Genomic DNA, 230,686 nt, shown 5'->3' with positions numbered 1-230,686 from the left:
CACGTGCACACCTTCGAGGTCTGGGCCCCGATCCCCCGCTCGGTCCGCGTCCACGTCGACGGGTCCGAGCACGAGATGACGCGGTCCGCCGACGGATGGTGGCACGCGGACGTCGCAGCCGAACCGGCGGCGCGGTACGGGTACGTTCTCGACGACTCCCCCGTCGTGCTGCCCGACCCGCGCTCACCACGGCAGCCGGAGGGCGTGCACCTGCCCTCGCAGCTGCACGAGCTCGATACCGCGCGGTGGACGGACGCGGCGTGGACGGGCCGTCAACTCGCCGGCAGCGTCGTCTACGAGCTGCACGTGGGCACGTTCACCCCCGAGGGCACCTTCGACGCGGCGATCGGACGCCTCGACCACCTCGTCGACCTCGGTGTCGGCTTCGTCGAGTTGATGCCGGTGGCGGCCTTCAACGGAACGCACAACTGGGGCTACGACGGCGTGCTCTGGTACGCCGTCCACGAGCAGTACGGCGGTCCGGACGGGCTGCAGCGGTTCGTCGACGCGTGCCATCGTCGCGGGCTCGCCGTCGTGCTCGACGTCGTCTACAACCATCTCGGGCCGTCGGGCAACTACCTCGACCGGTTCGGGCCGTATCTCGCCGACGGCGCCAACTCGTGGGGCCGCGACGTGAACCTGGCCGGTCCCGAATCCACCGAGGTGCGCCGCTACATCGTCGACAACGCGCTGCGCTGGTTCCGCGAGTTCCATATCGACGCACTCCGGCTCGACGCCGTGCACGCGCTGGTCGACAACTCGGCCACGCACCTGCTCGAGGAACTGTCGACCGAGGTCCACCGGCTGTCGACGCACCTACGCCGGCCGCTCACGCTGATCGCCGAGAGTGACCTCAACGACCCTCGTGTCATCACCGCGCGGGCCGCCGGCGGACTCGGTCTCGACGCGCAGTGGGACGACGACATCCATCACGCGATCCACGCCGCCGTGTCGGGCGAACGGCAGGGTTACTACGGCGATTTCGGCTCGTTGCAGGCCCTTGCCCGCACCCTCACCCAGGGCTACTTCCACAACGGCACGTATTCGTCGTTCCGGGGTCGAATTCACGGGCGCCCCATCGACATCCGCCGGATCCCCGCCGACGCGCTCCTCGCCTACACGTGCACGCACGACCAGGTCGGCAACCGCGCCACCGGTGACCGTCCGGGCACGTACCTTTCCGACGGGCAGCTCGCGGTCAAGGCGGCACTGGTCCTGTGCTCCCCGTACACCCCGATGCTGTTCATGGGAGAGGAGTGGGGCGCCCGAACCCCGTTCCAGTACTTCACCTCGCACCCCGAGGCCGCGCTCGGTGCGGCCACCGCGGAGGGGCGGCGGCGCGAGTTCGCCGACTACGGCTGGGATACCGACACCGTTCCGGATCCGCAGGAACCGGCCACCTTCCAGCGTTCCAAACTCGACTGGGACGAGCCGACCGTACCGGCGCACGGCCGCCTACTCGAGTGCTATCGCGCGCTGATCTCGCTGCGGCGCAACCGATCCGAAATCAGCGATCCGTGGCTCGAACACCTGGGCATCGAGTACGACGAGGACGGCAAGTGGATCGCGCTGATCCGCGGGCCGTTGCGTGTCGTGTGCAACCTGGGCGCTGACGCGGTGACCGCACCCATCGGCGGAATCCCGCTGTTGTGGTGGGACGAGCCCACCGTCGACGAGACCGCGTCGGCGGTGGTGCTGCCGGGCTACTCGTTCGCGGTCCTGGACGCCGATCCGGCCGCCCGCATCAGAACGGGACGGCGGTGACCACCACGTTCTCGAGGTAGGTCCCCTGCCCTTGCGCATCCTTCACGATCTCCCCGCCACACGTGACGATGTGCAGTTCCCGCGGGCCACCCGGGCCCTGAAACGCCCAATCCGGTAGCGCCTGCTTGACGAACCGCTCCATCTTCGTGATCTTCCAGCGGGTCACGACGCCGTCCTTCGTCACGTACACCGCGTCCCCCGGGTACAGCGTGTGCATCCAATACAGCGCGCCCTCCCCCTGGTTCGCGTTGTCCACGTGACCGGCAACCAGGATTCCCCCGTCCGGTGCCGCGATCGGCGCCGAACCCGTCCAGTACGTCACGTGGCTCACATCCCGCGGCAACAGCAGGCTCCGATCCGCCGCCAACCCGAGCGGATCGAGTGTCGTCTCCACCCCTATCGCCGGGATCACCACACTGTTGTCGGGCAGTGGTCCGAACGGCACCTGCGGCCGATCTGCCGGATTCGCAGCCGCCGGGCCCGGCTTGCGCGCCTGTCCACCTGCACCGATCCCAGGCAAGGCGCCGTCGACCGGATCGGCGACGCCGTCCGGTGACAGGTCGAACGTCGCACGCGGCACCGGAGCCGCGGCAGCCGGCTCGGACTGGAGTCCTTGGAAGACGAGAACGCCACCACCCGCGAGCAGGATCAGCGCAGCGACGACCAGCAGTACGGTCGCGCCCCGACCGGCTCGTCGCGTGGCCTCGTGCCTGCCCATGCCTGTCCGCCCTCCCTATACGGTGACGTCAGAGTAGGGCATGTGCTCGGACACCCAGGGGAAGACGACTTCCATGAGCACCAGCACGAGCGCGAGCGCGAGAACGATGGCGAGCAGGGCCTTCACCGGTCGGGGTCCGGGGAGAGCGCGCCAGAGGTAGCCGTACATCTTCTACTCCTGCAACGCCGCAGGCTCGACACCTGCGGACTTCGGAATCGTTTCGACGCGAACCGCATGCACGATCATGCGTTCGGCGTTCGAGAACAGCGGGTGGCACGTGGTGAGCGTCAGGGTGCTTTCGAGCCCGGTGTGCGGTTCGACCCACGGAGCACCGGGCATCGGGTTGACGACCTCGATGTGATCGGGCGTAGTGATGTGCCGGCCCTGTACGTGGGCGTAGTCGCCGGCGGCGACACGCTCGGTCTGCTCGGGGCTCAGACAGGAGGTCGCCACCGCGCGCCGGTCGGTCGCGGAAGTCTCGAGCGGGAGCACTCGGTAAGTGACCCAGTGGAATTCGGTCTCCACGATGACGGCATCGCACGCGGCGAGACGATCGAGGTGCTGGAACACCGCGCCGGTTCCGATGCGGTGTCCGGCGAGTGCGAAGTTGCCGGGCTCCCCGGGCATCTGGGTGTCGACGTAATGGCCGGGGCCGGCACGCAGGTCCTCGCTCCGTGTGCCCTCCACGACGGCGTAGGCCGCGTCGAGGGCGGGAATATGGAGGCGCGCAAACCCTTCGCCGAGCGCAGGCGTCGGCGGGGCGACCGGCTCGTCACCGGTCGCCCCGGCCCCTCGGCCCCAGGATTCCTCCAGACTGTTGTCGACCTCCTCCTGCAGCCTTCCCGAGACGATGTTCGTCCAGAACGCCTCGTAGAAGACGAAGAGCAGGAGGACGACCCCGGCGGTGAGGAGCAGTTCGCCGACAACCCTGCCTGCCTTCGGCCGGGCCTCCGGCCCATGAACTTCGGTATCGCGCATGGGCCGGAGCCCCCTCCACAGACGAGTCGGACCGGCTAGCTGCCCACGTTGACCGCAGCGCTGCCGGCGCCACCGACCAGATCATAGAGAAGGACCGACAGCCGACCGAGACCGTCGATCACAGCCGAACCGGTGGTCTGGACGTCGAACGTGAGAGAAAGAGGAAGGACGAGCACGGAAAATTCTCCTTTTCGAGGGCGGCCGAATCGTCGGCCGCGATATTCCTGATCCGCTGGTGAGCGGTATTCGATCGGTGTGGCGGCGGCAGGGGGCGGATGCGACCGGGGAGGCCGCACCCGCCCCACTACCGTGTGCCGGCCGAGGGACTACCCCTCGCCGGACACCCGCCTGCGGCTACGCAGAGTCAGCCACCCACCACCGGCGATCAGCGCGAGCGCTGCACCGGCGAGCCAGATGACGTTCGCACCCGTCACGGGCAGCGACGACGACTGGTCCGGAGCCGGCTTGCCCGGCGCCGGCTTGCCCGGCGCTCCGTTGTGGCCGGTCTCGCCCGCATTCTCCGGCGTGACCGGTCCACCCGGCTGGCCCGGCTGTCCGGAGACCGGAGGCGTCGGCCACTCGGAGCCCGAACCCGGCGGGATCAGCGATCCACTCCACGGCGGCAACGGAATCGGGAGCGGGATGATGATCAGACCGTTACTGCTGGTCTTGTTCTCGAGTCCCAGCACCACCGGGTCGTTCGGGTCACCGGTGAGGGTGACGGACACGCCGGTCGGCGCGCCCTCGATCTCGACGATCTCCGCACTGCCCTCGTCGACGCTCCACAGCACCTCGCCCCACTTGACGTTGGTCACGTCGGTGCGGGCGCCCGTCTCCACGAAGGTGATCTCCGTGTCGAGCGGGAACTGGACCCGGCCGTCGACGACTGCGGCATCACAATCGGCGGTCGGGGTCGCCGGAGCGCCCGGCTTCACATCGAGGACGCAGGAACGCTTCTCGTCGTCGACATCCGTCCACGTGGCCGTGACCTGGAAAATCGTCGAGCCGTCCTTGGCGACCTGATTGCCCTTGGGCCCGGTCACCATCTTGTCCATGTCCACGTCCACGGTCGGGATCGGTCGGTTGCGGATCTCCACCACGGATTCGTCGCCCGCAACGATCTGGACCGTGTTGCGGTCACCGGGCTCACCGGCATCCGCGGCCACGTAGTAGAACGGCCGCGCCCAGTCCATTCCGGGCAGGGCGGCGGGATCGACCTCGGAGAAGGTGATCACGGTGTTCCGCGGCAGAACGTCGCCGGACTTCCAGCTCCAGCCGTTTCCGGCGTCGAGGGTGATGGTCTCACCCACCGCCGGGAAATCGGTTCCTGCCGGCAGCGCCGGATCGATGCCCTCGATCCTGACCTCGAACGCCGCACCGTCGGGCAGATCAGCCTCGGTGGCGGGGATGGGCTCCTCGCCGTCGAAGACGAACTTGGTGAACTCGACGGAGCCGTTCCTCCACAGCGCCTCGTTCGACAGGGTGATCAGACGGCCTTCCGTCGGATCGTCGGAGACGATGCCCGTCGCGGTGCCACCGGGATTCGTGACGAGCCACGATTCCCCGTTCGGATCCGTGCCCCACGAGATCGTGCCCCACTCGACTCCGGCCACCTCGGGACGCCCCGTCTCGGTGAAGGTCACCTCGGTTCCGACGGGAAGGTCGACGCCGAGCAGCGTCGCCGCGCCCTGCTTCACGGTCAGGTCCTTGGTGACGTACTCCGTGCCGTCCTTCCAACGCGCCTGGACCGTGAACTCCGCGTCGTCGCCGACCGCCTCGGCGGCCTCGCCGCCGACCTGCTTGGCGATGCGGAGCGTGCCGTCGTTCTTGTCGACGTAGTTCGTCACCTCGACCTTGCCCGCGTCCTTCCCGATGGTCGCCACGGCCGAACCGTCGTCACCGATCGTCACGTTCCCGGAATACGAGGGCACGCCCCAGGCGATGCCGTTACCGTTTGCCGGAACCGTCTCGGTCAGCGTGACTTCGGTGCCGCCCGGCAGATTCACACCGAACGGAACCGCGGTGCCGTCGGCCGGAAGCGTGAGCGTCTTGGACTGCGGCACTCCGTCCGCGTTCCAGCTGGCGATCACGTCGAACGTCTTCGGCACGGACTTGTCGAATGCCTCGGGACCCGTGAGCTTCTTGCTCACCGCGAAGGTCCCCATGGTGACCTTGGCCTCGTTGGTGACGGAGACCCTGTTCGCTGCGGCATCAGTGCCGATGGTGAGCGTCTTCGGCTCGATCACCGGCGCCGACCACGTCACGCGGTCGGTGTTCAGCGGCAGAACCTCGGAGAAGGTGACCTTCGCCCCGATGGGCAGGTCTCCCAGTTCGAAGTGCTGACCGTGCCGCAGGGTGAACTGACGCACCTCGTCCCCGGTGGCATCGTCGTCGTCGGCGATGTGTGCCTCGATGACGAAGGACTCGTTACCGGTGAGACCACCGAGCCCGTCACCCACGACGGTCTTGGTGATCGTCGCCTTACCCAGGACGGCGTTGTTGACCAGGGTGACACCGATGTTGGTCTTCGGCGCAATGGTCACGACCGCCTGGGTCTGCTCCGCGTTCAGGGTCACGCCCGCTGCCGGGCGGAACTTACCCTGCTCGAAGTAGACGCCGTCGACCGTGGGCAGATCGATCTCGGACAGACGGATCTGCCAACCGGTGCCACGCGGATTGACTCCGCTGACCGGAGTGCCGTCGGCCTTCACCGTGACGTTGTACGAGCTGTCCGGCTTGTCGGTCGCCGGATTCTTCCCGGGCGCGAACTCCTCGACCTTCACCGTGAATTCGGTGTCCGCCGGGAACTTCTCGGAGGACGTGGCGACCTCCTTCAACAGCGAGAACGAGCCGCGCGACACACCGGTGCCGGTGCCGCCGCCACCCCACTCCTGTCGGACGCTGCTCGTGATGGCATCGCGGCCCTGGTAGGTGAGCGAGTTTCCGTACACCGTGCCGCGCCCGTCGAGCCCACCACTGGCGGTGCAGAGGGTGTAGTCGATGTAGTACCGGGTCTCACGGTCGTACTCCTCCAAGGGGAGGGTGAAGTCGACCCCGCCGGCAGTGCGCACGACACCGGTGGCGGCGGTGAGGTCCCGCTCGGCAACCGCCTTGTCGCCGAGGAAGTCCCGAGCGATCACCCGGAGGTTGAGGTTTGCCTTGATGTCGTTGCCGACGTCGCACACGGTCAGGGTGCCCGAGAAGGTGTCACTGATGACCGCAGGTTCCGTCAGGCCTTCGAGGTGGCGTCCGGGGATCTCCACCTTCCAGTCGAGGGTGGTGCCGGCCGGCTGCTTCTCACCGGCGACGTCGCGCTCGGTGGTGTTGAGCTGGCCGCTCTTGCCGCTCTTGAACTCCGGCCCCCTCACCGAAGCGGTGACGGGCGGACGGCCGTTGAGGCTCGCCGAGTTGGTGAACACCTCGGCGTTGTCCGGCACCCTGTCCTCGGTGAGGCAGGTCCGGTAGCTCACGTAGTAGTACTGCTCGGGGTCGAACGCGGCGACGTCCTTCGGCGTGATCGTCACGCTGATGTCCTTGGCGCCGGAAGCTGCGCTGGTATCGATCGTGAACTGGCCGGTGACATCTGTGCGCCCCGGGCTGGTGCCGCTCGCATCAGGCAGGTAGTTCGCCTTCGCGATCTTCACCACGAGCCCCGTCTCACAGACGGCGTGTGCGCCCGTGAGGGTATCGGCGATGGACACCGTATGGCCGGCGCTGCCGGCGATGAACGTGCCCGGGACCACGATGGTCCAGGCCGCCTCCTTGTAGCGCTTGCCCTTGTCCAGGCTGCCGGACTTCGACGGCGCGGTCTGCGGCGTCCAGTCCTGGCCGACGCCGGCCGACGGCACGTCCTTGTTGCCGATCGTCACGGCGTTGTCGTAGACGGTTCCGACAGGATCCACCTGGCCGCTGGCCGTGCACGAGGTGTACTCGATCCGGTACAGCAGGTTGCTGTCGAATGCCTTGCCGTTCGTGAGCGCGATCGAGACGGGTTCGCCCGCGGCATCCTGGGTGACGGTGACGCCACCGCTGACCGCCTTCAGATCGCCCGGACGACCGGACTGCAGCGTCGCATTGAGCCGACCGGTGTCGCAGAGCTTCATGTTGGCCGAGAGCGCGTCGCTCAGGGTCACCGAACCGGTGCCGGCTGCGTCCAGAGCGGCCAGGTCCTTGCCGGGAATGTCGATGGTCCACCGCACGGCCTGCTTGTCCGACTGGAGCTTTCCGGACTTCTTGGCCGCGCCGAGATCCTTGCCGTCGCTGATGCCGCCGCCGCCGGGCAGCGGGTACGACTGCGTGAACTCGCCGTTGAGGACGAAATCGACGTCCTCGGCCGTCGTGTACGCAACCGCCTTCGTGTAGACCTCGAAGTCGCCGTAGACGTCTTCAGGCTTGTCCGCCACCGCGTCGGTGAGCACGCAGGTCATGAGATTGGTGGCGGCCACCAACTCGCAGGTGCCCCAGAGCGTGCCGCCGCCGACCAGATCGATCCTGGGGTTCGCGTCGAGCTTCAGCTCGCCAGGGAACTGGACCGTGAACTGGTCGCCGGGCTGGGGATCGGCGGTACGCGCGTCCCACTCGCCCTTCACCGAGACGGAATCTCCGACCTTGATCTGCTGGCCCTTTGCTCCCTCGACCTGGACGTCGGTGATCTTGACGGTGATCTTGTCGTTGACTCCGCGCGGGGTGACGGCCGCGGCGCGCTGCTGCGCCGTCGTGGGGGGCACGCTCGTCGTGGTCACCGGCGGCGTCGACGTCGACTCGGCCGGGGCCTTCGTCGTGGTCTCGGGCGCCTGCGACGTGGAGGTCACCGGCGCCTTGGGCGTGGTCGTGGTCGTCGGCGCGACTGGCGCGGAGCTCTGTCCCGTTGTCGAGGGCGAACTCTCGGCGGGGCGCGTCGGAGCAGAGGTGGTCGAGGTGTCGCTCGGGTTCGCCGAGGCCACCGGGGCGATGGAGAACGAGGATAAGACCAGAGTCAGAACCGCAAAGATCATTCCGAGCGCCGCCCACCGTGACACCACCTCCCCTCCGGCACGACGCAGGAACACACGTTTACGCATGAAGGACACCTCTCGTTCGACACACCCGATTTGCCGCACGCCTGGCGAAGGCCGGCGACCGACTACGGAAACAGGACAAACACCTCATATACACGAGGCGGCGACACGAAAAGTGACACAGAAACTCGTCCACACCCGGGATGAGATCGCGATCGAGAGCGCGCGTCGGTCGAGAGAACCGTTGCACGGCTGATGAATTCAGAATCGCGCCACGAGCCGATCGACACGAACCGGCGAGGAGCGGCGCCTGCGCGCCGACGGCAATCTCACCCTCGAAATCATCCGCCCCGCCGACGAAAGGTGACCCACCGCACACCCCGGCGCCCGACCGGGTGGACCCCGTTCCGAGCGCGGGCGATGCACGCGGAATGTGTCGTACACCACTGTGCCCCAACGAGTCCGTGTCTGCCAGCCGAACCGAGGAAGGCGCGACCCGATCACTCGACGAACCCGGCCGAAGCAGGGTGGTCCGGGACGGACATCGTCCCGGACCACCCTGTCAACCGTCAGCGATCATCACAGGTCGGTGACATCGCCTTCCTCGGACTTGCGCCTGCGCAGTGCCACGAGCAGCACACCGCCCGCGGCGACCAGCAGCACCAGCCCACCGGCAACGAGGCCGGAGTTCAGTCCACCGCCACCGTCACCGTCAGCGCCCAGACCGGAGTCGATGAGTCCGCCCTTGGGGTTCGACGCCTGGTTCTCGGTGTCCGCGCCCGCACCCTGGCCTGCAGGACTGCCCTCACCCGCGGGGTTGCCCTCACCCGTGGGGCTGCCCTCCACGACCGGGGTGTCCGGTCCCGCCGGCTCTCCCGCGGAACCCGTCGACCCGGTCGAGCCGAGGGAGCCCGTCAGGAGCCCCGGGATGATCGGGATGATGATCAGACCCGGGAAGCTCGACTTGTCCGGTGTCACCGTCTCGTTCGACGGCTCCGACACCACCTCGTCGCCCTTCGGGTTCGTGCCCGACGCGGTCGCGACGTTGTCGATCCGACCGTTCTTCACGTCGGCCCGCGTCACGACGTAGGTCGCGGTGCATGCCACCGAATCCTTCGGCGCCAGCGACTTCGACTCGTCGGGGCACGTGATGGCCGACATCGTGCCGGTGCCCGTGAAGTCGCCCTCGTTCACCGTGACGTCCTTCAGGGTCACGTCACCGACGTTGGTGATCACGAACCGGTAGGTCACCTCCTGACCCAGCTTCACCTTCTCGCGCGGGTTCGCCTTCTTCACAATGCTGATGCCGGGGTGCGGATGGCCCGGCAGCGATACCTGCGACTCCGGCGACTCGATCGGTTCCTTGCCCGGCGGGGTGCCGGTCGCGGTCGCGACGTTGTCCAGCGTGCCGGCATCGATGTCGGCCTGCGTCAGCGTGTAGGTCGCCGTGCAGGTCACCGCGGCACTGGGCGCCAGCGCGCTCGCACCGGCCGCGCAGATCGGATCGGACATCGGACCGGAGCCGGTGAAGGACTTCTCGTTCGGGCGAACGTCGGTGAGCGTGACGTCACCGGTGTTCGTGATCACGAACGAGTAGGTGATCTCCTTGCCCACCGTGAACTCCGACGAGTCGGAGATCGACGCGGTCTTCACGATCGACAGGTCCGGGTTCGGGGTGCCCTCGATACCACCGTCCGACGGCGGCGACTCGATCGGCTCCTCGGTGCCCGGCGGGGTGCCGGTCGCGGTGGCCGTGTTCTCCACCTTGCCGGCGTCGACATCGGCCTGGGTGAGCTCGTACAGTGCCGTGCACGTCACCTGCGCACCCGGTGCCAGCGACTTCGCCTCGTCCGGGCACGAGAGATCGGTGATCGTGCCGGTACCGGAGAAGTCGCCTTCCTTGATCGAGACGTTCGCCATCGTCACGTTGCCCGTGTTGGTGACCGCGAACGAGTACTTCACCTTCGCGCCGGCCTTGAAGCCGTCCAGGCTCGTCAGTGAGGCCGACTTCACGACCTCGAGTTGAGGCGCCTGCTTACCGGTGACGTCGACGTCCGACGGATCGGATTCGATCGGCGTTCCCGACGGCGGGGTACCCGTCGCCGTGGCGGTGTTCTCGACCTTGCCCGCGTTCATGTCGTCGACCGTGAACGTGTAGGTGGCCTCGCAGGTCACCGACTTTCCGGGATCGAGTTCCTTCGCGTCGTCCGGGCAGCTGATCGCGGACAGCGTTCCCTTGCCCGAGAACTCGTTCTCCTTGACACCGACGTCCTGCAGGGTCTGATCACCGGTGTTGGTGATCGTGAACTTGTAGGTGACGGTGTCGTTCACGTTGACGTTCTCGCGCGGCTCCGCGGTCTTCTCGAGCTTCAGCCCCGACTGGGGATCACCGGCGAGGTTCTCCTCGTCCTGCGGCGATTCGATCGGGGTTTCGGTGCCCGGCGGTGTGCCCGTCGCGGTCGCGATGTTGTCGAGCTTGCCGGCGTTGACGTCCTTCTGCGTCAGCTCGTACGTCGCGGTACACGACACCTTTGCACCCGGCGCCATGGACTTCGCCTCGTCCGGGCAGGATACGTCGGAGAGTGCACCGCTACCGGAGAACGCACCCTCGACGACCTCGACATTCGTCAGGGTCTGGTTGCCCGTGTTGGTGATGTCGAAGGTGTAGGTGACCTTCTGACCGACCTTGAAGTCCGAGACACCCTTGGGCGATGCGGTCTTGACGATCTCGAGGTTCGGCTTCTGGTTACCCGTCAGTTTCGCGTCGTCCTCGTCGGACGTGACTGGACCGCCCGACGGCGGAGTGCCCGTCGCGGTCGCGGTGTTGTCGAGCTTGCCCCGGTCCACGTCCGCCTGGTCGAGCTTGTAGGTGGCGGTGCAGGTCACGGATGCATTGGGCGCCAACGACTTCGCAGCATCAGGGCAGTCGAACGCCGAGATCCTGCTGCTATCGCCCGTGAAGGCGGTCTCGTTCGGGTGCACGTCCTTCAGCGTCACGTTGCCCGTGTTGGTGATCGTGAAGCTGTAGGTGACGGTCTCGTCGACCGCGAACTTGTCCGGATCCATCGGCGACGCCGACTTCTCCAGGCTGATCGCGGGCTTCGGCTCGCCCGAAAGCGTCTTGTCCGACGGCTTCGAGGTGACCGGCCCACCGGACGGCGGGGTGCCCGTCGCGGTCGCGGTGTTCTCCAGCTTGCCGGCATCGATGTCGGCCTGCGTCAGCGTGTACTTCGCCGTGCAGGTCACCGATGCACCCGGCGCCAGCGACGCCGCGCCCGCCGGGCAGTCGAACGCGGACATGTCACCCGAACCCGAGAAGGCGGTCTCGTTCGGATGCACGTCGGTGAGTGTCACGTCACCGGTGTTCTTGATCAGGAAGGTGTACGAGATCTCTTGGTCCACCTTGTAATCCGCGGTGGTCGACGGCGACGCATCCTTCACCAGAGAGAGCGACTCGGCGGGATTCCCTTCGACGATCTCCTTGCCCGGAGGGGACACGATCGGCGTGTCGGTGCCCGGGGGCGTGCCCGACGCGGTCGCGGTGTTCTCGATCTTCTTGTTGTCGATGTCCTTCTGCGTCAGCGTGTACTCCGCGGCGCACGTCGCCGACGTCTTCGGCGCGAGAGCCTTCGCCGTGTCGGGGCACTCCACCGCCGACAGCGGACCGGCGCCCGTGAACGTACCCTCGTTCACGCCGACGTCCCGCAGCGTCACGTCACCGGTGTTGGTGACCTTGAAGCTGTACTTGATCGTCTGACCCAGCTTGTAGCTCTCCGCGTCCTTCGGCGACGCGGACTTCACGATCGAGATGCCGGGCGCGGCCGGACCACCCTTCAGTGGCACCTTGGACTCGTTGGAGTTCACCGCCTTGCCGCCCGGATCGGTACCGGTTGCGGTCGCGGTGTTGTCGAGAGTGCCGCGGTCGATGTCCTCCTGCTGGAGCACGTATGTCGCGGTACACGTCACGGAAGCCTTGGCCGCCAACGACTTCGCGCCATCGGGGCACGTGACGTCCGACATCTTCGCCTTGCCGGAGAAGTCCTTCTCGACCGGCTTGACGTCCTTCAGCGTCACATCGCCGGTGTTGGTCATCGTGAAGCTGTAGGTGATCGTGTTGCCGACCGTGAAATCGGCTGCAGTGTTCGGCGCTGCCGTCTTCTCCAGGGCGAGACCGGACTTCAGCGAGCCGTTCGTGAACGTGCAGCTGATGCTCTTGCCGGCGGAACCACTGGGAACCGCCACAGTGCCTGTCGCGCCGTCCCCACTCGAGATCTTGGCCGCCGTCTTCGCGTCGACACACTCCCACGTCGTGCGGTAGTTCGAGAGATCGGCGCCGCTCTTCGCAGTCTCCTTGATCGTGTAGGACTTGCCCGAGAGACCGAGCACCGGCCCCGCCACCGCATCCTGCAGCCCCTTCTTGTCACCGGACGTCGTCGCCGTGTTTCCGGCGCTCAGGCCGTTGCCGGTGATCTCGAGGCCGAACTGGTCGCCGGATGCGACGCGGCCGTCGGGAAGGTTCTTGTGGAGCTCGATGGTGACCGGATCGGTGCACGAACCCATGTCGGTCATCTCGCCCGCTTCGGAGAACGACGCCACCTGGCCACCGGTGCTGGGATCGACGCGTACCAACTTGCTGCTGCTGCCCACGTACAGGTAGCCGCTCGGTCCGAAGGCGATGGAGTTCGCCGACGCGAAGGCGTCCGACAGATCCGTTACTGCGGTGCCGGCCAGCGTCTTGGATCCGGAGGTCGGGATCGGACCGGGTACGACGTAGACGCGCCCCTTACCTTCACTGGCGACGACGTACATGTTTCCGGTCGCGTCGAAGGCGAGGTCACCGTTGCCGCCGGGGGCATCCTTCAGCGTCGCTTTCAGCACGACACCCAACACCTCGTTCGTTGCCGGGTTGTAGGCGCCGAATGAGAAGTCGTTGCCGTTGTCCCTGCCTCCGAAGTAGAAGATGCCGGTGGCCGGATTGATCGCGCCGTGGGTCGCCTTCACGCTGAGGTTGTGCGACGCACTGGTGGTCTTCCCCGTCGCCGCGTCGTACTTGTAGATCGTCTTACCCGAGGTATAGACCGCGTACTTGCCGCCAGGCCCTAGCCCGAGCTGGTTGACGCTGGTACCGGTGACTTCGAAGTCAGTGGTGGCGATACCGGTCTGCGGATCTATCCGCTTGGCGGTCCCCTTGTTGTTCACCGAGTACAAAACGTCGCAACTGAGCGTGCCCGCGGCTGCCGCCGCCCCCGCCCCGACCGTCGCGGTCGTAATCGTGACCATGGCGGCCAACATGGCCATGACCACAGTTCGGATGACGCCCTTGCACAGGGCGCCGCTCAACCTCACCATTTGAGGCCCTTCTTATGGACGCCCGGCCGGATTCGGCAGCGAGCGATGGATGACATGGACAATCACCCCGACGCGGGACATACAAACACAATCGGTAGTACACGTCCTTCACCCGAAGAGCCCCTCGAACGGCTTCACCCGACCTCTCACCCTCATGAAACTACAAGCGCAGCAGGGCATTTCATTTACAACAGGCACCGAGGGTGAAGAGGAAGGGTGATAGCGCAAGATTCAACCGTTTCACCCGCAGATTCATACTTTTGCACTGCAGTCCAAACTCGCTGCGCACCAGAGGCATTCGACCGGCGGGAGGTAGACCGGCGCGCAGACTGCGGGACAGCCCCTACCTCGCTGTGACGCCTGGCAATTCCCGTTACTGATGTGACTTGATGCGCACACGCGAACGGCCCGCTCGATAATCAATCGAGCGGGCCGCTGTGGCGTTACGGATCAGCGACGGCCGAGCATGCGCGCCACCAGGATTGCCGTGATCAAGAGTACGACCGACGTCGCGCCGGCCGCGATGTGCATGCCGTCGACGAACGCCGCCTGCGCCCCGTCGACGAACGCCTCGGCTTGTGCCACCGGCATGCCCTTCGAGACCTCGACAGCGCCACCGAGCGTGCCCTGTGCGATGTGCGCCTGATCGGGGGCGAGTGCCGAGACGTCCATTCCGCGACGGAAGATCGCGAGCACCACACTGCCGAGGATCGCCACACCCAGCGCGACACCGAGTTCGTATGCGGTCTCGGAGACCGCGGACGCGGCGCCCGCCCGTTCCGGTTCCACCGAGCTCACGACCAGATCCGACGTCAGCGTGAGCGCCACGCCGACACCGGCGCCGGCGAGCACGAACCCGATCACGAAGGCCTGCGGCCCGCTGTCCGGCTGCAGGGCGATCATGACGGCGGCACCGATTGCCGCGATCACCAGACCGGTGCTGAGCACCCGGTTGGGCGCCCAGCGGCGCACGAGCCACGCCGCGGCCAGCGACGCGAACGCGCTGACCAGCGTGCCCGGCAGCATCAGCAGGCCGGCCTCGAGCGGCCGATAGCCGAGCACCAGCTGCAGGTACTGCGACCCGAAGAACAGCACACCGGCGAGTGCGAAGATCGACAGCAGGTTGGTGAGGACGGCCGTCGAGAAGGCCGGCCTGGCAAACAGCGACAGGTCGATCATCGGGTCGGCCAGGGTCTTCTGCCGGCGTACGAACGCCCAACCCGCGGCCAGACCGATGACACCGATGCCGGTGAGTATCCAGCTCGGACCGTGGACCGCAGTCTCCTTGACCGCGTACACCATCGGGACCATCGCCAGCATCGACAGGCCCGCACTGGCCAGGTCGAAGCGGCCCGGCGCAGGGTCCTTCGACTCCGGGATCACCAGCGGGCCGAGCAGGATGAGGCCCACCATCACCGGGATGTTGATGAGGAAGACGGAACCCCACCAGAAGTGCTCGAGCAGCCAACCGCCGATCAGCGGGCCGGCCGCGGCGCCGCCGCCCGCCATCGCGCCCCACACGCCGATCGCGGTGGTCCGCTGGCGCGGGTCGACGAACATCGTGCGAATCAGGCCGAGGGTTGCGGGCATCAGTGTCGCGCCCGACACGCCCTGCAGGACCCGGGCAGCGATCAGCATCTCGGGGCTCCCCGACCACGCCGCGACCAGCGATGCCAAGCCGAACCCGGCCGCACCGATCAGCAACAGCCGGCGCCGTCCGATGCGGTCGCCCAGGGTGCCCATCGTGACCAGCAGACCTGCCAGCACGAACGAGTAGACGTCGATGATCCACAGCAACTGTGTGCTGCTCGGCTCGAGATCCTCGCTGATGAACGGCAACGCGAGATCGAGCACCGTCGCGTCGACCGAGATGAGCAGAACCGCGAAGGCGAGCACGACCAGCCCGAGCCAGTCCCTCCGGCCGGCCGTCACGTCGTGCGGATCCCGCACCGTGCTCACAGACATGCTTCCACTCCCACGAACCGATAGATGAACGAGAACCGACCGGGGAGTTAACCGTCCAGCCGGTACAGTAGCGACTCCAGCCTAGCAGTCGACCGTCCAGCCGGTACAGTGATTTTCATGGCATCCGACACCCGCGACCGCATTCTCGACGCCCTCGAACGTCTCCTGCTCGAGCAGGGACTCGCGCAGGTGACGCTCGAGGCCGTGGCCGCGGAGGCCGGGGTCTCCAAGGGTGGCCTGCTCTACCATTTCCCGAGCAAGGAAGCCCTCCTCGCCGGGATGGTGCGACGCCTCGGCGACCGGTCCGACCAGCAGCTGGCCGACGCCGTCGCCACCGGACGGACCGTTTCGGAGATCTATCTGCAGTACCCGCCGGCCGAGTCCGCAGACGAGATGACGTTGTACCGGTCGATGCTTGCCGCGATGCGGAGCGCCGACGGACAGCACGACGAGGTACAGCAGGCGATCGCCGACGTGATGCGCTCGTGGGACGACGGGCTACTGGCCGAGATCGACGACCCCGTCCACGCCGAGATCATCCGTCTCGTCGGCGACGGCATCTATCTGGCGGCACTGCTCGGACTGCCGGAATCGGATCCGGACCTGCACCGCCGGGTCGTGAACCGACTACTCGGCACCGACCCGGCGGGCACGGAACGTCCGGACGAGAACCCCGCTACGTGAGATAGCGGTACGCCGGCGAACCCGGCTCGAGCTGCTCGACGACGATGCGCGAGGTCCGCATGCGATCGAGCAGATCCGACAGCCCGTCCGCCGACCCGAGTTCGATGCCCACCAGTGCGGCACCGGTCTCGCGGTTGTTGCGCTTGACGTACTCGAACAGCGTGATGTCGTCGTCCGGGCCCAGGACCTCGTCGAGGAACCGGCGCAGCGCGCCCGGCTCCTGCGGGAAATCGACGAGGAAGTAGTGCTTGAGACCCAGATGGACCAGCGACCGCTCGAGGATCTCGCCGTAGCGGGACACGTCGTTGTTGCCGCCGGAGATCAGGCACACCACGGTGCTGCCGGGCGCGACGTCGAGCTGGCCCAGCGCCGTCACCGACAGCGCCCCGGCGGGCTCGGCGATGATGCCCTCGTTCTGGTAGAGCTGCAGCATCGCGGTGCAGATCGCACCCTCGTCGACCTGCGTCATCGCGAACCGCTCGGGGCCGTTCCCCGTGCGGGTGCCCGTCACGAGCGGCAGCGACGCGTGCGAGACGACACTCGCCCCGAGCGCGGAGACCACCGCGTACGGCAGGTCGCCGACCCGCTTGACCGCTGCCCCGTCGACGAACGGGTCGACGTCGGGCAGGGTGACCGGACCGCCGGCCACCAGGGCCGCGGTCATCGACGCCGCACCGACCGGCTCGACGCCGACGATCGTCGTCTCGGGTGCACGCTCGTGCAGATAGGTGGCGATGCCGGCGATGCAGCCGCCACCGCCGACCGGGACGACGACACTGTCGGGCGCCTCCCCCAGCTGTTCGAGGATCTCGGCCGCGATGGTGCCCTGACCGGCCGCGGTACGCGTGTCGTCGAACGGCGGCACCATCGTGGCGCCGGTCCGCTCGACGTCCGCGGCGGCCGCGGCCGCCGCGGCGTCGTACGTCTCGCCCGTCGGGATCAGCTCGACGAAGCCACCACCGTGGACCACGATCCGGTCCCGCTTCTGCTTGGGTGTGTTCGCCGGCACGTAGATCCGGCCGCTGATCTCCATCGCCCGGCAGGCGAAGGCGACGCCCTGCGCGTGGTTGCCGGCGCTGGCCGCGACCACACCGGCGGCGCGCTCGGCGTCGCTGAGCTGCATGATCAGGTTGTAGGCACCGCGCAGCTTGTACGAGCGGACCACCTGCAGGTCCTCGCGCTTGAGATACACCCGGGCACCGGTGAGGGCCGACAACCGCTCGCTCAACTGCAGCGGCGTGGCGTCGATAATGTGCGCGATTCGCTCCGCAGCGGCGTCGATCTCGTCCGCGGTGAGCGCGGGCGAGGTTACCTTCAGATCTGCGAGTTCCGGCGAATTAGACACCCACGCATTTTCCCACTACAGGCGGGCGCTTGCGCAACCGCCCCACCGATTGTCCGACTCGCCGTCCCGCGCCGTCAGCCCCGCGGCGAGAACTGTGACGGGCGGGGCACATTGCGCAGGTTCGACTTCGCCATCTGAACCGCTTCTGCCACACCGCCGTTCATCACCATCTTCGACATGGCCAGCGCGAAGCCGCGCACCTGGCCACCTGTGATCGAGGGCGGCAGCGACAGCGCATTCGGGTCGGTGACGATATCGACCAACGCCGGACCGTCGTGCTCGAACGCCTCCCGGAGTCCGGACTCGAGGTCGGCGGGATCCTCGATCCGGCGCCCGTGTAGCCCCAAAGCCGTTGCGACAGCGGCATAGTCGACAGATGGGACATCCACCCCGAAATCGGGCAGACCGTCGACCAGCATCTCGAGCTTGACCATGCCGAGCGTCGAGTTGTCGAACACGACGATCTTGACCGGCAGCTTGTACATCGCGACAGTGATCAGTTCACCCAGGAGCATCGACAATCCGCCGTCACCCGCCATCGCGACCGTCTGGCGGCCCGGCGCCGCGAACTGCGCGCCGATCGCGTGCGGCAGCGCGTTCGCCATCGACCCGTGTAGCGCCGAGGACAGGAACCGGCGACGACCGTTCGGCTCCAGGTAGCGCGCCGTCCACACGTTGCACATGCCGGTGTCCGCGGTGAAGATCGCGTCCTCGGCGGCGACGTCGTCGAGGATCGACGCCGCGTACTCGGGATGGATCGGGGTCCGCTGTTTCGCGGGCTCGGTGTACGCGCCGACCACCTTGGTCATGAGCTTCTCGTGCCGATCGAGGGACTTCTCCAGAAAGCTGCGGCTCGTCTTGCGCTCTACCAGCGGGGCGAGCGCGCGCAGCACGGAGCGGGTGTCGCCGTGGACCGGGAGGTCGACGCCGGTGCGTCGGCCGAGCGTCTCGGCCGTCACGTCGATCTGCGCGGTGCGCACGTCGTCGGGGAGGAACTGGTCGTACGGGAAGTCGGTGCCGATCAGAATCAGCAGGTCCGCGTCGTGGATGCCGTCGTGCGCGGCGCCGTAGCCGAGCAGCCCGGTCATGCCGACGTCGAACGGGTTGTCGTACTGGATCCATTCCTTGCCGCGCAGGGTGTGGCCGATCGGCGCGCCGATCGTGTCGGCGAGGGCGAGGAGTTCCTCCCGCGCGCCCCGCACCCCGGCGCCGGCGAAGATCGCGACCGCCGATGCCTCGTTGATCGCGTCCGCGAGGGCGCGCACGTCCGCGTCCGCCGGCACGAGCGAGGGTGCACCCGTCCGCGCCAACGGCGGGGGTGTGCCCTCGGCCGGCTCCTCGGCGATGTCACCGGGGAGGGTGATGACCGCGACGCCGGACTGCGCGATGGCGTGCTGCATCGCGCTCTGGACCACCCGCGGCGACTGCGCCGGCGTGCTGATCATCTCGGTGTATCGCGAACACTCGACGAACAGCCGGTCGGGGTGGGTCTCCTGGAAGTAGCTCATCCCGATCTGGGTGCTGGGGATGTGGGAGGCGATCGCGAGCACGGGCGCACCCGAGCGATTCGCGTCGTAGAGGCCGTTGATCAGGTGCAGGTTGCCCGGCCCGCACGATCCGGCGCACACGGCGAGCTCGCCGGTGACCTGCGCCTCGGCCGCCGCCGCGAACGCGGCGGCTTCCTCGTGCCGGACGTGGATCCAGTCGATGCCACCGGCCGACGAGCCACCGGTCCGGCGGACAGCGTCCACCACGGGATTGAGGCTGTCCCCGACGATCCCGTAGATGCGCCGCACCCCGGCCTCAACGAGCTGGGAAACCAATTGATCTGCAACAGTTTTCGCCGCCACGACGAGCCTCCGACCACGGTTCCGAATGGGTTGACCCTGCTTATCGCAGGCTACTCGGAACCGGGCCGGACGGCTGGGAGACGAGCCCCGCCGCTACTTCTGCGGGGTGAGAACGAAGACCGGGATCTGACGTTCGGTGCCCTGCTGGTACTTGGCGTAGTCCGGCCACGCCTCCACCGCACGCTCCCACCAGACGGCCTTCTCGTCGCCGGTGACCTCGCGCGCGATCATGTCCTGCTTGACGGGCCCGTCCTGGAGTTCGACGTGCGGGTCGGCGACGACGTTGTAGTACCAGACGGGATTCTTCGGGGCGCCGCCGAGCGAGGCGACGACCGCGTATTCCCCGTCGTGCTCGACACGCATCAGCGGGGTCTTGCGGAGCTTGCCCGACTTGGCGCCGACCGTGGTGAGGATGACGACGGGCTTGCCCTCCATCACCGTCCCTTCGGTACCGCCGGAGCGTTCGTAGAGGTCGACCTGGTCCGCTGCCCAGGACGAGGGGCTGGGTTCGTACTCACCGGTGAGAGGCATGCCCTCAAGTGAACACCGCCCACTTGATCTTGACCACCCGTTCGACCGGACGACGGGATTTCCGTCACACGACGGGGAATGTTCGCTGGACCGAACTTCTGTTCATCGGTACTCTGAACACATCGGCAGGCCGCCCCGAACTACGCGAGAGAGGTGTACGCATGACCACCGCTGCACTCCCCCGTCGCACCGGCACACCACCAGCCGCAACCGTCGACCTGGCGGGCACGGCCTGGCCGCTGTACAAGCTCGAGGCGCTCGCCGCGGGGCTCATCGTCTTCGTCCTCGTGCTCGCCGTGACGCAGGTGCTGCAGGCGGCCGTGCTGTCCGCGGCGGGCGTCGCCGTCGCCGTCTGGTGGGCGCGACGAATCACCCTCGGCCGGCGCTCTTCACAGCCGACTCCCTGAGGCTCCAGCCGACTCCCTGAGGCTCCCGCTCGAATCGACGTCGCAATTGCCCGAACCGCGGCATTCCGGCGCAGTCGGCACAGTGGATGCGGTGATGGGTGCTCTTCCGGGTCGGCAGGCGTGAACACCGTCGACCGCTTAGGCTCGGGCGATGCGCCTACGCCGCCTGTCCGCGCCCCTCGTCGCCGCCGGAGTCTCATTCGCGCTTCTCTCCCCCGGCCACGCCGGCGCGGCCGACGCCGCGGTGGCCACGGCCTGCGGAACGCCGTTGAGCGCGAGCGAGATCGAGGATGTCGTCGCGCTGAGCGACCTGTCCACCTCGGCAGGCACGGCCCTCCCGCATCTCGAGGAGGCTGTCGACCGACACCGCCGTATCACGGAGATCCTCGTTGCCCATCGGGACTGGCGTGGATTGTTCTCGGTCGGACTGAACGCCGTCGAGTACGAGGCCGTCCTACCGCTGCAACGTGATCCGGCGGCGCTCCCCGACCGCACGTGGTCGCCCGCGGTCAGTTACGACCTCCTGGCCCGCTATCTACGCAATATCCACGCCGAGTTCAGCGGCGCGCCGGTCGATCCCGCATGGTCCCACTACTTCGACTTGACGCGGCAGTGCTACGCGAGCCCTGCGCGTGTTGCCATGGCCGGCTACAACGCCCACCTCACCGTCGATCTCGCGCACGCGGTCGACACCAGCGCAACCCGCCCCGAGAACATCCCCGACTTCTACCGGATCGTCGATTCGATTGCTCTCAAGGGTGATTCGATCGTGACGATCACCGAGAGCCTGTACGGCGCCGACCTCGGTCCGCTGTGGCGGTTCTACTTCGTGGGCGAGGGCCTCGACCGCCTGGCCGGCAACGATCAACCGTCGCAAAGCTTGCTGCGCGCAGCCGACAGCGGCTACAACACCGTGACTCTCGCGAACGGGTTCGCCCTCCAGAACCCGCAACTGCGGCCGTCCACCGAACAGGAGATCGACGGCCTGTGGCGAGTGACGGACAGTGCCCTGCAGACACTGTCCGCCCTCGGCGGCCTCTGAGCGACCCGACGCCCGCCGTCAGCCGGCCAGGCAGCTCGGCCCGAGCAGAGCCTTCAAGTCACCCATCAGCGACGACGACGGCTCCACCCGGAGCACTTCGTCCACCTTCCACAGCGAGATGCCGCGCGACCCGATGAGTTTGACGTGCACGTCCGCAGTCCCCGGATGCCGCGACAGCACCTGGCGGAGCGCGCCGAGCTTCTCCTTGGTGCACTGCCGCACCGGCAGGCTCACCGCCACCGGCTTCGCCACGCCGATCGCCGAAAGATCGGGCACCGCAAGATCGTTCGCGATCAATGACACCCGGTCGTCGCGGATCGACACCCGCGCCTTGACCAGGACGACCGAGTCCTCGACGACGTCCATGCCGTACACCGAGTACGCCTGCGGGAAGAACAGCACCTCGATACCACCGGAGAGGTCCTCGAGCTGGGCGGACGCCCACGTCAGTCCGTTCTTGTTGATCCGGCGGTTGACCGACGCGAGGATGCCGCCGACGGTGACCTGGGTCCCGTCCTTGATGTCGCCCTCGAGAATCACCGGGATCGAGGTGTCGGACTGCGCGGCCAGCACGTGCTCGACACCGTTGAGCGGATGGCCGGACACGTACAGGCCGAGCATCTCCCGTTCGAGCGCGAGCTTGTGCTTGGAGTCCCACTCCTCGTCGGGCACCTTGACGTTGAAGACGGACGCGATCGACTCGTCGGCGTCGTCGCCGCCGAACAGATCGAACTGCCCCATGGCCTCGGCCTTCTTGGTGCCCATCACCGCGTCGATCGCGTCGGCGTGCACCAACATCAGACCCTTGCGCGGATGTCCGAGCGAGTCGAATCCGCCTGCCTTGATGAGGGATTCGGTGACCTTCTTCGAACACGCCAGCGCGTCGATCTTGTTGAGGTAGTCGGAGAAGTCGGTGAAGCTGCCCTTCTCCTCGCGCGCGGCGATGATGGACCCCACCACGTTGGCGCCGACGTTGCGCACGGCGCCGAGGCCGAACCGGATGTCCTCGCCCACCGAAGCGAAATCGACCCGTGACGCGTTCACGTCCGGCGGCAGCACCGTGATGCCCATCTTCCGGCAGTCCGACAGGTACACCGCGGCCTTGTCCTTGTCGTCGCCGACGGAGGTGAGCAGGCCCGCCATGTACTCGGACGGGTAGTTGGCCTTGAGGTACGCGGTCCAGAAGGAGACGAGGCCGTAGCCGGCGGCGTGCGACTTGTTGAACGCGTAGCCGGCGAACGGGAGGACGGTGTCCCACAGTGCGGTGATGGCGGCCTGCGAGAAGCCGTTGTTCCTCATTCCGTCGGCGAAGCCGTCGTAGGCCTCGTCGAGGATCTCCTTCTTCTTCTTACCCATCGCGCGGCGGAGCAGGTCGGCCTGTCCGAGCGAGTACCCGGCCACCTTCTGAGCGATCTGCATGATCTGCTCCTGGTAGACGATCAGACCGAAGGTGTCCTTGAGGATGTCCTTCAGCGGCTCCTCGAGCTCCGGGTGGATCGGCTTGACGTCCTGCCGCCCGTTCTTGCGGTCGGCGTAGTCGTTGTGCGCGTTCATGCCCATCGGACCCGGGCGGTACAGCGCGAGGACGGCGACGATGTCCTCGAAACCCGTGGGCTGCATGCGCCGCAGCAGGTCGCGCATCGCGCTGCCGTCGAGCTGGAACACGCCGAGCGTGTCGCCGCGGGCGAGCAGCTCGTAGGTGGCGGGATCCTCGATCGGCAGGGTGTCGAGATCGATGTCGACGCCGCGGTTGGCCTTGATGTTCTCGATCGCGTCACCGATGACCGTGAGGTTGCGCAGACCGAGGAAGTCCATCTTCAACAGGCCGATGGCCTCGCACGACGGGTAGTCCCACCCGGTGATGATCGCGCCGTCCTGGGCACGCCTCCACACCGGGATCGCGTCGGTGAGCGGCTCCGACGACATGATGACCGCGCAGGCGTGCACGCCGGCGTTGCGGATCAGGCCCTCGAGACCCTTCGCGGTCTGGTAGATCTTCGCGACGTCGGGGTTGGAGTCGATGAGGGCACGGACCTCGACGGCCTCCTTGTACCGCTCGTGCTCGGGGTCGGTGATACCCGACACCGAGATGTCCTTCGCCATGATCGGCGGCGGCAGCGCCTTGGTGATCTGGTCGGCGATCGCGAAACCGGGCTGGCCGAACTGGACTCGCGCCGAGTCCTTGATGGCGGCCTTCGTCTTGATGGTGCCGAAGGTGATGACCTGAGCGACCTTGTCGCTGCCCCACTTCTCGGTGGCGTAGCGGACCATCTCGCCGCGCCGGCGATCGTCGAAGTCGATATCGATATCGGGCATCGACACGCGCTCGGGGTTGAGGAACCGCTCGAACAGCAGGCCGTGCGGAATCGGGTCGATGTTGGTGATGCCCATCGCGTACGCGACCAGCGAACCGGCCGCCGAGCCTCGGCCGGGGCCGACGCGGATGCCGACCTCGCGGGCATGATTGATGAGGTCACCGACGACGAGGAAGTAGGCGGGGAAGCCCATCTCGTTGATGACGCCGATCTCGTAGTCGGCGCGCTCGAGGTACTCCTGCGGCGGACCGGACGGGAACCGCCGGTCGAGGCCCCGCAGCACCTCGTGGCGCAGGTACGTCTGCTGCGTGTGCCCCTCGGGAACCGGAAAGATCGGCATGCGGTCGCGGTGCTGCCACACGTCCTCGTACGGCTGCACCCGCTCGCCGATGAGCATCGTGTTGTCGCACGCATCGGGGACCTCGGCATCCCAGATGGCCCGCATCTCCGCGGCCGACTTGAGGTAGTAGCCGTCGCCGTCGAACTTGAACCGCGTGGGATCCGACAGCGTCTTGCCCGTCTGGATGCAGAGCAGCGCCTCGTGGTTCTCGGCCGCGTCCTTGGTGACGTAGTGGCAGTCGTTGGTGGCGATGGGCGGGATGCCGAGTTGTTTGCCGATGTCGATCAGGCCCTCGCGGACCCGTCGTTCGATCGACAGCCCGTGATCCATCAGCTCGAGGAAGAAATTGTCCTTGCCCCAGATCTCCTGCCACTTGGCGGCCGCCTCGAGCGCCTCCCGGTCGTGACCGAGACGCAGGCGTGTCTGGATCTCGCCCGACGGGCACCCCGTCGTGGCGATGATGCCCTCGGCGTGAGTCGCGATGAGTTCCTCGTCCATGCGCGGCCACTTGCCGAGCTGCCCCTCGATGGACGCGAGCGACGACAGCTTGAACAGGTTCCGCAGGCCCGTGGAATTCTCGGCGACCATCGTCATGTGCGTGTAGGCGCCGCTGCCGGAGACGTCGTCGGACTTCTGGCCGGGATCGCCCCACAGGACGCGCTTGGTGTTGAACCGCGACTCCGGCGCGACGTACGCCTCGATACCGATGATCGGCTTGATGCCGTGCTTCTTGGCGACGTTGTAGAACTCGCTGGCGCCGTACATGTTGCCGTGGTCGGTCATGCCGACGGCGGTCATACCGAGACGTTCGGCTTCCTTGAACAGCGGGCCGACTTTTGCCGCACCGTCGAGCATCGAGTACTCGGTGTGGTTGTGCAGGTGAACGAACGAGTCAGCCACGCGTGCCTCTCTGTAATTCGGTATATCTCAGGCAAGCCCAGAGTCTATGCCCTCTCACCGACGGCCCCGGGCACCAGTGACGCCGCCCTGCGCGTCCGCCGAGCACGGGCGAGCGCGTCCGTGGTGAACACCACCAGCGCGACCCAGATCAGGGCGAATCCGACCCACCGCGACGGCGGCATCACCTCGTGCATGACCACCACTCCCCACACCATCTGCAGGGCCGGGGTCAGGTACTGCAGCAGGCCCAGCGTCGTCAGCGGAATGCGCTGCGCGGCCACCCCGAACAGCAACAGCGGCGCGGCGGTGACCGGACCGGCCGCCACGAGCAGCAGGCTGTGACCGACACCGTTGCCGAGGAACGAGCCGGTGCCGGAGATCACGAGCACGACGAGGTAGGCGATCGCGAACGGCGCCGCGACGAGCCCCTCCGCGGTGAGGCTGGTCCGCGGGTCCAGCGGAACCACCTTCTTGATCACCCCGTACAACGCGAACGACAGCGCGAGCGTCAGCGCGACGAACGGCGGCCGCCCGTAGTCGACGGTGATGATCACCACCGCGATCGCGGCCAGCACCAGCGCCGCGATCTGGGCTGCACGAATCTTCTCGCGGAAGACGAGCACCCCGATCAGCACGCTCACGAGCGGATTGACGAAGTAGCCGAGCGCGGCCTCGACGACGTTGCCGGATACGACGGCGTAGATGTAGACACCCCAGTTGATCGCGATCGCGACCGTCGCCGCCGTCACCAGCCCCCAGGTCCGCGCCGACAGGCCGCGCAGCGAGCCCAGCTTGCCGAGGAGCAGCAGGACGGCGAGCATCAGCAGGACGGTCCACACCATCCGGTGCGCCAAAACCTCGAGGGAACCGGCGGGATCGAGGAGGCCGAAGAAGATCGGGAACATTCCCCACATCAGGTAGGCGCCGAACCCCGCCGCGAGTCCGGTGGAGTCCTCGGTTCGAGCCTGCGGTGTCACGCATGCCGACGATAGCCCCCGGGCTACTGTGACACGTCACACGTCGACCCATCCGAATCGAGGAGGACCCCGTGACGATCGGCGACCGCAGGCTGCGACGGATCCTGGGAGCACTCGTCCTGCTCGCCGGTGGTGTCGCGGCGTTCGTCACCAGTCCGTGGCCCGGTGCGATGCTCGTGCGCCGAGTCTTCGACCGGGACGCGGGAAGGACCACCGCGGCCATGCGCAGGCACGCTCCCGGCGGAGTCGCCTCGATCACCGCGCAGCAGTACCGCGACGGCGACTCCGACGCGTACCTCGACGTCTACTTCCCCGCCGAACTGTCGGGCACCGGGCAGGCGCTGCCGACGGTCGTCTGGACGCACGGCGGGGCCTGGATCTCGGGGCACCGGACGAACCACGCGACCTACTACGAACTGATCGCCGCCGCAGGATTCACCGTCGTCTCGCTCGACTACTCGGTGGGCCCCGAGCACCGGTATCCGACCGCCGTCGAGCAACTCCGCGACGCCCACGCGTACATCCTCGCGAACGCCGAGCGCCTCCATGTCGATCCGAGGCGCATCGTGCTGGCCGGGGATTCGGCGGGAGCGCAGCTGTCGAGCCAGCTCGCGGTGATCGCGACCAACCCCGCCTACGCCCGGGCGATCGGGATCGAGACGGCGCTGCGTCCCGAGCACCTGCGCGGCATCGTGTTGAACTGCGGCATCTACGACGTACCGAACATGGTCGGCGGCCCGGGCGTCATCGGCTGGGGCACCACCGAGTCGATCTGGGCCTACACCGGCACCAAGGACGTCACGAAAGCGGAATCGGTGACGCAGATGTCGACGCTGCACCATGTCACCGAGGCGTTTCCGCCCACCTTCGTCTCGGGCGGCAACGCGGACGGGCTCACCGAGAAGCAGTCCAAGGCCCTCGCGACGAAGCTGACGGGCCTGGGGGTGGACGTGACAGCGCTCTTCTATCCCGCCGACCATCTGCCGGCGTTGGCCCACGAATACCAGTTCGTCCTCGACAACGCCGACGGCCGGAACGCGCTGGACCGGACGATCGAGTTCCTGCGCAAGCACACGGTCGCCGATCCCCCGAGCTGACGGCCGGTCAGCCGCACACCGACCGCAGTGCCCGCGCCAGACCCGCCTGATGCAGCACGTCGGGTCGCCCCGACGCGACGACGTCCGCCGCACCCTCGAGAAGATCCGGCAGGCACCCCGGGCCGGCGAGCACGCGCCGGTGCGCGCTCATCTGCGCGACGATCTCGACGTTCAGGCGATCCAGCACCGGCCGTACGCTCGCCAGGTCGGGCCGCGGCTCCGGCACCGCCTGGGGCACGGCGCTCCAGTAGGCGAAGAGGCCGCGCTGGACGTCCTTGCTCGCCTCGATCTGATCGCGGAAGACCTGCTCGACCCGCGACGGGTCCAGGTTCTCGCGTCGGCCCTGCTCCGCGACGGCGCGCAGCACCTCGGCCTCCCGGGCCGGATCGTCGATCGGCTTGCCGGTCCCCCATTTGGCGGCGGCGACCGCGTCGGCCGTCGACAGACGTTCGGCGACAGCGCTCACCAAAGGACCCAGCTGGGTCGGAGTCACCGACGATCCGGTCGACCAGGTCCCCGCGGTCGCGGTCCCGGCCGACGACATCGTCGCCGCCACGGCGCACGCGGTGAGCAGGACGGTCAACGCTCTTCTCGGCACGTTCGACATTGTGCCGTCGCCCACGCACGGCCGGACGGATTCCGGCGGCACGGGCGCGTCAGCCGAGGGCCGGCACCGGCCCGTCGTCCGGCCCGGGAACGACCGAGGTGGACTGCGTCGGCAACAGCGGGTTGACCGAGAACGCGCCGGCGACAGCGTCACCCGGCAGCGCCTCCACGGCCCTCACGCCCGGCGCCGCCGCGAGCGTGCGCAACCGGTCGAGCGAACCCCGCACCGTCGCCCCCACGACGCACGCGCAGTCCTCGGACAGTCGCTCCGCAGAGTAGGCGGCGACCTGTGAGCCGCGATCGTGCCCGACGATTCCCGCCTGCAGGCGGGCCGCCGCGACCGACGGCGCGCGGCGCACCGCGATGTCGTTGTCGGGGACCGGAACCGCGACGATCGGCGTCTGCACGCGCTCGACCGGCACCCGGAACAACACCTGGGAGATCCGCAGGTCTGCCGCGGCGTCCAGCAGTACCGATGTCGTCACCGGCGCGTCGAACGACACCAGCGCCCACCGATCCTCGACGGTGTCGGCGGACGGCGAGTCGGCGAGCGACGCGCCGGCCCGCTCCAGGTACGACGCGACCAGCTCACCCGACTCGGGCCCCAGCGCGTCGGTCCCCACCCGCCCCGGCTGCGGCGGATTCGCCACACCGAGAGCGACGACGACGACCGCCAGTGCGGCCGTCGCAGCGACGGCCGGCCACGTGCGCGAATTCATCTCACGCGCCCCGCAGAACTCCGAGCGCGTGCTGCAGATCCTTGGGGTAGTCGCTCGTGATCTCGACCCAGTGCCCGTCGGCCGGGTGCGCGAACCCCAGTGATCGGGCGTGCAACCACTGCCGCTCGAGCCCGAGACGCTCCGCCAGACGCGGGTCGGCGCCGTACGTGAGGTCACCGCAGCACGGGTGCCGCAGCGCCGAGAAATGCACGCGGATCTGGTGGGTGCGACCGGTCTCGAGGTGGATGTCGAGCAGGCTCGCCGCCTGGAACGCCTCGACGGTGTCGTAGTGCGTGATGCTCGGCTTGCCGTCCGCTGTCACCGCGAACTTCCAGTCGTTGCTGCGGTGGCGTCCGATGGGCGCGTCGATCGTGCCGCTGCTCGGATCGGGATGCCCCTGCACCAGCGCGTGGTAGCGCTTGTCGATGGTGCGCTGCTTGAACGCCCGCTTGAGCACGGTGTAGGCGCGCTCGGACGTCGCGACGACCATCACGCCGGACGTGCCGACGTCGAGCCGGTGCACGATGCCCTGACGCTCGTGCGCGCCCGACGTCGAGATCCGGAACCCGGCGGCCGCGAGACCACCGATCACCGTGGGGCCGGTCCAGCCGACGCTCGCGTGTGCCGCGACGCCCACCGGCTTGTCGACCGCGACGACGTCGTCGTCCGCGTAGAGGATCTCCATGCCCTCGACCGGCTCGGCCTCGATGGTGAGCGGGCGGGGCGGCTCCGGCAGTTCCACCTCGAGCCACGTGCCGGCCGCGAGCCGATCCGACTTGCCGGCGGCGGAGCCGTCGACGACGACGGCGCCTTCCTCCGCGAGCGTGGCCACCGCGGTGCGCGAGAGTCCGAGGAGCCGCGCGAGGCCGGCGTCGACGCGCATGCCGTCGAGCCCGTCGGGCACCGGCATCGATCGTGTCTCCCTCATTCCGCATCTCCCTTCCGCGAGACCTTGTCGCCACTGGGTTCGATGCCGAACAACGTGAGCGCGACCAACAGGACGGCGCCGCAGACGATCGACGAGTCCGCGACGTTGAAGACGGGCCACCAGCCGACCGAGACGAAGTCCACGACGTGGCCCTGCAGCGGGCCCGGCGACCGGAAGATCCGGTCGATCAGGTTGCCGAGCGCACCGCCGAGTACCAGGCCCAGGCCCAGGGCCCACCACGGGGACCGCAGCGTGCGCCCGATCCTGATGACGCCGACCACGACGCCGACCGCGACGAGCGTCAGCAGCCACGTCATGCCCGTCGCCATCGAGAACGCGGCGCCCGGGTTGCGGATGAGCGTCAGCGTGACCGTGTCGCCGATGATGCGGACCGGATCCCTCGGGTCGATCAGCGCGACCGCCAGCACCTTCGTCAGCAGGTCCAGCGCGAGCACCACGATCGCGATGACCACGAGCATCCGCATGCGCCGGGGCCGCGACGACGCGGTGTCGCGGCCGGAATCGGCGGGCGGCACGGCGGCGTCACCGGGGTCGGGGACGGGTGGTTCGGGAATCGGTTCACCTTTCACGGCGCCGTCGTCGCTGTCGGTGCGGTCGTCACTCACCACGCCATCATCCCTTACGCGGGAGACAGACCGGTCATGCCACCCGCGCCGACTAACCTGTTGGCGTGCCAGTTGCGTCGAAAGTCTTCCGTTCGGGAACCGTGCTCGTCGCGGCAACCCTCTCCCTCACCCTCCTCACCGCGTGCGGCAACGGCGGCGAGGCAGCACCCGTCAGCCCCGACGCGGTCGGGGCCGCTTCCGACGAGGTCACCGTCCCCGTGACGGCCGCCACGACCGAGATCGTCGACGCCGGTGCGGAACCCCGGGCGGTGGTGCGGTTCCGGCCCGCGCAGGGCACCCGCCAGGAAGCGCGGCTCGTCACGACGGCGTCGGTGCAGCAACAGATCGACGAACAGGCCCCCCAGGACGTCTCCAGCCCCGTCCTGACGATGCCGCTGACGGCTCTCGTCACGCAGGGCGCCTCGGACAGCACGGGGGCGACGACCGTCGACCTGACGCTCGGCGAACTCAGCACCCCCGACGAGGCCACCGACGAGGCGCTCGCACCCGCTACCGGCTCGCACGCCGGGTTCACGATGAACCTGTCGGGCGCGATCACGGCGCTGCGACTGCGCCCCGACCCCGACGCTCAGAACAAGGCGCGGGCGATGATCGAGCAGGCCTTCTACCAGGCCGTCTATCGCACGGTCGCGTTCCCGGAGCAGCCCATCGGCGTGGGCGCCGAGTGGAAGATCCGCCAGCAGGTCATGGGAGCCGTCGCCGTCGACCAGGTCACGACTGCGAAGCTCGTCGCCCGTGACGGCAACCGCCTCACCGTCGACGTCCTGGTGGAGCAGACGCCCACCTCCGCGGTCTTCCAGCTGCCGAACGGCGCGGGCGCCCTGAACGTCGACTCGTTCGCGCTGCGCGGCGAAGGCAACGTCGTCATCGACCTGAGCGTGCCGTTGCCCGTCGCCGGCGCGATCTCCGCCGAGGGCAGCCAGTCCTTCAGCGATCCCTCGGACACGATGCATCTGCGCCAGATCACGAGCGAGCGGGTCGAGTGGGCCGGCTGACGCGGGTCGCGGTCGCGGTCACCGCGATCGCGGTGACCGGTGGGCTCGTGGCGTGCGGATCGTCCGAACCGGAGTCGGGGTCCGCGTCCGGAACCGGTTCGACGTCCGCGCCTTCCGACCTCGGCCCGGTGGTGACCGCACCGGCCCAGCCGGCGACCGGCCCGATCACCGACCCTGCCGCACTGCGTGCCGCGCTGCTCACCGCACCCGACCTGCCCGTCGGCTTCGTCGCCCTGCCTACCGCCGCCAACCCCGACGACCCGGCCGACGAGGCCCCCGCGCAGCCGGCGACCAACCCCACCCGGTGCGCGAACGTGCTGGACACGATCGCCCGTCAAGCGCGCGGAGCGGCGGCCGATGCCGAGTCCAACTTCTCGGGCCCCGGCTTCACGAGTATCGACGTCGACGCCGCGAGCTTCCCCGGAACCGGTGCGGCCGAGGCCTTCTCGACCGTGCAGACCACGATGCGGGCGTGCACCGCCTACACCGGCACCGACAGCGAGGGGGTAGCGGTCGACTATCGCGTAGAACCGCTCGCGATGCCCGCGGTCGGTGACGCCTCCACCGCAATCCGCCTCGTCACCACCAGCGACGGGTTCTCGCTGGTGTCCGACGCCGTGGTCGCGGTCGTCGATTCGACGGTGGTGCAGGTGGTGGCGACCGGCCCCGACCCGATCGACGGTGGCGTCCTCGACGGACTCGCCCGTGCCGCCACCGAGCGGATCCACGCGGCTGCGCCGACCGGCTGACGAAACGCGGCCGGACACACCGATGCTGGCGTCACCGTGAGGTGGCGCCGGCATCGGTTCTTCGTTCGTGAGCGACTACGCGGGGCAGGCCGGCGAGGTCAGCTGAGCCATCGTCACGAGCTGGCACGCGTACGACTTCGACATCTTCCACACGCCGTCCTCGGCGACGAAGTCGACCGTGGCGGGGTTGTTCTGGCCGTTGATGACCAGCTCGACACCGGCGGTGACGGTGTCGTCACCGGTCGGGGTCACGTCGACGACGTTGATGGTGGCGCCGGCGTCCTTGGCGGCCTTGGCGACCTGGTTGATCAGCTCGGGATCGGCCTCGGCGCCCTGCACCAGCTGCGCCTTCTGCTCGACCGGGATGCTCTCGTCGAAGGCCGTGGCCAACGCCGCGTTGAGTTCGGCGGGCGTCGGCGGAGCGAGCGTCGGCGTGGCCGCCGCGGTCGTGGTCGTCTGCTGCGCCGTGGTGCGCTCGCTGCTCCCGCTGTCGTCCGAGCAGGCCGTCATGGTCAGAGCAGCGGCGATCGCCACACCGGCAATGGTCATCTTCCGGAGCTTCAAGTGCTTGTCCTTTACATTCTCGGTCGAACACATTCGGTCGAACACGGTTCGGGCTTGGCCGGGTGCTCGGGCACAGTGACCGCCCACCCCAGCTGTCACGCACGTTCACAGCAACAATACCGGCGGTGAGGCCGACCTCACGCCAGGCTGTCGATCACGTCCGCGACGACCAGATCACAATCGGCGTCCTCGAATGTACGTGACGGCCCCCGTCCCGTGCTGCGCGTCTCGAATCGCACCGTCACCACGCCGTGGCCCGCGCCCTGCACCCAGCCGTGCCCGTACTCCGGATGCGCCACGTCCATCCCGGGCCGCCAGCGCACCGTCGTCTCCGGCTCGTCGTCGCCGATCGAGTCGTCCTCGGCTTCTTCGTCTTCCACCGGCGTCACCTGGTCGAGCTCCGGGAACAGCGACCCCTGGCTCACCGCCGACAGGCCACCGAAGCCGACCCCGACGAGTCGGATCGGACCGAGTTCGAGAGGGTCGATCGCCTGTCGTTGCGCGGTGGCGGTGAGGACCTGCAGATCCGTCGTCGCATACGGCAACGTGAGCGATCGCGTGACGATGCTCATGTCCGACTTACGGAGCTTGAGCACCACGGTGCGCGCGGCCCGCCCGTCCCGTTCCAGCCGGCGGTGCGCCGACGCGGCGCTGGCGTCGACCGCGCGCCGCAACGCGGCCAGCGTGACGATGTCCTCGGCGAACGTGGTCTCCGCGCTCACCTGCTTGGCATCGGCGCGCTCGGCGACCGGGCGGTCGTCGATCCCCCGCGCCAGGCGGTGCAGGCCCGGTCCGATCGTCCCGCCGAGCACGGACACCACCTCGGCGTCGGGGAGCGCCGCGAGCGCGCCGATCGTGTCGATCCCGAGCCGCTTGAGCTTCTCCTCCGCCACGGGCCCGACACCCCACAGCTTCCGCACCGGCAGCGCATACATCAACTGCTGCTGGGCGTCCGGGGAGACGACGGTGATCCCGTTCGGCTTCGCGAGGCCCGACGCGATCTTCGCCACCTGCTTGCCGGTGCCCGCACCGATCGACGCGACCAGTCCGGTCTCCGCCAGCACGAGCGCCCGCAACTCCTCGCAGTAGCGCTCCACCTCCGCCTTGCCGGCCCCCACCAGCTCGGCCGGCTCACCGAATGCCTCGTCCATCGAAAGCTGCTCGAGCACAGGCATCTTCACACGCAGTGCATCGAACACCTGTCGACTCACGTGCCCGTACAGGGTGCCGCGCGGCGGCAGCACGACGGCGGCCGGGCCCACCAACCGCCGCGCCTGGTGCATCGGCATCGCCGAGTGCGCCCCGTACACCCGTGCCTCGTAGCTGGCACCGGCGACCACGCCCCGGCCGCCCAGGCCGCCGACGAGCACGGGGCGTCCGCGCAACGTCGGACGGGTCAACTGCTCGACGGACGCGAAGAACGCGTCCATGTCGAGGTGCAGGACCCACCGGCGGCTGCGGGTGGGATCGGCGGAAACCATGCCTGAAAACTACGCTGGGCGGACGACAGGAAGCCCCGTCGTCCGCCCGGAGCGCTGCCGGCCGATCAGGCCTTGACGATCACGGCACGGACACCCTCGCCGAGTTCGACGACGGCGTCGCCGCCGACCTCACCGATCACGAGCGTCGTCGCGAGGATCTCGCCCGCGATCAGCTCGCGGTGACGCGTCGCCCATTCCAGACGCTCGGCCGGCACCTCCAGCGTGACCGAGATGCGATCGGAGACATCGAGTCCCGCATTCCGGCGCGCGTCCTGCAGCTCGCGGATGCGGTCCTTGGCCCAGCCCTCGGCCTCGAGTTCCTCGGTGACCTGCGAATCCAGGACGACCAGGCCGGCACCGTCCGGCAGGGCCGCCGTCGACTCGGGCTCGGCCGCGACGAGGCGCTGGGTGTACTCGGACGGCAGCAGCTCGATGCCCGAGTCAGGAGCGGAGCCTGCAGCGCCCCCCGGCCACACCGTCACCACGCCGTCCTTCTCGGACCAGTCACCGGCCTTGACCGCCTTGATGACCGTCTGCACGTCCTTGCCCAGACGCGGACCCGCGGCACGCGCGTTGACGACCAACTCGAAGCGGCCGTGCACGTCGACGTCCTCGGTGAGGTCGACCTTCTTGACGTTGACCTCGTCGGCGATCAGGCCCAGGTACGGGCGCATCTTCTCGGCGTCCGGCGCCGCCACCGTCACCTCGGGCAGCGGCAGGCGCACGCGCAGGTTCTGCGCCTTGCGCAAACCGAGCACCGTCGAACACACGCTACGGACGTCGTCCATCGCGGCGACCAACTCGGCATCGGCCGGCAACTCGGTCGCGGACGGCCAGTCCGTCAGGTGCACCGACCGGCCACCTGTCAGTCCGCGCCAGATCACCTCCGACGCCATCGGCAGCAGCGGCGCCGCCAGCCGCGTGACCACCTCGAGCACGGTGTGCAGCGTGTCGATCGCGTCGCGGTCCTCGTCCCAGAACCGGCTGCGCGAACGGCGCACGTACCAGTTGGTGAGGGCGTCGCAGAACGTGCGCAGCTCGTCGCACGCCCCCGCGATGTCGGTGACATCGAGAGCGTCGGTGATCGCGTCGCGCGTGGCCGCGAGCTTCGCGAGGATGTACTTGTCGAGCACGTTCGGCGAATCCGTCCGCCACTGCCCCGGCTTCGACGCGTACAGCTGCAGGAAGCTCCACGCGTTCCACAGTGGCAGCAGCGCCTGACGCACACCCTCACGGATGCCCTGTTCGGTGACGATCAGGTTGCCGCCGCGCAGGATCGGCGACGACATCAGGAACCACCGCATGGCGTCCGAGCCGTCGCGGTCGAACACCTCCTTGACGTCCGGGTAGTTGCCCTTGGACTTGCTCATCTTGAGGCCGTCGTCGCCGAGGACGATGCCGTGCGCCGCAACGCACTTGAACGCCGGACGGTCGAACAGCGCGGTCGCCAGCACGTGCAGCGTGTAGAACCAACCGCGAGTCTGGCCGTTGTACTCGACGATGAAGTCGCCCGGGTAGTGCGAGTCGAACCAGTCCCGGTTCTCGAACGGGTAGTGCACCTGCGCATACGGCATCGAGCCCGACTCGAACCAGCAGTCGAGGACCTCGGGCACGCGGCGCATCATCGACTTGCCGGTCGGGTCGTCCGGGTTCGGGCGGACCAGGTCGTCGATCATCGGACGGTGCAGATCCGTCGGGCGCACCCCGAAGTCGGCCTCGAGCTGATCCAGCGAACCGTAGACGTCGACGCGCGGGTACGACGGATCGTCCGACACCCACACCGGGATCGGGCTGCCCCAGTAGCGGTTACGGCTGATGTTCCAGTCGCGCGCACCCTCGAGCCACTTGCCGAACTGGCCGTCCTTGATGTGCTCCGGCACCCAGGTGATCTCCTGGTTGAGCTCGACCATCCGGTCGCGGAACTTGGTGACCGCGACGAACCACGACGGCACCGCCATGTAGATCAGCGGCTGACCCGAGCGCCAGCTGTGCGGGTACGAATGCTCGATCGTCTCGTGCCGCAACAGCTTTCCGGCGGCCTTGAGGTCCTTGATGATGACCGGGTTGGCGTCGAAAACCTGCAGGCCCTCGTACGGCGGGACCATCGAGGTGAACTTGCCGCCCGGATCCAGCGGCTGCACGATCTCGATACCGTTCGCCGTCGCGACGTCCATGTCCTCCTCACCGAAAGCCGGTGCGAGGTGGACGATTCCGGTGCCGGACTCGGTGGTGACGTAGTCCGCCGACAGCACCCGGTGCGCGTTCTCGTGACCCTTGCCCGGGCCGTGGAAGAAGTCGAAGGGCGGGGTGTAGCCGAGCCCGACCAGATCGGCACCCTTGTACTCGCCGAGCACCTCGGGCGCCTCGCCCAGCTCGCGAGCGTAGTGCGCGACGCGAGCGGCCGCGAGGAGGTAGGTCTTGCCGTCGGCGCCGGCGACGTGCACGTAGTCGACGTCGGGGTGGACGGCGATCGCGAGGTTGGACGGCAGCGTCCACGGCGTCGTCGTCCAGATCAGGGCGTTCGCACCGTCGAGGTCGTTGCCCGGAGCGGTGATCACCATGTCGACGGTGACCGCGGGGTCCTGACGCATCTTGTACGCGTCGTCGAGCCGGGTCTCCTGGTTCGACAGCGGGGTCTGCTCGTACCAGCTGTACGGCAGCACCCGGAAGCCCTGATAGATCAGGCCCTTGTCGTAGAGCTCCTTGAACGCCCACATCACGGACTCCATGAAGTCCAGATCGAGGGTCTTGTAGTCGTTGTCGAAGTCGACCCACCGCGCCTGCCGGGTGACGTAGTCGCGCCACTCGTCGGTGTAGCGCAGGACCGACTGCTTGCAGTAGGCGTTGAACTCCGCGAGACCCATCGCATCGATCTGCGACTTGTCCTTGATGCCGAGCTGCTTCTCCGCCTCCAGTTCGGCGGGCAGGCCGTGGCAGTCCCAGCCGAAGCGACGGTCGACCTTCTTGCCGCGCATCGTCTGGAAACGCGGTACGACGTCCTTGACGTAGCCGGTGAGCAGGTGGCCGTAGTGCGGCAGGCCGTTCGCGAACGGCGGGCCGTCGTAGAACACGAAATCCTCGGCACCGTCGCGGTTCTCGATGCTGGCTTGGAAGGTGTCGTCCGCCGCCCAGGCCGCGAGCACCTTCTGCTCGAGGTCGGGGAACGACACCGAACCGGTCGAGCGTCCGCCGACGATGTCGACGCGCGGGTACCCGTCGTTCGTCTGGGGAGAGGTGGATTCGTTACTGGTCACCGCTTGGCTCCTCGTGCCCTACTACCGGCACGGGGACGACGACGACGCCCGGTGCGCCGTGACCGCGGTACCACCCCGCTTGCCCGCCGCGCGTGCGCGGCGAACCTCTCCAACTGAGCTGTGACGGGCCCACCCGTTCGGTTCTAGTGAGCCGGGGCCCGATGGTGCACGCAGCACACCGGGCATCGGCCGTTCTTCCGAAGGCTCCCCGGTGATGGCCGGATCGACGCCGAATGTTCGTTCAGTCTAACCCTGTGCGGAATCGCTCCCGGAATCACCGTGGTCGGGTAGCCCCTGCTGTCCGGTCTCGCCGGGCAGACTCTCCGACCCGGCCTGGCCGGGCACCGCCTTCCTGCTCGCCAACGCGCTGACGAGCAGAAGGACGGCGCCTGCGACGCAGACCAGAATGCAACCCCACGCCCAGATGACGGAACCCGTCATCAGGGCGATCACCAGCAGCCCGAAGCCGGCCGCGGCGAGGACCAACGTCATGACCAGCACGATTCACCCCCTGCTCGGGAGCCGGCCGGGCGTCGGCTCGGGGTCAGTTGCTTCCCTTGGCGTACGACTGGAAGCCCGCCTGCGCGCCCGGACCGAACGTATCCTGGCCGCCGTCGACCGGAACGGCCGATCCGCGCTGCTCGAGCTCCTCGAGCTGCGACTCCAGGTACGACTTGAGGCGCACCCGGTACTCGCGCTCGAACGTCTTCAGCTGTTCGATGCGGCCCTCGAGGACCGACCGCTGCTGGTTGATCGTCGCCATGATCTCGGTGTGCTTCTTCTCGGCGTCCGCCTGCAACGCGTCGGCCTTCTCCTTGGCCTGACGCAGCTGCGTCTCGGAGCGAGTCTGCGCGTCGGACAGCAGCGACTCCGACTTCTGCTTGGCGTCGGAGACCATCGTCTCGGACTTTTGCTTCGCGTCGGCAACCATCGTCTCCGACTTGGAGCGCGCATCCGTCACCAGACGCTCGGAGTTGGTGCGAGCATCGCTGAGCAGCTGCTCGGCCTCGGTCTTGGCATCGCCGGTGAGGCGGTCGGCCATCTCCTGCGCCAGACCCAGCACCTTCGCGGCCTGCATGTTGGCGTCCTCACGCGGCGCAGCGGCGGGAGCCGGTGCGGGCGCGGGCGCCGGCTTCGGCGGCTCGACGACGCGAACCGGCTCCGGCTCGGGCGCCGGAGCGGGGGCAGCGGCCGCCGCGGGACGCGGGGCCTTCTTGGCCTCGGCCAGCTCCTGGTCGAGCTCGCCGACACGCTGACGGAGATCTGCGTTCTCCTCGATGAGTCGCGACAGCTCCTGCTCGACCAGATCGAGGAAGGCGTCTACCTCGTCCTCGTTGTAGCCACGCTTCCCGATCGGAGGCTTGCTGAACGCGACGTTGTGCACATCAGCTGGAGTCAGCGGCATGGAAGGATCCCTTCACGCGTCATTTGGCGGTCTAGCACGCATTCGGTTCTAGCGCATTGCGCGTACTCGTTAACCATTTCGTTACCAGTCACACTGTAACTGCGGGCCATTCTGTCACACGAAACCTGCGGGTGACGCCAGTCCTGCGACCACCTGCATGAGGATGAAGAGCAGGAACAGCAGCACCATGATCGACAGATCGAGCCGGACCCCACCGAGCGAGATCGGGGGGATCAGGCGGCGCAGAAGCTTCACCGGCGGGTCGGTGATCGTGAAGATCGTCTCGAGGACGACGACGACGAAACCCGTCGGACGCCACTCACGAGCGAAGACTCTGATGAACTCGACGATGATCCGCCCGATGAGCAACAACCAGAAGATGAACAGGATCACGTAGATCACCGAGAACACGGCCACACCTTCACTCTGCCTGACGGGAACCAGTCGATCAAAACCATTCGGGTAGCCGAGTCGCGCGTCACAATCGCGCGAAGCGACCGGCCGGGTCACACGAGCCGGCCGACCGCGCCCGGGGTCACTTCTGGTTGTAGAAGCCGGTCTCCGCGATCCGACGCCGCTCCTCCGCCGAAACGTCGATGTCGGCGGGCGACAGCAGGAACACCTTGGTGGCGACCTTGTCGAAGGATCCGCGCAGCGCGAATGCGAGGCCGGCTGCGAAGTCGACCAGACGCTTGGCGTCGGCGTTGCTCATCTCGACCAGGTCCATGATCACCGGCGAGCCGTCGCGGAACCGCTCACCGATCGTGCGGGCCTCGCCGTAGTCGCGCGGACGCAGCGTCGTGATCTTGGACAGCGGACCGCTCTCGTCGAGCGTCGACCGGCGACTTTCGACGCGATCGATCCGCGGGTCGACGGCGAGGGCACCGCGGGTCGGGCGCGGGGCGCCACCACGCGGGGCGATCGACTCGACGCGCTGATGAGACGGCCGGGGTGCGGGCTCGTAGCGATCGAAGTCGCTGTCGACCTCGTCGCGGCGTGCCGACGCGTAACCCGGTTCCGCGTATTCGCGACGGCCCTGACCGGGCTCGTCGATGTAGTCGTCCTCGAAATCCTCGAGGGGAACCATGCCGAAGTAAGCCTTGAACTTGTGCAGGCTGCTCATTGATCGACCTTCCTGGGCGCGGCGGACTGATACTGGCTAATCCTGCGGTCGACCGCAGAGATCCGGGTGTGGCTGGTGTTCCGTATGTGACTGGTGATCATTTCGAGACTATCGGTCGAGAGCCGAGCAGCGCAGTTCCGACACGCACGCACGTCGATCCGTGACGGACGGCGGCCTCCAGGTCTCCGGTCATCCCGGCCGAGAGAGTTCGCGCACCCGGGTGCACCCGCATCAGGTCGGCGTGCACCTCGCGCAACTGCGCGAAGGCGGCATCGGGGTCGGCGCCCAGCGGCGGCACTGCCATCAGTCCGCCCAGTTCGAGACCTCGCGCGGACGCGACCTCGTCGGCCAGGGCGTCGAGGTCCGTGACGGAAACGCCGCCCCGCGTCGGATCGCCGTCCAGACTCACCTGGATCAGCGCCTCGACCGGGCGCGAGCGCTCCCCCGCATCCAGCGCGGCGGAGACGGCCCCCGACAGCGCATCCGTGAGACGGCTGCTGTCGAGCGAGTGGACCGTGTCGGCCCAGCGCACCACGGACTTCACCTTGTTCCGCTGGAGGCGGCCGATCATGTGCCAGTGCACGGGTTCGGTCACATCCGGGTCGGCAGAGAAATCCGCAACCTTCGTGCCGGCCTCCGGTTCCCGAGACTCACCGAACGCCCTGCATCCGAGGTCGTACAGGATCCGAACATCCGAGGCCGGGAAGAACTTCGTCACCGGCAGCAGGTCGACCTCGGCCGACTCCCGCTCCGCGTCGCGGCACGCCGCATCCAGCCTGGCGCGCACACGCGTCAGGGCCGACGCGACTTCCTCGTGCCTACCCATCCCGACAGTCAACTCTCCTCCGTCACTCGAGCCCGGACGGATCCATCCAGATCACTGCGGCCAGTCGGCCGGTCGGTGCGCCGCGGCGGTGGCTGAACAGAGTCGGGTCCTCGATCGTGCAACGCGGGTCCTCCGCGACGCCCGAGATCCCCGCAGCGAGCAGCTGGCGGCGCAGTCCCGCCCGCAGATCGAGCCCGGGTGTCCCCTTCGCGGTCCGCGTCGCACTGCCCGGGAGGAACTTCTCCACGTCGGCCTGCATCGCGGCGGGCACCTCGTACTGGCGACCGCTGGCCGCGGGCCCGAGGAAGGCACCGATCCGCTCGGGGCGCGCGCCCTGCTCGATCATCGCGCCGATCACCTTGGGAACGATCCCGATGCGGGCGCCGATCCGGCCTGCGTGCACCGCCGCGATCACTCCCGCCTCGTCGTCCGACAGCAGGATCGGCACACAGTCGGCACTCAGCGTGACCAGGGCCAGGCCCGGCACCTTCGTCACGAGGGCGTCCGTGGCCGGCACGGGTCCGTCGACCGGCCCGTCGACCACGGTCACGTTGCGACTGTGGATCTGTTCCATCCAGACCAGGCGCTCGAACGGTAGCCCGATCCCCTCGGCGAGCCGACGCCGATTCGCCTCGACCGCCGCGGGATCGTCACCGACGTGGTCGCCGAGGTTGAACGATTCGTAGGGCGCCGCCGACACCCCGCCGGATCGACTGGTGACGACCCGACGGACGCGAACACCCGTCACAGCTGCCCCGCTCAACGGCGCATGAAGGAAGGCACGTCGACGTCGTCGTCCTCGCCGTCCTCGTTGCCGACCGGCATTGCACGCGACCCGGCGGACCCGAGCGGCGGGAGACTGGAACCGCCGGTCGGCGTGCCGACCGGCTCACGCGGAGCGGCCGGAGCCGGCTCGGCGGGCGCGGCCGGGGGCGCAGGCGCTGCCGCACGATCGGACTGTCCGACCTCACCGGCGCGACCGGCGCCGATGTTGCCGCGGCCGATCGCGGACTGGACCTCGAGCGGACGCTTCACGGGAGCGCCGCCGTCGAAGCCCGCCGCGATGACGGTGACCCGCACCTCGTCGCCGAGCGAATCGTCGATGACCGTGCCGAAGATGATGTTGGCGTCGATGTGCGCGGCCTCCTGGACCAGCGACGCGGCCTCGTTGATCTCGAACAGGCCCAGATCCGAGCCGCCCGCGATCGACAGCAGCACGCCCCGCGCACCCTCCATCGACGCCTCGAGCAGAGGCGAATTGATCGCCGTCTCCGCCGCCTTGATCGACCGGCCCTCGCCCCGCGAAGAGCCGATGCCCATGAGCGCGCTACCGGCGCCGGACATGACGCTCTTGACGTCCGCGAAGTCGACGTTGATCAGACCCGGGGTGGTGATCAGGTCGGTGATGCCCTGGACACCGTTCAGGAGAACCTCGTCGGCGCTGCGGAACGCGTCCATCAGGCTCACCGCCGCGTCGCCGAGCTGGAGCAGGCGGTCGTTGGGAATGACGATCAGCGTGTCGCAGGACTCACGCAGCGCGGCGATGCCGGACTCGGCCTGGCCGCCACGACGCTTGCCCTCGAACGAGAACGGGCGAGTGACGACACCGATGGTGAGCGCGCCGAGCTTGCGCGCGATGCTCGCGACGACGGGCGCGCCACCGGTTCCGGTGCCACCACCCTCGCCTGCCGTGACGAAGACCATGTCCGCGCCCTTGAGCACTTCCTCGATCTCGTCCTTGTGATCCTCGGCGGCCTTGCGGCCGACCTCGGGATCGGCGCCGGCGCCGAGGCCGCGGGTCAGTTCGCGTCCGACATCGAGCTTGACGTCGGCGTCGGACATCAGCAGAGCCTGCGCGTCGGTGTTGACCGCGATGAACTCGACTCCCTTGAGTCCCTGCTCGATCATGCGGTTGACCGCGTTGACGCCGCCGCCGCCGATACCGACGACCTTGATTACGGCGAGGTAGTTGTGCGGGGGCGTCATGGGCTCTCGCCTTCCGTGAGTGGGTTTCGCGCTCGTACTAAGGGGTGATTGCCGGAAAACCCTCAACCTCAACCACAGGGTCAAGGTTATGTCAAGTAGTCCCTCGGAGCGAAACGCTATGCAGTGCCACAGCGATCCGCCAGCAGGCGCGCCGACACGCGCCAAGTTTTTGCGGGGCGTGGTTGCCCCTGACCCCGATCGCGGCGTGCGCTCCCGGGATCACCCATCACTTTACTGTGGGCAACTCGGGACTCGACACGTCGAAGATCCGGCCGGGCTGCGTCAACAGCACGGACACCACCGCCGACTTCCTCTCGGAGTCCTCGGCACTGCCCCACACCACGACACGTCCGTCCACAAGAGTAGCCGAGACACTCGAAATCGTCGGCGCGGCAACCTCGGCGACCTGGAACCGCACCGACTCCGGCAGCACCTCGAGCACGTCGAGGGCGGCCTGGGTCGCATGGTCGTCGCGCCCCGGCGTCGGTGTCACCAGGCGCACCACACCGAACGGTGGCGGCTCGATCGCGAAATCCACCCCGGTGTCGTCCATCAGGTGGGTGCCTTCCGGGGAATCGAAGAACACCACCGGAATCCGTTCGGTGACCGACACTTCGACGGTCGACGGGTACTCCCGCCGCACTCTCGCCTCGGCGACCCGCGGTATGCCCGCGACCCGCTGCGCGGCGGCAGCCGTGTCGACCCGCAGCAACGGCGTACCCTGCTCGATCCCGGCCTGCGCCAGCACTTCTTCCGATGTCAGCACACCGTCACCGACGAAGGTGACTGTGTGGACGGACATCAGTGGGCTGAACCACAGCGTCGCCGCCAACGCGCCGATCAACACGGTCGCCACCCCGCCGATCAGGAAGACCTTGCGGCGCAACGACCTGGCGCGGGCCCGGTCCGCTGATCCGCGGCCGGCCCGGTCCGTCGGCTCGGGCGCATCGACCAGCACAGACGACTCCCGGGAAACCTGTTCACCAGGCCGGGTGCGGACACGGCGGTCCCGCCTCGCGTCGGGCCTCCCGTCCCGGGACCGCCGCCGACGATCCGAGGTCACGACCGCTCCGAGCCGGATCCCGCTGCCGCCGAACGATTGCCGTTGGGCCGCGCGCGCAGCGCATCGAGGATCTGACCGCCGAGCATGGTCACGTCGCCCGCGCCCATCGTGATCACGACGTCACCCGGTTCGGCCAGGCCCGCGACCTGGCGCGGCACCTGCGATCGATCCGGCTGATAGTGAACGGGTTTCGTCACCGACTGCGCGACCAGCGCACCGCTCACCCCCGGCAGCGGCTCCTCCCGGGCACCGTAGACGTCGAGGATCACGACCTCGTCGGCGAGATCGAGCGCCTCGCCGAACTCCTGCGCGAACGTGACCGTCCGCGAGTAGAGATGAGGCTGGAAGACCACGACGACCCGGCCGGGCTGCCGCTCGTCCGCCACGAGATCGCGTGCCGCGCCGAGCACGGCACGTACTTCCGTCGGGTGGTGGGCGTAGTCGTCGAACACCCGAACGCCCCGCTCACGACCGGTGAACTGGAATCGCCGATGCACGCCGCCGAACCCGGCGAGTCCCTCGAGCAGTTCGTCGACCGACGCCCCCGCGCCGCGGCCGGCGAGCAGCGCGGCAAGCGCGTTGAGCGCCATGTGCTTTCCGGGAATCCCCAGGCGCAGGGTGCGCTCGGCGTTCTCGCCGGCGAAGCGGATCCGTGCCACTCCCCCCGTGTCCCGGGCCTCCCACGCCACCAGCTCGACTCCGACGGGCACGGGACCGGCCGCAGCCACGCCCGCCGCGGAGCCGTAGCCGACGACGCGAATGTCGCCGCGACCCGACTCGAGCGTGCGGCGCGCGAGCGCCGCCGATCCCGGGTCGTCGAGACACGCCACCAGCAGACCGTCCGGCGCTATCCGGGCGACGAAGTCGTCGAAGACCTGGACGTAGGCGTCGCTCGTGCCGAAGAAGTCGAGGTGGTCCGCCTCGACGTTGGTGACGATGACCACGTCGGGGTCGTACTGAAGGAGGGAGCCGTCGCTCTCGTCGGCCTCGGCGACGAAGACGTCCCCCGTGCCGTGGTGCGCGTTGGTGCCCGCCTCGTTCAACTCGCCGCCGACCGCGAACGACGGATCGAAACCGCAGTGCTGCAACGCGACCACGAGCATCGAGGTGGTCGACGTCTTCCCGTGGGTCCCGGACACCAGGAGTGTGCGATGGCCCCGCATCAGCGATGCCAGGACCGCCGGCCGGAGGATCACCGGGATCCCGCGTGCGGCCGCTTCCACCAGCTCGGGGTTGTCCTTGGGGATCGCGGCGTGCGTCGTCACGACCGCGGTCGGGCCGCCCGGCAACAGATCGAGCGCGCTCGCGTCGTGCCCGATGCGCACCACGGCGCCCCGCGCCCGCAGCGACAGCACACCCCGGCTCTCCTTCGCGTCGGAGCCGGACACCTGGCCACCGCGAGCGAGGAGAATGCGCGCGATACCGGACATGCCGGCACCGCCGATCCCGACCATGTGCACCCGCTCGAGACCCACGGGTAGCTGCTCGCTCATCGGTTTCCCCTTGCTACGTCGACAACGATCTGCGCGACCGCAGCGGCTGCGCTGCGGTGACCGGCGCCGGCCGCGCAGCGACCCATCTCGTCGAGCCGCGCTCGGTCACCGAGCAGCGGTACGACGGTGTCCGCTACGAACTGCGGCGTCAGTTCCGCGTCTGCCACGATCATCCCACCGCCGGCCGCGACGACGGGACGGGCGTTGAGTTCCTGTTCGCCGTTTCCGTGCGGCAACGGCACGTAGACGGCGGGCAGGCCCACCGCGGACACCTCGGCGACCGTCATCGCACCGGAGCGACAGATCACGGCGTCCGCCGCCGAATAGGCGAGATCCATCTGCTTGAGATAGGGCACCGCCACGTACGGTGCCTCCGGACGGGACTCCACGTCCACCGAGTTCTTGGGCCCGTAGGCGTGCAGCACCGACACACCGGCGGCCGCCAGTTGCGGTGCAGCACCGACGACGGCCTCGTTGAGCGACCGCGCGCCCTGCGAGCCGCCGAACACCAGCAGCACCGGCCCGTCGGCGGGCAGACCGAAGTGCTCCCGCGCCTGCGCCCGCAACGCCGCCCGGTCCAGACCCGTGATCGACGAACGCACCGGGATACCCACGACCTCGGCCTCCGCGGAGCCCCTGGCGGCGACCCCCGAGCCGGGAACGGCCGCGAGCACACGTCGAGCCCGGCGGGCGCCGATCTTGTTGGCGATCCCGGCACTCGCGTTGGCCTCGTGAACGACGATCGGGATCTTCCGGCGCCGACGCGACAACCCGGCTCCGGCCGCGAGGTAGGCGGGCAGCGCCACGTATCCGCCGAAACCGACGATCACGTCTGCGTCGGTTCGATCGAGGACCTCGCGCGTCGCGGCGATGGAGCGCCGCAGTCTCCCGGGCAGACGCAACAAGTCCATCGTGGGCTTGCGCGGCAGCGGGACCGGCGGGATCAGCTCCAGCGGGTAGCCGCGCTCCGGAACGAGTGTCGTCTCGAGCCCGCGCTGGGTGCCCAGCGCGGTCACCACAGCGGACGGGTCGAGCGCGCGGATCGCGTCCGCCACGGCCATCGCCGGCTCGATGTGTCCGGCGGTCCCGCCACCGGCGACCACCACCGAAAGGGCAGAGTTCCTGCCGTTCTCGCCGCTCACCTACGTATTCCTCGCTCTCCTGGGCGCGGGTCGCGTGAACGAGTCGCCGCGCCCCCGCTCCGTCATGGGGCTTCGCCCCTCGTTGTCGTCCGCACGGCGGCCTCTGCCCGGCGGCACACGGCGCGCGGTGTCGTGTCCGCGGCCCTGTGCGCTGTGCGGATTGCCGGCGCCCACGCGCTCCGCACGAGCGGGCGCCCGTTCGCCGCGGGCCGGCTGGATCTTTCGGTTCTCCTGCCCGCGGACCACCGCCGCGCCCCGCTTCCGGGGCGGGATGTACGCCGCCGGTCTCGGCAGCTTGAGCAGCCTGGCGACGCGGCCGTCCTGGCCGCTGTGCAGCGCCGAGACCGCCTCCGGTTCGTGCCGGGCCGCGTTCGCGACGAGGCCGAACATCAACAGCGTCGTCGCGGTCGACGTGCCGCCCGCCGACACGAGCGGCAACTGCAGGCCGGTCACGGGAAGGACGCCGACGACGTAGCCGATGTTGATGAACGCCTGACCGGTGATCCACGCGGTGGCGGTCGCGGTCAGCAGTTGCAGGAACGGGTCGGCCGATCGACGGGCGATCCGCAGGCCGGTGTACACGAACAGTGCGAACAGTCCGATGACGGCGCCCGCGCCGATGAACCCGAGTTCCTCGCCGATGATCGCGAAGATGAAGTCGTTGTGCGCATTGGGGAGATAGCTCCATTTGGCGCGGCTCTGCCCCAGTCCCTCACCGAACAGGCTGCCGTCCGCGAGCGCGTACTTGGCCTGCCTCGCCTGATAGCCCGCGCCCTGGGCGTCGTCGCCCGGATTCAGGAAGGACTGGACGCGCGCGGACCGGTATCCCGCAGTCAGCGCCAGCGTCATCGCGGCCGCCGTACCGGCCACCAGCAGTGAGAGGAAGATCTTGAGCGGCAGTCCCGCGAACCACAGGAGTGCCAGCAGGATGATCGCGAGCGAGATGGTGGTGCCGAGGTCCGGCTGCAGGACGATCAGGAAGAAGACCACCAGCGCCGCCGGGACCAGCGGAATCAGCATCTCCCTGAGCGGCGGGTTCTCCCGGCGCCGCGTCGCGAGGAGGTGTGCGCCCCACACCGCGAACGCGATCTTCGCGAGCTCCGACGGCTGCAGCGAGATCGGACCGATCACGAACCATCCGCGTGTGCCCTGGGACTCCGTACCGATACCGGGGATCAGCACCAGGACGAGCATCACGATGGTCATACCGAATGCCGGTAGCGCCCACTTGCGGAGCAACCGGACCGGAATGATCAGGGCGCAATAGAAGATCACCAGACCGACGCTCGCGAAGATCAACTGCGAGACGAACTTGCCGTACGCCGACCCGTCACGGGCCACCGACTCGACACTCGACGACGACAGGACCATCACCAGACCCAGGACGGTCAGCAACATCGCGATCGTGACGACGAGATGGAACGACGTCAGCGGACGCGCGAGCCACGCACCGATCCTGGTGCGCGGCGCGCGTTCGCCGGACGTGGTCATCCCTCGATCCCCCGCCCGGTGTCGGCAATGGTCAGTGCCGCGGCGGCGGCGGCGAAGCTGCGGCCGCGGTGACCGTACGAGTCGAACATGTCGAGGGACGCGGCCGCGGGGGCGAGCAGGACGACATCGCCCGGCGCGGCCAGTGCCGCAGCGGACCGCACCGCCTCCGCCATCACGGTGTCCGCGTCGACGGCGGGAAGATCGAGGTGGAGCGCCGGTGCGGCGCCGTCCTTGTCGTGGCCCACGGTTCCATCGTCACCCGCGCGGATGTGAACGACCGGAACCTCGGGCGCGTGTCGTGCGAGCGCGTCGGCGATCAGTCCGGCGTCGCGCCCGATCAGCACCGCGCCGACGATCCGGTCTCCGACCTCCGCGACGAGGTCGTCGACACGGGCACCCTTGAGCAGACCGCCCGCAATCCACACGACCGAGTCGTGCGCGACGATCGACGACCGGGCCGCGTGCGGGTTGGTCGCCTTCGAATCGTCGACGAACGTGACCTCGGCCAACGTACGGACGACCTCGGCGCGGTGCGGACCCACGCGATGGGCTCGCAATCCGGCGGCGACAGCGTCGGCGGTGACACCGATCGCGCGCGCGAGCGCGGCAGCCGCCAGCGCGTCGGACACTCCCGCCGGACCCGGCGGGCTGATCTCGTTCGCCGGAACCAGCGTCGCCTCGTCCGCGAACGCGCGGTCGACCAGCATGCCGTCGACGACACCGAGTTCGTCGTGGCCCGGAGCTTCCAGGCGGAACCCGACGGTGCGGCCCGCACGCGGACGGTCGGCCAGTGAGGCGGCCACCGCGTCGTCGAGCCCGACCACCGCCACGCCACCGGTCAACGCCTGGGCCTTCGCGTCGACGTAGCCGGGCATCCCACCGTGCCAATCCAGGTGGTCCTCGGCGATGTTCAGCACGACACCGGCTGCGGGCCGCACCGACGGCGCCCAGTGCAACTGGAACGACGACAGCTCGACCGCCAGCACCTCGGCCCGCGGTTGCGCGCGCAGCGCGTCGAGCACGGGCAGACCGATGTTGCCGCACGCCGCCGACGCGAGTCCGGCGGCCTCGAGGATCGAGTGCAGCATCGACGTCGTGGTCGTCTTGCCGTTGGTGCCGGTCACCACGAGCCACTGCCGCGGCGGGCCGTAGATCCCGGCCTGGTCGACGTGCCACGTGAACTCGATGTCTCCCCACACCGGCACCCCCGCGGCTCCGGCGGCGGCGAGCACGGGAGCGTCGGGACGGAAGCCCGGACTGGTGATCACGAGTGCGAACTCGGCCAGCTGCCGGGGATCGGCCACCAGATCGTCGACCGGGACCGTCGACGCTCCCGCCTCCGCGCAACGTGCGAGCGCGTCGGCGGCGGTGTCGGTGACCGTGACGTGTGCTCCGAGATCGTGCAGCGGCGCGATGACGGCACGACCGGAGACGCCGGCACCGGTCACCAGGACCCGGGCGCCGCGCAGGCCGCCCAGGTCGGCGGGATCGATCGGCATCGGTCAGTCCCCGATCGCCGCGAGATACTCGCTGTAGAACAGCGCCAGCCCGATCGCGGACGCGATCGCTGCCAGCAACCAGAATCTGATGATCACCTGGGTTTCGGCCCAGCCGCCGAGCTCGAAGTGATGATGGAACGGTGCCATCCGGAAGACGCGCCGGCGACTCGACCGGAACACCGCCACCTGGATGACCACCGACGCCGCCTCCGCGACGAACAGCGCGCCGATGACGACCATCAGCAGCTCCGTGCGGGTCGTGATGGACAGACCCGCGAGCATGCCGCCGAGCGCGAGCGAACCGGTGTCACCCATGAAGATCTTCGCCGGAGCCGCGTTCCACCACAGGAAACCGATGCACGCCGCCGCGCCCGCGGCGCACAGCAGCGCGAGGTCGAGCGGATCGCGAACGTCGTAGCAACCCTTGGCCGGTCCGAGGCTGCCCGGGCCGGTGCTGCACGCGTTGCGGTACTGCCAGAACGTGATGATGACGTAGGCACCGAGGACGAGACTCATCGAGCCGGCCGCGAGACCGTCGAGGCCGTCGGTGAGGTTCACCGCGTTCGACCAGGCACTGACCAGCAGGTAGACGAACAGGATGAAGACGATCGAGCCCATGCTCACGGTCGCGATGTCGCGCACGTACGACAGGTGCACGCTGCCCGGGGTCAGGCCGTTGCCGCCGCGGAACTGCAGTGCCAGGATCGCGAACACGACGGCCGCGACGAGCTGACCGACCAGCTTCGCGGTCTTGTTGAGGCCGAGGTTGCGCTGCTTGCGGATCTTGATGAAGTCGTCGAGGAAGCCGACGCCACCGAGCGCGGTCGTCAGACCGAGGACCAGCAGACCCGACGCCGTCGGGCCCTCCGCGTCGTAGCCGATCCCGATGAGGTGCGAACCCCAGTAGCCCGCCCAGATTCCGGCGAGAATCGCGACGCCGCCCATAGTGGGGGTACCGCGCTTGGACTGGTGGCTCGCCGGACCCTCGACCCGGATCTCCTGACCGAAGCCCTGCCGGGAGAAGACCTTGATCAGAACCGGCGTCAGCAGGATCGAGACCGCGAGCGCGATGCCCGCGGCGAAGAGAATCTGCCTCACTGCGGCGCCCCCTCACCGGTCGCCGAACCCGCTACCGGGGCGGCCAGCACGGCGTCCGCGACCTCCCACAGGCCCACCGACTGGGACGCCTTCACCAGCACCAGATCACCGGCCCTCAGTTCCTGCTCGAGCAGTGCGATCGCACTCGCACCGTCGGGCACGTGGATCGCCTCGTCACCCCACGAACCTTCCATTACCGCTCCCTGGTACATCGCGCGGACGGGACGGCCCGGTCCGACGAGGATCAGCTTGGTCACGTCCAGTCGCACCGCGAACCGTCCGATCGCATCGTGCTCGACCACTGATTCTGGCCCCAGCTCCGCCATTTCACCGAGGACCGCCCACGTCCGGCGCGCCGGACCGCGTCCGGACCTGGCCATGGACACCAGCGCCTTGATCGCGGCGCGCATCGAGTCCGGGTTGGCGTTGTACGAGTCGTTGACGACGGTCACCCCGTCGGCGCGGTCCCGGACCTCCATGCGGCGGGCCGACACGGGTGCCGCGCCGCCGAGCGCGGCAGCGATCTGGTCGAGCGTGGCGCCGCACTCGAGCGCGACCGCCGCGGCTGCCAGTGCGTTCCCGACGTGGTGTTCGCCGTGCACCGCGAGGGTCACCGGGACCGATCCCGCCGAGCACGTCAGCGTGAAGCTCGCGCGGGCCTGGTCGTCGAGGCGCACATCGGTGGCGCGGACGTCGGCGTTGCCCGACAGCCCGACCAGCACGACGCGCGCCCTGGTGCGATCTGCCATCGCGGCGACCAGTGGGTCGTCTGCGTTGAGTACCGCGACTCCCCCGTGGGCGGCGGACGGCAGCGACGCGGGCAGCTCGCCCTTGGTCTCGGCGATCGCCTCACGCGAGCCGAACTCGCCGAGGTGGGCGGTACCGACGTTGAGGACCACGCCGATACGCGGCGGCGCGATCTCGGCCAGCGCCGCGATGTGGCCGCGACCCCGCGCGGACAGCTCGAGCACCAGGAAGCGGGTCTCGGCGTCGGCGCGCAGCGCTGTCCACGGATGTCCCAGTTCGTTGTTGAACGATCCCGGCGGGGCGACGACGGACCCGAGCGGCGACAGCACGGCCGCGAGCAGGTCCTTCGTCGACGTCTTGCCCGACGATCCCGTGACACCCACGACGGTCAGACCCGACTCGGCTGTCAGCCGGTCGACGCTCGCGCGAGCAAGCTTGGCGAGCGCCGCCAGTACCGCGGCGCCGGAGCCGTCGCGGTCGTGTTCGAGGGCCAGCGCACCGCTGCCCGACGGACCGAGCGGCTCGACGACGATCGCGGGGACCCCGACGGGGCGGGCCGCGAGCACCGCGACCGCACCGGCGGCGACCGCACCGGCCGCGTGGTCGTGCCCGTCCACCCGTGCCCCCGGCAACGCCAGGAACAGGCCACCCGGGGTGACCTTGCGGGAATCGAACTCCACCGTTCCCGAGACCGTGGCCGACGGATCGTCGACGTCGTGGAGCGTCCCGCCGACCGCCTGGGCGATCTGGGCGAGCGTCATCGGGATCATGCGTTTCCTCCGTGTGCGCGATCCTCCGGGACGATCCGTGCGATCGCCTCTGCCAGGACCTCGCGGTCGTCGAATGGGTGTTTCACCCCGTGGACCTCCTGGCCCGACTCGTGGCCCTTGCCGGCCACGAGCACCACATCGCCGGCGCGAGCCCAACGGACCGCCGCGGCGATGGCCTCACCTCGGTCACCGACCTCGCGGATCTCGCCGCGTTCGCCGTCCGGCACCGCTTCCGCTCCCGCGAGCACCTGCGCGCGGATGGCCGCCGGATCCTCGGTACGTGGATTGTCGTCCGTGACGACCAGCAGGTCCGCACCCCGCGCACCGGCCTCCCCCATCAGGGGACGCTTGCCGCGATCGCGGTCACCACCGGCACCGACGACGACGGCGATCCGCCCCTTCGTCTGGCCGCGCAGCGTCGCGATGACGGCTTCCAGCGCCGCCGGCTTGTGGGCGTAGTCGACGACCGCCAGGAAGTCCTGGCCGCGCTCGACCCGCTCCACCCGGCCCGGGACGTCGACCGCGGCGATGCCGGCCAGCGCGGCGCCCACATCGGCGCCCGCCGCACAGCAGATCGCCGCGGCCAGTGCCGCGTTGGCGACGTTGTAGTGGCCGGGCAGCCGGAGCGTCGCGGTGCGCGGCGTGCCGTCGGGACCGGTGAGGGTGAACATCTGAGTTCCGCTGTCGGACGCCGACGTCGCGGCGGCGGTCCAGTCGGCCGCCGTCCGCGTCGACACGGTCTCGACCGCGTCCGGATCACCGGGGTGCGCCTGCCGGGCGATGTCCGCCATCCGGATGCCCCACCGGTCGTCGGTGCAGATCACCGCTCGCCGCGCGCACACCGCTGAGTCGTCGGCGAACAGCCGGCTCTTGGCGTTGAAGTAGTCGTCGAAATCCTTGTGGAAGTCCAGGTGGTCCTGCGACAGGTTGGTGAACGCACCGATCGCGAATCGGACGCCGTCGACCCGGCCCAGAGCCAGCGCGTGGCTCGATACCTCCATCACGACGGTGTCGATGCCGCGTTCCCGCATCGCCGCGAACAGCGCATGCAGCTGCGGAGCCTCCGGGGTCGTGAGCGCGCTCGGCACCCGATGTCCGTCGACGCGGGTCTCGATCGTGCCGACCAACCCGATCGTGTGTCCGGCCGCGGCCAGACCCGACTCGACCAGATAGGACGTGGTGGTCTTGCCGGACGTGCCGGTGATCCCGATGACCTGCATGTGCTCGGACGGATGCCCGTAGATGGTCGCCGAGACCTCACCGAGGACCCGACGCGGTTCCGGGTGCACCAGCACGGGCAGCGACACATCGACGGACTCGAGTCGCCCGGCGATCATCGCCACACCGGCGTCGTCGGTGAGCACACCGGCCGCTCCGGCGTCCACGGCCGCGCGCGCGAACTCCGCACCGTGTGCGCGGGCTCCCGGCAGCGCCGCGAACAGATCACCCCGGCGCACGCCCTGCGCCCGCAGCTCGACTCCCGTCACCCCGCCGACGTCGGCACGGGCCGGACCGAGCCACTCGACTCGGGCACCGATCTGCACTGCGAGGTCGGCCAGGGCAGTGAACGGTGGATTCTCCGGTCGGAGACCACCCACTGCCGCCGCGTCCGGCGTTGACGGCTGCGGACTCGGATGCACAGGCAGTAGGTCCTCTCGGGTCGCTTCGGATCGGGTGTCCGGTGGGTTTCGATCTCGGATCGTCGCACGGGTCACCGCGTGGTGATCGACATGTCAGATTACCGGCGGCGGCTCCCAGTGCACGATTCAGCGTGCCCGGCCCATGCCGGTCCGTGGGAATAGTCACCCCGACGGTCTCGTCAGTCCGCCTGCAGCACCAACCGCCGACCCGGATCCGGGGACATCGGAACGCTGTCGCGCTGCAGCAGCCACGACGCGATGTTGTGGAACAGCGGCGCTGCCGACTGCCCGCCACCGCCGTCGACCCCGCGCGACGGGGCGTCCAGCATGATGCCGATCACATACCGCGGATCGTCGGCCGGAGCGATGCCGGCGAACGTGATCCAGTAGTCCGAGTTCGAGTAGCACCAGCACGCCGGATCGACCTGCTGGGCCGTGCCGGTCTTACCGGTGATCTGGTAGCCCTCCACCGCGGCCTGCGGACCGGTGCCCTGTTGGTAGCCCATCGGGTCCTTCTGGGTCACCGAGCGGAACATGTCGCGGACCGTGCGAGCCGTCTCGTCGCTGATCGCGCGGACCGGCTCCGGACGTTCGGTCTCCGTGCGGGTGCCGTCCGCGTCGACCACGGCCTTGACGATCCGCGGCGAGATCCGCTCGCCGTCGTTCGCGATCGCCTGGTACATGCCGGTCATCTGCAGCAGCGTCATCGAAAGACCCTGTCCGATCGGCAGGTTCGCGAACGTACCGCCGGACCAGTCTTCGAGCGCGGGGACGCTACCGGCGCTCTCGCCGGGCAGCCCGACGTCGGTGGCCTGCCCCAGCCCGAAGCGGTGGAGCATGTCGGCGAAACGCTCCTCGCCGACCCGCTCGGCCAGCATCAGCGTGCCGACGTTGGAGGACTTCCCGAACACCCCGGTGCTGGTGAAGGGCACCACTCCGTGCGCCCACGCGTCCTTGACCGACACCCCTGCCATCTGGATCGTGCCCGGCACCTGCAGGACCTCTTCCGGCGTCGTCAGCCCGTACTCGATCGCGGCCGCCGCGGTGACGATCTTGTTCACCGAGCCCGGCTCGAACGGGGAGCTCACCGGAAGGTTGCCCATCTGCGCCGTGCGCGGGTTGTTGCCCACCCCGATCGCCGGATTGAAGGTGCCGTCGTTCGACATCGCGAGCACTTCGCCCGTCTTCGAGTCGAGCACGACGACCGACGCGTTCTTGGCGCCCGAGAGGTCCTTCGCCTGTTGCGTCTGCTGCTGCACGTAGTACTGCAGGTCGGAGTCGAGCGTGAGTTCGACCGTGGAACCGTCGACGGCCTCCTTCAGGTCGCGTCGACTACCGGGGATCACCGCCCCGTCGGACCCGCGGTCGTGGGTCTCCGAGCCGTCCTTACCTGCCAGCGTCGAGTCGAGCGACGCCTCGAGGCCGAGCAGGCCGTGGCCGTCCCATCCGGTCGCGCCGACCACGTTCGCGGCCAGTGAACCACCCGGGTACTCGCGGATGTCCTGGCGTTCGAGACCGACTTCCGGGAACTCGTCACCGATGTCGGCGGCGACCGCGGGATCGACGGCGCGGGCGAGGTAGGCGAACGTCTCGTCGCTGCGCAGCTTCTCGAGCAGGTCGCTCTCGGAAACGGTGTCCCCGAGCCGCTTGTGAATCCCCTCCGCGATCTCCTGTAGACGCTCGTCGGGTTCGGGCTTGTCGGGGTTCTTCGCGTGTTCGTCCGCGAGCCTCTTGCGCTCGGCGATCGGCTGGAACGTCAGGGCCTTCGCGTCGAGCGTGTAGGCCAGCTTGTTGCCGTTGCGGTCGACGACGGCACCGCGCACCGCGGGCAGCGTCACCGTGGTGGTTCGCTGGTTGGCAGCCTCCGCCGACAACCGCGGCGCGGAGATCCCCTGGACCCAGAGCAACTGGACGGCGACGATCGCGAGAGCGCCGAGCATGACGAGACGTCCACCGCGGAGACGGAACTCGAAGGAATCACCGCGCTTCGAGGCCGACTTGCGCCCCCGCTTCGGACGTCGAGGCGGGGGTGCCGGCCGGCGACGCCGCGGAGTGGGAGCGGAGCCACTCACCGGCGTGCGTCCACCGGAGGTTGCGTGATGACCGTCACAGGCGTCAATTGTTCACCCTGCGCCTGGATGCGCCCCTCATTGGCGGGCGGCGGCGTGGCGGCGGTGGTGGTGGGCGCCGTGGTGGGGGGTGTGGTGGGGCGCGCCGTCGTCGGCGGGGTGGGGCGCGTCTGCTGCTGAGCGCGCTCGGGCACGACCGTCGGGGCGGGAGCGCGGTCCAGCGGGGCGACCGGCTTGCCCTCCGCCGGCTTCGGCGTGCCGACAACCTGGACGGAACCGTCCGACGACAGCAGGAGCCGAGCCGGATCCTTCGCCGGAATCAGGCCCTGTTCGGCCGCCTTCTGTGCGAGGACCGGCGCCGAATTGCCGGCCTCCACCTCACGCTTGAGCTCCACTGCCTGCTCGCGGAGGCTCTGATTGTGTGCGCGGGCCCCGGCCAGCTCGTACGAGTCCTCGGCCGACCGCGTCGTGAGCAGGAGCGTGACCGCCAGCCCGAGGCACAGCAGCCCGATGATCCCGGCCACGAACGGAATCCGGGCCACGACGTCCTTCGGCACCGTCGCAACGGACGTGAACCTTGTGTCCGACGCCGACGGATGTCCGGCGACCGTGGCACGCTGCTTGCGACGCTCGTACGCGCGCTGCGCAGCATCCGACCGGCGAAGACTCGCGGACCCGACACCGACGGGAGTCATCTGCACAGTCATGCGCTACGCCTTCCTCACGATTCGTTCCGCTGCCCGCAGACGGACCGGCGCCGCCCGCGGGTTGTCTTCGATCTCGGCCTCGGAGGCTCGCTCCGCGCCCCGGGTGAGGATCTTGAATTCCGGACCCATGCCCGGCAGCTCCACCGGAAGCCCCTCGGGGGTCTTCGATTTCGCGCGCGGGGTCAGTTCCTGCTTGACGACACGGTCCTCGAGCGACTGGTACGACATGAACACCACCCGCCCACCGACCGCGAGCGCGTCGAGCGCCGCGGGTACGGCGTCGCGCAGCGAATCGAGTTCGCCGTTGACCTCCACCCGCAACGCCTGGAACGTCCGCTTGGCGGGGTGTCCCCCGGTGCGGCGCGTCGCGGCCGGGATGGAGTCGTAGATGACCTCGACCAGCGCAGCGCTGGTGGTGAACGGCTGCTTCTGGCGGCGACGCACGATCTCGGACGCGATCCGGCCCGCGAACCGCTCCTCGCCGTACGTGCTGAGGATCCGCGCCAGCTCACCGTGGCTGTAGGTGTTGAGGACCTCGGCGGCGGTAATTCCGGTCGTCGGGTTCATCCGCATGTCCAGCGGGGCGTCGACCGAGTACGCGAAGCCCCGGTCGGCCTCGTCGAGCTGCATCGACGACACACCGAGATCGAACAGAATCGCGTGAACCGACCCGACGGACTCGAGGCCTGCCTGGTCGAGGGCATCCTCGATGCCGTCGTAGCGGGTGTGCACGAACGTGGTCCGGTCTGCGTAGGGCGCCAGCCGGCCGGAAGCGATGCGCAGGGCCTCGGGGTCGCGATCGAGGCCGATGAGATGCAACCCGGGATAGGTCCGCAGGAAGTACTCGGAGTGCCCGCCGAGGCCGAGGGTCGCGTCGATCATCACCGCGCCGTCACCGCGCGGGTTGTCGGCGGTGATCGCCGGACCCAGCAGATCGTCGGCGCGATTCAGCAGCACGGGGACATGACCGAACTCGCCGGGGACCGACTGCTTGCCGTCCTCGCCGTCGACCATGGTTCCTCCGACTCTTCCGCTGGGTGGTGCTGTGCAGGGGTAGCGAATGCATCGAGGTCCCTGTCCGATCGGGGACCTGGCGCTGGGGAAGTGCGTCAGGGTCCCGGCGGCAAACCTGGCGCTGGGGAAGTGCGTCAGGGTCACCTTCGGGCAGAGGCCTCGCGGCACTCGCCTGGGGCGTCTCCGGGCTAGAAGATCCCTTCGAGCGCCTCGTCTCTGGCTTGCGAGTAGCTCTCTTCGTGCTCCGCGAGGTAGGACTCCCAGGCTCGGGCGTCCCAGATCTCGAGGAATTCGATCTGACCGATCACCACACAGTCCTTCGACAGCCCCGCATAGCGGCGGTGGTCGGCAGACAGCGTGATCCGGCCCTGACCATCGGGATGCTGCTCGTCCGTTCCCGATGCAAGTCCACGCACGAAGGCGCGGGCCTGCGGATTGGTTCGGGAAGCGGCAGCAGCGCGACGCGCGACGGCAGTGAACTCCTCGCGGGGGTACACAGCAAGGCTGTGGTCCTGGCCTTTCGTGACCATCAAACCTCCAGCCAACGCGTCCCGAAACTTTGCGGGCAACGTCAGCCGCCCCTTGTCGTCGAGCTTCGGCGTGTAGGTACCGAGAAACATCTCGTCACCTCCTGCCGGAGCCCCTGTGGCGAACCTGTAGGGCATCACCGGTTGGTGCGTCCCAGCGTTCTTGCGGGTCGCTCCCACGATCCGCTGCGCACCACAGTACCCCACTTTCCCCCACCGCGACTCCAAACGAGGCCCCGATTTGACAAGTCGGAAGCGATAACCGCAGTTCACGTGCATGGGCGAAAGTGGGTGGCTCATCGAACGTGACTGCAAACACCCGCGGCGACGAGTGGGACCACTCGTCCCAGCCCTCGACCATCGGCCGAAAGTGGCAGGTCGCGAGCCTGCGGTGACCCCGCAACCAGACCGTCCGGCCCGCCGTGCACCGAGTGGGGAGCCGTGGGGAACACGAGTGGGGCGTGGTGGGGAACGTGGGTGGGGCGTGGTGGGGCTTCAGGTTCGAGCGGTAAGCGAACACACGAAAACGGCGGCGGCGCGACCGATTGGTCGCGCCGCCGCCGTCAGGAGAGAGCTGTCGGCCCTATTCCTGGTCGAACCTCTTACGGAAGCGGTCTTCCATCCGCGACGAGAATCCGCCCGATTTCTTTCCACCGTGCGACTTGCGCGGTTGCGGTCCGCGCGAATCCTTCGCACCGTGACCCGAGGCGTCCCCATCGGGAACCGCCGCCAGGTGACCCTTGCCTCCGCCGACGAGGAAGAGAACCCCGGCACCGAACATCACGACGAACCCGACCACACTGACGATCGGGAAATCGCCCAACCTCAACACATCGACGGCCACACCCACAATGAGTAGAACGAGACCCAGAACGAACAGGGCCGCCGCCTGCAATCGGCGCTTGCTGGAGGCGACGCGAATACGTCCGCCCCTCACTGTGGACGCGAACTTGGGATCCTCGGCGTAGAGAGCGCTCTCGATTTGATCGAGCATGCGCTGCTCGTGCTCGGAGAGTGGCACGGTACCTCCCCCGGCACTAAGAGTTGGCACCTCAACCGCGGTGCGGAGAGGCGGGTAACGGACTGGCGGTTACCTGGATTCAATAATACGAGTAGAACCTGCCCCCCACCACCTACTCCATCGACGAGTTCTCATCGAATGGGTGACTATCTGGGGCGGCTCGACCGATAGCGACCCCGAGGTGTCCGGAATCACCCGGTCGAAGACGAGGAATCCGAACGGCGACAACAGCCGACGACGACACTCGTCAGCACCCGAGACGGTCCTCGACGTCGAACAGGAAGCGACCCACCTCGACGTAGAAGCTGTCCGCTTCTTCTGCACCGATCGTGCGCGAGATCCCCGCCTCGAGATCGGCGCGCAAGGCCGAGAACCCGGCGAAGAAGTCCGCCCACGCCGCGAAATTCGGTTCCGCACGCGCCATCAACACCCACGCACTGCGCGACCGCGGCCGGCGCGCAGTGCGTGAAGCCTCCGACCCTTCGCCGGACGCGAGCACCGCGGCCGCGCCACGCAGTGCACCGACATACGCAGTGCGGAACCGCTCTGCGGGATCGGATGCACCGGCGGCCTCGGACAGCAAGGCGTCGGCTCGACGTAACAGATTCACCGCCTTGACGGGCGCCGACAGCGGCCCCCGAACAGGAGCGCCGACCCCGCGCCCCGGCGACGGCGACACCGATGGCCCCGACGTCCCCGTCCCCGGACCCGACGTCCGCGTCTGCACCTTCCCCATGACCCGCGCACCTCCCACCCGTACCGACTCGGGACCGGCGAGCCGGTGATGTTCGCTTCCCTCGAACATCACCGGCATCGCCGGATCACCAATATCGAACATCTGTTCGACCTATTCAATATAGCTGGCCCCACCGACAAGTCGTCAAGAGAGAGGAGGGTGAGCTCCCTCATGGATGCGAACCCCGGCGAGAGTCCCGGTCTCGATCCGGACCCGGCGCCGGTCGTCGTCGACCTGTCGGTTTCCGACATGCGCGCCCGGCTGCCCGAAGCGCTGTCGATCTATGTCGAGGCCATGAACTACCCCCGTGGCACCGAATTCCACCGCGCGCCGCTGTGGACCGAACACACGCAGCGCCCGGGATGGCGGGCGGTGGGCGCCGTCCGGCCCGATCCGGAACATCCCGATCGGACCGGCCCGCTCGTCGCGATCGCCTACGGGTATCGCGGCGCCCCCGATCAGTGGTGGCAGCAGCAGGTCCGCCACGGCATGCAGGCGACGGGGTGGGGCCGGGACCAGATCGAGTACATCCTCGGCAACTACTTCGAACTGACCGAACTGCACGTCCACCCCAGCGCCCAGGGGCATCGACTCGGCGAGCGACTGCTGCGCCGCCTCCTCGCCGACCGCCCCGAGCGCGGCGTGCTGCTGTCGACGCCGGAAGTGTCCGAGGAGGACAACCGCGCGTGGCGTCTGTACCGGCGCACCGGATTCCGGGACGTCGTGCGGCACTTCACCTTCGCGGGCGACCGGCGCCCGTTCGCCGTCCTCGGAAGGGGGTTGCCGCTGTGAGCGCGACACTGCAGGAGAACCGCGGGCGCTCCGACGCCACCCTCGACGCCGTCGTGGTCGGATCCGGGCACAACGCACTGGTCGCCGCGTGTTACCTCGCCCGCGACGGCTGGTCCGTCGAGGTGCTCGAACGCGACACGGTCGTGGGCGGCGCCGTCTCCACGGTCGAACGCTTCCCGGGGCACAAGGTGGACCGGGGCTCGTCGGCGCACATCATGATCCGACACACCGGGATCATCGAAGAACTCGAGCTCGCCGCCCACGGCCTGCGCTACATCGACTGCGATCCGTGGGCGTTCGCGCCCGCGCCCGCGGACTCCGACCGCCCGGGGATCGTCTTCCATCGCAGTCTCGACCGCACGTGCCGGTCGATCGAGGAATCGTGCGGACGCGCCGATGCCGACGCCTACCGCCGTTTCGTCGGAACCTGGGGACCTCGCACCGAACGCGTGATGCGCGCCTTCTCCGCTCCGCCCACCGGCGCTCACCTGCTGCGCTCGTTCTGGGGGCTCGACACCGCGGACGGCGGCGCGGCCCTGTCCCGCGAGTTCCTCACGTCCGGCGACGCGCTGCTCGACGAGTACTTCGACAGCGAACCACTCAAGGCGGCGCTGGCCTGGTTCGGCGCCCAGTCCGGTCCCCCGATGTCCGAGCCCGGCACTGCGCCGATGGTCGGGTTCGCCGCGCTCATGCACACGCTGCCTCCCGGTCGCGCGGTCGGCGGCAGCGGCGCCCTCACCGCGGCACTGTCGGCGCGGCTGGCGGCGGACGGCGGCACCGTCACCCTCGGCGACGGCGTCGCCGAACTGCGTCGCACCTCCGACGGCTGGACCGTCGTCACCGAATCGGGCCGGCGCGTGCGCGCCCGGAACGTCGTCGCAGGCTGTCACATTCTGACCACCCTCGATCTGCTCGAGCGCGGCGGCTACGACCGCGACACGCTCGACGGTTGGCGGCGACGGATCCGGGTCGGCCCCGGCATCGGGATGGTGCTGCGGTTGGGCACCGATGCGTTGCCGTCGTACCCGAGCGCGCCCGCCGACGCGGACGCGACCACCACGACGTCGGGTCTGCAACTGCTCGTCTCCGATCGGGCACGACTGCGGACCGCGCACGGCGCCGCGCTCGCCGGCGAACTCCCGCCGGACCCCGCGGTCCTCGCGATGAGTTTCAGCAGCATCGATCCCAGCATCTCCCCCGACGGAGAACACCAGGTGACCCTGTGGTCGCAGTGGCACCCGTACCGGCTGTCCGGTGGCCGGGACTGGGCGAGCCTGGGCGAGAGCGAGGCAGATCGGATCGTCGCCGGTGTCGACGCACTGGCCCCCGGGTTCGCGGACAGCGTCCGGCACCGACACGTGCAGACGCCCGCGGACATCGAACGCGAGATGGGTTTGCTGGGTGGCAATGTCATGCACGTGGAGATGTCGCTGGATCAGATGATGCTGTGGCGGCCGATCCCGGAACTGGCGGGGCAGCGGGTCCCGGACGCCGACAACCTCTATCTCACGGGGGCGTCGACGCATCCCGGCGGCGGCGTCTCCGGGGCCAGTGGCCGCAGTGCGGCCCGCATCGCGCTGTCGGACGCCCGCGGCGGCCGGCTGCGTCGGGCCCTCCGCAGAAAACTCCGGTGAACACGATCCTGCGGCGGGCGTCGGCGGCCGTCGCCGTGGCCGCGGTCGGCGCCCAGATCGTCTATCCGCTGGTCGACGGTCGTCCCCGCGACGCCGTCACCGTCGCCGTGGTGGCGCTGCTCGCGGCCGCGTCGATCCTGCATGCCGTCGCCACCCGCGGGAGACTCTGGGCGGCCGGCATGGTCGCGGCCACCGCGGGCGTGGGGCTGCTGTCGGAGGTGGTCGGCACCGCGACCGGCATCCCGTACGGCTGCTACGAGTACACGACCGGACGTCTGGGCTGGTCCATCGCCGACGTGCCGCTCGTCGTGCCGTTCGCATGGACGGCCGGCTTCTACCCGGTGTGGTGTGTGGCGTCGCGGCTGACACACCGCCGGCTGTCGCGGATCCTCCTCGCGACGATCGGCGTTGTCGGCTGGGACCTGTACCTCGACCCGCAGATGGTCGCGGACGGCCAGTGGCAGTGGTGCGTCACCGACGCCGGCCTGCCGGGCGTCGCGCACATCCCGCTCACCAACTACGCGGGCTGGCTGCTCGTCGCGGCGGTGATGACGGTCCTGGTCGATCTGCTCGATCGCCGGATCGTCCGGACGACATCCCTTCACGACGCCGTCCCCATCGCACTGTTCCTGTGGACCTGGCTCGGGTCGGCGCTGGCGCACGCGGTGTTCCTCGACGCGCCGGAACTGCGCTACTCGGCGGTCTACGGGGCCGTCACGATGGGGGTGCTGGGAGTGCCTCTCGTCGCCGACCTCGTCCGCACACGCCGAGCCGAACTGCGCAACACCCCTACCGCCTGACACGTATCCCCGTGCCTGGCACGATGATCGATGTGCAGCCGCCCTCCCCCGTGACCTCGACACCTTCCCGACGTCGGCGAACCCGCGCCCGCGTGCTCGGCACCGCGGCGCTGGCGCTGCTGCTCGTGCCCCTACTCGCCGGCTGCCTGCGAGTACAGGTGTCGATGGGCGTCTCGGCGGACGACAAGGTGTCGGGACAGATAGTCGCGGCCACCGTCCCGAAGGACGACAACGACAAGGGCCCGCAGCTCACACCGCCCGACTCGCTGGCCGACCGCATGCGGGTCCAGGAGTACGACAAGGACGGCTACGTCGGCACCCAGGTGTTCTTCAGCGGACTGTCGTTCGGCGAGGTGCGGGACCTCGGCTCGATGTCCGCCGACACGGCGGGGGTGCTCCAGTTGTCGCTGCAGCGCGCCGGTGACCTGGTGAGCCTCGACGGGCGCATCGACCTCGAGGACGTTCCGGCGCAGGGCACGGACGTCCAGTTCACGATCGCGTTCCCGTCCCGCGTGGCGACCACCAACGGCACCCGGGACGGCGATTCGACCGTCACGTGGAAGCTGCCCGCGGGCGAGGTCAGCACCCTGCGCGCCGAGGTCCGCTACGCCGACCCCAGCACCCGCAGCTTCGCCGGCTGGGCCGGCATGTCCGCCGGGGTCGCGGTCGGTGTCGCGCTGATCGTGGGCGGAATGGCGTGGATGCAGCGCAACCGCGCTGCTCGCCCCCGGCCACGACAGGACAGGTCGCTGGAGACCTCGACGCGGTAGCGGGGCTCGCACCGATGAGAGTTTCCTGTCGCCCTTCCCTGCGCGCGACGCGAGCCACGGCCCTCCTGTCTCTCGCGGGGGCGGCCGTCACGGCCGTCAACAGCTGCACGATCCCCCGTCTGCGCGCCCGCCGAGTCGTCGAGCCCGTCACGGTGGTCGTGCCCGCCCGGAACGAGGAGAGCCGGGTCGGGGATCTGATCGCGGACCTCCGGAACCAGACGCTCCTCGACACCCTGCGGGTGATCGTCCTCGACGACGACTCGTCGGATGGCACCGCCGCGGTCGCGACGTCGGCCTTCGCGGGCGACAGCCGGTTCGCTCTCGTCCGGGGAGAGGGACCGCCGCCCGGATGGCTCGGGAAGAACGCGGCCTGTCACGTGGGCGCCACCCACGCCGCCCGCCTGATGGACCCGGGGCGGCCCGGTGTGCTGATCTTCCTCGACGCCGACGTGCGCCTGGCCCCCGACGCGCTTGCCGCGGCGGTGACCGAACTCCGCGAGTCCGGCGCCGACCTCGTCTCCCCGTGGCCGCGACAGGACGCCGTGACGCCCGCCGAGCGATTGATCCAGCCGCTGCTGTGCTGGTCGTGGTTCTCGACACTGCCGGTGCCCGTTGCCAACCGGAGCACCCGGCCGTCGACGGTCGTCGCGTGCGGTCAGTTCCTGGTGTTCGACGCGGCCGCCTACTACCGCCTCGGAGGGCACACCGTCGTCGCCGGTAGTCACACCGAGGATCTCGACATCGCGCGGGCGGTGCGCCGCCGCGGCGGCCGCACCGTCGTCGCCGTCGCCCAGGATCGCGCGCACTGCCGGATGTACACGGACGCGACCGCACTGCGCGAGGGATACACGCGGTGGCTCTGGACGGCGTTCGGCTCACCCGCGGGCGCGGCCGTCGTGACGACGGTGGCCGCGGCGACCTGTGCGATCGCGCCGCTCGCGATGCTGTTCGGACGGGGCCGTACCCGAGCGTGGGGCGCCGCCGGATACCTGGCCGCGACGGCGTCACGGGTCACCGCCCGCGCCGTCGAATCCGGGTCCGCGCCCCGTGGGCGGGATGTGGCCGACGCGGCCGCGCACCCGCTGTCGATCGGCGCCTTCGTGCGGCTGGTCGCCGTCTCGCACCGCGACCGCCGACGTCGCCGTCTCCAGTGGAAGGGTCGGCAGCTGACCTGACGGTCAGACCGTGGCCGACGCCGACATTCCCAGGTTGGTCAGCACCTCGCTGGTGGCGCGGGCGAAGTTGAGCGTGATGAAGTGCAGACAGGGAGCGCCCTCGGCGATGAGCCGCTCGCTCATCTCGGTGGCGACCTCGATACCGATCTCGCGCACGGCCGCCCGGTTCTCGTCGGGTCCGTCGCCGGCCGCGCGGGTGAGTCGCTCCTCGAGCACGGCCGGCAGGCTGGAGCCGGACAGTTCCAGGCTGCGCCGGGCCGACCGCAGCGAGGTGATCGGCATGATCTCGGGGATGATCGGCTTCTCGCCCTGCTCGGGGTCCAACGCCGAGACGCGGTCGCGCAGCCGCAGATAGTCCTCGACGTCGAAGAACATCTGGGTGATCGAGTACTCGGCGCCGGCACGCAGCTTCGAGACCAGGTACTTGGTGTCGTGGTCGAGGTCGGGCGCGCGGTAGTGGCCCTCCGGGAACGACGCGACGCCGACATGGAAGTCGCCCATGTCCCGCACCAGCCGGACCAGTTCCTCGGCGTACTCGACGCCGTCGGGGTGCTTGACCCACTCGCCGAGCGGGTCTCCCGGTGGGTCTCCGCGCAGCACCAGGATGTTGCTGATCCCGCGGTCGGCGTACGCCCCGCACATCGCACGCAGTTCGTCGATGCTGTGTCCGACGGCGGTGAGGTGCGCGACCGGGAGGAGGGTGGTGTCCTCGGCCAACTGGCCGGTCACCCGAACGGTGCGATCCCGCGTCGAACCGCCCGCGCCGTACGTCATGGACACGAACGCCGGACCGAGCCGCTCGAAGGCGCGGACGGCACGCCACAGCCGAGCCTCGGCGTCCTCGTCGCGCGGCGGCGAGAACTCGACGGAGAAGGGGATCCGACCGCTCTTCGAAGCTTCGGACGAGCGGATCCGGTCCACGATCGAGGGGGTCTGAGTCACGAATCCCGCGCTGTTGCGCCCCCGGACGGCATCGAATGTCACCCGCCAAGCATAGGTTCAGTGCACTGGTCGGACCGCATCGCGTCGGCGCCCCGTCTCACGTACCGGGACCTGGGCAGCATGCGACGCGACCGCCGGGAGGACCACTAAGGTTGGTCGGAGGCTTTTCGAGAACTCGATTTGGAGGCTGTCCTGTCCGCTGGAGCCGGTGAGTCCACTCGCCCTTCGCCGTCCGTCCCGCCCTTCACCGATTCCGTCGAGGGTGCATTGCGGGAGTTCTTCGCATCGCGCGCCGGCACGGTCGAGACCGTCGGCGGTGGCTACGCCGAGGCGGTCGCCGCGCTCGAGAGTTTCGTGCTGCGCGGCGGCAAGCGGGTGCGCCCCATGTTCGTCTGGACCGGCTGGCTCGGTGCCGGCGGTGACGCCACCGGGCCGGAGGCGCCCGCGGCGCTGCGGGCCGCGTCCGCGCTCGAACTCGTCCAGGCGTGCGCGCTGGTCCACGACGACATCATCGACGCGTCGACCACGCGGCGCGGCTTCCCCACCGTGCACGTCGAGTTCGCCGACCTGCACAGCGCACAGCAGTGGAGCGGCGGGTCCGCCGAGTTCGGCCGGGCCGCGGCGATCCTGCTGGGAGATCTCGCACTTGCCTGGGCGGACGACATGATCCGCGAGGCGGGCCTGTCGCCCGAAGCGCAGCTGCGGATCTCGCCGGTGTGGTCGGCCATGCGGACCGAGGTGCTCGGGGGCCAGTTCCTCGACATCAGCGGCGAGGTCCGGGGCGACGAAACGGTCGAGGCGGCGCTCCGCGTCAACCGCTACAAGACAGCTGCCTACACCATCGAGCGCCCGCTGCACCTGGGTGCGGCGCTCGCCGGCGCGGACGACGCCCTCGTCGACGCCTACCGCCGGTTCGGCACCGACATCGGGATCGCGTTCCAGTTGCGGGACGACCTCCTCGGCGTGTTCGGCGATCCCGAGGTCACGGGCAAGCCGTCCGGCGACGATCTGCGCGCCGGCAAGCGCACCGTGCTGTTCGCCGAGGCCCTGCAGCGCGCCGATCGGACCGATCCGGCGGCGGCGGTACTGCTGCGCGAGTCGATCGGCACCGACCTCTCCGAATCCGACGTCGCGGCGCTGCGCTCGGTCATCACCGATCTCGGTGCCGTCGACGACGCCGAACGGCGCATCGCCGAGCTCACCGACAGCGCCCTCACCGCTCTCGACGCCAGCACCGCCACGGCCGAGGGCAAGCGACTCCTGCGCGGGATGGCGATCGCCGTCACCCGTCGAGACGCCTGATCGCGATGGGCGTGCGCGTCGTACCCGGCAGGGTGGACCGGGTCGTGGTGGTGGGGGCCGGGCTCGCCGGGCTGACCGCCGCCCTGCACCTGCGCGGCAGCGGGCACGAGGTGACCGTCCTCGAGCGCGGTGACCGCCCGGGCGGCCGGGTGGGGACCTATCGGTTCGCCGACCACGTGATCGACAACGGCGCGACCGTACTGACCATGCCGGAGTTGGTACGCGACGCCCTCGCGGCCGTCGGCGCCGACTTCGAGACGACGACGCCTCCCGTGCGCCTGCACCACCTGTCGCCGGCGTACCACGCCCGGTTCGCGGACGGCTCCTCGATCGACGTGTTCTCCGACCCGGACCGGATGGTCGCCGAGGTGACCCGGGTCTGCGGGGCGGACGAGGCGCGCCGGTATCTGGACCTGCGCCGCTGGCTCGGCCGGGTGTTCGACGCCGAGTTCGACACGTTCATCGACTCGAACTTCGATTCACCGCTGGATCTGTTCTCCTCCCGCGCCGCGGCCACCGACCTGGTCCGGCTGATCGCCGCGGGCGGGTTCGGACGCCTCGGCAACCAGGTGGCACGGCGGATCCGCGACCCCCGACTGCGCCGGATCTTCACGTTCCAGGCCCTGTATGCGGGTGTCGCGCCCGCGAAGGCGCTCGCGGTCTACGGCGCGATCGCGCACATGGACACCTCGATGGGGGTCTCCTTCCCCGAGGGCGGCATGCACACCATCGCCGACGCGATGACCGACGCGTTCACCTCCGCGGGTGGGCGGATCCGATTCGGGGCCGAGGTGGTGGGCCTCGAGCGGTCGGGCGACCGGGTGCGGTCGGTGCGCACCGCCACCGGTGAGACGTATGCGTGCGACGCCGTCGTTCTCACCCCCGATCTGCCGGTGGTCGACGAACTGCTCACTGCCCGCCGGCCGCGACGATTCCGGATCTCCCCGTCCGCAGTGGTGCTGCACGGCACCGTCCCCTGCGACGTCTCCGCCGACTGGGGCACACCGCACCATCACACGATCGACTTCGGCGCCGAGTGGGAGCGCACGTTCGCCGAGATCGCGGCGCGCCCGGGCCGTGGCCGGCTGATGAGCGGCCCGTCGCTGCTGATCACCCGGCCCGCGGTCACCGATCCCGGTCTGCTGGTCGAGCGCGACGGAATCCGGCACGAACCGCTGTCCGTGCTGGCGCCGTGCCCCAACCTCGACAGCGCCCCGTTCGACTGGGATGCGCTGACCGGGCCGTACGCCCGCGAACTGCTCCGGACGCTGGAGCAGCGCGGATACCGCGGCATCAGCGAACGTTATGTCGTTGATCACATCGACTCGCCGGGGACCTGGGCGGCGCAGGGCCTGGCAGCGGGCAGTCCGTTCGCCCCCGCGCACATCTTCCGCCAGACCGGCCCGTTCCGACGCCGCAACCTGGCGCGACGCCCGGTCAACGTCGTTCTCGCCGGCTCCGGCACGACGCCCGGCGTGGGCGTTCCCACCGTGATCGTGTCGGGGAAACTCGCCGCCGAACGCATCGACGGACGCGGACGGAAGCCGCGTTCCGGACTGCGTGCCGAACATTCCGGTGGGACACACTAAACTGACTAGCCGTCCACTACCGCGCGGCCGTCCAGCGTCGGCCGGCAGTGCTCGAGCACCTCATCCGGGGGAGGAATCTGTACCGATGTCGGCCTCTTCCGGACCCCTCGACACCGCGTCCGATCGTTCGTGGCTGCGCGCCTCCGGCGACTATCTGCGCACCCCGGAAGGCCACGCCACCGTGCTCGGCGTCGTCGGTGCATTGATGATCACGTTCGGTGGCTTCGGCGCCGGCAGCGTGCGCCGACACGATCCACTGCTCGAGGACGCCAACCTGTCGTGGCTCCGGTTCGGGCACGGCTACGCGCTGTCCACGATCGTCATCTGGGCGGGTGTGCTCGCGATGGTCGCCGCATGGGTGCGCCTGGGCCGCTCCGCGGTGCAGGGCCGCGTCGGGGTGCGGGCGCTGATGTGGACGGTCCCGATCTGGACCGCCCCGATGCTCCTCGCGGTACCGATGTTCAGCCGCGACGCGTACTCCTACCTCGCTCAGGGCGCGCTGCTGCGCGACGGCTTCGATCCGTACGCGGTGGGTCCGGTCGCCAATCCCGGCATCCTGCTCGACAACGTCAGCAACGTGTGGACCACCACCACCGCGCCGTACGGGCCGATCTCGCTGCTGCTCGGCCAGGGCATCACCAGCATCACCGGCGACAACGTCGTGGCGGGGACCATGATGCTGCGCCTGACGATGCTGCCCGGCCTCGCCCTGATGATGTGGGCACTCCCCCGCCTCGCGCGGCAACTGGGCGGCAACCCGGCTATCGCGCTGTGGCTCGCGGTGCTCAATCCGCTGGTGCTGATCCATCTCGTCGGCGGCGTCCACAACGAACTGCTCATGGTCGGGCTCATGGTCGCGGGCGTCACGCTCGCGCTGGACCGCAAGCACGTGCCGGCCGTCGCGGTCATCGCGGTCGGCGTCGCCGTCAAGGCGATGGCCGGTATCGCACTGCCCTTCATCGTGTGGATCTGGATGATCCACGAGCGCGATCGCGCCCTGGCCGAGGGCCGTGAGCCCGCGACCCCACTGGCGTCGTTCGTCAAGGCGGCCGGCATCGGTGTCGCGGTGTTCGTGGCGGTGTTCACCGCAGCGTCGGCGGTCGCGGGTGTCGGGCTCGGCTGGCTCACCGCCCTTCAGGGCTCCGCGAAGATCATCAACTGGCTGTCGCTGCCGACGATCATGGCGCACCTCGTGACCGTCGGCACCGGCTGGTTCACCGGCGCGACGCTGGCACCGGTCCTCGAGGTCACCCGCGCCGTCTGCGCCGTCGCCCTCGTCGGCATCCTCGTGTGGGTGTGGTGGCGCTTCCGGCGCACCGAGCGCGACGCGGTGCTGGGCATCCTCATCGCCCTGGTCGCGATCGTGATCCTGTCGCCGGCCGCGCTGCCGTGGTACTACTCGTGGCCGCTGGCGATCGCGGCGGGCTTCGCGATGTCGACGCGCACCCTCCAGGTTCTGGTGGGTCTGTCGACGTGGCTGATGCTCGTCTTCCAGCCGGACGGTTCGATCGGCCTCTACACCTTCCTGCACGTCGCGCTCGCGACGTTCGTCGCGGTCGTGGCCGCGGTGTCCCTCAAGACGGTCGATCCGTTGCGGCTGCGGTCCGTGGCGGAGCCGACACCGGAGGTCCGCCTCCCGGAATCGCCGGAGGCGTCGGCGGTCTCCGAGGCACTGGCCACCGGCACCGAACGGCGTCCGTCGCCGCTGTGACACTGCCGCCGCGCTCCGATCTGGACGCCGCCTATCGGTTGTGCCGACGCCTGGCGGCCGAGCACGGCAGGACGTACTACCTGGCCACCCGGCTGCTGCCGGCGGAGCGTCGGCCCGGCGTCCACGCGCTGTACGGATTCGCGCGCACCGTCGACGACGTCGTGGACGTGGACGACACCGCCAACGACGACATCCCGGCCGCTGACCGCGCCGCCGAGCGCGTGGGCGCGGTCGATCGGATCGAGGCCGCGTTGGACTGCGCGCTCGCCGGACAGCCGGTGACCGATCCCCGGACCGGTCCGGTCGTGCGGGCCGTCGCGGACACCATCGACCGGTACGCGATTCCGACCGAGTACTTTCGAGCGTTCCTCGACTCGATGCGCATGGACATCCCCGGCACCCCGGATTTCCACGCCGTCTACCCGGACATGGCGGCGCTGCGGCGCTACATGTACGGGTCGGCGGTGGTGATCGGATTGCAGATGTTGCCGATCCTCGGCACCACGACTCCCCTCGACGAGGCGATACCGCACGCTGCCGCCCTCGGCGAGGCCTTCCAGCTGACGAACTTCGTCCGCGATGTCGGCGAGGACCTCGCGCGCGGACGCGTGTACCTGCCGGCGGACGAACTGGCCGCGTTCGGTGTGGACCCGGGCCTGCTTCGGCACTGCCGGGACAGCGGCACCGTCGACCCGCGGGTGCGGCGCGCGCTCGGGCACGTTTCGGCCGTCACCCGGGCGTTGTATCGCGATGCGGAGCCGGGACTGGACATGCTCGATCCGCGTGCCCGCCCCGGTATCCGGGCGGCGTTCACGCTCTACTCGGAGATCCTCGACGAGGTGGACCGCAGCGGCTTCCACGTGTTCGATCGGCGCGCCACGGTGTCGCGACGTCGACGCCTCACCGTCGCGCTGCCGCTGCTGGTGCGCGCCACGCGCGCGAACGCCGGGAAATCCGGGCGACGGGCCTGACCCGTCGCCCGGACCACCTTTCGGTCAGGAACGCCGGCGGATCAGAACGCCATCGACTGGGCGCGCCGGATGACTTCACGCGCCTGATCGGTGTGCATCGTCTCGATCGGCGTGCCGGACAGCGACTCGTCCTCCGTGAAGAGCCAGCGCAGGATCTCCTCGTCCTCGAAGCCACCGTCCCGGAGCACGACGATGAGTCCGGGCAGAAGACGAAGGGGCTGGCCGTCGTCGCCGAAGAAAGCCTCGGGGATGCCGACGACGCTGTCGCGGCGGACCGCGATCAGCTTGTGGTCGCGCAGCAGTTGGTGCACGTGTGTGACGACGAGCCCCATCTGCTTCGACACGTCCGCCAACTGAAGCAGCGAGATCGAGCGGTCCAACACGTCATCGCAGTAAGGGATAGCACTCACTCCCGTAACGTTATCGGGTCTGCCCCGACGGTACGACCAGGGTCCCGTCGTGGAATCGGGTCGGCGGCGTCGGCTGACTACGATCGAGATGAATCTGTGCACGAAAGCGAGGGGCGCGAGCGTGAATCCCGGAGGTCGACGGTTGATCGGTGTGGTGCTGGACAGGCGCTACCGCATCGATGCGCCGATTGCGCGGGGCGGCATGTCCACCGTCTATCGCGGCATGGACCTGCGTCTGGACCGGCCCGTCGCGATCAAGGTGATGGATCCGCAGTTCGCCGCCGATCCGCAGTTCCTGGCGCGGTTCGAGTTCGAGGCCCGCGCCGTGGCCCGCCTCGCCCATCCGGGGCTCGTCGGGGTCCACGACCAGGGCAGCGACGGTGAGCACGCGTTCCTGGTGATGGAACTCGTCGAGGGTGGGACGCTGCGCGAACTGCTTCGCGAGCGCGGCCCCATGCCCCCGCACGCGGCAGCGGCCGTCGCGCGGCCTGTGCTCGAAGCCCTGGCCGTCGCCCACCGTGCCGGCCTGGTGCACCGCGACATCAAGCCCGAGAACGTCCTCATCTCGCACTCGGGCGACGTCAAGATCGCCGACTTCGGTCTGGTCCGAGCGATCGCCGCGGCCGGCACGACCTCGCGCAGCGTCATCCTGGGCACCGCCGCCTACCTGTCCCCCGAGCAGGTCACGACGGGAACCGCGGACGCCCGCAGCGACGTCTACGCGGCCGGCGTGCTGATGTACGAGATGCTGACCGGCACCACCCCCTTCACCGGCGACACGTCGTTGTCGATCGCGTATCAGCGCATCGACAACGACGTTCCGGAGCCGAGCAGCATCATCGACGGTGTTCCGCCGGAGTTCGACGAACTCGTGGTCCGCGCGACCGAGCGCGACCCGGAGGAGCGCTTCGCCGACGCCGGGGCGATGGCGGCACAGTTGCGCACGGTGAGCACGCAGCTGGGGCTGCCGGACTACCGGGTTCCCGCGCCGCGCCGCTCGGCGCAGCAGTCCGCGGCCCCGACGGCCGTCACGACTCGTGCTCCCGGACCGGAGGGACCGCATCCCGAGCCGGGGAATCGGCCCGGGCCGGCGGCCGACGCACCGACCACCGTCACCCCCACGGTCGGCCACCACCAGGACGGTGTCCAGCACACCAAGGTCGTGACCACGGTGACGCCGCGGCCGTCCGACGACGACGTCGCGCCGGCCGAAGTCTCGGCGGCGAGGCACCCGTTCGGCGCGCCCGGTGTCGGGCGGCCCGGCTCCCGCCGCACGGTTCTGGTGTGGCTGTTGGTGATCCTGTTGGCCGCGGGCGCCCTCGGCTTCGGCGGGTGGTGGCTCGGGTCGGGCCGCTACGCCGCTGTGCCCGCCATCGGCGGTCTCGACACGGCCGCGGCCACCACGCAGATCGAGGCGGCCGGGCTGAGCGTGGAGACGCGCGGCGCGTACTCGGACACCGTCGCGGTGGATGCGCCGGTCGGCACGGACCCCGCGGAGGGCGAGCGGGTGACCCGGGGGTCGTCGGTGGCACTGCTGGTGTCGCTGGGCCGCCCGACGGTTCCCGAGGTCGGCGGCCGCGGCGACGTCGCGGCGGTCGAGGCGAGCCTGCGGGAGCGGACGTTCGTTCCGGTCGACGGCGGCGAGGCGTTCAGCGCGCGGGTGCCGGTCGGCGGCATCGCGGCCCTCGAACCGGCCCCCGGCACGATGCTCGCGGTGGGCTCGGAGGTCCGGATGCTGCGCAGCAAGGGCGCGCCGCCGGTCGACGTCCCGGGTGTCGAGGGAATGTCGGAGGATGCGGCCCGGAAGGCGCTCGATTCGGTCGGCATCACCGTCCGCGAGGTTCAGCAGGTCTTCGACGACAAGGTCGACTCCGGCGACGCGGTCGGCACGGACCCCGCGGTCGGCACGTCCGTCAAGGCCGGCACCAGCGTCGTGCTGAAGGTGTCCAACGCAGTCAAGGTGCCGGCGCTGCTCGGCCGCTCGGTCGCGTCGGCGAAATCCGAACTGGACAAGCTCGGGCTGCAGTACGAGGTGCGTCAGATCGTCAACTCGGACCGGTCGCTGATCATCTCGCAGAGTCCCGGGGCCGGCGACCGCGTCGTCCCCGGCGGCACCGTCACCATCACCTCGTTGCTCTGACGACTCCCGGAAACAGCTGAAGGGTCCCTTCGCGCGCCGGGAGCGCACGCAGGGACCCTTCAGCTGGATGATCCAGGACTAGTCGCGCAGCATCTCCGCGACCAGGAAGGCCAGCTCGAGCGACTGCTGGGTGTTCAGTCGGGGATCGCACGCGGTCTCGTAACGACCGGACAGATCCAGATCCGAGATGTCCTGCGCGCCGCCGAGGCACTCGGTGACGTTCTCGCCGGTCAGCTCGACGTGGATGCCACCCGGATGCGTCCCGAGGCCGTTGTGGACCTCGAAGAAACCCTGGACCTCGTCGACGATGCGGTCGAAGTGGCGGGTCTTGTAGCCGGTGGTGGCCTCGTGGGTGTTGCCGTGCATCGGGTCGCACTGCCAGATCACCTGGTGACCGGTGGCCTGCACCTTCTCGATGATCGGCGGCAGCAGGTCCCGCACCTTGCCGTTACCCATGCGGGAGATCAGCGTCAGGCGTCCGGGCTTGTTGGTCGGGTCGAGACGCTCGACGTACTCGACGGCCTGCTCCGGCGTCGTGGACGGACCGATCTTGAGGCCGATCGGGTTCGCCACGAGTTCGGCGAACGCGACGTGTGCGCCGTCGAGCTGACGGGTGCGGTCACCGATCCACAGGAAGTGCGCCGACAGGTCGTACAGCTTGGGGTGGTCGTCGGTGTTGTCCAGACGCAGCATGGCGCGCTCGTAGTCCAGCACGAGGGCCTCGTGGCTGGCGTAGATCTGCGCCGACTGCAGGTTCGGGTCGGTGACCCGGCACGCGTTCATGAACCGCAGGCCGCGGTCGATCTCGGCAGCGAGCGCCTCGTAGCGGGCACCCGCGGGCGAGGACGAGACGAACTCGCGGTTCCAGTCGTGGACCTTGTGCAGGTCGGCCATACCGGAGCCGGTGAGCGCGCGCACCAGGTTCATCGCGGCGCTGGCGTTGGCGTACGCCCGGACCAGACGTGAGGGGTCGTGGACGCGGACGGCCTCGTCGGCGACGAGCGAGTTCACCATGTCGCCGCGGTACGACTGCAGGCCGAGCGCGTCGGTGTTCGACGACCGCGGCTTGGCGTACTGGCCGGCGATGCGCGCGACCTTGACCACCGGCATGCTGGCACCGTAGGTGAGCACGACGGCCATCTGCAGCAGCGTGCGGATGTTGCCCTTGATGTGCGGTTCGGTGTTGTCCGCGAAGGTCTCCGCGCAGTCACCGCCCTGCAGCAGGAAGGCCTCACCGCGTGCCACCTCGGCCAGCTTCTGCGACAGCGACTCGACCTCGGAGGCCACCGTGATCGGCGGCACGCTCTCGAGGACGGTGCGCATCGCGGCTGCCTGGTCGGCGGGCCACTGCGGCTGCTGCGCGGCCGGCTTGGCCAGCGCCGCGTCCAGCTGATCTCGCATGGCTGCGGGCAGCGGCGGAAGTTCGGGCAAGCGGTCGATCGGAACGTCGACAGTCCAGTTCACCACTACAGGATATTCGCCTCACCGAGGTCGGGTGAGCGAAGGCCCCCATTCACACGGAATCGTTGCCCCGGCAGGGGCCCGTGATTCCCGTCACCGCACCGCGCGGAACGCCTCGATCGCCTCGAACTTGGCGAGGTTGTGCCGGGCGTCGGCGAGCGCGTCGTGGGCGTCGTCGGGGACCGGCGGCAACGGCGGGCACCCGTTCGTCTCCCAGTGCTGGCGCAGTTCCCGCGTGTACCGCGGCATCGACGACGGAAGCTCGGTCATCGCGCCCCACAGCTGGCACAGCACGACGTGGTCGTACGCCGCGACCCATGCCCACAGCTCGGGTTCGATGCCGGGCCGCGGTACCAGGAACTTCATGAGGTCGTCGCGGATCCGCGCCCGGCTCTTCCAGAGCGGCGACGACGGCGACGGCAGCTTCGGCAGTACGTTGCGGCGAACCCACTTACCGGCCCGGTCGGGATCGAACTCGGTGGAGACGGCGTAGAACTCGCGCCCGTCCTCGCACACCACACCGATCGAGACCAGCTCGATTGTGCGACCATCCTCGATGAACTCGCAGTCGTAGAAGTAGCGCACGGTGGGGAGCCTATGCCCCCGGCGCCGAAGCCCTCGACACTGCCCCGCTCACGGGGTCACTCGACACCGAGCCCCGTGTTCGTAGAAAGATGTTGTGGTGCACAACCCCACGAGCGACATCGCCGGCCACTCCCCCGCGGACGACGGGACGCCGCCGAAGTCGACGTGGCGCCCCGCGACCGTCGTCGCGGCCCGGGTCGTCATCGCCGCCCTGTTCACGGTCGGGGCGCTGTTCTACCTGGTCGGCTTCCCCGGTCTCCGGGAGGTGGGCTTCCAGTACCACATCGATCTCGACGTGTACCGGCTCGGCGGCGCCGTCTTCGCGGCCGGCAATCCGCTGTACGCGGACGGTGCGCTTCCGGCGATGTTCTACGGCCAGCATCTGCCGTTCACGTACCCGCCGCTCGCGGCCGTCGTGTTCGCCCCGATGTCCTGGATCTCGCTGCAGGCCGCCGGCGCCGTACTGACCGTGCTGTCCCTGGCCGCGCTGGTCGCGACGCTCGTGCTGGCGCTCGCGTCGGTCGGAGTGCGGCCCCGCACCACCCTCGTGTGGACGGCGCTCGCGGGCGCCGCGGCCGCACTCACGTTGGAACCGGTCACCTCGACGTTCGACTACGGCCAGGTCAACATTCTGCTGATGGTGTTCGTGGCCGCCGACTGCCTGTTGAAGAAGACGCCGTGGCCGCGCGGCGTCCTGATCGGTTTCGTCGCGGCGGTCAAGCTCACGCCCGCGGTGTTCATCCTGTTCTTCCTGTTCCGCAAGGACTTCCGGGCTGCGGTCACGACCGGGCTGAGTTTCGTGGTGTTCGGCGCGATCGGCTTCCTCGTCGCCCGCGCCGACTCGTGGGAGTACTGGACCGACACGCTGTTCGATTCGAACCGCATCGGCGGTCCCGCCTACCCGGCGAACCAGAGCATCACCGGCGTCCTCGCGCGGCTCGGGCTCGACCCGTCGATGCGCACGGCGGCGTGGCTCGCGCTGAGCGTGGCGGTGCTCGCCCTGGCCGCCGTCGCGATGCACCGCGCGTTCGCGGCCGGGCTGCCGGTGGTGGCCCTGTTCGTCAACGCGTTGTTCGGCCTGCTGGTCTCCCCCGTGTCGTGGTCACACCACTGGGTCTGGGTCGCGCCGCTGCTCCTGGTCCTCGCGGTGGCCGCCTACCGGCGCCGCAGTGTCGTCCTCGGCGCCGCCGTCGCGGCAAGTGGGGTGCTGTTCGTCCTCGCGCCGCACTGGGAGCTCGGTGTCGGCCGGTGGGACGGCACCGGCTGGCCGCTGTGGGACCAGATCCTCGTGTCGTCGTACGTGTGGTGGGCGCTCGCCGTGATCGTGGCGGTCGTGCTGGTCCTCGGCCCACGCGGCCGCGGCCGCGGCCGCGACACCGTCGCCGACTCCCGCGCGCAGCTGTCGCCCACCGCCTGAGCCGATCTCGTCCGCGGTGTCGCGCCACCAGCAGTAGACGTACAACGCCAGCGACACGACGAGCGTCACGATCACCCACACCGTGACGGTGATGTCGACCCAGGCGCCGATCGGTGGGGCGCCCGGCAGGATGTTGCGCATCGGGATCACGGCGAAGACCATCGCGGCCATCCACCCGAGCATGTCGGTGTGCACGGTACGGCGGCGGCGCGCGGTCTGGATCGCAACGAACGCCGCCAGCACCGCGAGCACGACCATCATCGCCAACAGCAGTGCCGAATACACCAGGATGCCGCCCGACCTGTGCACCTGCACGCGGACCTCCGGGGCGTCCTGCGCCGCCGCGGAGACCTCGTCGTCGCTGACGCTCCACCCCTCCGCCTCCCCGTCGACGAGGATCCGCGTGGGATGGATCTGCACGTCGTCGCCGGAACCGGTGTAGGCCGTCACCACGAGGGGATCGACGACGAACCTGTCGAAGGGCCAGCGCCCGGCCTGGCCGTCGAGCAGGATCTGGGTGTCGAAGGTCGTCGCCGACGAGCCCTGCGGCAGGACCAGCTTCGTCCGGGCGATGCTCGGTGAGACGAGCACCGCCATCTCCTGCGCGAGGTCCGTGCCGCCCGAATCGAGGAAGCGTGCGCCGGGCGCCACCGAGACCTCGACGTCGACGCGGGACGTGCTGGGGCGCACCTCGGTGAGCGACACGATCACGAGCACCTCGTCGGGGTCCGGGGCCACCTCCGTCCACCCCGCGTCGCTGTCGTCGCTCGCGGCGTAGATCCCGAGCGACGACACATAGAGGACGACGACCAGCGCGGCGACCAGCGACCAGAACAGGCGTGGCCGGGTGCGGGCCAACGAGACTACGGACACGACACGGAACATACCGTCAGGTCGTCAGTCCGGGCGGCGACTCGACAGCGCTACCGTCACCGAATCGTCCGGCGGGGAGCACACTTTCGGATCCCGGTCGAGCAGGGCGTCGCGCGCGGCCTTCGGGTACGCGAGGATCTCCCGCACGATGTTCTTCACGAGGGTCGTCCTGCGGCCCCCGGCCCGGCCCGCGCACACGCCGTGGGCGTCGATCCCGGCGGCCCGCGCCAGCGCGACCGTACGCGGCAGGTGGAACGGCTGGGTCACGAAGAGCGCGTGTCCGATTCCGAAGGTGCGTGCGGCCCGGACGCACGTGTCGTGGGTGTCGAGCCCGAACGGGTCGGCGACGATCCGCTCCCGCGGCACCCCCACCTCGACGAGATACCCCACCATCGCAGCGATCTCGTCCCCCGACCGTCCGGCGGCGTCTCCGGAGACCAGCACGACGGCCGCCTTGCCGTCGTGGATCAACCGGGCAGTGGCATCGAGGCGACCCTGCAGGAGCTTCATGGGCCGACCGGCATGGACGCGGGCGCCGAGCACGACGACGACGGGAGCGGTGGGAGCTCGATCGGGAGCATGCATCCGACCGAGAGCCGCCGCCGCGATCCACAGTGCCGGACCGACGACGGCCGCGGCACCCGCCGCGGCCGTCCAACGTCCGATCCGATCGGCCACCCGAACGAGTGGCACCGAATCCGCCTATCCCGCGCGGGTGTCCGGCACGCGCGTGGCGTCCGCCGCGGGCTGTGCGGGTTCCGCTCCGGGTACCGGGTTCTTGAGGGTGGCGGCGTAGATGTCGACGTACTCCTGGCCGGAGAGACGCATCAGCTTGTACATGACCTCGTCCGTGACGGCGCGTTCGACGAACCGGTTTCCGCCCATACCGGCGTACCGCGAGAAGTCGATGGGCTCACCGATCCGCACGGTCACCTTGGCCGGCTTCCACACCCGCGATCCGATGGGATTGACCTTCGCGGTGTCGATCATTGCGACCGGGATGACCGGCACGCCGGACTCGAGCGCCAGGCGCGCCAATCCGGTCTTGCCCTTGTACAGGCGACCGTCGGGCGAGCGGGTGCCCTCGGGGTAGATGCCGAGCAACTTCCCACTCCCGAGGACGCGGAGGCCCGCGTTGAGCGCATCCTGCGCTGCATCCGCTCCGGTGCGGTCGATCGGGACCTGGCCGACCGCCGAGAAGAACCACCGCTGGAACGAGCCCTTGAGCCCGGTGCCGGTGAAGTACTCGCTCTTGGCGAGGAAGGTGATGCGGCGGGTGACGCGCAGGGGGAGGAAGAACGAGTCGAGGACCGCCTGGTGGTTGCTGGCCAGAATCGCCGGGCCGTCCATCGGGATGTTCTCGGCGCCTTCCAGTTTCGGACGACCGAGGAGCCACAACATCGGACCCAACAACACGTACTTAAACAGCCAGTACCACATGGCGTCCTTCCGTCCGAGCTCGTTCCCCCGAGGCCTGCCGGGGCGGCCACCTACGCAATGACTGTACTCAGCAGTTTCGACGCCTGCCACACAGCTCTCGCACCGCCCGCGGGCGGTCAGCGCGTCGCGGACCGCCCCGACAGCGCCTCGCGCGCCAGATCGGCCGCACCGATCATTCCGGCGGCCTCGCCCAGCTGGGTGTGCCGGATCCGAGCGAGAGGACGGTGCCCCGCGCCGGTCACCAACCGCGCGTAGTGCTCGCGCGCCTCGTCCAGGAACAGCGACGCGGAACTGCCGACGCCACCACAGATCACGACGAGGTCCGGGTCGAAGATGTCCGACACCGTCGCGAGCCCGACGCCGAGCCACTGCGCGAAATCCGCGAACGTCGCGAGCGCCACCGCATCGCCCTCCCGCGCGGCCGCCGCGATGCGACGGCCGGTCAACGCGCCGGGGTCCACCGCGACGTCCCGGGCCAGCACCGTCGAGCCGGACGGCTCGGCCGCGAGCAGTTCGAGCGCGGTGTCCACCAACGCGGTGCCGCTGCAGTACCGCTCCCAGCACCCGCGCTTGCCGCAGGCGCACACCCGGCCGTCGGGCACCACCTGCAGGTGTCCGAGTTCCGGTGCCACCCCGAAACTGCCCCGGTAGAGCCGGCCGTCGATCAACAGGGCCGCTCCGATGCCGGTCCCGATCGCCACCACGACGACGTTCCGGCCCCCACCGGCCGCCCCGAACCTGCTCTCGGCCCACGCCGCCGCGTTCGCGTCGTGCTCGAGCACGACCGGCAGGTCCAACCGGTCCCCGAGACGGCGTGCGACGGGGGCATCCACCCACGGCAGGTGCGGCGCGAACCGGACCGAGGTGCGGTCGTAGTCGACGAACCCCGCCACCGCGAGTCCGACGGCGGCGATCCGGTGCCGGGAGGCGAGCTCCCGGACGGCGCGGGTGATCCCCTGTTCCAGGGCGCCGGCCGAGTGCGGAGTCGGTGCCTGCGCGGAGTCGATGACCTCACCCCGGGAATCGACCACGGACGCGCGGATACTGGTTCCCCCGACGTCCACTCCGACCGTGAGCTCTTCGACGCTGTTCACGCCGACGATTGTGCCCATACCGGCACGGGCCCCGATACGCCGGGCGCCCCGCATCACTCCTTGATCGTGATGTCGATCGGGACGAAGGCGGCGGCCGGAGCGGCGGGCTCCGACGTCTCGGCCGGGCGGTCGGCGGGAGGATGCTGATATCCGTCGAGCACCTCGCGCAGCACCACGAGCAGTGCCGACGCGTGACCCGCCACCGCGGTGACCAGGTCGTGCTGCTCGCCCCGGATCAGCGCGGCGAGAGCACACAGTGGGCACCACGAGCACGTGCTGCACCCCGCTTGCCCCGGAGAGTCCGACGGGTCCGCGGAATCGGCCGATCCCTCGGCGCCCCGCGCCGCCTTCTGCAGGATGGGTTCGATTCGCTCGAGGACCGTCTCGGCCAGGGCCCGCAACTCCGCGACCAGCTCGGCGTGCTCACCTGTCATCGTGGCCACACCGCCGGGTCGGGCACGAACCGCACGACCAGGTCGGTGCCGTCGAAGTCCGCGTCGCGCACGGTGCACCGGCGAAGTACCGATGCCAACGTGACGCGACGCCGCTTCCCGTCGGCCCCCACCACCAAGTCGTCCTCCACTCGTCCCAACGTCAATGCCCGCGGGTTCGCGAGCGGCAGGTGCATCCGCATCGCGTACACCGAATCGAGACCCCCCGACCCCGATTCGAGCGCGACCCGGATGGGCTCCGTGTCGGCGGTGAGCATCGCCGACGGACCGGCGACGCCCGCGTAGAGCTTCCGCGCCACGCCGCCGAGAGCCTTCCACCCTATCGGTTCGGTTGCCGCCTGCTCGGACGCCAGGACCACGATCTCCGCGGCCGCGGCCCGCACCTCCGCGAGGACCTCGTCCTGCGCGGTGCGTCGAGTGCGGTACCAGTCGCCCACACTCGACGACTCGGCGCCCGAGTCGAGTGCCGGCAGGAGGCCGTTGACGATCACCGCATCGACCCGCAGCGCGCCCAGCGCGAGAGAGGACAGCAGCCGCCGGGTCTCGGCGAGTGCCATCCGCTCGGGCGTCGTCACCAAGCGGATCGAGGTACGCCCGCGATCGGTCAGCAGAGCCGTGACTGCCGAGGTCGCCTCCAGCACGCGATCGACGACCGCGACCACCATGGCGAGCCCGGCGTCGCCCGACGTCAGGGCCGCCATCCGCCGGTGCTGCGGCCACACCCGCTCGATGCACCCGGCCACCGACTCCGGCAGCGCGAGCAGTCGTTGGGCGTCCGCGGTCGCGGGGCAGTCGACGACGACCGTGTCCCACCGCGATTCGGCGGCCAGACGCACCACCTCACCGAGTCCGAGTACGTCCTCGACACCCGGCAGTCCGGTCAGTTCCTCCGGAGCGAGGTCGGTGAGATTCGCGCTGTGGTCGTGGGGGCCGGCGATCGCCAACAGTGCGACCAGCCCGCGATAGCGCTCCTCGAGAAGCGCGAGGGTGTCGATCTCGAGGACGTCGAATCCGGTTGTCACGCGCGTCAGTTCGCCGGGGACGACCGGGCTGTCGAGCACGTCGGCCAGCCCGTGTGCCCGGTCGAGCGAGATCAGGAGGACACGCTCACCGGCTGCCGACGCGCCGACCGCTGTAGCGGCCGCCATCGTCGTCTTACCGGCACCGCCCTTGCCGACGAAGAATCGGACCGCGACGGCCGGCTCCGAGGCGGCGGTGTTCAGCCCTCCACCCGCTTCTTGAGTTCCTTGAGCGCAGTGTCGGTGATGACCTTCTCGGCCTTGCGCTTGAACAGTCCGATCATGGGGATCGTGAGATCGACCGTGAGTTCGTACGTGACGCGGGTTCCGCCGTCGGCCTCCGGCTCGAGCGTGTACGAGCCGTGCTGCGACTTCTGGATCTCGCCGGACACGAGGTCCCAGCTCACCGACATGCCGTCGGGAGCCCAGCGGTAACGGAGCACGTAGGTGTCCTTGACCATCCCGGCGTCGAGGACGAACCGCACCTGCTCGGCCCGGCCGTCCGGCCCCGACGCGATCACCTCGACCGACTTGGCGGCCTCCACCCAGGACGGGTAGGCGCCGAAGTCCGCGATCACACCCATCACCTCGGCGGCGGGTGCGTCGATGGTGATCGACCTCTTGGTCTTCTCGGCCATGCCTCGGACGCTTCCTTTCAGAACGACGCGGTGCGCGCGTACCGCCCGTTCATCTCACACGATGTCCGACCCCTCGCACAATTCGCTACGCGGGGGGCTCTCCGGCGGGGCGCCCCGCCTCCAGCTGTTGCTTGATCTCGAACGTCATCACCTTGCCGGCGAGACGGCGCGCATGGTTCATCCCGGCCAGGTCGAGCGATCCGAGCGTCTGCGGCGACACCCCGGTCGGCTCCGCGTGCAGGAAGTAGTGCATGACGGTGCCGTCCATCACCGGCTCGAGCCACACCTCCATCGTTCCGGTGAGGGGCCCGGCGACGGTCCAGCGGACGCCCTTCTCGGCGCGGTCCTCGCGCACGTCGAGGACGAGGTCCGGCCACCACGCGCGCCAGCGGGCGGGCACGGACACGCGGGCAGCCACCTTCTCCGGGGCTGCGGCGACGAACGTCTGGTCGGCGACCTGAATGCTGCTCACCCCCACAGCTTCACACACCACCCGGCGGGGCGGTGATCTGGACTACACCTGGACGGACGCCCATCAGAGCAGCCGCAGGTAGGTGGCAGTGCCGCACGTCACGCGTGCGCCGTCTATCGTGAGGATCAGTAAGCCCTACTCGTCAGTATCTTCAGTGTCGGAGGTCGTCGTGCCCGAGTTCAGCGTTCCTGCCACTTTCACGATTCCGGAGGACGCGTCCGCGGTCGACTCGGTCTACGAGTACGCGGCCACGAAGCCGGGACACGTCGTCTTCCGACGGTTGGTGAACGGATCCTGGGTGGACGTGACCGCCCGGGAATTCGCGGACCAGGTGACGGCCGTCGCGAAGGGACTCGTGGCCCGCGGCGTCCAGCCGGGTGACCGGGTGGCGCTGATGTCCGCGACCCGCTACGAGTGGCAGCTCCTCGACTACGCGATCTGGTCCGCCGGCGGCGTCACGGTGCCGATCTACGAGACGTCCTCCGCCGAGCAGGTGAAGTGGATCCTCGAGGACTCCGGCGCCATCGGCCTCGTCGTCGAGACCGACCAGCATTCGAAGACCGTCGCCGACGTCGCCGCGGGAGCGCCCGACCTGCGCGCCGTCCTCCAGATCGAACCGTCCGGCGAGAACGCCGGGGCCGTCGAGATCCTCACCACCGAGGGCGCCGACGTGTCCGACGACGAGATCCGCACCCGCGTCACGTCGTTGAAGGCGAGCGATCCGGCGACGCTGATCTACACGTCGGGCACCACTGGCCGACCCAAGGGCTGCCAGCTGACCCACTCGAACCTCATCGCCGAATCGAAGGGCATCATCGCCTCGAGCCTCGGCGACCTGTTGACCACACCCGGCGTCAGCACGCTGATGTTCCTGCCGCTCGCGCACGTCCTCGCGCGCGCCGTCAGCATCGCGGCATTCGACGCCGGCGCCTCGGTCGGCCACACCAGCGACATCCCGAACCTCGTCCCCACCTTCGCCGAGTACAAGCCGGACTTCATCCTGTCGGTGCCGCGCGTGTTCGAGAAGGTGTACAACACCGCCCGCCAGAAGGCGCATTCCGAGGGTAAGGGCAAGATCTTCGACGCGGCCGCGGCGACCGCGATCGCGTGGAGCGAGGCGAAGGACAACGGCGGCCCCGGCCTTCTCCTGAACATCAAGCACACCGTGTTCGACAAGCTCGTCTACTCCAAGCTGCGGGCCGCACTCGGCGGCAACTGCAAGCTCGCGATCTCCGGCGGTGCGCCGCTCGGCGCCCGCCTCGGCCACTTCTTCCGCGGTATCGGCGTCACCATCTACGAGGGCTACGGACTCACCGAGACGACGGCGGCGTTCGCGGTCAACACGATCGGCAACCAGAAGGTCGGAACTGTAGGAAAGCCGTTGGCGGGCAACTCCGTTCGCATCGCCGAGGACGGCGAGATCATGCTCTCCGGGCCGGTCGTGTTCTCCGGCTACTGGCGCAACGAGACGGCCACGGAGGAGGCGCTCGAGGACGGCTGGTTCCACACCGGCGACCTCGGCACCGTCGACTCCGACGGCTACATCGCGATCACCGGCCGCAAGAAGGAGATCATCGTCACGGCCGGCGGCAAGAACGTCGCCCCGGCCCAGCTCGAGGACCACCTGCGCGCCCATCCGCTGATCAGCCAGGCGATCGTCGTCGGCGACCAGAAGCCGTTCATCGGCGCGCTCATCACGATCGATGCCGAGGCCCTCCCCGCCTGGAACGAGCGCAACGGCAAGCCTGCCGGCACCACGGTTCCGGAACTGCTGTCGGATCCCGACCTCACCGCCGAGGTCGACGCCGCGATCGCGGAGGCCAACAAGCTCGTCTCGCACGCCGAGGCGATCAAGAAGTACCGGATCCTGCCGGTCGATTTCACCGAGGAGACGGGCGAGCTCACCCCGACGATGAAGCTCAAGCGGGGCGTCGTCCACGAGAGCTTCGCGTCCGACATCGAGCAGATCTACAGCAAGTAGTTCCGCAAGCGGACGATGCACGACGCCCGCGGTCCCGAAAAGGGGGCCGCGGGCGTCGTGCGTCTTCGGGACCGGCAGGTCAGGACAGCAGCTGGCGCAGCCTGGCGCCGAGCACGTCCCAGCGCCAGTGCGCCTGGACGAACTCCCGCCCCGCCGCCCCCATCGCGGCGGCCCGGTCCCGGTCCCCCAACACCTCGATCAGTGCGGTCGCGATGTCGTCGACCGACGTGCCGTCGACGACGAGTCCGGTCTCGTTCTCGCGCACCGTCTCCGGCGCGCCGCCGGAGCGTCCGGCGATCACCGGCACACCACTCGCGGACGCCTCGAGATAGACGATGCCCAGGCCTTCCACGTCCAGCCCGGCCCCGCGCGTGCGGCACGGCATCGCGAACACGTCCGCGATCGTGTGATGTGCGGCCAGTTCGGCGGCGGGCACACCGCCGGTGAACACGACGTGCTCGGCCACGCCGCACTCGTGCGCGAGGGCCTGCAGTCGCTCCGCATACGGTCCGCCGCCGACGATCACCAGCACGGCGCCGTCGATGCGCCGCCGCACCGCCTGCAGCGCCCTGATGAGCTGGTCCTGACCCTTGCGCGGCACGAGGCGCGACAGGCACAGGATGGTCGGCCGCTCCCCCAGCCCGTAGCGGGCCCGCAGTTCCGCCCGCGCGGCCGGGTCGGGCCGGAAGACGTCGGTGTCCACGCCGGGCGGCAGGTGCTCGAGCGCCGCGTGCGCCCCGAACGCCGACGCGAAGCGCCCGCGGGTGTACTTGCTGACGAACGTGACGGTGTCGGTGGTGTCGCCGATCCGGCGCAGCGCCTGCCGGGCGCCGGGGAGCATCGACCAGCCCACCTCGTGGCCGTGCGTGGAGGCGATCACCCGGTCCGCGCCGGCGCGCCGCACCGTCGGCGCCAGCAGAGCCAGCGGCGCCGCCGCCCCGAACCACACGTTCGAGCACTGGTGCTTCTGCACCAGTTCGGCAGCGCGTCGCGCGACGAACGGCGTCGGCACCATCAGCGTCGTGGGATGGCGCACCACCCGGTAGGGCTGCTCGGCGTCGAACCGGACGTGGCTGTCCCCCCGCCAGCGCGGTGCGTAGACCACCAGTTCGTCGGCCGGCAACTGGGCGGCAAAGGTGTGCAGATACGACTGGATACCCCCGGGGCGGGGTGGAAAATCGTTCGTCACCAACAGGGTTCGACGCATGTGTCCACCGTAGGGCCCACGGCGGCCGTCACGGCGACCAGGGTCAGGACAGCTGTTCCTTCACCCACACGCCCCACGCGTGCACCAGATCATCCGTACCGACCCCCAGCACGCCACGGATCCTGCGATCGAGTTCCGCCTCGGGGACGGGACCGCGGGCCAGATCCCGGTACAGCGCGCCGAGCCGATCCTCGCCGTACTGCGCCGCGATGAATGTCGCGAGGGACCAGGAGGATTCGTAGGCGAGGCGGGCGGTGTCGCCGCCGCCACGGAAGTCGCGGTCGACCGGCAAGCTGCTGGGCGGCCCGGACTTCGCGACCTCGGCGGCCAACGTGGGTGCGAGTTGACCGAACTGCGCCTCGATCCCCCGGTATCCGACGTAGTCGGCGTACCCCTCGAGCATCCACATCGGCGACCCGTCCTCGGTCACCGGGCGCGCGGCGACGTGTGTGAGTTCGTGCCGCAGCACCGAAACCCGCGTCAGATAGGTCAGCCGACCCGCGGCCTCGGGGCTGAACACGATCCGCTGGCCGGACGCCGTCCGTGAACGACGGTCGACCGCATCGGACACGGCGACGGCCGCGATGTCGGTTCCACTGTGGTCAGAGCCGACCAGCGAGGAGAACTCCTCCTGCGAGCCGGCCACCATGACGACCGCCCGTCGCGACCAGTCCTCGCCCCAGACGTCGGTGACGTGGGTGACGGCGTCGCCGACCTCGCTCGCGAGGAGGTCGATCATCTGCGCCTGCGTCGCGGGACCCAGCACGAACGAGGGCCTGCCCTCCTCACCGTCCACCCGGCGAACCGTAACGGGACCGAAATCCCATGGGCCACGCCATGTCTCGCGGTCGGATCCGGGCACCCCGGTATCGCTCACCAGCTTCCACTCGTCGCCGTGCCGGGCGAGGAGCAGCGCGACCGGCTTCCGGGTCGACTGCGCGTCGGCCCCCGCGATCGAGTAGCGCAGGTACACCGTCGGCGCCCACACGTCCGAGGCGCCGAGTTCGTCGGCGGTCGCGGACGCCACCGGTGTCTCCGGTTCCGCGCCGATGTCGTAGGCGAATTCCCCGAACGGAACGCCCGCCGCGTTGTTCGCACGCCGGATCTCGGATTCGAGGAAGCCGGGATCGGCACGCGGATCGAACAGGGCCGGCAACGCATCGGTGTTGCCGGTCCGCACCGCGGCGGCCCATTCGTCGAGCAGCGCCTGAGCGCCGGCGCGTCGCGCGTCCTCGTAGGGGTTGACGACCGGCGCCGCCCCGGCCGGGACGTCGGGTTCGTCGTCGGCGTGATCGAACGCCGACAGCGTCAACACCAGAGAGACCGCGACCCCGAGCCCGACCAGACCCGCCCACTCCCACCGACGCACACGCCGCCGTGGCGTGACGGGGGACGGACGATCTTCAGCGGACACGTCCGAGAGTGTATGGGCCTCGGACGACAACGGACCCGATACCCCTGGGTATCGGGTCCGTTCGAGGTCCGTGTATCGACCGAGGTACTACAGGTCAGTACCGGCGCGCACCGTAGAACGGCATCGACGCCATGGAGTCGACCTTGACAGGCGTGCCGTAGGTGGACGCGTGCAGGACGTTTCCATCACCCGCGTACAGCCCGACATGCGATGCGTCGTCGTAGAACAGCACGACGTCACCCGGCTGCAACTGACTCTTGTCGACGGGGGTGCCCCCGCCGGCCTGCGCCTGACTCGAGCGCGGGAGCACCTTGCCGATCTGCTTGTAGGCCCACACGACCAGTCCGGAGCAGTCGAAGGCGTCGGGCCCGGTGGCGCCCCAGCTGTACGGCTTCCCGATCTGCGTCATTCCCGCCTGCAGCGCCGCAGAGCCGGTGCCCGGCGCGAGGTTCCCGAGGATGCGCCCCGCATCGAATCCGGGAGGGAACGAGCTGCCGGCGAGCTGGGCCCGCTCGGCGCCGGTGAGACGGTCGAATGCCTGGGTGACCGACTCGATCTGCTTCTGCAACTCGCTCTGCTTGTTCTGCAGCTCGTCACTGACGAGCTTGGCCTGGTCGGTGGCCGAGCGCGCGTCGTCGGCGGACACCCGCGATGCCTCGGCCGCGGCCGCCGCCTCGACCGACGCCTGCTTGAAGCCCGCGACGGCCTTCGTGGTCTCGTTCGAGATCGCGTCGAGCGCCGCCATCTGGTCGAGCAACTGCTGCGGCGAATCGCTCAACATCAGGGCGTAGAGCCGATTGGTCCGGGCGCCTTGGTAACTCGCTGCCGCGAGCTTGCCGACCGTCGGGCGGAACTGGTCGATCCTCGACTCGGCGGCAGCGAGCGCGTCACGATCACCGGTGAGGCGCGCCTCGGCGTCACGCTGCGCCGCCTGCTTGCCCTCGAGGTCGATCTGGGCGTTGTGGAGCGCCTCGGTGGTCCGCTCGGACTCTCGGGACAGCTCCGCGAGGCGGTCGAGCGCGGCGGTCGGGTTGCTCAGCACCGGGTCCGCCGCCGCGGAACCGGCGGGCAGCCCGACGAGGGTCAGGGAGAGCACTCCCGTCGCCAGAGCAGTACACATCGAGCGCTTCATCTTCAGCGTGGACTTGTCAGCGGGCACAGCTGCGCGACACTCCGTTTCTGGATTCAGTCGCCACCGCGAGGCGATGGGCTCCGTAATGTCTCGAATAGGTTACGGAAAGGTATATGTCCGTGTCTACCCGACGGTAGGACAAAACGCCACACCGTCGCGAAGCACACAGAACGGTCGGTGCGAATTCCTTCGGATACGTCTCGGGGCGGGTCCGATAACGGACCCGCCCCGAGAACAGAGAACAGAGGTGTCGACTACGCGTACCGACGAGCGCCGTCGAACGGCATGGACGACACGGGCGCGAGCTTCACCGGCTGGCCGGCGGTCGACGCGTGGATGACGTTGCCGTTGCCCGCGTAGATGCCCGAGTGGCTGCCACCGTAGAAGGAGATGACGTCGCCGACCTGCAGGTCGTCGCGTGCGACGGACCAGCCGGCCACGGCCTGGTCGTAGCTCGTGCGCGGAAGGTTGAGGCCGGCCTGCTTGTAGGCCCACTGGACCAGACCCGAGCAGTCGAAGGCGTCCGGACCGGCGGCACCGTAGACGTAGGGGGCGCCGAGCTTGCTCTCGGCAGCCTGCAGGGCCTGCTGGCCGGCGCTGAGGATCGGCGCGACCGACGCCGGAGCGGCAGGCGCGAGATCGGCGGAGCCGGTGGGCAGCGCGGGCGCGACGATCGGGGCGATCTGCGCGACGGCCGCGTCGACCTGAGCCTGGTTCACGCCGGGGAGGTCGACCGTGCCGACGCCCGGGACGTTGACGGGATCGGCGATGGCCGGGGCCGCGGAGACCGCGACGGCTCCGATTGCAAGTGCGCCGGCGACGGCTGCGCGCTGCGCGGAACGCTTGAGATTGGATGACGCCACGAGAAAGGTAACTCCGTTTCTTCCGTTCGTCCGCCGACCGAGTTAGCTGACGGGTTCGGGCTGGGAAGATCAGCCCTACCCGTCGACACCGCGCAGTGCGGCTTCGACGGGATTCACCCCAAAGGAAACTTGGGTTCCCGGCACGTCCCCTCCGAGGAGGTTTCGATTAGGCGGGCCCAGCGATGCCGTTCCGGGTGGGACGGCAAGACTCCGCTAGGTCTCGAGAAGATTACGAAAGCGCATCCCTCGTGTCGACTCGGAGGCGCCGATTCTGCACTTTTCAATCGTTTGGCCGAGCCGACGGCACCGCACTCATCGCCAACATCACAGATGGATAACAACCAGCCCGCTTGCCGCACGGTGGACCGCCCACCGCGCTTCACGCGACCCTGGACACCGGACGCGTGCGCCACTCGATGCGGTGCGAGTCGCCACTGGTCAGCGCGAGATCGACGACGAACTCCCTGTGCCGCCCCACCGCCGATCCGCCCACTCCCGGCGAGACCACAGCGACCCGAAACCGAACTCCCCCAACGACGATCGCGTGCGACCCGATCCGGGCGAGGAAAGCGGCCGGTGTGATCCTCGTCTCTCCACGCATGAAACCGGGCCGGACGCGCTACTCGGTTCGCTGTCGGAGTGGGTCTCTAAGGTCTGCTGTCGTGAGCAGACCGCCGACCGCCGCAACCGCCGACGGCCTCCAACTGAGCTTCGACGAACTCGACACTCCCCTGCGCGACACCACGTTCGTGGTCGTCGACCTCGAGACCACGGGCGGAAGCTCGGAGACCGACGCGATCACGGAGATCGGAGCGGTCAAGGTGCGGGGCGGCGAGATCCTGGGCGAACTCGGGACGCTCGTCGATCCCGGTCGCGCGATCCCGCCGTACATCGTCGAGCTCACGGGGATCACGACGGCGATGGTGCGCACGGCGCCCCGGATCGATGCGGTGCTGCCGACGTTCCTCGAGTTCGCGAGCGGCGCAGTGCTCGTCGCGCACAACGCCGGTTTCGACGTCGGGTTCCTCAAGGCGGCGGCGGCCCGGCAGGGGCTGCCGTGGCCCAAGTTCCAGGTACTGTGCACCGTCAAGCTCGCGCGCCGGGTCCTCGGCCGGGACGAGGCGCCGTCGGTGAAGCTGTCCGCACTCGCCGCTCTGCTGGGCGCCGACACCACGCCGACGCACCGCGCGCTCGACGACGCCCGCGCCACTGTCGACGTGCTGCACGCACTCATCGGGCGGGTCGGCAACCAGGGCGTGCACAGCCTGCCGGAACTCCTCGACTACATCCCGCGGGTGTCGTCGGAGCAACGCGCCAAACGCACCCTCGCGAGCCACCTTCCGCGGTCGCCGGGTGTGTACCTGTTCCGCGGACCGTCGGACGAGGTGCTCTACGTGGGCACCGCATCGGATCTGCGCCGACGCGTCCGCAACTACTTCACCGGGTCCGAGACCCGCGGGCGGATGAAGGAGATGGTCGCGCTCGCCACCCGGATCGACCATGTCGAGTGCGCACATCCGCTCGAGGCGGGGGTGCGGGAGCTGCGGCTCCTCAGCGCCCACGTGCCGCCGTACAACCGACGCTCCAAGTTCCCGATGCGCGGCTGGTGGGTCACGCTCACCACCGAGGCGTTTCCACGCCTCTCCGTGGTCCGTACGCCCACCGAGGACGCGCTGGGCCCCTTCCGGTCCCGGACGGACGCCACCGACGCCGCGCTGACGGTCGCGGAGTTCTGTGGTCTGAGAACCTGTACGACACGGATCGGGAAGGGTCAGCCCCACGGGCCCAAGTGCCCACCGCGGGACATCGGCGGCTGCACCGCGATCGCCGACGACGAGGAGGGCTACCGAGTCGGGCCCGCACTCGCGCGGGCGTTGATACGGGGCGAGGACGACACACCGCTCGAACGCATGCGCTCGCGCGTCGAGGACCTCGCGGCCGCGGAGCTGTTCGAGAGCGCCGCACGCCTGCGCGACCGGGTCGCGGCCCTCGGTCTCGCGCTGCGCCGCATGCAGCGGCTCGCGGCGCTCGCCGCCGTCGACGAGCTGATCGCCGCGCGCCCCGGCGCGGAGGGCGGCTGGGAGTTCGCCGTCGTCCGCGCGGGTCGGCTGGCGTCCGCGGGGGTCTCGAGGCGCGGCGTCGCGCCGATGCCGGTGGTCGAGGCACTGGTCGCGTCGGCCGAGACCGTCCTGCCCGACGCCGCGCCGTTGCGGGGTGCCTCACCCGAGGAATTGGCCGTCATCGCCCGGTGGCTCGAGGCGGACGGCGCACGCATCGTCCGAACGAGCCACGGCTGGAGCGAGCCCGCTCACGGCGCCGGCTCCTGGGAGGACTGGTGCACGCTCGCCCGGACCGCGCGAGCGCCTACTGTGTCTGACGAACGACAGCACAGCTAAGGAGCGCCATGATCAACGCGATCGTCATGATCCACGCCGAGGCCGATCGGATTCCCGAGACCGCTCAGGCAGTCGCCGACCTGGCCGGAGTCTCCGAGGTCTACTCGTGCGCCGGCGACGTCGATCTGATCGCGATCGTCAAGGTGCGCGACCACGCGCAGATCGCCGAGGTCGTCACCGAGCGCATCAACAAGGTGCGCGGCGTCACCAAGACCGCCACGCACATCGCGTTCCAGTCGTACTCGAGCGCGGACATCGAGGCCGCCTTCTCGCTCGGCGAGTAGGCGACCTCGTACGCCTAGCGGTGGGCGGCGGCCAACTCCGTGGTGAGGACCGCCCACCGCTCCAGCACGGTCGACGCGGCCCCCGAGTCGATTGCTCGGGCCGCCTTCTCGAGCCCGGCGGCCAGCGATTCCTCGAGGCTCTCCCCGATCCCGGCGAATGCCGCCAGCGCACCCGCGGCATTGAGAAGCACCGCGTCCCGAACGGGCCCCTCGTCGCCGGCGAAGACGCCCCGCGCCACCGCCGCGTTGGCTTCGGCGTCGCCACCGCGCAGCGCGTCCAGCGGCACGCGCGCGATCCCGAGGTCCGTGGGGTCGAGCTTCTGGGTCCGCACCGCGCCGCCCGACACCACGTGCACCACGGACGTCGTCGACGTCGTGAGCTCGTCCAGTCCGTCGTCGCCGCGCACGACGAGCGCCGAATTGCCGCGCTCCGCGAGCACCCCGGCGACCACCTCGATGAGGTCCTCGAACGCGCAGCCGATGAGCCCGGCGCGCGGACGGGCCGGGTTCGTCAGCGGCCCCAGGACATTGAAGACGGTCGGAATGCCGATCTCCTTGCGGGGCGCACCCGCGAACCGGAGCGCCGGATGGAAGACCGGCGCGAAGCAGAATCCGATTCCCACCTCCTCGACACAGCGGGCGACGTCCTCGGCGCCGAGGTTGATGTGCACACCCAACGCCTCGAGGACGTCGGCGCCACCGCTCTTGGACGAGGCGGCCCGGTTGCCGTGTTTGACCACGCGCACCCCGGCCGCGGCCACGACGACAGACGCCATCGTGGAGATGTTCACGGTGTTCGACCGGTCACCACCCGTTCCGACGACGTCGACGACGTCCGGGGAGACCGGCACGCTGCGGGCGTGACCGAGCATCGCGTCCGCGAGCCCGCGCAGCTCGGGCGGCGTCGCGCCCTTCATCTTCAGGGCCACGCCGAACGCGGCTATCTGCGCAGAGGTCGCGTTGTCGGACATGATCTCGTCCATTGCCCACGAGGCGTCGTCCGCGGTGAGGTCTGTGCCGTCGGTGAGGGCGCCCAGGATCGCCGGCCAGGTCCGGTCGGCCGCGCCCGCCACTCGATCCACTGCCTGCGCTGCCGACTGCCGCACCATGACGACCCCTTCTGCTGTTCGCCCACCAACCGGTCGGGCGGAGAATTGACGATCCGCAGCTTAGTGCGCCCGTCCGTGATCACACCGCCGGCGGCGGCTGCAGCCCCTCCCAGCCCAGTGCGGTCCCCCCGAGGCGCTGAGCCAGCCCCGCCATCCGCGACCGCTCCTGCGAGCAGTGCAGGGCGTCGAGGACCTGGACGCGTTCGAGGAGGACCGTCGCGACGCCGTCCTCGCCGACGGCGACGTCGCCCGCGAGCTCGTAGTCGTCCTGGCCCGCCAGAGTCAGTGCCTCCTGCACCCGATCCGGCGGCAGGCGCAGGTGGTGCCGGAGCACGGCCTGAGCGTCCGGCGTCCACGCGGGCACGCCGGCCGCGCCCCGCTCGAGGGTGGTCGAACACGCCTCGACGTCGTCGAAGCCGGACACCACGACGACGAGGTCCGCACGAGTCCGATCGAGGGGTGCGGGCGCGCGCCTGGACAGAAATCCGCCAAACCAACGAGCGACACCGCTCCTGAGTTCCATGCGCCTACTTTGTCACGTCCGCCGACGACCGCCACAACGGCCGCGGAACACCCTCTGACGTGGGTCGACGCGCCGAGACCGGACCCGGGTGGCTTTCCTTTACGACGAAGCGTCATACTTCTCAGCGTGACGAGCGCAGTAGGGACTTCAGGATCGGCAATCACCCAGCGCGTGCACTCGCTGAACCGGCCAAACATGGTCAGCGTCGGCACCATCGTGTGGTTGTCAAGCGAGCTCATGTTCTTCGCAGGGCTCTTCGCCATGTATTTCGTTGCACGAGCACAGGCGAATGGGAACTGGCCACCGGAGCCGACGGAGCTGAACCTCACGTTGGCCGTGCCGGTCACGCTGGTGCTGATTGCGTCTTCCTTCACCTGCCAGATGGGTGTCTTCGCGGCAGAAAAGGGCGACGTCTTCGGTCTCCGGCGTTGGTACCTGGTGACTCTTGCCATGGGCACGTTCTTCGTGCTCGGCCAGGGTTACGAGTACTACCACCTGGTGCACGAGGGAACGACGATCTCGAGCAGCGTGTACGGATCGGTCTTCTACATGACGACCGGCTTCCACGGCCTGCACGTCATCGGCGGTCTGATCGCGTTCGTCTTCTTGATCGTCCGCACCAAGGTCAGCAAGTTCACGCCTGCACAGGCCACTGCGGCGATCGTCGTTTCGTACTACTGGCACTTCGTCGACATTGTGTGGATCGGCCTGTTCGCCACGATTTATTTCATCCGTTAGCCAGCTGAACGACCAGGCAGCCCCCTGACGCTTCAGTCGTCCCGACATACCAAAGGGATACAGATGAGTTCATCCCCCCCTCCCGCAATCGAGGGTGACATGCCCGACCGCACCACCGCCGCCAAGGCGCGCCGCCAGCGCAAGCTGCGCCGGCGCGTCACCGGCGCGTTGATCCTCATGATGGGTCTCGTGAGCGCCGGATTCCTCGCCTCCGCCCTGACGCCTGCTCCGCAGGTCGCCACGGCGAGCGACGACTCCGCTGCGCTGATCCGCGAGGGTAAGCAGCTCTACGACACTTCCTGCATCACGTGCCACGGCGCGAACCTGCAGGGTGTCCAGGACCGCGGCCCCAGCCTGATCGGTGTCGGCGAGGCAGCCGTGTACTTCCAGGTGTCGTCCGGTCGCATGCCGGCCGCTCGCAACGAGGCGCAGGCTTCCCGCAAGCCCGCCAAGTTCGACGCCCGTCAGACCGACGCCATCGGCGCCTACGTTCAGTCCCAGGGTGGCGGCCCGACCGTCATCCGCGACGAGAACGGCGAGATCGCTCAGTCCTCGCTGCGCGGCGGCGACGTCGCCCGCGGTAGCGAGCTGTTCCGCCTCAACTGCGCGTCGTGCCACAACTTCACCGGTCGCGGCGGTGCGCTGTCGTCCGGCAAGTACGCCCCCGTTCTGGACCCGGCCAACGAGCAGCAGATCTACGCCGCGATGGTCACGGGCCCGCAGAACATGCCCAAGTTCTCCGATCGTCAGCTGACGCTCGAGGAGAAGAAGGACATCATCGCCTACGTCAAGCAGTCCAGCGAGAACAAGAACCCCGGCGGCTACGGCCTCGGTGGAATCGGACCGGGTTCCGAGGGTCTCGCGATGTGGGTCGTCGGCATCGTCGCTGTCGTCGGTGCAGCACTGTGGATCGGAGCAAGGTCATGAGCGACGCCGGCAGCGGCGATACGCCGAAGAAGTACACGGACGAAGAACTCGACCGTATGAGCCGTGACGAACTCGTCACGCTCGGTACCAACCTCGACGGTGTCGATGTCGCCTTCCGCAAGGACCGCTGGGCGGTCAAGGGCACGAAGGCCGAGAAGCGCGCAGAGCGTTCGGTCGCCTTCTGGTTCATCCTTGCGGGCGTCTCCGCGATCGCGTTCATCGCGATCTTCCTGTTCTGGCCGTGGGAGTACGCCGGTCCGGGTGAGGACACCTACTCGGCATACAACCTGTACACCCCGCTGATCGGTCTCACCATGGGTCTCGCGATCCTCGGTGTCGGCGTCGGCGCGGTGAAGTTCACCAAGAAGTTCGTCCCCGAAGAGGTCTCGATCCAGGACCGCCACGACGGCGGTTCGTCCGAGGTCGACAAGCGCACCCTCGTCGCGGAGCTCGGCGACACGCTGGACACCTCGACGATCGGCCGCCGCAAGATGATCAAGCGCAGCCTGATCTTCGGTGGCGGGGCCATCGGCGTCATGTCGGTCATGCCCCTCGGCGGCATGATCAAGAACCCGTGGGCCAAGGGCGACGACTCCCCGCTGTGGGTGTCCGGCTGGACCCCGCGCTACGAGGGCGAGACCATCTACCTGCGTCGCGACACCGGGCGTCCGCACGACATCGTGCTGGTTCGCCCCGAGGATCTCGACGCCGGCGCCATGGAGACCGTCTTCCCCTTCCGTGAGTCCGAGCGCGGCAACGACGAGGAGCTGTTCAAGGCTCTGCGTGGCATCCGCAACTCGGTGATGCTGATCCGTCTGCGCACCGAGGACACCCAGAAGGTCATCAAGCGCAAGGGCCAGGAGAGCTTCAACTACGGCGACTACTTCGCCTACTCGAAGATCTGCACCCACCTCGGCTGCCCCACCTCGCTCTACGAGCAGCAGACCAACCGAATCCTGTGCCCCTGCCACCAGTCGCAGTTCGACGCGCTGCAGTACGGCAAGCCGCTTTTCGGTCCCGCCGCTCGTGCTCTTCCGCAGCTGCCTATTACAGTGAACGAAGAGGGCTACCTCGTCGCCAACGGTGACTTCATCGAAGCCCTCGGCCCGGCATTTTGGGAGCGTCGACCGTGACCACTACCACTCAATCCAGAGTTGCCGCCCAGGCAGAGGGAGTCGACTCCCGCTACCACCTCGCGGCAGGTATGAAGCGGCAGATCAACAAGGTCTTCCCCACGCACTGGTCGTTCATGCTCGGCGAGATCGCGCTGTACAGCTTCATCATCCTGCTGATCTCCGGTGTCTACCTGACGCTGTTCTTCGACCCGTCGCTGGCCGAGGTCACGTACAACGGTGCCTACGAGCCGCTCCGCGGCGTCGAGATGTCGCGTGCCTACGCAACGACCCTCGACATCTCGTTCGAGGTTCGCGGCGGTCTGTTCGTCCGTCAGATCCACCACTGGGCCGCGCTGATGTTCGCCGCGTCGATCATCGTGCACCTGCTGCGCATCTTCTTCACCGGCGCGTTCCGTCGCCCGCGTGAGGCGAACTGGGTCATCGGCTCGCTGCTGCTGATCCTGGCGATGTTCGAGGGCTTCTTCGGCTACTCGCTGCCCGACGACCTGCTCTCCGGTACGGGCCTGCGCGCCGCGCTCTCCGGTATCACCCTGAGTGTTCCGGTCGCCGGCACCTGGCTGCACTGGCTGATCTTCGGTGGCGACTTCCCCGGCACCCTGATCATCCCGCGTCTGTACGTTGCGCACGTCCTGCTGCTGCCCGGCATCATCCTGGCGCTGATCGCTGCCCACCTGGCGCTGGTCTGGTACCAGAAGCACACGCAGTTCCCCGGCCCCGGCCGCACCGAGAAGAACGTCGTCGGCGTTCGCATCCTCCCGGTGTTCGCCCTCAAGGGTGGCGCGTTCTTCGCGTTCACGTTCGGTGTCCTGGCCCTGATGGGCGGCCTGCTGCAGATCAACCCGATCTGGAACATCGGTCCGTACAACCCGTCGCAGGTCTCCGCAGGTTCGCAGCCCGACTTCTACATGATGTGGACCGACGGCCTGGCACGTCTGTGGCCGGCGTGGGAGATCTACCTGTTCGACCGGTACACGATCCCCGCGGTGTTCGCCGTCGCGGTGATCATGGGTCTGGTGTTCGCGCTGCTGATCGCCTACCCGTGGATCGAGAAGAAGTTCACGAAGGACGACGCGCACCACAACCTGCTGCAGCGTCCGCGTGACGTCCCGGTCCGCACCGGCATCGGCGCGATGGCCATCGCGTTCTACCTGGTGCTCACGATCTCGTGCATCAACGACATCATCGCGTACCACCTGGACATCTCGCTCAACGCGATGACCTGGATCGGTCGCATCGGCATGGTGATCCTGCCTCCGATCGCCTACTACGTCACCTACCGGTTCTGCCTGGGTCTGCAGCGCAGCGACCGCGCGGTGCTCGAGCACGGCATCGAGACGGGCATCATCAAGCGCCTGCCGCACGGTGAGTACGTCGAGATCCACCAGCCGCTCGGCCCGGTCGACGATCACGGCCACCCGCTCCCGCTGGAGTACCAGGGCGCCGCGGTCCCGAAGAAGATGAACAAGCTCGGCTCCGCCGGCAAGCCCGGCTCCGGTAGCTGGGTCACCCCGGACCCGGTCGAGCAGAGCCAGGCGCTCGAGGCGGCCGATCACAAGGCTGAGCACGAGCAGCTGAAGATGCTCACGGAGTACCAGGACCGCGCCCGCGGAAACGGCTCCGGCAACGGCAACGGCGAAGCGCACTAGTTCGCCGAGACCGACGAGGAAGGCCCCGAACCGATATCGGTTCGGGGCCTTCCTCGTTCCGGATCCGCCAGGAAGCACCCGAGCACCCCGGCGGGCCTCTACTGTGCTGGACAACGACGATGCACCGGGGGTCGATGGTGGCGAGCTACGTCGACGAACGTTATGCGCCGGTCCGCACCGAGCTCACCGAGTTCGATCTCCCGGTACGGGGAGCGATCCCGGAATGGCTCGACGGCCGCTATCTACGCAACGGCCCCAACCCGATCGCGGACGTGCGCCCGGACGAGTACAACTGGTTCACCGGCGACGGCATGGTGCACGGCGTCCGGATGAGCGGGGGACGCGCGCTGTGGTACCGCAATCGCTGGGTCGATTCGGAGGTCACGTCGAGGGCCCTGCACCGGTCCGCTCCCCCGGAGCACGGCCGCTCCCCGCTGCACGGCCCGTCGGCGAACACCAACGTCGTCGGTTTCGCGGGCCGCACACTCGCGCTGGTCGAGGCCGGCGTCGCGTGTGCCGAACTCTCCTACGACCTGGACACCCTCGACGTCTGCGATTTCGACGGCACCGTGCGTGGCGGCTACACCGCACATCCGATCGAGGAACCGGATACCGGTGAGCTCCATGCCGTCTCGTACCACTTCGGCCGGGGCGACACCGTGCTCTACACCGCCGTCGGGCCCGACGGCCGACTCCGCAGGAAGATCCCGATCCGGGTCGGCGGCAGCCCGATGATGCACGCGTTCTCGCTGACCCGCGACTTCGTGGTGATCTACGACCTACCGGTCACGTTCGACGTCCGCAGCGCCGTCACCGCCAACGTCCCGCGGCCCCTCCGCCCGCTCGCCGCACTGGCGCTGAGCGCCACGATCGGACGGGTCCGCATGCCCCGCCCCGTCATGAACCGGCTGCCGACGACCCGGGCGGGGAGCTTTCCGTACCGTTGGGACGACGGCTATGCGCCCCGGGTCGGGCTGATTCCTCGCCACGGCGATCCGACACCGCTGTGGCTGGACGTCGAGCCGTGCTACGTCTTCCATCCGGTCAACGCCACCAGCGTCGACGGGACGGTGGTCGTGGATCTCGTCGTGCACGAGCGGGTGTTCGACGCCGACCGCACCGGGCCGTCCGAGGGGCGGCCGCGACTGGAACGGTGGCATCTGGAGCCGCGGGTCCGCAACCGTGTCCGCCGAACTCGGCTCGGCGACGAGAACGTCGAGTTTCCGCGGTTCGACGAGCGCTACACCACCGCGCCCCATCGTGACTGTTGGCTGGTGGTCGGCTCCGACGACTCGTCCGGAGAGCACCGGCTCATCCGGTCGAGCCACGCCCACGGCGTCGAGGCCATGCGCGACTTCGGTCCCCGCTCCGCGGTGGGTGAGTTCGTCTTCCACCCCGAGGCTCCCGGCGCCCCGGAGGGGCACGGTGTCGTGATGGGACTGGTGACCGATCTCGCAGAGAACTCGACGGCACTTCGGATCCTCGATGCCCGGACGCTCGAGGATCAGGCGTCGATCGCGCTGCCGCAGCGAGTTCCCGCCGGTTTCCACGGGAACTGGCTGCCGGACACCACGTCGGCGCCGTGAAAAGCTCCGACAACGGCGAAGGCGCCGAACCCGGCAGGGGTTCGGCGCCTTCGGCGTCGTTCTGGGGGAGCGCTAGTGCTTCTCGGGTCCGAGGTGGTACTCGAAGACGAGTCCGGCGGCGGCAGTGAGAACCAGCACCACGGCCACAGCGATCATCCACGGCTGGAAGAACGCGAGCGAGACGGCCGCGAAGGCTGCCGCACCGGCCAGCAGGATGGGCCAGAAGCTACCGGGGCTGAAGAAGCCCAGGTCGCCCGAGCCGTCGGAGATTTCGGCCTCTTCGTAATCCTCGGGGCGGGTGTCGAGACGCCGCGCCACGAAGCGGAAGTACGTGCCGACGATCAGGCTCAGGCCCGCCGACAGGATGATGGCGGTGAGGCCGGCCCACTCGATTCCGGTCCGCGACATCGCGGTGAAGACACCGTAGACGATCGCGACGAGAATGAAGAACACCGTCAGGATCTCGAAGAGCTTGGCTTCGATCTTCATATCAGTTCTTGTCCTTGGTCAGTGGTTCTCGGGCGTCAGTTCCCGTTGGCCGATGCCTCGCGCACGGTGCGATCGGAGTTGAACGGGGAGGTCGAGGTCGCGGTGGGCGACTCGCCGATCGACGCCAGCGCCTCGCCGGTGTTCATGCCCTTGCCGCCCTCTTCGACCGACTTGCGGGCCTGGATGTACTGGTCGAACTTCTCCGGCGACACTGCGCGGACCTCGAAGTTCATCATCGCGTGGAAGGTGCCGCACATCTCGGCGCAGCGGCCCACGAACGCGCCTTCCTTCTCGATCTCGCTGATCTGGAAGACGTTGTCCGAGTGGTTCTCCTTCGGGTTCGGGTTCACGTCACGCTTGAACAGGAACTCCGGGACCCAGAAGGAGTGGATGACGTCGGAGGACGCCAGGACGAACTCGATGCGCTTGCCGGTCGGCAGGACGAGGATCGGAACCTCGTTGCTGGTGCCGACGGTCTCGATCTTGTCGTACGCCAGGTAGGACAGATCCTGCGGGTTCTTGCCGTGGATCGCGCCGATCTTCTCCTTGCCGTGCTCGTCGAGGCCCTCGGGCTTCGACGCAGCGAGCGCGGCTTCGGTGGCAGCCTCGTCGATGCCCTCGTACTTGGCGGTGCCGTTGCCGAGGTCGATGCTGCGGTAACCGAACTTCCAGTTCCACTGGTACGCCGTCACGTCGACGACGACGTTCGGGTTGTCCTTCTTCTCGGTGACGTAGTTCTGCACCACGACCGTGAAGTAGAAGAGGACAGCGATGATCACGAACGGAACTGCCGTGTAGAACAGCTCCAACGGCACGTTGTATGCCGTCTGACGGGGGAACTCGGGCGAGTCCTTCTTCTTCCGGTGGAAGACGACCACCCAGAAGGTGAGACCCCACACGATGACACCCATGACGAGGGCGGCGATGACCGACCACGTCCACAGCTCGCGCATACGTTCTGCCTGCGGGGTAACTCCCGAGGGCCACCCGAAGCGAAGCACCGAGTTGTCGATTGAACATCCCGACAACAGCATGGCAGCTATGCCCAAAGATGCTGCCAGCCCGGCTCGCCGAAGGATCCGACCTTGCGCCACGTTCACGCCTTCCTGATCGCCGCAATTCCACTAGGGCACACCCGAAGGGAAGGCCCAATTACTACGCAGCGTAGACCAAAGGCGCCGATCCTCCACTGTCGGGTCGGCGCCCGTGTTGCAGTCAGGACCAATGGCCCTCCACAGTACGCGCCCCACCTGGGATTCAGCTGAGATCGAAGGGGGCAGTCGCGGTCCGCCGACGATGCCGTTCGCAGAACTGCGGCATACTTCCTTGGGAAATCGGCGAGCCCCACGGACCACCGGTCTCCGACCGACAACCGACTCTGAATCGAGGTACTGGACGCTGTGTGCGGACTGCTCGGACTACTCACCACCGACGGCACCAGCGACGACGCCGTCGCCCGCGTCGATGCGGCCATGCACTGCCTGCGCCACCGCGGCCCGGACGAGCACGGCACGTGGCACGACGACGACCTGATCTTCGGTTTCAACCGGCTCTCGATCATCGACATCGAGCATTCCCACCAGCCGCTGCGGTGGGGACCCCCGGAGAACCCCGAGCGTTACGCGCTCACGTTCAACGGTGAGATCTACAACTACCTCGAGATTCGGGCAGAGCTCGCGAAGGATCACGACGCGCAGTTCCGTACCGAGGGCGACAGCGAGGTCATCGTCGCCGCCTACCACTACTGGGGAGCCGACGCCGTCCGCCGGCTGCGCGGCATGTTCGCGTTCGCGGTGTGGGACACGGAGACACGTGAACTGTTCGTGGCTCGTGATCCGTTCGGCATCAAGCCGCTGTTCGTCGCGACCGGGACGGGCGGGACCGCGTTCGGCAGCGAGAAGAAGAGCCTGCTCGAACTCGCCGACGTCATCGGCATCGACACCGACCTCGATCCGCGGGCGACCGAGCACTACACGGTGCTGCAGTACGTCCCCGAGCCCGAGACGCTGCACGCTCGGATCCGTCGGCTCGAGTCCGGCTGCTACGCGCGGCTGACGCCGGGTCGGGCTCCCGAGGTGACGCGCTACTTCACCCCCACCTTCCCGGCGGTGCCCTTCGCGCCCGGAAGCGAGGCGTCGCGCTACCGCGAGATCGCGGAGGCGCTCGAGGACTCGGTCGCCAAGCACATGCGCGCCGACGTGACCGTCGGCTCGTTCCTGTCCGGCGGCATCGACTCCACCGCCATCGCGGCACTCGCGATGCGGCACAACCCGAACCTGATCACCTTCACGACCGGTTTCGAGCGGGAGGGCTACTCGGAGGTCGACGTCGCGGCCGAGTCTGCGGCGGCGATCGGCGCCCGGCACGTGGTCAAGGTGGTCTCCCCCGCCGAGTTCGCGGCCGCGATCCCCGAGATCATCTGGTACCTGGACGATCCGGTCGCCGACCCCGCTCTGGTGCCGCTATGGTTCGTCGCGAAGGAGGCCCGCAAGCACGTCAAGGTGGTCCTGTCCGGCGAGGGCGCGGACGAGCTGTTCGGCGGCTACACGATTTACCGGGAGCCACTGTCGCTCAAGCCGTTCGAGTACCTGCCGTCGCCCCTGCGGCGCGCGGCGGGCAAGCTGTCCGAGCGCATCCCGGAGGGTACCCGCGGCAAGAGCCTGCTCAGCCGTGGCTCGATGACGCTCGAGGAGCGCTACTACGGCAACGCGCGCAGCTTCAACGACGCCCAGCTGCGGGCGGTGCTGCGCGACTTCCGGCCCGAGTGGACGCACCAGGACGTCACCGCGCCCATCTACGCGCAGTCCCGCGACTGGGATCCGGTCGCGCGCATGCAGCACCTGGACCTGTTCACGTGGCTGCGCGGCGACATCCTGGTCAAGGCCGACAAGATGACGATGGCGAACTCGCTCGAATTGCGGGTGCCGTTCCTCGATCCCGAGGTGTTCGACGTCGCGTCCCGGGTGCCGCTGGATCAGAAGATCACGAAGACCACCACGAAGTACGCGCTGCGGCAGGCGCTCGAGGGCATCGTGCCGCCGCACGTGCTGCATCGCGCGAAGCTCGGCTTCCCGGTCCCGCTGCGCCACTGGCTGGCCGGCACCGAGTTGTTCGACTGGGCGCACCAGCAGATCGCCGAGTCGGGCACCGACCACATCTTCGACAAGGCCGCCGTCACCCGGATGCTCGACGAGCACCGCGCCGGCACGTCCGATCACAGCCGCCGGCTGTGGACGATCCTGTGCTTCATGGTGTGGCACGGCATCTTCGTCGAGAAGCGCATCGTGCCGCAGATCCAGGAGCCGGTGTACCCGGTGAGCCTGTAACCGTTCGCGCCCGAAACACATTCCGCCCGGGTCCTCGCAAGAGGAGCCCGGGCGGAGTCGTGTCCGGAGCCTTACGGCAGCAGCGCCGCGATCTCGTCGGCGGCGTCCTTGCCGTACGCCTCGGTAAGGCGCTTGAGGGCATCGTCACGCTGGAAGGTCCACTCCTGGGTGCCGACGGTCTCGAGGACGTAGACGGCGACGAGTGAACCGAGCTGGGCGGACCGCTCGAGGCTCAGCCCCGCCGAGTGCGCCAGCAGGAAACCCGCGCGGAACGCGTCGCCGACACCGGTCGGATCGACCTTGCCGCGCTCGGGCACGACGCCGACACGGACCCAGTTGCCCTCGGCGTCGACGATCTCGACGCCCTTGGCCCCGAGAGTGGTGACACGCAGGCCGACCTGGGCGCGGATCTCCTCCTCCGAGAGCCCGGTCTTCTGCTGCAGCAGACCCCACTCGTATTCGTTGGTGAACAGGTACTTGGCGCCCTGGATCAGCTTCTTGGCGTCGTCTCCGGACAACCGGGCCAGCTGCTGCGACGGGTCCGCGGCGAACGGGATGCCGAGCAGTCGGCACTCGTCGGTGTGGCGGAGCATCGCGTCGGGGTCGTTGGCGCCGACGAGCACCAGATCGACACTGCCGGCCGACTTGGCGACGGCAGCGATCTCGATCTCCCGCGCCTCACTCATCGCGCCCGGATAGAACGACGCGATCTGCGCCATGTCCTCGTCGGTGGTGCAGACGAAGCGTGCGGTGTAGGCGCTGTCCGACACGCGGACCGCGCTGCAGTCGACGCCGTTGGACTCGAGCCACGAGCGGTACTCGGCGAAGTCGGCGCCGGCCGCGCCGACCAGCAGCGGCGAGCCGCCCAGCACACCCATTGCGTACGCGATGTTGCCGCCGACGCCACCGCGGCGGATCACCAGGTCGTCGACCAGGAAGCTCAGCGAAATGTGCGCGAGCTGGTCGGCGAGCAGCTGCTCGGCGAAGCGGCCCGGAAACCGCATCAGATGGTCGGTGGCGATGGAACCGGTTACCGCAATGGTCACGCGGGTGCCTTTCAGCTCGGGTGGCGTCGTTCAGGACGCCAGTCGGGGGCTCAACGCAGTCTGACGCGGAGCCCGCCGGTGAGGCAGACTCCGCGTCAGAATGCGTCGAGAAAGTTGTACGGGACTCAGTTGAACGAGTCGCCGCAGGCGCAGGACCCGGTGGCGTTCGGGTTGTCGATCGTGAAGCCCTGCTTCTCGATGGTGTCGACGAAGTCGATGGAGGCGCCCTCGACGTACGGAGCGCTCATGCGGTCGACGGCGAGGTTGACGCCGCCGAAGTCGACGACGAGGTCACCGTCGAGGCTGCGATCGTCGAAGAACAGCTGGTACCGCAGGCCGGCACAGCCACCGGGCTGCACTGCGATGCGCAGCGCAAGGTCGTCGCGGCCCTCCTGGTCGAGCAGCGCCTTCGCCTTCGCGGACGCAGTCTCGGTCATCGTGACGCCGTGAGTGGCGGTCTCGTTCTGCACAGTCATGGGCTCTCCCTGTCGCTCGTACCAAACCCGTGATCGCTTCAACGGTACTCTCCGCGTCGCTATTCCTCATGTATCGGGCCGGACCGTGCGGGACCGGGCCCACCCCGCCAACCGTCTGCGACGCACGACGTCAGAGCCTCGAGCCGGCCCGGGGCGTCGGCCATGGCCCGCTCCACCGATCCCGCGAACTCCGCGACCGAGAACGCCGCGGCGATACCCGCACCGCGGGTGGTGTCACGGTCGAGCGCGACCTGCCCGGCGAGGACGACGGTCGGCACCCCCCGCCGTCGGGCGGCGGCGGCGAGCGAGGTCACGAGTTTGCCGCGCAGCGACTGGTGGTCGAATCGCCCCTCGCCGGTGACCACGAGGTCGGCCTCCGCGAGCTGGCCGGCCTGGCCGGTGCAGGCGGCGACCACCTCCGCACCGGATGCCCGCGCCGCACCGAGCGCGAGCAGCGCGGCGCCGAGCCCGCCGGCCGCACCGGCGCCCGGCAGCTCCGCCACGGGGCGCCCGCACACCCGCTCCAATTCGTCCGCCCAGGCCGCATTGCGCTGCTCGAGGATCTCGATCGTCGACGGATCGGCCCCCTTCTGCGGCCCGAACACCCACGCGGCGCCGTGCTCGCCGAGCAGTGGGTGCTCGACATCGGTGGCGGCGACGAGCGCCACACCACGCAGTCGCTCCCGCGACCGGTCGAGTCCGCCGAGCGCCGCGATCATGCCTCGTCCGCCGTCGGTGCAGCAGGAGCCGCCGAGTCCGACGACCACCTTGCGCGCGCCAGCGTCGAGCGCCGCGCCGATCAGTTCCCCCACGCCGCGGCTGTGCGCCTCGAGGGAGGTCGTCCGAGTGGGTGGCCCGTCGAGCAGCCCCAGCCCCACTGCCTGCGCCGATTCGATGTACGCGGCGCCGTCGGCCAGGACCCAGCGTGCTTCGGTGGGCCGGCCGAGCGGGCCCGCGACGCGCGAGGTCCGCATGCCGCCGGTAGTCGCGGAAATCACATCGGCGAACCCGGGTCCGCCGTCCGACTGCGGGGCGAGGACCACGATGTCGTCGGGTCGCGCGCCCGACCAGCCGGCAGCCATCGCCTCGGCGGCCTCTACCGCGGTGAGGGTTTCACCGAACGAGTCGGGGGCGATGAGCACACGCATCAGCGCAGTGTATGGCGGGCATCCGACCTCGGCATTTCGAGGCGCGTCCTGGCGGTTCGACGGGTAGTCGGTTTCGACTGCGCGCCGGTTATCCCATAGCCTGGTGACGTGAAGCTGCTACGCCGAGGCGACTCCGACAATTCCGACAAGCGCGACGTCGAGGTCATCGAGTCGACCGCGGAGACCTCCTCCGACGAGTCCGGGACCCCCGACGTCACCGGTGCATCCACACCGGGCAAGGGCCGTCCCACCCCCAAGCGTCGCGAAGCCGAGGCCAAGAAGCGCGGCCCGGTCGCGCCCGCGCCGCTCACCTCCAAGGAGGCCCGCGCCCGCCGCAAGGCCAACCGTGGCGACAAGCAGGAGCGCAAGGCCGCGGCCGCCGAGCGCCGCGCCGAGTCGGCGAATCGCCGCGCCCGGATGCTCGCCGGCGACGAGAAGTACCTGCTGCCCCGCGACAAGGGCCCGGTCCGCGCCTACGCGCGCGATCTCGTCGACAGCCGCCGCAACCTGGTCGGCCTCTTCATGCCGCTGGCCCTCGTACTGATCATGGCGATGTTCCTGAGCCCGATCATCCAGAACTACGTCACGCTGGCGATGCTCGTGATGATGCTGTTCATGGCCGGCGAGGGCTACTTCCTCGGCCGCATGATCAACAACAAGGTGCGTGAGCGCTTCCCGGACAGCGTCGACGGCGGCTTCAAGCTGGGCTGGTACGCCTTCGTCCGTGCGTCGCAGATCCGGAAGATGCGCGCACCGGCACCCCGGGTCAAGCCGGGCGACGCCGTCTGACCCACTCGCATCTCGGGCCGGTCCTCGCACTGCGGGGACCGGCCCGATGCGATTGGTAGCGTCTAGCCTCGTGCCCTCCCCCGATTCGCCCCGCGCTCGTCGCACTCTCGTGCTCGGGGGCGCGCGGTCCGGCAAGTCGGCGCACGCCGAGGGGCTGATCGACGATCTCCCCCCCGGCTCGACCGTCCGATACGTGGCCACCGCCCGCCGCTACCCGGGCGACCGCGACTGGGACGCCCGCATCGACCAGCACCGCCGCCGCCGCCCCGATACGTGGACGACGGTCGAGACCGGACACGACGGCAGCCTCGTCGCTCTGCTGAGCTCCCCCGGACCACACCCCCCCACGCTGGTCGACGACCTGGGCACGTGGATCACCGGCGAACTCGACGACGCCGACGCCTGGGACGCCCCCCGCGGGACGATCGCGTCCCGCACGGACGGCCTGGTCGACGCGGTGACGTCCTACCCGGACCGGCTGCTGCTGGTGAGTCCCGAAGTGGGCATGGGCGTGATCCCGGAGCACCGCTCGGGCCGATTGTTCCGCGACGAGATCGGCGCGCTCAACGCCCGTCTGGCCGACGTGTGCGACGACGTGATCCTCGTCGTCGCCGGCCTCCCCCTGACCATCAAATGACCCGTGCCGATACGAAAGGCTTAGCGTGACAAGCGAACCCGTGAGCCCGCCCGCTCCCCTCTACGAGCCGCTCACCCCGCCGGACGCCGGGGCGCGGGAGCAGGCACTGGCCCGCCAGTCGATGCTGACGAAGCCGACCGGTGCGCTCGGCCGGCTCGAGGAATTGTCGGTGTGGGCGGCGGCCTGCCAGGGCATCTGCCCGCCACGGACATTCGTCCGCCCGCGCGTGGTGGTCTTCGCGGGTGACCACGGCATCGCCCGCAGCGGCGTGTCGGCGTATCCCCCCGAGGTGACGGCTCAGATGGTGGCCAACATCCGGAGCGGCGGCGCGGCCGTGAACGTGCTCGCGGACGTCGCGGGCGCGTCGGTGCGCGTGCTCGACCTCTCCGTCGACGCCGACACCGATCCGGTCGTGTCGGCGTACAAGATCCGCCGCTCGTCGGGATCGATCGACCGTGAGGACGCGCTCACGCACGAGGAGACGCTGCGCGCGGTCGCGGCCGGGCGGGCGATCGCCGACGAGGAGATCGATTCCGGAGCGGACCTGCTCATCGCGGGCGAGATGGGCATCGGGAATACCACTCCGGCAACCGTTCTCATCGCCGCACTGACCGACACCGAGCCTGTCGCCGCCGTCGGACGCGGCACCGGCATCGACGACGCCGGGTGGATGCGCAAGACCGCCGCGATCCGCGATGCCCTCCGCCGGGCCCGCCCGCACATCCGGGACGCGGTGGGACTGCTCCGCACGGTGTCCGGCGCCGATCTGGCCGCGATGGCCGGGTTCCTGGCGCAGGCGTCGTCGCGGAAAACGCCCGTGATCGTCGACGGGCTCGTCGTCACCGCGTCGGCCCTCGTCGCCGAGGAACTCGCACCCGGGGCGCGGGAATGGTGGGTGGCCGGTCATCGCTCCACCGAACCGGCTCATTCGATCGCGCTGCGGCACCTGGGTCTCGACCCGATCCTCGGCCTCGACATGCGCCTCGGTGAGGGTTCGGGCGCCGTCGCGGCCCTGCCGATCCTGCAGGGTGCGGTGGCGACCCTCGCGCACATGGCGACGTTCGATTCCGCCGGCGTGAGCAACAACACCGAGACGGAGACCGCCGAAGACGCGGCACCGGAATCGAACTGATCGTGCGCGCCGCGGTCACCGGCCTGTCGACGGCGCTGTCCTGGCTGACGGTGCTGCCGGTGCGCGGCCCGCAGGACATCGGCCGCGACGAGGGCCGGCGTGCCATCGGTGCCGCGCCGGTCGTCGGCGCGCTGCTGGGGGCGGGTGCGACCGGCCTGCTGTGGGTGCTGCTGTGGGCAGGTCTCGATCCGGCGCTGGCAGGTCTGCTCACGGTCGGCGCGCTGACCGTGTCGACCCGCGGGATGCACGTCGACGGTCTCGCCGACACGGCCGACGGCCTGGGCTGTTACGGTCCGCCCGAACGGGCCCGCGAGGTGATGCGCAGCGGCGGCGCCGGGCCGTTCGGTGTGGCTGCATTGATCGTCACGATCGGCGTGCAGGCCCTCGCCTTCGGCGCCCTCGGCGCGAGCGGTGCCTGGGTCGCGGTGGCCGTCGCCGTCGCAGCCGGACGGGTGTCCGCCGTGTTCGCGTGCCGCCGTGGTGTTCCCGCGTCGAGCCCCAGCGGCTTCGGTGCGCTCGTAGCGGATTCGCAGCAGCTGTGGGTGGCCGTGCTGTGGGGTCTGGCCCTGTCGGTCGCATCGCTGTGGGCGGTGCCATACCGGTGGTGGCAGGGACCGGTCGTGGTCCTCGTGGCTCTCGCCGCGGCGGCCGTGCTGGTCCGCCACTGCGCCCGCCGCTTCGCCGGTATCAACGGCGATGTGCTCGGAGCCGCCATCGAGTTCACGGTTGCCGCGACGGCTGTCGGGCTGCTGCTCGGAGCCTGATCCGGCTGCCCCGCCGAACGCGATCGGGCCCTCCCGCCGAAGCGGAAGGGCCCGAAGCGGGTCGGTCTGCGAACTCAGCGCAGCTTGGTCATCCAGCCGTGGGTGTCGGCGAAGGTGCCGCGCTGGATCCCCGTGAGGGTGTCGCGCAGCGCCATCGTGATCTTGCCCGGCTCGCCGTCCGCGATCGTGAACTCGCCCTCGGCGGACTTCACGCGGCCCACCGGCGTGATGACAGCGGCGGTGCCGCACGCGAACACCTCGGTGATCTCGCCCGACGCGGACTTCTCGCGCCACTCGTCGGTGCTGATCTTGCGCTCCTCGACGGCGAACCCGGCGTCGGCGGCCAGCGCCAGCAGCGAGTCGCGGGTGATCCCCGGCAGCAGCGAACCGGACAGCGACGGCGTCACCAGGCGGGCGTCGGGGCCCGAGCCGAAGACGAAGAACAGGTTCATCCCGCCCATCTCCTCGACGTACTTGCGCTCGATGGCGTCGAGCCACACCACCTGGTCGCAGCCCTCGTCGGACGCCTGCGCCTGCGCGAGCAGCGACGCGGCGTAGTTGCCGGCGAACTTCGCGGCGCCGGTGCCGCCCGGTGCCGCGCGCACGTACTCACGCGAGAGCCACACGCTCACGGGCTTGACGCCGCGCGGGAAGTACGCCCCGGCGGGGGAAGCGATCAGCAGGTAGCGGTACTCCTTGGCCGGTCGGACACCCAGCCCTGCCTCGGTGGAGAACAGGAACGGGCGCAGGTACAGCGAGTCCTCACCGCCGGCTGCGGGAACCCACGACTCGTCGACGTCGAGCAGGGCGTCGATCGAGCGGACGAACAGGTCGTCGGGCAGCTCCGGCATCGCGAGACGGCGGGCGGACTGGCGCAGACGCTCGGCGTTCGCGGTGAGGCGGAACGACGAGATGCCGCCACCCGGCTGGCGGTAGGCCTTGAGACCCTCGAAGATCGCCTGACCGTAGTGCAGCACCATGCCGGCCGGGTCGAGTTCGATCGGCCCGTAGGGCAGCACCTCGGCGTCGTGCCAGCCGCGACCCTCCGTGTACATGATCGAGACCATGTGATCGGTAAAGTACCGACCGAACCCGGGCGCCTCCAGAATCTCGCGCCGCGCCTCATCGGTCGCGGGAGAAGGATGCTGGGTGCGCGCGAATTCGAGGCCGTCTGTCATAAGCCGTGATCCTATCTAACGGAGTTTCGCCGCTTTTTCCCTGGTACCGAGCGTTACTTGGTGTGGACCGGCACGAACGGCGGCGTGACGACCTCGCATCGGAGGCTACGCCCGCGCACGTCGACGGCGATCTCGTCGCCCGCCGCCACTCCCGACGCGGTGTCGAGCAACGCCAGAGCGATCCCCACCTTGAGAGTCGGCGAGAAGGTACCGGACGTGGTCTCGCCGATGGCCGCACCGTCCTTCGTCACCGTCTGTCCCTGCCGCAGAACGCCGCGGTCGAGTGCCTTGATCCCCCACATCCGGCGGGCCGGACCCGCCGCCTTTTCCGCGGTGAGCGCGTCCCGGCCCCAGAACTGCGGCTTGGCCCAGCCGATGGCCCATCCGCAACGCGCCTGCAACGGCGAGATGTCGAGCGAGAGCTCGTGCCCGTGCAGCGGGTAGCCCGCCTCGGTGCGGAGGGTGTCGCGTGCACCGAGGCCCGCGGCCTGGCCGCCCTGCGCACGGACCGCGTCGAGCAGGGCGAGGAACACCGCCTCGGAGTCGGCCCAGCGGTGCAGCAACTCGAATCCGCGCTCCCCGGTGTAGCCGCTGCGGCACACCCGGACGGGGACGCCGTTCCAGTCCGCGTCCACGAAGCCCATGTACTCGATGTCGGTCGGCAGGCCCAGGGCCGCGAGGACGTCCGCGGACTTCGGTCCCTGCACCGCGAACACCGCGTAGTCGCGGTGCTGGTCGGTGATCTCGAGACCCGCGGGCGCCGCGGCCCGCAGGCGCGCGACGACCTCGGCGGTATTGGCGGCGTTGGGTACGAGGAAGATCTCGTCGTCGGCGACGTAGTAGGCGATCAGGTCGTCGACGACGCCGCCGCCCTCGGTGCAGCACAGCGTGTACTGGGCCTGTCCCGGGCCGATCCTGCCGAGATCGGCGGTGAGCGTCGCGTTGACGAAGTCGGCGGCGCCGGCGCCCTTCACGAGCGCCTTGCCGAGGTGGCTGACGTCGAACAGGCCCACCGATTCACGAACCGCGGTGTGCTCGGCGACGGTGCCGGCGTACGAGACCGGCATCTCCCACCCGCCGAACGGGGCGAACGTGGCGCCGAGATCGACGTGAACGGAGTGGATGGGGCCCTGCAGCAGCTGCGCGTCGCTCATGGGCGACAACGCTAGCCGACGCCGACCGGGCCTCCGAACAGCATTCCGGGCACTAACATCGAATGTCGGCAATCCCATTTCCCCTTCCCCACCTCAGGAGATGCCCGTGCGCGCAACCTCTTCCCCCGTCCGCCCCCTGGGACCCGAACTGGCACTGGCCGGTTCGCTCGGCAAGCGGGCCGACGTGCTCGTGGTCGGTCTGACGACCGGATCCGACGGACCCGAGGCGCTCGTCGGCGTCGGGGTGGACGAGGAGGTGCTGGCGGGTCTGCTCGACGACCTGCAGGCGGTCGGTGCCACCGGCAAGGCGGAGGAACTCACTCGGGTCCCCGCGCCCACGGAGCTGCCCGTGTCGAGCGTGCTGGCCGTCGGACTCGGCGCCGCCGACAAGATCGATGCCGACCAGGTTCGCCGATCGGCGGGTGTCGCCGCCCGCGCACTGACCGGCGTCGCGACCGCCGCGACCACGCTGTCGGCCGTCGACCTCGGTGCCGCGGCGGAGGGCTTCTATCTGGGCGCGTACGCGTACAGCGAGTTCAAGGCCAAGTCGGCTCCCGCTGCCGGCGCGCAGCCGCTCGCCCGCGTCGAACTGCTCGTGGAGGCGCCGCGCACGAAGGCGTCGAAGGACGCGCTGACCCGCTCGGCCGCGATCGCCGAGGCCGTCGCCACCGCTCGTGAACTCGTCAACACCCCGCCGAGTCACCTGTTCCCCGCCGAGTTCGCGGCCCGCGCCAAGGCCCTCGGCACCGCCGCCGGCCTGACCGTGAAGGTCCTCGACGAGAAGGCGCTCGCGAAGGCCGGCTTCGGCGGCATCGTCGGTGTCGGCCAGGGCTCGTCCCGGCCGCCGCGCCTGGTGCAGATGACGTACTCGTCCGGCAAGCGCCGCGGCGTCAAGAAGGTCGCACTGGTAGGCAAGGGCGTCACGTTCGACACCGGCGGCATCTCCATCAAGCCGGCCGCCGGCATGGAGAACATGACCTCCGACATGGGCGGCGCCGCAGCCGTCGTCGCGACCGTCGTGCTCGCCGCCAAGCTCGGCCTGCCGGTCGACGTCACCGCGTGGGTGCCGATGGCCGAGAACATGCCGTCGTCGACGGCCCAGCGCCCCGGTGACGTGCTCACCCAGTACGGCGGCACCACCGTCGAGGTCGTCAACACCGACGCCGAGGGCCGGCTGATCCTGGCCGACGCCATCGCCCGCGCCTGCGAGGACCACCCCGACTACCTGATCGACACCGCGACGCTCACGGGGGCGCAGATGGTGGCGCTCGGCAACCGCACCGCAGGCGTCATGGGCACCGACGGGTTCCGTGACCGGGTGGCCGCGATCTCGCAGGAGATCGGCGAGAACGCGTGGCCGATGCCGATGCCCGCCGAGCTGCGCGCCGACCTGAACTCCCGCGTCGCCGACCTCGCGAACGTCACCCCGCACCGCTGGGGCGGGATGCTCGCGGCCGCGATCTTCCTGAAGGAGTTCGTCGCCGACGACGTGCAGTGGGCGCACCTCGACGTGGCCGGTCCGGCGTTCAACACCGGCGGCCCGTTCGGCTACACCGGTAAGGGCGGCACCGGTGTCCCGGTCCGCACGATGATCTCGGTGATCGAGGACATCGCCGCCAACGGCTAGGCGCTCCGCGCCCGTGCGCACTTTCAGTAGCTGGGACTACCGAAAGTGCGCACGGGTGGCGCAGCCGCCTACAGTTCGCGCTGACGTTCGCGTTTGCGCTCGATCCGACGGCGGTTGTCGTAGTCGCGCATCCGCTGCGGGTAGCCGGTCTTGCGCACGTCGTACACCGGGATCTTCAGGTCCTGCCCGAGTTTGCGGGCGCCCCGCTCGCCGCCGACCTTGCGCCGGGTCCATTCGCCGTCGTACGCGACGAGGACCACGGTCAGTTCGGTGACCGTGGTCTCCGGCTCGATGTAGCCCTCGACGCCGCGGTGCGAAGCCGCCCAGTCCGCCAGGTGACGTGCGTCGGACTCGACCCCCGCCCTCGTACGCGCCCCACCCCGGCGCGTGAATCGGTCGAACAACCCCACGTGAACTCTCCTCCCGGCGCTTCGCGGACGACTCCGCAGCGATCTGTCCGATTTTGCCAGCTGGCGACGGCGACGACGACGAAATTCACATGACACGCCCCTCGCACGACGCGCTCCGGGCATCAATGAAAGGATGGGCGGAGGCGCCGCACGACGGGTCCGAAGCGCAGCACACCGCCGGAGTGAGGCGCCTCGGAAACGTCGTACAACGCCGCCGGAACCGTGCTTCTCGAGCACAATGGTTTTCGACCACAAGTCGACAAAACTCAACAACCCGAACACAACCGTCGAGGAGTCAAAAGAAATGGCCTTCTCCGTCCAGATGCCAGCCCTGGGTGAATCCGTCACCGAGGGAACTGTCACGCGGTGGCTCAAGCAGGAAGGGGACACGGTCGAAGTAGACGAGCCGTTGCTCGAAGTCTCCACCGACAAGGTCGACACCGAGATCCCGTCGCCCGCCGCCGGCGTCCTGACGAAGATCGTCGCGCAGGAGGACGACGTCGTCGACATCGGTGGCGAGCTGGCCGTGATCGGTGAGGCCGGCGAGGCTCCCGCCGCCGACGCCGCTCCCGCTCCCGCCGCCGAGGCCGCTCCGGCTGCCGCTGCCGAGCCTGCTCCGGCCCCCGCCGCCGAGGCTGCACCGGCTCCGGCCGCTGCGCCCGCCGCTGCTTCTTCCGACGGTTCCGCGTCCGGCACCCCGGTCACGATGCCCGAGCTGGGCGAGTCCGTCACCGAGGGCACCGTCACCCGCTGGCTGAAGGCTGTCGGCGACGAGGTCGCCGTCGACGAGCCGCTCCTCGAGGTCTCCACCGACAAGGTCGACACCGAGATCCCGTCGCCCGTCGCCGGTGTGCTGCTCGAGATCAGCGCGCAGGAGGACGACGTCGTCGACGTCGGCGGCCAGCTCGCCGTCATCGGTTCGGGTGCTCCGGCCGCCGCCCCGGCCGCTCCTGCCCCGGCACCCGAGCCGGAGCGCCAGCCCGAGCCTGCTCCGGCCGCGGCTGCTCCCGCGCCCGCTCCTGCTGCCCCCGCTCCGGCTGCGCCGGCCCCGTCGTCCGCTCCGGCTGCGCCGGCCCCGTCGTCCGCCCCGGCTGCGCCGGCCGCATCGACCGACAACGCCCCGTACGTGACGCCGCTCGTGCGCAAGCTCGCCGCGGACAACAACGTCGACCTGTCGAAGGTCTCGGGCACCGGCGTCGGTGGCCGCATCCGCAAGCAGGACGTCCTCGCGGCCGCCGAGGCCGCGAAGGCACCGGCCGCCGCTCCGGCCGCCGTCGCTCCCGCTGCCGCCGCCCCGGCCGCCGCCGCCACCGCAGGCGTGCGTCCGGAACTCGCGCACCTGCGTGGCACCACGCAGAAGGTCAACCGGATCCGTCAGATCACGGCCGTCAAGACCCGCGAGTCGCTGCAGAGCACCGCCCAGCTGACCCAGACCTTCGAGGTCGACGTCACTCGGATCGCGGCGCTGCGCGCACAGGCCAAGGCCGACTTCGCCGAGCGCGAGGGCGTCAACCTGACGTTCCTGCCGTTCTTCGCGAAGGCCGTCGTCGAGGCGCTCAAGGTTCACCCGAACGTGAACGCGAGCTACAACGAGGGCGCCAAGGAGATCACCTACCACGCTGCCGAGCACCTGGGCATCGCGGTGGACACCGAGCAGGGTCTGCTCTCGCCGGTCATCCACAACGCCGGCGACCTGTCGCTGGCCGGTCTGGCCCGCGCGATCGCGGACATCGCCAAGCGTGCCCGTACCGGTGGCCTCAAGCCGGACGAGCTGTCCGGTGGCACCTTCACGATCACCAACATCGGCAGCCAGGGCGCCCTGTTCGACACCCCGATCCTGGTGCCGCCGCAGGCCGCGATGCTGGGCACCGGCGCGATCGTCAAGCGCCCGGTCGTGGTCCAGGACGAGAACGGCAACGAGTCCATCGGCGTCCGCTCGATGTGCTACCTGCCCCTCACCTACGACCACCGCCTGGTCGACGGTGCCGATGCGGGTCGATTCCTGACCACCATCAAGCAGCGTCTCGAGGAGGCGTCGTTCGAGGCCGACCTGGGCCTGTAAGGTCCCGCGGATCGCGAACGCGACACGAATGACCGCCGAGGGGCACCACTTCCACGCGAAGTGGTGCCCCTCGGCGTATCGGCAGGAGACGTCGGAGGAGGAGAACACATGCGGATCGTCGTCGCCGGATCGTCGGGACTGATCGGGAACGCGCTCGTCACATCGCTGCGGACGGGCGGCCACGAGGTGACACGACTCGTGCGAAGACGGCCGTCGGGCCCCGAGGAGTCCGAGTGGGATCCCGGTCGTGGACACGTGGACAGTGCCGTGCTGCGCGGCGCCGATGCGGTGGTGAACCTGTGCGGCGCCGGGATCGGCGACAAGCGCTGGTCCGGTGCATACAAGCAGGCGCTCCGGGACAGCCGGCTGACCACGACGGACGTCCTGGCCCACGCGGTCGCGGAGACGGGCGTGCCGGTGCTCGTGAACGGCAGCGCGGTCGGCTACTACGGCGACACCGGTGATCGGATCGTCGACGAGCGGTCGCCGAGCGGTCACGGCTTCCTCGCCGACCTGTGCCGGGACTGGGAGGCGGCGACCGCGCCGGCGCGCGACGCCGGCGCCCGCGTCGTCACCCTCCGGACCGCGACCGTGCTGTCCCCCGACGGCGGCATGCTGGGCAAGTTGCGTCCGCTGTTCTCGCTGGGCCTCGGTGGCCGCCTGGGCAACGGGCGCCAGTACCTGTCGTGGATCTCGCTCGCCGACGAGGTGGCCGCGATCGAGTTCGCGCTCACCCACGACGACGTGCGCGGCCCCGTCGACCTCTGCGCTCCGGAACCGGTGACCAACACGGCCTTCACGTCCGCGATGGGCCACGCGCTGCACCGGCCGACGCCGTGGATCGTGCCGGGCTTCGCGGTGTCCGCTCTGGTCGGCGAGTTCGCCCGCGAGGCCGTCCTCACCGGCCAGCGTGCTGTCCCGAAGGTGCTGACGGACGCCGGTTTCGAGTTTCGGCACCGCACGGTCGAGGACGCGCTCGGGTACGCCTTCGGCCAGGCGTAACGTCTTCGATCATGAGCAGTGTTTTCCCGGCGGCCACCGGCACGGCCCGCTTCGGTTCCCAGCCGATGGTCGTCGAGCATCTCGGCCGCATCGACTACATGGAGGCGTGGGATCGCCAGCGCGTCCTCGCCACCGCCCGAGCGGACGACGAGGGCGCCGACACGTTGCTGCTGCTCGAGCATCCCGCGGTCTACACCGCGGGCCGACGCACCGCGCCCGAGGATCGCCCCGCCGACGGCACGCCGGTGATCGACGTCGACCGCGGCGGCAAGATCACGTGGCACGGTCCGGGTCAGCTGGTCGGGTATCCGATCGTCAAGCTCGCCGAACCGGTCGACGTCGTCGGCTATGTCCGCCGGATCGAGGAGGCGCTCATCGCGGTGTGCACCGACCTCGGCCTCACGTGCGGCCGCGTCGAGGGCCGGTCCGGGGTGTGGCTTCCTGCCGCGCTGGTCGACGGCAACTGGTTGCCCGAGCGCAAGGTCGCGGCGATCGGTGTGCGCGTGCAGCGCGGCGTCACGATGCACGGGTTCGCCCTCAACTGCAACGCAGAACTCGACGGCTTCGACAACATCGTCCCGTGCGGCATCACCGACGCCGGCGTGACGACCCTGTCGCGCGAACTCGGCCGCGACGTGACGATCGACGACGTCGCCCCCGCCGTCGTGACGGCCGTCCAAGCGGCACTCGAAGGGGCACTGCCGGTGACCGCCCACGACATCGATCGTGTGACCTTCGACACCGCCGCGCGGGCCCCCGAGTTCACGACGGTGCGGTTCGGTTGAGGCCCACCGCCCAGCCCGGAGCGACGGTTCGGTCAGGCGTACGATCAACGGCGTGACTGTCGCCCCAGAAGGACGGAAGCTGCTCCGCATCGAGACCCGAAATGCGGAAACTCCGATCGAACGCAAGCCCAATTGGATTCGGACCCGCGCGAAGATGGGCCCGGAGTACACCGAGCTCAAGGGCCTGGTGAAGAACGAAGGCCTGCACACGGTCTGCGAAGAGGCCGGCTGCCCCAACATCTACGAGTGCTGGGAGGACCGGGAGGCGACGTTCCTCATCGGTGGCGAGCAGTGCACGCGCCGTTGCGACTTCTGCCAGATCGACACCGGCAAGCCGGCCGCGCTCGATCGTGACGAGCCGCGCCGGGTTGCCGAGAGCGTCAAGGCGATGGGCCTGCGCTACTCCACCATCACCGGTGTCGCCCGCGACGACCTGCCCGACGGCGGCGCCTGGCTGTATGCGGAGACGGTGCGCCAGATCCACGCGATGAACCCGGGCACCGGTGTCGAGAACCTGGTCCCCGACTTCAACGGCAAGCCCGACCTGCTGGCCGAGGTGTTCGAGTCCCGCCCCGAGGTCCTCGCGCACAACCTCGAGACGGTCCCGCGCATCTTCAAGCGGATCCGTCCGGCGTTCCGCTACGAGCGCTCGCTCGGCGTGATCACCGCGGCCCGAGACTTCGGCCTGGTCACCAAGTCCAATCTCATCCTCGGCATGGGCGAGACCCCCGAGGAGGTCCAGCAGGCGATGGTCGACCTGCACGAGGCGGGCTGCGACATCATCACCATCACGCAGTACCTGCGCCCGTCGCCGCGGCATCATCCCGTCGAACGGTGGGTCAAGCCCGAGGAGTTCGTCGAGCACTCCAAGGCCGCCGAGGACATCGGATTCGCCGGTGTCATGGCCGGTCCGCTGGTGCGCTCGTCGTACCGCGCCGGACGTCTGTACGCCCAGGCGATGGCCCGCCACGGTCGCGCTCTCCCCGAGGGTCAGGCCCACCTCGCCGAGGAGGGCAGCGCCTCCCAGGAGGCCAGCTCGGTCCTCGAGCGCCTCGCCGCCCGCGCCTGACGTGCTCCCCGCCTCACCGCGCGCGCGATAGTGCGCGGTGAGGGTCGTATCCTGTGAGGTATGGCGAACGGCAGTAAGTCCGGTAAAGCGGGCAAACCAAGCAAGGAAGCAAAGGCTGCGGCGAAGGCGGCCCGCAAGCAGGCGTCCAAGGAACGCCGGACTCAGCTCTGGCAGGCATTCCAGATGCAGCGCAAGGAAGACAAGCTGCTGCTGCCGATGATGATCGGTGCGCTCGTCGTGAGCGCACTCGTGTTCTTCCTCATCGGCCTCATCTTCAGCATCCAGTGGTTCCTGCTGCCGATCGGCATCCTGGTCGGCGTGCTGCTGGCCTTCATCATCTTCGGCAAGCGGGTCCAGAAGACGGTGTACGGCAAGGCCGAGGGCCAGGCCGGTGCCGCAGCCTGGGCGCTCGAGAACATGCAGGGCGCATGGCGCGTGAAGAACGCCGTCACCGGCACCGCCCAGCTCGACGCGGTCCACCGGGTGATCGGCCGTCCCGGCGTCATCCTGGTCGCCGAGGGTTCGCCGCAGCGCGTCAAGGGCCTGCTCGCGCAGGAGAAGAAGAAGACGGCCCGCCTCGTCGGCGACACCCCGATCTACGACATCGTCATCGGCAACGACGACGGCCAGGTGCCGTTGTCGCAGCTGGTCAAGTACCTCAACAAGCTGCCGCGCAACATCGACACCAAGCGGATGGACTCCATCGAGTCGCGTCTCGCCGCACTCGGTAGCCGGAGCGGTGCGGCGATGCCCAAGGGGCCGCTGCCGCCCGGCGCACGGATGAAGGGCATGCAGCGCACCATCCGCCGTCGCTGACCCCCCGCACCAACGCCGAATGTCACATCGGTTCAGTCAAACCGAACCGATGTGACATTCGGCGTTTACGGGTTCGGTTACCGGCCGGGGTGACGTATCAACGCGTGCGGACCAGCGCGGTGCCGGTGGCACGGTCGTGCATGCCGCGACCGTCGACGTCGGTGATGACGGCCGGCGCGATGAAGACGATCAGCGCCTGGCGGGCCAGGGCGCGCACGAAGCCGACGGGGACGGGACCGTCGACGCGGGCGACCTGCAGGCCCATCGCGTACTGCCCCGGCGTGAACGAGAACAGGGTGACGCAGACGAGGCCGACGACGAACCACAGCCCGAGCGTGTACGTCGAGACGTAGGAATCCCACGGCGCCTGCTGCATGAACAGCATGACCACGCCGGCGGACATGAACCAGTCGATGACGAGGGCCCCGATGCGGCGGCCGGTGGTCGCGAGCGACCCGGGGCCGTCGGCCGGAAGCCCGAGTAGTTCGCCTCGGTACGCCTGCGCCTCGGTCTGGTCCTTCGGCAGCGCCGCGGACGGTCCGGAAAGCCAGGAACCCATCATTCGTGCCATGCCGTCCAGGATAGGCGTCGACGTGCGGGTTCCGACCGGCCCAGGCGCCCGCGGTGCCCTCCGTCACACTGACGGAAGTAGCGGGCCCCGTGGGAATGGTCACATTCACACCCCGTCCAGCCGCCGAATCCCGACGTGTAACACTGGCGAAACATAGGCTTGATTAACGGGCAACACCGGCTCTCTACCGTCTTGCCTCGACGAAGCCGCCGCAACCCGACCGGCAGGTAACCGACTTAAGGAGCACCAACGTGGCGTTCACCACGGCCGATGAGGTCATCAAATACATCGCCGAGCAGGACATCGAGTACGTCGACATCCGGTTCAGCGACCTGCCGGGCGTCCAGCAGCACTTCTCGATCCCCGCCTCCGCGTTCAACCAGGACGTGTTCGAGGACGGCTTGGCGTTCGACGGCTCCTCGGTCCGCGGCTTCCAGTCGATCCACGAGTCCGACATGATGCTGCTCCCCGACGTCGCGACCGCGCGGATCGATCCCTTCCGCAAGGCCCGCACGCTGAACATGGACTTCTTCGTCCACGATCCGTTCACCCGTGAGGCCTACAGCCGCGATCCCCGCAACGTCGCGCGCAAGGCGGAGGAGTACCTGAAGTCGACCGGCATCGCCGACACCGCGTTCTTCGGTGCCGAGGCCGAGTTCTACATCTTCGACTCGGTCCGCTACGACTCGCAGATGAACGGCGCGTTCTACGAACTGGACTCGGTCTCGGGCGCCTGGAACACCGGCAACGACGTCAACGCCGACGGCTCCCCCAACCTGGGTTACAAGGTCCGCGCCAAGGGTGGCTACTTCCCCGTCGCGCCGTACGACCACTACGTCGACCTGCGTGACGCGATCTCCACGAACCTCACCAACGCGGGCTTCGAGCTCGAGCGCGGCCACCACGAGGTGGGCACCGGCGGGCAGCAGGAGATCAACTACAAGTTCAACACTCTGCTTGCCGCTGCCGACGACCTGCAGCTGTTCAAGTACATCGTGAAGAACACCTGCTGGCAGTACGGCAAGTCGGCCACCTTCATGCCGAAGCCGCTGTTCGGCGACAACGGCTCGGGCATGCACGTGCACCAGTCGCTGTGGAAGGACGGCAAGCCGCTGTTCCACGACGAGGCCGGCTACGCGGGCCTGTCGGACCTCGCCCGCTGGTACATCGGCGGCATCCTGCACCACGCGCCGTCGCTGCTCGCCTTCACGAACCCGACGATCAACTCGTACCACCGCCTGGTTCCGGGCTACGAGGCCCCTATCAACCTGGTGTACAGCCAGCGCAACCGCTCCGCCGCGGTCCGCATCCCGATCACGGGCAATAACCCGAAGGCCAAGCGCATCGAGTTCCGCGCACCGGACTCGTCGGGCAACCCGTACCTGAACTTCGCGGCGCAGATGATGGCCGGCCTGGACGGCATCAAGAACAAGATCGAGCCGATGGCTCCGGTCGACAAGGACCTCTACGAGCTCCCGCCGGAGGAGGCCCGCAACATCCCGCAGGCCCCCACCAGCCTGTCGGCCGTCATCGACCGCCTCGAGCAGGATCACGACTACCTCACCGAGGGTGGCGTGTTCACGTCCGACCTGATCGAGACCTGGATCTCGATCAAGCGCGAGCAGGAGATCGCCCCGGTCAACCTGCGTCCGCACCCGTACGAGTTCTCGCTCTACTACGACTGCTGAGTCGTAGGACGCGCCGACCTGTCGCGTCAGTAGTTTCCGAGTCGACCCGCTCGGCGATCACCGAATCGATCGCCGAGCGGGTCGACTCGTCTGTATCGGCCGCCGCGTATGTCGGCCGACTCGGGCGTTGGTCACGCCCCGTCGTTCCGGTTGCGGTTAGATCTGAACCACGTGCACCGATCGGTTCACGTGGAGAGGATGCCGTGCCCGCTCACATCGCCACTGCAAGTCCCGTCACCCACGCTGCCCTACTGGGCCTCGGCGTGTATCGGCCCCGACGTGTGGTCCCGAACTCCGAGATCGTCGACCGCATCGACTCGTCCGACGAATGGATCCGGACTCGTTCCGGTATCGCGGCCCGCGGCTGGGCCGAGCCCGACGAGACCGTCGTCTCGATGAGTGTGGCGGCCGCCCGCGACGCGCTCGCCGCAGCGGGTCTGGTGGCCGAGCAGATCGACGCCGTCGTGCTGGCCACCTCGTCGCAGATGGTGCTCGGGCCGTCGGCCGGAGCGGTCGTGGCGACGCAACTCGGCATGCAGGACACCGCCGCCTTCGACGTCTCCGCGGGGTGTGCAGGCTTCTGCTACGCGCTCGGCAACGCCGCGAGCCTCGTCCGTGCCGGGCAGGCCCGACACGTGCTGGTGATCGGGGTGGAGCGGCTGTCCGATCTGCTCGATCCGACCGACCGGACGTGCGCGTTCATCTTCGCCGACGGCGCCGGCGCCGTCGTGGTGGGTCCGTCGGATGCCGAGGGGGTCGGTCCGGTCGCGTGGGGGTCGGACGGAAGCCAGACCGCAGCGATCAAGCAGGACAAGGACTTCATGCAGTACTTCGCCGAGGTCGAGGCGGCCGAAGCCGAGGGCGGCAGCACGGAGCGACCGTACATCCGGATGGACGGTCAGGCCGTCTTCCGTTGGGCGATCACCTTCCTGGAGAAGGCGTGTCGTGACGCGCTGGAGAAGGCCGGTGTCACAGCGGACGACCTGGACGCGTTCGTGCCGCACCAGGCCAACAGCCGCATCACCGACGCCCTGGTCCGGACGCTGGGGCTGCCCGACACCGTCGCTGTCGCTCGCGACATCGTCGACAGCGGAAACACCAGCGCGGCGTCGATCCCGATGGCGATGGAGCAGCTCCTCCGTTCGGGTGGCGCCCGGCCCGGCGACACCGCACTGTTGCTCGGTTTCGGCGCCGGACTGGCCTACGCCGGCCAGGTCGTCCAACTACCGCCGATCGCCTAGCACGCGCAGCAGCGACGAGCCCGTCACTCCTTCAGGAGTGACGGGCTCGTCGGTGTCGGTGCCGAGCGCTCGGCTCAGTAGCGGCTCGCGCCGGAGAAGGTCATCGAGTCCAGCGGCGAGATCTTCACGTTCTCGCCCTCGGTCGGAGCGTGGACGACACTGCCGTTGCCGATGTAGATGCCGACGTGCTCGGCGCCGTAGAAGGCGACGACGTCACCGGGCTGCAGGTTGCCCTTGGACACCGAGGTGCCGCCGCCGACCTGGTCGTAGCTGGTGCGGGGAACGGACTTGCCGGCCTGCTTGTAGGCCCACTGGACCAGACCGGAGCAGTCGAAGGAGCTGGGGCCGGTGGCGCCCCACACGTACGGCGAGCCGACCTTGGACTGAGCGGCGTTCGCGACGGCCTGGTTCGAGCCGGCCACCGGGGTGGTCTCGATGGAGCTGCTGCCCCAGCTGGGCGCCGTGAACGGCTGCGCCATGGCGGGAGCGGCGGGGATCATGATGGCGCCGGCGGCGACAGCGCCGAGCAGCAGGCCGCGGGTGGTACGGGTCAGGCGGGTGTTCTTCAGGGCCATTCGAGGGTCCTCCGAGTATTGCTGTGGTCCGACACTTGGTCTGGCATCGGTGTTCGGGCACAACCCAGAGTTCCGTCGTTATGGTTTCGATACATCCGTAGAACTACGCGCACGGGTACCTGTTCGGGTATGCAGGTATACGTGGTCGTCGTCCGGCCGGGGCGTCAGGGCAGCCGGAACTACCTCGCTGAGCAGCAGTTATGCGCGCACAGCCCGGCCGGGTGCAGAAGAGGGAGCGACCGGGCGGTTCGTGATCCAGGTGACAGAAGCGGCGCTGTGACCTGGCCCGCGTTCACCCGACGGAGCGCAAGGTCACGGCCCGAAGGTCACGGTTTCGTCTACGCGAGCGATGATCGCGACGGGTTCTCGACCGCGCCTCAGCCGGGCAGAGTGCTCGCCAGCACGTCGACCTTGGTGATGGTGGGGTGCGCGACGAACAATTCGTCGGCACGCGCCATGAGAGCCTGCGCGACCTTCCCGGCGAGGTGCGCCTGGCGCCCCGCGTCGTCGGGGAAGGCGTCGAAGATGCCGAAGGTTGCCGGGCCGAAACGCAGCGCGAACCAGGCGGTGGTGTCCGGCTCCTCCTGCACCAGAGACAGCGCACTCTCGAGGAAGTCGGCGACGGCGGTCTCCTTGCCGCGCTTCGCCTCCACACGGACCAACAGTGCTGCGCCAACCATCGGGCACCTCCGAGGAACGACTATCTCTCACTGTTCTCGCGGGCGCGGGCCGCGTCAACGAGGAGCGGGCGCCGCGACCACTGCAGTCACGACGCCCGCTCCCGGGATGTCTCAGTCGAGTGCGGCGAACCGCGGAATCAGGTGCTCGGCCACCTGCTTCGCCTCGTCGATCAGCGGCCACCCGGCCAGGATCAGCGTCGTCAGTCCGGTCCGCTGCTTCAGCACCCGGACATGGTCGGTGATCTCGTCGGGTGCGCCGACGTAGTAGACGGCAGACGACCCGGTGGCGAAGATGTCGAGCGGCGACCATGCGGTGATGCCGGCGTACAGGCCGTCACCGAGATAGAGATCGTCGGGCTCGGGGATCTTTCCGGCGACGATGGTGTCGACCCAGCCCTGCCGCTGCGCGTCGCGGGCGGTGAACGTCTTCAGGTCCTGCTGACCGCCGGTGCGGCGCCGCACCGCCTTGTCGAGAACGTCGCTGATCTGGTCGATGCCGGCCTTCTCGAACAGCGACCGGAACCGGTCCATCGCCTCGTCCCGGGTCGGGCGGACGATCACGCCGGACAGCGCGCCGAAGTCGGTGAACTCGCGTCCCGCCACGGCCGCGGCAGCCCGCGCCCCCTCGAACTTGTCCTCGATGAACGATGTCTCGCGCAGCATCGCCAGGTACGCGTCGAGCACCCGGCCCGAGTTCGCCAGCCCGGCCGGAGAATCACCGGTGCCCCACAGCGGCACCTCATGGTCGGCCGCACTGTCGATCCGCAGCGGCGTGTTCGGGAAGTTCGACTCGGTGCCCTCCCGGTAGTAGCGCCGGAAGTCCGCCCAGTACTGCTCCCCCAACTCGTAGCGGCGATCGTGTTCGACGTTCATGTCGTACTTGGTGAGGATGTTGTCGCGGCCGTTCACCGAGTTGATCATCAGCCGGCCGCCCGTGAAGGCGTCGAACGTGAGCGCCTTCTCGGCGAGCAGACGCGCGGGGATCATGTTGGCGTAGATCGCGACGAGGAACTTCATCCGGCTCGTGTGCGACGCCGCCCACGTCGCGGACGCGAAAGGATCGTTCGACCACGTCGCGACCAGGGCGCCGTCGAAGCCGCCGTCGTCGATCGTCTCGGCGAGTGCGATCTGCCGCGCCCCGTCCACCGGGTAGAGCCCGCCCGGGCTCCACGGAAAGTCGCCGTCGGCCTGGGTGAGGTACCAGAACGTCTTGATGCTCACCGGTTTCCACCCACGATCGCCAGGTCGAGCGATTCGATGCGGGCGCGCTCGGTGAGCGTCGCCGCGTCGACGGCGGCCAGGGCATCGAGATACTCGACCGCGAACGATCCGGGACCCGACGACTTCGCTGCGGCGATCTCCGACGCGACCGCGACGTGTGCGTGTGCGGCGGCGAGGCCGACGAGCGGGGAGGGCGCGACCGCGAGGTAGGCCGCGACCAGGCCGCCGAGCGAGCAGCCGGTCGATGTCACCCGTGGCAGCAGATCGCTGCCACCGCCGATCCGCACACCGACGACGTCACCGTCCGCGTCCCGCCCGACCAGGTGGTCCACCGGCCCGGACGCCGAGACGACGTCGGCGTGGTCGAGCAGGGCAACTGCCGCGGGCACCGCCGCGGCGGCGTCGTCGGCGCTGTCGACCCCGCGGGTGTCGCCGCCCAGGCCGGCCAGGGCGATGATCTCCGACGCGTTGCCGCGGATCGCGGTGGGCCGGTACTTCAGCAGATCGACCGCCAGCCCACTGCGCCACGGCAGGCCGCCGACACCGACGGGATCGAGCACCCACGGGGTGCCGGCGTCGTGCGCGGCCTCGGCGGCGAGTGTGAACGCCGCAGCTGTGCCGTCGTCGGGGGTGCCGAGGTTGACGAGCACTCCGCCGGCGATGCGGGCGAATCCCGCTGCCTCGTGGGCATTGTCGATGTGGGCGTTGCTGGCGCCGGCCGCGAGCACCACGTTGGTGAGGAAGTTCGCGGACACGATGTTGGTGAGCGAGTGGACGAGCGGCACCTGGGTGCGCAGCGCGTCCAGAGCTGCGGCGAGGTCGTCACCGGTGATGGTGTGGGTCATGGAAATCCTTGGGAGAAGAGCGAGTTCGGGCGGGCGGGGTCAGGACCTACGACATCGGGTCACAGTTCACCGCCGGGCAGGGTCACGAGTGGCAGCGCCGGATCAGCCGTCCACTCCTCGAGGGATCCGTCGTAGATCCTGATGTCGTCTCGGCCCGCGACCACCAGGCCGAGGGCAGACAGGCACGCCGAGATGCCGCCGCCGCAGTAGAGGACCACCGGAGACTCGGAATCGGAGAGTTCCGCGGCCGCGAGGACACGGAGTTCGTCGACCGAGCGGAGCCGGCCGGTGGCGTCGAGCAGGCTCTTCGCCGACAGGTTGCGGCTGCCGGGAATGTGGCCGCGTCGCGAGTAGCGGGTCTTCTCGGCGCCGGAGAACTGTGCCGGCGCGAGGGCGCAGACCAGGGTGCCGGGCGCCCGTCCCTCGACGATCGCGGTCACGTCCACCCGATCCGCCCACGCCGGGCGATACGCCGTCACGTGGAGCGGTGCCGCGGGCGGACGGACCGGCGCGTCGTCTCCGGTCGCGATCGGCAGATCGAGTGCCCGCCACCGGGCGAACCCACCGTCGAGGACGCGGGCGTCCACTCCGACGCTGCGGAGCAGCCACCAGACGCGGGAGGCCCAGGTCATCGATCCCTGGTCGTACAGGACGACGTCGGAACCGGATCCGATGCCCAGTTCGGCGAGCTCTTCCACGAGCCGGCCGACCGGGGGCCGGGAGAAATGCAGGGTCCGGCCGGTGTCCGACAGTGCGGCAAGGAGATCGACGTGCCGCGAATCCGGAACGTGGGCTTCCCGCCACCCGGCCGCACCCGACTCGGGCCGGTAGTCGCCGTCGAAGCGAGCCGGCGCGAGCAGAACCGTGACGTCCAGCACAACGGGCGCCCGTCCCTCCCCGAGAAGGGCGGCGAGTTCCTCCGCCTGGATCAGGGGCCACGCAACGCTCGACAACTTGTACATCCTCACTACGACGATCAGCGCCCACGAACTTAAATGACGACTTGCGTATACGCAAGTATCCGACTGGCGTCGATGGCATAATCAGCGAGTCCGAAGCAGAAACGACAGATGGGGCACCGATGACACACGGGGACGACCTGACGGAACTCGGCGCGCTCTTACCCACCGATGCCGCCGGCCGCTCCGACCAGACGTCCCGGCAGTACCTGCACCTGCGCGCCGACATCCTCGCCGGCAAGTTCCCGCAGGGCGCGGCGCTGCACGAGACGCAACTGAGTGAGAAGTACGGCGCCTCCCGGACCCCGATCCGTGAGGCCCTGAACTGGCTGGCGCACGACGGCCTGCTCGAGCGCGCCGCGCGTGGCTTCCGGGTCCGCTCCGGCACCCCCGAGGACGTCATCGAGATCTACGCCGCGCGCGTCGCACTCGAATCGGAGGCCGCCGGCGCCGCCGCGATTCGGCACACCGACCTCGACATGGCCCGGCTCGAGCGGTTGCACAACTCGTGCTGCGGAGCCAAGGACGACGCCGAGGTCCGCACCGACAACTTCCGCTTCCACGAGGCGCTGTGGCAGGCCGCCCACAACACGACGATCATGACCTTGCTGGTCCGGCTAACGACGCAGTTGCGGATCTACGACAGCGGGCCGCCGTCGAATTACGGAGAGCCCGACCTGCTCAATGCCGAGCACAGCAACATCCTCGAGGCGATCCGCACCCGGGACGAGCGCGCCGCGCGCGAGCACATGCGCACCCACCTCGAGCGCAGCCGTGAGCAGCGGATCCACCTCTTCGCGAACGGCTGAGGCCGACACTCCGCCACAGGTCCGCGGGCGTTTCACCCGCGGACCTCGTCGGTTCGGAACCAGACAAAGGGCACTCAGGTAAGGCTTACATTAGTTTGTTCTTCCCGGACGTGAACCACGAACTACGCCAGCGCATCCGGGAGACCTACCGCACGCTGTACGCGTACGACGTCACCGATACGGACGTCGACCGCATTCTCCAGGTGCCGGCCAACTCGGGCAGCGCGGGCTATGACACCTTCCGTGCTTGAGACCGCAACCGAGCAGCGGGCGCGGCGGTCGTCGCGCATCGTGGTGCCGGTGATCCTCGCCGTCGGGATCGTCGCGGTCGGTCTGATCTCGCTGTCGGTGGGCCGTTACACGGTGCCGGTCAACGAGGTGGCCCGCATCCTGATCAACGAGGTGATCGCACTCCCCCGCACCTGGACCGACGCCGAGTCCAATGTCGTGCTGGGGGTGCGGCTTCCGCGCGTGCTGCTCGGCATGCTGGTCGGCGGCGGCCTCGCGCTGGGCGGTGCCGCACTGCAGGCCGCGTTCCGCAATCCGCTGGTGAGCCCGCAGATCCTGGGCGTCTCGTCCGGCGCGTCGTTCGGCGGCGTGCTGGCGCTGATGTTCGGGCTGGGCTCGACGTTCCTGGTCGGCGGCGCATTCCTGTTCGGACTCGCCGCGCTCGGCATGGTGCTGCTCATCGGCCGGACCCGGTCGGGCGGCGCGATCCTCATGATCGTCCTGGGTGGCGTGGTCACGAGCGCGTTCTTCTCGGCGTTGGTGTCGTTCATCACCTACGTCGCCGACCCGTACTCGACGCTGCCGTCGATCGTGTTCTGGCTCATGGGTTCCCTGGCCACCGCAGACATGACGAAGGTGCTGATCGCGGCGGTCCCGATCCTCGCGGGTTCCGCCGTCATCGTCGGGCTGCGCTGGCGAATCAACATCCTCTCGCTCGGCGACGACGACGCCGCCTCGCTCGGAGTGAACCCGGGACGGCTGCGGGCGGTGCTGCTGACGATGGTCGCGCTCATGACGGCCGGCGCGGTCGCCGTGTCCGGCGTCATCGGCTGGGTGGGTCTGGTGGTTCCGCACATCGCCCGGTTGTGGGTAGGACCGGATCACCGGATCTCGATGCCGACGACGTTCGTGCTCGGTGCCGCATACCTGACGATCATCGACACGCTCTCCCGCACCGTCAGCTCCGGCGAGATCCCGCTCGGCATCCTCACCGCGATCATCGGTGCCCGGTGTTCTTTCTGCTGCTCCGGAATTCGCGTAGACAGGCCTTCATCGATGCTTGACAGCAGTGCCCGACTCGAATTACGGGACGCCGGTTTCCACTACCCGCGCCGCGACTGGGTGTTCCGACACGCGACCCTGCGGATCGACGGCGGCATCACGTCGATCCTGGGCCCCAACGGCCAGGGCAAGACGACGCTGCTCCGGTGCATCGCCGGGCTCACACCGCTCCGCGAGGGACGGGTGGAGCGGAACACCGCGATCGGCTACGTCCCGCAGGCCGGCCTGTCGAGCTTCGCGTACTCGGTGTTCGACATGGTTCTCATGGGCCGGGCGAAGAAGGTCTCGGCGTTCGCAGTGCCCGGCAAGGCCGACATCGCCCGCACTCGTGAGGTCCTCGACCGGGTCGGCATCGCCGATCTTGCGTCGCGCAGCTTTGCCGAGTTGTCCGGCGGGCAGCGGCAACTCGTGCTGATCGCGCGGGCACTGGCGTCGGACGCCGAGTTCATGATCCTCGACGAGCCCGTCTCGGCCCTGGACCTGCGCAACCAGGCTCGGGTGCTGGTACTGCTGCGCGACCTCGCGGCCGACGGGATGGGCGTCCTGCTCACCACGCACCATCCGGATCACGCGCTGCACCTGGGTGGGTGCGCGATCGTGATGCGCTCCCCCGCGGACATCCGTCTCGGTTCCGTCGCCGACCTCGTCACCGACGACATGCTCACCGAGCTGTACGGCATCGACGTGGTGAGCGCCACCATCGACGACCGCGGCGCCCCGCGCACCGTCCTCTACACCCGGTACGACACATTCACGGCCGCAGAACGCGCGGCCACGCTTCAGAAGGCTTCACGATGACTCTCGACACGACTGCCCCGCAGTCACTTCCACCGGTCCTGCACCTGGTGATGGGCACCAACACCGGGATGTCCGGTGGCACCACCGCCGCGCGCCGGGTGCAGTCCGTCGACCTGTACGACCTCGGCACTCTCGACCTCGGCGGTGTTCGCGGCCTGCTGATCAACGGCAACTGCGACCAGATCTTCCTCGAGCGCCGCCGCGAACTGCTCACCGACTTCGTCACTGCCGGTGGGCGCATCGCGATCATGGGCCACCCGCTCACCGACTTCCTGCAGGGTCTGGGACAGTGGCGCAAGCTGCAGTACTCGGGCCCCAAGGATCTGGCGATCACCGCAGGCGACCCGCATCCGGTGTGGGAGGGCGTCGATCCCGCCGACGTCAGTTTCCGGCGCGGGGTGTCCGGCTTCTACGGGCGCGGCTACAGCCAGAAGCTGCCCGACGGCGCGGTCGTCACCAACCGCATCGGCCGCCACGCGCTGCCCGTCGACTACGTGTATCCACTCGGTGACGGCGAGGTGCTGGTGCACGGCGGCATCGATCTCGCCGTCTATCAGGAGGATCCGAACACCTCCGCCCGCATCTTCCCGCAGCTGCTCACGTGGCTCGCCCGGCAGGAGTCCCAGGCATGACCGTCATCGAACCCTTCGCCCGCACCGATCGCGCGCCGCGTTCGCGACGTCGACTCGCGCTGGTGCACGGCGGATCGCACTTCCACCTGCAGACGCTGAAGGATCCGGCGGTCATAGCGCACCAGCCCGAGTTCCTCTACCTCGCGGACCTCGCCGACGGCGATCTCGACGCCTTCGACACCGTGATCCTCGCCGACCGGCTGCACCCGGAACTGTTGCGGAAGCACACCGCGCAGATCCTCGCGGTCGCGCAGCGGGGCGGAACTCTCGTCGTGCTCGGCGAGAACGCCGCGCACACCTGGCTACCCGGCGTCCGCTGGACCGCGCGGCCCACCAACTTCTGGTGGTGGCTCGAGGGCGAGGACCCGCTGATCCGCACCCGCAGCCCCGAACACAACGCGTGGGAGTACCTGTCGACGAAGTCGGTGATCTGGCACCACCACGGCCTGCTGCACACCGACGCCGACGTCGTCCCGCTGCTGGTCTCGGAGGAACCCGACGAGAACGGCGACCCGCGTGACGCCGGGATGATGCTGTTCGAGGACACCGTCACCACGCCCGGACGGATCATCGCGACCACGCTGGACCCGACGTACCACCACGGCAACAACTTCATGCCCGGGTCGACGCGCTTCCTCTACGCGCTGCTCCGCTGGCTCGACAACACCGGCAGCTAGCACCCAACAGCTGAAGGGTCCCTTCGTGCGCTCGCAGGCGCCGAAGGGACCCTTCAGCTGTTCAGGGGAACGTCAGTCGACGTCGTAGGCCTCGGTGGCCGGCACCGCCAGCAATCGGTCGGTCATCTCGCGCTTGAGCACGACGAGGCGGGCTTCCTCGGCGTCGGTGCGTCCGGGCGTGTTCACGAGTTCGATGAACTCGTCCGCCACGAAACCCTCGCGCACCTGCAGCGTCACGGTCCGACCCCGGTAGGTGAGCCGGAAGACGTAGTCGGCGAGCGTGTTTCCACGATCGGGCCGGGCCAGCGCGGGATCCACGACGTACCTTCCGCCGGTGACCGCGCGGGTCACCATCTCGAACGCGTCCCGCACGCCCGGTCCCCCGTGCGCTGTCGCGATCTCGACCTCGCGGCGCTCGACGGGAGCGCCGTCACCGAGCAGTGGCAGCGCCCGCTGCAACACCGTGAACGCGTGCGCGACACCGCCGGGCGCGTCGGGGCCGTGGTACTTCATCAGGTCGTCGAACATGTAGACCAGCGGCGTACCGCCCTCGACCACCGACAGCTCCGAGCTCACGGTCACTCTCCTCCGAACACGCGCTGCACCACGGCCTTCGCCCGGCGGGTGACGCGCAGGTAGTTGTCGAGGAACTCGTTGGCGTCGCCGCCCGGCCAGCCGGCCACCTGCGCGACGGCGGCGAGCACCTTGCCGGGCCCGGGCAGCTGGTCGGTGGGCTTGCCGCGCACCAGCACCAGCGCGTTGCGCGCCTTGGTGGCGAGCAGCCAGGCGTCCCGCAGCAACTCGATGTCGGTCTCGCTCAACAACTCCGCCGCGCCGATCGCGTCGAGCGTCTGGAGAGTCGACGTGTTGTGCAGCGCCGGGATCTCGTGGGCGTGCCGCAACTGGATGAGCTGCACGGTCCACTCGATGTCGGCGAGGCCGCCGCGTCCGAGCTTGGTGTGGGTGGCCGGGTCGGCGCCGCGGGGCAGGCGCTCGGAGTCGACGCGGGCCTTGATCCGCCGGATCTCCCGGACCGCCTGCTCCGACACGCCGCCCTCCGGGTAGCGGGTCTTGTCGATCATGTGCAGGAACCGCAGCCCCAGGTCCGCGTCCCCCGCAACCGCGTGCGCCCGCAGCAGCGCCTGGACCTCCCAGGCCTGGGCCCACTGCGCGTAGTACGCCTCGTACGAGGCCAGCGTCCGCACCAGCGGCCCGCTGCGCCCCTCGGGCCGCAGGCCGATGTCGACCTCGAGCGGCGGATCGGTGCTCGGCGCGCCCAGCAGGGTCCGCACCCGGTCGCCGATGAGGTTGGCCCACTTGACTGCCCGCGTCTCGTCGGCGCCCTCACGGGGCTCGCACACGAACAGCACGTCCGCGTCGGAGCCGTAGCCGAGCTCGCCGCCCCCGAGCCGGCCCATGCCGATCACCGCGAACCGCGCCGGTGCGGGCCGGCCGGCCTCGGCCTCGTCGGCGCGGATCACCGCGGCGAGCGATGCGTTGAGCACGGCCGCCCACACCGACGACAGCGCCTTGCAGACCTGCGGGACGTCGAGCATGCCGAGGATGTCGGCGCTCGCGACGCGGGCCAGTTCGTAGCGGCGCAGCGACCGGGCGGCCCCGACGGCCCGCACCGGGTCGACGTACCGCGCCGACGACGACAGGATGCCGCGCGCGACGTCCTCGGGCTGCGGGTCGAGCAGTCGCGGACCGGACGGGCCGTCCGCGAACAGCCGGATCACGTCGGGAGCCTTGATGAGCAGGTCCGGGATGTACGCCGACGAACCGAGCACCGTCATGAGACGCTGCGCCACCGACGCCTCGTCGCGGAGCAGGCGCAGGAACCACGTGGCGTCGACCAACGAGTCCGAGAGCCGTCGGTACGCGAGCAGCCCGGCGTCGGGATCCGGTGTGTCACCGAGCCATTCGAGCAGCGTCGGCAGTAGCAGCGCCTGGATGCGACCCTTGCGCGACGCCCCGCTGGTGAGCGCGGTGAGGTGTCCGAGCGCGTTCTGCGGCGCCGAGTAGCCGAGCGCCGCCAGCTGCCGGACGGCGGCGTCGGGGCCGAGCCGCAGCGCCTCCTTGTCGAGCCGCGCCACCGACTCGAGCAGCGGGCGGTAGAACAGCTTGGCGTGCAGGCGCCGGACGCGGTGCGAGTTGCGCTTGATCTCCGCGTTCAGCACACCGAGCGCGTCGTTGCGGCCGTCGGGGCGCATGTGCGCGGCGCGGGCGAGCCAGCGCAACGCCTCCTCGTCGTCCGGCGGCGGCAGCGTGTGGGTGCGCTTGAGCTTCTGCAACTGCAGGCGGTGCTCGAGCAGACGCAGGAACTCGTACGACGCCGTCAGGTTCGCGGCGTCGTCCCGGCCGACGTATCCGCCGGCGGCCAGGGCGGTCAGCGCGTCGACGGTGCTCTTGACGCGCAGCGACGTGTCGGCGCGACCGTGCACCAGTTGCAGCAGCTGGACCGCGAATTCGACGTCCCGCAGGCTGCCGCGCCCGAGCTTGAGTTCACGTTCGCGCAGTTCGGGCGGCACGGAGTTCTCGACACGGCGACGCATCGCTTGCACCTCGGGCACGAAGTCCTCGCGCTCGGACGCCGTCCACACCATCGGGCCGAGGGCGTCGGTGTACTGCCGCCCCAACTCGAGGTCGCCGGTCATCGGCCGGGCCTTGAGCAGCGCCTGGAACTCCCACGTCTTGGCCCACCGCTTGTAGTACGCGATGTGCGAGTCCAGCGTGCGGACGAGTTCGCCCCGCTTGCCCTCGGGACGCAGCGCCGCGTCGACCTCGAAGAACGCGGCCGATCCGACCCGCATCATCTCGCCGGCGATGCGGCTCGAGATCGCATTCGACGGTTCGGCAACGAACACGACGTCGACGTCGCTGACATAGTTGAGTTCGCGCGCACCGCACTTGCCCATCGCGATTACGGCGATGCGTGCGGGGCACGGCTCGTCCGGGCTCACCGCCGCGACGGCGACCGCGAGCGCCGCCGTGAGCGCGGCGTCGGCCATGTCGGAAAGCTGGTGTCCCACCGTCTGATACGGGACGACGGGCTCGTTCTCGACGGTCGCGGCGAGATCTGCGGCGGCCAGCACCATCATCTGGTCGCGGTAGCACTTCCGGAGCGCCGCAATCGCTTCGGGCCCGGCCAGCTCGGCGCGGTACAGCATCGCCGATGCGTTCGGACCGGTCTCGGGAACCGCGCCGACGCTCGCGAGCAACCGTCTCGTCAACTCGTCCTTGGACGGCAGCGTCATGTCACCGGCCAGCAGCTTCCACGACGACGGATCCGCCACCAGGTGGTCGCCGAAGGCACTGGATGCGCCGATCAGCCCGAGGAGCCTGCCGCGCAAACCCTTGTCGGTGTGCAGGGCGCGGTCGAGTTCGGCCCACGCGTCGCCGAGCCCCTCCTGCATCCGCACCAGGGTGCGGAGGGCGAGGTCGGCGTTCGCGGCACGCGAGAGCGACCAGAGCAGCTCGACGGAGTCCAGATTCGACCAGCCGATGGCCTGCAGCTCGGCCGGCGCCGTGGGCTCGACGAGGCCGAGCCGGCCCACCCCGGGCACTGCCGACCGGGCATACGGGGGCTTCATCGGATCACCCCGATCCGGACGTCGTCACCAGCGGAACATGGACCGGCCGGACGGGGCACGCGCGTCACCTCTCGGGATCTTCCTGATCGGATCGGCCCTACAGGCCGAGGTAGGCCTTCAGCTCGAACGGAGTGACCTGGCTGCGGTACTCCTCCCATTCGCGGCGCTTGTTGCGGAGGAAGAAATCGAAGACGTGCTCGCCGAGCGCCTCGGCGACCAACTCCGACTTCTCCATCTCGGCAAGGGCTTCCGCCAGGCTGCCTGGCAGCGGCTTGTAGCCCATCGCACGACGCTCGGCGCCGGTGAGCGCCCACACGTCGTCCTCGGCCTCGGGCGGCAGCTCGTAGCCCTTCTCGATGCCGCGCAGTCCCGCTGCGAGCAGAACCGCGAACGTCAGGTACGGGTTGCAGGCCGAGTCGGGGCTGCGGACCTCGACGCGCCGCGACGACGCCTTGTTGGGCGTGTACATCGGGACGCGGATCAGCGCGGACCGGTTCGACGGTCCCCACGTCGCCGCGGTGGGCGCCTCGCCGCCGTGGACGAGACGCTTGTACGAGTTCACCCACTGGTTGGTGACGGCGCTGATCTCGTTGGCGTGCTCGAGGATGCCGGCGATGAACGCCTTGCCGGTCGCCGACAGCTGATTCGGATCGTCCGGGTTGTGGAAGGCGTTGGTGTCGCCCTCGAACAGGCTCATGTGCGTGTGCATCGCCGAGCCGGCCTGGTCGCCGAACGGCTTGGGCATGAACGACGCCCGCACACCCTCGTCGATCGCGACCTCCTTGACGACGTACCGGAACGTCATCACGTTGTCGGCCATCGACAGGGCGTCGGCGTAGCGCAGGTCGATCTCCTGCTGACCGGGCGCGGCCTCGTGGTGGCTGAACTCCACCGAGATGCCCATCGACTCGAGCGCGTCGATCGCGTGACGCCGGAAGTTGGGGGCGCGGTCGTGCACGGCCTGGTCGAAGTAGCCGCCGCTGTCCGCGGGGATCGGCGGGCTGCCGTCGATCGGGCCGTTCTCCAGCAGGAAGAACTCGATCTCGGGGTGCACGTAGCACGAGAAGCCGAGGTCGCTGGCCTTCGCCAACTGGCGGCGCAGCACGTGCCGGGGGTCGGCCCAGGACGGGGTGCCGTCGGGCATCGCGATGTCACAGAACATGCGCGCCGAGTGCTGGGCGCCGTCCTTGTGCGCCCACGGCAGGATCTGGAAGGTCGAGGCGTCCGGCTTGGCGACGGTGTCGGCCTCCGAGACCCGCGAGAAGCCTTCGATCGCGGAGCCGTCGAATCCGATGCCCTCCTCGAAGGCGCCCTCCAGTTCGGCGGGCGCGATCGCCACCGACTTGAGATAGCCGAGGACGTCGGTGAACCACAGTCGCACGAACCGAATATCTCGCTCTTCGAGGGTGCGTAGCACGAACTCCTTTTGGCGATCCATGCTCGCGAGCGTAAGCACATCGCGTTAAATCTGTGTTACATCGTGAAATCGGTCTCGTCGGCGCAGCTCAGCACGTCAGGTCCGGATCCGGAACGGTGAGATCGACGAAGTAGCGCGTCAACGGATCGTCGATGCAGGCGACGCCGTCGAACGACGCGGTGTGCTGCGCGCCGCGGTACGTCACGAGCGCGGCGTTCAACTGCTTCGCCAGGTCCACGCCCGCCTGGTACGGCGTGGCAGGGTCCTGCGTCGTCGACACCACCACGAGCGTCGGGAGCCCCTCGATCGCCACCGGGTCGATGGTGTGCGGCGCACCGGTATTCGGCACGGGCCAGAACGCGCACGCATCGAGTGGTGCGTTGCCGGTGCCGCGGCCGTCGTCGAGGAACGGCGCCGCCTCCCGGTAGCGCATGTCCGCCTCCCCCGCCACGGCCCGGTCGGTCAGCGGCGGGTCGTCGACGCAGCGGATCGCGTTGAAGGCGTCGTTGATGTTCGAGTAGCTGCCGTCGTCCGCGCGCCCCTCGTAGAGGTCCGCGAGCAGCAGCAGCGTGTCGCCGTTACCGTCGGCGAGGCTCGACAGCCCGCCGCGCAGCGAACTCCACAGGCTCGGCGAGTACAGCGCCTGCGTCACCCCGGTGATCGCGTCGGAGTAACTGAGCCCCCGCGGGTCCGTGGTGGCGGCCGGCCGCGCGACGAGCGGATCGACCAGGGCGCGGAAGCGGGCGTTCGCGCGACTCGGATCGGTGCCGAGCGGGCAGTTCGCCGTCTGCGCGCACTCGGCCGCGAACGCGTCGAACGCCTGCTGGAACCCCGCCCCCTGCAGCACCACCTCCTCGACGGGGTCCTGCTCGGGATCGAGCGCGCCGTCGAGCACCATCGCCCGCACGTTCCGCGGGAACGTCTCGGCGTACTGGGTGCCGATCCGGGTGCCGTACGAGAACCCGAGATAGTTCAGCTTCGCGTCGCCGAGGACCGACCGGATGACGTCCATGTCACGCACGACCTCCCGGGTCCCGACGTGCGCGAGCAGCGGCAGCCCCGAACGCTCCGCACAGCGGGCGGCGTACGTCCGGTTCTTCTCCTCCACGTACGCGATGCCCGCCGGGCTCATGTCGACGTCCGCGTCCCGCCGCTCGGCGTCGCTCTCCTGCGGCGTCAGGCACCGCACCTGTGGCGTCGACGCCCCGATCCCGCGCGGGTCGAAGCCGATCATGTCGAACCGCTCCGCCAGTTCGGTGCCCTCCGGAATCGACGCCGAACTCAGCCCCGACGCACCCGGGCCGCCGGGGTTGACGAGGATCGAACCGAGCCGGGCGCCCGTGGCGGGGGCCCGGGAGATCGCGATCTGCGCGGTGTCACCGGCGGGCGCCGCGTAGTCGAGGGGCACGGTGACCCGCGCGCACTCGAGCGACGGACTCAACTCGTCGCCGTCGGTGGCGAACCCGTCGCACGAGCCCCACGCGATCTGCTGCGTGTAGAACGTCTCGAGCCCGGGCGGCACCTGCCCCGCCCCCGCGACGGCCTCGGCCACCGGGGTGCCGACCACGGTGTCCGATCTGTCCGCCGAGCTGCAGCCGGCCGCCAGAACGGCCACCGCCCCGATCGCAGCGGCCGTGAGCAAGCGGGGTCTGGACTGCATACCTCGATCGTGCCACGCGACCCTGAACCCCCAGTTGACCCGCGGAGGAGAGGTGTGACGAACGGCACCGAAACAGCTCTACGTGCCCCCGCGACACGGTGGCAGACTGAGACCGTCAGCATCCCACCCGGGGACCCGCACAGTCGGGCCTCGAGGCCAGAAAGGGACAACGATGTCCGAAAACGCTGTCTACGGTTCCGCCGCTCCCGCGGCACCCAAGCGCAAGACCCGCATCCATCATCTACAGGCGATGAAGAGCGAGGGCACCCGCTGGGCCGAGCTCACCGCCTACGACTACTCGAGCGCTCGGCTGTTCGAGGAGGCCGGCATCCCGGTGCTCCTCGTGGGCGACTCCGCCGCGAACGTCGTCTACGGCTACGACACCACGGTGCCGGTCACGATCGACGAGATGCTCCCCCTCGTCCGCGGCGTCGTGCGCGGCGCACCGCACGCCCTCGTCATCGCCGACCTGCCCTTCGGCACGTACGAGGCCTCCCCGCAGCAGGCGCTCGAGACGGCCTTCCGCTTCATGAAGGAGGGGCAGGCGCACGCCGTCAAGCTCGAGGGTGGCGAGCGGGTGGCCCCGCAGATCGCGGCGCTCACCGCTGCCGGGATCCCCGTGCAGGCGCACATCGGCTTCACCCCGCAGTCCGTCAACAGCCTGGGCGGCTTCCGCGTGCAGGGGCGCGGCGACGGCGCCGAGCAGCTCGTTGCGGACGCGATCGCCGTACAGGAGGCGGGTGCGTTCTCCGTCGTCATGGAGATGGTGCCCGCCGAACTGGCCGGCCAGGTGACCCGCAAGCTCACGATTCCGACCGTGGGGATCGGCGCCGGCAACGAGTGCGACGCCCAGGTGCTGGTCTGGCAGGACATGGCCGGATTCACCACCGGCAAGACCGCGAAGTTCGTCAAGCGCTTCGGCGAGGTCGGCACCGCGCTGCGCGACGCCGCGGCCGCCTACGCGTCCGAGGTCCGGTCCGGGGCGTTCCCCGACGCCGAGCACAGCTTCTGACGCGTCCCCCGCATCCCACGACGGGAAGGTCGTCCGACGAGATCGGACGACCTTCCCGTTTTTTGGCACACTCGACATTCCGGACTGCGCAGCAGCTCCCCGACCAGAACCGAGGTGCATCCATGACCGCACGCCGAGGACGCCTCGCGGCCACCGTCGCCGCGACCGCCGCACTCGCCGCCCTCGTCGGCGGCTGCAGCAGCACCGGCGATTCCCCGACGCCCGGCAACAGCGCGCAGACGTCCGCGCTGACGTCGACCCCGAAGTCGTCGGCCACGCAGCCCTCGGCCACGGCCGGGGGCGAGAGTGGTGCGGCCACCGGTGTCACCGACGCGCAGGCCACGCAGCTGTGCTCCGACATCGACGAGCAGTTGCAGAGCTGGCGCACGTACACGCCGACGATCGGCAAGGGCGGTCTCAACACCGTCGTGATCTCGTGGGCCACGGCGAACGGGATCGATCTGTTGAAGCTCGCCGGCGACCGGGGGCAGATCGACACCATCACCACCGCGCAGTGCCCCCAGGTCCGCGACGGCGCGCTCTACGCGCTCGAGATCCCGAACCTCGCGTCCGCGCTGATCGGCTTCTGAGCCGTGCGTACGCCGTATCCCCCGATCTCCCCACACGAGACGGGGTTCCTGTCCGTCGGTGACGGCCAGCTCCTGTACTGGGAAGTCAGCGGCAACCCGGACGGCAAGCCCGTCGTCTTCCTCCACGGCGGTCCCGGCGGCGGCACCGATCCCGCGCATCGCGGCTTCTTCGATCCCGCGGCCTACCGGATCGTGCTGTTCGACCAGCGCGGCTGCGGACGTTCCACACCGCACGTGGCCGACGGCGCGGACCTGTCGGTGAACACCACCGATCACCTCGTCGCCGATATCGAGGCGCTCCGGCAGCATCTCGGTGTCGACCGCTGGCAGGTGTTCGGCGGCTCGTGGGGATCGACGCTGGCCCTGACCTACGCGCAGCGTTTCCCGGAACGGGTCACCGAACTGGTACTGCGCGGGATCTTCCTGCTGCGCCGCAGCGAGATCGACTGGTACTACAACGGCGGCGCCGGGAACGTGTTCCCCGAGCGGTGGGAGCAGTTCCTCGCCCCGGTGCCGTCCGAGCAGCGATCCGGCGACCTGGTCGAGGCGTATCACGCCCTGCTGCACTCCGACGATCCCGACGTCGCACTGCGGGCCGCGATCGCCTGGTCCAGTTGGGAGGGCGCGACCAGTACGCTGCTGCCGCGGCCCGAGCGCGTCGACGAGACGTCGGAACCACGATTCGCGTTGGCGTTCGCGCGGATCGAGAACCACTACTTCCGCAACGCGGGCTTCCTCGACGAGGGCCAGTTGCTGCGCGACGCCGCCGCGCTCGCCTCGATCCCGGGGGTGATCGTGCAGGGCCGCTACGACGTCGTGTGTCCGGCCACCAGCGCATGGGAACTGCACCGCGTGTGGCCCGGTTCCGAACTGCACATCATCGACGACGCGGGCCACGCCGCCGCGGAGCCGGGTATCACCCATCGCCTGGTCGAGGCCACGGACCGCTTCCGCGCGTGACGGTTTCGGTCGACGCGCACCGCCCGCACTGGTAGACCTGAACCGTGGCGGCACGACAGCACGGGGCCGGGGTGCCCGAGGTGATCGTTCCCGCGGCGCGGGGACACTACGAGCGACTGGTCTCGCTCGCCGCGGACGTGCGCGCGGACGCCGACGACTCGGTGCACCAGATGCGGGTGTCCACGCGACGGCTCCGGAGTGTGCTCGGCTCCTACCGGCGGGCCTTCCCGCCGGAGGCGACGAGAACGGCACGGGCCGAACTGCGCTGGCTCGGATCGGTTCTCGGGAAGGCCCGTGACGCGGAGGTCCTGGCGGACCGCTTCTCCACCCTCATCGACGCGCAACCGGGCGACCTCGTCGTCGGATCGGTGCACCAGCGGCTCGTGGGCACGCAACAGGACCTGTATCGCGGCGCGCACGCGAACGCCGTCGAGGTTCTCGCCGAGCCGCGGTACGCGGCGCTGTGCGCACTGCTCGACGAGATCACCTCCGGCGAGTATGCGGTTCCCCCCGACGTGACGCTGCGCGCCGGCCTCGACAAGGCGTACCGACAACTCCGCAAGGCCGCGAAGAAGGTCCGCAGGCTCGTCGACGAGGACGGCGCCGACGTCGGGCCGGCGCTGCACCGGGTTCGCAAGCGGGCCAAGAAACTCCGGTACGCCGCCGAGGCCGTCGCGGTGGCCGAACCGTCGGCGGCCGACCTCGGCCGCGCCGCGAAGACTCTGCAGACGCTGCTCGGCGATCACCAGGACGGGGTGCTCGCCCGGGCGTGGATCATCGACACTGTCGTGCAGGCCCGTGAGGACGACGAGGACACGTTCACGTACGGACTGCTGTACGCCACCGAGGAGGAGACGGCCGGGCGAGCGCTGGACGCACTGCCCCGCCACGTCAAGGCCATTCGACGGGCCTACCGGGACCTCGACCTCCGGCACTGATCACGCGGGGAACGCGAACTGCACGGACCTGCCCACGACATCGGCCTGTGTCAGGCGCACCTTCACCTCGTCGCCCTCGCCCGGATCACCCGTGCACTTCGCGATCACCGAGACCGCCGGCACGAACACCTCCGCCCCGCGTCTGCCGTTCGAGGCCCGCAGCACCGTCGCGTCGAACACCTCACCGACGCGCCCGGCGAGCAGGGTGGCCTCGGTGAGGTCCACGCACGCCCGGTCGACCCGACCGGCCCGGAAGTCGGACGTGCGCATCAGCGCGGGCAGCGACGGGAGTGCCGCGCGTACCCAGTCCGGCACCGCCACACCCGCCGAGACCGCCAGGCACACCTCGGCGGCGAACCGATCGGACAACCGCCGCAACGGTGCCGTCACGTGCGCATACGGGCCGCCGATTCCCGAGTGCCCGACCGCGTCCGGGATCTCGCCGTCGAATGCCACGTAGTCGGCCCCGCGCAGCAGCGTCGTCGCCTCGGTCATCATGACGAGGGACGCGGCGGTGTTCGGGTCGAGGCCGGCCAGCACTGCGCCGACCCCGGCCCCGTCCGTCCACGCCACCCCGAGCGCATCGGCGGTACGCCGCAGCGACTCGACCGCGGAGGGCGCCGCCGCCGGCATCGTCCGCAGCACACCGACGCCCGCGTCGAGCATCATCCGGGCCGCGCACATTCCGGTCAGCAAGGACACCTCGGCATTCCAGTCGTCGGCCTCGGTGCGCGGTTCGATCTCCACCCGCCAGCCGTCGCCGTCGGCGACGACGCGCTGCTCGGGCAGACGCAGTTCGATCGCACCCCGGTCGAGCGCGGCCGCCGCCCGCAGCCTGCCGAACTCGGGCAGTGCCGCGATGGACGGGTGCAACGTTCCCGACCGCGAATCCGCCTGCACCGTCGCGTAGTCGAAGCGCGCAACGGAACGGACCAGCGCCCGCACGACGCTCGCTTCGACCGGGTGGGCGTCGTGGTCCAGTTCGATCCGCCACAGAGCGGCGGGCCGGATCGTGTCCGGCAGCAGGCTCGCGGACCCCTCCGACAGCGGCCGCGGGTGCAGCGGCACCGAACCGTCGGGCAGGTAGACGGTCTGGCCGCGTTCCCGCGCCGCCAGGTCCAGGGCGCCACCGGGCCGGATCACCGCACCGACGTCGGCGATCGCGTAGTGCAGAACGAATCCGCTCGCGGTGCGTTCGAGGTGCAGTGCCTGGTCCAGGTCCATCGACCCCGGCGGGTCGATCGTCACCAGCGGCAGCGCCGTCCGGTCCGCGCGCTCGCCGAGCCAGGCGTCCTCGGCCGCCGCCACCTCGGCGAGCACGGCCGCGGAGAACTCCTCCTCGAGCGCGAATTCGGCGCGGACCGAGCGGAAGTCGACGCCGTGGGCCGTCATCCGGGCCATGGCGACGGCCCGCGGGGTGTCGGTCAGGCGTTCCACTCGTCGTCCGCGTCGTCCGCGGCCTTGTTCCGTTCGGCCGCGGTCTGCAGCGCCCGTTCGGCGCTCTCCCGGTCCGGGTACGGCCCCATCCGATCGAACACGTTGGCCGCCTTGCCCTGGCTGACCGATCCGTTGCTGAGACTGAAGTACCACTGCTTGTCGTCGTCGCTCATTCCCTCAGTGTGCCCCGCGCGGCGCCCGCCCACCATCGCATCCGCGATCGGTGCGCGGCGGGCGTGTGACGACGCAGGGAAGACGAGGGGAAGACGCGGACGTAGGTCTGTGACAATTCGACTCCGGCTGCTAATCTCTGCGCGTACCGCGCATATTCGCCGACGCCTCGCGTCACCCCAGTTTCGACGCGCTGGCGTCACAGATCGGAGCCCCGCATGTCCTACATCATCTTCGACACGCTTCTTCCCTACCTCGGCCAGACCGGCGCCGAGTACTGGGCCAAGCTGCTCATGATCAACCCGATCGGCGGCTACTTCCAGTAGGACATACGACGACGAAGGCCCCCGGTGTCGACCGGGGGCCTTCGTCGTATGGCGGGTGGGCGGACGAGTCGGCGTGTAAGCCGGATCCTGTCCCCGACGCTCGCGCGCCGGGTGGCGACCATCCATCTGGGCACACCGTTGCCGGGTACCTCGAGCGGTCCACCCGCAGGCTCGGGCGAGCAGCCCTCGAACACCTGCGCAGCCGCACCGTCGTCCCGGAGGACACCGGTGCGGCCTTCGACCTTGCTCCGGGCGGGGTTTACCTAGCCGCCCCGGTCACCCGGGGCGCTGGTGCGCTCTTACCGCACCTTTTCACCCTCACCGGCGCCTGAGCACCGGCGGTCTGTTTTCTGTGGCACTGTCCCGCGAGTCACCTCGGGTTGCCGTTAGCAACCGCCCTGCTCTGTGGAGTCCGGACTTTCCTCGGCCCCGGGCCTCGCATCGCGCGGATGCCGGTTCCCGTGGCCGCGGCCGCCCAGCCAACTCGTCCGCACGACAAGACTACTGGGTGCGGTCGCCGTGTCCGAACCCGCGGTGTCGGTGCACCGCACTATCGTCGCGCCATGACGCGTTACGTGGCACTTCTGCGTGGAATCAACGTCGGCGGCATCAACATCAAGATGGCCGACCTGCGCCAGGTCTTCGTCGACCTCGGGTTCGAGGGGGCGAAGACCGTCCTCGCGTCGGGCAACGTCCTGTTCTCCTCGGACTCGACGGACCCCGCGGGTCTGAAGGCGACCATCGAGGCCGCGCTCCGGAAGACCTTCGGCTACGAGGCCTGGGTGTTCGTCCTCGAGACCGCGGCCCTGTCCCGGATCGTCGAGTCGTATCCGTTCGACCCGGAACGTGAGGGCTGGCACCCGTACGTGATGTTCACGGCGGACACCCCCGTGCTCGACGGACTGCTCGAGGTGAAGGATTCGCTGGACCCCGAGATCGAGCGGATCGAAGCCGGCGACGGCGTCCTGTACTGGGAGGTGGAGCGCGGGATGACGCTGAAGAGCAGTTTCGGCAGGAACACCGGCAAGCCGAAACTCAAGGCGGTCACCACGACCCGCAACCTGCGCACCCTGGTGAAACTCCTGAAGTGAGTGTTCTCCCGATCGCGGCGATCCTGCTCGTGGCCGCGGTGCTGGTCTTCGCGACAGTGCGCCCGCGGGGTCTACCCGAGATCGTCGTGGCCGGACCGGCGGCGGCGGTGGCAGTGGCGATCGGTGTCGTGACGCCGTCGCAGGCGTGGGCCGAGATCACCGCGCTGGCGCCGACGGTCGGGTTCCTCGCGGCGATCCTCGTCCTCGCGCACCTGGCGGACGCGGCGGGCGTCTTCGGCTGGGTGGCCGGGGTCCTCACCCGCGACGGCACGCGCGGCCCCGTGCGCCTGCTCGTGGCGGTGTTCGCGGTCGCGTCGATCACGACCGCCGTGCTCAGCCTCGACGCGACGGTGGTGTTGCTGACCCCGGTGGTGATCCGAGCCGCCCGCACACTGGGCCTCCCCGCTCGGCCGCACGCGTATGCCACCGCACACCTGTCGAATTCGGCGTCGACGTTGCTCCCGGTGTCGAACCTGACGAACCTGATCGCGTTCTCCGCGACCGGGCTGACGTTCGTTCACTTCTCCGCGGTGATGGCGCTGCCGTGGGTGGTGACGATCGCGCTCGAGTGGGTGGTGTTCCGCATCTTCTTCCGCCGCGACCTGGCTGCGGCCGATGCGCCGGACGAGTCCGCCGCCCCGGCACCCGAGGCCCGCCCGGCTCCGGTGTTCGCGCTGTCGGTGTTGGCGGCGACCCTCGTCGGATTCACCGTCGGTGGCCTGGTCGGAGTCGCCCCCGGATGGATTGCTGCGGCGGGCGCGCTGGTGCTGGCCGTGCCCGCACTGCGCGACGGCCGCACCACGCCTCGTCGGATGCTGTTCGCGGCCGACCTGTGGTTCTGCGCGTTCGTGCTCGCGCTCGGCGTCGTGGTGGCCGGCGTCGCATCGGGCCCGATCGGCGACTGGCTCGCCGGCCTGCTGCCCCGGGATGCGAGCCTCGCGGGCATGCTCACCGTCGCGCTGGTCGCCGCCGTCACGGCGAATCTGCTCAACAACCTGCCGGCGACGCTGCTGCTGCTCGCGGTCCTGGGGCCGACGGCGCCGACCGGCCTGGTGCTGGCGCTGCTGATCGGCGTCAACCTCGGCCCCAACCTCACCTACGTCGGATCGCTCGCGACCATGCTGTGGCGCCGCGTCGCGGCGGCCGGTGGATGCCGGCCCGAGCTCGGCACCTTCACCAAGCTCGGGCTGGCCACCACTCCCCTGACGGTCGTCGCGGCGACGACCGTCCTGTGGCTGGTTCTGTGAATCAGCGGGTCGGTTCGAGCGACTCGTCCGCGAACGGGTCACCCTGGCGCGGCGCGTTGTACAGCTCCTCGTCGAGGATGCCCTCCCGCTTGGCGACGATCGTCGGGACCAGAGCCTGTCCCGTGACGTTGAGCGCGGTGCGGCCCATGTCGACGATCGGCTCGACCGCGAGCAGCAGACCGACACCGGCCAGCGGCAGCCCCAGCGTCGACAGCGTCAGCGTCAGCATCACGGTGGCGCCGGTGGTGCCGGCGGTGGCCGCGGAACCGATCACCGAGACCACCACGATCAGCAGGTAGTCGGTGACACTCAGGTCGATGCCGTAGAACTGGGCCACGAAGATGGCCGCGATCGCCGGGTAGACGGCCGCGCAGCCGTCCATCTTGGTGGTGGCGCCGAGCGGCACCGCGAACGACGCGTACTCGCGCGGCACACCGAGGTTGCGTTCGGTGACCCGCTCGGTGAGCGGCAGCGTGCCGATCGAGGACCGCGACACGAAGCCCAACTGGGTGGCGGGCCACACGCCGGAGTAGAAGTTCTTCACCGACAACCCGTGCACGCGGATGATGATCGGATACACGACGAAGAAGACGATGGCCAGACCGATGTAGATGGCGACGGTGAACACGCCGAGCTGACCGATCGCATCCCAGCCGTACGTCGCGACGGCCTTGGCGATCAGCGCCGCGGTACCGATCGGGGCCAGGCGGATGATCCACCACAGCACCTTCTGCACGATCGCGAGCAGCGCGGCGTTGAAGTTCAGGAACGGCTCGGCCTTCTCGCCCACCTTGAGCGCGGCGATGCCGATCGCGATCGCGACGACGAGCAGCTGCAGGACGTTGAAGCTCAGCGACGTGGTCGCGGAGAACCCGGAGGCGGCATCACCGGTGACGGTGGTCTTGGCGCCGAGGCCGAGGAAGTTCTGCGGCACCAGGCCCGTGAGGAACGCCCACCACGACCCACCGCTCTTGGGTGCGGACGCCGCGTCTGCGTCGACGGTGGTGTTGGACCCCGGCTGGGTGATCAGGCCGACGACGATTCCGATCAGCACCGCGATGAACGCGGTGATCGCGAACCACAGCAGCGTCTGCACTGCCAGACGCGCTGCGTTCGCGACGTTGCGCAGGTTCGCGATGGAACTGACGATCGCGGTGAAGATCAGCGGGATGACCGCGACGGTCAGCAGCGCCACGTAGCTCGAGCCGAGCGTCTTGACGGTACCGACGAGCCAGTTCTCGTTCCCGTCGGCGGCGTCGGGCATCGCGCGGGCGATCAGACCGAGCACGACGCCGAGGATCAGGCCCGCGACGATCTGCGGGCCGAAGGAGGTTGCCCACTTGGGCAGAGCGCGCCGGGGCGCGTCGAGGGTGGGGGCCGACATGAGGGCCTTTCGGGTGGAGATGTGGAGACGGCGGCGCACGACGACACGTGCGCGACCGAGGAGGACGCACGACAGGCTCGGAAGAAGGAGCCGATCCGGGACTCGGAGTGGTCGACCGGATGTCAGCAGTGACAGACCGCGCTCGCCTGCAGACAGTTGTCCACGTAGCGGCGACAGGTCAGCAGGGCGTTCACAGCGGTCGAGGCTACGCCTGCTGTCCATCCGTAATCCAATCGGATGCTCACCGGGTGGGAGTCCGGGAAGAATGGGTACCCGAGAGTCGAGCAACAGTGTGCCCACCGGAGGTGGATTCGATGGACGAGCCCGAAGGCCTCGCCCGGACGACGACTCAACTCGCCGCGACCGTCGTCGCGGCTGCCCTACTGGCGATCGGACTGCTCGGTTTCGTTCCGGGCGTCACGTCCGGCGTCGACGACATCGCGTGGGCCGGCCCCGGAACGGGCGCCCGCATGTTGGGGGTGATCGAGGTGTCCGTCCTGCACAACGCCGCGCACATCGTCAGCGGGGTCGTCGGGCTCGCGATGTCGCGCAAGCTGGCCGCCGCCGAGATGTTCCTCATCGCCGCCGGCCTGGTCTCGGTCATGTTGGCGGTGTACGGGCTGGTGATCCGACCCGAGACGGCGTCGAACTTCATGTCGATCGATCACGCCTCGAGCTGGCTCCACCTCGTCGCCGGCATCGTGCTGGTGTTCCTCGGCGTCGCCCTGCCCCGGCACGACGACGGTCCTACAAGTGCGACGTATCGTTGACCAGCCGGACCGACGAACCGCCGTCCGGGTAGAACTCGGCGATGCTGAGCGACGCCAGGTCCAGGTGCAATCGGTAGAGCAGGGACGGCCCGACGTCGAGCGCCAGCTGCAGCAGCGTCTTGATCGGCGTCACGTGCGTCACCACCAGGATGTTCGCCCCCGCGTACGACGCCGTCAGGTCGTCCCGGACCGCCTCGATCCGGGCCCGCACCTCGTCGAAGCTCTCGCCCTCGGGCGGACGCACCGACGTGTCCGACAGCCAGCGGCTGTGCACCTCGGGGTCACGCCGCTGGGCTTCGGCGAACGTGAGCCCCTCCCACTTGCCGAAGTCGGTCTCGGTCAGGCCCTCGTGGACGGTGACCGGTAGACCCAGCGCATCGGCTGCCGCGGACGCGGTCTCCCGGGCGCGGCCGAGCGGCGACGACACCACCGCCGCGATCGCGCCCTTGTCGGCCAGCCGCCGCGCCGCCGACCGCGCCTGTGCGCGCCCGAACTCGGTGAGCGCGGGGTTGCCGCGGCCCGAGTAGCGGCGTTCGACGGACAGTTCGGTCTGACCGTGGCGCAGCAGCAGCATCCGCGTCGGCGCGCCGACCGCACCGGTCCAGCCGGGCGCCGCGGCGGTCTCGGAGGCGGGCTCGGCGGCGGGCACCGGCGCCACCTCGGGTGCGTCGACGAGCGCCGTGTCCGCCACGTCGAACCCGGAGGTGATGGCGTCCTCGCCGTCCATGGCCTCGTTGGCTAGGCGGTCGGCGTGCGAGTTCTCGGCCCGCGGGATCCACGTGTACGTCACCCTCGCGAACCCGCCGGCCACCTCGCGGGCCCGCTGCGCGAGCGGAATCATGTCCGGGTGCTTGACCTTCCAGCGACCCGACATCTGCTCGACGACGAGCTTGGAGTCCATCCGGACGTCCACCTCGTGCGCGCCGAGGTCCCGGGCGGCGGTCAGGCCCGCGATCAGCCCCCGGTACTCGGCGACGTTGTTGGTGGCCACGCCGAGGAACTCACGGCGCTCGGCCAGCACCCGGCCCCGGTCGGCGTCGAACACCACGGCGCCGTAGCCCGCCGGCCCGGGGTTGCCACGCGATCCGCCGTCGGCCTCGACGACGACTCGGCCCGAGGTCACAGACCGGACTCCTTGGTGCGCACCATGATTGCGCTGCACTCGGGGCATCGGACGACAACGTCGGCGGGGGTGGCGGCGATGCGGGCCAGCTCGCCCCGGTCGATCTCGATGCGGCAGGCGCCGCAGCGGCGGGCCTGCAGCAGCGCCGCGCCGACACCGCGCTCGGTGCGCTGCTTCTCGTAGATTGCGAGCAGGTCGTCGGGGAACAGTCCCACCAGGCCGGCGCGGTCGGTGTCGCAGCGTTCCTGCGTCTTGTCGAGGTCGGCGACGGCGTCGTCGCGGCGGCGCTCGGCGTCGATCAGTTCGTCCTCGACCTGGGTCAGGCGGGCGCCCGCGTGGTCGTGATCAGCCTGCGACGCCTCACGGCGCTCCATCACCTCGAGCAGCTCGTCCTCGAGGACGCTCTGCCGGCGCTCCAGGCTGCCGAGTTCGTGCTGCAGCTCGGACAGCTGCTTCGGGGCCAGGGTGCCGCCCTCGAGCAGCTTGCGGTCCCGTGTCTCGCGCTGGCGGACGGCGTCGACCTCACCCTCGAGCTTCTTGATGTCGCGGTCCAGGTCGTCGAGCACGATCTCCACGGCCACGGCCGCATCCTTGCGGGAGAGACGCTCGGCCTCGAGCCGCTCCACTTCCTGCTGCTCGGGCAGGGCGGAGCGACGGTGCGCGAGCCGTGCCAGCTCGGTGTCCACACCGGCGAGCTGGAGAAGCTTGGACTGCACTGAGGGATCGACGTTCACGCGTGGAAGCTCCTGCTGTGTTCTTGTTGGTCACGAGTTCTCGAACGGGCCGAGATCAGGTGTCAACCGTACCCCCGACGACGCGATGCACCGACCACATCGGGCACCCCGCCGCGGCCGGTGTCAGTGGCAGGCGACGGTCCACGGGTCGGTGCGCAGTTCGGTCACCCGCACTCCCCATCCCTCGACGCTCCCGAAGCGCGCGTCGAGCACTCCCTTGGCCTGCGCACACCACGGCTGCTCGCTGGCCCAGTGCGCCACGTCCACGAGGGCCGGGCCGCCCCGGCGCAGGTGCTCGTCGGCCGGGTGGTGCCGCAGGTCGGCGGTGACGTAGACGTCGGCGCCGAGACCGGACACCGTGTCGAGCAGGGAGTCACCCGACCCGCCGCACACCGCGACGGTGCGGACGACGCGATCGGGATCGCCGGCCGCCCGCACACCCCACTCCGTGCGGGGTAGCGCCGCGGCGACCCGCGCGGTGAACTCCCGCAGGGTCTGCGGCTCGGGCAGCTCACCGATGCGGCCCAGTCCCCGGCTCCCGGGGAAGTCCGCCGTCTCGAACACGTCGAACGCCGGTTCCTCGTACGGGTGCGCCGCGCGCAGCGCCGCCAGGATCCGGGCCCGCGCCGTGCGCGGTGCGATCACCTCGACGCGGTCCTCACGCACCGCCTCGACCTCGCCGACCGCGCCGAGCGCCGGGGTCGCGCCCGGCAGCGGCCGGAACTGGCCGTCGCCGGTCACCGTCCAACTGCACTCGCGGTAGTCACCGAGCTCGCCGGCCCCGGCCGCGAACAGCGCCTCGCGCACCCGCGCGGTGTCCGTGGTGGGCACCATCACCACCCACTTGTCGGTGACCGTGTCGGGGATCGGGATCAGCGGGCGGGTCGCGACCAGGCCCAGCGCGCCGGCGAGTGCGTCCGAGACCCCGGGATCGGCCCGGTCGGCGTTGGTGTGCGCGCTGTAGAGCGCACATCCGCCGCGGATCAGCCGGTGCAGCAGCGCGCCCTTCGGGGTGTGCGCGCCGACGGTGTCGACGCCGCGCAGCAGCAGCGGGTGGTGCACCAGCAGCAACTGGGCTCCGGTCGCGAGCGCCTCGTCGACCACCGCGGCGGTGGCGTCGACGGCGACCACCACGGTGCGCACCTCGTCGGCGGGGTCACCGGCCACGAGGCCCACCGAGTCCCACGACTCGGCCAACGCCGGCGGGTATGCCGCCTCGAGGACGCCGATCACGTCCGCCAGGGTCGGGGCAGTCGGGGTGGTGGTCACAGGATCTCCCTCATCGTCACGATCAACTGTTCGGTCATCGCCCGCGGTCGCACCGCGATGCGCAGGAAGTCGGGGCCGAGGCCCGGGAAGGTGTCGCAGCGGCGCGCCGCGACGCCGCGCTCACGCAGATGGCTGCGCATGCGCTCACCGTCCGGCAGGCGCAGCAGCAGGAACGGAGCCGCCGCAGGGGTGTGCACGGCGATCCCCGCGTCCCGTAGCAGCGCCACCGCAGTGTGGCGGTCGGCCGCGATCCGCAGCGCCTTCTCCCCCGCCTCGGCGACGGCGGTGGGCTCGCTGCACGCGGTGATCGCCTCGAGCTGCAGGCTGCCGACCGGCCAGTGCGGGCGTCCGACGCTCAACCGGTCCAGGACGTCGGGGTGGCCGAGGGCGTAGCCGCAGCGCAGTCCGGCCAGTGCCCACGTCTTCGTCAGGCTGCGCAGCACCAGGACGTCGGGCAGGGCGTACCCGGCGACCGATTCCGTCTCCCCCGGCACCGCATCCATGAACGCCTCGTCGACCACCAGGATCCGTCCCGGCCGGCGCAACGCGAGGACGTCGGCGGCGGGGTGCAGCACCGACGTCGGGTTGGTGGGGTTGCCGATCACGACCAGGTCCGCGGACTCGGGCACCGACGAGGGATCGAGCCGGTACGGGGCATCGAGTGTCACGTGCGTGACGGGGACACCGGCCTCGCGCAGTGCCAGTTCGGGCTCCGTGAACGACGGGTGGATCAGCGCCGCCTCGCGCGGTTGCAGCCGCGGCAGCATGGCGAACCCCTCGGCGCCCCCGGCGAGGGGCAGCACCTCCTCGGGGTGGCGCCCGTGCCGGCTCGCGACCTGCTCGCGCGCACGACGGTCCGCCGCCGCGGCCGGGTACCGGCCCAGCCCGGTCAGCGCGTCGGCGAGTCGGCGTCGCAACCACTCCGGCGGGCCGTCACCCTGCACGTTCACCGCGAAGTCGAGCAGTCCGGGGTCGGCCTCGGCGTCGCCGTGGTGCCGCAAGCGCGCGAGCGCGTCCAGCGCCGTCCCCGAACCGAATTCCATAGCCGTCGAGCCTACGGCGCGAGCCGATGAGTGCCGCCGCGGGCGCTCGATCACAATGAACGGGTGACATCGTCCGCTTCGCCCCTCGCCCCTGTCCTGCTGTTCGACCTCGACGGCACCCTCACCGACTCCGCCCTCGGCATCCACAACGGTTTCCGGCACGCGCTCGCCGCGGTCGGTGCGCCCGCCCCCACCGCCGAGATGCTCGGGACGGTGATCGGCCCGCCGCTGATGGACTCGATGCGCGGCATGGGCCTGGACGAGGCGGCCACCGCGGCGGCACTGGCCGCGTACTTCGAACGCTACGACGCCCTCGGGTGGTCGGAGAACGAGGTGTACGACGGGGTCGAGGCGATGCTCGTGGCGGCCCGTGGCACCGGAGCGAGGATGGCGGTCGCGACGTCCAAGACGGAGAAGTTCGCGATCCGGATCCTCGAGCACTTCGGGTTGGCCCACTACTTCGAGGTGATCGGCGGCGCCAGCAGCGACGGATCGCGGCGCGCCAAGGCCGACGTGATCGAGCACGTTCTCGGTGGGCTCGGGCTGCCGGCAACCGTGGGCGGGACCGTCGACGTCGTCATGATCGGCGACCGTGAACACGACGTGCACGGCGCCGGGCACTGGGGCATTCCCACGGTGTTCGTCGAGTGGGGCTACGGGACCCCCGTCGAGGCAGAGAAGGCCCGATGGACGGCGCCGACGGTCGCCGAGCTCGCCCGGATCCTGACCCGGGCGGCGTGACATGGGCATGATTCACGTCACGTTCGTGTGCACCGGAAACATCTGCCGCTCCCCCATGGCGGAACGCATCTTCGCCGAGCACGTGCGCCGCGCGGGACTCGACCACAGGGTCCGCGTCTCGAGTGCGGGCACGCACGGGTACCACGTGGGTGACGGTGCGGACCCGCGCACCGACAAGGTCCTCGAGGCCGCCGGCTACCCCACCGGTCACCGCGCCGCGAGGGTCGACGACGAGCATCTGTCCGCCGACCTGGTGGTTCCGCTCGACTCGGGGCACGACCGGATCCTCGCTCGGCTCGGGGTGCCCGCCGAACGCCGCCGGTTGCTGCGCAGCTTCGATCCCGGTGCCGACGGTGATTCGGTGCCCGACCCGTACTACGGCGACGTCACCGATTTCGAACTCGTCCGCGACCAGATCGAGGCGGCCGTGCCCGGCCTGCTGGACTGGGTGCGGGAGAACTGACCTGCGCGCGAGCCAGTACCGTGGTAGCCGTGCGTAGGCTGACGTTTCTGCTGCGACCCGGCTGGCTGGCATTGGCTGCCGTGGTCGCCGGTTTCGCCTTCATGTGCTTCACCGTGCTGGCCCCGTGGCAGCTCGGCAAGAACACCCGGACCGAGCAGCGCAACGGACTGCTCGAGCAGTCGTTGAACGCGGAGGCGGTGTCGATCGACACGCTGCTCGACGCGGGCGGCCCGGCAGCGGACGACGAGTGGCGCAGGGTCCTCGTGAGCGGAACCTACGTCCCCGACAGCGACCTGCTGGTGCGGCTGCGCTCGGTCGAGGACAAGCCCGCGTTCGAGGTGCTCACGCCGCTCCGGATGACCGACGGCGACACCCTCCTCGTCAACCGCGGCTACGTCCGCCCCGAACAGGGCACGCAGGCCCCGCCGATTCCGGCACCGCCCACCGGCCAGGTGACGGTCGAGGGCCGGATCCGGATGTCGGAGGGCACCGTTCCCGGTAAGGAGCCGATCAACGAGGCCGGCACCCGCCAGGTCTACTACATCGACTCCGGCCAGATCGGCCAATTCATCGGCACCGATCTGGTGAACGGCTACCTGCAGTTGGACGACGCCCAACCGGGAGGCCTCGGCACCATCCCGCTCCCGCAGATCGACGCCGGCCCGTACCTGTCGTACGGCCTGCAATGGCTGGCATTCGGCATCATGGCCCCGCTCGGCCTCGCCTACTTCGTGCGCGCCGAACTGCGGGAGCGCCGCAAAGCCAAGCAGCGGACGGCGGAGACTGCGGTCCCCGGGAGCCCCGACGTGCCCGATGTCGTCGCGCCCGCCCCGACCGTCGCGGCGCCGGCGGCACCGGCCGTGCCCGAGCCGACGGCGTCGGATCCCGACGAGTTCCAGTTGCCGGCCCGCCGCGGACTGCGCCGCAGGAACAAGACCGAGGACGCCCCGATCACGGCGTCGGAGGCCAAGCTCGCCGACCGCTACGGCAAGCACCGCTGACGGAGCGCCTGCCGGTCACGGACGGTCGCACTCGAATTCACCGACGTCGATCGCCAGGATGCGCGCCGCCAGGTCGTCGCCGGGTCCGTCGCCACGGAAGGCGTCGAGGGCGGAGCGCGTCGTCCACATCTCCAGGACGTTGATCCGATCGGGTTCCAGTAGGTCGGCGCCGAGCGAGTACTCGATGCACCCGGGCGCTGATCGGGCCTGCGCCACGACGTCCCGGCACGAGTCCAGGTAGGCCGACCGGTCCTCCGCCGCGACCGTCAGATGCCCCGCCACGATGATCATTGCTGCCTCCTCGCTGCAATCCTGCAGGGAGGGACCTCGACCGCGGCGAGGAATCATCGCAACAGTGTCAGGCGCCCCGCGACCGGCGCCGGCCCAGGATCAGGGCGGCTGCAGCGGCCACCACCGCCGTCCCGGCCTGGACCGCCGACGACAGGCGCGCGGCCCGCTCGAGATCTGCGACGACGGGCGCGGGGCCCGAGCCGAGGGTGGGCCGCAGCTCCACGCCGTGCGCGTACTCGGTCCGGCCACCCAACTGCACGCCCAGCGCACCTGCCGCCGAGGCCTCGGCCACACCGGCATTGGGGCTCGGGTGCGCGGACGCGTCCCGCCGCCACGCCTCCCACGCCGCGCCCGGGGAGCCCCCGACGACCGGGGCCGCGGCAACGGTCAGCGCCCCGGCGAGGCGGGCCGGAGCGAGGTTGACGACGTCGTCCCAGCGCGCTGCCGCCCAGCCGAACCGACCGTACCTGTCGTTGCGGTAGCCGATCATTGCGTCCAGCGTGTTCGACGCCCGGTACGCGAGCAGGCCGGACACCCCCGCCACCGATCCCCAGAACAGGGCGCCGACCGTGGCGTCGGAGGTGTTCTCCGCGACGGATTCCAGGCTGGCGCGGGCCAGCCCGTCGGCGTCGAGGACGCTCGGGTCGCGCCCGCACAGCGACGGCAACAGGGCACGAGCCGACGCCAGGTCACCGGTCTCGAGGTGCCGGGCCATCGTCCGACCGGTGCTCGCGAGCGAGGTGCCGCCGAGGACCGTCCACGTCGCCGCGGCGGTCACCGCCGTCTCCCCCGCCCAGCCGGCCCGCCTGGCGAGACGCTCGGCGAGCACACCGACGGCAGCCGTGGCGCCCACCAGAATTGCGGTGTGGGTGGCCCCCGAGAGTCGGCTGTCCACGTAGGTGCGCTTCTCCAATGCCATTGCCGCGAGACCGAATCCGGCCACCGGGTGCATGCGCCGGGGATCGCCGAAGGCCCGATCGGCGACGTATCCGAGGACGAGTCCGGCCGCGCGGGCAGTGGGCCGGGGACCTCGCCGAATTGAAGAAGACACGACGGTATTTCTATCAATCCGGGCGTCCGGCGGCGTAGCCGGCGCTCTACCGCTCGAACCCGCGACGCATGTCGTCGACGATCCGCGGCCGGTCGAGGGTCGACGGTTCGAGGACGGTCCGTGGACGGTCCAGCGGGAACACCGCGGCGGCGGCGAGGTTCGCGTCGTCGAGGAACCTGCGGGGCGCCGCGGACGGCGAGAGGGCCAGGGCCGGGGGCGGTCCCGCCTGCGCGAGGACGTAGCCCCAGTCGCCGAAACTGGGCACGTACGCGTGGTACGGCGTCACCCCGAGGCCCACCGATTCGACGGTCGACACGGTCCGCCAGTAGGCGTCGGGTGTCGAGTACGGGCTGCCCGACTGCACCACCATCAGCCCCCCGGGATTGAGCGCGGTCCCGACCAGCCCGTAGAACTCGGTGGAGTACAGCCGGCCCAGCGTCGGAGTGTCGGGGTCGGGCAGGTCGACGATCACGGCGTCGAACCCGTCTCCGTCACGTTCCCGCAGCCACCGGAACGCGTCGGCGGTCACGACCTGTACGCGCGCGTCCTCGAGCGCGCCGCCGTTGAGGTCGCGTAGTCGGGTGTTGGCCAGCTCCAGCACCGCGGGGTCCAATTCCACCTGGACGATCTCGCGGACGCCGTCCTGGCGCAGCACCTCTCGCGCGGCCAGTCCGTCTCCGCCGCCGAGAATCAGCACCCGCTGCGGATCGCGTGCGAGCACCGGGTACACCAGCGTCTCGGTGTAGCGATGTTCGTCGCGGCTCGAGAACTGCAGGTCCCCGTCCAGGTACAGGCGGATGTCGCCCGAACGCTCGGTGACCACGATCTCCTGGTATTGCGAACGCTGCGCGTACACCACCGGGTCGGGGTAGAGCCGCTGGCGCGACGTCGTCTCGATGTCCGACGCCCGCACCAGCAGCGCACCGAGGAGGGCCGCGGCGATCAGCAGCGCCAGCATTGCCGCCGCTCGTGCCACCGGCTTGAGGTGTCCGCGCAGCAGGAACAGCGCCGCGACCGCCGCGGCCACCAGATTCACCATGCCGGTGAGCGCGGTGCCGCGGATCAGCCCGGCCGCCGGGAGCAGCAGGAACGGCCACGCCAGGCCGCCGACGAGGGCGCCCGCGTAGTCGGCGGCGTTGAGGTTGGCGAGCACCTTGCCGGTGTCGGCGGCGTCGGTGTCCCGCCCGGTCTGCAGCAGCGTCATGAGCAGGGGCACCTCGGCGCCGACGAGCATCCCGATCGCGGCGGTCGCGAGCACCAGCACCCACGTCGACGACCCCAGGAACGTGAAAGCCACGTACAGCGCGGCGGCGCTCACACCACCCACCAGGCCCAGCACAACCTCGACGGCGACGAACGACGGCGCCGCCCGGGTCAGCAGCGGCTTGGCCGCGAGCGCCCCGAGGCCGAGCGCGGCGACGAATCCGGCCACGATGAGCGAGGTCTCGGTGATCCCGCCGCCGGTCAGGCTCGCCGACAGTGTCAGCAGCGCCAGCTCGTAGACCAGCCCACAGGCCGCGCACGCGGCGACGGCAGCGAGCAGCAGCACCCGCGACCGGCGCCCGAGTGCTGGGGCCGTCGACGACGGCTCCGGCGGAGCGGTCGCCGTCACGACAGGGCGGCGGCGTTGACCAGGCCCACCGAGAACAGGGTCACCGCGACGGCCCACGCCGCCCCGCACATGCGCGGTTCACCCACCAGCGCGACGAGCCGGCCGGGCAGCAGCACGTTCATGATCGACAGCGCGGCCGCCTGCAGCACCACACCGACGACGCCGTAGACCAGCGAATCGGTGAGCCCCTGCGCGAAGCCGTCGGAGCTGGTGACGATCGCGGTGACCACGATGATGGCCAGCGACAGGTGATTGGCACCGAGCAGCAGCGCCGCGTTCGGGTTCTTCTCCACGTACACCTGGTGACGCAGGTTGCCCGGGGTGAGCGCGTCGAGCATCGCGAAGCCCGCCGCCAGGACGGCGACCCCGACCGCGAAGAACGCGAGGGTGGCGAGCACGCCGCCCACCATCGGCAGGAACTCGACGGTTCCGATCTCGGTGGCCGCGGCCAGGTTCGTGACGGTCATGTTCGCGCTCCCGGATTGCTGAGTGATGGTGGTCATTTCGCGCCTCCGGATCCCCCGGAGGTGTTGCCCGCGGCAGGCGATCCGGGCGTGAATCCGGGCCCGAGGTAGACGAAGTGCCCGCCACGGTAGCGGCCGTCGAGGTCCTCGACGGAGATGTTGCTGCCGCCACCCGCGGCGGGGCCGACGGTGACGATGTCGTCGTTGTAGCGCAGGTACTCGTTGCCGCCGTCGGCTTTCCGCGCCGCGGGTTCGTCGTCGTCGACGATCCGGCTCACGGTCGTGCCCACCGGGTCCGGCGACCAGTAGTTGGTGATGTCGCCCTGCGAGCCGCGGTGCTCGAAGCCGGCGGCGAGGTGGTCGCGTACGCTGCTGCCGCCGCAACCCGCCGTCAGCAGGACGACGGCGCCGAGGACCGCGCCGGCCACTGCCCGCCTCACGGTCGCCACCAGCTCTCGGTCGAGACGACGGTTCCGCCGCCGGCGCCGGGATACAGGTGCCACGTAAGCCAATGCCATTGCCCCGCACGCGCCGTCGCGGTGAGCGCGGTCAACGCGTCGCGATCGCCCGGGAACGCCCCGCACACCCAGCCCGTCCCCGACGCCTGCTCACGCAGGGCCGCCGCACGTCGCCGGAACTCGTCCTCCGGCACCCGTTCGGTGCGGGAGACGAACCGATAGCCGTGCCGCTCTTCCACTTCCGGCAGGCGCGTACCACCCGACCGGACGGCCTCGCACGAGACCTGCTCGGTGAGCATCCGCCCGCCCGCCTGGCCGATCACCACGTGGGACGCACCGAGCACGCCCAGTGTCAGCGAGCCGGCGAGGCCGTCCTGCAGGCGCAGGTCCGCGAGCGTCGGCGGCGCGGGGGCGTCCAGTACCAGCCCGAGCGCATCCGCGGCGACATCCGTCGGCTCGACGTCGAGTAGGTGGACGCTCACTGCGCCGGACCGGCGTGGATCACCGTCAGTTCGCTGCGAGTGACGGCACGCCCGGTCGAGACCTCCCACGACGACGTCCGAGCCCAGCGCTCGAACGCGAGCAGGCCGGTCTTGTCCGCGGTCTCGTAGTCGGCGTAGTCCATGGACCCGGTCGGGGCCGTGCCGGTGGTGCCTTCGGCGGTGAAACGCGCGGACCCGGACTCGATCTTCCGGTACACCCGGTCGTCGAGGATGACGTCGCCGCCCGGCTCCAGACCGGTGCCCTCGCGCCGCATCCACAAGGTCATCTCGAGTTCGCCCTCGTCGTCCTCGACGGTGAGCCAGCGGCGGCCGGTGGAGCCGTCGAGCAGGTGCTCACGCCACTGGTAGCCCTCCTCGTCGAGGACGATCGTGCCGCGCACGACGTGGTCGATCCCCGCGTACGTGATGATGTCGCCGACGCCGATCTTGTGCGGGTCGTAGACCTCCGGGTAGTCGGCCAGCGGGTCGACGCGGCGCGGCGCCGACTTGGGTTTCGTGCGCTGGACGACCACGACGATCCCGACGATCAGGACCAGGATCAGTACGACAAGAAGAATCATCACACCCATTCGGACATTTCCCCCATATTCGATGTGTTCCGGGGCACGACCCTACCTGCGCGCCGCGGGCGGCATCCAACCTACGAGTTCGGACAGCCTTCCATTGCTGGTCGGGCGCGCGCGGCGGCAATACTCTTCGAGAGGTGACCTCGCACAAGGAGTCGCCCGAACAAGCCGGTCCGGCCGGTGTCCACGACGCCGAACCGCACCTGGGCTCGCTGTCGTCGCGCCTCAACTGGCTGCGCGCGGGCGTACTGGGCGCCAACGACGGCATCGTCTCCGTGGCCGGTCTGGTGGTCGGTGTCGCGGCGGCCACCACCGACCGCGGCCCCATCCTCACCGCGGGCCTGGCCGGCCTCGCCGCCGGCGCCGTGTCGATGGCGTTGGGCGAGTACGTCTCGGTCAGCACGCAACGCGACACCGAGCGGGCGCTGTTGGCCAAGGAGAAGCTCGAGCTGTCGACGATTCCCGACGCGGAACTCGCGGAACTCGCCGCGCTGTACCAGGCGAAGGGGTTGTCCCCGGAGACCGCGCAGAAGGTGGCCGAGGAATTGACCGAGCACGACGCGTTCGCCGCGCACGCGGAGGCCGAACTCGGGATCGACCCCGACGAACTCACCGACCCGTGGCAGGCCGCGGGCGCGTCGGCGATCTCGTTCACCGTCGGCGCGATCCTGCCGATGCTCGCGATCCTGTTGCCGCCGGCCACCGCGAGGATTCCGGTGACGTTCGTGGCCGTGTTGGTGGCGCTCGCGATCACGGGCAGCCTCAGCGCGCGACTGGGTGGGGCGCGCCGGTCCCGCGCCGTGCTGCGAGTGGTGACGGGCGGCGCGCTCGCGATGGCAGTCACCTACGGGATCGGACAGTTACTCGGGGTCGCGGGCGTCTGACGAGGACGCCGCCGGTTCGCCCAGCAGCCAGGCCTCGAACGCCTCGTTGCACAGGCAGGCCGGTGAGCGCCGCTCCCGCAGTACCGCGATCGCTCCGGCCGGGTCCGCCTCGTCGGACAGCACCATCGCCCGCGCCGCCACCAGGCTCGACCGGTTGAGCCCCACCTGGCAGTGGACCAGCACCGGGCCGGTCTCCCGGCACACGTTCACCCACGCCGCGAGGGCGTCGACCTGTTCGAACCCCTGCTCGGCACTGTCGTACATGCGCACGTACATCTCGGAATCGACGGTGTGCCGGATGTCGTACTGCTCCCACGGGTAGAGCGAGACGAGGTGTTTGACGAAGTCCGGCAGGACCAGGCCCTCCCGGCAGCCGCCCTGCCACAGGTTGAACGCGATCTCACTGATCACCGGGACATCGAACGGCAGGTGTTTGTGCGCAGTGATCCCGACCAGGTGCTGCCGCATCGGGTCCAGCCTGATGTCGATCGCTGTCGGATCGACGGTGGGGTCCGTCGCCATCTTCGTCCGTTCCGTCGTCGTCCCTCCAGTATCGGCTCGGCCGGGACAGGATTCGGTGTGAACGAACGTGAAAAACCCCGCATCGCAATGCGCGAGTGCGGGGTTTCGATGTGGGCGCGGAGGGTTTCGAACCCCCGACCGCTGGTGTGTAAAACCAGAGCTCTACCACTGAGCTACACGCCCGAAATCCGGCGACGTCGCGTCGCCGGATTTGCATTCAGGACTTTAGCGCGGTGAGCGCCTTCTCCCAAGCTGCCTGGTCACGGGGTTCGCCGGGGCCGTTCATCTCGGCGAACCGGATGACGCCTTCCTTGTCGATCGCGAAGGTGCCGCGATTGGCGAAGCCGAGTTTGTCGTTGAAGACGCCGTACGCCTCGGCGACCTCACCGTGCGGCCAGAAATCCGACAGCAGAGGAAATGTGTAACCCTGCTCGGCCGCCCAGATCTTGTGGGTCGGCGACGGGCCGACGGAGATCGCGAGAATCTCGGCGTCGTCGTTCTGGAACTTCGGGAGCTCGTCCCGTACGCGGCACAACTCGCCCTGGCAGACGCCGGTGAACGCCAACGGATAGAACACGAGAAGGACGTTCTTCTCACCCCGGAAGTCCGAGAGCGTGACTTCTTGGTTGTTCTGATCCTTGAGTGTGAAATCGGGCGCGACGGCGCCCACCTCGAGAGGCATGCCTGATCCTAACGTCGGGTACGGCAGCACATCCGTCACGACCAAAGTACGCCGTGCGGAGGGGCCTGGAAGAGACTTCGGGCGGTCAGCGCTTGGGTGCGCGGGCCTTCGGCTGCACCAGCCGGCTACCGCTCCACATGCCGAGATTCGCGGCCGAGGTCTGCGTCAGACCTGCGGTGGGTGCGGATTCGGCGATCTCGCTGGGCTCGACGTGTCCGGGCTGCCCGGTCTTCGGGGTGAGCACCCACACGAAGCCGTCGTCGGACAACGGGCCGATCGCGTCCATCAGGGCGTCGACCAGGTCACCGTCCCCGTCGCGCCACCACAGCAGCACGACGTCCATGACCTCGTCGGAGTCCTCGTCCACCATCTCCCCACCGATGGTCTCCTCCACCGCCGAACGAATGTCGTCGTCGGTGTCCTCGTCCCAGCCCAGTTCCTGAACCGCCATTTCGGGGGTGATGCCAAGCTTCTGAGCGTAGTTCTGAGCGTCCGCCGCGGCGACCACGGTGGTGTCCTCCTCTGTTCGGTCGGCCGCAGCACCTCGCGAAACCCTCCGCGTGGTCCTGCTGACCTTGTGGTGACGATCGATCTTCTGTCGATCAATAGGTGAAAGCGAACATGGTCGGGAGCTTTCGCGCAAGCCGACGACGCCGAAAACCTCGAGAAAGTCGCCCCCGATTCCTGAGAATCGCCGCGAACTGGACGTTCTCGGGCCGAACCGTCGGTCCGCGACGCGCCGGGTACCGGACAACAGGAGCGGGGGTGCCTCCCGAGTCCGGATGGGGAAAGATGAGGGCTGCGCCATATTCATATGGAAAGTCGGACGGTCCTAACAAGGACCGCCCGGATGGAGCGGACGCGACACCGCGCGTCCCACCACAATGAGGAGCACACCTTGTCAGACCTGATCCAGGGGCCCGCGTCTCAACCGAACGCCGACACACCGGGCGTTTCCGGAGCGGTCCAGCCACCTGCCGCGAATGCACAGCCCGGAGCCGACGGCCGGGTTCGCGTCATCCGCGAGGGCGTGGCGTCCTACCTGCCGGACATCGATCCGGACGAGACCACCGAGTGGCTCGAATCGTTCGACGGTCTGCTCGACCGTTCGGGATCGGCCCGCGCCCGCTACCTGATGCTGCGCCTGCTCGAGCGCGCCGGGGAGAAGCACGTGGCCATCCCCGCACTGACGTCCACCGACTACGTCAACACCATTCCGACCGAGAACGAGCCGTGGTTCCCCGGCGACGAGGACGTCGAGCGCCGGTACCGCGCCTGGATCCGCTGGAACGCCGCGATCATGGTGCACCGCGCGCAGCGGCCCGGCGTCGGCGTCGGTGGCCACATCTCGACGTACGCGTCGTCGGCCGCGCTCTACGAGGTCGGCTTCAACCACTTCTTCCGCGGCAAGGACCATCCGGGCGGCGGCGACCACATCTTCGTCCAAGGTCACGCGTCCCCGGGCATCTACGCTCGCGCGTTCCTCGAGGGCCGCATCCCTGCCGAGCAGATGGACGGCTTCCGCCAGGAGGCCAGCCACGCGCAGGCCGGCGGCGGTCTGCCCTCGTACCCGCATCCGCGCCTGCTCCCGGACTTCTGGGAGTTCCCGACGGTGTCGATGGGCCTGGGCCCGATGAACGCCATCTACCAGGCGCGCTTCAACCACTACCTGCACGATCGCGGTGTCAAGGACACCTCCGAGCAGCACGTGTGGGCGTTCCTCGGCGACGGCGAGATGGACGAGCCGGAGTCGCGCGGTCTCGCGCACGTCGCAGCCACCGAGGGCCTCGACAACCTGACCTTCGTCATCAACTGCAATCTGCAGCGTCTCGACGGCCCGGTCCGCGGCAACGGCAAGATCATCCAGGAGCTGGAGTCGTTCTTCCGCGGCGCCGGCTGGAACGTCATCAAGGTCGTGTGGGGCCGCGAGTGGGACTCGCTGCTGCACGCCGACAAGGACGGCGCGCTGGTCAACCTCATGAACGAGACGCCGGACGGCGACTTCCAGACGTACAAGGCCAACGACGGCGCGTTCGTCCGTGAGCACTTCTTCGGCCGCGACCCGCGCACCAAGGCGCTCGTCGCGGACATGACCGACCAGGAGATCTGGAACCTCAAGCGCGGCGGCCACGACTACCGCAAGATCCACGCGGCGTACGCGGCCGCGATGTCGCACAAGGGCCAGCCGACGGTGATCCTGGCGCACACCATCAAGGGCTACACCCTCGGCAAGCACTTCGAGGGCCGCAACGCCACACACCAGATGAAGAAGCTGACGCTCGACGACCTCAAGCGCTTCCGCGACATCCAGCGCATCCCGATCTCCGACGCGGAGCTCGAGAAGGATCCGTACCTGCCCCCGTACTACCACCCCGGTACGGACTCCCCGGAGATCCAGTACATGCTGCAGCGTCGCAAGGCGCTCGGCGGGTTCCTGCCGTCTCGCCGCACCGACGCCGCACCGCTCCCGCAGCCCGCGGACAAGACCTACGACGTCGTCCGCAAGGGCTCCGGCAAGCAGGAGGTCGCGACCACTATGGCGGTCGTGCGCATCCTCAAGGAGCTGTTGCGGGACAAGGAGATCGGCAAGCGCATCGTGCCGATCATCCCCGACGAGGCCCGCACCTTCGGCATGGACTCGTGGTTCCCGTCGCTGAAGATCTACAACCGCAACGGCCAGCTGTACACGTCGGTCGACGCCGAACTGATGCTCGCCTACAAGGAGAGCACCGTCGGCCAGATCCTCCACGAGGGCATCAACGAGGCCGGCTCGACGTCGTCGTTCACCGCGGTCGGCACCTCGTACGCGACGCACGGCGAGCCGATGATCCCGGTCTACATCTTCTACTCGATGTTCGGCTTCCAGCGGACCGGCGACGGCCTGTGGGCAGCGGCGGACCAGATGGCCCGCGGCTTCGTGCTCGGCGCCACCGCCGGGCGCACCACCCTCACCGGTGAGGGTCTGCAGCACGCCGACGGTCACTCGCTGCTGCTGGCGTCGACCAACCCGGCGGCGGTGTCCTACGATCCGTCGTTCTCGTACGAGATCGCGCACATCGTCAAGGACGGTCTGCGCCGGATGTACGGCGGCACCCCGGGCGTGGACGGCTTCGGTGGCGAGAACATCTTCTACTACCTGACCGTCTACAACGAGCCGTACCAGCAGCCCGCCGAGCCGGAGAACCTCGACGTCGACGGCCTGCTCAAGGGCATCTACCTGTACAAGCCGGCCGAGAATTCGGGGCCGCGCGCCCAGATCCTCGTCTCCGGCGTCACGATGCCGGACGGTGTGCGCGCGCAGCAGCTGCTCGCGGACGAGTGGGGCGTGGCCGCGGACCTGTGGTCGGTGACGTCGTGGGGCGAGCTGCGCCGCGACGGCGTCGAATGCGAGCGTCAGGCGCTGCACAACCCCGGCGCCGACGCTCCGACCCCGTACGTGACGAAGGCGCTCTCGCAGGCGCAGGGCCCGTTCGTCGCCGCCTCCGACTGGATGCGCGCGGTGCCGGACCAGATCCGCCAGTGGGTCCCGGGCTCGTACACGACGCTCGGCACCGACGGGTTCGGCTTCTCCGACACCCGCCCGGCCGCGCGCCGCTTCTTCAACGTCGATGCCGAGTCGATCGTCGTCGCGGTGCTCTCCGCGTTGGCGAAGTCCGGTGAGATCGACCGGTCGAAGGCCGTCGAGGCCGCTGCCCGATACCGGATCGACGACGTGCTGGCCGCGCCGGTGTCGACGTCGGATCCCGGCGTCGCCTGAGCAGACCCGACCACGCGGCCTCGCCGCCGCTGAACACGCCCGTCGCCGGCTCGAGTGTCCCCGAGACCTCGTACCGGCGGCGGGCGTAAGTTCCTTTCATGGCCGAGGATCAGCCCGAGAGGTCGAACAGCTCGTCGGAGGTGCCCGCGCTGCACGAGGCGCCGGCGCCGACCCCGGCGCGACGGGTCCGCTTCCAGCCCCCGCCCCCCGGTACCGGCGGACGGCCCACCCGCGATTCGCTGCCGGACGCACTGTTGCGCCGGGTCAAGCAGTTCTCGGGGCGACTGTCCACCGAGGCGATCGCCTCGTTGCAGGACCAGCTGCCGTTCTTCGCCGACCTCGACGCCGAGCAACGCGCGAGCGTCCAGATGATCGTCCAGAAGTCGGTCGTGAACTTCCTCGAGTGGCTCACCGACTCGGAGAGCGACATCCGCTTCACCATCGACGCCTACCAGGTGATTCCGCAGGACCTCGCCCGCCGACTGACACTGCGCCAGACCGTCGACATGGTGCGTGTGGCGATGGAGTTCTTCGAGCAGCGGCTGCCCGCACTCGCCCGTAACGACCGCCAACTGGTGGCGCTCACCGAGGCGATCCTGCGGTACGGCCGCGAGTTGGGCTTCGCCGCCGCCTCCGTGTACGCCAGCGCGGCCGAGTCCCGTGGCGCGTGGGACACCCGGCTCGAGGCCCTGGTCGTCGATGCGGTGGTGCGCGGTGACACCGGCGCCGATCTGCAGTCCCGCGCCGCGACCCTCAACTGGGACGCCACCGCCCCCGCGACGGTCATCGTGGGCACTCCCCCGCCCGAGGAGAGCGTGTCGGTGATCAGCACCGTGCACAGCACGGCGCAGCGGCACGGCCGCGGCGCGCTGGCGGTGATCCAGGGCGACCGTCTCGTCCTCGTCGTCAGCGGCGAGTTGCACGGCAGCAAGGCGGCCCGGGAGTTCATGACGGATCTGATGGACAAGTTCTCCGAGGGACCCGTCGTGATCGGACCCACCACCCCGAGCCTGGGCGCCGCACACTTCAGTGCGGTCGAGGCGCTGGCGGGGATGGAGGCCGTCGTGGGGTGGCGCGGCGCGCCCCGGCCGGTGTTCGCAGCGGAGCTCCTGCCCGAACGTGCCCTGCTCGGGGACACCGCGGCGGTCGTCGCTCTGAACGAGCGTTTGATCCACCCGCTGTCCGTCTCGGGAACCGCCCTCGCGGACACCCTCGACGCCTATCTGGACTCCGGCGGTGCCGTCGAGGCGTGTGCCCGTCAGCTGTTTGTTCATCCAAATACGGTTCGGTACCGCTTGAAGCGAATTTCAGAAATCACGGGACGGGATCCCACCAATCCGCGCGACGCGTATGTGCTCCGCGTCGCAGCGACGGTCGGTCGACTTGCCCAAACGCCCGTTCAAACGTCGACTTCCGACACATCCGTCACAAATTTCACAATCCGGAACGTTGGCACGTAACGCGAGGGCGCCCGATTTCGATAGCGGCCGGCGACGTGCATTTTTGTAGGGAACCTACAAAACACGTGTCCGGGATTCATCCCCGACAACATCTCGCGTCGCGGTGCGAGGGTGTTCCCTGGAATGCGTGATTTCGTTGCTAGCCCCGGGTCAGGGCTCTCAGACACCCGGCATGCTCAGCCCCTGGCTGGACCTGCCGGGCGCGCACGATCGCGTGACACTGTGGTCGAAGGCTGCCGGCCTCGATCTCGTCCGGCTCGGCACCACCGCCACGGCCGAGGAGATCACCGACACGGCAGTTACTCAGCCGCTGGTCGTCGCCGCCGCGCTCCTCGCCTACGAGGAACTCGAACGGCGCGACCTGATTCCCGCCGACACGATCGCCGCCGGACACTCGGTCGGCGAACTCGCTGCGGCGGCAGTCGCCGGGGTGCTCTCGCCCGACGACGCCGTGACCCTCGCCGCGATCCGCGGCGCGGAGATGGCGAAGGCCTGTGCCCTCGAGCCCACCGGAATGTCGGCGGTCCTCGGCGGGGACGAGGCCGCGGTGCTGTCCCGGCTCGAGGAACTCGACCTCACGCCGGCCAACCGCAACGCGGCCGGGCAGATCGTCGCGGCCGGGCGGCTCGATGCTCTCGAGCAGCTCGCCGCGAATCCTCCGGAGAAGGCCCGCGTGCGCGCCCTCCCGGTCGCCGGGGCGTTCCACACCCGGTTCATGGCACCGGCGCAGGACGCCGTCGCCGCCGCGGCCGCACGGATCACCCCCGGGGATCCGACGCGAACGCTGCTGTCCAATTCGGACGGCGCGCCGGTCACTTCCGGCGCGGACGCCCTGACTAAGCTGGCCGCGCAGGTGACCCGACCTGTGCGCTGGGACCTGTGCACCGCGACGCTGCGGACCGCCCAGGTCGCGGCCATCACGGAACTCCCTCCGGCAGGCACCCTGATCGGGATCGCCAAGCGTGAGATGCGTGGCACCCCGACGGTGGCGCTGAAATCTCCCGGAGACATTCCCGCCCTGACCGAACTCACCGAAATCGGTTAGCTCCGTGCGCGCGCACCACGCACGCACCGGTCCGGCCGCGGTCGGACCGAACACCGAGACACGAACATCGAACAAGAAGGGAGCCACCTAGTGGCCGCCAACCAGGAAGACATCATCGCCAACCTCGCCGAGATCATCGAAGAGGTCACCGGCATCGAGCCGTCCGAGGTCACCATCGAGAAGTCGTTCGTCGACGACCTCGACATCGACTCGCTGTCCATGGTCGAGATCGCGGTCCAGACCGAGGACAAGTACGGCGTGAAGATCCCGGACGAGGATCTGGCCGGTCTGCGCACCGTCGGCGATGTCGTCGCCTACATCCAGAAGGTCGAGGCCCAGGGTGGCGAGGCCGCCGAGACCGTCAAGGCCAAGCTCGAGGCCGCCAAGAACGACGACGAGTGAGCCAACCGTGACTTCCGCTTCTGCCCGAGGGCGATTACCGAACATCGTCGTCACCAGCCTTGCGGCTACGACGTCGGTTGCCGGAGATGTGGATGGCACATGGAAGGGCCTGCTGGCCGGTGAGAGCGGCATCGATGTTCTCCACGGCTCGTTCGTCGAGGAATTCGATCTGCCGGTGCGTTTCGGTGGCCAACTCAAGGTCCCGTTCGACGATGCACTGAGCCGGGTCGAGATCCGACGGATGAGCTTCGTGGAGCGGCTCGCACTCGTTCTCGGTCGACAGGTCTGGCAGAACGCCGGCAGCCCCGAGGTCGACAAGGATCGTCTCGGGGTTGTCATCGGCACCGGACTCGGCGGCGGCGAAGCTCTCATCGACGCCGTCGACAAGCTGCGCGAGGGCGGATACCGCAAGGTGTCGCCGTTCGCGGTCCAGATGGTGATGCCGAACGGTCCCTCGGCAACCGTCGGTCTCGAGCTCGGCGCGCGCGCCGGTGTCATCACGCCGGTCTCGGCGTGTTCGTCCGGGTCGGAGGCCATCGCTCATGCGTTCCGCATGATCGCGCTGGGCGACGCGGACATCGTCGTCACGGGTGGTGTGGAGGGCGCTATCGGCTCGGTTCCGATCGCGAGCTTCGCCATGATGCGCGCGCTCAGCACCCGGAACGACGACCCGAAGGCGGCCTCGCGCCCCTTCGACAAGGACCGGGACGGGTTCGTCTTCGGTGAGGCCGGAGCCTTGATGATCCTCGAGACGGAGGAACATGCGAAGGCACGTGGGGCGACGATCCACGCGCGCGTGCTGGGCGCCGGCATCACCTCGGACGGTTTCCACATCGTGGCGCCCGATCCGGAAGGCACGGGCGCGGCACGCGCTATGTCCCGGGCCATCGAGACCGCAGGTCTCACCAAGTCCGACATCAAGCACGTCAACGCGCATGCGACCGCCACCCCGATCGGCGACATCGCCGAGAGCATCGCCATCAAGGCAGCGGTCGGCACGCATCCCGCGGTGTACGCGCCCAAGTCGGCCCTGGGCCACTCGATCGGCGCCGTCGGCGCCCTCGAGGCTGTGCTCACGGTCCTCAGCGTGCGGGAGGGTGTCATTCCTCCCACACTGAATGTGGACAACCAGGATCCGGAGATCGATCTCGACGTCGTGAAGGGTGAACCCCGCTACGGCGACATCGATTTCGCGATCAACAACTCGTTCGGTTTCGGTGGGCACAACGTCGCGCTCGCCTTCGGCCGGGCATAACCCAGCCGAACCTTGCTGGATCGCCAGGTGGGGACCCGCACCCGGGTCCCCACCCCCGAACCTTCGCCCCAGGTGGGCGTGCTCAGGAGGACATCATGACCGTCTTGGCTCCCGCGACGCAGTCCGAAGCATCGACCGATCCGCGCGATCCGCTCGCGCGTCTCGCCAAGTTGTTCGATGCCGGCACCGTCGTACCGCTACACGACCGCGACAAGTCCGGTGTGCTTGCCGCATCGGGTGAGATCGACGGTGTTCGCACCATCGCCTACTGCTCCGACGCCACCGTCATGGGCGGCGCGATGGGCGTCTACGGCTGCAAGCACATCGTCGCCGCGATCGACACCGCCATCGCCGAGAAGGCCCCCGTCATCGGCCTGTGGCACTCCGGCGGTGCGCGCCTCGCCGAGGGCGTCGAGGCTCTGCACGCCGTCGGACTCGTCTTCGAGGCCATGGTCCGCGCGTCCGGTCTCGTCCCGCAGATCTCCGTCGTGCTCGGCTTCGCTGCCGGCGGCGCCGCGTACGGCCCCGCGCTCACCGACGTCGTGATCATGGCCCCCGAGGGTCGTGTGTTCGTCACCGGACCGGACGTCGTCAAGAGCGTGACCGGCGAGCAGGTCGACATGGCAACCCTCGGTGGACCCGACACCCACAGCAAGAAGTCCGGCGTCGCGCACATCGCCGCGCGCGACGAGGACGACGCCTACCACCGCGCACGCCGCCTGGTGTCGATGTTCTGCGAGCAGGGCGAGTTCGATCTCGCGGCCGCCGAGCACGGCGACACCGACCTGCGTGCGCTGATGCCGGAGTCGGCCAAGCGCGCCTACGACGTGCGTCCGATCGTGCACGAGTTCCTCGACAACGTCGAGGGCGAGTCGAGTTTCGAGGAGCTGCAGGGCAACTGGGCCCGCAGCATCGTCACCGGTGTCGGTCGCCTCGGTGGCCGGACGGTCGGCGTCATCGCGAACAACCCGCTGCGCCTCGGCGGTTGCCTCAACTCGGAGAGCGCCGAGAAGTCGGCCCGCTTCGTGCGTCTGTGCGACGCCTTCGGCATCCCGCTGGTCGTGATCGTCGACGTTCCCGGCTACCTGCCCGGCGTCGGCCAGGAGTGGGAGGGCGTCGTGCGCCGCGGCGCGAAGCTGCTGCACGCGTTCGCCGAGGCGGCGGTCCCCCGTGTCACGCTGGTCACCCGGAAGATCTACGGCGGCGCCTACATCGCGATGAACTCTCGGGCGCTCGGTGCGACCGCGGTCTACGCGTGGCCCGATTCCGAGGTTGCCGTCATGGGCGCCAAGGCCGCTGTCGGCATCCTGCACAAGCGTGCTCTCGCGGCAGCACCCGAGGAGGAGCGCGAGGCCCTGCACGATCGCCTCGCCGAGGAGCACGAAGCCCTCGCCGGTGGCGTCGGCCGTGCGATCTCGATCGGCGTCGTCGACGAGACGATCGATCCCGCCAAGACGCGCAGCATGATCACTCGCGCACTCGCCGCGGCGCCCGCGAACCGCGGACAGCACAAGAACATCCCGCTGTAAGCCGCTCCGGCACAGTCGAACACCGAGAGGACGAGGCCTCCCGCACCTGCGGGAGGCCTCGGCTTCGTCTGCGGCGGACGTCCCCGGACCGATCACTCGGAACGCGGTTCGCCCGTCAGCCTTCGAGGCTGCCGGTCACGTCGACCGACGAACCACCCGCGCTCCCGGCGACGCTACCGACCGAGCTGCCGAGACTGCTCGTCGAGCTTCCCAGGCTCCCCGAACTGCCCAGACTTCCGGAGCTGCCCAGACTTCCCGGTTCCGGATCCGGCGCGAAATTCCAATGGGTGCACCCGAACTGGAGGCTGTCGACGTAGGAGGTCGACCCGCCCGCGCCGGTCCCGACGTTGACCCCGTACGCGTAGATCTGCGCCCTCGGGTTCGCCGCCTTGATCTGGGACAGCGACACCGGGTTCGCCTGCCCGCCGGTGGCACCGGCGATCGACTGGGTGCTCCACCACTGCCCGTTCTCGAGCCCGGTCTCGTCCACCCAGCCCGCCGTGGGTCCGTTCGGGATGCGGTCCCAGACCAACGAGGTGAAGCCGAGGGGCTGCCGTCGGTTCGGCTCGCTCCGATCACCTTGAACTGGTACGACGCGGACGCGCCGGCCGACGTGTTCACCCGGAACCCGAGATCGGTCGCGCCCTCCAGGGGCGTCAGCCCGAACTGGTAGTAGTCGACCTTCTGGGAGTTGTCCGCCGCACTCAACTCGATCGAGCCGTCGTCGGTCGCCCCCGCCGGCCCGTCCACGAACTCGGGTGCAGTTCCGTCCAACGGAGCCCAGCCCTGCTGGTCCGACGGATGCACCGCACGATCCCCGCAACCCGGCGCCTGTGCGGTCGCCGTGCCCGGGAGTAGACTCGTCGCCACCGCAGCGACGACGATGGATCCCGCGAAAACTCCACGTATTCTGGTCATTCCACGCCCTCCGAATGTCGTCGAAAAGTCATCGAAACGGTCATTTCGCAGTCGCCGACCCGACTCTCCTGAACCACGGGTTGCGACGTTTCACGTTCTTTCGACCACGCGCACAAAGGACGCTATCGGCAACAACCGGTCCACCGGATGGAAACTGCGAAACGAGCCCGTTTCGGACCGACTCTCGCGCTCCCGAAAGGGCAGTACCCCAACATCTTTCGAGAACTCAGACGGCCGTCCGTTTGAGAAAAATTCGTTGTACCGCAACCAGATTCGCCTCGGACTTCGAGAGGTGGAGCAACAGAGGTCAACCCACGTCGCGACGCAGCCAGGTCACCTCGGCACCCTCACCACCACTGCGGTACGGTTCGAGCACGTCGTCCCATTCGGTGCCGAGCGCGTGCGCAAGTGCGTCCGCCAGATCATCTTCTCGATCCATCAGCAGGGACCGCAGCCGCATCTCCCCCACCACCACGTCGCCGCACGCGCTCGTCGCACCGTGCCACAGGCCGAGGCCGGGGACGTGGCTGTATCGCTCACCGTCGACGCCGTCGCTCGGATTCTCGGTCACCTCGAAGTACAACATCGGCCACGCCCGCAACGCCGCGGCGACGCGGGACGCGGTGCCCACCGGCCCGATCCAGTCACAGGTTGCCCGCAGTGTGCCGGCGGCGGCCGGCTGGGCGGTCCACCTCAGGTTGGGCCGGGCATCGAGGATCGAGGTGAGTGCCCACTCGACATGCGGGCACAGCGCGGCGGGCGACGCGTGGACGTAGACAACTCCGGCCGTCGCATCCGCGAACTGGTTCAACGAGCGCACTGCAACACCTCCAGCTTCGACGAGGGACGTCTTCCCCAACGACCTCGGCCGATACATGGAGCTGGATGCGCCGCAACGGGACACACCGTCGACCAGTGTGCCCTGTGATACCACTGTTACGCCAGTGGTAGCTGTAAATTGATCTACCCGCGACCGCTGAGGTCGGCGACGACCGCGTCGCCGAGGTCGGTCCACAGCGGCTTGGCCCAGTCCCCGAATGCCCGGTCGGTGAGGACGACGCAGGCCGCGTCCAGGGCCGGGTCGACCCACAGGAACGTCCCGGACTGCCCGAAGTGACCGTAGGTCGCGGGCGAGTTGCCGGTGCCGGTCCAGTGCGGCGACTTGCCGCTCTTGATCTCGAAGCCCAAGCCCCAGTCGTTGGGCCGCTGCGCGCCGTAGCCGGGCAGCAGGCCGGCCAGCCCCGGGAACTGCACGGTGGTGGCCTCGGCGTGTGTCTGTGGGGAGACCAGCGTGGGCCGGAGCAGCTCGGCCGCGAATCGACTCAGGTCATCGACACTGGCCTGCGCGCCGTGGCCCGCCGGTCCGACGAGCGCCGCGGTCGCCATCCCCAGCGGCGCGAACACACCCTCGGACACATACTCGGCGAACGGAATGCCCGTCTCGGCCTCGACGAAATCCGCCAGCACCTCGTACCCCGCGCTCGAGTAGATCCGCTTGGCCCCCGGCTCCGCCTGCACGCGGTGTTCACCGAAGGCGAGGCCCGACGCATGCGCGAGTAGGTGCCGCACCGTGGCGCCGGGCGGGCCGGCGGGCTGGTCCAGTTCCACCGCGCCCTCTTCGACGGCGACGAGGGTGGCGTACGCGCACAACAGCTTCGTGACCGAAGCGAGCGGGTACACCCGCTGCCGGTCCCCGAAATGCGCAACGCCTCGGCTGCCGTCGACGACGGCAGCCGAGGCGTTGTCCACCGGCCATTGCCCGATCCGATCGAGAGTCTGCACCCGATCAGACTACGAGGGCCACTGGGTCAGGCACTCACCAGTCCGCTTCGGTGTAGCGAATGACACCGCGGATGTTCTTGTTGTCGAGCATGTCCTGGTAGCCGTCGTTGAGCTGCTCGAGCGAGTAGGTGTTGGTCACCATGTCCTCGAGGTTGAGCAGGCCCGCCCGGTACAGGTTGAGCAGGTTCGGGATGTCGACACGGGCGTTGCAGCCACCGAAGATGTTGCCCTTGAGGTCCTTCTGCAGCATCGACATCAGGAACGTGTTGAGCCTGACGTCCATGTCGGCCATGTGGCCCATCGCGGTGACGACGCAGCGGCCGTTCTTGGCGGTGAGCGTCATGGCGGGGTCGATGTACTCGCCCTTCATCTCACCGACCGTGATGATGGTCTTCTGGCACATGCGGCCCCACGTGATCTCCATGATCGGGGCGATCGCCTCTTCCATGGACGGGAACGCGTGCGTGGCACCGAACTTGAGGGCCTGCTCGCGCTTGAAGGGCGACGGGTCGATCGCGAACACGTGGCGTGCGCCCGACGCGACGGCGCCCTGCAGCGCGCTCATGCCGACACCGCCGACGCCGATGATGGCCACCGACTCACCCGGCTTGACCTCGGCGATGTGCGTCGCCGAGCCCCACCCGGTCGGAACGCCACAGCCGACGAGGGCCGCGAGCTCGAACGGGATGTCCTTGTCGATCTTGACGACGGAGGACTCGTGCACGGTCATGTACGGAGCGAACGTGCCGAGCAGGCACATCGGAATGACGTTCTGGCCCCGCGCCTGGATGCGGTAGGTGCCGTCGGAGATGGCCTGGCCACTGAGCAGCCCCATGCCGAGATCGCACAGGTTCGAGTGACCCTCCGAACACGACGGACAGCGTCCGCACGCCGGGATGAACGAGAGCACGACGTGGTCGCCCACCTCGACGCCCGTGACGCCCTCACCGACCTTGGTGATGACACCGGAGCCCTCGTGCCCACCCATCGCGGGGTATGACGGCATCGGCGTCGCACCGGTCACGATGTGGTGGTCGGAGTGGCACATGCCGGCAGCTTCCATGCGGATCTGCACCTCGCCGGCAACCGGGTCACCGAGCTCGATCTCCTCGATCGACCACTTCTCGTTGACACCCCACAGCAGCGCGCCCTTGGTCTTCATTGATTCCGCCCTTCGATACCGACTACCAATGGCTGTGACGATAGCCACAAATCTTTCAAATTGAAACATGTTCTAGGTGCCGAGTAGTGAAACCGCCCGCTGACCGGGAGATTTACACCGCCCGCACCGGTGTAACGCGTGCTGATGAATCGGTCAGTCGACCAGTTGCCGCCGCCCGGACACCCGCACCGACGACGAATCGTTCATGCCCGCGCCGTCCCCCTGACGCCCGCGGTGCGCCGGGACGACACCGGCGGAGTCGAAGCTGTGCAACCGAGTTCGATCCGACCCAGACCATTCCATGCGACCAGGAGATCCCTGCCGATGAACCTCGCTCGCCGGACGACGTCCGCCGCTCTCCTCGCGATCACCCTCACCGGCGCCGTCGCGGTCGGCACCGTCGACGCCGCCCCGCTGCCCGGCCCCGCCACCGCCCTGTGCGATGCCGCGACCACGTTCGCGGGTTCGCCGGCGACCGGTTCACTGACGACCACTGGTTCGCTCGCCGATCCTGCGTACCTGTGCGCACGCCCGGGTGATCTGCTCGACGTCCGGATCGGGGACGTCCACGCGACCCAGCCGTCGCTCGGATACGACGAGGTCTACTACAAGCTCGGGCGCTACACGCTCGGCAAGGATTCGATCAACAAGAAGTTCGACGACTGGTGTGAGGCCAACGGGCAGGTGAAGGCCACCGCCGCGGCCCCCGGCGCGACGCTGTCGGATCCGGCCTCGTTCGATTGCGAGCTTCCGCTCGGGCAGGAGACCACCGAGAGCATCGCGCCGATGAAGACCGTCGTGATCGGCCCGGGCGGGCGCCCGTACCTCACCGACGGCCATCACACGCTGACCTCGTTCTACGAACTCCCCGACGGCGGGCCCGACCTCCACGTCCGGCTGCGGGTGCTCGACAACCTCAGCGGCTCGTCGGTACCGGACTTCTGGGCCGAGATGAAGCGGAACAAGTGGGTGTGGGACCGGGACGTGGACGGCAATCCTGTTGCCGTCGAATCACTTCCGGAAGGCGTGGGTCTCGTGAACTTCGCCGACGACCGGTACCGCAGCCTCATGTACTTCGCGCGCGACATCGGGTTCACCGCCGGCACCGTTCCGTTCCAGGAGTTCTACTGGGGATCGTGGGTCCGGAGCCGATCCGGCGTCGACCTGAGCACGTGGAACCGCAACGACCCGACGAGCTACCTCGACACCGTCAAGCGAGTGACGACGGCGCAGACCGCGCTGGCCGCCGATGCCGTCGTGGAGGCCGGCTTCACCGCCCGCGAACTCGGCGTCCTCGCCCAGTGGAACGACGGCAAGGCCGAGGGAAAGGGCGAATTCGCGAAGCTCGCCAAGCCGTTCACGGACGAGAAGCCGGGCAAGTTGGCCTACTCCCTGGCGTACAAGGGTGGTCTGCGCTGACACATCGGGGTGGGCGGAACCGTCCGGCGGGTCACACGAGGGCACGCAGCGTCGCGTACTCCTTCGCGATCAGTTCCATGTAGTGATCGAGGTCCGGCATCATGCCGGTGTCACAGGACACCGCGAGCGTGAGGGCGTCCCCGATCGACGTGGCGACGTGTCCGACGCCGCGTCCGTCCACCACCTCCGGGAAGCTGACGGTCGTCTGGACCGGGATTCCGAGGAACGCGAGGTTCGCGGCGCCACGCGGCACGTTGCTCACGATGGTGTTGGGATGACGTATCACTTCGGCCGCCGCAACCGGGCGGGCGGCGGGGGGCCGCGAGAGCAACCGGAGTATCGGGGCGGGAATGGAATTGAGGAACGCGATGTGGGCGGGCCCGGATCGTGTCACCCGTGCTCGTTCACGGCCCGCCGATTCCGCGATGGCCTCGAGCCGAGCACGCGGGTCGGAGAGATCGGTGTGCAGGTCGACGATCATCGCCGCGATACGGTTGCCGACGGGCGGGCCCCCGGCGCGAAGCGACAGCGGGACGTGCACCGCCAGAGAGAAATCGGGGAGCTCGCCCCTCTCTTCGATGTAGGACCGCTGCGCCCCGGCCACGATCGCGACGACGACATCGTTGATCGTGTACTCCCCCAACGCCTTGGCCGTGGACTTGAACTCCGAGACGGTGAAGCTCAGGAACCGATGCGCTCGTCCGCCGTCGGCGCTGCCGTTGAGGCGCGTGCGCGGACGAAGCGCAGTCGGCACCGGAACATCGCGGAGGCGGCGTGCTTCCATCCGCCGCCGGGCGGTCACCCAACCCATTCGCGCCAGCAGTGCGGGGAAGCGGATAGGCGCGGCGATCCACCACGGAGCGCTCGGCCCGAACTGCCATTCGGTCGTGGCACTTTCACCGAAGATCGATCGGAGCAGATGGACGAACCCGAGGCCGTCCGTCACCGAATGATGAACTCGGAGAGCAACGACGACGGCACGCTCCGGAAAGCCTTCGACTCCCGTGACGTCGGTGAAGACCGATATCTTCCACGGCGGCACGTCGCGACGCAGTCCCTCCGCGGTCATGCGCACCAGCTTCTCTCCCAGCGCATCCCATCCCGCGTCGGTGTGCTGCTCGACCGAGACGTGCCGCGTGATGTCCACCTCGGCCCGCACCCATCGCGGGTGGTCGACGAAGCCCGGCACCGGCACCAGCCGGTGAGTCAGGATCGGCGAGCGATCCAGCCGCGCCGCGAGCCACCCCTCCACCTCGGCCTGTTCGATATCGCCGCGGTCCTCGAACACCAGCACACCGACCATGGTGGGACGGTTGGACAGGTAGAAGACGGTGTCGGCGGTCGACAGGCGGGCGGGAGCGGTGTCCGTCATCCCGAAACCGTAACGCGCACGAGGGCAGTACCGCCGGGCGAGACACTCGGCGATGCGCCCCCGGATCTCGTTCCCGAAGGTCCCAGGCGAGTCGTCGACGTCGGCGAACGCGCCGGGGTTTCCCGCGCGTCGGAGTTGGCGCGGACGGAACCGATCAATGCCCGCTAGGCTTCGCACGAGTCGAACCGGGAGGTGAAGTTGAAGCAGCGAACCGGCACCGTCCTGGGGTTCGTCCTCCTGATCTCCGGCGCGCTGGGCGCAGTCGGATCGATCGTCCTCTACCCGCTCGTCGGTGCTCTCCTCGGCGCTTTCGCGACCGTACTCACGCTGCTGTTCGTGGTATCCGGGGTACTCGGCACGATACTCGTCGGCTGGAGTGAGCAACGCCCTCGCTGAGCTACCGCCGACCAGTCTGGCGAAAACGTCGCGCGCCGTGAGTCCAGCACCGCGCCGGATCAGGCCACCCACATGAAGGCCGTGGTCACCACGCCGATACACGCCAGCGCAGCGAGTCCCCATGCCCGGACACCCCGGCGAAAGGCCCACGCGACGACACCGACGACGAGACCGAGGGCCGAGGTTCCGACGACCCGCCCCCACAGCCGCGCATCATCGGCGCGCTCGAGACTCGTACTCGACGGAGACTCACCGAAGAACGACGCCTCCGAGATCAGGATGACATACACGAGCCAGACCGGAACGACCACCAACCCGACGAGTCCGACGCACCATGCGGCCGCGCGTGCCATTCCGATCACCCGGCGGGCGCGAAGGGGTCGGTAGCGGCCGCGATCCGCTCGGACGCGTTCACCAGCACGGCTTCACCGTGGCCGAAGCCGGCTATCCGAGCTCCCGTCGCGGCGAGGGCCGCCAGCGAACGGCTCGCCTCCGCCCGGTCGGTGTTGAACACGCCGAGGATCACCTGGCCGTCGAACTCGGCTACCGCATCGCCGGTCAGCAGGGCGGCGGCGTCGGGCAGGAACAGGGCGATGCTGCCCGGGGTGTGTCCGGGAGCAGCGACGACACGTGCGCCGCCGGCGAAGTCCAGAATGTCGCCGTCCCGCACCTCCCGGTCGACACGGCACGGCGGGCCGTGGGAAGGCTCGTCGGACTCTGCGTGGATCGCCTTCTCGGGATCGGTGAGGACCGGTAGCGGACCTCTCCGGGCCCCGGTCACGTACCGCGAGTCGCCTGCACCTGCGATCACCTCGACGGACGCCCACGTCGCGATCTCGGCGGCAGACCCGGTGTGATCCTCGTGGAAATGCGTGAGCACGATCCTTCGGACATCCGTGCGGTCACGTCCGAGGGCTGCCAGCGCAGCCGCGATCAGTTCGGCACTGTCCGGCCAGCCCGTGTCGATGAGCGTCACGCCGTCCGAGTCGAGCCAGATGTAGCAGTTCAGCAGGTGAGCAGGCCCTGTCGGGATCCGGAGGCGGTGCAGCGAGGGCGTCAGCTGCTGAAGATCGGGACTGGACATGACCTCACGGTAGGCCGGCGACCCGGAAATCTTCAGTCGATTTCATTCTCGGCGAACGTGTTTCATCCCGCGTAGGTACCGATCGAACGGGAATCCCGTACTCGCCGCCCACCGGACCAGACGCGATGCGACACCCGAAAACGGGTACTCGAACAGGTAATAGTGCGGTTACTCATGTCGTACCCAGGCGATCAGACTGGACCGGTACCATCAGCCGAACCGCGGAGAAAGTGCCCATGATGTGCTTCGGGCTTGGACTGGTCACCGAGGACACCAGGCTGCTCCGCTCCGCGCGAACTCTGGCGGGTGCCCTGACGCACCCGGCGCAGGCGGGATCGGTGATCTCGATTCGTCGTGTGATCCGTGGACCGCAGAGCTGGGACCACCTGCCCCGCACGATCGCGATCATCGCCCTCGACAGCGGCGCGTGGTGCTTTGCCTGGATCGTCGGCGGAAACAGTGTGACCGGCGCCCGGGCCCGCCTCCTCGGCCACGTGCCGGGCGCGACGTATCCCACCTTCACCACCGAACAGACCCGCTGACCCGTACGTGCCGGAATCGTGGGACGGCCCCGGCACGACGATCCTGCGCCGGGCGAGAAAGAAGCTTTGTGGGGCGGGCGGGGCTCGAACCCGCGACCAATGGATTATGAGTCCACGGCTCTAACCGACTGAGCTACCGCCCCGTACCGCGGCGTGTGTCGCCGACCGCCGAATGTTACCGCCCGAGCGCGGCCGCGCACCTGCGTGGGGTGCCGTGTGTCGCAGCCCGCGCCGCGCTGTCGGTGCCTGCGAGCAGACTGACCGGCGAACACCCGAGCAACAGACTCGGACGAATGCCGAAGGACCGCGATGACCCACTGGACCACTCGACCGATCTGCGCTTTCGACCTGGAAACAACTGGCCGAGAACCGCTCTCGGCGAGGATCGTCACCGCGAGTGTGGTCACGGGCGACGCCGGCGCACCTCGGACGCGGAACTGGATCGTCGACCCCGGCGTGGAGATTCCGGCGGGTGCCGTCGCGATTCACGGAATCTCCACCGCCCACGCGCGCGAGCACGGTCAGGAGTACTCCACGGGATATCGGGAGATTCGGCAGGCACTCACCGACGCGTGGGCAGAGGGCCACGTCGTCGTCGCCTTCAACGCCGCCTACGACCTCACCGTGCTGGACGCCGAGGGGCGCCGCCAGGGGTGGCCGCCACTGTCGGACTACGGGCTCGTCGTCGACCCGTACGTGATCGATCGCGAGATGGATCGCCGGCGTCACGGCAAGCGCACCCTCGGAGCGCTGTGCGAGCACTACGGGGTCGTGCTGGGGTCCGCGCACGAGGCGGAGTCCGACGCCCTCGCGGCCGCGGAGCTGGCGCGGATCCTGCCGCAGCGGTTTCCCGATCTCGGAATCCTCGACGACGTGATGGCGAGCCAGACGACGTGGCACGCGGAGCGCCAGCGCGACCTCGTCGAGTACCTGCTGGGCGAGGGACGCGACGCGTCCGACGTCGACGGCCAGTGGCCCATTCGCATCGCCGCGTGATCAGTACGATCGTGACCTGGAACGACCGAAGGCCCCTCACCCGTGAGGGTGAGGGGCCTTCGGTTGGGCTCCCCCGGCTGGACTCGAACCAGCAACCGTTCGATTAACAGTCGAATGCTCTGCCAATTGAGCTACAGGGGATTGTCCTGCTCGGCGCTGCCCTTTCCGGCGGCGCCTGAGAAACTTTAGCCCATACCCCTACCCAAGTACCAAATCGCCTGAACAGAGACCGATCAGGCAGGATGTACGCAGGCACTTCGACGGGAGGAATCCGGAAATGTTGCGGTTGTTGGTAGGCGTCGCTGCGGGGTACGTGCTGGGTACCCGGGCGGGCCGGGCCCGGTACGAACAGATCAGTAAGGCAGCCAAGGCCGTGGCAACGAGCCCTGCCACCAAGAAGGCGATCGAGGTGGGTCGGCAGAAGCTGTCGGACTCCCTCAGCACCCAACCGAAGCTCGAGCCGATGAAGCCGATCGACGAGCAGACGACGATCCTGGTCCCCCAGGACCAGTTACGCCACAACTGAGCCGCACACGCGGCGAGGGTCAGGCGATGCCCTCGCCGCTGGTGTCGCCGATCGCCTGATCGAGCAGACTCCGGCGGTACTGCTCCAGCGCGACGAGATCGCCCAGGAGGGAATGGAACTCGTCGGAGTCGGTGGTCGGAGAGATGCGCTGCAGCTTCGACTTCAGCTCGGCCACCTGCTCGCCCACCCACACCTCCTGCAGGCGCGCGAGCACACCGCGAATGTATCGGGGGGCGATGTCGTCGTCGGTGGGCAGCGGATCGACCGCGAGTTCCATCACGATCGAGTGCACGGTGCCGTCGCCTGCGGCCCGGCCGACCGCATCCACCCACTCCGCACCGCCGATTCCGGCGCTCGTCCCACCCGCCGCGGCCACGGCCTCGCGCACCGCCGCGTAGGCGGGGTGAGTGAACGACTCGGGCGGCAACGAATCGAAGACAGTGCCCGCGATCGCCGGATACTGCAGCGCCGCCTTGAGTGCGTCGCGCTGCGGCCAGAGCGTCGGGTCGTTGGGGCGCGGGCGCACGATCCCCGGCGCCGGCGCCGGGAACGCCTCGATCTGGGTGGTGTCGACGGGGCGGCGCTTGGCGGCCGGGGCTCCCCCGCCACGGGCGAACTTGCGCGCCTCGTCGCGCACCCGCCGGCGGACGGCGGGAATGTCGTCCCAGCCGACCCAGCCGGACAGCTGGACCGCGTAGCCGTCCCGCAACGTCGACTCCTTGATCCGGGCCACCACCGGGACGGTGCGGCGCAGCGCCTCCACCCGCCCCTCCGCGGTATCCAGATCATGTTCGGCCAGCAGCGATTTCACGACGAACTCGAACATCGGCGTGCGGCGGGCGACGAGGTCGCGGACCGCGGCGTCACCCGACTTCTGTCGCAGTTCGCACGGGTCCATCCCGTCCGGCGCGATCGCGACGAACGTCTGCCCGGCCATCTTCTGGTCACCTTCGAACGCCTTCATCGCGGCCGCCTGGCCGGCGGCGTCGCCGTCGAACGTGTAGATGATCTCGCCGCGGAAGTAACTGTCGTCCATCAACAGTCGACGCAGCATCGCGAGATGTTCGTCACCGAACGCGGTGCCGCACGACGCGACGGCCGTCTTCACCCCGGCCAGGTGCATCGCCATGACGTCGGTGTAGCCCTCGACGACCACCGCCTGGTGCCCCTTGGCGATATCCCGCTTTGCCAGGTCGAGCCCGAACAGCACGTTGGACTTCTTGTAGAGGATGGTCTCGGGGGTGTTGACGTACTTTCCCGGCATGGTGTCGTCGTCGAACAGCTTGCGGGCGCCGAAGCCGATGACGTCGCCGGAAAGGTTGCGGATGGGCCACAGCAGACGACGATGGAACCGGTCGATCGGTCCGCGGCGGCCCTCCTTGGACAGACCGGCGGCCTCGAGTTCCTTCGCCTCGAACCCCTTCGCCATCAGGTGTTTGGTGAGCGTGTCCCACCCGTCGGGCGCGTAACCGCAGCCGAACTGCGCCGCCGCGGCCGCGTCGAAGTTCCGTTCGGTGAGGTAGTCACGGGCGGCCTGCGCGTCGGGCTCCTTCAGCCGCGCCGCATAGAACTCCTGGGCGGCGGCGTTGGCCGCGACCAGCCGGGCTCGCGTGCCACGGTCGCGCTGGACCGACGGGCCGCCACCCTCGTACGAGATCTGGTAGCCCATCCGGTCGGCGAGCTGCTCGACGGCCTCGACGAAACTGACGTGCTCGATCTTCTGCAGGAACGAGTAGACGTCGCCACCCTCACCGCAGCCGAAGCAATGGAAGTGGCCGTGATTGGGCCGCACGTGGAACGACGGAGACTTCTCGTCGTGGAAGGGACACAGCCCCTTCATGGAGTCGCCGCCCGCGCGCTTGAGCGAGACGTACTCGCCGACGATGTCCTCGATCCGAGTGCGCTCGCGAACGGCCGCGATGTCTCTGTCAGGGATTCGGCCGGCCACCACGACAGTCTAGGCGCTCCGCGCCCGCCGCCTACCCCCAGCTGGCCTGGGCCCCCAGGCTCTGCTTGTCGATCCGCTCGAGTCGGCTCTCGGTGCACGACGCGATCTGGTCGACCACCACCCGCACCCGGGCGGCGTCGTCGGCGGCCCGCTCCCAGGCGGGAAGGAACAGCGGATCGAGGCCGGCGGGCGCGGTGCGCAGGAGCCATTCGGCGACGCGGTGGATCCGCTCCCGTTGCCGGCCCTGGTGCTTGAGGTGCCCGGCGTCGGACATCACGTAGTACAGCGCGACGGTCTTGAGCAGCACCACCTCGGCGGCGACGATCGGCGGCACCTCCAGGTCGGCCCGATACCGCGCGAGGGGCCCGGGGCCGGTGACCGTGCGGGTGCCCGCGACCGCCGCCGACGCGAAGCGCCCCACGAGTTCGCTGGTGAGGTTCTTCAGCGCGACCGCGCTCGTGAGGGTGCCGTCGTAGCGTCCGACCGCCGCCACCACGGGCAGCCGTGACAACCGGGACGCGGCCTCCACCAGTTCGTCGACGGCGGGCCCCGGGAAGCGCGCCGCCCCCAGTTCGGCCAGTGCCCGGACCTCGGCGGCGTCGGCGAGCGCGCGCAGATCGATGCGTCCGGCGATGACGCCGTCCTCGACGTCGTGCACCGAGTACGCGACGTCGTCCGCCCAGTCCATCACCTGCGCCTCGAGGCTCTTGCGGCCCTCGGGCGCCCCCTCCCGGATCCACGCGAGGATCGCCGCGTCGTCGTCGTACGCACCGAACTTGGCGCCGGGCCGCGGACGGGTCCACGGGTACTTGATCGCGGCGTCCAGCGAGGCCCGCGTCAGGTTGAGGCCGACGCTCCGCCCCTCCGCGTCGAGCACCTTCGGTTCGAGGCTGGTGAGGATGCGCAGATTCTGGGCGTTGCCCTCGAAGCCGCCGCACACCGCCGCCACCTCGTCGAGCGCCCTCTCCCCGTTGTGGCCGTACGGCGGGTGGCCGATGTCGTGCGCCAATCCGGCCAGGTCGACCAGGTCGGGGTCCAGGCCGAGTCCGTCGGCGATGCCCCGGCCGATCTGTGCCACCTCGATCGAGTGGGTGAGCCGGGTGCGTGGCGTGTCGCCGTCGCGTGGGCCCACCACCTGGGTCTTGTCCGCGAGCCGGCGCAACGCAGCGGAGTGCTGCACCCGTGCGCGGTCACGGGAGAAGGGACTTCGGTGCTGCGCCCCGTCGGCGCCCGATGTCAGGTCGGCGGTCTTGGCCGGCTCGGTGACACGGCGCTGCAGATCGTGCGCGGTGTACGCCGCACGGGTCGTCGATTCGGTCATTGACCCGCCGTGTAGCCGAAGTCCGCCGAGAAGTGCGTCAGCTGATACCACAGCAGAGCGCCTGTCTCCCTGACGATTCCGTGCAGCTGCGACTCGCGGGTCATGACGGCCGGGCCCTGCCGCGTCGGCGCTGTCCAGGCGTCCAGGCCTGCGTCGCGGGCCATGGTGCGGGTGCGCAGCGAGTGCCACGGGTCGCTCACGAGGACCGCGGAATGCATGCCTCGTGCCCCCATCTCGCGACTGACCGCCTCGACGCTGAGCAGCGTGTCCGATCCCTCCTCGACCGCGACGATCGCGCCGCCCGGCACACCCTGGTCCACGAGGTAGTTCCTGCCGGACGCCGCCTCGGTGTACTCGTCGCCCTCCTGCTTGCCGCCCACCGTGACGATCGTGGCGGCCACGCCCTGCTCGTACAGCTTGTGGGCCTGGTCGAGCCGGGCCTCGAACACCGACGACGGGGTGCCGTCGTACTGCGCGGCGCCCAGCACGACGATCGCGTCGGCAGGAGTGGTGTCGGTGATGCGGGCCACCTGCCACACCCGCAGCGCCGTCCCGCCTACCAGCACCAGACCTATCAATAAGGCGCCGACTACCAAGCGGGTGGCCCAACGGGCGACCCCGGCCCCGAAGGACCGGCGCGGCACGGGACGTGTCGACAACTCCGGCGGGTCGTAGCTGGGCGCGGTACTCACTCCCCGATTCTGCCAGTCGGCCCCCGGGGCCGCCGATGACGACGCGCCACAGCGGATAGATTCGTCACATGGCCCAGGCTCTGTCGCGTCCTCTCCCCCACCGCCGTGCCGCCCGCGGAACCGTTGCCGCCGCGGTCGGCACACTGTTCGCCCTCCTCGCGGCCGTGTTCGCGCCCGCGACCGCGACGGCCGAGGCGCCGCTGCGGCTGCCGGACCACATCACCGATTCCGCCGGGGTCCTCGACGCGGGGCAGCGGGCCGATGTCCAGGACGCCCTCGACACGCTGTACGACGAGCACAAGGTCAGTCTCTGGGTGGTCTACGTCACGGACTTCGACGGACTCTCCGAGGAGGCATGGACGGAACAGACCGCGAATCTGAGCGGACTCGGCAACAAGGACGCGCTGCTCGCGGTCGCGACGACCGACCGGGGCTACTGGTTCGACGTTCCGGCCGCGCTGTCGGAGGTCACGAACTCCGAGATCGACTCGATCACCGAGGGTTCCGTGCAGCCGGCTCTGCGTGAGCAGGATTGGGCGGGTGCCGCGATCGCCGCCGCGGGCGGACTGGGCGACGCGATGACCGCGACCCACACGTCGCTGAAGGTCCTGGGTGTCGGCCTCGGCGTGGTCGTCGTGGTCGGCGCCGGTGTCTACCTGTACTCGCGCAAGAAGCGCGGTGACCGACTGGAGTCGTCGATCGCGCAGGCACGCCAGGTCGATCCGACCGACGCCGCCGCGCTGTCGGCGTTGCCGATCCCGGCGCTCGACGCCCTCGCCAAGGACGAACTGGTGGAGATGGACAACGCGATCCGCACCAGCGAGGAGGAACTCAACCTGGCCGTCGGCGAGTTCGGGGCGGACGCGACCGCGCCGTTCACCGCGGCGTACGACCAGGCCCGTGCGACGCTGGCGTCGGCGTTCGCGATCCGCCAGCGCCTCGACGACGACATCCCCGAGACACCCGAGCAGCAGCGGCAGATGCTCGTCGAACTCATCACGACCTGCGAGCGCGCCGACCGCGAGCTCAATGCCCGTGTCACCGAATTCGATTCGATGCGTGACCTGCTCCTCGACGCACCCGCCCGACTCGACGCCCTCACCCAGGCCGTGGTCGCGCTCACCGTGCGCATCCCGGCCGCCGAATCCACGCTCGCCGCTCTCGGCAGCCAGTTCCCGCCGTCGGTGCTGGCGACCGTGCGGGAGAACCCGGCCATGGCGCGTGAGCGGATCACGTTCGCGGAGCAGAACATCGAGGCCGGGCGCAAGGCAGCGACGCTCCCGGCTGGCAAGCAGGGCCCGGCGGTGATCGCGATCCGGGCCGCCGAGGGTGCGCTCGACCAGGCCCGTCAACTGCTCGACGCGGTCGATCGCGCCGACACCGACATCCGGCACGCCATCGCGACGTTGCCCGCCGCGATGGCCGACGTGCAGGAGGGGATCACGGCCGCCGGAGCGCTCACGGCGAAGGGCGGACCCCGGCTCGCCGAGGCTAAGGCCGCCGCGGAGGCTGCGCTGCAGAATGCGCAGGCCGCCAAGGACACCGATCCGCTGGGCAGTTTCACCAAGGTCGTCGAGGCCGACGCCCGCCTGGACGCCGTCCTGGCCCAGGCGCAGGAAGCGAGCCGGCAGGCCGAGCGGGCACGCGCGCGTCTCGACCAGGATCTGACGGCGGCGAGGTCTCAGGTGACGGCGGCCGCCGACTTCATCTCCACCCGGCGCGGCGCCGTCGGGGCGGAGGCCCGCACCCGGTTGTCGGAGGCGCAGCGACATCTCGAGGCGGCGCAGCAACTCGCCGACTCGGATCCGTCGAAGGCATTGCAGCACGCGCAGTCGGCGACAGAACTGGGATCGCGCGCACTGTGGGCCGCGCAGGCCGACGTCAACCGTTACCAGGACAACCAGCGGCCGCCGAGCGGTGGCGTGTCCGGCAGCGGCGGTAACGCGGCCGGCGCGATTCTCGGCGGCATCCTCATCGACAGCATGCTGCGCGGTGGATTCGGTGGCCGCGGCGGCAGCTGGGGCGGACGCGGGGGCGGCGGTTGGGGCGGGCCGGGTCCCGGCTCGTTCGGCGGCCCGAGCAGTTCGGACCGCATCGGTCGCGGCGGCGGCGGCCGCTTCTAGGCGCGGAGCGCCCTGCCCGAAAACACCGAATGTCACATGCGTTCAGTCGAACTGAACGCATGTGACATTCGGTCGGGGAACTAGGAACCGATCAGACGCTGGGCGAGGTAGCCCTCCACCTGGTCGAGGGCGACGCGCTCCTGCGCCATGGTGTCGCGCTCGCGGATCGTGACGGCCTGGTCCTCGAGGGTGTCGAAGTCGACCGTGATGCAGAACGGCGTGCCGATCTCGTCCTGGCGACGGTAGCGGCGGCCGATGGCGCCGGCGTCGTCGAACTCGATGTTCCAGTGCTGGCGCAGCGTCGTCGCCAGATCCTTCGCCTTGGGTGAGAGGTCGGCGTTGCGGCTGAGCGGCAGCACCGCGGCCTTGACGGGCGCGAGACGACGGTCCAGCTTGAGCACCGTGCGCTTGTCGACGCCGCCCTTGGCGTTGGGGGCCTCGTCCTCGGTGTACGCGTCGACCAGGAAGGCCATCAGCGAACGGGTCAGGCCGGCCGCGGGCTCGATGACGTACGGCGTGTAGCGCTCACCGGAGGTCTGGTCGAAGTAGCTCAGGTCGGTGCCCGACGCCTTGGCGTGCGTCGCGAGGTCGTAGTCGGTGCGGTTCGCGACGCCCTCGAGCTCGCCCCACTCGCTGCCCTGGAACTGGAAGCGGTACTCGATGTCGACGGTGCGCTTCGAGTAGTGCGACAGCTTCTCCTGCGCGTGCTCGTACAGGCGCAGGTTGTCCTTGTTGATACCGAGGCCGGTGTACCAGTCCATCCGGTAGTCGATCCAGTACTGGTGCCACTCTTCGTCCTCGCCCGGCTTGACGAAGAACTCCATCTCCATCTGCTCGAACTCACGGGTGCGGAAGATGAAGTTGCCCGGGGTGATCTCGTTACGGAAGCTCTTGCCGATCTGGCCGATGCCGAACGGCGGCTTCTTCCGCGACGTGGTGAGCACGTTCGCGAAGTTCACGAAGATGCCCTGTGCGGTCTCGGGGCGCAGGTAGTGCAGGCCGGTCTCGCTGTCGACCGGGCCGAGGTACGTCTTGAGCAGGCCGGAGAACGCCTTGGGCTCGGTCCACTGACCCTTGGTGCCACAGTCCGGGCACACGATCTCGGTCATCGCCACGGCGTCCGGATCGTCGAGCTTGTGCTTCTCGGCGTACGCCTCCTGCAGGTGATCCTGGCGGTGGCGCTTGTGACAGTTGAGGCACTCGACGAGCGGGTCGGTGAACACCTCGACGTGGCCCGACGCCTCCCACACCTGGCGGGGCAGGATCACCGACGAGTCGAGTCCGACGACGTCCTCGCGGCTGGTGACCATGTTGCGCCACCACTGCTTCTTGATGTTCTCCTTCAGTTCCACGCCGAGCGGACCGTAGTCCCAGGCCGACTTGGTACCGCCGTAGATCTCACCGCATGGGTAGACGAGGCCACGGCGCTTGGCGAGGTTGGCGACGGTATCGATCTTGGACTTGGGTGCCACTTGGCTGCTCTCCATCTGGGTAATAGATGCGTGGTTCACGTGCGGATTCGCCCGTCCAGCCTATCGGTAGCGGCGAAGGCGTCCCACGCGCCCGGTTGACATGCATATTCATGCATATCAAAATGGAATTGATTTGCAATAAGGTGGCAGGTCCGGGTCCGTTCGGTGCCCGTCCGATCGCATGGGAGGAGGCGCACGTGAGTATCGCCGACGCGAGCCACCTGGACCCCGCAACCGCCGATCACGGCGCCTGCTCCGAGACGGCGCCGGCCCCGCTGCCGCCCAAGGAGACGCTCACCGCTGCGGGCGAGATCCTGCGTGCCCTCGCCGCTCCGGTCCGCATCGCGATCGTGCTGCAGCTGCGTGAATCACAGCGGTGCGTCCACGAACTCGTCGCCGCGCTCGGCGTCACGCAACCGCTCATCAGTCAGCATCTGCGGGTGCTCAAGGCCGCCGGCGTCGTGCACGGCGAGCGCAACGGACGTGAAGTGATGTACCGACTCGTCGACGACCATCTCGCCCACATCGTCGTCGACGCCGTCGCCCACGCGGAGGAAGCATGACCGAGAACGTGACCGACCGGAACGACCAGGGTGGGCGGGCCGTGGTGGGAGTGCGCTCGACCAAGCAGCGCAGCGCCATCTCCGCGCTGCTCGACGAGATCACGGAGTTCCGGTCGGCGCAGGAATTGCACGACGAACTGCGACGGCGCGGCCAGGGCATCGGCCTCACCACCGTGTACCGGACGCTGCAGACCCTCGCCGAGGCCGGCACCGTCGACGTGCTGCGCACCGACACCGGTGAGTCCGTGTACCGACGCTGCTCGTCCGGGCATCACCACCATCTCGTGTGCCGCGCCTGCGGATTCACCGTCGAGGTGGACGGACCGGCCGTCGAACAGTGGTCGCAGACCATCGCCGACAGCAACGGCTTCACCGACGTCAGCCACACCGTCGAGATCTTCGGTACTTGCCGGGACTGCGCGCAGGCGCGCTGACCGAGGCGGTCGATCACTCTCACGCCCCGGCCGACGCATTGTGATCGATGACCCGAACCACACGCACTCATGCTCCCCGATCCACACGATCATCACCGTTCTGTCTACGAGCGCGAGGCGCTTCATCCCCTGACCCCGGTCCCGCTGGTCTCTAAGGTGACTGCATGGCAGGAAGCGAGAAGCGCTGGCATTGGGCGCCCAAGGAACTAGCACTCGCCTCACGTCCCGACGCCGGTCGATGGATCGCGGAGTCGTTGCGGCGCGGCTCGTTCGATGTCGGAATGCTAGTGCCCCCAGTCTTTCCCGCCTACGCACGCATCTTCCACCCCGTCTACCTCCACCGCAGCGGCGACCAGTGGATTCGAATCGACTGGCGAACCGTCGCCGAGGAACACGGCACAATCGCTCACGCCGCGATGAGCTGGCAGACCATCACCGGAACCCACCAGCGCGGCGACGACCGGAAGAAGGCTCCCTGCCTCAACCGGAGGCCCGCACCCTCGCGACGATCCTCCGCGACCACACCGCCACACCGGACGAATGCTGGTTCGCGATCTGGGACGGATACGGACACGAAGGCGAACCCCTACCCGGTCTCGAGCTCCTCGACGCCTCCAGACAAACGGCCGTCCTCCACGGATCGATCGACGCCGCCGAAGCCCGTTTCGGCGCAACCCCCCACCGCCCGGGCGGCGGCTACAGCGCGAACCTGTGGTGGCCAGAAGACCACACCTGGTGCGTAGCAACAGATATCGACCACAAAACGACCTACGTCGGCGGCAGCACCGCCTGCATCGACGCCATCCTCACCGACCCACACCTCGAAGCCTTCCCCGTCCCGGACACCCACTTCATCGGCTGGACAGCCGACACCATCAACCCCCACCCGCCATACGGGACATGACAACGGCTACGACATCGCGGCAACTGACTCCCGGGAAGTGCCGGCGCGATCCGGCGGGAGTCGAGCCGCGATTGATCGCGGCCCGCCGCTCCACGATCGGAGATGTCGCCGAAGACCCACATGCAGTCACGCTCACACCGACGCAGAATCCGGGGCCGACGAGTTCGGCCTCGGACGGTAGTGGCGCTCGTTACGGCTCCTCGCAGGCTCTCCCTCCGCTCCGGCGACGTCGAAACCGCCTGCCGAGAGCATCTCGAGAAGCCACATCAGGGTGGTGTCGGTCTCAGGAGAGGTCGCGCCAGCAGCCCAAAAGGCACTGAGCGAGATCAGCTCACATTTCTGGAGAGCGTTCCTGGTCTACATCTTCAGACAGCATGACGGCAGCGAAACCTAGCAACATCCGGGGATCGCGTTGCTGCACAGTGGCAAAAGCCTCTCGTACAGCTGGCAGTGCTTGCTCCAACTCCATGCTTGTCCAGGGCCGTTCGGTGACAAGACCAGAAGAATAGGCGCGTCCTGGGTCAGATGCCCCTATGTGGCAGAGGTCCGCGCTGAGAACGCGCGGTTCGCGCAGGCGGTCGCATTCCGATGCGCTCGGCGCGCGGAATCTGCACAGTCCTTGCGGGGGAAGCTCAGTGGGAGTTGTGTTCTCGGCGCGCAGCGTCGGTAAATCACGGGCGCGGCGCGGGGTGGTCAGCGCGCGGCGTCGAGCAGCACCCGTGCCGCATCCCGCGCCTGGTGCGCGGGTGCCGGTGACCCCGTGATGGCCGCGGTCGCCATCGCCCCGTTCGCGAGGATGGCCAGTTGGTCGGCGAGCTCGGCCGGCCGGCCCGCGTTCGCGACCACATCGCGCAGGCACGCCAGGAATGCAGCCTTGTGCGTGCGCGCGATGTCGGCGACCTCCTCGTTGACGCCGCCGAGCTCGCCGAACGTGTTGATGAAGGTGCAGCCGCGGAAGTCGTCGCGCCGGAACCAGGCATCGAGATAGTCGAAGACGCCGAGCACACGTTCGGCGGGCTCGTCGTACGCCGCCAGGAATGCGCCGAGCTCGTCGCGGACCACCTGGTCGCGCCGCTGCAGTACCGCCTCCACCAGGCGATCCTTCGACGGATACAGCTGGTAGAGCCGCTTGAGTGAGACCCCGGATCCGGACCGGATCGCATCCATCCCGACGGCCTGCACCCCGTGCTCGTTGAACAGCACCTCTGCCGCGTCCAGCAGTCGCGACTGCACGATCTCCGGATCCATTCCTCACCTCACCACTTGCGCGGAGAACCAACGTTCTCTACTCTACACCTCACACCGGAGAACGATCGTTCTCCGCCTGATCCGAGGAGTGGACATGTCCGGATTCGATCTGCGCCACCGCACCGTCACCATCGCCGGCCAGGAGGTCTTCTACCGGGAGGCGGGCGACCCCGCGAAGCCGACGATCGTGCTGCTGCACGGCTTTCCGAGCAGCTCGCACATGTACCGCAACCTCATGGCCGAGCTCGCCGACGAGTACCACCTGATCGCCCCCGACCACATCGGGTTCGGCCGGTCCTCGATGCCGGCGATCACCGACTTCGACTACAGCTTCGACCACCTCGCCGAGATCACCGAGGCCCTGCTGGACGGACTCGACCTGGACCGCTTCGCGCTCTACATCCAGGACTACGGCGCCCCGATCGGGCTGCGCGTTGCCGCCAAGCACCCCGACCGGGTCACGGCGCTGATCACGCAGAGCGGCAACGCCTATCGGGAGGGCTTCACGCCGTTCTGGGATGTGCTGTTCGCACACGCCGCGGACCGAGCCGCGCACGAGTCGGCGGTGCGCGCACTGCTTGAACTCGACGCGACCCGCTGGCAGTACACCCACGGCGTGCCGACGGACCGGCTCGAGCGCATCGCCCCAGAGGCCTGGCTCACGGACCAGGCCGGTCTGGATCGCCCGGGCAACCAGGAGATCCAGCTGCAGCTGTTCTGGGACTACCAGTTCAACCTCGACGGCTACCCCGCGTTCCAGGAGTACTTCCGCACGCACCGGCCGCCGACGCTGGTGGCCTGGGGGCGCGGCGACGAGATCTTCGGCCCAGCGGGCGCCGAGGCCTTCGCGACCGATCTGCCGGACGCCGAGATCCACCTGCTCGACGCCGGACACTTCGCGCTCGAGACCCACGGCGAGGAGATCGCCGGCCTGATCCGTGACTTCCTGAGCCGAAACCTCTGAGTCCGCAACACCTGACAGAAGGAGCCCCATGTCCGTGCTCACCAGCTGCTCCCCCGGCGTCGCCCGCCGGGGAGCCGCAGCCTCGGGACTGCGCGCCGCCGCGGCCGCGCTGATCATCATCACCACCCTGCTCGCCGCCGAGCATCTGCTCGGGCTCGCGGTCTTCGCGCTGCCGTTCGTGGCGTCGGCCGCTCTCATCGCGCTCGCACCGGCGGGTCCGCCCGCGAGCCCGGGCGCCGTGCTGCGCGCCTACCCGGCCGCGGCGGCGACGGCCCTGCTCGTCACCGCGATCCTCGGGCCCTCGGAGATCGCCGCCGCCGCCTCGGTCGTCGCAACGGTGGCGCTCATGGCCATCCTGCGCGCGCCCCACGTCCCCGCGGCGCTGTGCGCGGGCGGTATCGGGCTCACCGATCCCGGCCTCGGCTACCTGCTGCAGACCCTCGTCCCCGCCGTGGCGATCGTGCTCGTGGCCGCTGTGGCGGCGGGGCGGATGGTGCCGGGCTTCGACTACCCGCAGCGTTCGTCCTGACCTCCAGGTGACGCCGAGCCCGCGGCACCGACGGCAGTATCGCTCAATGTATTCCGCACCCGGGTTGTCAGCATCGCGCGCTCCGCCGCGCGGAATTCGCGCGGCGGCGGACACATCGCCCTCGCCTCGCCCAGCCCCCGGCCCGGACGGCGGGGGCCCCGCGGTTTCGCCCCGACTGATTCTGCTATTTCCCGCTGTAGACGGGGAAGATGCTGTGCTCGCCGTAGTTTCTGGCAGCCATGTTCCGCAGCACCTCCATGTCCTCATCGGAAATCGAGAAGTCCACTTCGGCGTTGCTACGCATATGGTCGGGGTTGGCGGTCTTCGGTAGCGACACGGTCCCCAGCTGCAGGGTGTAACGGATACACAGCTGCGGCACGGTCACCGAATAGCGGTCTGCCATCGCTGTGAGGTCGTGGTTCTCCAGGATTTCTCCATGCGCAATCGGCGAATACGCCTCGACGAGGATGTTCTTGCTCTCACAGAAGGCGATGAGATCGGCCGGTGTGTTGCCCGCGTGGACGAGTAGTTGATTCACCTGCGGTGCAACGGAACACATTTGCAGGATGTTCTCGAGATCCTGCTGCTCGAAGTTGGAGACCCCGATGGAGCGGAGCTTGCCCGCGTTGTAGAGGTCTTCGAGGGCACGCCAGGCCTCGCGGTTGCCCTCGGCATAGTCACCGCCCCGAAAATCATCCCAAGGCTGTGGGCTGTGGATCAGCATCAGATCGATGTACTCGAGCCCCAGAGCGGCCAATGAACCGTCGATCGCCATGACTGCCTCAGGATAGTTCTTGATCTCCGCAGCCAACTTCGTCGACACGAACAGCTCGTCGCGCGCGACACCGCTCGTGCGGACTCCTTCGCCGACACCTCGTTCATTGCCGTATGCCTGTGCGGTGTCGATATTGCGGTATCCGATCGCGATGGCGTCCTTGACAGCTCGGGCAGCGTTGGCATCCTCGATGAACCACGTGCCCAAGCCCAGCTTGGGGATCTCGATCCCACCCGACAGCGTGTATGTCTCGTTCAGAATCATGCGTTTGTGCTCCCGTCCGTGCTTACGTGCTCGCCGCCTGGAGTTGGGCCCAGGCTCCCGACGTCTTCCCGCAGTTCGCCGCCCTGGCGGTGACCGACCACGTTCCGTACACCGCTCATGGCGTCCATGGACTCCCCCTCCACGTTATTGGCAGGACGCGAGGTGGGGTAGGCCCGATCAGAAGTCTTCACAGCAGGGGAGGCAAAACGACCGCAGGTACCTTACGTGCGAACCAAGGCGGCCTCAGTGGCGAACATCGAGACCAAATATCAACATCATCCGTACGTCGCAGGTACGGGCGCGGGCTACGCCGGCGCTAGCGGGACGCCTCTACACAAGATGTCTTCTACCGCGGTAGTCGCCCGTAATCGGTCGCCAACAGTGAAGCCGAGGGTGCGGCCGTCGGGGGGAATGCTCATCGACTTCGCTAAACCGACGATGGTGCGCAGGTTGTTTCGACTGCACGGCAGGCACAGGCCATACCGAGCTGGACAGAGATGTCGGTCCGCGACGTTCTCGGGTCGTCCACTGGACTGCCGCGACCGGATCGACTGCGCGCCCTGTCGACTCGGGTAGGTCGGATCACATTGTCCGCCGACATCAAGGCCGGGTCATTCACTCCGCGTCGCGCCCTGTGCGTCGAGACAGGGTCGGGCATTCGTTGTTACAGGGTGTGGCGACACCCCCTACTCGTCGCCACACCCGATAGGACGCTGACGGCGTCGGGAACCCGGTCATGCACTCCCGATCGGGAAGAGCCGGTTGATGCAGAGGCCTACACCGTGGCGGGATCGATCTGCTTCCGCACCCGGTCGACACGGTCCTGCCAATAATCGAGCCAGTCGGGTGAGGGAAAAATGTGAGTCTTACCCGCAGCCATGCCGGCAACAACAAGGTCAGCGACGAACTCCGTGGAGACGCCCTTGTCGATGTCGCTGTTCACCTGATTCCGTAGCTCCGCGAGCTTTGGGTCGGCCTGCTCGCGGGGAACATGCCCGGTAGGAGCGTTCCGCTCGTCGTTGCGGATGGATGTCGCAGTGTAGGCCGGACAAAGTACGGCCACGCCGACATTCGGGAACTCCGTCTCGAACTCGTGAGCCATGGATTCCGACAAGGCAACCACGGCCGCTTTTGAAGCCGTATATGGATGTAGGGGCGCGGTAGTCATAAAGCCTGCCATCGACGCCGTATTCACGATATAGGCTTTGTCCTGCGCAGCAAGCAACGGAAGAAAGATGTTGCACCCGTTGATGACACCCCAAAGGTTGACTCCGAGTGTCCATTCCCAGGTAGCCAGGCTCGTGGTAGCGAAACGCTGCATACCGCCTACCCCCGCGTTGTTACACAGGACGTGGACTGCGCCGAAGTGCTCGATGGTTGCGTCAGCTAGTGCCTGTACCGAACTGGCGTCGGCAACGTCCGTGTGGACAGCCAGAACGTCACCCAGTTCGCGAAGGCGTTCCGCCGCTCTGTCGAGGTCGGCAACATCGTTGTCTGCGATGACAACACGCATTCCTTCCTGTAAAAATCGTGTGGCCAGACCAAACCCGATTCCGTTCGCACCGCCCGTCACAACGGCTACGCGACCCTTCAAGTCCTTCACAGCTATCTCAACCTCGATCAGTGTTGGTGGCGCACGTTTTCAGTGGATGGCACTCCAGTCGGCCCGCAGTCAGCGGAATGCGGATGCGTCCAGCAAATATGCTCATCGGGTCAGGAGTAAGCCGGGATGTCCGCCCAGTGGACACTCGGCGGGCCATCGGCCGACAGCGAAGACCAGGAGCGTGACGAATTCTGTAGCGGCTACTCGTTCTCGCGGATAGCCGCCGGCGTGGGTCAACGCGGCCGTGTTCGGTTCTGCTCTGGCCGTACGAACGCCAGCTCACAGTGCACCGGCGACCGGATGCTCGACCTGGCCCGCGAGCACCACCTCGAGGGCGTCGTCGCGAACGCGTCGACTCGACATACTGGCCGGGACGTCGGGCGCCGGCCTGGATCAAGACCCCGCTGCGCAAGAACACCGAGGCGATCATCGTGGGCTGGGTCGACGGCAGCGGCACAGCACGCAACGGCGTCGGATCCCTGCTACTCGGCGCGTACGACGACGACGGCAACTTTAGTTACATCGGGCACGTCGGCACCGGATTCACACCGCACTCCGCCGATCGCTCCGGCGGCAACTGGCCGCGCTCGAGCGGCTCACGAGCCCGCTCCCTGCGCCACCGCCGAATCGGGAGGCGAGGGGCGCGCACTGGGCTCGGTGACGACTTGCTGCGTTGGTTGAGCGAGCACCCTGGGCCCGTGCGGGTCTCGGACAGAGCATCGAGACCCGCACGGGATGTGGTGTCAGCGCAGCATGAGCGCGAAGACTCCCCAGCCGAGATACTCGCGCAGGTAACGCGTGTAGCGTGCGGGCTCGGCGGTGAGCTCGGCCCGAACCCCCGGTGCCAGTTGGTCTTCCGGGTTCACGTCGAGCCAGCGGCGCATGTTGAGCCACTGCGCCGCGGTGTAGCGGTCCCAGTCCTCCTGGTCGGCGAGCATCATCTCCACGACGTCGCACCCGAGTTCGCCGAACTGCTCGATCAACCCGGGCAGCGGCAGGAAGTCGGCCACGCTGGTGGCGTGGCAGGCCACCGCTGTTTCCACGTCGGGAGGAGTCACGCGCCAGTAGGGCTCGCCGATCAACATCATCCCGCCGGGACGGAGGCTGCGGGCGAGCAACTCGGCGGTCCCGGCCACGCCGTTACCGATCCACGTGGCGCCGACGCACGCGGCGAGATCGACCGGCTCGTCCGCGACGTGACCGGAGGCGTCGCCGTGGACAAACTTTACGCGGTCCGCGACACCGAGTTCGACGGCGCGGGCGCGGGCCTGCTTGGTGAAGATCGAGCTGATGTCCACGCCCGTGCCCCTGAAACCCAGGTCACGTGCCCACGTGCAGAGCATCTCGCCCGAGCCGCTGGCCAGGTCGAGCACCCGCGTGTCGGGCGCCAGATGGAGTGACCGGCCCAGGGAGGCGAATTTTTTGGGAGTCAGCGGATTGTGGATGCGGTGGCTGCTCTCACGGATGGTGAAGATACGGGGAAGATCCATTACGAAACACCTTTCAAGACTTGGACTTCGGGGAGTTCTTGATGGCGCGGATCCCGCAGCAGACGGTGGTAGCTATCGAGACGCCGCTGCGTGAGACAGCCGTCCTCGACGGCGGCCAGGACTGCACAACCCGGCTCAGCGCCGTGGGCACAGTCGGAGAAGCGACAGTTGTCGGCCAGCTCGGTGATCTCGGCGAACGTCTGGTCCAGACCCTCGTCGACCTCGCGCAGGCCCACACCGCGCAGACCGGGCGTGTCCAGCAGGACCCCACCGCGCGGCAGCGGGACCAGCTCCCGCCATGCAGTGGTGTGGCGGCCCCTGCCGTCGCTGCCACGCACCGCTCCGGTCGCCAGGCGGTCCTGACCGAGCAGGTGGTTGCCGAGGGTGCACTTGCCCGCGCCGGAGGGACCGAGCAAGACGATCGTGCCGGACAGAGCGTCGACGAGAACGTCCATGCCCTCACCGGTCACGCTCTAACACTTCGACGACGGTGGCAGCGGTGGAACGTGGTTGCTGGCCGCACCGCCACCCAGTCGCCGGGACACGGCGACAGTCGGTCTTCGGCGCTCGACGCGGGAAGTACTTCCGCCCGGACCGCCCCGACACCGGGGACGATCTCGCACAGGCCGCGCTCGGCTCGCACGACCCGGCCGGGAACAAGTCCGTCCGGCCGGAAGCGGGCGAAGGAGCGATCGTACTCGCCGTCCCAGCCGTAAGCGGTCAGGTTCAAAGTGCGCTCACGAGTGTGGGATTGAGGACATGGAGAAATCGGTTGGTGAAACAAGGTGGAAACCCTTTCGAGAGGGTCACTCCGGACGGCGCATACGTCGAAAGAACTCCCCCTAGCGGGAGGACAGCAGGCGCAATCTCAGGAAGAAACCCGGGAGGTGAGGATGATTCGGACACTGCGCGCGACAGTGGTCTCCACGACAGTCATCAACTCGCCTCCCTTCGATCTCATGGAGGGCACTACTTGCCACTTCCTTCAACGAGGATAGCAGTTCTGTGCGCTCGGGGCACCGGCTGGGGTCGCGGGTTCGCGGCCCACCCGTGGCGGATGTCTTGGCTGACTCTCCTACAAATCCGTTGTGCGCAATAGCGATTAGGTGTTCATCCACCGCTCGGAGAAACTCATCAGATGCGTTGCCCGACCAACCACAATCGCACAGGCGCCGGCACTCGCAGTGGGCCGTTTTGAACTATCCGAGTTTGGCGCTGCACCACCCAGAGTGGACGATGTCCTGAGCGCGGATCGGGTTCGCGCAGATCGGGCGCCGGATCGACGACGACATCGAGCGGTTGTGATTACTCTGCAACGCGCCGCGGTCCTTTCGCGACAGTCGTACCTCTGGGAGGGGCGCATCGGGGTCATCGCATCATGCCGGGGCGAGCGGACGGATCAACTCGTGTTCGCGAAACTTCATGGGGGTAGCGCGCCGATTGAATCGTTGACTCTGGCTGTTGGTCGGGCAGGCCGTGGAAGCGTTGAAAGGTTCGGCAACTACCGAGTTCTCCCAGATGCGGGCATGCGCAGTTCGATGAGGTCGATGAGGTCGCCTACAAGGGTGTCGAACTGGTCGTCGGGAGTCGGGCTGGGAAGCAGCGCAGCTTCGCGGGTGGCGGTGAGGTCGAGGTCGGGATACTGATCGAGCCAACTCGCTGCGATGCCGGCAGCGGACGGCCGGGCCGGGGCCCTGTGGTCCGCGGGATAGTCGACGAGCAGCGCGAACGAGAACAACGCGAGCGCGAGGTGACGATGGGCTTCGAGGGCCGCACTCAGGGAGAGACCGGCGCCTCGTAGGAGCTGCAGGAAACTCTCCACGTTGACTAGCCGGTTGGGGTGAACTGTTGCGGGAGTGGCCTCTTCGTCAAGGATGATCAGGAGCGCTCGGGGCCACCGCCGGTAGAGCTGGCGCAGGGCGGCGGCGTAGTCGGCAACCGATGTTTGCCAGTCCGCGGAATCCAGCTGCGGCGGCTGCCACCCGGCGAGCATCTGGGAGATGGCCAGGTCGATGACGCGCTGCCGATCGTCGACGTAGTTGTACAACGCCCTGACGGTGACACCCAGTTCGGCGGCGAGGCTACGCATCGTCACGGCACTGAAGCCCTGGATGCCCGCCATCTCCAGCGCTTTCGTAGCGATGATCTCCTCGGTCAGCACAGGCCGTCCGTTGCGGGTGGTGGGTCGACGACGAGGTGTAGATGGCACGGTCCCACGCTAACCCCACATCTTGAACTTCACACTATGTTGACTTTTATGAAGATCGGCTGCACGCTGAGACGCGACGTCAGTCATCTACGAAAGTGGGCAAGGATATGGTCGGTCAGTCCCGTCGCCTACCACCGTTGAGCGCAGTGTTGGTGTTGGTGATGGCCAGCACCGGACTGGTAGTCATAGACATCACCATCGTGGCAATCGGAATGCCGCAGATCAGGACCGATATCGCCGCCGGCGGATCGGTCGAGTCTGTCGTGGTGACCTACATGGTCGCGATGGGCGCGTTGACGCAGATCGTGGGATCTCTCTCGGACAGGTGGGGCCGACGACCGCTGTTTCTGACCGGAATCGCAGCGTTCACCATCGCCTCATTGGCCGCGACCCTCGCTCCAACACTGTTGTGGCTCAATATCGCCCGCGTCATTCAAGGTGCTGGTGCGGCCGCGATCATGGTCAACGCAATTCCCTTGCTCTCGGACCGGTACTCCGGGGAGGAGAGGAACCTGGCGATCGGAGCATGGGGAACGTTCGCTACCGCGGCCGGATTGATAGCCCCCACCCTGGGTGGGTTGTTGATCGACGGTTTCGGATGGAGGGCGATCTTCGCGATCAACCTGCCGTTGGGGCTCGCGGCATGGGTGGTGGCGGTACGCGTCTTGCCTCGTCCGCAGCCTCATCCGAAACCGAATACGCGGATCGTTCCCTCGGAGCGCCCTGATTGGGTGGGTAGTGCGAACCTGGCGGTGGGACTGGGCCTGGTGACGACACTGCTGCTCGGCGAGGATGACTGGTCCGGCATCGACACCGGCCTTCTTGTCGTGGCAGCGGTGACGCTGGCAGCCTTCGCCGTAGTGCAATTGCGGGTTCCTGCACCGGCATTGGACTTGCGGATGTTCACGCGGCCGGCATTCAGCGGTGCAATGCTGGCGGTGTTTCTGTCTCGGGCTTTGACCATCGGGGGCGCGGTCTACCTCGTTGTGTACTTCGCCGACGGCCTCGAAATGAGCCCAACTCAGGCAGGGCTGCTCATGACGCCGATCTTCGTGGCGCAGATGATCACTGGAATGGTCGGCTCGAAGATGCTCAGCTATCTCGCCCCTGGAGTGGTCATTGCGTCCGGTTATGCGCTCAAGGCCGTGGGACTGGGTATGCTGGCGATGACCATCACCCCGACCTCGTCGTGGTGGTCACTGGCGCTTCCCCTACTGCTGTGGGGCGCGGGCGGGGGTATCGCCGGTGCGCCGGTGATGGCAGTGGCAGTGAACGTCAGCCCACCCGAACGCGTAGGCATGGTCGCGGGAACGCTCGCCACACTGGCCTCGGTCGGAGCGGGTATCGGCACCGCAATCCTTGGCGCCGTGTTCACCTTCACCGGCGGTACCGACCGCCTCGGCGTGACCGACGGCACCCGAGCGGTTCTCACAACGTCTGCCCTGTTGGCGATGCTGGCCGTCCTGGCGACACTGGTCCTGATCAGCCCTCGACGCCTACCCGCACCACCACGACCACGCCCGAGGCCTGTGGAGCAAGATGCAAGATCCAAGGCATAGGCGTAGCAATAACCCGGCGGGTGCAGCAGCATCCTGACAACGCAGCTCGGAACAGGCAAACAGTCCGGCCGGGAGCCACCGGCGCTATGCCGCAGACGGCAAGGGCGCTCCTTGCCGCCGCTATCACCGGCCTTGCCAGGTGCGTCGTCGACGGCCTCGGTGAGGAACGGCCATCCTGATCGGGCAACGGTGATGAAAACTGATGGCCCACCCGGGCGGATGCAAAGACCGCGGAAAACCGTGTGCGACCTCAGACCGGGCCACAGTGTTCGACGATGAGGTCGCCGAGGACGGTGATGTACTCCTTCGACAGCTCGGCCGCCGGGATGGTCAGGTGCACGCCGCCCGCGGTGTCGCCGCTACCCCGAAGGGTGCGGATCGTCAGCTCGAGCACCTCGTCGATCTCGCACTTAGCCCAGGCCATCTGCCACCGCCTCGCCGGCCAGTCCGATTGTCCGGCGGGACGAGACCCAACTGCGCCGACACCGAGTCACAGCAACCGCACCTTGTCCGACGTCTGGAACGGGGCACCTTCGGGACCGGCGATGTGGACTCGATCCATCTCGGGCGATAACGGTGCGCTCGGATACCAGTGCCGTTTCCAGTGCCCGCGCACCGCCCATGGGCGCGTGGAGGGTCAGCCCGGCTCCCTGTTGTCAGTTGGAGGTGGTCCTGTGGCCATTTCCGGAACAGCGGTCCCGCAGCGTCGACACGCCCGGCCCGGTGAGGTCGTCACAGTAGGCACCACGACCGGCCATGACCATCGTGAGCGCGAGGGTCGTGCCGCTGACTATCGGGCCGGCTCCCGTCGTGAAGGGCCCGTCGGTCGCTTCGAGACGAAGACCTTCGATGGTGCTGCGGCCGGCCACGGTGAAGTCCCGCCGGGAGTAGAAGCGGGCAACTTCGGTGACCGTCTCGACGGCGGGCGTGCGCGCGAACCCGAGCGGCCGCCGGATGTCCTGGGCATGCACCACCACCTCACCAAGCCACGCTGCGGTGGGACCCGGCGCCGACGTCGTGCTGTTGACGACCCGCTGGAACCGCTCGAGAGTCTCGGCGGGGGTCGCGCCTCGATACTCGGCCAGACGCCGGGCGTTGTGCAGGTCAAAGTCGAACCGTGCCCCCAGGACACTGCCAAACCAACGAAGCGCACCGACACTCGCCGCCGCCGTGAGGTGAGCAACGACCTCCTCTACCACCCACCGTCCGCACAGCGACTGCTGTGCCCACTGCGCCTCGTGAAGACCAGCGAGGTCATCGGCCAGAGCGGCGCGTTCGGTTGCGGCCGCAGACCATAGGGTGGCGCGAGTGAGGGAATTGCGCACGGCGACCTCCAAGTTGAATGGCTGACACCAACGGAGACTGCGCGCGAGCGCGAGAATCATCGGTCAATCGGTAACCAAGGTAGCGAGTACATGCGCTGTCCGGAGCGACCGGCGTCCGGCTACCAATCCCTATCCGGTGGCGATGTCCGCGAACCGTGCTGCGATGCAGGTGAATTCATTTTGCCGATAGCCGCATCTAGCCTGGTAGATGCGGCTATCCTCGGCTCACCACATCGGGAGCTGATCGTCGCTGCCGCCCGGCCGTCGACGCCGCTTCCTGTGCTCGGACTGCGCTGCGGTGGGCTCGTCGGTGACGATCCCAGCACATCGGGCGCGCTCAAGCTCGGGCGCGGGTCGACTCCGGCTGCCGCCGCGATTGCGGTCTTGATCCGGGTGCGGTGTGCGAGTTCGGCGCGACCGGCGTCGGTGTCGCGGGCGGCCCATGCCTGCCGCCATTCATCCGGCCGACGTTCCGCCGTCTCCGCCCGGGCAGACCTACACCGCCGTGGCGGCGGGAACGTGGCATTCCATCGCGTCGACGTCGGGCGGTGAGATCGTCGCCTGGGGTTCTGTGCCTCAAGGGCAGGCGGTGCCGGCGCCGCCGACCGGCCAGACGTACACCGCGATCGAAGCGGGGCCGTTCCACTCGCTCGCGCTGACGTCCGGCGGACAGGTCGTCGGCTGGGGCTCGAGCGGTAACAGCCAGCTGGCGTTCCCCACAAGGCAGACGTACACCGGGTCGCCGCGGGCACCTTCCATTCCGCGGCACTGACCGCAACCGGGCAGGTCGTGGCGGTGGGCTCGAACGACAAGCAGCAGCTCAGCATTACAGCGCCTGCGGAGGGCCGCACGTACACCGCGCTGGGCGCGGGCGGCGAGATCACGCTGGCGGTGGACGGTCAGATTGCGACCGATCCCGAGCCGGGGACGGGATCGCTCGATTTCGGTTCGCTGACCGACCTGTTCGGCTCGCAGAGCTGATCGAAATCAGCCACCGGCGGCAAGCATGCGGACCCCCTGACGCGGACGGCGTCGGTAGGTCCGCATTGCGTCACGGTCGGCAGTCAGCTGCCGGTGTGGTCCAGCCAGTCAGCAACGGGTAGAGGGAACGCGTCGAGCCGGGCATGAAGTTATTGTGGTGGTGGTAGGTCGGATCGAGCGTGGTGACGATGAGCCGCCCCGGCATCGAGACGGCGTCCCCGAGAGCAGGACCCCATCGTCGCGGCGCTCGCCGTTCTCGTCAGGTTCCTCCGTCACGACGAGCGGTGTGACCCGAGCGTCGCGAGCGGCTCTCCTGGTCCCTTCGACGGCTGCCGTAGGTAGCGCCCGCACGCTGAAGCCAGCCCCCCTCCCGGCGCATCGACCACCTCAGCGAACAACATCAGCATGTGGTGCTTGTCTCGAGGTCTGGAGGACTGTCGAGACCACTTCTATCCTGGGGTTGTCCCGCAGTTCAGCAGTAAGCTACGGGGCATCCGCCTTCGAAAAGTTCTCCCCGGATGGTGAGTGTGAATGCCACATCGGATAGCACCTCGGACTGAAGTACCCCCGCAGTTTCGGAATCCAGACTTCCTGACTTCTGATCTACCGCCGTCGAGTCGGCCCGGCCACAGCAAACCATCGTTGGCCTCTGGCGGTGGCCGAAGCCGCACGGGCTACCAGGCGAGCGTCGTGGCAATGGTGATCGTCGCCGCCGGTGTCGTCCCCGGGCTGTTGACGTGGTGGTTGTCCGGCACGTTAGCTGACGGTCTCGTCGTGGGCGGGTTCGCGGCACTGGGCGCGGCGGCTGCGGCCGTGATGCTCACCTGACGGTGTGTAGTAGTGGACCGCGAACGCCGATCCCGAACGCATTCACTCGCGCGCTGACAGCATCAACCGCCTCGAGCCCACACCGCCGTGCCACCGCTGCAGGGTGGGAAGCTGCCGCAGCGCACCGACGTGCCAGACGATGAGCGGACCCGTGCGAACGGCTGCCAGTCACACATGACCGCGGACCGGACGATGCCGCCTGGGCCGCAGCTACCGCGTCATGCGGGAGTTGACGACGCGAAGGCGTCGAGGTCGAGGTCGATCTCGACACCTTCCTTCTCTACGACGATCTTCGCGTGCACCGCGCCGCGCCGCTGCACTACGGGCTGTTCGACGCGCGCCTGTTCACTACGACGGCGGCCGTCGACGGGCGACCCAGGTTGAGGGCGCCGCCATCAACGTCGCAGGGAACTGGTGGAACATTCTCGCGCGCAAGGCCGTCAGCAGACAGCAGTAGTCACCGTCCAAGACCCACACCCGACCGATGAATAAGCGGTAGCGTGGTTTCCAAGGCCCGCCATCGACAACCACATCAGTGGTCCACCCGCCGCGATCGTCCGATGGCGATCCTCAAGCCACTGCTGCTGACAGTGTTCCGCTCCGGATGGATCATCCACAACGGCACCAGATGCAGCATCGACCTGCTCCGCCATCGCGTCGGCGGCCGCAAGTCCCCGCTCTCACCTGTCGGTGATCAACCGCTCGACGTAAGAAGGTTGGCTGGGCCGGAAACGGGTATGCGGCGCGGTATGACAGCTCCACCGAACGTCCCGCCCACCACACTCGGACTGGCCAAGGCCCACGGCCTCTTCAACACCGTGGGCGGACTGTGGCCGCTGGTGCATCGGCGAAGCTTCGAGGCACTGTTCGGAGCCAAGTACGATCGCTGGCTGCAGTACACCGTCGGAGGCCTGCTCGCCGGGAACGGCGTGGTCCAACTGCTGGCAGACGACACACCTTCCGGCTACCGCGGTGCCCGAAACCTCGGAATCTCCACAGCCATCACGCTGCTCACCATCGACCTCGTCTACGTGCCCGCCGGAAGGATCAGGAAGACCTACCTGTTCGACGCGGCAATGGAGGCAGCCTGGCTGGCCGCGTGGGCGAAGCGCACCGAGCCATGAGCGCGAGCGGTGATCAGTCCGAGGGCACGCCGGCCGGCACATCGGTGGGCGTGGAGTACTTCGAACACATGTATCGGAGAAGTCCCGACCCGTGGGGGTTCGGACACCGCTGGTACGAGGAACGCAAGCGGGCATTGACACTCGCGATCCTCCCCCGCCAACGCTTTCGCCGAGCATTCGAGCCCGGCTGCTCCATCGGGAACCTGAGCACCCTTCTCACAGATCGTTGCGACCACATCGTCGCCAGCGACATCGTGGACCGTGCCGTCGACCTGACGCGGACGCATCTCGCCGATGCCATCGCCGCGAACCGAGCCAGCGTCGAGAAATGGTCGCTCCGGTGGCCCTGGCCCAACGACATGTTCGACCTCATCGTCCTGAGCGAGATCTGCTTCCACCTGTCCGCCCCGGAGCTCGATCGACTCGTCGAATCAGCGGTCACGCATCTCACCCCGGACGGCACCGTGCTCGCCGCACATTGGAGACACCCCGTACCCGAATACCCCTTCACAGGCGACGGTGTACACGCGTACATCCGCCGCACGAGCGCGTTGAGGTCGACCGCCTGTTACACAGACGCGGATGTCGTGATCGCGTCTCCCTGTGAGACCAGACCAGGTGGCGATGTCATACTTGTGTCCGCGACCGGCCGGATGCCCTGCCCGGGGGCTTGCAATACGAAGCCGGGACGCTGTGAAACTCGGCCTGCCAGGCAGCGCGCTGCCGCAAGTTAAACGTGGCCGCTGGCATTTCACCATTCGTACGTCCATCTGTGAGCGGGGAAGCCCCTTTGCCGCGAAAATGCCCGGGACATGTCTGTCCACGAATTCGAAAGAGACCAGTGTGGAAGCGCCTGCGGGAACTCGGGCGACGGGGCCAGACCCACATTGGTGAAGCCCGGCCGTCCCGGCGCCCAGGGGGCACTAGCCGCTTCGTATTCGCAACAGCTGTGCGCGGCAGTGGTGCAGCGGCAGCATCAGCCGACGGAGGGAGCGTTTGTGCAGGAGGGCCCTCAGCATGGGTCGCGTAACCGATGGCGGCAGCACCAGCGGCGAGTATGACTGTTACTCCTACGAAGAGGACAGCCGCCCGCGTGCGACACATGGAACCACTCGTGGACGTAGCCGAGCATCAGGAGTCTGTTGTCGGCGCCGTACGCACGGATTCCTGGTTGTTGGTGCGGCGAGTGGACGCCGACGTAGGCGCCTTCGTATTCGAAGATCATGGACTCCTCTCTGATCTTGTCCAGGACGGGTTGAATTCCGTTTCTGGGCGGTGTTCTGGTGCGACGCGGCGCGGACGTTGAACCGTTCTGAAGGCTAGGTCCCTGGTAGGTCTGCCTTCGTTGCGCGAGCGGAGGTTTTGAATCCTTCTTCCAAGTGCACTCCCGAGACCTAGCCTGATGAAGGGGATCGTCCCGCGGGTTCGCCGCCGATGGGCACGTGGAGAAGGTAGGCCGGTCCTGGCCTAGCTGCACCGGTTGTGGCCCGTTGTTCGGCGGACACTGCCCATGAGGAGGTGAATCGAAATGGATTTCCCCTGGTTCGTGTGGCTGATGCCGTGGCCGTTCTTCAGTGAGTGGGATCGCCAGTGGGCCATCGACAACGCGCCCTGCTGGTTGAAGGGCTCGTCCTGCACGTGAGGAGGTTCGACGATGGGTGACACCTTCTGGTTCCTGCCGTTGCCGTTCGAGACCCTGCGGTGGGTGGCCGCGACCTATCCCTGCCTTGTTGACTTCCGACAGGCTTGTGGGTGACGACGATGCTCGACTACTTCATGTTCTTCGGGCCGCTCAGCCCGCTGTACGTGGCCGCTATCACCTGGCTCGTCTCGATCGGGGTGCTCTGATGGATTCCTGGATCTGGTTCATCCCATTGCTCCCAGAGGACACGAGACTGTGGCTCATCAGCGTGCTGCCGTGTTCCCTCGGTGGCCGGTGCAATGACGGGCCTGTGGTGTGCCGTTCGTGAACGATGAAACGAGGGGGTGGCTGATCACCCTGTCGTACGAACTCTGGAAGCCCAGCTTCCCGGCTATCCAGGCTGAAGCGCGAACTTCGACAGCGAGCCAGCAACGCCCCGACTCCTCTTGGAGGTCGACATGATCGGTTTCGTTCGCCGATCGGTAGCCTTCGCCGCGATCGTGGCCGGTTCGGCTCTGGCGCCGGTCTCCAGGACTAGGAGCGGTCCACCAGGTCAGAACGTTCAATCGATGAGACCAGACCACCGCCTACGCCGAGCATCGATCGGAATCGGAATCGGAGTCGGGGTCGCGCTGCTCTGCGGGGCACAACCGGCCACCGCCACACCGATCGACACCGTCTTCCCTGTTCCCGTTGTGGGGATCGGGGTCTCTCCGCCTGGACTCCCCACCGCGGGCTTCATGTATGTGATCGCCACAACCGACCCGGCAACGCCAGGCGTCACCCGGTTTTCCGACGACCTCCACTGCTGTGGCTTCATCCATTGGCGAAACATCTCCACCGGCGCAGCCGGCATCGCATACCTCGGATATCCGAGCGTCGAGGCTCAAACCGGGTCGGGCACCGTAGTCGCCACTGTCACGGTGCCCGATGGGCTGCCTGGGTATCCGGCAATGACACTTCTTCCCGGTGCTGGCATCTGGACAGTTCCCTGACCGGTGGAACGCCATCCCCTCGAGTCGGATGTCGTACCCGACTTACCCCCCCGGAGCGTCTGCCTGACCTCACCACTCCGGGCCGGTCCGCATCCAGACCGCACGGGCGTTGTCGGGCGCAGGCGTCGTTCGCTACACCGGTCGCTTCCATAGCCGGACAACCACGTACACATTGACCACGGCGATCGCGAGGTTCGGGACGAGCACCAAGGACGCTGCGAGAGGCGAGAGTGCCGGACCCCAGCTATTAGGGTCGCGCCTCTCAGGCGCAGCCGTTTCGGCGACTACTGTATGCGAAAGTAGCGACGATGAGCATGACTGCGGCACTACCGATAGAGGCGAGCCAGCGTCCGAAACGGAACTGTTGCTTCAGAGCGGCCGCGCCGAACAGCGACACCACCATCGCGGGGACGAACACCACCAAGCCGAAGGCGCCCACCAAGATCCACGTGCCCTGCACGTCGCCGAGCATCGGCCAGCGATTGCTGTCGAATACTGCTGCCAGTACCGAAACGAGAAGCAGAAGGATCGGTAGAAGGGCCACCCACGCGACCCAGCCGGTGTCCCGCGGCCGCCACTCGATACTGGCAAGCGGATCCTCTTGAAACTGCACGGTCATTCCGTCAGGCTGTCACAGCAGATGGAACCCGCCGAACTAGAAGGCATCGGCCGGCGTACCCCAGTCATTTGTGGACTTTTCTGGCGGGCGGATCACGGGACCTAGCTACGGTCGCCGAGCTTCACGAAGGCGTAGTTGGCGGGATTCGCGGGTCGACTCTCGGGCGCATGTGAGAACGATGTAGACACGGCCGCCCAGCGGCTGGCCTCGTCTTGAAGGGCTCGAAGTGCACCTTGCCTGAATGAAATGGCCAACGCGGTGTCCGGCTCATCGGACGCGCGACCTTCAAGGGCTTGAACCTCATTCTCAAGGTCGCGCATGTCGTAACGGATCTGGTCGCTGATTTGCTCACATAGCAACGACAACAGCTCGGACCGTGGAACCGCTTCCGTCAACATCTCCACAGCGCGCCTGACCTGGGCCCGATTCCCGCTCATCACTCCACCCTCTCATGGAGGCCGGTCCGGTCACGGGCCGACGCGCACCCAGCGGTCACCCTCCGTGCAGGGCCGACCGCGAGCGATGCATGGTTACCGAACCAAGTGGGTTCCAGTCGTCGTAGCGAGCTACCTCGCCGCCGACGACATCGCCGAACACGACGACACCCCGGTCATCAGCGACGCCGGCTGGGCGGCGTTCGTCGCCTACCCTCCCGTGACCTGCGAGCAAACCGCCCGATCATCCCGGATGCTTTGTCACACTGACAGAGGTGCTTGGTTTCGTCTCCACCTCGTCGGGGTCAGCCGAAGGAGGAAGCTATGACCGTGGCCGCTCGCTCAATGCGCAGTCGTCGCCACTTTGTTGCCGCATCTGGTGCGATCGCGGCGTCGGTGGGCATCGTGCTGGCCGCATCGCCCCCCGCTCACGCAGCTCCGACCGACTACCAATTCCCTAACCCGGTTGTCGGCATCATTGCAACCGCACCACCGTGGTACCTGGCCTCCAATGGTGGATCGGTTGCAGCGCGAACCGATCCGACGTCTCCGGGCATCACTCGATTTGTCACCGGTGCAGGCTGCTCCTGCATCGTGCAGTGGCGCAACCTCACGACCGGTGCCACGGGAGTCTCCGAGGTGGGTTGGGCACTGGACGATCGACCCCTACACGGCTACGCGAACACTGGGTCGGGAATGCTGGTCGCCTCGGTCTGGCCAGACAATTCTCTGGGCAGACCGGCCATCACGATTCTGCCGACGGCCGGTTCGTGGACAGTTCCTTAGCTCTTGGAGGTCGCCATGATCGAGTTCGTTCGCCGATCGGTCATCTGTGCTGCGATCGTGGCCGGTTCAGTTCTGGTGCCGCCGGCTGCCGCCTCCGCCGCGGTTACCGTTCCGTTCGCGATGGACCCGTACGGCAGTTTCGATTTTCCCTCGGTCCGCTGTGTGGCTGTGGTCGGCGAACAGCCTGGGACGGTGACGATCACAGGTTCGGAGGAACGCAGGCGGGAAGGCCGATCGGGGTGTCTGCAACTGTCCGAAGTGCACTGGCTGAACCTGTGGAGCGGAGCCTCCGGCTCGACCGGGATGTCGGACGGATACCCGGAAGCGGTCTTGCCGACCGGGGCCGGGCAGGTTGTCGTCATCGTCGTACACACCGGCAGCTCGTTCGTCACACCGGGCGTCGCAACCGTCTACGTTCCGTAGTCGCCGTGATCCCGTGTGACTTCGGCGGACACTGCCCCCGATTGGAGATGTTCGACATGCGCGGTGGAGATTGGCCGTGGTTCGTGTGGCTGATGTGGCCACCATTCTTCAGCGAGCGGGACTGGATGCGAGCGATCGAAATTATGCCCTGCTGGCTCGGCGGCACGAACTGTTGACAGGAACCGGCAGCGGACCGGTTCCGAGCTATGGACTGCTGGGCCCCGGACGCCAAGACCGCTGTCAGAACGGGTACGGGACGGGTCCCACGGCATGCCCGCGAGCGTTCCCGAGCGGCCCCGACGCGTGGTTGCCGAATCAAGTGGGTTCAAGCCGACGGAGCGGCGACCTCGTCGCAACAACGGCGAATAGGCTAGAGATCCGGGGGAGTGCAACTCGAAGCACAGATGCACGGGTACCTCCACTGTTGGCTCCGGGTCGCAGACGGCCGCTGGATCGGGCAGGTCTGCGTGCCGGTTCGGTCGGCGAACCGCAGCAGCTGCATGGAGCTGTGGCTATGGGTCGACGCCTCGAATGTCACTCCCCGCTCGACGTGAGGTGCGAACTCTCGGTGGAGGAGGGACGCGGTGAAACCAGGGATCACTCGAGCGCTAACCCGATCCCGACAGTGATCGCGTTGCCACTGCGCGAGTTTCCATGTGCGCGCTGCGCCGACAGCGAGGAGATGCCACTGCTCTCCGGCTCGTCCGATCGCGCCACGGTCGAGCTCGCGGCGCGACCGGAGGTCACTGCAGACCCGGCCGACTCAGGAACCGAGGCCCTCGAGCGATCCGACAAGACCCTCGAGCGAGCCTGCGGTCCATTGCATCGATCCCGAAACCGATCCGCTGAACGGTGTCAGCGCGCCGCCGTTGAAGAGGTCGTACAGCCAGAACAAGATGTCCATAATCGACTCCATGGTCGTTGAGGCAATTGACGGCACATTCGACCACACACATCGAACCTTGGGCGACAACCCCCGTATGGGGAGCTCGCGTTCAATCCTGAAAATGAAACGCCCGCCCCGAGATTGTCTCGGGGCGGGCGTACGTTACAGCGTGCTGCGCTGCCGGCGCAGTTGTGCGCCGGGTCGTTTCAGGCACCGTCCGTTGACGTATCGGCAACGCTGTTGCGCTGCTACGAAGTCCGGGTGGGTCGGAGATAGAGGAGAGGGTGGCACGATCGCGCGCGCCACCCTCTCGGTCCACAGCGCAGGCCTACCCGGCGAGGCTGCCGGTATCGAACGGGAACACCCAGATCTCACGCACGCCGGACATGGGTGCGTTGGTGGCGTGATTGGTGATGATCGGGATCAGCTTGTGAACCGCGCCGTTGACCGTCTGCGTGCAGTCCCAGATCTCGTTTCTGAACCCGTGGCATTGGAGACCGGTGTTGCCGTGAGGGCTCAGGATCAGGCCCTTGTCGGTGTGCTCGGTGAAGGCGCCGGGCTCCCACGGAGCGATGAAGCGGTGTGTGGCGTCGTAGGGGCCCGTGGGGTCGATGTAGTCGTCGGCTGTCGCGGTCGGGGCGAGTGCGGCGGCGCCGGCAAGGGCCAGCGTAGTGGCAGCGAGTGCGCGCTTGATCATCGGTAGATTCCTTCACGTTCGAATGCCGACAGTTCCTTTCGAGGGCTATCGCAGGCGTGGGACGCGGGCGTTACCCGGCGCCAGCACCGGAAGTCAGCCCTGGCGAATAGATACGATCGACTGCGTGTCGACATTTGGAGACAACCTCGGCCCACTCGCGGGCACTGCTCACATCGCCGAAGCTGGTGAGAGGGCCGACGTTGTCGCTCGCGCCGTCGATGCAATCGCCGCAGGCGATCTCGATGACGGTCGCCGGGTTTTGCGCAACGAGTATCCGTTCGTCCCCGTGGAGAAGGCCTCACGCCGGTACACCGAACGGCAGTGCTTGCGGGTGTTCTACCGGGACGGCTTCCTCGACCGCTACAGCGGCGCCAAGCTCGTGCACCCGGGTGCGCTACGGGCGTTGTCGTTGATCGCGCCGGAGGAGTTTCCCGCCCATCCAAACTGGTTGATGTCTCAGTCTCACTTCGCGTTTTGGGAATTGCCCCCGACGACCGACCATCTGATACCTGTTGCTCGGGGCGGTGTAGACGACGAGTCCAACTGGGTGACCACGTCGATGCTGCGAAATTCAGCGAAGGCGCACTGGATGCTCGACGAACTCGGCTGGACACTCAGTCCGCCCGGCGATTACGCGGAGTGGGACGGGCTGTCTGGCTGGTTCGTCGAGTACGTCGGCGCCCAACCCGAGTTGATGGCCGACAAGTATCTCGCACGATGGTTCCGCGCGACCGTCGATGTCCGCCGCGAGTACTAGGCGGAATCGTTCACCGGCCGAATGATTCGCATGGGTGTGCGGTTCGACGGGACGCGCTCAGCCTCGACGAACGATGGGATTGATCGTGTCAGGACGGGTTTTCTAGATAACCCGTATTATCTAGCAAAGGTGACGCTCCTCCGCCTGTCGCCCAACAGCGCACCGAAGCTCGTGCCCAAGCCCTTCCGAGCGCGACGATACTGTCCGGGTCCACGCGGGCTACGGCTTCACGCCCGCAGCCCGCGTGTCGCCAACCCGACGGCTTGGTACACCTAGGCGGCGAATGCCGCAGCCGTCGCTGCCGTGTCCTCGAACAGATGCATGCGCGTGATCTTTCCCGCCTTCACGGTCAAACGCAGCGCAACGTCGGTGTGGAACGGGCGCCCGGTCGGCGCTGCGACGTGGTCGAACGCACCGAAAATGACGGCATCCTCGCCGTCGGTGACGACAGCCTCGACCGAGACGACGCTCTTACCCGGTTCGAGAGCGGCCCACAGGGCACGGAAGTAGTCGGGCACCTCGCTCTTACGCGAGCGAGCGCCGACCCAATGCGCTACCGCCGGATCGCCCGGAACGAACCAGTCGATCTCCTCCGCGAACAGCTCGCCCATTCTCTCCGCATCCTGTGCTCCGAGGCCCTCGAGGAAGGCGGTCGCAATGTCTGTAGTGGTGGGGGTCATCAGGTGTCCTGTCTCTCGTGGTGGTCGCCGGCCACCGAATTGTGTAGTGGTCGATACAGAATGCTAGCAGATCTGTAGTGGTCCCTATAAAATGAATGCATGGGACGGCCACGCAGCTTCGATCGAGACACCGCACTGGACAAGGCGATGCGCCTGTTCTGGGAGCACGGCTACGAGCAGACCTCCATCGCCGACCTCACGCACGAGCTCAGCATCTCCGCGCCGAGCCTGTACGCCGCGTTCGGCGACAAACAGGCCCTGTTCAAAGAGGCCGTCGCCCGCTATGAAGCCAACCCCGCGTCCGTGACGACAGCCGGGCACGCCGGGACGACTCCGCACGAGGTGCTGCGGATGATGCTCAACCGCGCATGCCAGGAGTACGCCAGCGAAGCCCATCCGCGCGGATGCCTCGTCAACACCGCACCCGAGCTCACCGGCAACCGCAACCAGAACCGCGCGATCACCGCAGACCAACTTCGGAGAGTCGCAATCGACACGGAAACGGGCGTCGACGCCGAAACGCTCGCCGCCTTCGCCCATGCCCTGCTCGTGGGCCTGTCGTCCTACGCTCGCGACGGCGCCGATGAGGAGCAGTTGCGCCGCGTGGCCGAGCTGGCCATGCGGGTGACAAGGGCCTGAGCGGTACCCTTCTACCTCGCCGCCGCGGTTCTGAATGCATCCTGCGAGTTCCGCATGAAGTGCACCCGGTAGCGCGCCACGAAGGACCACTGAACTGTTGTGTCACAGCAGCTTCAACCCGGCGTGCGCTTCGGAGACGACCAGGTGCACTCCCGACAGACCCCGTCCCCGTAACCCGACTAGGAACTCACGCCAGAACTCGGACGACTCCGAGTCGCCGACCGCGGCCCCGAGGACCTCCCGGGCGCCGTCGATCGACATCCCCGTCGCCACCACCAAGGCATGGGAGACCACGTGCGCCCCGACCCGCACCTTGCACCCTTGATGACAGCGAGGCGGGCCAGCCAGCAGTGCAGAATGCTCATGCGTCATCGCGTGGTCCTTCGTGTCGAGGCACTTTGGTCGGTAACTCGTTCACCTCTACGCTGATCGCCCCGGGTAACCCTTTCAGCCCGTTGCAGATTACGATGCACACGTCCCCGGTGTCGCGGTTCTTGATCTCCGTCAGCACGGCGAGCCAGAACTTCGCGCCCTCGCCGCCGTCACCGGCCCACAATCCCCGGGGGTCCCTCCCTGCACGCAGTGCTTGGGGGCGGATGTCGCGGTGCCCGTCCACGGTCACGCCGATCGCCACATAGACCGGCCGGTTCGTGACCTGGCCGTCGCGGACCTTGACGTGGATGGCATCGATGAATTTCCGCGGGATACATCGAATCAACAGTCATGCTGCCCATTCGGTCATCTCGGCGAGCGCCTTGTCGGTGGGGGCGCCTCCCTGCACGCAGGGGAGAGCCCTCTGGGATGACGGGAATCGGTTGAGGCCCTGACCGGCAGGTATGCCGCGTGTCGGTCCCGCACCGAGGATGGGCCACGGGGGACGCTGGATCGGTCGAGCAGGCCAGGTTCCCCGAACCTGCGGTACCGGTTCACCCACTTGCTGGCGCATGCTCGTCCGATCTCCCATCTCGGCGGCGACATGGGAGATCGGACGAGTCTGGCAGCGCTCGACGAGCCTGCGACGGCCTTCGACGGACAGCGGGGCATTACTGTGGGGCACGGACGGGTCTTTCCGGTCGCGGATGTGTTGGTGGTACTTCTCATCCTGCCCCCCGGAAGACCCGTCCGCTGCGTTCAGCCCCGTGTCCCGGTGTCTACAACGTCATGACCCGCAACACCTAGCCCATTCCGCCATAGGTGGCCAGTCGCCACTCACCAGACCGACCAACGTCGCCAGACATCGCATGATCGACGCCGCCAGCTCCGCGGGCGTGTCCTCCGGGACGAGGTAGCCCGCGCCAGGAATGGTCTCGAAGCGGGCTACGGGGATCGATGCCGCGAGCTGCGCCCCTTGCCTGCAGGGATCAGATGTCTCCGCCGGCTCGTGTGCGCACACACAGGCGAGCCCCGGGTGGTAGGCCGGGGCATCAACACATGGGATGATGCGGGCGTCGGATGTGTCTCAGCCGGGCTCGTGGCGGCGTAGATACGCGAGCACGGCCAGCACCCGACGATTCGTGTCGTCGGTCGGCGGCAGCACCAGTTTGTTGAAGATGTTGCCGACATGCTTGCCCACCGCCGATTCGGTGATGAACAACTGTGCGGCGATCGCCGCATTCGAATGTCCCTCCGCGATCGAGGCGAGGACCTCGCGTTCGCGCGGCGACAGCTGCGCCAACGGATCCCGCCGGCGGAGGAACAACTGCTGTATGACCATCGGATCGATCACAGTGCCGCCGGCGACCACTTGACGCAGAGTGGAGACGAACTCCTCGACATCGACGATGCGATCCTTCAGCAGATACCCCACCCGGCCCCCTTCCGCACCCATGAGTTCGTCGGCGTAACTCAATTCGACATACTGGCTCAGCGCCACCACGGCAAGCCCCGGATAGGTTCGGCGCAGTGCCACTGCTGCGCGCAACCCCTCGTCGGTGAAACCCGGCGGCATCCGCACATCGGTCACGACCAGATCCGGACGGTGTTCGGCGACAGCCGATTCCAATTCCACGGCATCGGGGACCGCGGCCACGACCTCGAACCCGAATCGTTCGAGCATCGCGGCGAGGCTTTCGCGCAGCAGTGCACCGTCCTCGGCGAGGACCACTCGCACGGCAGTCAGTTCTCGATCCACGGCAACTCCACACGGACAACGGTGGGCCCGCCAGGCGGGCTGGACAGCAGCATTCTCCCGTCGACCGCCGCGACCCGGTCGGCCAGGCCCGTCAGACCGCTCCCCCGCTCCGGATCTGCGCCGCCGCAGCCGTCGTCCACGACCTCGACGACCAGGATGTCCCCGGCGCGTCGGACAGCCACGTCGACGACCGTCGCATCCGCATGTTTGGAAACGTTGTTGAGCGCCTCGACCACCACGAAGTACGCCGCGACCTCGACATCCGGGGCGGGGCGGGACGGGAGGTCCGCGGTGACACCGACCGGGGCCACGAAGTCTTCGGTCAGTGCACGCAACGCGTCTGGCAGGCCACGGTCGGTGAGGACCCGGGGATGGATTCCCCGAATGAGTTGCCGCAGTTCCGCCATCAGTTCCTTGGCCTGATCATGCGCCTGCGACACGCTTTTCGCGGCCGCGGAATCCGGTGGGAGGTCGAGTTTGGCCATACCCAACTGCAAAGTGAGGTTGACGAGCAGCGACTGTGCGCCGTCGTGCAGGTCCCGCTCGATCCTGCGGCGTTCCGCCTCGAAAGAATCGACCAGGCGGGCCCGGGACCGGGACACCTCCACGAGTCGTGCGCGAAGGGCGTCCGGGTCGTCACCGCACAACAGCGACCGGCCGAGCGCGCCGTGCAGGCCCGCGATGAGAGCACTCACGTACGGAATCGCCGGCAGCAGGAGCAGACCCGCGATCGCGTACGGAACGGCCTGGTCGACCGACGTGATCTGACTGAAACCAAGCGCCACTGCCTCGTCGCCGTCACGCACCAGCAGAGGGCTCACCACCATCACCACGATGAGTCCGACGATCACCGCACCCGAGAGCCACAAGGCGGGCACCAGAGTGAGCAGCAGGAACGTGTAGCCGAGTTCCCGCCACGTCGCGGCTTCGGTGTAGCGGGTGCGCACCCACGCCCACAGGCCCGCTGCCGGAGGGCAACGGTGGGCCGAGAGCGCCCGGTCGCGGCTCACCAGGCGCAGGCGCGTTCGTTCCAGGGCTGCGAGCGGTATCGCCACCAACGGGCCGAGCCCGAACACCAGCACTGCGCCGAGGACACCGAGGAACAGCACTCTGCCGAGTGGTTGTGGATACATGCCGGCGCCGGACCATACGGCGAGCACGAGCCACGGGACGCAGAACGCTGCGAATGGCAACGCGACCACGCACACCACCGGGGCGGTGGTCAGCACGTGACCCAGCGACCGCCACGGCCACCCGGTCAGTAGGAAGCGCCGCCGTGTGATCGCGGTGAGTACCGTGGTCGGTTCGTTGGAGGACACCGAGTGAGCCTATCGACGCGGTCGCTGCCTCAGGACGAGGTGGAGTGCAGCCGAAAGGTGGTGCTGGCACCACCTTCGATCGGCGCGTGGACCCAGTGACCGCACCACCGGTCGAATGGTCAGCTGAAGTCATGCAACTGGAGCTGAACCACGTCACCAAAACCTATCGGGGTACACAGGCCGTCGCCGACGTCAGCCTGCGGATCGGGCCCGGGGTTCTCGGCCTCCTCGGCCCCAACGGAGCCGGTAAGTCGTCGCTGATGCGCATTCTCTCCACGATCACCCGCCCGACCACCGGTACGGTCATCTGGAACGGTACCGACATCGTCGCTCGGCCGGAGCCGCTCCGACGCGTCCTCGGTTACCTCCCGCAGGATTTCGGCGTCTACCCGAATCTCAGTGCCGGAGAGTTCCTCCGGTATCTCGCCGCAGTGAAAGGTCTGACTTCGCGGTCGGCCAAGGCGCGGGTCGACGAGCTGCTCGAACTCGTCAACCTGACGGAGACCGGATCGCGGCCGGTGGGTACGTTTTCCGGCGGAATGCGCCAGCGTGTCGGTATCGCGCAGGCACTCCTGGGCGACCCCGAGCTTCTCGTCGTCGACGAACCGACGGTCGGGCTGGACCCCGAGGAACGCATGCGGTTTCGCAACCTGCTCGGGGACCTGGCGAACGACCGGATCGTCATCCTGTCCACTCACATCGTGTCGGACATCGAAGCGATCGCCGATGACATCGCGATCCTCACCGCCGGCGAACTACGTCGGCGCGGCACCCCCGAGGAACTTCTCCGTTCCGCGGACGGCCTGGTGTGGGAAGCGACGGTCCCGGTCGACGCTGTGACCGAGATCCGGCAACGAGCGACGATAACCCGCACGGTCCGAACAGCACAGGGCGTGCGTGTCCGTGCCGTCGCCGTAACATCTCCGATGCCGGGGGCTCGTCCTGTCGAACCCGATCTCGAAGACGCGTACGTCAACGCGGTCCACAGCCCGATGGCGCCCGCCGGGGTCATCCGATGACCGGCGCCGTCGCTGCCGTCGCGATGGCAGACTTCCGGGATCGTTCGCGGCGTCCCGCGTTCCTGGTGACGGTGCTCGGCGCTGTCGCACTCGGCTATGTGGCCGTCCCGCCGGTCTCTGCAACCTACGCAATGGTCAAGGTCGGATCGTTCCGGGGACTGTACGACAGCGCGTACATCGGCATGTTGCTCGCCATGATCGGCAGCCTGTGGTTGCCGCTGTTCGGGTTCTACGTCGTCCGCAGCAGCATCGCGCGCGACATCTCCACCGGCGTAGGCGAAACGCTTTCCGCCTCCCCGTTGCGCACGCCGATGTATCTGCTCGGCAAGTACCTGAGCAACCTGGCGGTGCTCGCGGCGATGGCAGCCGCACTGGCTCTGATCGCACCCGTGATGCAGCTTCTCCGCGGGGAATGCACGAGCCTCGACATGACGGCACTCTGGCTTCCGATCGTGCTGTTCTGTCTTCCTGTCCTGACCGTGGCCGCAGCAGCCGCCGTCGTCTTCGAAACCGTCCCGCTCTTGCGAGGTGGTGCGGGAAACATACTGTGGTTCTTCGTGTATCCGTCGATGTTCCTCGCCGGGATTCCACTGGTCTACGGATCAATTACCGCAGGGTTCCAGGCAGACCTGGCGACGCAGCACCCCGGCATGGATGACGAGATCTCGATCGGGCTCACCGCGGAACCGGGCGCACTCGGGCAGTTCACGTGGTCCGGGATGGACATCGACACGACGCTCGTCGCCGCGAGTGTGGGGTTGATTGCCGCCTCCACGCTCGTCGCCATCCTTCCCTCCCTCTGGTTCGGCCGGTTCGACCCCGCACGGTGGCAACGCACTCCCTCGCATATGTCTGCCGCACCTGCAACCGAAGCTCCCGTTGCACCGGCGTTCTCACAGAGCGCGCGAACACTGTCGCCGGCCGAGCGTGGACAGTCGTTCCCGGGGTTGCTGCTCGGCGAGGTGCGCATTCATCTCGAAAGCGTGTCGCGGTGGTGGTGGCTCACGCTCGCGATCGTGACGATCACAGCCCTCGCCGTTCCCGCTGATCGCGCGGGCACCGCACTGCTCTTCGCATGGTTGTTGCCGGTGCTGCTGTGGTCACGTCTCGGGACACTCACCTACGAACAAGGCGTCGCTCCCCTTGTGCAGTGCGGTGTCTCGCCTCGGATCAGACTCGTCGCCGAGTGGGGTGCAGGCGTGCTCATCGCGGTCATCGCGGGTGTCGGTCCGCTCGTGAAAATGCTGCTTGCAGCGGACGCGACCGGCGTCGCCGCGTGGGTTGCGGGCGCGACGGTGATTCCTGCCCTTGCGCTGCTGATCGGGTCGATCGGCCGGAGCGCACGCGCGTTCCAAGCTGTCTACCTGGTGATCTGGTACGCCGTGCTCAACGGGGTCGCTGCGGTCGACGTCATGGGCGCGCTCCGCACCGATGAGTCGCTCGCCGGCCCGTCCCCACTGTTGTCCTTCGGCGTCGGCGCCGCGCTGATCGCCGCCACCGCACTCGTTCAGGAGATTCGCCATGCCCGTCGTTGAAACCGCACCCCGGAAGTTCCGCCTCCCCGTCAGCGTTGCGGCACTGGCACTCTCGTCCGTGGCGCTCGCCGGCTGCACTGCCGATTCCACGAGTCACGAACAGCGGAACGACAGCTACAGCGGCGCCACGGCCGTCACACTCGATTTCGATGATGCGGGTGCCAAACAGTTCGGTGTGACCACCGCGGCCCTGAGCGCTCAGGTGATCGGCTCCGACCGCGACGACATCGAGATCCGGCGCTCCTTCGAGTTCACCGACGGCGACAAGCCCGAGGAACGCATCGACACCAACGGGTCCGGTCTGACGATCAGCGCGAGTTGCCCCGACAGATTCGCCGTCGGCCGCCCCACCTGCGTCGCCCTGTACGAGATCGCCGTCCCGTACGGGACCGTCGTCCGAGGGAGTTCGCAATTCGGCGATCTGACGGTGACCGACACCCGTGCCGCCGTCGACCTGAACTCCCGCTACGGTGACGTCACGCTGGTCACGGGCCCGGGCGGTTACGCGGTGGACGCCGTCTCGGCGACGGGCCCGAGCACCATCGAGGTGTCGCAAGATCGCGCCGGCATCCCGGTGCGCCTACGGTCCGGAGATGGCGCCGTCTCCGCAATGACGGACCCTCGCTGAGACCAGAGCGAAGTACCCAGAGTGAATGCACGCCTCGCAGGGACGCTTACTACCAGGCGGCCACTCGAGGTGTGTGGTATCGGTCGTCGTCGATCTCGCCGCGGGCCAAGCACTGGCGAGGAGCTGCTCAGGAGTATCGGCGTGAGGATGGGGCGGCTGTGTGTCCGGGCGAGTACTCGAATCACCAATCACCGCGAGGACGATCAACACCCCGAACGCGATCATCATCGCGAAGATCATGAGCGCGTAGCCCCACCCGTTCATGCTGTTGGCGTACCAGAACATCATCGGTGTGCCTCTGCATTGCGCCAGATTCGTCGCTCTTCAGGCAGCCCGCGCGATCGCGATCTTCACCCGGGTCCGGCGCACGAGTTCGGCGCGGCCGGCGTCGGTGCCGCGAGACGGCCCACACCTGCTGTCTCAGCGATCGCATCGGGTGGCACTTCACTCGCGCCCGCTCTACTTTCTGTTGATTGGCGTCCAAGTACGCCGAGGCGTTCTTTCAAGGACGCGATGTCATTGTCCTGCTTGAACATCTGCTTGCGGAGACGGGCGAGCTCGGGGCGTTCCGCTGCAGTCAACCGCTCATCGCCGGTCGTAGTTGCTGCTTCGATCCGGTGGCGTTCATCGGCGACCCAGCGGCCGAGCAGACCTTCGAGAGTTCGACGATCACGTTCGTGTGGCGGTGGGCTGGCCGTAACACAGTTGCCATGCCCGGCGATGAACTAGGGACAGGAAACACATGAGATCGAGGGAAGGCGCACACACGATGGGTTCGAACGATTTTGCAGCTCAGATCGGGAGTTGGCTCCGCGACGGCATGCTCGCCGGGAATCCGCTGGCAATTGCGGCGGCTGCGATCCTCGCGCCACTCGGCATGATCCTGGGCTCGACGACCCTGTAGCTTCACCCCCGTGCCCCCGCCCCGGCTCCCGGGGTGGGGGCACGTCTGCCCCACCGACAAGGCCGAGATCGAACTTGGCGATCGACATGTCCCACAATCACATCAACGGTGCACGGTTCGAGCGGTCATCAGGGACTGCTGCACGATCAGGTGACAGGTTCGGTCACGCAGCCTGACCGCGATCGACGGCAGAGACGATCCAATCGTCGCCACCGAATACCCCCGAACCCTGGCACCCCACTCATCCAAAGCCAATGGGTACAAACCGACCAGCACTAAAGTATCGAAATGACCTGCAAAACAAGATGAAACACCTGATGAGTACCCGGACGCACTCTTACGAACCGTTGCGAGCAGATTCAATCGTCCTCTACGGTGATCGTTGGGGGACTGGGAATCACCGCGGTGGTCAAGGCGATGCGGGTGCGGTCCCCGTCGGAGTCGGTTTGGTACGTCGTTCGTGAAGAACTCGAGATAGGCGACCGCTCCTCGGGGACGGGTGCGCCAGAGTGACCGGTCCGGGATGCCAAGATCACCGCTATGTCGCAGCATTCGGAAGAGAGCGCTCTCTACCTCGCCGCCATGCCGCACACGCGTGAGCAGGTGTTGGCCCGCCCCTGCCCGGTCCCTGCGGCTCCGGGGGTCTACGGGTGGTGGTTCCGCGAGCTGCCGACCACGCTGGATACCTCCAGGTGTGTGAAGAAGGACGGGCTGACGCTGCTGTACACCGGGATCAGTCCGAAGAAGCCGCCGGCGGGTGGCGGAGCTCCGAGCCGTCAGACGCTCCGCACTCGCATCAAGACCCACTACACCGGCAACGCGGCGGGTTCGACCCTGCGATTGACCCTCGGGAGCCTGTTGGCCGACGAATTGGGAATCGCGCTGCGGCGCGTCGGGTCCGGGAACCGGTTGACGTTCCACACCGGCGAGAAACAACTGTCGGAATGGATGCACGCCAACGCGCTGGCGTCATGGATCGAGAGCGTCGAACCGTGGGAGGTCGAGCAACGGCTGATCACTGCGCTCGATGTCCCGCTCAACTTGGACAGCAACGGCCACAACGAGTTCTACCCGATACTGAAAACGGTGCGGTCCGAAGCGAGACGGCGCGCCGGCGAGCTGCCCGTCCTCCCCAACCCCGGAGTCGGCGGACGGTAGCGCCGACAGGCCAGGTTGGACCTGGGCGCGGTCAGGCGCCGGCCAGCCCTGCTACCGCCCCCAGCTCGACCGGGACAACGAGGGCGTCGCGTGCGAATAGCATCGAAGGCCATGACCACAGACCCGGCAGCCATGCCTCGCCCGAACCGGCGGGCCGGGCGAACACCGGCCGTGCTGTGGGCGGACGGCATCGCGCACCTCGAGGGGTTCATCTCCGAACACGGCCACGCCCGCGTCCCGAAGGGCTACGTGTGCGCGGACGGGATGCGGTTGGCGTCGTGGGTGATGCACCGCCGCGAGGACCGTCGCCTCGGCGCCGACCGGCTCACCCCGGAGCGGATTGCGCAGCTCGACGCGCTCGGGTTCGATTGGGCACCACCCCGGCCCGGCCGCTCCGTCGACGACTTCGCCGCCCAGTGGGCGGCCATCCTCGCGCGCCTGGCGCGGTACCGGGACGAGCACGGGAACCTCGACGTGCCGCACCGCTGGGTGTGCGAGGACGGATTCCGGCTCGGAGAGTGGGTGAGCCGGCGCCGCACCGAACGACGCAGCCAGACCCCGACCTTGACCCCCGAGCGGATCCGCCAACTCGACGCGCTCGGCTTCGACTGGGGCCCGGCAACGGGCCGAGCAGCGGTCGAGCAGCAGCGGTGGGCGAACGCTATCGCCCACCTCTCCGACTACGTCGCCGAGCACGGGCACGCCCGCGTCCCCCACCGATTCACCTGCACCGACGGATTCCGCCTCGGACTATGGGTCACCACCCGCCGCGTCGACCGCAGCCACAGCCGGCCATCACTCACCCCGGACCGCATCACCGAACTCGACAACCTCGGCTTCGACTGGGGCACCACCCGAATAAAACACTGACCGTCAAGGCACCACCCAGCCGCCGGCGCCGGGGAGCAACGTCAACCCCGACCACGCGGCGAGCATGACCTCAGAAGGGGTCGCGGTGGCGACGACGATGCCGGGCCCGGTGTGGACTTCGACGCTCGGCCACTCCACGATCACGCTGCCGTTCGCGCCGGTCGAGAGGTTGCGCCAATGGACCGCGTAGGGCGTCCCGGTGAACCGGGTGACACCCGGCGTCGCCGAATCAGTGCCGGCGGTGATGTACTCGATGTCCCCTCCGGGGAGATTGGTGACCCCGCGCACGACCCACATCCCTCCGCCAGAGTTCCACGTTCCACGTCCGCCGAATCTGCTCGGAGGGCCAGAATCTGTCGATCGATCTCTACGCAAAAGCCTCGATCGCAAGCACAACACTGCCGCAATGGCCGTGGCCTACAAGGACGCGGTCTGTTTACCCGGTATAGATGTGCCCGTGCCGCAAACGAATCCGTTGACCCTTGCCCTAGACGGCGGCGATCCAACGCCGCACCGCGATCGTGTTTCTCCAGGCCGCTTGGTTTCCTACGGCTTCGGATCATTGATCGCCATCGCCGCAACTGTCTGGTTGTTCGCAGAACTTTCCACCCCGAATGGCAGTTGGATAACTGCCGATCTTGGAGGCTTAGGGCGGACGGTCGGCTTGCTTGCTGCGGCCGCGGTTGGCGTTCCTGCCGCGGTCCTCGCCTATCATCGGCAACGAGCGCTCGACACCGCCAACCGGACAGCCGCGGGACAGCACGAACACAAGGTTCAGGCCGACTACCGCGAGCACCGAACGGGTGTCGAGCGGCATCTTCGTGAGCGGTACACGATCTGTGGCGAACAACTCGGACATGACAGCTCAGCTATCCGTCTTGCAGGCGTCTATGCTCTTGCTTCACTCGCTGATGACTGGCACGACTTCGGGCGCAAATCCGAACGGCAGGTCTGCATAGATCTCCTGTGCGCCTATTTGCGCACCCGAAGTCGGCATCCGGTGGGAGCTCCTGTGGAACCCGAAGACCCCGACACTTGGCACACCGGTGAAGAGGCGCAGGTACGGTCGGCAATCATCGGTCATATCCGCTCACGAAACCAGAGGGCGGACGGAGAATGGTTGGGCTGCCACTTCGAATTGTCCGCCGCGGACTTGATCACTGCGAACCTGTCAGATGCGGACTTGACCGACGCCCGCCTGATTCGCGCGAACCTCACCCGCGCGCGCTTGACCGACGCGAACCTGACCGGCGCAAACCTGGTCGGCGCAAATTTGACCGGAGCGGACCTCACCGGCGCGGATCTTATAGGTGCGGACTTGACCGACGCGAACTTGACCGACGCGAACCTCACCGGCGATGTGAACTTCACGGACGCGAACCTCACCGACGCAGACCTCACCCGCGCGCGCCTGTCAGGCGTGAACCTGTTCGGCGTGAACCTGACCGGCGCAAATCTGATCAGTGCGCGCTTGACCGAAGCGGACTTGATTGAAGCGGACCTGACTAGCGCGGACCTAACCGGCGCAAATCTGACTGGCGCAAACCTGACCGGCGGCGCGGACCTGTTCGGCGCGAACCTAACCGGCGCGAACCTGGCCTATGCAGACCTGACCGGCGCGGACCTCACCGGCGCAATCCTCACCGGCGCAATCCTCACCAGCGCAATCCTCACCGGAACCAACCTCACCCATGCAGATCTGACCGGCGCGGACCTCACCTATGCGGACCTGACCGATGCCCACCTATCCGATGCACACCTCGCCGACGCGACTCTCAAGGCATGCAGATACTCGGACACGACTTTCTGGCCATCGGGATTCACACCACCTCAGCCACAAATGGTGCCCAAATTACATGGGGGGGAATAAAGTTACGCGGTAACCAGGGTTAGCGCGGACCATCGACGAGCAGCGATCTACAGTCGCGAAGTACCATGAACCATCAGACTTCCAACTCGGAGAAGGACCTGCAGTTACTGATGAGCACCGATCCAGGCCGATGGGCACGGCACCAGGGGATTCACTCGTAGGGCCAAGCCCCGGCGGCACATTCGCCGTCGTAGGTGGTGCGAGACCTCGGTCCACTCAACCTCGATCTTCACCGTCTCCATCGCTACGTCCGTCACCGGCGCACTCCCATATGGCGCAAGCCAAAGTGGGGACGGTCCCCGACTAGGTGGAAGAGTTCGCCTTGTCGAGTGTTGTCCTCATCTTCTCGACCGCCTTCTGCGTTCCCGCAGCAGCTCGCGCGCCGGTCCGGTAGTCGTCGATAATCAAGATGTGGGTGTGCTCAACCGGCCTGTACGGTCCATTCGGTTCGATCTTGACAGTGAACTTCTTGTGGTTCGCGCTGTCCTTGAAGTCGAGGACTCTCGCCAGATTCCAGGCCATCTCACGGACTGGAGGGCGCGAGGAGAATCTGTAGTCCTGCTCGTACGGTCCGGCGCCAACATCCAACCGAGTGTTCTCGCCCAAGGCGGACCACCGACGATCCGCCCGTCGATCGAGGGCGCGATAGATCGATCCAGTATCGTCCTTCACTGAACCGGCCTTGCACAATCCAGTAATCGTGCAGAGCGCTCGCCACACACCGCGCGTCCGCGGCCGAGTCAGGATCACTCAGGCTGTACCCCAACGCACTTCGAATGTTCGGGGCTTCGTGGTCCAGCCGCGTCATCCATCCGCCCTGGCGACGTCCGATCCAGTCGGCGCCGACCCATAGCTCGAGCTGCTAATACCAATCCCCGGTTCCGCCGCCGCAGAGACGTCCACTCGTCGTCAGCAAGCAAGTCGAGGCCATCGTCGCGGAGCGTCTTGAGCACGCCGTACTGGACTGTCGAATCCTGGGGTCACCGCGGTAGTTCACCGACTGGCGGTCACCGTGCGCAACGCGCTCGTCGTGACCGTGTCGCGCTGCGAGCGAGCGACAACGGCTGACACAACTCTCGACCCAGTCAATCGTCAGATCAAGGGCGCACCTACGCGAACACGGCGCGCATCAACCGAGCAGCCAGAAGGACATCGAATCACGGTCGCCCGAACCTCCTCTCGATTCGGACGATGGCCGATCTCGTCCGTGGCGACGCCTATGCCCGTATTTCGGGACGGCAGCGACAGGCGTCCGACGTTTCGTGGGACGCGGGCGTGGGTATGTATGTCGGCATGCCGTTTCGAGATCGCATCGCGGAACCGTGGGGTGACCGTCGGCCATACGAGCCCGGCGAGTCGTGGCCGTCGCGGGTGGACTGCCATCTGGCGGCAGGAGTTACCCCTGAGAGCGTCGAGCGTTGGGTGCAGTCCGCGTCCATCCTGCATTCCAACGGCGACGCGATGGACATCGCGGTCCGCAACGGCACGATCGTCGGGGTGCGCGGCCGGGCCGGCGACCGGGTAAACCGGGGCCGTCTCGACCCGAAGGACCTGTACGGCTGGCAGGCGAACGGTTCCCGGGACCGGCTCGCCCGGCCGCTGGTGCGGCGCGGGGGCGAGCTGGTCGAAGCAGACTGGGACACGGCGATGAACGAGGTCGTCCGCCGCAGTCGTTCGCTGCTCGATGAACAGGGTCCGAGCGCGATCGGGTTCTACACATCGGGTCAGCTGTTTCTCGAGGAGTACTACACGCTCGCGGCCATCGCGCACGGTGCCATCGGCACCAATCACGTCGACGGCAACACTCGCATGTGCACGGCAACGGCCGCGGAGGCATTGAAGGAATCGTTCGCGTGCGACGGGCAGCCCGGGTCGTACACGGATGTGGACCATGCCGACGTCATCGCACTGTTCGGTCACAATGTCGCCGAGACCCAGACGGTGCTGTGGGAGCGGATGCTCGACCGTTTGGAGGGATCACGTCCCCCGGCGCTGGTGTGCGTCGATCCGCGGACCACCGTCGTCGCGAAACGTGCCACCGTGCACCTCGCTCCTGTGCCGGGCACGAACGTCGCGCTGATGAACGGTCTGCTGCACGAACTCGTGGAACACGACTGGATCGACCGCGACTACGTCGACGCGCATGCGGTCGGGTTCGACGAGTTGTGCAAGCGTGTGGCCGAGTATCCGCCCTCGCGTGTTGCCGACATCTGCGGGGTTTCGGTCGACGATCTGCGGCATGCGGCGGAACTGATTGGCACCGCCGAGCGGTTGCTGTCGACGGTACTTCAGGGCTTCTATCAGTCGCAGCAGGCGACGGCAGCGTCGGTGCAGGTCAACAATATTCACATCGTGCGGGGAATGCTCGGTCGTCCCGGCTGCGGTCTCCTGCAGATGAACGGCCAACCGACCGCGGAGAACACGCGGGAATGCGGTGCGGATGGCGATCTCACCGGTTTTCGCAATTGGGCCAACGACTCCCATATCGCCGAGCTTGCGGACCTGTGGAATCTGGAGATGGACCGCATTCCGCACTACGCACCGCCCACCCATGCGATGCAGATGTTCCGATACGCCGAACAGGGCACGCTCCGGATGCTGTGGGTGAGCGCCACCAACCCCGCCGTGTCACTGCCTGAATTGTCCCGGATACGAAAGATCCTGGCGCAGGAGCGACTGTTCGTGGTGGTGCAGGATATCTTCCGCACCGAGACCGCCGAGCTCGCCGACGTGGTGCTGCCGGCCGCCACATGGGCGGAGAAGACCGGCACCTTCACCAATGCCGACCGCACCGTCCATCTCACCGAGAAGGCCGTCGAACCACCCGGTGAGGCCCGCGCAGATCTTGACATCTTCCTCGACTATGCACGGCGGATGGATTTCCGGGACCGGGACGGGCAGCTGTTCCCTACGTGGCACGACGCGGAATCGGCATTCGAGGCGTGGAAGCGTGCCAGCGCCGGCCGCCCCTGCGACTACACCGGTCTCGACTACGCGAAACTCCGTGGCGAGAGCGGCATCCAATGGCCGTGTAACGCCGAGAACCCCGACGGGACCGAACGGCTCTATGCGGACGGGCAATTCTGGAGCGACCCCGACTACTGCGAGGCGTACGGAAAGGACCTCGTCACCGGTGCACCGCTCGAGCCCACCGAGTACCGGGCGATGAATCCCTTCGGCAAGGCGATCATCAAAGCCGCCGAGTATCTACCGCCGCACGAGATGCCCGACGACGACTACCCGTTCGCGCTGATCACCGGGCGCACCCTGTATCACTTCCACACCCGCACCAAGACGGCGCGGGCGCCGCAACTCGACCGCGCCGCGCCCGACGTGTGGGTCGAGGTCTCCCCCACAGACGCCGGCCGGCTCGCGATCGCGGAGGGCGATCAGGTCGAGGTGGCGTCACCGCGCGGCACGCTGCGCGCGCGGGCACGCGTCACGGGGGTGCGGGACGGCGTGCTGTTCGTGCCGTTCCACTACGGGTACTGGGACTGCGGCGACGGCGACCACGAACGAGCAGCGAACGAGCTGACGATCACCGACTGGGATCCGGTGTCGAAGCAGCCGATCTTCAAGACCGCCGCGGCGGCGCTGCGCCGCGTAGGCGCGGGGAGCGGGCCGGCACCCGCCCCCACCACCACGGCCTCGGCTCCGGTGACGGACGGGGTTGCTCCGACAGTGGGTGGCCGGTCGGCGCAGACACTCGAACTCGAGACGAAGGAGACATCGTGAAGATCGGGCTGGCGCTCCGGGAGTTGCATCGGTCGGAGCGCAAGCTCGCGCGCGATCTGTCCACCGTCGCCGCCAGGCACCGAACCGAACACGAGGTGTACCACGTCGCCCGCGACGTGGCCGCGTGGTCCCGGAACCACCTGCGGCTGCTCGCGGACGCCGCGTCCCGCTACGACGTAAATCTCGACGCCGAACCCCGGACCCGGGCACTGACCGGCCCACTGCAGGAGAAGGTCTCGGTGCTGCTCGGACGTCGACCCGAGCCCGGTCTGGTGCTGTTGGCCGACCTGCGACACCTGCACCGGGTGGCGGCCGGGGCGTCCCTCGACTGGGAACTGCTCGCGCAGACTGCGCAGGCCGTCGGCGACTCCGACCTCCTGGCCGTCTGCCAGCGATGCCACCCCGAGACGCTGCGCCAGATGCGCTGGGCCAACTCCACTCTCAAAATTCTGTCCCCACAAGTACTGACGTCGTGAGCGACGCCTGACCCGAGGAGGTGGACCATGGCGGGTACCCCGGTCGTCGTCGTCACAGGGGCGAGCGCAGGGATCGGGCGGGCCGTCGCCCGCGGCTTCGGCACGCGGGGCGCACACGTCGTGCTGCTGGCGCGCGGCGCGATGGGACTGAACGCGGCGGCAGCCGAGATTCGAAGGACCGGCGGCTCGGCGACTGCCATCGAACTGGATGTGGCCGACGCCGGTGCGGTCCACGCGGCGGCCGACCGTGTCGAACGTGAGATTGGGCCGATCGACGTGTGGGTCAACGACGCCTTCACGTCGGTGTTCGCGCCGTTCCACGAGATCGACGCGGACGAGTTCCGCCGCGTCACCGAGGTCACCTACCTAGGTTGCGTGTACGGCACGATGACAGC

Annotated in this window: 213 protein-coding genes, 3 tRNA genes, 1 other RNA gene, 8 pseudogenes and 1 riboswitch (1 of these 226 running past the window's edge); of the genes and pseudogenes, 97 read left to right on the top strand and 128 right to left on the bottom strand. The window is 68.7% G+C overall.

The annotated features are described in order from the left end of the window. Positions 1-3 precede the first annotated feature (3 nt). On the top strand, positions 4-1,764 hold the full coding sequence (gene treZ / locus ABEU20_RS03000) for a malto-oligosyltrehalose trehalohydrolase (protein WP_420162879.1): 1,761 nt from the start codon (positions 4-6) through the stop codon (positions 1,762-1,764). Here the strand turns inward: treZ and ABEU20_RS02995 are convergent. From ABEU20_RS02995 to ABEU20_RS02975, 5 genes are all read right to left on the bottom strand, one after another. After that, positions 1,745-2,482: a class F sortase gene (locus tag ABEU20_RS02995; RefSeq protein WP_420162878.1), complete on the bottom strand. Its 738-nt coding sequence runs from the start codon at positions 2,480-2,482 to the stop codon at positions 1,745-1,747. The two genes, treZ and ABEU20_RS02995, sit on opposite strands and share 20 nt — an antisense overlap. 15 nt (positions 2,483-2,497) lie before the next feature. Continuing rightward, positions 2,498-2,650, bottom strand: coding sequence for a hypothetical protein (locus ABEU20_RS02990; RefSeq protein ID WP_420162877.1), 153 nt, complete (start codon positions 2,648-2,650; stop codon positions 2,498-2,500). Positions 2,651-2,653: 3 nt separating this feature from the next. Next, complete coding sequence (locus ABEU20_RS02985) at positions 2,654-3,460, bottom strand: class E sortase (RefSeq protein ID WP_420162876.1); 807 nt, start codon at positions 3,458-3,460, stop codon at positions 2,654-2,656. 35 nt (positions 3,461-3,495) lie between these two features. Beyond that, positions 3,496-3,636 carry a hypothetical protein gene (locus tag ABEU20_RS02980; protein ID WP_420162875.1) on the bottom strand — a complete coding sequence of 47 codons (141 nt, stop codon included), beginning with the start codon at positions 3,634-3,636 and terminating at the stop codon, positions 3,496-3,498. Positions 3,637-3,786: 150 nt separating this feature from the next. Continuing rightward, positions 3,787-8,187 (bottom strand): DUF5979 domain-containing protein, encoded by a 4,401-nt coding sequence (locus tag ABEU20_RS02975; RefSeq protein ID WP_420162874.1) that lies wholly within the window; start codon positions 8,185-8,187, stop codon positions 3,787-3,789. Between ABEU20_RS02975 and ABEU20_RS02970 the strand changes: the two genes are divergently transcribed. Beyond that, positions 8,177-8,713: a hypothetical protein gene (locus ABEU20_RS02970; RefSeq protein WP_420162873.1), complete on the top strand. Its 537-nt coding sequence runs from the start codon at positions 8,177-8,179 to the stop codon at positions 8,711-8,713. The genes ABEU20_RS02975 and ABEU20_RS02970 overlap by 11 nt on opposite strands. Before the next feature lie 323 nt (positions 8,714-9,036). Here the strand turns inward: ABEU20_RS02970 and ABEU20_RS02965 are convergent, their stop codons facing one another. Beyond that, positions 9,037-13,806 carry a DUF7507 domain-containing protein gene (locus ABEU20_RS02965; protein WP_420162872.1) on the bottom strand — a complete coding sequence of 1,590 codons (4,770 nt, stop codon included), beginning with the start codon at positions 13,804-13,806 and terminating at the stop codon, positions 9,037-9,039. A gap of 450 nt (positions 13,807-14,256) precedes the next feature. Then, a complete protein-coding gene (locus tag ABEU20_RS02960; RefSeq protein ID WP_420162871.1) occupies positions 14,257-15,771 on the bottom strand; it encodes an MFS transporter in 1,515 nt (504 codons plus the stop codon). A 117-nt stretch (positions 15,772-15,888) separates the two neighbouring features. On the opposite strand from ABEU20_RS02960, the gene ABEU20_RS02955 reads away from it, so the two are divergent. Then, positions 15,889-16,455, top strand: coding sequence for a TetR/AcrR family transcriptional regulator (locus ABEU20_RS02955; RefSeq protein WP_420162870.1), 567 nt, complete (start codon positions 15,889-15,891; stop codon positions 16,453-16,455). On the opposite strand, the gene ilvA is transcribed toward ABEU20_RS02955, so the two are convergent. The 3 genes from ilvA to ABEU20_RS02940 all read right to left on the bottom strand — a co-directional run bounded on the left by ilvA (position 16,448) and on the right by ABEU20_RS02940 (position 20,181). Then, the gene (ilvA, locus tag ABEU20_RS02950; RefSeq protein WP_420162869.1) at positions 16,448-17,800 is read right to left on the bottom strand and encodes a threonine ammonia-lyase IlvA; all 1,353 of its coding nucleotides are present in this window, start codon (positions 17,798-17,800) and stop codon (positions 16,448-16,450) included. The genes ABEU20_RS02955 and ilvA overlap by 8 nt on opposite strands. 74 nt (positions 17,801-17,874) lie before the next feature. Next, the gene (locus ABEU20_RS02945; RefSeq protein ID WP_420162868.1) at positions 17,875-19,650 is read right to left on the bottom strand and encodes a pyruvate dehydrogenase; all 1,776 of its coding nucleotides are present in this window, start codon (positions 19,648-19,650) and stop codon (positions 17,875-17,877) included. Positions 19,651-19,743: 93 nt separating this feature from the next. Then, entirely contained in the window at positions 19,744-20,181 is a 438-nt protein-coding gene (locus ABEU20_RS02940; RefSeq protein WP_420162867.1) for a nitroreductase family deazaflavin-dependent oxidoreductase, read from the bottom strand. A gap of 161 nt (positions 20,182-20,342) precedes the next feature. Here ABEU20_RS02940 and ABEU20_RS02935 point away from each other — a divergent pair, with 161 nt between their 5' ends. Beyond that, positions 20,343-20,588 (top strand): hypothetical protein, encoded by a 246-nt coding sequence (locus ABEU20_RS02935; protein WP_420162866.1) that lies wholly within the window; start codon positions 20,343-20,345, stop codon positions 20,586-20,588. Positions 20,589-20,739: 151 nt separating this feature from the next. Then, the gene (locus tag ABEU20_RS02930) at positions 20,740-21,630 is read left to right on the top strand and encodes a DUF5995 family protein (RefSeq protein ID WP_420162865.1); all 891 of its coding nucleotides are present in this window, start codon (positions 20,740-20,742) and stop codon (positions 21,628-21,630) included. 18 nt (positions 21,631-21,648) lie between these two features. On the opposite strand, the gene dnaE is transcribed toward ABEU20_RS02930, so the two are convergent. Both dnaE and rarD read right to left on the bottom strand, forming a co-directional pair. Next, complete coding sequence (dnaE, locus tag ABEU20_RS02925) at positions 21,649-25,185, bottom strand: DNA polymerase III subunit alpha (RefSeq protein WP_420162864.1); 3,537 nt, start codon at positions 25,183-25,185, stop codon at positions 21,649-21,651. Between the two features lie 44 nt (positions 25,186-25,229). Next, entirely contained in the window at positions 25,230-26,162 is a 933-nt protein-coding gene (gene rarD / locus ABEU20_RS02920; RefSeq protein ID WP_420162863.1) for an EamA family transporter RarD, read from the bottom strand. 71 nt (positions 26,163-26,233) lie between these two features. On the opposite strand from rarD, the gene ABEU20_RS02915 reads away from it, so the two are divergent. After that, positions 26,234-27,259, top strand: a complete 1,026-nt coding sequence (locus tag ABEU20_RS02915) for an alpha/beta hydrolase (RefSeq protein WP_420162862.1) — start codon at positions 26,234-26,236, stop codon at positions 27,257-27,259. A 7-nt stretch (positions 27,260-27,266) separates the two neighbouring features. On the opposite strand, the gene ABEU20_RS02910 is transcribed toward ABEU20_RS02915, so the two are convergent. Genes ABEU20_RS02910 through lspA form a run of 4 tightly spaced genes read right to left on the bottom strand, consistent with a single transcriptional unit; the run spans position 27,267 to position 30,141 of the window. Then, a complete protein-coding gene (locus ABEU20_RS02910; protein WP_420162861.1) occupies positions 27,267-27,857 on the bottom strand; it encodes a chorismate mutase in 591 nt (196 codons plus the stop codon). Positions 27,858-27,915: 58 nt separating this feature from the next. Next, complete coding sequence (locus ABEU20_RS02905) at positions 27,916-28,584, bottom strand: hypothetical protein (RefSeq protein ID WP_420162860.1); 669 nt, start codon at positions 28,582-28,584, stop codon at positions 27,916-27,918. 1 nt (position 28,585) lies between these two features. Further along, positions 28,586-29,512, bottom strand: a complete 927-nt coding sequence (locus tag ABEU20_RS02900) for an RluA family pseudouridine synthase (RefSeq protein ID WP_420162859.1) — start codon at positions 29,510-29,512, stop codon at positions 28,586-28,588. Continuing rightward, complete coding sequence (gene lspA / locus ABEU20_RS02895; RefSeq protein WP_420162858.1) at positions 29,509-30,141, bottom strand: signal peptidase II; 633 nt, start codon at positions 30,139-30,141, stop codon at positions 29,509-29,511. The genes ABEU20_RS02900 and lspA overlap by 4 nt, the downstream gene beginning before the upstream one ends. A 62-nt stretch (positions 30,142-30,203) precedes the next feature. Here lspA and ABEU20_RS02890 point away from each other — a divergent pair, with 62 nt between their 5' ends. Continuing rightward, positions 30,204-31,154, top strand: a complete 951-nt coding sequence (locus tag ABEU20_RS02890; RefSeq protein ID WP_420162857.1) for a hypothetical protein — start codon at positions 30,204-30,206, stop codon at positions 31,152-31,154. Further along, a complete protein-coding gene (locus ABEU20_RS02885) occupies positions 31,142-31,903 on the top strand; it encodes a hypothetical protein (protein WP_420162856.1) in 762 nt (253 codons plus the stop codon). The genes ABEU20_RS02890 and ABEU20_RS02885 overlap by 13 nt, the downstream gene beginning before the upstream one ends. A 75-nt stretch (positions 31,904-31,978) precedes the next feature. On the opposite strand, the gene ABEU20_RS02880 is transcribed toward ABEU20_RS02885, so the two are convergent. The 24 genes from ABEU20_RS02880 to ABEU20_RS02765 all read right to left on the bottom strand — a co-directional run bounded on the left by ABEU20_RS02880 (position 31,979) and on the right by ABEU20_RS02765 (position 59,559). Beyond that, positions 31,979-32,452 (bottom strand): hypothetical protein, encoded by a 474-nt coding sequence (locus ABEU20_RS02880; RefSeq protein ID WP_420162855.1) that lies wholly within the window; start codon positions 32,450-32,452, stop codon positions 31,979-31,981. 152 nt (positions 32,453-32,604) lie between these two features. Then, on the bottom strand, positions 32,605-33,948 hold the full coding sequence (locus ABEU20_RS02875) for a DNA polymerase IV (protein WP_420162854.1): 1,344 nt from the start codon (positions 33,946-33,948) through the stop codon (positions 32,605-32,607). A gap of 65 nt (positions 33,949-34,013) precedes the next feature. Further along, positions 34,014-37,202 (bottom strand): isoleucine--tRNA ligase, encoded by a 3,189-nt coding sequence (gene ileS, locus ABEU20_RS02870; RefSeq protein ID WP_420162853.1) that lies wholly within the window; start codon positions 37,200-37,202, stop codon positions 34,014-34,016. A gap of 246 nt (positions 37,203-37,448) precedes the next feature. Beyond that, positions 37,449-37,703: a hypothetical protein gene (locus ABEU20_RS02865; protein ID WP_420162852.1), complete on the bottom strand. Its 255-nt coding sequence runs from the start codon at positions 37,701-37,703 to the stop codon at positions 37,449-37,451. A gap of 43 nt (positions 37,704-37,746) precedes the next feature. Then, positions 37,747-38,607, bottom strand: a complete 861-nt coding sequence (wag31, locus tag ABEU20_RS02860) for a DivIVA-like cell division protein Wag31 (protein WP_420162851.1) — start codon at positions 38,605-38,607, stop codon at positions 37,747-37,749. A 114-nt stretch (positions 38,608-38,721) separates the two neighbouring features. Then, positions 38,722-39,024, bottom strand: coding sequence for a YggT family protein (locus ABEU20_RS02855; protein ID WP_420162850.1), 303 nt, complete (start codon positions 39,022-39,024; stop codon positions 38,722-38,724). 118 nt (positions 39,025-39,142) lie between these two features. Beyond that, a complete protein-coding gene (locus ABEU20_RS02850) occupies positions 39,143-39,730 on the bottom strand; it encodes a cell division protein SepF (RefSeq protein ID WP_420162849.1) in 588 nt (195 codons plus the stop codon). A gap of 97 nt (positions 39,731-39,827) precedes the next feature. Continuing rightward, the gene (locus ABEU20_RS02845; protein ID WP_420162848.1) at positions 39,828-40,556 is read right to left on the bottom strand and encodes a YggS family pyridoxal phosphate-dependent enzyme; all 729 of its coding nucleotides are present in this window, start codon (positions 40,554-40,556) and stop codon (positions 39,828-39,830) included. Positions 40,557-40,578: 22 nt separating this feature from the next. Beyond that, positions 40,579-41,304 (bottom strand): peptidoglycan editing factor PgeF, encoded by a 726-nt coding sequence (gene pgeF, locus ABEU20_RS02840; RefSeq protein ID WP_420162847.1) that lies wholly within the window; start codon positions 41,302-41,304, stop codon positions 40,579-40,581. An 11-nt stretch (positions 41,305-41,315) separates the two neighbouring features. Next, positions 41,316-42,542, bottom strand: coding sequence for a cell division protein FtsZ (gene ftsZ / locus ABEU20_RS02835; protein ID WP_420162846.1), 1,227 nt, complete (start codon positions 42,540-42,542; stop codon positions 41,316-41,318). Between the two features lie 226 nt (positions 42,543-42,768). Continuing rightward, positions 42,769-43,500 carry a cell division protein FtsQ/DivIB gene (locus ABEU20_RS02830; RefSeq protein WP_420162845.1) on the bottom strand — a complete coding sequence of 244 codons (732 nt, stop codon included), beginning with the start codon at positions 43,498-43,500 and terminating at the stop codon, positions 42,769-42,771. 101 nt (positions 43,501-43,601) lie between these two features. Beyond that, positions 43,602-45,098 (bottom strand): UDP-N-acetylmuramate--L-alanine ligase, encoded by a 1,497-nt coding sequence (gene murC / locus ABEU20_RS02825; RefSeq protein WP_420162844.1) that lies wholly within the window; start codon positions 45,096-45,098, stop codon positions 43,602-43,604. After that, the gene (locus ABEU20_RS02820; protein ID WP_420163136.1) at positions 45,095-46,159 is read right to left on the bottom strand and encodes a UDP-N-acetylglucosamine--N-acetylmuramyl-(pentapeptide) pyrophosphoryl-undecaprenol N-acetylglucosamine transferase; all 1,065 of its coding nucleotides are present in this window, start codon (positions 46,157-46,159) and stop codon (positions 45,095-45,097) included. The genes murC and ABEU20_RS02820 overlap by 4 nt, the downstream gene beginning before the upstream one ends. Before the next feature lie 81 nt (positions 46,160-46,240). Further along, the gene (ftsW, locus tag ABEU20_RS02815) at positions 46,241-47,731 is read right to left on the bottom strand and encodes a putative lipid II flippase FtsW (protein WP_420162843.1); all 1,491 of its coding nucleotides are present in this window, start codon (positions 47,729-47,731) and stop codon (positions 46,241-46,243) included. Continuing rightward, positions 47,728-49,230 (bottom strand): UDP-N-acetylmuramoyl-L-alanine--D-glutamate ligase, encoded by a 1,503-nt coding sequence (murD, locus tag ABEU20_RS02810; RefSeq protein WP_420162842.1) that lies wholly within the window; start codon positions 49,228-49,230, stop codon positions 47,728-47,730. Before murD ends, ftsW begins: the two co-directional genes overlap by 4 nt. A 3-nt stretch (positions 49,231-49,233) precedes the next feature. Then, positions 49,234-50,328, bottom strand: a complete 1,095-nt coding sequence (mraY, locus tag ABEU20_RS02805) for a phospho-N-acetylmuramoyl-pentapeptide-transferase (protein ID WP_420162841.1) — start codon at positions 50,326-50,328, stop codon at positions 49,234-49,236. After that, entirely contained in the window at positions 50,325-51,845 is a 1,521-nt protein-coding gene (locus ABEU20_RS02800) for a UDP-N-acetylmuramoyl-tripeptide--D-alanyl-D-alanine ligase (RefSeq protein WP_420162840.1), read from the bottom strand. Before ABEU20_RS02800 ends, mraY begins: the two co-directional genes overlap by 4 nt. Further along, the gene (locus tag ABEU20_RS02795) at positions 51,842-53,485 is read right to left on the bottom strand and encodes a UDP-N-acetylmuramoyl-L-alanyl-D-glutamate--2,6-diaminopimelate ligase (RefSeq protein WP_420162839.1); all 1,644 of its coding nucleotides are present in this window, start codon (positions 53,483-53,485) and stop codon (positions 51,842-51,844) included. The genes ABEU20_RS02800 and ABEU20_RS02795 overlap by 4 nt, the downstream gene beginning before the upstream one ends. A gap of 179 nt (positions 53,486-53,664) precedes the next feature. Further along, the gene (locus ABEU20_RS02790) at positions 53,665-55,557 is read right to left on the bottom strand and encodes a peptidoglycan D,D-transpeptidase FtsI family protein (protein WP_420162838.1); all 1,893 of its coding nucleotides are present in this window, start codon (positions 55,555-55,557) and stop codon (positions 53,665-53,667) included. Beyond that, on the bottom strand, positions 55,554-56,261 hold the full coding sequence (locus tag ABEU20_RS02785; protein ID WP_420162837.1) for a hypothetical protein: 708 nt from the start codon (positions 56,259-56,261) through the stop codon (positions 55,554-55,556). The genes ABEU20_RS02790 and ABEU20_RS02785 overlap by 4 nt, the downstream gene beginning before the upstream one ends. Before the next feature lie 3 nt (positions 56,262-56,264). Beyond that, entirely contained in the window at positions 56,265-57,275 is a 1,011-nt protein-coding gene (gene rsmH / locus ABEU20_RS02780) for a 16S rRNA (cytosine(1402)-N(4))-methyltransferase RsmH (RefSeq protein WP_420162836.1), read from the bottom strand. A 188-nt stretch (positions 57,276-57,463) separates the two neighbouring features. Next, complete coding sequence (gene mraZ / locus ABEU20_RS02775) at positions 57,464-57,895, bottom strand: division/cell wall cluster transcriptional repressor MraZ (protein ID WP_005512527.1); 432 nt, start codon at positions 57,893-57,895, stop codon at positions 57,464-57,466. Positions 57,896-58,385: 490 nt separating this feature from the next. Continuing rightward, on the bottom strand, positions 58,386-58,823 hold the full coding sequence (locus ABEU20_RS02770; RefSeq protein ID WP_420162835.1) for a DUF3040 domain-containing protein: 438 nt from the start codon (positions 58,821-58,823) through the stop codon (positions 58,386-58,388). 247 nt (positions 58,824-59,070) lie between these two features. Further along, positions 59,071-59,559 carry an SAV_6107 family HEPN domain-containing protein gene (locus tag ABEU20_RS02765; protein ID WP_420162834.1) on the bottom strand — a complete coding sequence of 163 codons (489 nt, stop codon included), beginning with the start codon at positions 59,557-59,559 and terminating at the stop codon, positions 59,071-59,073. Positions 59,560-59,730: 171 nt separating this feature from the next. On the opposite strand from ABEU20_RS02765, the gene ABEU20_RS02760 reads away from it, so the two are divergent. Genes ABEU20_RS02760 through ABEU20_RS02740 form a run of 5 tightly spaced genes read left to right on the top strand, consistent with a single transcriptional unit; the run spans position 59,731 to position 64,730 of the window. Further along, entirely contained in the window at positions 59,731-60,351 is a 621-nt protein-coding gene (locus tag ABEU20_RS02760; protein WP_420162833.1) for a GNAT family N-acetyltransferase, read from the top strand. Further along, the gene (locus ABEU20_RS02755; RefSeq protein WP_420162832.1) at positions 60,348-61,985 is read left to right on the top strand and encodes a phytoene desaturase family protein; all 1,638 of its coding nucleotides are present in this window, start codon (positions 60,348-60,350) and stop codon (positions 61,983-61,985) included. The genes ABEU20_RS02760 and ABEU20_RS02755 overlap by 4 nt, the downstream gene beginning before the upstream one ends. A gap of 5 nt (positions 61,986-61,990) precedes the next feature. Then, on the top strand, positions 61,991-62,785 hold the full coding sequence (locus ABEU20_RS02750) for a carotenoid biosynthesis protein (RefSeq protein ID WP_420163135.1): 795 nt from the start codon (positions 61,991-61,993) through the stop codon (positions 62,783-62,785). A 23-nt stretch (positions 62,786-62,808) separates the two neighbouring features. Next, complete coding sequence (locus ABEU20_RS02745; protein ID WP_420162831.1) at positions 62,809-63,555, top strand: LppM family (lipo)protein; 747 nt, start codon at positions 62,809-62,811, stop codon at positions 63,553-63,555. Between the two features lie 14 nt (positions 63,556-63,569). Then, entirely contained in the window at positions 63,570-64,730 is a 1,161-nt protein-coding gene (locus ABEU20_RS02740; RefSeq protein ID WP_420162830.1) for a glycosyltransferase family 2 protein, read from the top strand. Between the two features lie 3 nt (positions 64,731-64,733). On the opposite strand, the gene ABEU20_RS02735 is transcribed toward ABEU20_RS02740, so the two are convergent. Continuing rightward, complete coding sequence (locus ABEU20_RS02735) at positions 64,734-65,672, bottom strand: methylenetetrahydrofolate reductase (protein WP_420163134.1); 939 nt, start codon at positions 65,670-65,672, stop codon at positions 64,734-64,736. Positions 65,673-65,852: 180 nt separating this feature from the next. Between ABEU20_RS02735 and ABEU20_RS02730 the strand changes: the two genes are divergently transcribed. The 4 genes from ABEU20_RS02730 (at position 65,853) to ABEU20_RS02715 (ending at position 71,245) form a co-directional block, all read left to right on the top strand. Then, entirely contained in the window at positions 65,853-66,974 is a 1,122-nt protein-coding gene (locus tag ABEU20_RS02730; RefSeq protein ID WP_420162829.1) for a polyprenyl synthetase family protein, read from the top strand. A gap of 5 nt (positions 66,975-66,979) precedes the next feature. Further along, complete coding sequence (crtI, locus tag ABEU20_RS02725) at positions 66,980-68,563, top strand: phytoene desaturase family protein (RefSeq protein ID WP_420162828.1); 1,584 nt, start codon at positions 66,980-66,982, stop codon at positions 68,561-68,563. Between the two features lie 85 nt (positions 68,564-68,648). Then, entirely contained in the window at positions 68,649-70,274 is a 1,626-nt protein-coding gene (locus tag ABEU20_RS02720) for an alpha-(1->6)-mannopyranosyltransferase A (RefSeq protein WP_420162827.1), read from the top strand. After that, on the top strand, positions 70,271-71,245 hold the full coding sequence (locus ABEU20_RS02715) for a phytoene/squalene synthase family protein (protein ID WP_420162826.1): 975 nt from the start codon (positions 70,271-70,273) through the stop codon (positions 71,243-71,245). The genes ABEU20_RS02720 and ABEU20_RS02715 overlap by 4 nt, the downstream gene beginning before the upstream one ends. Before the next feature lie 41 nt (positions 71,246-71,286). Here ABEU20_RS02715 and ABEU20_RS02710 read toward each other — a convergent pair whose 3' ends face one another. Then, positions 71,287-71,655, bottom strand: a complete 369-nt coding sequence (locus ABEU20_RS02710; protein WP_420162825.1) for an Rv2175c family DNA-binding protein — start codon at positions 71,653-71,655, stop codon at positions 71,287-71,289. A 121-nt stretch (positions 71,656-71,776) separates the two neighbouring features. On the opposite strand from ABEU20_RS02710, the gene pknB reads away from it, so the two are divergent. After that, the gene (gene pknB / locus ABEU20_RS02705) at positions 71,777-73,795 is read left to right on the top strand and encodes a Stk1 family PASTA domain-containing Ser/Thr kinase (RefSeq protein WP_420162824.1); all 2,019 of its coding nucleotides are present in this window, start codon (positions 71,777-71,779) and stop codon (positions 73,793-73,795) included. Between the two features lie 78 nt (positions 73,796-73,873). Here pknB and ABEU20_RS02700 read toward each other — a convergent pair whose 3' ends face one another. Beyond that, on the bottom strand, positions 73,874-75,259 hold the full coding sequence (locus tag ABEU20_RS02700) for a class II 3-deoxy-7-phosphoheptulonate synthase (RefSeq protein WP_290725876.1): 1,386 nt from the start codon (positions 75,257-75,259) through the stop codon (positions 73,874-73,876). Between the two features lie 90 nt (positions 75,260-75,349). Continuing rightward, positions 75,350-75,841: a polyadenylate-specific 3'-exoribonuclease AS gene (locus tag ABEU20_RS02695; protein ID WP_290725879.1), complete on the bottom strand. Its 492-nt coding sequence runs from the start codon at positions 75,839-75,841 to the stop codon at positions 75,350-75,352. A gap of 94 nt (positions 75,842-75,935) precedes the next feature. Here ABEU20_RS02695 and ABEU20_RS02690 point away from each other — a divergent pair, with 94 nt between their 5' ends. Next, positions 75,936-77,258, top strand: coding sequence for a glycosyltransferase 87 family protein (locus ABEU20_RS02690; RefSeq protein WP_420162823.1), 1,323 nt, complete (start codon positions 75,936-75,938; stop codon positions 77,256-77,258). 33 nt (positions 77,259-77,291) lie between these two features. On the opposite strand, the pseudogene ABEU20_RS02685 reads toward ABEU20_RS02690, so the two are convergent. From ABEU20_RS02685 to ABEU20_RS02650, 8 genes and pseudogenes are all read right to left on the bottom strand, one after another. Continuing rightward, positions 77,292-78,143, bottom strand: a pseudogene (locus ABEU20_RS02685) (DUF4436 family protein); the annotation flags it as partial. Positions 78,144-78,155: 12 nt separating this feature from the next. Further along, positions 78,156-78,824, bottom strand: coding sequence for a SanA/YdcF family protein (locus ABEU20_RS02680; RefSeq protein ID WP_290725883.1), 669 nt, complete (start codon positions 78,822-78,824; stop codon positions 78,156-78,158). A 9-nt stretch (positions 78,825-78,833) separates the two neighbouring features. Then, the gene (locus tag ABEU20_RS02675) at positions 78,834-79,571 is read right to left on the bottom strand and encodes a lysophospholipid acyltransferase family protein (RefSeq protein WP_290725886.1); all 738 of its coding nucleotides are present in this window, start codon (positions 79,569-79,571) and stop codon (positions 78,834-78,836) included. A gap of 116 nt (positions 79,572-79,687) precedes the next feature. Further along, positions 79,688-80,683, bottom strand: coding sequence for an ROK family protein (locus ABEU20_RS02670; RefSeq protein WP_290725889.1), 996 nt, complete (start codon positions 80,681-80,683; stop codon positions 79,688-79,690). Between the two features lie 35 nt (positions 80,684-80,718). Beyond that, a complete protein-coding gene (locus tag ABEU20_RS02665; RefSeq protein WP_420162822.1) occupies positions 80,719-81,099 on the bottom strand; it encodes a hypothetical protein in 381 nt (126 codons plus the stop codon). After that, positions 81,096-82,340, bottom strand: coding sequence for an ArsA family ATPase (locus ABEU20_RS02660; protein WP_420163133.1), 1,245 nt, complete (start codon positions 82,338-82,340; stop codon positions 81,096-81,098). Before ABEU20_RS02660 ends, ABEU20_RS02665 begins: the two co-directional genes overlap by 4 nt. Then, positions 82,337-82,774 (bottom strand): SRPBCC family protein, encoded by a 438-nt coding sequence (locus ABEU20_RS02655; protein ID WP_290725895.1) that lies wholly within the window; start codon positions 82,772-82,774, stop codon positions 82,337-82,339. The genes ABEU20_RS02660 and ABEU20_RS02655 overlap by 4 nt, the downstream gene beginning before the upstream one ends. 85 nt (positions 82,775-82,859) lie before the next feature. After that, a complete protein-coding gene (locus ABEU20_RS02650; RefSeq protein ID WP_290725897.1) occupies positions 82,860-83,246 on the bottom strand; it encodes a polyketide cyclase / dehydrase and lipid transport in 387 nt (128 codons plus the stop codon). 169 nt (positions 83,247-83,415) lie between these two features. Here ABEU20_RS02650 and ABEU20_RS02645 point away from each other — a divergent pair, with 169 nt between their 5' ends. Beyond that, the gene (locus ABEU20_RS02645) at positions 83,416-85,227 is read left to right on the top strand and encodes an AMP-dependent synthetase/ligase (RefSeq protein WP_420162821.1); all 1,812 of its coding nucleotides are present in this window, start codon (positions 83,416-83,418) and stop codon (positions 85,225-85,227) included. Between the two features lie 79 nt (positions 85,228-85,306). On the opposite strand, the gene ABEU20_RS02640 is transcribed toward ABEU20_RS02645, so the two are convergent. The 4 genes from ABEU20_RS02640 to ABEU20_RS02625 all read right to left on the bottom strand — a co-directional run bounded on the left by ABEU20_RS02640 (position 85,307) and on the right by ABEU20_RS02625 (position 89,843). Continuing rightward, positions 85,307-86,434, bottom strand: a complete 1,128-nt coding sequence (locus ABEU20_RS02640; RefSeq protein ID WP_420162820.1) for a glycosyltransferase family 4 protein — start codon at positions 86,432-86,434, stop codon at positions 85,307-85,309. A 43-nt stretch (positions 86,435-86,477) separates the two neighbouring features. Then, the gene (locus tag ABEU20_RS02635) at positions 86,478-87,848 is read right to left on the bottom strand and encodes a peptidase MA family metallohydrolase (RefSeq protein ID WP_420162819.1); all 1,371 of its coding nucleotides are present in this window, start codon (positions 87,846-87,848) and stop codon (positions 86,478-86,480) included. A 94-nt stretch (positions 87,849-87,942) separates the two neighbouring features. Then, positions 87,943-88,980, bottom strand: a complete 1,038-nt coding sequence (locus ABEU20_RS02630) for an NlpC/P60 family protein (protein WP_420163132.1) — start codon at positions 88,978-88,980, stop codon at positions 87,943-87,945. A 254-nt stretch (positions 88,981-89,234) separates the two neighbouring features. After that, entirely contained in the window at positions 89,235-89,843 is a 609-nt protein-coding gene (locus tag ABEU20_RS02625) for a C40 family peptidase (RefSeq protein ID WP_420162818.1), read from the bottom strand. Between the two features lie 15 nt (positions 89,844-89,858). Further along, a riboswitch (cyclic di-AMP (ydaO/yuaA leader) is annotated at positions 89,859-90,026 on the bottom strand. Positions 90,027-90,505: 479 nt separating this feature from the next. Between ABEU20_RS02625 and ABEU20_RS02620 the strand changes: the two genes are divergently transcribed. Together ABEU20_RS02620 and ABEU20_RS02615 are read left to right on the top strand one after the other, a co-directional pair. After that, on the top strand, positions 90,506-92,239 hold the full coding sequence (locus tag ABEU20_RS02620) for a DEDD exonuclease domain-containing protein (protein WP_420162817.1): 1,734 nt from the start codon (positions 90,506-90,508) through the stop codon (positions 92,237-92,239). Between the two features lie 8 nt (positions 92,240-92,247). After that, positions 92,248-92,523, top strand: coding sequence for an Lrp/AsnC family transcriptional regulator (locus ABEU20_RS02615; RefSeq protein ID WP_420162816.1), 276 nt, complete (start codon positions 92,248-92,250; stop codon positions 92,521-92,523). Between the two features lie 14 nt (positions 92,524-92,537). On the opposite strand, the gene trpD is transcribed toward ABEU20_RS02615, so the two are convergent. Both trpD and ABEU20_RS02605 read right to left on the bottom strand, forming a co-directional pair. After that, complete coding sequence (gene trpD, locus ABEU20_RS02610) at positions 92,538-93,632, bottom strand: anthranilate phosphoribosyltransferase (RefSeq protein ID WP_420162815.1); 1,095 nt, start codon at positions 93,630-93,632, stop codon at positions 92,538-92,540. Between the two features lie 79 nt (positions 93,633-93,711). After that, entirely contained in the window at positions 93,712-94,155 is a 444-nt protein-coding gene (locus ABEU20_RS02605; RefSeq protein WP_420162814.1) for a hypothetical protein, read from the bottom strand. A gap of 126 nt (positions 94,156-94,281) precedes the next feature. Between ABEU20_RS02605 and ctaE the strand changes: the two genes are divergently transcribed. From ctaE to ABEU20_RS02580, 5 genes are all read left to right on the top strand, one after another. Further along, positions 94,282-94,893: an aa3-type cytochrome oxidase subunit III gene (gene ctaE, locus ABEU20_RS02600; protein ID WP_022596569.1), complete on the top strand. Its 612-nt coding sequence runs from the start codon at positions 94,282-94,284 to the stop codon at positions 94,891-94,893. 63 nt (positions 94,894-94,956) lie between these two features. After that, positions 94,957-95,820, top strand: coding sequence for a cytochrome bc1 complex diheme cytochrome c subunit (qcrC, locus tag ABEU20_RS02595; protein ID WP_172504533.1), 864 nt, complete (start codon positions 94,957-94,959; stop codon positions 95,818-95,820). Next, positions 95,817-96,953 (top strand): cytochrome bc1 complex Rieske iron-sulfur subunit, encoded by a 1,137-nt coding sequence (qcrA, locus tag ABEU20_RS02590; RefSeq protein WP_420162813.1) that lies wholly within the window; start codon positions 95,817-95,819, stop codon positions 96,951-96,953. The genes qcrC and qcrA overlap by 4 nt, the downstream gene beginning before the upstream one ends. Then, on the top strand, positions 96,950-98,602 hold the full coding sequence (qcrB, locus tag ABEU20_RS02585) for a cytochrome bc1 complex cytochrome b subunit (protein ID WP_420162812.1): 1,653 nt from the start codon (positions 96,950-96,952) through the stop codon (positions 98,600-98,602). The genes qcrA and qcrB overlap by 4 nt, the downstream gene beginning before the upstream one ends. Positions 98,603-98,736: 134 nt before the next feature. Further along, a complete protein-coding gene (locus tag ABEU20_RS02580) occupies positions 98,737-100,188 on the top strand; it encodes a carotenoid oxygenase family protein (protein ID WP_420163131.1) in 1,452 nt (483 codons plus the stop codon). 72 nt (positions 100,189-100,260) lie between these two features. Here ABEU20_RS02580 and ABEU20_RS02575 read toward each other — a convergent pair whose 3' ends face one another. Together ABEU20_RS02575 and ctaC are read right to left on the bottom strand one after the other, a co-directional pair. After that, positions 100,261-100,677 (bottom strand): cytochrome c oxidase subunit 4, encoded by a 417-nt coding sequence (locus tag ABEU20_RS02575; RefSeq protein WP_420162811.1) that lies wholly within the window; start codon positions 100,675-100,677, stop codon positions 100,261-100,263. Between the two features lie 35 nt (positions 100,678-100,712). Continuing rightward, positions 100,713-101,777 carry an aa3-type cytochrome oxidase subunit II gene (gene ctaC, locus ABEU20_RS02570; protein WP_420162810.1) on the bottom strand — a complete coding sequence of 355 codons (1,065 nt, stop codon included), beginning with the start codon at positions 101,775-101,777 and terminating at the stop codon, positions 100,713-100,715. 300 nt (positions 101,778-102,077) lie between these two features. Between ctaC and asnB the strand changes: the two genes are divergently transcribed. Then, positions 102,078-104,003 (top strand): asparagine synthase (glutamine-hydrolyzing), encoded by a 1,926-nt coding sequence (gene asnB / locus ABEU20_RS02565; RefSeq protein ID WP_420162809.1) that lies wholly within the window; start codon positions 102,078-102,080, stop codon positions 104,001-104,003. Between the two features lie 71 nt (positions 104,004-104,074). On the opposite strand, the gene ABEU20_RS02560 is transcribed toward asnB, so the two are convergent. From ABEU20_RS02560 to ABEU20_RS02550, 3 genes are all read right to left on the bottom strand, one after another. Next, the gene (locus tag ABEU20_RS02560) at positions 104,075-105,049 is read right to left on the bottom strand and encodes a carbohydrate kinase family protein (protein ID WP_420162808.1); all 975 of its coding nucleotides are present in this window, start codon (positions 105,047-105,049) and stop codon (positions 104,075-104,077) included. A 125-nt stretch (positions 105,050-105,174) separates the two neighbouring features. Further along, on the bottom strand, positions 105,175-105,525 hold the full coding sequence (locus ABEU20_RS02555) for a HesB/IscA family protein (RefSeq protein WP_225020360.1): 351 nt from the start codon (positions 105,523-105,525) through the stop codon (positions 105,175-105,177). A gap of 59 nt (positions 105,526-105,584) precedes the next feature. Next, positions 105,585-106,673, bottom strand: a complete 1,089-nt coding sequence (locus ABEU20_RS02550; RefSeq protein WP_420162807.1) for a glycerate kinase family protein — start codon at positions 106,671-106,673, stop codon at positions 105,585-105,587. Positions 106,674-106,781: 108 nt separating this feature from the next. Here ABEU20_RS02550 and ABEU20_RS02545 point away from each other — a divergent pair, with 108 nt between their 5' ends. The 4 genes from ABEU20_RS02545 to ABEU20_RS02530 are packed head-to-tail and all read left to right on the top strand — an operon-like array spanning position 106,782 to position 109,995. Then, positions 106,782-107,462, top strand: a complete 681-nt coding sequence (locus ABEU20_RS02545; RefSeq protein WP_420162806.1) for a DUF3043 domain-containing protein — start codon at positions 106,782-106,784, stop codon at positions 107,460-107,462. Between the two features lie 46 nt (positions 107,463-107,508). Further along, positions 107,509-108,099 (top strand): bifunctional adenosylcobinamide kinase/adenosylcobinamide-phosphate guanylyltransferase, encoded by a 591-nt coding sequence (gene cobU / locus ABEU20_RS02540; protein ID WP_420162805.1) that lies wholly within the window; start codon positions 107,509-107,511, stop codon positions 108,097-108,099. Positions 108,100-108,124: 25 nt separating this feature from the next. Beyond that, positions 108,125-109,231, top strand: a complete 1,107-nt coding sequence (gene cobT, locus ABEU20_RS02535; RefSeq protein WP_420162804.1) for a nicotinate-nucleotide--dimethylbenzimidazole phosphoribosyltransferase — start codon at positions 108,125-108,127, stop codon at positions 109,229-109,231. Between the two features lie 2 nt (positions 109,232-109,233). Further along, positions 109,234-109,995: an adenosylcobinamide-GDP ribazoletransferase gene (locus tag ABEU20_RS02530; protein WP_420162803.1), complete on the top strand. Its 762-nt coding sequence runs from the start codon at positions 109,234-109,236 to the stop codon at positions 109,993-109,995. Positions 109,996-110,069: 74 nt separating this feature from the next. On the opposite strand, the gene ABEU20_RS02525 is transcribed toward ABEU20_RS02530, so the two are convergent. Beyond that, a complete protein-coding gene (locus ABEU20_RS02525; protein ID WP_420162802.1) occupies positions 110,070-111,173 on the bottom strand; it encodes a branched-chain amino acid aminotransferase in 1,104 nt (367 codons plus the stop codon). A 53-nt stretch (positions 111,174-111,226) separates the two neighbouring features. Then, the gene (gene gcvT, locus ABEU20_RS02520; protein WP_420162801.1) at positions 111,227-112,327 is read right to left on the bottom strand and encodes a glycine cleavage system aminomethyltransferase GcvT; all 1,101 of its coding nucleotides are present in this window, start codon (positions 112,325-112,327) and stop codon (positions 111,227-111,229) included. 100 nt (positions 112,328-112,427) lie between these two features. Here gcvT and ABEU20_RS02515 point away from each other — a divergent pair, with 100 nt between their 5' ends. Beyond that, a complete protein-coding gene (locus tag ABEU20_RS02515; RefSeq protein WP_420162800.1) occupies positions 112,428-113,954 on the top strand; it encodes a leucyl aminopeptidase in 1,527 nt (508 codons plus the stop codon). Between the two features lie 68 nt (positions 113,955-114,022). Here ABEU20_RS02515 and ABEU20_RS02510 read toward each other — a convergent pair whose 3' ends face one another. Then, positions 114,023-114,364, bottom strand: coding sequence for an oxidoreductase (locus ABEU20_RS02510; protein WP_420162799.1), 342 nt, complete (start codon positions 114,362-114,364; stop codon positions 114,023-114,025). Between the two features lie 304 nt (positions 114,365-114,668). Here ABEU20_RS02510 and sucB point away from each other — a divergent pair, with 304 nt between their 5' ends. The 5 genes from sucB (at position 114,669) to ABEU20_RS02485 (ending at position 120,098) form a co-directional block, all read left to right on the top strand. Next, a complete protein-coding gene (gene sucB / locus ABEU20_RS02505) occupies positions 114,669-116,426 on the top strand; it encodes a 2-oxoglutarate dehydrogenase, E2 component, dihydrolipoamide succinyltransferase (RefSeq protein ID WP_420162798.1) in 1,758 nt (585 codons plus the stop codon). A 108-nt stretch (positions 116,427-116,534) separates the two neighbouring features. Next, positions 116,535-117,428, top strand: coding sequence for a TIGR01777 family oxidoreductase (locus ABEU20_RS02500; protein WP_420162797.1), 894 nt, complete (start codon positions 116,535-116,537; stop codon positions 117,426-117,428). 11 nt (positions 117,429-117,439) lie between these two features. Then, entirely contained in the window at positions 117,440-118,213 is a 774-nt protein-coding gene (lipB, locus tag ABEU20_RS02495) for a lipoyl(octanoyl) transferase LipB (RefSeq protein ID WP_420162796.1), read from the top strand. A 52-nt stretch (positions 118,214-118,265) separates the two neighbouring features. After that, positions 118,266-119,282: a lipoyl synthase gene (gene lipA / locus ABEU20_RS02490; RefSeq protein WP_420162795.1), complete on the top strand. Its 1,017-nt coding sequence runs from the start codon at positions 118,266-118,268 to the stop codon at positions 119,280-119,282. A gap of 60 nt (positions 119,283-119,342) precedes the next feature. After that, positions 119,343-120,098 carry a DUF4191 domain-containing protein gene (locus tag ABEU20_RS02485; RefSeq protein WP_420162794.1) on the top strand — a complete coding sequence of 252 codons (756 nt, stop codon included), beginning with the start codon at positions 119,343-119,345 and terminating at the stop codon, positions 120,096-120,098. 97 nt (positions 120,099-120,195) lie between these two features. Here ABEU20_RS02485 and ABEU20_RS02480 read toward each other — a convergent pair whose 3' ends face one another. Continuing rightward, a complete protein-coding gene (locus ABEU20_RS02480; protein ID WP_420162793.1) occupies positions 120,196-120,669 on the bottom strand; it encodes an RDD family protein in 474 nt (157 codons plus the stop codon). 251 nt (positions 120,670-120,920) lie between these two features. On the opposite strand from ABEU20_RS02480, the gene glnA (ABEU20_RS02475) reads away from it, so the two are divergent. Then, positions 120,921-122,357, top strand: a complete 1,437-nt coding sequence (glnA, locus tag ABEU20_RS02475; protein ID WP_420162792.1) for a type I glutamate--ammonia ligase — start codon at positions 120,921-120,923, stop codon at positions 122,355-122,357. A 203-nt stretch (positions 122,358-122,560) separates the two neighbouring features. Continuing rightward, positions 122,561-123,598 carry a beta-ketoacyl-ACP synthase III gene (locus ABEU20_RS02470; RefSeq protein WP_420162791.1) on the top strand — a complete coding sequence of 346 codons (1,038 nt, stop codon included), beginning with the start codon at positions 122,561-122,563 and terminating at the stop codon, positions 123,596-123,598. 74 nt (positions 123,599-123,672) lie between these two features. Here ABEU20_RS02470 and ABEU20_RS02465 read toward each other — a convergent pair whose 3' ends face one another. The 5 genes from ABEU20_RS02465 to ABEU20_RS02445 form a co-directional block, all read right to left on the bottom strand. Next, the gene (locus ABEU20_RS02465) at positions 123,673-124,173 is read right to left on the bottom strand and encodes a C40 family peptidase (protein ID WP_420162790.1); all 501 of its coding nucleotides are present in this window, start codon (positions 124,171-124,173) and stop codon (positions 123,673-123,675) included. A 377-nt stretch (positions 124,174-124,550) separates the two neighbouring features. After that, a complete protein-coding gene (locus tag ABEU20_RS02460) occupies positions 124,551-124,853 on the bottom strand; it encodes a putative quinol monooxygenase (protein WP_420162789.1) in 303 nt (100 codons plus the stop codon). Between the two features lie 111 nt (positions 124,854-124,964). After that, positions 124,965-126,074, bottom strand: a complete 1,110-nt coding sequence (locus tag ABEU20_RS02455) for an LLM class flavin-dependent oxidoreductase (RefSeq protein WP_420162788.1) — start codon at positions 126,072-126,074, stop codon at positions 124,965-124,967. After that, positions 126,071-126,919, bottom strand: a complete 849-nt coding sequence (gene thiM, locus ABEU20_RS02450; RefSeq protein ID WP_420162787.1) for a hydroxyethylthiazole kinase — start codon at positions 126,917-126,919, stop codon at positions 126,071-126,073. The genes ABEU20_RS02455 and thiM overlap by 4 nt, the downstream gene beginning before the upstream one ends. A 59-nt stretch (positions 126,920-126,978) precedes the next feature. Beyond that, positions 126,979-127,881 carry a sulfurtransferase gene (locus tag ABEU20_RS02445; protein ID WP_420163130.1) on the bottom strand — a complete coding sequence of 301 codons (903 nt, stop codon included), beginning with the start codon at positions 127,879-127,881 and terminating at the stop codon, positions 126,979-126,981. Between the two features lie 119 nt (positions 127,882-128,000). Between ABEU20_RS02445 and ABEU20_RS02440 the strand changes: the two genes are divergently transcribed. From ABEU20_RS02440 to ABEU20_RS02415, 6 genes and pseudogenes are all read left to right on the top strand, one after another. Beyond that, complete coding sequence (locus ABEU20_RS02440; RefSeq protein ID WP_420162786.1) at positions 128,001-128,687, top strand: GntR family transcriptional regulator; 687 nt, start codon at positions 128,001-128,003, stop codon at positions 128,685-128,687. A 110-nt stretch (positions 128,688-128,797) separates the two neighbouring features. Continuing rightward, positions 128,798-128,938 carry a hypothetical protein gene (locus ABEU20_RS02435; protein ID WP_420162785.1) on the top strand — a complete coding sequence of 47 codons (141 nt, stop codon included), beginning with the start codon at positions 128,798-128,800 and terminating at the stop codon, positions 128,936-128,938. Further along, positions 128,919-129,979, top strand: a pseudogene (locus ABEU20_RS02430) (FecCD family ABC transporter permease). Before ABEU20_RS02435 ends, ABEU20_RS02430 begins: the two are co-directional and overlap by 20 nt. Then, positions 129,972-130,775 carry an ABC transporter ATP-binding protein gene (locus tag ABEU20_RS02425; protein WP_420162784.1) on the top strand — a complete coding sequence of 268 codons (804 nt, stop codon included), beginning with the start codon at positions 129,972-129,974 and terminating at the stop codon, positions 130,773-130,775. Before ABEU20_RS02430 ends, ABEU20_RS02425 begins: the two are co-directional and overlap by 8 nt. Next, the gene (locus ABEU20_RS02420; protein WP_420162783.1) at positions 130,772-131,407 is read left to right on the top strand and encodes a hypothetical protein; all 636 of its coding nucleotides are present in this window, start codon (positions 130,772-130,774) and stop codon (positions 131,405-131,407) included. Before ABEU20_RS02425 ends, ABEU20_RS02420 begins: the two co-directional genes overlap by 4 nt. Then, positions 131,404-132,084, top strand: coding sequence for a hypothetical protein (locus tag ABEU20_RS02415; RefSeq protein WP_420162782.1), 681 nt, complete (start codon positions 131,404-131,406; stop codon positions 132,082-132,084). The genes ABEU20_RS02420 and ABEU20_RS02415 overlap by 4 nt, the downstream gene beginning before the upstream one ends. Positions 132,085-132,156: 72 nt before the next feature. Here ABEU20_RS02415 and ABEU20_RS02410 read toward each other — a convergent pair whose 3' ends face one another. From ABEU20_RS02410 to ABEU20_RS02395, 4 genes are all read right to left on the bottom strand, one after another. Continuing rightward, entirely contained in the window at positions 132,157-132,660 is a 504-nt protein-coding gene (locus ABEU20_RS02410) for a hypothetical protein (RefSeq protein WP_420162781.1), read from the bottom strand. A gap of 2 nt (positions 132,661-132,662) precedes the next feature. Continuing rightward, a complete protein-coding gene (locus ABEU20_RS02405; RefSeq protein ID WP_420162780.1) occupies positions 132,663-135,677 on the bottom strand; it encodes a bifunctional [glutamine synthetase] adenylyltransferase/[glutamine synthetase]-adenylyl-L-tyrosine phosphorylase in 3,015 nt (1,004 codons plus the stop codon). Positions 135,678-135,774: 97 nt separating this feature from the next. Beyond that, on the bottom strand, positions 135,775-137,115 hold the full coding sequence (gene glnA / locus ABEU20_RS02400) for a type I glutamate--ammonia ligase (protein WP_420162779.1): 1,341 nt from the start codon (positions 137,113-137,115) through the stop codon (positions 135,775-135,777). Between the two features lie 67 nt (positions 137,116-137,182). Beyond that, positions 137,183-138,754, bottom strand: a complete 1,572-nt coding sequence (locus ABEU20_RS02395) for an alpha/beta hydrolase (protein WP_420162778.1) — start codon at positions 138,752-138,754, stop codon at positions 137,183-137,185. A 172-nt stretch (positions 138,755-138,926) separates the two neighbouring features. On the opposite strand from ABEU20_RS02395, the gene panB reads away from it, so the two are divergent. From panB to ABEU20_RS02375, 4 genes are all read left to right on the top strand, one after another. After that, positions 138,927-139,766: a 3-methyl-2-oxobutanoate hydroxymethyltransferase gene (gene panB, locus ABEU20_RS02390; RefSeq protein ID WP_420162777.1), complete on the top strand. Its 840-nt coding sequence runs from the start codon at positions 138,927-138,929 to the stop codon at positions 139,764-139,766. A gap of 122 nt (positions 139,767-139,888) precedes the next feature. Then, a complete protein-coding gene (locus tag ABEU20_RS02385; RefSeq protein ID WP_420162776.1) occupies positions 139,889-140,356 on the top strand; it encodes a hypothetical protein in 468 nt (155 codons plus the stop codon). 3 nt (positions 140,357-140,359) lie between these two features. Next, positions 140,360-141,316, top strand: coding sequence for a prolyl aminopeptidase (pip, locus tag ABEU20_RS02380; RefSeq protein WP_420162775.1), 957 nt, complete (start codon positions 140,360-140,362; stop codon positions 141,314-141,316). A gap of 44 nt (positions 141,317-141,360) precedes the next feature. Beyond that, positions 141,361-142,254, top strand: a complete 894-nt coding sequence (locus ABEU20_RS02375; protein WP_420162774.1) for a CHAD domain-containing protein — start codon at positions 141,361-141,363, stop codon at positions 142,252-142,254. Here ABEU20_RS02375 and ABEU20_RS02370 read toward each other — a convergent pair whose 3' ends face one another. The 3 genes from ABEU20_RS02370 to rnpB form a co-directional block, all read right to left on the bottom strand. Beyond that, positions 142,255-143,655 (bottom strand): RNB domain-containing ribonuclease, encoded by a 1,401-nt coding sequence (locus tag ABEU20_RS02370; protein WP_420163129.1) that lies wholly within the window; start codon positions 143,653-143,655, stop codon positions 142,255-142,257. Between the two features lie 23 nt (positions 143,656-143,678). After that, positions 143,679-143,864: a hypothetical protein gene (locus ABEU20_RS02365; protein ID WP_420162773.1), complete on the bottom strand. Its 186-nt coding sequence runs from the start codon at positions 143,862-143,864 to the stop codon at positions 143,679-143,681. 384 nt (positions 143,865-144,248) lie between these two features. Beyond that, an RNA gene (rnpB, locus tag ABEU20_RS02360) (RNase P RNA component class A) lies at positions 144,249-144,675 on the bottom strand. Positions 144,676-144,751: 76 nt separating this feature from the next. On the opposite strand from rnpB, the gene ABEU20_RS02355 reads away from it, so the two are divergent. Then, positions 144,752-145,279 (top strand): DUF1697 domain-containing protein, encoded by a 528-nt coding sequence (locus ABEU20_RS02355; protein WP_420162772.1) that lies wholly within the window; start codon positions 144,752-144,754, stop codon positions 145,277-145,279. Next, complete coding sequence (locus tag ABEU20_RS02350; protein WP_420162771.1) at positions 145,276-146,526, top strand: SLC13 family permease; 1,251 nt, start codon at positions 145,276-145,278, stop codon at positions 146,524-146,526. The genes ABEU20_RS02355 and ABEU20_RS02350 overlap by 4 nt, the downstream gene beginning before the upstream one ends. Before the next feature lies 1 nt (position 146,527). Here the strand turns inward: ABEU20_RS02350 and ABEU20_RS02345 are convergent, their stop codons facing one another. Then, entirely contained in the window at positions 146,528-147,910 is a 1,383-nt protein-coding gene (locus ABEU20_RS02345) for a dicarboxylate/amino acid:cation symporter (protein WP_420162770.1), read from the bottom strand. 314 nt (positions 147,911-148,224) lie between these two features. Between ABEU20_RS02345 and ABEU20_RS02340 the strand changes: the two genes are divergently transcribed. Next, a complete protein-coding gene (locus ABEU20_RS02340; protein WP_420162769.1) occupies positions 148,225-148,680 on the top strand; it encodes a DUF4383 domain-containing protein in 456 nt (151 codons plus the stop codon). Here ABEU20_RS02340 and ABEU20_RS02335 read toward each other — a convergent pair. From ABEU20_RS02335 to cobC, 4 genes are all read right to left on the bottom strand, one after another. Further along, positions 148,658-149,803: a bifunctional RNase H/acid phosphatase gene (locus ABEU20_RS02335; RefSeq protein ID WP_420162768.1), complete on the bottom strand. Its 1,146-nt coding sequence runs from the start codon at positions 149,801-149,803 to the stop codon at positions 148,658-148,660. The genes ABEU20_RS02340 and ABEU20_RS02335 overlap by 23 nt on opposite strands. Then, a complete protein-coding gene (locus ABEU20_RS02330) occupies positions 149,800-150,537 on the bottom strand; it encodes a zinc ribbon domain-containing protein (RefSeq protein WP_420162767.1) in 738 nt (245 codons plus the stop codon). Before ABEU20_RS02330 ends, ABEU20_RS02335 begins: the two co-directional genes overlap by 4 nt. Positions 150,538-150,660: 123 nt before the next feature. Next, entirely contained in the window at positions 150,661-151,806 is a 1,146-nt protein-coding gene (locus tag ABEU20_RS02325) for a Nif3-like dinuclear metal center hexameric protein (RefSeq protein WP_420162766.1), read from the bottom strand. Next, the gene (gene cobC, locus ABEU20_RS02320; protein ID WP_420162765.1) at positions 151,803-152,849 is read right to left on the bottom strand and encodes an Rv2231c family pyridoxal phosphate-dependent protein CobC; all 1,047 of its coding nucleotides are present in this window, start codon (positions 152,847-152,849) and stop codon (positions 151,803-151,805) included. Before cobC ends, ABEU20_RS02325 begins: the two co-directional genes overlap by 4 nt. 63 nt (positions 152,850-152,912) lie before the next feature. On the opposite strand from cobC, the gene ABEU20_RS02315 reads away from it, so the two are divergent. Genes ABEU20_RS02315 through ABEU20_RS02305 form a run of 3 tightly spaced genes read left to right on the top strand, consistent with a single transcriptional unit; the run spans position 152,913 to position 155,054 of the window. Continuing rightward, positions 152,913-153,590, top strand: a complete 678-nt coding sequence (locus ABEU20_RS02315) for an HAD hydrolase-like protein (protein ID WP_420162764.1) — start codon at positions 152,913-152,915, stop codon at positions 153,588-153,590. 7 nt (positions 153,591-153,597) lie between these two features. After that, complete coding sequence (locus tag ABEU20_RS02310; protein WP_420163128.1) at positions 153,598-154,053, top strand: low molecular weight protein-tyrosine-phosphatase; 456 nt, start codon at positions 153,598-153,600, stop codon at positions 154,051-154,053. 29 nt (positions 154,054-154,082) lie between these two features. Beyond that, positions 154,083-155,054 (top strand): SURF1 family cytochrome oxidase biogenesis protein, encoded by a 972-nt coding sequence (locus tag ABEU20_RS02305; RefSeq protein WP_420162763.1) that lies wholly within the window; start codon positions 154,083-154,085, stop codon positions 155,052-155,054. Positions 155,055-155,069: 15 nt separating this feature from the next. Here ABEU20_RS02305 and ABEU20_RS02300 read toward each other — a convergent pair whose 3' ends face one another. From ABEU20_RS02300 to ABEU20_RS02270, 7 genes are all read right to left on the bottom strand, one after another. Continuing rightward, positions 155,070-155,345, bottom strand: a complete 276-nt coding sequence (locus tag ABEU20_RS02300; RefSeq protein ID WP_420162762.1) for a putative quinol monooxygenase — start codon at positions 155,343-155,345, stop codon at positions 155,070-155,072. 67 nt (positions 155,346-155,412) lie between these two features. Then, on the bottom strand, positions 155,413-156,396 hold the full coding sequence (locus ABEU20_RS02295; protein ID WP_420162761.1) for a cobalamin biosynthesis protein: 984 nt from the start codon (positions 156,394-156,396) through the stop codon (positions 155,413-155,415). Between the two features lie 46 nt (positions 156,397-156,442). Further along, a complete protein-coding gene (locus ABEU20_RS02290; RefSeq protein ID WP_420162760.1) occupies positions 156,443-158,008 on the bottom strand; it encodes a polyamine aminopropyltransferase in 1,566 nt (521 codons plus the stop codon). Beyond that, a complete protein-coding gene (locus tag ABEU20_RS02285; protein WP_420162759.1) occupies positions 158,005-158,475 on the bottom strand; it encodes a DUF350 domain-containing protein in 471 nt (156 codons plus the stop codon). The genes ABEU20_RS02290 and ABEU20_RS02285 overlap by 4 nt, the downstream gene beginning before the upstream one ends. Positions 158,476-158,507: 32 nt before the next feature. Continuing rightward, positions 158,508-158,921 (bottom strand): DUF4247 domain-containing protein, encoded by a 414-nt coding sequence (locus tag ABEU20_RS02280; RefSeq protein ID WP_420162758.1) that lies wholly within the window; start codon positions 158,919-158,921, stop codon positions 158,508-158,510. Then, entirely contained in the window at positions 158,909-159,412 is a 504-nt protein-coding gene (locus ABEU20_RS02275) for a DUF2617 family protein (RefSeq protein ID WP_420162757.1), read from the bottom strand. The genes ABEU20_RS02280 and ABEU20_RS02275 overlap by 13 nt, the downstream gene beginning before the upstream one ends. Continuing rightward, entirely contained in the window at positions 159,409-160,002 is a 594-nt protein-coding gene (locus tag ABEU20_RS02270; protein WP_420162756.1) for a DUF4178 domain-containing protein, read from the bottom strand. The genes ABEU20_RS02275 and ABEU20_RS02270 overlap by 4 nt, the downstream gene beginning before the upstream one ends. 134 nt (positions 160,003-160,136) lie before the next feature. Here ABEU20_RS02270 and ABEU20_RS02265 point away from each other — a divergent pair, with 134 nt between their 5' ends. Beyond that, positions 160,137-160,883: a VIT1/CCC1 transporter family protein gene (locus ABEU20_RS02265; RefSeq protein ID WP_420162755.1), complete on the top strand. Its 747-nt coding sequence runs from the start codon at positions 160,137-160,139 to the stop codon at positions 160,881-160,883. On the opposite strand, the gene ABEU20_RS02260 is transcribed toward ABEU20_RS02265, so the two are convergent. The 4 genes from ABEU20_RS02260 to ABEU20_RS02245 all read right to left on the bottom strand — a co-directional run bounded on the left by ABEU20_RS02260 (position 160,860) and on the right by ABEU20_RS02245 (position 162,595). After that, positions 160,860-161,405: a protein-tyrosine phosphatase family protein gene (locus tag ABEU20_RS02260; protein ID WP_420162754.1), complete on the bottom strand. Its 546-nt coding sequence runs from the start codon at positions 161,403-161,405 to the stop codon at positions 160,860-160,862. The two genes, ABEU20_RS02265 and ABEU20_RS02260, sit on opposite strands and share 24 nt — an antisense overlap. A gap of 111 nt (positions 161,406-161,516) precedes the next feature. Further along, a tRNA-Val gene (locus tag ABEU20_RS02255) sits at positions 161,517-161,588 on the bottom strand. A gap of 34 nt (positions 161,589-161,622) precedes the next feature. Beyond that, a complete protein-coding gene (locus ABEU20_RS02250; protein WP_420162753.1) occupies positions 161,623-162,087 on the bottom strand; it encodes a peroxiredoxin in 465 nt (154 codons plus the stop codon). Between the two features lie 85 nt (positions 162,088-162,172). After that, a complete protein-coding gene (locus ABEU20_RS02245; RefSeq protein WP_420162752.1) occupies positions 162,173-162,595 on the bottom strand; it encodes a DUF3052 domain-containing protein in 423 nt (140 codons plus the stop codon). A gap of 390 nt (positions 162,596-162,985) precedes the next feature. Between ABEU20_RS02245 and aceE the strand changes: the two genes are divergently transcribed. From aceE to ABEU20_RS02215, 6 genes are all read left to right on the top strand, one after another. Next, the gene (aceE, locus tag ABEU20_RS02240) at positions 162,986-165,844 is read left to right on the top strand and encodes a pyruvate dehydrogenase (acetyl-transferring), homodimeric type (protein WP_420162751.1); all 2,859 of its coding nucleotides are present in this window, start codon (positions 162,986-162,988) and stop codon (positions 165,842-165,844) included. A gap of 98 nt (positions 165,845-165,942) precedes the next feature. Continuing rightward, on the top strand, positions 165,943-167,304 hold the full coding sequence (locus ABEU20_RS02235) for a PucR family transcriptional regulator (protein ID WP_420162750.1): 1,362 nt from the start codon (positions 165,943-165,945) through the stop codon (positions 167,302-167,304). 127 nt (positions 167,305-167,431) lie between these two features. Then, entirely contained in the window at positions 167,432-168,349 is a 918-nt protein-coding gene (locus ABEU20_RS02230) for an ACP S-malonyltransferase (protein ID WP_420162749.1), read from the top strand. Between the two features lie 90 nt (positions 168,350-168,439). Continuing rightward, complete coding sequence (gene acpM, locus ABEU20_RS02225) at positions 168,440-168,751, top strand: meromycolate extension acyl carrier protein AcpM (RefSeq protein WP_420162748.1); 312 nt, start codon at positions 168,440-168,442, stop codon at positions 168,749-168,751. Positions 168,752-168,758: 7 nt separating this feature from the next. Further along, positions 168,759-170,006 (top strand): KasA/KasB family beta-ketoacyl-ACP synthase, encoded by a 1,248-nt coding sequence (locus tag ABEU20_RS02220; RefSeq protein ID WP_420162747.1) that lies wholly within the window; start codon positions 168,759-168,761, stop codon positions 170,004-170,006. Positions 170,007-170,101: 95 nt separating this feature from the next. Continuing rightward, positions 170,102-171,535, top strand: coding sequence for an acyl-CoA carboxylase subunit beta (locus ABEU20_RS02215; protein ID WP_420162746.1), 1,434 nt, complete (start codon positions 170,102-170,104; stop codon positions 171,533-171,535). Between the two features lie 115 nt (positions 171,536-171,650). On the opposite strand, the gene ABEU20_RS02210 is transcribed toward ABEU20_RS02215, so the two are convergent. The 5 genes from ABEU20_RS02210 to ABEU20_RS02190 all read right to left on the bottom strand — a co-directional run bounded on the left by ABEU20_RS02210 (position 171,651) and on the right by ABEU20_RS02190 (position 175,700). Then, the gene (locus ABEU20_RS02210; RefSeq protein ID WP_420162745.1) at positions 171,651-172,067 is read right to left on the bottom strand and encodes a hypothetical protein; all 417 of its coding nucleotides are present in this window, start codon (positions 172,065-172,067) and stop codon (positions 171,651-171,653) included. A gap of 693 nt (positions 172,068-172,760) precedes the next feature. After that, a complete protein-coding gene (locus ABEU20_RS02205; RefSeq protein ID WP_420162744.1) occupies positions 172,761-173,273 on the bottom strand; it encodes a DUF3145 domain-containing protein in 513 nt (170 codons plus the stop codon). Positions 173,274-173,416: 143 nt separating this feature from the next. Beyond that, positions 173,417-174,235 (bottom strand): serine hydrolase domain-containing protein, encoded by an 819-nt coding sequence (locus ABEU20_RS02200; RefSeq protein ID WP_420162743.1) that lies wholly within the window; start codon positions 174,233-174,235, stop codon positions 173,417-173,419. Positions 174,236-174,269: 34 nt separating this feature from the next. Further along, positions 174,270-175,397 (bottom strand): NDMA-dependent alcohol dehydrogenase, encoded by a 1,128-nt coding sequence (locus ABEU20_RS02195; protein WP_420162742.1) that lies wholly within the window; start codon positions 175,395-175,397, stop codon positions 174,270-174,272. Positions 175,398-175,550: 153 nt separating this feature from the next. Next, positions 175,551-175,700, bottom strand: coding sequence for a hypothetical protein (locus ABEU20_RS02190; RefSeq protein WP_420162741.1), 150 nt, complete (start codon positions 175,698-175,700; stop codon positions 175,551-175,553). Between the two features lie 21 nt (positions 175,701-175,721). Here ABEU20_RS02190 and ABEU20_RS02185 point away from each other — a divergent pair, with 21 nt between their 5' ends. Then, complete coding sequence (locus ABEU20_RS02185; RefSeq protein WP_420162740.1) at positions 175,722-176,816, top strand: ParB-like protein; 1,095 nt, start codon at positions 175,722-175,724, stop codon at positions 176,814-176,816. A 31-nt stretch (positions 176,817-176,847) separates the two neighbouring features. Here ABEU20_RS02185 and ABEU20_RS02180 read toward each other — a convergent pair whose 3' ends face one another. After that, positions 176,848-178,188 (bottom strand): WS/DGAT domain-containing protein, encoded by a 1,341-nt coding sequence (locus ABEU20_RS02180; protein WP_420162739.1) that lies wholly within the window; start codon positions 178,186-178,188, stop codon positions 176,848-176,850. Positions 178,189-178,386: 198 nt separating this feature from the next. Here ABEU20_RS02180 and ABEU20_RS02175 point away from each other — a divergent pair, with 198 nt between their 5' ends. Beyond that, a complete protein-coding gene (locus tag ABEU20_RS02175) occupies positions 178,387-178,584 on the top strand; it encodes a hypothetical protein (protein ID WP_420162738.1) in 198 nt (65 codons plus the stop codon). Between the two features lie 59 nt (positions 178,585-178,643). Here ABEU20_RS02175 and ABEU20_RS02170 read toward each other — a convergent pair whose 3' ends face one another. Beyond that, a complete protein-coding gene (locus tag ABEU20_RS02170; protein WP_420162737.1) occupies positions 178,644-178,937 on the bottom strand; it encodes a hypothetical protein in 294 nt (97 codons plus the stop codon). Between the two features lie 5 nt (positions 178,938-178,942). Continuing rightward, positions 178,943-179,668 carry an MBL fold metallo-hydrolase gene (locus ABEU20_RS02165; protein ID WP_420162736.1) on the bottom strand — a complete coding sequence of 242 codons (726 nt, stop codon included), beginning with the start codon at positions 179,666-179,668 and terminating at the stop codon, positions 178,943-178,945. 239 nt (positions 179,669-179,907) lie between these two features. Here ABEU20_RS02165 and ABEU20_RS02160 point away from each other — a divergent pair, with 239 nt between their 5' ends. Next, a complete protein-coding gene (locus tag ABEU20_RS02160) occupies positions 179,908-180,210 on the top strand; it encodes a hypothetical protein (RefSeq protein WP_420162735.1) in 303 nt (100 codons plus the stop codon). A 69-nt stretch (positions 180,211-180,279) separates the two neighbouring features. Here ABEU20_RS02160 and ABEU20_RS02155 read toward each other — a convergent pair. Then, positions 180,280-180,353 (bottom strand) — tRNA-Ile (locus tag ABEU20_RS02155). Positions 180,354-180,519: 166 nt separating this feature from the next. Between ABEU20_RS02155 and ABEU20_RS02150 the strand changes: the two genes are divergently transcribed. Continuing rightward, on the top strand, positions 180,520-181,206 hold the full coding sequence (locus ABEU20_RS02150; RefSeq protein WP_420162734.1) for a 3'-5' exonuclease: 687 nt from the start codon (positions 180,520-180,522) through the stop codon (positions 181,204-181,206). A gap of 68 nt (positions 181,207-181,274) precedes the next feature. Here the strand turns inward: ABEU20_RS02150 and ABEU20_RS02145 are convergent. Then, positions 181,275-181,347: transfer RNA gene (locus ABEU20_RS02145), tRNA-Asn, on the bottom strand. A 136-nt stretch (positions 181,348-181,483) separates the two neighbouring features. On the opposite strand from ABEU20_RS02145, the gene ABEU20_RS02140 reads away from it, so the two are divergent. After that, positions 181,484-181,732: a hypothetical protein gene (locus ABEU20_RS02140; RefSeq protein WP_420162733.1), complete on the top strand. Its 249-nt coding sequence runs from the start codon at positions 181,484-181,486 to the stop codon at positions 181,730-181,732. Between the two features lie 19 nt (positions 181,733-181,751). Here ABEU20_RS02140 and dnaG read toward each other — a convergent pair whose 3' ends face one another. Genes dnaG through ABEU20_RS02125 form a run of 3 tightly spaced genes read right to left on the bottom strand, consistent with a single transcriptional unit; the run spans position 181,752 to position 185,693 of the window. Then, positions 181,752-183,680 (bottom strand): DNA primase, encoded by a 1,929-nt coding sequence (dnaG, locus tag ABEU20_RS02135; RefSeq protein ID WP_420162732.1) that lies wholly within the window; start codon positions 183,678-183,680, stop codon positions 181,752-181,754. A 31-nt stretch (positions 183,681-183,711) separates the two neighbouring features. Next, complete coding sequence (locus ABEU20_RS02130; protein ID WP_420162731.1) at positions 183,712-185,001, bottom strand: deoxyguanosinetriphosphate triphosphohydrolase; 1,290 nt, start codon at positions 184,999-185,001, stop codon at positions 183,712-183,714. Then, positions 184,998-185,693 carry a YdcF family protein gene (locus tag ABEU20_RS02125; protein WP_420162730.1) on the bottom strand — a complete coding sequence of 232 codons (696 nt, stop codon included), beginning with the start codon at positions 185,691-185,693 and terminating at the stop codon, positions 184,998-185,000. Before ABEU20_RS02125 ends, ABEU20_RS02130 begins: the two co-directional genes overlap by 4 nt. 68 nt (positions 185,694-185,761) lie before the next feature. Here ABEU20_RS02125 and ABEU20_RS02120 point away from each other — a divergent pair, with 68 nt between their 5' ends. Beyond that, the gene (locus ABEU20_RS02120) at positions 185,762-187,816 is read left to right on the top strand and encodes a TPM domain-containing protein (protein ID WP_420162729.1); all 2,055 of its coding nucleotides are present in this window, start codon (positions 185,762-185,764) and stop codon (positions 187,814-187,816) included. 80 nt (positions 187,817-187,896) lie between these two features. On the opposite strand, the gene ABEU20_RS02115 is transcribed toward ABEU20_RS02120, so the two are convergent. Continuing rightward, positions 187,897-189,288, bottom strand: a complete 1,392-nt coding sequence (locus tag ABEU20_RS02115; RefSeq protein WP_420163127.1) for a glycine--tRNA ligase — start codon at positions 189,286-189,288, stop codon at positions 187,897-187,899. 197 nt (positions 189,289-189,485) lie between these two features. Between ABEU20_RS02115 and ABEU20_RS02110 the strand changes: the two genes are divergently transcribed. The 3 genes from ABEU20_RS02110 (at position 189,486) to ABEU20_RS02100 (ending at position 191,189) form a co-directional block, all read left to right on the top strand. After that, positions 189,486-189,851 carry an ArsR/SmtB family transcription factor gene (locus ABEU20_RS02110; protein WP_420162728.1) on the top strand — a complete coding sequence of 122 codons (366 nt, stop codon included), beginning with the start codon at positions 189,486-189,488 and terminating at the stop codon, positions 189,849-189,851. Then, positions 189,848-190,285 carry a Fur family transcriptional regulator gene (locus tag ABEU20_RS02105; protein ID WP_420162727.1) on the top strand — a complete coding sequence of 146 codons (438 nt, stop codon included), beginning with the start codon at positions 189,848-189,850 and terminating at the stop codon, positions 190,283-190,285. Before ABEU20_RS02110 ends, ABEU20_RS02105 begins: the two co-directional genes overlap by 4 nt. A 355-nt stretch (positions 190,286-190,640) precedes the next feature. Further along, entirely contained in the window at positions 190,641-191,189 is a 549-nt protein-coding gene (locus tag ABEU20_RS02100; RefSeq protein WP_420162726.1) for a hypothetical protein, read from the top strand. Positions 191,190-191,882: 693 nt separating this feature from the next. Here the strand turns inward: ABEU20_RS02100 and ABEU20_RS02095 are convergent. Further along, positions 191,883-192,437: a TetR/AcrR family transcriptional regulator gene (locus ABEU20_RS02095; RefSeq protein WP_420162725.1), complete on the bottom strand. Its 555-nt coding sequence runs from the start codon at positions 192,435-192,437 to the stop codon at positions 191,883-191,885. 94 nt (positions 192,438-192,531) lie between these two features. Here ABEU20_RS02095 and ABEU20_RS02090 point away from each other — a divergent pair, with 94 nt between their 5' ends. Together ABEU20_RS02090 and ABEU20_RS02085 are read left to right on the top strand one after the other, a co-directional pair. After that, positions 192,532-193,401, top strand: a complete 870-nt coding sequence (locus ABEU20_RS02090) for an alpha/beta fold hydrolase (RefSeq protein ID WP_420162724.1) — start codon at positions 192,532-192,534, stop codon at positions 193,399-193,401. Positions 193,402-193,429: 28 nt separating this feature from the next. Next, positions 193,430-193,930 (top strand): HPP family protein, encoded by a 501-nt coding sequence (locus tag ABEU20_RS02085; protein ID WP_420162723.1) that lies wholly within the window; start codon positions 193,430-193,432, stop codon positions 193,928-193,930. A 184-nt stretch (positions 193,931-194,114) separates the two neighbouring features. Here the strand turns inward: ABEU20_RS02085 and ABEU20_RS02080 are convergent, their stop codons facing one another. Together ABEU20_RS02080 and ABEU20_RS02075 are read right to left on the bottom strand one after the other, a co-directional pair. Further along, the gene (locus tag ABEU20_RS02080) at positions 194,115-194,969 is read right to left on the bottom strand and encodes an aldo/keto reductase (protein WP_420162722.1); all 855 of its coding nucleotides are present in this window, start codon (positions 194,967-194,969) and stop codon (positions 194,115-194,117) included. Between the two features lie 775 nt (positions 194,970-195,744). Continuing rightward, the gene (locus tag ABEU20_RS02075) at positions 195,745-196,572 is read right to left on the bottom strand and encodes an SDR family NAD(P)-dependent oxidoreductase (RefSeq protein ID WP_420162721.1); all 828 of its coding nucleotides are present in this window, start codon (positions 196,570-196,572) and stop codon (positions 195,745-195,747) included. Between the two features lie 284 nt (positions 196,573-196,856). Here ABEU20_RS02075 and ABEU20_RS02070 point away from each other — a divergent pair. Next, a pseudogene (locus tag ABEU20_RS02070) lies at positions 196,857-197,087 on the top strand (hypothetical protein); the annotation flags it as partial. 228 nt (positions 197,088-197,315) lie between these two features. On the opposite strand, the gene ABEU20_RS02065 reads toward ABEU20_RS02070, so the two are convergent. The 3 genes and pseudogenes from ABEU20_RS02065 to ABEU20_RS02055 form a co-directional block, all read right to left on the bottom strand. Continuing rightward, positions 197,316-198,062: an SAM-dependent methyltransferase gene (locus tag ABEU20_RS02065; protein WP_420162720.1), complete on the bottom strand. Its 747-nt coding sequence runs from the start codon at positions 198,060-198,062 to the stop codon at positions 197,316-197,318. A 50-nt stretch (positions 198,063-198,112) separates the two neighbouring features. Further along, positions 198,113-198,529 (bottom strand): annotated as a pseudogene (gene rsgA / locus ABEU20_RS02060) (ribosome small subunit-dependent GTPase A); the annotation flags it as partial. Between the two features lie 1,034 nt (positions 198,530-199,563). Beyond that, on the bottom strand, positions 199,564-200,271 hold the full coding sequence (locus ABEU20_RS02055; protein WP_420162719.1) for a TetR/AcrR family transcriptional regulator: 708 nt from the start codon (positions 200,269-200,271) through the stop codon (positions 199,564-199,566). A gap of 161 nt (positions 200,272-200,432) precedes the next feature. Here ABEU20_RS02055 and ABEU20_RS02050 point away from each other — a divergent pair, with 161 nt between their 5' ends. Beyond that, entirely contained in the window at positions 200,433-201,830 is a 1,398-nt protein-coding gene (locus ABEU20_RS02050; RefSeq protein ID WP_420162718.1) for an MFS transporter, read from the top strand. Positions 201,831-202,080: 250 nt separating this feature from the next. Here ABEU20_RS02050 and ABEU20_RS02045 read toward each other — a convergent pair whose 3' ends face one another. Then, positions 202,081-202,254: a hypothetical protein gene (locus tag ABEU20_RS02045; protein WP_420162717.1), complete on the bottom strand. Its 174-nt coding sequence runs from the start codon at positions 202,252-202,254 to the stop codon at positions 202,081-202,083. 232 nt (positions 202,255-202,486) lie between these two features. Further along, positions 202,487-203,215, bottom strand: a complete 729-nt coding sequence (locus ABEU20_RS02040) for a maleylpyruvate isomerase family mycothiol-dependent enzyme (protein ID WP_456300325.1) — start codon at positions 203,213-203,215, stop codon at positions 202,487-202,489. 382 nt (positions 203,216-203,597) lie between these two features. On the opposite strand from ABEU20_RS02040, the gene ABEU20_RS02035 reads away from it, so the two are divergent. The 5 genes from ABEU20_RS02035 to ABEU20_RS02015 all read left to right on the top strand — a co-directional run bounded on the left by ABEU20_RS02035 (position 203,598) and on the right by ABEU20_RS02015 (position 206,822). Next, positions 203,598-203,927, top strand: a complete 330-nt coding sequence (locus tag ABEU20_RS02035) for an RCC1 domain-containing protein (RefSeq protein ID WP_420162716.1) — start codon at positions 203,598-203,600, stop codon at positions 203,925-203,927. A 23-nt stretch (positions 203,928-203,950) separates the two neighbouring features. Next, positions 203,951-204,136, top strand: a complete 186-nt coding sequence (locus ABEU20_RS02030; RefSeq protein WP_420162715.1) for a hypothetical protein — start codon at positions 203,951-203,953, stop codon at positions 204,134-204,136. A 690-nt stretch (positions 204,137-204,826) separates the two neighbouring features. Then, complete coding sequence (locus ABEU20_RS02025) at positions 204,827-204,964, top strand: hypothetical protein (protein WP_420162714.1); 138 nt, start codon at positions 204,827-204,829, stop codon at positions 204,962-204,964. 749 nt (positions 204,965-205,713) lie between these two features. Further along, a complete protein-coding gene (locus tag ABEU20_RS02020; protein WP_420162713.1) occupies positions 205,714-206,088 on the top strand; it encodes a hypothetical protein in 375 nt (124 codons plus the stop codon). After that, positions 206,085-206,822 (top strand): class I SAM-dependent methyltransferase, encoded by a 738-nt coding sequence (locus tag ABEU20_RS02015; protein WP_420163125.1) that lies wholly within the window; start codon positions 206,085-206,087, stop codon positions 206,820-206,822. Before ABEU20_RS02020 ends, ABEU20_RS02015 begins: the two co-directional genes overlap by 4 nt. 2,165 nt (positions 206,823-208,987) lie before the next feature. Here ABEU20_RS02015 and ABEU20_RS02010 read toward each other — a convergent pair. Further along, on the bottom strand, positions 208,988-209,344 hold the full coding sequence (locus ABEU20_RS02010; RefSeq protein ID WP_420162712.1) for a hypothetical protein: 357 nt from the start codon (positions 209,342-209,344) through the stop codon (positions 208,988-208,990). Between the two features lie 758 nt (positions 209,345-210,102). On the opposite strand from ABEU20_RS02010, the gene ABEU20_RS02005 reads away from it, so the two are divergent. Next, a complete protein-coding gene (locus ABEU20_RS02005) occupies positions 210,103-210,564 on the top strand; it encodes a twin-arginine translocation signal domain-containing protein (protein ID WP_420162711.1) in 462 nt (153 codons plus the stop codon). Positions 210,565-210,684: 120 nt separating this feature from the next. After that, a complete protein-coding gene (locus tag ABEU20_RS02000) occupies positions 210,685-210,987 on the top strand; it encodes a hypothetical protein (protein WP_420162710.1) in 303 nt (100 codons plus the stop codon). A gap of 763 nt (positions 210,988-211,750) precedes the next feature. Here the strand turns inward: ABEU20_RS02000 and ABEU20_RS01995 are convergent. Next, the gene (locus ABEU20_RS01995) at positions 211,751-211,891 is read right to left on the bottom strand and encodes a hypothetical protein (protein WP_420162709.1); all 141 of its coding nucleotides are present in this window, start codon (positions 211,889-211,891) and stop codon (positions 211,751-211,753) included. A gap of 310 nt (positions 211,892-212,201) precedes the next feature. Continuing rightward, on the bottom strand, positions 212,202-212,570 hold the full coding sequence (locus ABEU20_RS01990; RefSeq protein WP_420162708.1) for a hypothetical protein: 369 nt from the start codon (positions 212,568-212,570) through the stop codon (positions 212,202-212,204). 22 nt (positions 212,571-212,592) lie between these two features. On the opposite strand from ABEU20_RS01990, the gene ABEU20_RS01985 reads away from it, so the two are divergent. Further along, on the top strand, positions 212,593-213,327 hold the full coding sequence (locus ABEU20_RS01985; protein ID WP_420162707.1) for an HNH endonuclease: 735 nt from the start codon (positions 212,593-212,595) through the stop codon (positions 213,325-213,327). 272 nt (positions 213,328-213,599) lie between these two features. On the opposite strand, the gene ABEU20_RS01980 is transcribed toward ABEU20_RS01985, so the two are convergent. Then, positions 213,600-214,007, bottom strand: coding sequence for a nuclear transport factor 2 family protein (locus tag ABEU20_RS01980; RefSeq protein WP_420162706.1), 408 nt, complete (start codon positions 214,005-214,007; stop codon positions 213,600-213,602). A gap of 99 nt (positions 214,008-214,106) precedes the next feature. On the opposite strand from ABEU20_RS01980, the gene ABEU20_RS01975 reads away from it, so the two are divergent. Continuing rightward, on the top strand, positions 214,107-214,646 hold the full coding sequence (locus ABEU20_RS01975) for a TetR/AcrR family transcriptional regulator (protein WP_420162705.1): 540 nt from the start codon (positions 214,107-214,109) through the stop codon (positions 214,644-214,646). A 17-nt stretch (positions 214,647-214,663) separates the two neighbouring features. Here the strand turns inward: ABEU20_RS01975 and ABEU20_RS01970 are convergent. The 5 genes and pseudogenes from ABEU20_RS01970 to ABEU20_RS01950 all read right to left on the bottom strand — a co-directional run. Beyond that, positions 214,664-214,964 (bottom strand): annotated as a pseudogene (locus tag ABEU20_RS01970) (transposase); the annotation flags it as partial. 106 nt (positions 214,965-215,070) lie between these two features. After that, a pseudogene (locus ABEU20_RS01965) lies at positions 215,071-215,409 on the bottom strand (transposase); the annotation flags it as partial. 110 nt (positions 215,410-215,519) lie between these two features. Then, positions 215,520-215,703, bottom strand: a pseudogene (locus ABEU20_RS01960) (helix-turn-helix domain-containing protein); the annotation flags it as partial. 402 nt (positions 215,704-216,105) lie between these two features. Continuing rightward, positions 216,106-216,777: a response regulator transcription factor gene (locus ABEU20_RS01955; protein ID WP_456300324.1), complete on the bottom strand. Its 672-nt coding sequence runs from the start codon at positions 216,775-216,777 to the stop codon at positions 216,106-216,108. Beyond that, on the bottom strand, positions 216,762-218,096 hold the full coding sequence (locus ABEU20_RS01950; RefSeq protein WP_420162704.1) for a sensor histidine kinase: 1,335 nt from the start codon (positions 218,094-218,096) through the stop codon (positions 216,762-216,764). Before ABEU20_RS01950 ends, ABEU20_RS01955 begins: the two co-directional genes overlap by 16 nt. A 131-nt stretch (positions 218,097-218,227) precedes the next feature. Here ABEU20_RS01950 and ABEU20_RS01945 point away from each other — a divergent pair, with 131 nt between their 5' ends. From ABEU20_RS01945 to ABEU20_RS01910, 8 genes and pseudogenes are all read left to right on the top strand, one after another. Then, the gene (locus tag ABEU20_RS01945) at positions 218,228-219,115 is read left to right on the top strand and encodes an ABC transporter ATP-binding protein (protein WP_420162703.1); all 888 of its coding nucleotides are present in this window, start codon (positions 218,228-218,230) and stop codon (positions 219,113-219,115) included. Beyond that, complete coding sequence (locus ABEU20_RS01940; RefSeq protein ID WP_420162702.1) at positions 219,112-220,650, top strand: hypothetical protein; 1,539 nt, start codon at positions 219,112-219,114, stop codon at positions 220,648-220,650. The genes ABEU20_RS01945 and ABEU20_RS01940 overlap by 4 nt, the downstream gene beginning before the upstream one ends. Next, a complete protein-coding gene (locus tag ABEU20_RS01935; protein WP_420162701.1) occupies positions 220,637-221,278 on the top strand; it encodes a hypothetical protein in 642 nt (213 codons plus the stop codon). Before ABEU20_RS01940 ends, ABEU20_RS01935 begins: the two co-directional genes overlap by 14 nt. A gap of 473 nt (positions 221,279-221,751) precedes the next feature. Beyond that, complete coding sequence (locus tag ABEU20_RS01930; protein WP_139812485.1) at positions 221,752-222,024, top strand: hypothetical protein; 273 nt, start codon at positions 221,752-221,754, stop codon at positions 222,022-222,024. A 23-nt stretch (positions 222,025-222,047) separates the two neighbouring features. Continuing rightward, positions 222,048-222,182 (top strand): hypothetical protein, encoded by a 135-nt coding sequence (locus tag ABEU20_RS01925; RefSeq protein WP_258013662.1) that lies wholly within the window; start codon positions 222,048-222,050, stop codon positions 222,180-222,182. Between the two features lie 540 nt (positions 222,183-222,722). Further along, on the top strand, positions 222,723-223,340 hold the full coding sequence (locus tag ABEU20_RS01920) for a GIY-YIG nuclease family protein (protein ID WP_420162700.1): 618 nt from the start codon (positions 222,723-222,725) through the stop codon (positions 223,338-223,340). Between the two features lie 40 nt (positions 223,341-223,380). After that, positions 223,381-223,440 (top strand): annotated as a pseudogene (locus ABEU20_RS01915) (excalibur calcium-binding domain-containing protein); the annotation flags it as partial. 11 nt (positions 223,441-223,451) lie between these two features. Beyond that, on the top strand, positions 223,452-224,210 hold the full coding sequence (locus ABEU20_RS01910) for a helicase associated domain-containing protein (protein WP_420162699.1): 759 nt from the start codon (positions 223,452-223,454) through the stop codon (positions 224,208-224,210). A gap of 3 nt (positions 224,211-224,213) precedes the next feature. Here the strand turns inward: ABEU20_RS01910 and ABEU20_RS01905 are convergent, their stop codons facing one another. Next, positions 224,214-224,498 carry a hypothetical protein gene (locus ABEU20_RS01905; protein WP_420162698.1) on the bottom strand — a complete coding sequence of 95 codons (285 nt, stop codon included), beginning with the start codon at positions 224,496-224,498 and terminating at the stop codon, positions 224,214-224,216. A gap of 118 nt (positions 224,499-224,616) precedes the next feature. Between ABEU20_RS01905 and ABEU20_RS01900 the strand changes: the two genes are divergently transcribed. After that, positions 224,617-226,080, top strand: a complete 1,464-nt coding sequence (locus ABEU20_RS01900; RefSeq protein ID WP_420162697.1) for a pentapeptide repeat-containing protein — start codon at positions 224,617-224,619, stop codon at positions 226,078-226,080. 303 nt (positions 226,081-226,383) lie between these two features. Here ABEU20_RS01900 and ABEU20_RS01895 read toward each other — a convergent pair whose 3' ends face one another. Next, positions 226,384-226,602 carry a hypothetical protein gene (locus tag ABEU20_RS01895; RefSeq protein ID WP_420162696.1) on the bottom strand — a complete coding sequence of 73 codons (219 nt, stop codon included), beginning with the start codon at positions 226,600-226,602 and terminating at the stop codon, positions 226,384-226,386. Positions 226,603-227,373: 771 nt separating this feature from the next. Here ABEU20_RS01895 and ABEU20_RS01890 point away from each other — a divergent pair. The 3 genes in view from ABEU20_RS01890 to ABEU20_RS01880 are tightly spaced (at most 27 nt apart) and all read left to right on the top strand, a layout consistent with a single transcriptional unit that may run on beyond the window. Beyond that, complete coding sequence (locus tag ABEU20_RS01890) at positions 227,374-229,815, top strand: molybdopterin oxidoreductase family protein (RefSeq protein WP_420163123.1); 2,442 nt, start codon at positions 227,374-227,376, stop codon at positions 229,813-229,815. Then, positions 229,812-230,291 (top strand): hypothetical protein, encoded by a 480-nt coding sequence (locus tag ABEU20_RS01885; RefSeq protein ID WP_420162695.1) that lies wholly within the window; start codon positions 229,812-229,814, stop codon positions 230,289-230,291. The genes ABEU20_RS01890 and ABEU20_RS01885 overlap by 4 nt, the downstream gene beginning before the upstream one ends. A gap of 27 nt (positions 230,292-230,318) precedes the next feature. Next, on the top strand, positions 230,319-230,686 hold the 5' end (the start) of the coding sequence (locus tag ABEU20_RS01880; protein WP_420162694.1) for an SDR family oxidoreductase. 655 nt of this gene lie beyond the right edge of the window; the window shows 368 of its 1,023 coding nt (coding positions 1-368); it begins with the start codon at positions 230,319-230,321; its stop codon lies beyond the right edge, outside the window.

The sequence above is a fragment of the Rhodococcus parequi genome (assembly GCF_046042785.1).
Lineage (GTDB): Bacteria > Actinomycetota > Actinomycetes > Mycobacteriales > Mycobacteriaceae > Prescottella > Prescottella parequi.
This window is presented reverse-complemented; position numbering and strand designations above follow the sequence as displayed.

What these genes read in the sequence shown, in the direction of transcription:
- lipB (WP_420162796.1), top strand. Translation starts at nt 117,440, where the DNA reads ATGAGCAGTGTTTTCCCGGCGGCCACCGGCACGGCCCGCTTCGGTTCC.
- cobU (WP_420162805.1), top strand. Translation starts at nt 107,509, where the DNA reads ATGCGATTGGTAGCGTCTAGCCTCGTGCCCTCCCCCGATTCGCCCCGC.
- ABEU20_RS02195 (WP_420162742.1), bottom strand. Translation starts at nt 175,397, where the DNA reads ATGAAGACCAAGGGCGCGCTGCTGTGGGGTGTCAACGAGAAGTGGTCG.
- ABEU20_RS02270 (WP_420162756.1), bottom strand. Translation starts at nt 160,002, where the DNA reads ATGGGTGTGATGATTCTTCTTGTCGTACTGATCCTGGTCCTGATCGTC.
- ABEU20_RS02385 (WP_420162776.1), top strand. Translation starts at nt 139,889, where the DNA reads ATGACCGCACGCCGAGGACGCCTCGCGGCCACCGTCGCCGCGACCGCC.
- ABEU20_RS02020 (WP_420162713.1), top strand. Translation starts at nt 205,714, where the DNA reads ATGACAGCTCCACCGAACGTCCCGCCCACCACACTCGGACTGGCCAAG.
- ABEU20_RS02440 (WP_420162786.1), top strand. Translation starts at nt 128,001, where the DNA reads ATGACACACGGGGACGACCTGACGGAACTCGGCGCGCTCTTACCCACC.
- ABEU20_RS02065 (WP_420162720.1), bottom strand. Translation starts at nt 198,062, where the DNA reads ATGGATCTTCCCCGTATCTTCACCATCCGTGAGAGCAGCCACCGCATC.
- wag31 (WP_420162851.1), bottom strand. Translation starts at nt 38,607, where the DNA reads ATGCCGCTGACTCCAGCTGATGTGCACAACGTCGCGTTCAGCAAGCCT.
- murC (WP_420162844.1), bottom strand. Translation starts at nt 45,098, where the DNA reads ATGAGCGAGCAGCTACCCGTGGGTCTCGAGCGGGTGCACATGGTCGGG.
- ABEU20_RS02285 (WP_420162759.1), bottom strand. Translation starts at nt 158,475, where the DNA reads ATGACCGTCACGAACCTGGCCGCGGCCACCGAGATCGGAACCGTCGAG.
- panB (WP_420162777.1), top strand. Translation starts at nt 138,927, where the DNA reads ATGTCCGAAAACGCTGTCTACGGTTCCGCCGCTCCCGCGGCACCCAAG.
- ABEU20_RS02005 (WP_420162711.1), top strand. Translation starts at nt 210,103, where the DNA reads ATGACCGTGGCCGCTCGCTCAATGCGCAGTCGTCGCCACTTTGTTGCC.
- ABEU20_RS02415 (WP_420162782.1), top strand. Translation starts at nt 131,404, where the DNA reads ATGACCGTCATCGAACCCTTCGCCCGCACCGATCGCGCGCCGCGTTCG.
- ABEU20_RS02395 (WP_420162778.1), bottom strand. Translation starts at nt 138,754, where the DNA reads ATGCAGTCCAGACCCCGCTTGCTCACGGCCGCTGCGATCGGGGCGGTG.
- crtI (WP_420162828.1), top strand. Translation starts at nt 66,980, where the DNA reads ATGGGCGTGCGCGTCGTACCCGGCAGGGTGGACCGGGTCGTGGTGGTG.
- qcrA (WP_420162813.1), top strand. Translation starts at nt 95,817, where the DNA reads ATGAGCGACGCCGGCAGCGGCGATACGCCGAAGAAGTACACGGACGAA.
- ABEU20_RS02185 (WP_420162740.1), top strand. Translation starts at nt 175,722, where the DNA reads ATGAACCTCGCTCGCCGGACGACGTCCGCCGCTCTCCTCGCGATCACC.
- ftsW (WP_420162843.1), bottom strand. Translation starts at nt 47,731, where the DNA reads ATGACCACGTCCGGCGAACGCGCGCCGCGCACCAGGATCGGTGCGTGG.
- ABEU20_RS02050 (WP_420162718.1), top strand. Translation starts at nt 200,433, where the DNA reads ATGGCCAGCACCGGACTGGTAGTCATAGACATCACCATCGTGGCAATC.
- ABEU20_RS02000 (WP_420162710.1), top strand. Translation starts at nt 210,685, where the DNA reads ATGGACCCGTACGGCAGTTTCGATTTTCCCTCGGTCCGCTGTGTGGCT.
- ABEU20_RS02875 (WP_420162854.1), bottom strand. Translation starts at nt 33,948, where the DNA reads ATGGTTTCCGCCGATCCCACCCGCAGCCGCCGGTGGGTCCTGCACCTC.
- ABEU20_RS02485 (WP_420162794.1), top strand. Translation starts at nt 119,343, where the DNA reads ATGGCGAACGGCAGTAAGTCCGGTAAAGCGGGCAAACCAAGCAAGGAA.
- ABEU20_RS02605 (WP_420162814.1), bottom strand. Translation starts at nt 94,155, where the DNA reads ATGGAACTCAGGAGCGGTGTCGCTCGTTGGTTTGGCGGATTTCTGTCC.
- ABEU20_RS02465 (WP_420162790.1), bottom strand. Translation starts at nt 124,173, where the DNA reads ATGGCCCTGAAGAACACCCGCCTGACCCGTACCACCCGCGGCCTGCTG.
- ABEU20_RS02090 (WP_420162724.1), top strand. Translation starts at nt 192,532, where the DNA reads ATGTCCGGATTCGATCTGCGCCACCGCACCGTCACCATCGCCGGCCAG.
- ABEU20_RS02445 (WP_420163130.1), bottom strand. Translation starts at nt 127,881, where the DNA reads ATGTACAAGTTGTCGAGCGTTGCGTGGCCCCTGATCCAGGCGGAGGAA.
- ABEU20_RS02460 (WP_420162789.1), bottom strand. Translation starts at nt 124,853, where the DNA reads ATGGTTGGCGCAGCACTGTTGGTCCGTGTGGAGGCGAAGCGCGGCAAG.
- ABEU20_RS02260 (WP_420162754.1), bottom strand. Translation starts at nt 161,405, where the DNA reads ATGGCGACGGACCCCACCGTCGATCCGACAGCGATCGACATCAGGCTG.
- ABEU20_RS02010 (WP_420162712.1), bottom strand. Translation starts at nt 209,344, where the DNA reads ATGACCGTGCAGTTTCAAGAGGATCCGCTTGCCAGTATCGAGTGGCGG.
- ABEU20_RS02760 (WP_420162833.1), top strand. Translation starts at nt 59,731, where the DNA reads ATGGATGCGAACCCCGGCGAGAGTCCCGGTCTCGATCCGGACCCGGCG.
- ABEU20_RS02045 (WP_420162717.1), bottom strand. Translation starts at nt 202,254, where the DNA reads ATGGCCTGGGCTAAGTGCGAGATCGACGAGGTGCTCGAGCTGACGATC.
- ABEU20_RS01995 (WP_420162709.1), bottom strand. Translation starts at nt 211,891, where the DNA reads ATGGACATCTTGTTCTGGCTGTACGACCTCTTCAACGGCGGCGCGCTG.
- ABEU20_RS02555 (WP_225020360.1), bottom strand. Translation starts at nt 105,525, where the DNA reads ATGACTGTGCAGAACGAGACCGCCACTCACGGCGTCACGATGACCGAG.
- gcvT (WP_420162801.1), bottom strand. Translation starts at nt 112,327, where the DNA reads ATGAGCGACGCGCAGCTGCTGCAGGGCCCCATCCACTCCGTTCACGTC.
- ABEU20_RS02640 (WP_420162820.1), bottom strand. Translation starts at nt 86,434, where the DNA reads ATGCGTCGAACCCTGTTGGTGACGAACGATTTTCCACCCCGCCCCGGG.
- ABEU20_RS01985 (WP_420162707.1), top strand. Translation starts at nt 212,593, where the DNA reads ATGCCGACAGTTCCTTTCGAGGGCTATCGCAGGCGTGGGACGCGGGCG.
- ABEU20_RS02370 (WP_420163129.1), bottom strand. Translation starts at nt 143,655, where the DNA reads ATGGCCCGGATGACGGCCCACGGCGTCGACTTCCGCTCGGTCCGCGCC.
- ABEU20_RS02955 (WP_420162870.1), top strand. Translation starts at nt 15,889, where the DNA reads ATGGCATCCGACACCCGCGACCGCATTCTCGACGCCCTCGAACGTCTC.
- ABEU20_RS02405 (WP_420162780.1), bottom strand. Translation starts at nt 135,677, where the DNA reads ATGAAGCCCCCGTATGCCCGGTCGGCAGTGCCCGGGGTGGGCCGGCTC.
- ABEU20_RS02580 (WP_420163131.1), top strand. Translation starts at nt 98,737, where the DNA reads ATGGTGGCGAGCTACGTCGACGAACGTTATGCGCCGGTCCGCACCGAG.
- ABEU20_RS02180 (WP_420162739.1), bottom strand. Translation starts at nt 178,188, where the DNA reads ATGACGGACACCGCTCCCGCCCGCCTGTCGACCGCCGACACCGTCTTC.
- ABEU20_RS02355 (WP_420162772.1), top strand. Translation starts at nt 144,752, where the DNA reads ATGACGCGTTACGTGGCACTTCTGCGTGGAATCAACGTCGGCGGCATC.
- ftsZ (WP_420162846.1), bottom strand. Translation starts at nt 42,542, where the DNA reads ATGACGCCCCCGCACAACTACCTCGCCGTAATCAAGGTCGTCGGTATC.
- ABEU20_RS01940 (WP_420162702.1), top strand. Translation starts at nt 219,112, where the DNA reads ATGACCGGCGCCGTCGCTGCCGTCGCGATGGCAGACTTCCGGGATCGT.
- ABEU20_RS02615 (WP_420162816.1), top strand. Translation starts at nt 92,248, where the DNA reads ATGATCAACGCGATCGTCATGATCCACGCCGAGGCCGATCGGATTCCC.
- ABEU20_RS02850 (WP_420162849.1), bottom strand. Translation starts at nt 39,730, where the DNA reads ATGAGCAGCCTGCACAAGTTCAAGGCTTACTTCGGCATGGTTCCCCTC.
- ABEU20_RS01900 (WP_420162697.1), top strand. Translation starts at nt 224,617, where the DNA reads ATGGCCGTGGCCTACAAGGACGCGGTCTGTTTACCCGGTATAGATGTG.
- ABEU20_RS01975 (WP_420162705.1), top strand. Translation starts at nt 214,107, where the DNA reads ATGGGACGGCCACGCAGCTTCGATCGAGACACCGCACTGGACAAGGCG.
- ABEU20_RS02150 (WP_420162734.1), top strand. Translation starts at nt 180,520, where the DNA reads ATGACCCACTGGACCACTCGACCGATCTGCGCTTTCGACCTGGAAACA.
- ABEU20_RS02655 (WP_290725895.1), bottom strand. Translation starts at nt 82,774, where the DNA reads ATGGCCGAGAAGACCAAGAGGTCGATCACCATCGACGCACCCGCCGCC.
- ABEU20_RS02785 (WP_420162837.1), bottom strand. Translation starts at nt 56,261, where the DNA reads ATGACTGTGCAGATGACTCCCGTCGGTGTCGGGTCCGCGAGTCTTCGC.
- ABEU20_RS02160 (WP_420162735.1), top strand. Translation starts at nt 179,908, where the DNA reads ATGTGCTTCGGGCTTGGACTGGTCACCGAGGACACCAGGCTGCTCCGC.
- ABEU20_RS02080 (WP_420162722.1), bottom strand. Translation starts at nt 194,969, where the DNA reads ATGATTCTGAACGAGACATACACGCTGTCGGGTGGGATCGAGATCCCC.
- ABEU20_RS02740 (WP_420162830.1), top strand. Translation starts at nt 63,570, where the DNA reads ATGAGAGTTTCCTGTCGCCCTTCCCTGCGCGCGACGCGAGCCACGGCC.
- mraZ (WP_005512527.1), bottom strand. Translation starts at nt 57,895, where the DNA reads ATGTTTCTCGGTACCTACACGCCGAAGCTCGACGACAAGGGGCGGCTG.
- ABEU20_RS02215 (WP_420162746.1), top strand. Translation starts at nt 170,102, where the DNA reads ATGACCGTCTTGGCTCCCGCGACGCAGTCCGAAGCATCGACCGATCCG.
- ABEU20_RS02880 (WP_420162855.1), bottom strand. Translation starts at nt 32,452, where the DNA reads ATGACCATTGCCGGTGTGGCGATCGCCGCTGCTCTGACCATGACGGCC.
- ABEU20_RS02250 (WP_420162753.1), bottom strand. Translation starts at nt 162,087, where the DNA reads ATGCCTCTCGAGGTGGGCGCCGTCGCGCCCGATTTCACACTCAAGGAT.
- ABEU20_RS02905 (WP_420162860.1), bottom strand. Translation starts at nt 28,584, where the DNA reads ATGAATTCGCGCACGTGGCCGGCCGTCGCTGCGACGGCCGCACTGGCG.
- ABEU20_RS02515 (WP_420162800.1), top strand. Translation starts at nt 112,428, where the DNA reads ATGCCCGTGCGCGCAACCTCTTCCCCCGTCCGCCCCCTGGGACCCGAA.
- ABEU20_RS02845 (WP_420162848.1), bottom strand. Translation starts at nt 40,556, where the DNA reads ATGGGTAGGCACGAGGAAGTCGCGTCGGCCCTGACGCGTGTGCGCGCC.
- ABEU20_RS02995 (WP_420162878.1), bottom strand. Translation starts at nt 2,482, where the DNA reads ATGGGCAGGCACGAGGCCACGCGACGAGCCGGTCGGGGCGCGACCGTA.
- ABEU20_RS02765 (WP_420162834.1), bottom strand. Translation starts at nt 59,559, where the DNA reads ATGGGGAAGGTGCAGACGCGGACGTCGGGTCCGGGGACGGGGACGTCG.
- ABEU20_RS01920 (WP_420162700.1), top strand. Translation starts at nt 222,723, where the DNA reads ATGTCGCAGCATTCGGAAGAGAGCGCTCTCTACCTCGCCGCCATGCCG.
- ABEU20_RS02525 (WP_420162802.1), bottom strand. Translation starts at nt 111,173, where the DNA reads ATGACAGACGGCCTCGAATTCGCGCGCACCCAGCATCCTTCTCCCGCG.
- ABEU20_RS02120 (WP_420162729.1), top strand. Translation starts at nt 185,762, where the DNA reads ATGGCCCAGGCTCTGTCGCGTCCTCTCCCCCACCGCCGTGCCGCCCGC.
- cobC (WP_420162765.1), bottom strand. Translation starts at nt 152,849, where the DNA reads ATGGAATTCGGTTCGGGGACGGCGCTGGACGCGCTCGCGCGCTTGCGG.
- ABEU20_RS02035 (WP_420162716.1), top strand. Translation starts at nt 203,598, where the DNA reads ATGCCTGCCGCCATTCATCCGGCCGACGTTCCGCCGTCTCCGCCCGGG.
- ABEU20_RS02310 (WP_420163128.1), top strand. Translation starts at nt 153,598, where the DNA reads ATGATTCACGTCACGTTCGTGTGCACCGGAAACATCTGCCGCTCCCCC.
- ABEU20_RS02170 (WP_420162737.1), bottom strand. Translation starts at nt 178,937, where the DNA reads ATGGCACGCGCGGCCGCATGGTGCGTCGGACTCGTCGGGTTGGTGGTC.
- ABEU20_RS02960 (WP_420162871.1), bottom strand. Translation starts at nt 15,771, where the DNA reads ATGTCTGTGAGCACGGTGCGGGATCCGCACGACGTGACGGCCGGCCGG.
- ABEU20_RS02420 (WP_420162783.1), top strand. Translation starts at nt 130,772, where the DNA reads ATGACTCTCGACACGACTGCCCCGCAGTCACTTCCACCGGTCCTGCAC.
- ABEU20_RS02985 (WP_420162876.1), bottom strand. Translation starts at nt 3,460, where the DNA reads ATGCGCGATACCGAAGTTCATGGGCCGGAGGCCCGGCCGAAGGCAGGC.
- ABEU20_RS02365 (WP_420162773.1), bottom strand. Translation starts at nt 143,864, where the DNA reads ATGAGCGACGACGACAAGCAGTGGTACTTCAGTCTCAGCAACGGATCG.
- ABEU20_RS02720 (WP_420162827.1), top strand. Translation starts at nt 68,649, where the DNA reads ATGTCGGCCTCTTCCGGACCCCTCGACACCGCGTCCGATCGTTCGTGG.
- ABEU20_RS02190 (WP_420162741.1), bottom strand. Translation starts at nt 175,700, where the DNA reads ATGGAATGGTCTGGGTCGGATCGAACTCGGTTGCACAGCTTCGACTCC.
- ABEU20_RS02130 (WP_420162731.1), bottom strand. Translation starts at nt 185,001, where the DNA reads ATGACCGAATCGACGACCCGTGCGGCGTACACCGCGCACGATCTGCAG.
- glnA (WP_420162779.1), bottom strand. Translation starts at nt 137,115, where the DNA reads ATGGATCGCCAAAAGGAGTTCGTGCTACGCACCCTCGAAGAGCGAGAT.
- ABEU20_RS02300 (WP_420162762.1), bottom strand. Translation starts at nt 155,345, where the DNA reads ATGATCATCGTGGCGGGGCATCTGACGGTCGCGGCGGAGGACCGGTCG.
- ABEU20_RS02940 (WP_420162867.1), bottom strand. Translation starts at nt 20,181, where the DNA reads ATGCCTCTCACCGGTGAGTACGAACCCAGCCCCTCGTCCTGGGCAGCG.
- ABEU20_RS02500 (WP_420162797.1), top strand. Translation starts at nt 116,535, where the DNA reads ATGCGGATCGTCGTCGCCGGATCGTCGGGACTGATCGGGAACGCGCTC.
- ABEU20_RS02340 (WP_420162769.1), top strand. Translation starts at nt 148,225, where the DNA reads ATGGACGAGCCCGAAGGCCTCGCCCGGACGACGACTCAACTCGCCGCG.
- ABEU20_RS02990 (WP_420162877.1), bottom strand. Translation starts at nt 2,650, where the DNA reads ATGTACGGCTACCTCTGGCGCGCTCTCCCCGGACCCCGACCGGTGAAG.
- ABEU20_RS02015 (WP_420163125.1), top strand. Translation starts at nt 206,085, where the DNA reads ATGAGCGCGAGCGGTGATCAGTCCGAGGGCACGCCGGCCGGCACATCG.
- ABEU20_RS02575 (WP_420162811.1), bottom strand. Translation starts at nt 100,677, where the DNA reads ATGAAGATCGAAGCCAAGCTCTTCGAGATCCTGACGGTGTTCTTCATT.
- ABEU20_RS01980 (WP_420162706.1), bottom strand. Translation starts at nt 214,007, where the DNA reads ATGACCCCCACCACTACAGACATTGCGACCGCCTTCCTCGAGGGCCTC.
- ABEU20_RS02665 (WP_420162822.1), bottom strand. Translation starts at nt 81,099, where the DNA reads ATGACAGGTGAGCACGCCGAGCTGGTCGCGGAGTTGCGGGCCCTGGCC.
- thiM (WP_420162787.1), bottom strand. Translation starts at nt 126,919, where the DNA reads ATGACCCACACCATCACCGGTGACGACCTCGCCGCAGCTCTGGACGCG.
- ABEU20_RS02800 (WP_420162840.1), bottom strand. Translation starts at nt 51,845, where the DNA reads ATGATCCCGATGACGCTCGCCCAGATCGCCCAGGCGGTCGGCGGGACG.
- ABEU20_RS02105 (WP_420162727.1), top strand. Translation starts at nt 189,848, where the DNA reads ATGACCGAGAACGTGACCGACCGGAACGACCAGGGTGGGCGGGCCGTG.
- ABEU20_RS02140 (WP_420162733.1), top strand. Translation starts at nt 181,484, where the DNA reads ATGTTGCGGTTGTTGGTAGGCGTCGCTGCGGGGTACGTGCTGGGTACC.
- ABEU20_RS01925 (WP_258013662.1), top strand. Translation starts at nt 222,048, where the DNA reads ATGGGTTCGAACGATTTTGCAGCTCAGATCGGGAGTTGGCTCCGCGAC.
- ABEU20_RS02085 (WP_420162723.1), top strand. Translation starts at nt 193,430, where the DNA reads ATGTCCGTGCTCACCAGCTGCTCCCCCGGCGTCGCCCGCCGGGGAGCC.
- ABEU20_RS02965 (WP_420162872.1), bottom strand. Translation starts at nt 13,806, where the DNA reads ATGGTGAGGTTGAGCGGCGCCCTGTGCAAGGGCGTCATCCGAACTGTG.
- ABEU20_RS02480 (WP_420162793.1), bottom strand. Translation starts at nt 120,669, where the DNA reads ATGGCACGAATGATGGGTTCCTGGCTTTCCGGACCGTCCGCGGCGCTG.
- ABEU20_RS01945 (WP_420162703.1), top strand. Translation starts at nt 218,228, where the DNA reads ATGCAACTGGAGCTGAACCACGTCACCAAAACCTATCGGGGTACACAG.
- qcrC (WP_172504533.1), top strand. Translation starts at nt 94,957, where the DNA reads ATGAGTTCATCCCCCCCTCCCGCAATCGAGGGTGACATGCCCGACCGC.
- ABEU20_RS02935 (WP_420162866.1), top strand. Translation starts at nt 20,343, where the DNA reads ATGACCACCGCTGCACTCCCCCGTCGCACCGGCACACCACCAGCCGCA.
- ABEU20_RS02040 (WP_456300325.1), bottom strand. Translation starts at nt 203,215, where the DNA reads ATGATTCTCGCGCTCGCGCGCAGTCTCCGTTGGTGTCAGCCATTCAAC.
- trpD (WP_420162815.1), bottom strand. Translation starts at nt 93,632, where the DNA reads ATGGTGCGGCAGTCGGCAGCGCAGGCAGTGGATCGAGTGGCGGGCGCG.
- sucB (WP_420162798.1), top strand. Translation starts at nt 114,669, where the DNA reads ATGGCCTTCTCCGTCCAGATGCCAGCCCTGGGTGAATCCGTCACCGAG.
- ABEU20_RS01935 (WP_420162701.1), top strand. Translation starts at nt 220,637, where the DNA reads ATGCCCGTCGTTGAAACCGCACCCCGGAAGTTCCGCCTCCCCGTCAGC.
- ABEU20_RS01910 (WP_420162699.1), top strand. Translation starts at nt 223,452, where the DNA reads ATGACCACAGACCCGGCAGCCATGCCTCGCCCGAACCGGCGGGCCGGG.
- ABEU20_RS02095 (WP_420162725.1), bottom strand. Translation starts at nt 192,437, where the DNA reads ATGGATCCGGAGATCGTGCAGTCGCGACTGCTGGACGCGGCAGAGGTG.
- ABEU20_RS02345 (WP_420162770.1), bottom strand. Translation starts at nt 147,910, where the DNA reads ATGTCGGCCCCCACCCTCGACGCGCCCCGGCGCGCTCTGCCCAAGTGG.
- ABEU20_RS01990 (WP_420162708.1), bottom strand. Translation starts at nt 212,570, where the DNA reads ATGATCAAGCGCGCACTCGCTGCCACTACGCTGGCCCTTGCCGGCGCC.
- ABEU20_RS02930 (WP_420162865.1), top strand. Translation starts at nt 20,740, where the DNA reads ATGCGCCTACGCCGCCTGTCCGCGCCCCTCGTCGCCGCCGGAGTCTCA.
- ABEU20_RS02820 (WP_420163136.1), bottom strand. Translation starts at nt 46,159, where the DNA reads ATGGCCGTGGCGGACGCGATCCGCGCGCTCGACCCGTCCGCTGTGGTG.
- ABEU20_RS02675 (WP_290725886.1), bottom strand. Translation starts at nt 79,571, where the DNA reads ATGTGGTACTGGCTGTTTAAGTACGTGTTGTTGGGTCCGATGTTGTGG.
- ABEU20_RS01895 (WP_420162696.1), bottom strand. Translation starts at nt 226,602, where the DNA reads ATGGCCTGGAATCTGGCGAGAGTCCTCGACTTCAAGGACAGCGCGAAC.
- murD (WP_420162842.1), bottom strand. Translation starts at nt 49,230, where the DNA reads ATGCCGATCGATCCCGCCGACCTGGGCGGCCTGCGCGGCGCCCGGGTC.
- rsmH (WP_420162836.1), bottom strand. Translation starts at nt 57,275, where the DNA reads ATGGTCGACGGCGAGGACGGCAAGCAGTCGGTCCCCGGCGAGTTCGGT.
- ABEU20_RS01890 (WP_420163123.1), top strand. Translation starts at nt 227,374, where the DNA reads ATGCCGTTTCGAGATCGCATCGCGGAACCGTGGGGTGACCGTCGGCCA.
- ABEU20_RS02745 (WP_420162831.1), top strand. Translation starts at nt 62,809, where the DNA reads ATGATCGATGTGCAGCCGCCCTCCCCCGTGACCTCGACACCTTCCCGA.
- ABEU20_RS02630 (WP_420163132.1), bottom strand. Translation starts at nt 88,980, where the DNA reads ATGAAGCGCTCGATGTGTACTGCTCTGGCGACGGGAGTGCTCTCCCTG.
- ABEU20_RS02550 (WP_420162807.1), bottom strand. Translation starts at nt 106,673, where the DNA reads ATGCGTGTGCTCATCGCCCCCGACTCGTTCGGTGAAACCCTCACCGCG.
- ABEU20_RS02165 (WP_420162736.1), bottom strand. Translation starts at nt 179,668, where the DNA reads ATGTCCAGTCCCGATCTTCAGCAGCTGACGCCCTCGCTGCACCGCCTC.
- ABEU20_RS02235 (WP_420162750.1), top strand. Translation starts at nt 165,943, where the DNA reads ATGGCCGAGGATCAGCCCGAGAGGTCGAACAGCTCGTCGGAGGTGCCC.
- ABEU20_RS02670 (WP_290725889.1), bottom strand. Translation starts at nt 80,683, where the DNA reads ATGGGCACAATCGTCGGCGTGAACAGCGTCGAAGAGCTCACGGTCGGA.
- ABEU20_RS02425 (WP_420162784.1), top strand. Translation starts at nt 129,972, where the DNA reads ATGCTTGACAGCAGTGCCCGACTCGAATTACGGGACGCCGGTTTCCAC.
- ABEU20_RS02900 (WP_420162859.1), bottom strand. Translation starts at nt 29,512, where the DNA reads ATGAGGGAGACACGATCGATGCCGGTGCCCGACGGGCTCGACGGCATG.